Raw genomic sequence first — 230686 nt, forward strand, 5'->3', positions numbered from 1 at the left:
GACAAACCAGGAGACATCCCACGGAAACAGCTCGAACGATTCCGAGCTCAGACGCCAGAAAGCCTTCATTTCTTCTGCTGCCATCCCGTAAGGTTCGGCAAGCTTCTCCAGCGCTTCGTCGTCCCCGATGCAGGGATTCCGAAAGAACAGCTCCGTAACCCGTAAATTCGGATCGGGCTTGATCATATCTATGCCGAAGTATTCCTTAATCCCCACTGCGCCGGGAGTACCGGCTATCGCCCTGAGCTGGCGCAAGGTGACAAGCGGGTAAGCGATATGTTCGTAAGGCTCGACTTCCTCCGTTGCGGAAGTAAAGAACCCTTCCACGACAAACGGGATATTCCGTTTGACCGCAAGATTGGCGGCATTTTTCAAAAAACGGTCTACCGGAAGCGTAACGGTAACTTCGGCAATATTCGAATGCAGCGCCAGACTGACGCAATCCGCGTCTAGCTTCTCGATCGACTTAAGCACCTGTCCCGCCGACAATTCCCATGGCTCCCACCAAAGACGTCCTCCGGTCAGCCGCTTCCATGTTCGGGCGAGCAGATTAACGAAAGGGACGACGCGCTCATCCAGAGGAATTCCCCTGCACGACTCGCAGTTTCCGAACTCGTTGCACAGCCAAGCGTCCTGATCGTAGGTGTAGAGCAACAGATCGTCAACCCCGGGAAACTCCTCGTTAAACCGTTCTAGCAGAGCTACATACCTGTCGGGCGTTACACCGTCCAGCAAGCAATTTTCGAGGGGCAGATCTCGATAACCATCCTGTCCGTTGTAAGGGGCGCCAAAATGGAAAATGGAGCGCATTCCCGCCTGCTTGCATAACCGTATACGCTCTCTGAGATCGTTTCTTCGCCGCTCCCATGCGCCCGAAGAGGAATCGCCGCCTATCGGAATCTTCTGCTCGTATTTAAGCGATGCTTCGCCGGATAACGCTACGACGTCCTCCAAATTTAACGGTTCGTCGTGCGGACGCCCTCCCCAGGCGATATTCAGCTGCAGAGCGTTAAATCCGATTTGTTTCATGGACATTACCGTCTCCTCCGTCCATGAGACAAACTTGACGGGACTTCCGATCAATCCGATTTTGAACTTCAAATTTGCCATTGAGTAGCGTTCTCCTCTCTTCTCTGCAGCGGGTTCAAGATTTAAGCGCTCCCGACGTAATTCCTTGCACGAAATATTTCATACCGAACATAATGACCAGTATCATCGGCAAGCTGCCGATGATATAGGCGGCGAAGGATAATCCGAGATCCGGCCTGCCATTGGTCGTCATATTAACCGCTTGGATCGTAAAAGTAAGATGAGGCTCTTTCAATATAATCAGCGGCCATAGGTAATCGCTGTAAACGCTAATAAAGGTAATGATCCCCAGGGTCGCAATAACTGGCATACTCAAGGGAAGCGCGATGCGCAAGTACAAATAAGCTTCTCCGGCGCCGTCCATTCGCGCAGCTTCGAACAGCTCTTCCGGAATTCCTTGAAAGAATGTCCGGCAAAGAATGATTCCGACCAATTGCGTTCCCGATATATAGGGTAAAATCAAGCCCCAGAAAGAGTCCGTCAAATTTAACTGTGAAATAATCGCGTATAGCGGAACGATATTCAACATGGACGGAATCAGCATCACGCTGATAATAAGCATAAAGAGGATTTCTTTGCCCGGGAAACGGTTGCGGGCGAAAGAGTAACCGGCCATCGAACTAATGAGGACTGCCCCGGCTACCGTAACGCAGCAAATGAACAGAGAGTTTCCGATGCTCCCGGACACGGCGCTCCAGGCCGTAGAATAGTTCTCCCATTTGATCTCTCCCGGAATTCCCCAGAAGTCGATCACAATATCGAGATGATCTTTGAACGAAAGGAACAATAGCATGGCAAACGGAACAAGGGTAAGTAGCAGTAGAACCGAAAGGCTGAGAACGACGCCGACTTCCGCAACTCTGTAATTTCTCATAGCCCGGATTCACTCTCTTTCAGACTTGAAAATTTTTGATACCAACAGCGTTAGGAGGAGAATGCTCACGAACAGGAAAATGCCGACCGCGCTGCCGTATCCATAATTGGAGTTTTTGAAGGCCGAGTTGTACATGATGAGCGACGGCACCGTGGTCGATACTCCCGGTCCTCCTCCGGTCAGTACGATAATTCGCACAAAGTCCTGCAAGCTGCCGATGATCGTCAGCAGAAGCACGACTTTGAACTGCGGCGCGAGCAACGGCAGATGCATTTTAAGAAAAATATTCCGAAACTTGGCGCCGTCCATTCTGGCCGATTCGATAATTTCCTTGTTGAAGCCCCCGATCGCTGCGAGAAAGATAAGAAACGGCAAACCTGTGATATAAGGAAATCCCATGAGAATAACGGCCCATATCGCGGTGTCGCTCTCCCCGAGCCACGGCCTTGCCAGAGAATTCAGACCTGCGAACGACAAGAAATGATTCAGCAATCCGTTGGAAGGGTTGTAAACGGAAAGCCAGATCAGAACGAAAACAATTCCGGGGATAAGCATCGGAATCACGAAACCCGTACGATACAGATATTGAAGCTTCGTTTCGCGCAAGGACAAAATCAACTCCGCCGCCAATAAGGGGAATACGATGCTTTTGACAATATCCGTGACGGTAAAAAGAAGTTGATTGGATAGCGCGATTCGAAACGTATTGTCGTTAAACATGCGAATATAGTTGTCCAAACCGATCCATTCCGCTTGAGCTAAATTCCAGTCCGTAAAGGAATGATAGATGGAAGTCAGCATCGGATAATAGAGAAAGATCAAGACGAACAGGAGCGAAGGAACGATAAAAAAATAAGCTTTTAACCAATATCGGATTCTGTCGGGACGAAAGGGCTTGTCGATCATAATCTCACTCCATGTAAGCAAGCCGTCGAGGGAGAACACCTCGTTCTCCCTCGGCCTGTATGATGAATTCCGTTTGCAGCTTATGGATTGGTCTTCGGATCCAGATCGTATTGTTGAGCCTTGATATAGATATCCATATCCCGGTTCAAAATTTTGTCCTGCTCGGCCAAAAATTCTTCCAGCGATAGTTTGCCTTCATAGTATTTCAATTGAGCGGATTGCTTGGCTTGATTCGTGTCCGAGGAAGGAACGGCATTGGCGATCGCGTAGCCCATGCTGCCATCGACTTTGAAGCCCGTAAGATATGCGTTGACTTCGTCCGGCAGCTTCACCCCAAGCACCAGGCTAGGACCTTGAACGAACTGTCCTGCCTCAAGCGTCGTCTCGAACACTCTCTGAGCGACTTCCGGCGAATAAAGATACATCATGAAATCCTTCGTCCGGCTCTCTTGCTCCGGGTCCTTCTTATCCGCGATTCCGAGCAGATGACCCGGCACCAGAATGCCTCGCGGTTTTCCCGGAAACAGCGGGTCGGCCTCGGCGAACTCGGGGAATTTAAACGTTCCCCATCCGAAGGATTTGTCGCCCAGCTTCTTCATATCGTCGAGCAGCGTTCCCACTTGCCAACTGCCGTTCCAATAAATCGCCGCTTTCTGCGCAATGAACAGTTGGTAGACGTCCGGATCCTGCATCGTTGCGTAGCCGGGCTGGTAATACGCGGACAATTCCTTCATGACCGTCCAGATTTTGCGTTGGGCAGCCCCTTGCATATCGTATTGCTTGTTTTTGAGAGCAAGCAATTGCTTTTCCGGATCGTAACTCGCGCCGAAATCGAAGTTTCCATTGTCGGCAGAGTAGGCAATGCTCGTATTCAGTTTATGGATTTTCTCGTCGTAGCGAGCATCTCCCGGCTGAATTAACAACTCCGGGTAAAGACTTTTGGCGCTCCAGTCGAGAAACGCCTGCGTGATCGTCGACTCGAAGCCGAAAGGCATCGTAATCGGAATATAGCCGGCATCTTGCAATTGCTTGCACGCAGCGAGCAATTCCTCCCACGTTTCCGGTTCGGAAATTCCCAGCTTTGCGAAAATATCCTTGTTGTAGTAGAATCCTGTGCCTACCAGATCGAATGGGAGATAGGCAACGTCCCCGTCCCGGCTATACGTGTTCTGATGGTATTCGGGATCGATTCCCTCGAATACGGTTTTGTCGCCGCTGTAGGGATTCGGTTGGTTCACGTAATCGTTCAGCTTCAGCAGCCAGCCTTTATCGATCGCATCGGCCGAGCTCGTTTCCCCGATCAAATTAATGTGAACGATATCGGGAGCATCCTTCCCTCCCGCCGCCATCTTGGCTTTGAAGTTCGCTTGATACGTATCGTTATCCTTAATGACATCGATGACGACTTCGGTTTCCGGATTCAGCTTCGTGTATTCTTGGGCTGCCTCCTTCAATCCATCCGTGTAATAACCGGCGATCGTGGCGAATGTGACCGTACGCTTTTCTTTGCTTGCAGCGGAGCTTTGCGGTTCATTCGATTGCGACGCATTCGTGCCGGAATTCGAACCTGAACAGCCTGCCGCCATCACCAGGACGAGCGAGAGTAGAATGAACCCGATCAGCTTCTTCCTCATTTCTGTGTTGCCCCCTATATTCGTATTGAGTTAACCTACTTCAATCTTAATTATGAATCGCTTTCATTTATATACAGAAAATCATCGTTTTCTTTAACAGAATCACTTTCCTTATACTTCGGTATGTTTGAACTCGCCCGGCGTAAGACCTTCTATTTTTTTGAACACCCTGCTGAAATACGACACGCTTTCGAATCCGGCCATATCGGAAATTTCGGAGACGGTTTTAATGCCCTCCCGAATTAATTTTTTCGCATATTGAATACGAACTCTGGCGACATATTCTCCGGGCGTAAAGCCCGTGCATTTCTTGAAATTCGAGATAAAATAGTTCAAGCTCAGGTTGGCTTTCAAGGCAAGTCCCTCTACTGTCAGCTTGGAGGCAAACGAGCTATGAATATGTTCAATAATGACCGCGATATGGGGATCGGCAATTCCGGTACCTGTCCGTTCTTCCTCTACCGTCACTTCTCTGTACAGGTGCGTGATCATCGATTGAAAATAAGACCGCGAAGCCAGCAGCCAGCCGGTTTTCTCGGCCCACACTTCCTCCAAGATCGACTTCATCAGACTTTTGATCGTGTAGTAATTGCGGGGCTTCATCAGAATCGGCAGCTCGGGAAGCGCCTCTTTGAACGATACCGCGCCTTTGAAAACGGAGATTTCGTCTCCGGGCGACAGAGGCATGATCGGGATCGACTGCTCCGGCACCAGCAGCTGATAATGAATCCAAATATATCTAAGCGGCACGCCGGTCGCGGAGATATGATGGGGCGTATGCGCAGGAATATGGATCACCCTGTTTTCTTCCGCGAGATAAGATTCGTCGCCGATATGATACGTTACGCTGCCTTTGAGAACCATCACGATAAGATGAAAGGGAAGCGAACGCACGTAGTGAGTGCGGGAAAAGTCGTATTGCACGTTAAGTACCTTCCCTTGGTGTACGGCCTCCGGGTACTCCCACTCCTCCTCCCGATCCTCGTAACCGACGTGATAGATGATAGGCAACATTAAACTATGATGTTGAACATGCAGCTTCTCCAACTTCATTCATCTCCCAGCCTAACAAAAGCGGCGGTGCAGACGATCATCTGCACCTCCATTTTGTTTTCGTTCTTCACGGATTACCGCCGACTTTCGGTTTACGGCCGAATCACGACGGGGAACCGGAAATCTTTTTGTCATCCGCCCAAAGCTCACTCAGTTGAAACACGTAATTGTTATTGTCGTCTTGACCGAGCTGTGTTGCGTAAATACGCACATGCTTAGCCGTCACGGGCGAGCTGAACGCGAACGTCTCCAAGCTGCTGCCCGGGTTCGAATAACCGGTATAGGCTTGACCCGGAACGTCCGTCCAGTTTGCGCCGTCCATGCTCGTTTGAATTTTGAAATCCACCGGAAATCCGCTGCCGCCCGGCCGCGGCTTCAACCGCACTCGCTCGATCGTATGGGCTTTGCCGAGATCAAGCTGAATCCACTCGGTCGCATTCACGGTATGCGCAGTACTGGACCATACCGTTGCTATATCGTCGTCGATCGCTTGACTAGCTTCCCACCCGCTGCTGTAAGCGGAAGACGCCGAGATTCCGACGCGATCGGCCACGTCGAAGTCGCCGTCCAGCGACTTCAGTTCGATCCAATCGATGCTGGTCGTCCCCGTCGCGTTGGTCGCCGGGTCGAACCGCAAAGCCGTAATCGTGCCGCGCCATTCGGGATGGCCGGTCAGATCGACCTCGTACGTCGTATAATTCGGGTCATTGGCAACGATCGTAAAATCGACGCGCTTGCTCTCATCCATGCCTGATAGTACGGTCGCCCAATACAGTTGCGCGGTCGTGCTGACCGTACCGTTCTTCATGCGCACGACGAACCGCTTCTTTTTGGCCGCATCGACGTTAATCGATTGGGTCATGCTCGGATCGTTGCCGCTAATCTCCGCGTTAAACGTACCTCCGACCACCTTCCGGTCAAGGAGGTGCGTGAATCCCCCCCATTCCTGTTCGTCGCCGTCATAGTTAAAGCTCCAGTATTCATCCCAGTTGAACGTCTTGCGAAGCAGCAGCCATGGCGCTTGTCCGGCGCTATCCCATATCCAGTGGGCATCAGATCCGCCCGGGAAGTTGACGACGGGTCCGCGAGTTGACGAACTATACGCCCCTTGGCTGGTCGCTTGCGTCCAATTGCCGTCCGCCAAGGCTAGGCCGTCGTAACGATCCTCTCGTTCACTCCTGATTTTCCAGCTAGCGTCGGATACAATCTTGCGTCCGTCCGGCAACGTGAAGTCGGCAAGGAATCCGCCGGTCGAGCCGGGAGCGTTCACTGCTTTGACGGTAATGACGTTCTTGCCCTTCAGAAGAGGCCATTTATACCGGACGGAATCGTCGTCACCGTTATGCCCCCCGATACCGCGTCCATTAATGCTGACCGGGTAATAGTCTCCCGAAGCCCAGCCCACCATCGTATCATACTCGATAGTTTCGAGATTAACGCCCAATCCCGCTTCCCGAGTCAATGTCACGTTCTGCCCGGGACTGAGGCTAACGGTGATGTCGAACAGCCCGCTCACCGCCGTTCCGTTGACTTCCCAGTCCGTATACGGGCTTTCGTTCTCCAGCACCTGAAGGCGCACAGACGAATTGGAAACTGTAAGCTTCAGGTTCATATCCCAATAACGGAAATTCGTTACGCCGGCTTGCGTTAATCCGGTCGACGGCATATTGGGCTTAATCTGCAAGCCGTCTTTGTCCATCTTGATGCCCATGAATCCGCGAAGTAGCGCGACGGGGACAAGGGCGCTTTCCGGGAATTCTCCCCAAGTGCCGACGCTGCCGGCATAAGTGTGCTGCACCGTTTCGCCGTTATACAGCGTTTTGCCACCGCTGAGATGGTCCAGCGCATAACGGTCGATGATATCGGAGAAACGGCCGTAGGCATTGTTGGCGCCCAAGTATTGCGCGCGGCTGGCGATTTCGTAGAACGTAGTGTACAGCGCCGCGCCGCCGTCCTGAATTTGGTCTCCGTAAGCTCCGTAATTATCCCACGCCGATACCCACCACCCGCCTTGCGCTTTGCTCGGGTTGGACGTAACGGTCGCGCGGGGAGCGAATACGAACTTGCTGAACACGTCCGCCTCTCCGGAGGAGGTCGTCACCGTCTCCGCCCAATTGAAGAAGGTCGTCGCTTTGGCACTGTCTCCCAATCCGTAATAGAACGCGGCAACGTTCAGATAGATTGGGCCGTAGTCATGCTCTACTCCGTTCACGTCGATCGTCTGAATGTAGTGGTTCGTACGCCAGAAGGTCGTGTCGTACGCCGCCTTCAAGTCGTTCGCATAGCCGTTCAGCTCTGCGGCCCTGGCGGTATTTCCGACCAGTTGTTCCAGTTCGGCCATGGCCGTTAAGGCCGCATAGCCGTGCATGTTGCTGTATGCGTCGATATGCCCGTGCGGCAGGATGTCCCAATAATCGCTCCCGTTCTCCGTTACGCTAATGCCTTCATGATCGGACTGGGTAATGATGAAAAGCTTTTTCGTAGGATTGTAATAGTCCAGCATATAAGCCAGGGCCGCGCGCATCCGATCGATCTGAGTGGATAGCAGTTCCCGATCTCCTGTCGCGACATAGTAACGGTAACCGCCTAGAATAAAGTTGGCGGGCGTATCGATATGATGCAGCGTGTCGCTGCCGTCACCGGGGAACGGCCAACCCTTTGAGTTGTCCCAAGTCCAGGGATAACCGTCCGGGTCTTGCCGCTGGACGAGCATCGAGTACTTCTCACCCGTTCGCCATGCTTCGTCTTGCAACCAGTCACGAATCGTACCCATCCACTCCCGCCAGGTCGGGCCGCTGCCGATATGCCGCTCGTAATTGCGCTCGTAAAACATCTCGGTGAGCGCGCTCGTCATCGCGGCGTCAGTGCCTTCGAACACAGGAAAACCAGCGGGAAGCCAATCGTTGTTCGGCTCGACCGTGAAGTTCAACTCGCGAACCAATGTTTCGCCCGTATTCAGCACGTACGGTTTGAAATAAGGAGAGCCTGTCCCTTCCGCCGCAAAAAACGGGAAGGTCATCGAATCGATCTCGACGGCCACTTCCACGGTCGGCTGATTGTATTCGATACGCAAATCGTAATCATGGCCATTCGCTCCGTGAATATAAAGCGGACTTTGCCGCAACTCGAACGCGGGGCTGTACGTTCTTTCCGCGCCGCGCTTGTAGACATAGCTGGAATGGTACTGGTTATCTCCCCCGATCATGTAGTCGAACGGCACGCGGTTGCGCACCGTCACGTCAAAGCCGGGATCGTACCATTGCATCGGCATAATATATCCGATATTGTGAAGGGGAATGTTGTTCGCATTGGACGTAATCGTGAACGTGTTGCTCCACTTGTTGCCGTCCAATTCGATCACCCAGTTGCCGGTCACGTTCAACGTGCCGTACGCCCCGAACGTAATATTGCTCAGCGTCAGCGTGTTTCCAGAAAGCGTGGAGGTAACCGCGGTACCCAACCCCGGCAGGGTGTTCGTTCCGCTGCTCGCCGTCAAATATAAGTTGCCCGCAAGCAGGTTCTCACCGTAGCTCCCCGTACCGGTCGGATCGAACTGAACGAGATCGATTACTCCGTAAATTCCTGAAAGCTTTACATAACCGTTGGCCAGATTGTAGCGGTCCGCCGTTGTATTAAGAATGCGCATATAATCGATTTCGAACGTGCCGCTGCTTCCCTGACTCGGATCGAAGCGGAGTTCGGTAACCGTTCCCGTCCACGACGCGGGAAGCCGCACGCGAAGCTCATGCCACTCGTTGTCCGTCTGAACGGTGATCGGCAGGCTATAGGCTTCCGAGTAACCGTGTCTGGTCGTTTTCCAATACAGCTGCGCCGTTCCGTTTCCCGTGCCGTTTCGGTATTGCAGCACAAGTAACTTGTTATCGGTCGCGTTTATGGACACCGCAGGACTTGTTAACTGCGAATCCGCGCCGCCGAGCGTTACTTGCAGCATACCGTCGGTGACGGAAGAACTCGCGATATCGTTGCCGGGCGTCCACCCTTCGTAATTGCCGTTCGTCTGCCAGTTCCACTCCGCAGTCGCTTGCGCCGAGCCATACTCGGGACGGACGAGAGCAGCGAACGTAAAAATTAGGGCCGACAGAATGAATGTTCGAATCGCCTGTTTCATTAAACCCCTCCTAATGATGAGTTGCATTGATAGATAAAACGCTTTCATCTCTCATTATAGGAGGTTAATATCGTCCAATCTTCTCCTATTCTCGTTATTGTTTGCACAATACTACGATATTCGGCCGGGTATCGACAAACCGATTTCATCACTCCGAATGATGGACATCGGTCCGCAATTTGTACGACTTATACTCGCTTGGGGGTATGCCCTCCAGTTTCCGAAACATTCGGCTGAAGTAGGAAAGGCTTTCGAAGCCGACGCACGCGGCGATTTCTGTCAGCCTCATGTCCGTGTCGCGCAGCAGCATCTTCGCATGCCGGATACGGAAGCGGAGGATATATTCGTTCGGACTAATTCCGACGATTTTGCCGAATCGCGAAATGAAGTAATTCTGGCTTAAGTTTACGAGGGCCGCGAGGCTCGATATGGTCATTTTGGTATCATAATGCTGATGGATGTGGTCCAGAGCTCTTTGGATCGCAGGGTCGGACACGATCGCAGGACTGCTCCGGTCTGTCGCTTCGCGGAACAACGCGGTCAGCAGGCATTGGAAGTTGGCTTTGGAGGACAACATAAATCCAGGAGGCTCCAGCATGAATTCCTCGACTGTCGTCGTAAACAGCTTGCGAACCAAATTCGGATTTCTGGGTACAATTATTGAAGGAAGATCGACTACGGCTTCCTGGAAAACCGTTTCTCTGCCGTACCGCGCTACTTGCTCATCGGGATACAACGGCAGCAACGGCTCCTCCTGCGAGGGGAGCAGCATTTTGTAATGAATCCAGATGTAGTTGGCGGGCTGATCGGCGCTGATATGATGCGGTTGATGGGGCTGGAAGTGCACGACCGCATTCTCTCCGATCGTCGTTCGAAAATCGCTGCAGGTGACGACGACTTCGCCCTGAAGGACCATCATCAGCCAATGATAAGGAATTGTTCGGACGTAACATGCGAGCTCAGAGACGTAACGGGCCTGAAATAATCCGCTTCTCATTTCACGTTGCGGATAACTCCAATGCCCGTCCCGGATCTCCCAACCTGCGTGATAGAGCATCGGAAGAAGTAAGTTGGCGGTAAGAAAGCGTTCTTGCGTGAAAATCAACTGATTATTGGCGTTCATATCCGGAATGCTCCCCATGTTAGGATGATGTATTCGATGCAAATTTACGATGGACAACAAACTGGGGGTTCCATATTAATTTAACATGCCGCCTGTAAATTCAAATAAACCTGAATTTTGAAAGTACGACACTTTGAAAATATGAAAAGGGGCCCCCAATCTTTGGTAGAATGGTGTTTGTCCAGAACAACATCTTTTCTATTCGACATGGTTTTTGCAATATCCTTTAAAATTCAAGAGTGGACCTAACGGAAACCACTTGGCCTTATAAGGAAGTTCACTTAAGTCCCTGCCTTGCGCAATGAATGACCCTAAACTGTATTCGTTTTGCAGGGCTCTCCAGAGGTGAACGTTTTTTATCATTCCCATCTTATCTTCTTTAAAGATAGCTCATCACTAATTAAATTTGTGACAGTTCTGCACCTTCCGGCAACAGTCCCAGCCCAATTGCCCAGAGCAGCAATCAAACTTCGGCGGTAGTTCCTTTCAACAGCTTCAAAGACGTTCTCTGCGTCTCCACTGATTTACTTCTAAAAACCGCGACCTCTACCTCACCGTTTGAAATGATGAGGGCTGTATTCAATTTTATTTACAAGAACATTATAGCGAACATTGAGAATGGAAAACAATGGTATATAAAGTATATTAGACTCACTCCCCGTGGACCGAATATGTATACTTAACAAAAAAAGAGAGCATCTAAAGCTCTCTAAAGGCTGGATGGATTGACCCTTATTATTTCTTCGTTACTTGCTTGCCGGAATTCAGTTGCTCGCGTTCAGCATCCGTATAGTCGGCAATTTTATTTTTAGCTTTTACGCTGCTCACATTAATTTTGTACTCTTTTTTCAAGTAAGCATGCATTTTCTTCATATCCTCTTCATTAAGCTCCACCAATTGCTTCTCACCGTCGATTTGGGCAAGAATAATGCCGATTACTTCTCCAGCAAGTGAAGTATTCGCTTGAATACGAGCACTTCCGTAAGCTGCTGCTGTAGCACCTACGTTTTTACCAGCAACAATAATGTTCGCATAATCTTTCAAAATAAATGAACGCAGCGGCATACCGTATTTATCCGGATTTCCTAACCCTACGCCCCAAGGGCTGCTCTTTATCCCTTGATTATCGAGCGGATAACTCGCAATGCTCACGTTATCCCAGAACATTTCGCCGCCCATTACATCCGTAGCTTGCAGAATATAATCGGTTTCATAACGGTCAAAATCACGAATATACAAATAATCAGGGTAGCCGTTTACTTCGGCGTTTTCCCAGCCTGGAAGCATGTCACGCAAATGGTCAACAATTAGATCAGTCTCTTCCTGACCTAGTTTAACGGCTTCTGCAATACGCTCATTGTCAGATGGAACAACATCATAGATAAGCAAGGCATTGATCAGTACCTCACCATTCAGTTGGTTCAATGCATTCAGACCACGCAAGAAAATATCGTCTCGTGTAGACTCATACTCTTTGCCCACATTGCCAAATCCCCAAGTAAATGTATCGGTTACAGTCGTTTCCCCTCCATATTTCTCAAAGCGTTCTTCTTTTCCTAGTGCCATAACTTCACTCTTGAACTTATTCCAGTCTACGCCTTTAAATTTCATCATGATAGAGCTTGCCATATAATCAACATCTGGAGCATTAAAAATCGTTTCAACTCCTGGAAGACGTTTGCCGCCTAGTAAATGAGTCAAAGCAGTAAAGTCAGTGTTTTCCACAAAATAATCCGCCGTTACTGTCTTCTCTTCACCAGCTGCTGTTTTGTAAGTCAGACCGCTCACCTTCGTGCGACCGTTCTTATCATCTGTTTCTTTCTTCACATCCACAATCGTAATGCCCGATTCCAACGGAATACCGTCCATCACTTCATTAAAATAGGTAGTAAAATGCTCAATATTGCGAATTTCTCCCTTTTTAAAACGATCAAATAATTTTTTAATGCGTCCTTGCGTCATTGTTTTCTGTGCATCATCCGTAGGCTCATCCAGAAACAGCATTTCTCCCTGTATCAATTGACCGCCCGGCTTTTCACGCGGATCAAGTACAAGGACAGACAGTCCTTCATCTTTAGCCGCTCTTGCCAAATACATGCCTTCAATCTCCGTACCGATAACAACAACATGTGCGTTTTTGCCTTCCGGTAAAGGTTTTGGATCTTTCTCTTTAATTGTCGCATTATCCGAAGCAGCAGGCTTCTCTGTTCCTTGGCCGCCCTGCGAATTCGTTCCGTTCCCTGTACTGCATCCCCAAATAAAAACCAACACAAGTAATAACAATATTAGCTTCTTCACTTCCACACCTCATGTATTATCATTTAAATAGACTCAGAGTCTTTATCGTCGTCTTCTACATAAAGATTGCAAAGTCAAAGTCAACTTTATATAAAAGAACTAAAGAAATAACTTCAACGCGCCTCCTTTCATGGGCTTGTTCCCATTCACTATACCATTTTTGTTTTCAGCTAGTTCATAATAAACTCTTATTATTCTTTTAAAAATTGTCTTAAGAATATTACCTTTTCCTTTAGATACATGAAAAGAATCCCTCGAAAATCAATTGATTATGCCAGGCGGTTTCTTTCTTCCCTTCGGCGGAAAGCTGGACGAAAAAAATTACCCTATGTGATAAGATAGCTACTGCTCTAGATTGGAGTCCTATGGTATCTAGCACCCGCTCCTGTATTTATACAAAAAAAATACCCTCTCATTAAAGAGAGGGCAATCCCACATTAGCTTCTCATTCGTTCGTTCCGTTCCAAATTAGTAGTGAACAGCACTCCACATGTGACGAGTAGACAGTGACAACAAACATGTACGTGTCCGGAGGAATGTGTTTGCTAATATAAAATCACTCTGCCCATATTCGATGAATGTTAAGTTTTTTCTCTCCTGAGAAGGTTAGATGAAATACATCAGGATTGGTTAAAGATTCCCACTCCTTAAACCCAATGCGGTCATCAAAATGCTAGGACTTCCATTACTACACTAATGGCACGGCTCATAGCCGTGTTACTGTAGCATCAGGCTCTTGACCATCTGCTTGCAATGTCGCATAACATAAACATTTTTCATCATTATTGTTATCTCCTTGCTAGTGCTACTCTTCTTATACTCTCTTTTGTCCAAAGAGGAGCTTTGGGATGATTCATTATTTCATCGTAGGTCATCCAATGAACGGCTTCAACCTCATCGGGGCTCTTGCTATGTGCTGTACCTTTGTCATATTCACATAGGAAGACCATATTTATAACGTTGCATCCATCATTTGTAACAAAGGAGGAGCTGTATACAAAAGTAACAGCATCTTTTATCTCGATGCCAACTTCTTCATAAAGTTCTCGCTTTACAGTTCGTTCTAGGATTTCGAGTGCGTTACCTTCAACGTCTACTTTTCCTCCCACAAGAGACAAAGTCCCCCCTGCATGTTCCTCTTTGGTACTTCGTGTAATAACTAGCCATTTATCATCCCTACAGATTGCACCTTCTACGTTTACTATGAACACGCTGTCTTGCTCCCCTCTAAGAGATTCTACTATAACAACTTTAACATTATTCCCCTTATGTTGGAACCATTTGTGCGTACAAGGTTTTCCATGATAATTTTCATAGGTGCAACGAGCATAAACTTCAAATCAGACGTTAAAAGCCCATGACTCGGCACTGGGTGGGGGGGAATACTAAATAGCCCTGTAGAAAGAGTACGGAAACATAAAAAAAACCAGTGTTATCGACAACGGTGTGCTCCCAGTTGAGCTAAAGACCCGGAAAAAAACGATATTCTTTTGGCTGTGTTAATACTACATGGTGTGCTACCCCATGAGTCGGTTTCACTACCAATAACATAGATAAACCCGCCTGAATAGATTTCAGCTACTCAAACGGGTCTTGAACTTTTATATCCTTTATTTGTAAACTGTTGTTCATTGCCTGTATCGAGTTAATAAAACGAATTCACGATCCACCCGCTTGCCTGTGTCGGCATAGCCATTTGCATCGATGACTGGTACATCGCGAATTGCTGCACCTGGCGAGCCTTCGAGTTCAGCAAGCTGCTTGCCGGGATTTCATTGTATCTTTACGCTGCTGATGATAGACGGTAAGCTAGGCCATAGTTGCCGCTAATCGCTTTTGTTGTTTGTTCGAAATTTGAGCTTAAGCTCTTCATAAGCTGCTCTTCATCCAGCTTGAGAGTACCATCGCCCTTACGGTGAATACCGATTCGCTCATAGGTAGATGAGCTGACTAACGACTCAATACGTTTACGGACAGATGAATTCATAACTCCACCGGCTTCATTCAAGCGATCATGCATCGTATTGTATCTCAATACCATATCTTTAACTTGCGCAATGACTTTGTTTTCGTCCGGTTTGATTTGTATTTTCACAGATTCCATCGATAGGGCCATTAGTGTCGCCGTAGCTTTGCCCTTCTCCAGATCAATCGTGTTCGACTGCGAAGTTTGAGTTGCGCCTCCGTTCACGCTGTAGGACGCATTGGACGCTAGTTGCGTTGCATTCTTAACGCCGGTTGCAGACATCGCGTTTCCGGTAACATCTTTAACCTCGAAAGCCTGATCCGCTCCTGTCTTGTCGCTGCTTAACTCAAGCTTCTTATTGCCTGTTATATCATGCGTTACAATACTGGCGGTTACGCCCGTCTTCGCTGCATTGACCGCATCTTTCAGCTTGGTCAGCGCTTGATCGTTCGTATCGTTATCGGAGATAACAGCCGATATCTTCGTAGTCTTGCCGCCTATCGTAATGTTGAACTGATTGATGCCTTTGCTTACAACGGACGTGTCTACTTTAGACAAAAATGTTCCATTGTTCGTTTGAGAAGTCGCGATCGCATTCACTTTAACTTCATAAGTTTTGCTCGCAGCTCCGGCTGATGCAGTTGCGGTAACCTTTTTGCCTTCCGATGATTCCGCCGTCCTTGCTTGGATAGATGAATTATCCTTCTGCATTAATTTTTGCGCCGATGCTTGCATATCCTGCGCAGATTTCAAAAAATTCACAATCCCTGTTGCTGTTGTCTTGATATATTGCTCATAAGGCTTGCTCTTCACAACGTAATTTGAAAAGAAAGACTGGTTCGCACTCTGACTACTAGAATACTGGAAACTCATAGGCGCCGTTCTGTTAATCGGATACATCGAGTTATACGAGTTAATCGATAACGTCATCCGTCTCCCCCTCCATACTGTCGCACAATATATAATGTTAATTTCTGCTTCAACATAAATTTGCTATGGTTTCATCATCGTAATTTATGGGGTGCGTATCCATCCATCTGACCTCAGATTACAAATATCGTCACATACAACAATGCCTTGGTCCAAGTATCTGGTTGCATATACCATCTCCCATGACAGCTAGCTAATCTTCGTCAAAAACCTAAAAATATTATTTCTAATTTATCATAGTAGATTGCTCTTTATATGAAACTTAAAGAAAACTTTAAGTTCGCGCTTGCAACACACTTCTGGCAACCAGCATATATCCGCCCCCCCCCGAATCGCAATGATTCTCTCAGGATTGGCAAGGTCAGCCTCGATTTTTTACGTAAATTACTGATGTGTACAGCAACCGTTCTCGTATCCTCCAGACTCTCCATTCCCCAGATGAACTGAAACAACGCATCGACAGTGACGACACGATTAACGTTTTGTGCCATATAGGACAGTAGACCGAACTCTTTTTTCGATCCTGTTCGATACAACCATCCAGCTCCTAAATAATACAAGGGTTACCCTCTTTTGTTGCTTTACTAGCCCTTTTTTGCGAGCATATTCATTATAACCGTAACGGCTTCCGCTCGTGTTGCTTTACCGCTCGGCTCGAATGTATTCTCGTCTTTGCCACCTATAATGCCAAGATTCTTCAGCGCAGCGACAGCGCCTTTCGCCCATGTCGGAATGCTCTGATCGTCCGCGAAGCCGGTTGCGGCATTCTGTTGGGCAGACAGTTTCAGCGCACTGGCGATCATCACCGCCATCTCTGCGCGGGTAATCTCGGCAACCGGACGGAAAGTGTCGTCCTGATAGCCATTAATAATGCCTGCTTGCACCGCTTGCGCGACTGCCCCCTTCGCCCAAGCCGGAATCTTCGCCGCGTCCGTGAATTTCAATTCCGTTCCCTCGACTTGCTCCTTTAGCGCATTCATGAGCATAACTGCGAATTCCCCGCGCGTAACCGTATGATTCGGCTTAAACGTTCCGTCTGGATAGCCTTTAACGAAACCACGTTTGACGGCTTCATGGATGGCATTAGCTGCCCAATGCCCTGGTACATCACTGAATTCAGGCGATTGGACTGGAGAAGAACACAGCACATGCCGCCCATTCACAATTTCCACGCACATAACAGCGAATAGGCCAAATTGATCGACCTCTACCGAAATCCAGTTGTCAACGACTTTTCCTCCTGCAATCTCCATCCATTGACGCTTGGCTTCATCGTAATAAAAGACTGCCGGCTGCTGTCCCTCGGACAATTTCGCTGGATCAAAAGAAAATGCGATCGTCACCATCTTCTTGAATTTATCCGCGATGCTTTTCCAAATGTTAAATACTCCGCTGACCGGATGATTATCCTGCAAATTAAGCTGTTCGTTCCGCGTTTCGGCTCCAATCGTTATATCGATCGGTTTGTCAGTTGCTCCGGCTGGAATGTAGATTTCCACGACATGCCCGAAGCTAACTTCGCCTATCGCTCCTGCCGGCAGAGTGAGTTTTCCGTTCGAGGAGGTGTGTTTGCCAGGAGCAGCCGGACCTCCGCCTGTACTTCCCGAAGGGCGCCACTGTGCGTAAAGCGTGACGTTTGTTGTGCCCATGGTGAGTGTCGCACCCGCTGCGTAATCGGTACCGACACCGTCAGACGCTGTGTTCCAGCCCGCGAATGTGTGGCCTGCTCTCACCAAAGTGCCTTTATCCAGCACATTGACCGTTTCGCCTGCTTCATAAGCTTCACTATCCACAGGCACCGAACCGCCTGTGCTTTCGTTTCCGTTATACGTCACCGTGTACATTGGGTTCTCTGTCCACTGTGCATAAAGCGTGACGTTTGTTGTGCCCATGGTGAGTGTCGCACCCGCTGCGTAATCGGTACCGACACCGTCAGACGCTGTGTTCCACCCCGCGAATGTGTGGCCTACTTTCACCAAAGTGCCTTTATCCAGCACGTTGACTGTCTCGCCTGCTTCATACGCTTCACTATCCACCGGCACCGAACCGCCTGTGCTTCCGTTTCCGTTATACGCCATCGTGTACGTTGGGTTCTCTGTCCACTGTGCATAAAGCGTGACGTTCGCTGCTCCCATGTTTAGCGTTGCGCCAGCCGCATAATTCGTGCCAGTTCCGTTCGCTAATGTGTTCCAGCCTGCAAATGTATGGCCTACTTTCACCAAAGTGCTTTTGTCCAGCACATTGACCGTTTCGCCTGCTTCATACGCATCACTATCCAAAGGCACCGAACCGCCTGTGCTTCCGTTTCCGTTATACGTCACCGTATATGTCGGATTAGGCGTCCACTTCGCATATAGCGTTACGTTCGATGCTCCCATCGTCAGCGTTGCGCCAGACGCATAATTCGTTCCGCTTCCGTTAGCCAGCGTATTCCAGCCTGCAAATGTGTGGCCTGCTTTCACCAAAGTGCCTTTATCCAGCACGTTGACTGTCTCGCCTACTTCATACGCTTCACTATCCACGGGCACCGAACCGCCAGTGCTTCCGTTTCCGTTATACGTCACCGTATACGACGGATTAGGCGTCCACTTCGCATACAGCGTAACGTTCGCAGCTCCCATCGTCAGTTTCGCGCCCGCTGCATAATTCGTGCCAGTTCCGTTCGCTAACGTGTTCCAGCCTGCAAATGTATGGCCTACTTTCACCAAAGTGCCTTTGTCCAGCACATTGACCGTTTCGCCTGCTTCATACGCATCACTATCCAAAGGCACCGAACCGCCTGTGCTTCCGTTTCCGTTATACGTCACCTTATACGTCGGATTAGGCGTCCACTTCGCATACAGCGTAACGTTTGCCGCCCCTATCGGCAGCGTTGCGTCAGCCGCTTAGTTCGTTCCACTTCCGTTAGCCAGCGTATTCCAGCCTGCAAATGTATGGCCTGTTTTCACCAAAGTGCCTTTATCCAATACGTTGACTGTTTCGCCTGCTTCGTATGCTTCACTGTCCACCGGCACCGAACCGCCTGTGCTTCCGTTTCCGTTATACGTCACCGTATACGTCGGATTAGGCGTCCACTTCGCATACAGCGTAACATCGGCCAGAATTGTGGTTGATGCACCAGCCGAGTAATTCGTACCGTTGCCGTTAATTGCCGTGTTCCAGCCTGCGAACGTGTGACCCGTCTTCACTAAGCTCCCTTTATCTTTCAACACAATCACTGTGCCCGCTTCATAAGCTTCACTGTCGATAGGCCCAGTTCCCCCTGTGCTTCCGTTTCCATTATACGTCACCGTATACGTCGGATTAGGCGTCCACTTCGCATACAGCGTAACGTTCGCTGCCCCCATGTTCAGCGTTGCGCCAGCCGCATAGTTCGTTCCGCTTCCGTTAGCCAGCGTATTCCAGCCCGCGAACGTGTGGCCTGTCTTCACCAGAGTGCCTTGCCCCAGCACGACAACTGCCTCGCCCACTTCATACGTTTCACTGTCCACCGGCATCAAACCGCCTGTGCTTCTATTCCCGTTATACGTCACCGTATACGTCGGATTAGGCGTCCACTTCGCATACAGCGTAACGTTTGCAGCTCCCATCGTCAGCGTTGCGCCAGACGCATAATTCGTTCCGCTTCCGTTCGCTAACGTGTTCCAGCCCGCAAACGTGTAACCGCTTCTAACCAGACTGCTGCTAGCCTTAACGATAACTGCCTCGCCTGCTTCATGCCTTTCGCTGTCCACAGGCACCGAACCGCCTGTGCTTCCGTTTCCGCTATACGTCACCGTATACGTCGGATTAGGCGTCCATTTCGCATAAAGCGTAACATCGGCCAGTATTGTGGTCGATGCACCAGCCGAGTAATTCGTACCGTTGCCATTAATTGCCGTGTTCCAGCCTGCGAACGTGTGACCCGTCTTCACTAAGCTCCCTTTTTCCTTCAACACAATCACTGTGCCCGCTTCATAAGCTTCACTGTCGACAGGCCCAGTTCCTCCTGTGTTTCCGTTCCCGTTATATGTTATCGTATACGTCGGATTAGGCGTCCACTGTGCGTATAGGGTTACGTTGTCCATATCCATTGCGATTGCAGAGCCTGCCGAATAGTTCGTTCCGCTGCCATTCGCGGCGGTATTCCAGCCCGTAAAGCTGTATCCGGCTCTCACCATACTGCCCTTATTCAACACTTGCACGCTCGCGCCGATTGCAAACGTATTGCTGTCCGAAGGCACAGCCCCCCCTGTATGTCCATTACCCTTATAGATGACAGAGGAATTTTCGAATCTGAGATTAACATTATTCCCTACAACAACAAACGTATTGTTGCCATACACGATATCATTAAGGTTGTTTGTAACACCAGATTCATTCAGTTTCCACTGTACGCCATCCACAGATGATGCAATCAACCCGCCGCCAAAGCTCGCTGCAACGAACCTTCCATTCCCGTAGGTGATCGATTGAAAATTCCCCGCTACATCCGCCTGCTTCGTCCAAGTTATACCATCAGGCGAGGTAAGAACAACGCTGCCCCCTACCGCCACGTATTGTCCGTTATTATAGGCAACTGCATATAAGCTCGTCGTAGCTGGTGACACGCGTTCCTCCCAGTTCAGCCCATCAAGTGAAGTCCATATTTGCCCATACTGCCCTACGGCTACGAATTTATCTCCGTAAGAAACGCCATATATATATGCGCCTCCTGTATCCGGAAGGATTATACTGCTCCAGTTGAGTCCATCCGTTGAGGTAGTAACCGTCGAGAATTGCCCAGTTGCCACATACCTGCCGTTGCCATACGCAACAGACCCCAATCCGTACGTCGTTGCCCCGACTATGGTCTCCGCAACATTCCCTGAGCTTATGGTTATGATTGTGCCGCCGTCTCCTACAATCACATACTTACCGCCGCCATAAACAATATCATTCAGTGTAACGTTAGTATTGGATGCAATAGTCCCTGAAAACTGACTACCGCTATTATCTGAATACATTATGGTACCGTTTGGCCCCACAGCAACAAACCGGTCTGGCCCACGCTCTACCCCTTTCAGCACTGCATTCACCTGATCCGCAGGCTTCGACCATGCTGCGTGAGCTGCAAGGGGATGAATCAGTTCAATCAATAGAAACAATACGAGTAATAAGTACATTGAAACCCGTCGATTCAATACAATCTACCTCCTCAATAGCATTCAGCCCATTCTAGCGCATCTTTACTTCTGTTTATCTGAATGAAATCTGAATAAAAAAATAATCGAAACGCCTCGACGGAAGCGCCCCGATTATTTGACAAAATCAATCCTTTTACGCCACTTATGCTTGCTTGGGAAACCGCAGTTCAAACACCGTCTCTTTATTAGGCTTGCTGCTCACCAGCACCTGCCCGCAATGAAGCTCCATAATGTCTCGCACAAACGACAAACCGATTCCGAGGCCCTCTCCCCGGCGTCCATCATCTACTCGGTAGAATCGCTCGAATATTCGGTTCAGATACTCGGGTTCTATCCCCTTGCCCCGATCCTTAACGTAAATAGATATCCATTCCTCATGCCGTACAATCGCAATGCCGAGGTACTGCCCCCCGCCTCCATAACGAATCGCATTATCGATCAAATTGCGCAGCGCCCGCTCAATCAGCGAGGCATCAACGAGCGCCACTGCGTCAAACTCCTCCGGCACGTCAACGTCTACCTCGATATTTTGCCCGTCCAAAAACAAAATATAGTCTGCCGCGACCTTCCTTATCAGCTCCGACACAGAAACCGAGACCGGCTTGAATTCATACACATTCGAATCCCGCTTAGTAATGTCTAATAGCTGATCAAGCAAGCTGTCCATATAACGAGAGCGCTGCAGGATGATTCTGGCATGATTCTGCAGCTCATCCCCCTCCTTATATGAATGGGTGCGAATCGTCTCCGCATAGCCGAGAATCATCGTTAGTGGCGTTCGCAGATCATGAGACAGATTGGACAACAGCAGCCTGCGGCGGCTGTCGAACTGCTCAATCTCTGCAGCCTGATCATGAATGCGCTGCGCCATGGCGTTATAATGTCTAGCCAGCTCGCCAATCTCATCCTTCGACTTATCGTGCAGCACAATAAGCTCCTTACGGAGCCCGACCTGAGCCAGCGCTTGATTCAGCTTGCCAATCCGCCGATTAATCGAGGAAAAGTACCATAAAGTGAACAAATAAGGCAGTACCAGCAACCACAATAATGGCAGAAAGATAAATATTAGACTTTCGTATGTACGAACATAAAAGAAAAATTGGCCCATTTTCATCGCTTCGCCATTCAAATTCAGGATAAGGAAAAAGGGATCGCCGTTCACACTCTCCTGATATACAAGCGTAATAGGGGCATTCTCTCCCCACATGTTGTTAGGCATATTCGCTACACGGTACGCCAACTCCGCGAACTCGTAACGCTTCTCAGGATCATGCGAGGTATCATAAATAACAGTTCCATCCGCAGCTACCCACTCCAAACGGAGCTCAGGATGCTGCTGATGCACCGTATCAAGGATAGGCGAGATCTGTTCCTTCCCGGATGCTTGCTCTTCGGATATTAGTGCTCTCGTCTCCTGAGAGATCGTATTCAGAATGTTCAAGCTGTAGCCCTTGTCCCACAAGCTCCCGGAAACAAACATGGTCACTAAGAACAGTATTATACTGCTCGCGACACTTATAAGCATAACCAACCATAGCTTCGTTCTGCTTCTCATCGACCATCCCCCGAGAACCGATACCCGACGCCGCGAACGGTCTGCAGATGGTATGGCGAATCGGCCGTTTCGCCAAGCAGATGCCGCAGTCTTCTAATGAACACACTTAAATTGTTATCATCATAATTGTCATGCTTCCATACCTGTCGATAAATATCTCGTTTCGTCAGGATGCGGTCGGGGTTCGTCATGAACAGATAGAGCAGCTCGCATTCATATGAGGTTAGATCATGCTGTATCCCTTTGTGATGCAAAATGAGATTATCGACATCGAGTGACAGCTCTTTTAGCATGATGATCTCAGATTGAGCATCTTTCTTGGGGCGATTTCTTCTGAGCTGTGCTTGTACTCTGGCAAGCAGCTCCATTGGACTAAACGGCTTCGTGACATAATCATCCGCGCCCAAGCCAAGCGTATCGATCTTATCCTGTATTTCTCTTCTCGCACTAAGCGAGATGACGAGAAGCTTGGAGTTGTGATCATGCAAATAATGAAGCACCTCATAGCCATTCCCATCATCCATCATTAGATCCAAGATCATTAAATCGTAATCCTTCTCTTGTATTCGCGCTATCGCCAGCCTTCCTGACTCTGCTTCTGCAACCTGCAATCCCGCCTGCTCCAAATGTATGCGAATCAACGATCTGATCTCAGCATCATCATCCACTATTAAAATTTGATACATCCGCCGCACATCCCCTGCTCAACTTCTTGCAGAAAATATTATCATTAAATTACTAGCATTGAGAAGCGAAATACTAGAAATAGCAAAAGAGACGAAGCTGTTTATAGGTATAACGCCAATAAGCGCTTACTGCTCCTCTAACCCGTCTACATTGGGTACAGGACAGCCCATAAGAATTATTTTTCCATAAATAAAAGAACCAACAGCGATTGATTACATAATCAATAACTGTTGGTTTTTTATTTCTGCCAATACACCTCGACTACTAGTCTTTCCTGACCAACAGTGAGCAACACTCCACATGTGTTGTCTGGGAAATGGGGACATGCATCACTCCTATCTGCTGCTCCTACCTTTTTTGGGATTTTCATTCCGTTCTTGCCTTGAATACTTCGCTTTAAGCCGGTTTTAAATACAAAGGTTAATTGATACGGCTCTACGCTATCGTCATCCTGTTCTTCACCCATTACAACCTTTTCAACGACACTTTCGAAAACACTTCGATCGAATTCAGAAAGAACGGTATTGCTTTGAAGCACGTTACGAAATTGCTGCAATTTTTTATCAACGTCGATTTCTTCTTGAGCCGATGCCTCCAGTTGTTCTCTCACTTCAATTAATTTTGTTAACGTGGACTCCAGTTCATCATATTTGCGTTCGTAAGTGGAGCGATCAACTTTTTCATCCAGATGGAGATCAATCAGATTTGAACGCTTTTGTTCAAGTGCCTGGATTTCGTGCTTAACTTTGCTTAACTGCTTGTGATGCTGCTGCTCACCAAGCACTGACTCCATCCTTAACAGAAGCTCATCCAGCACATCCTTATGATTGCCGCAGACCCGATTGTACGTTTCGACAAATGCGCCCTCAATTATTTTTTCCTCAACCCCTTTGCTATGAGGACAATATTTCTTTCCTTTTTTCGAGAAAGAGACACATTGCCATATGACTTTTGCGTAGGTGGTTCTGCTATTCCAGCTTCTCCGAGAGTAGTTTTTCCCACAAAATCCGCATTCAAGCTTACAACTGAACGTGAACTTCCGACTGAACTTTTCGCGTTTTCCGCCTTTCTCGAGTTTCCCACGCGGCTTTCCCCGTCTGTTCAAAATATCTTGGGCTTTCTCAAAAATTTCCTCGCTTACGATTGGCTCATGATGATTCTTGATGTAATATTGATCCTCTTCACCATGATTATCCAATCTGCGCTTGGATATTGGATCGAGCGTAAAGGTTTTGCCTTGAAGGAGATCACCTTTGTATTTCTCATTCTTAATGATACCTAGCACTGCTGTATCTCCCCATTCCAAGTTCCCGCGCTTCGTTTTATGAGGGAGCTTCGTTAACTCTTTGGCGATTACTGAGGCTCCAACACCAGCAATGTAACGATCAAAAATGTATCGAACAACCTCGGCTTCTTCTTCATTAACTGAAATCCGCTTGGTTATGAGATCATAGTCATAGCCGAGACAGCTTTGGAAACCAACAAGCTCGCCGCGTTGCATTTTCATCTTCAAGCCCATTTTTACAATCGATGAGATATTCTCAACCTCTTGCTGTGCTACCGAACTTAGAATGGTTAATAATAACTCACCGTCCATCGTCAAGGTGTTAATGTTCTCTTTCTCAAAAAACACGGCCACATTTTTCTCCTTGAGCATACGGACATATTTAAGGGTATCTACCGTGTTTCGGGCAAATCTTGAAATGGACTTGGTAATAACCATGTCAATTTCCCCATTCAGGCAATCGTTAATCAATCTCTGAAAACCATCACGCTTTTTTACCTGAGTACCAGTGATGGCTTCATCCGCATAAATATCAGCCAGTAACCAGTCGCTTCGCTGACCAACTAACTCTTTGTAATAGGAAACCTGTGACTTATAGCTGTTGAGTTGCTCCTCAGTGTCCGTGCTTACACGTGCATAAGGAGCCACTCTCAGGATTTCACGTTGCCCTCCGGTACGATCTGACAGTTTACGATTCGCTTTTATAACCTCAACTGAAAATGACATTTCCGTTTCCTCCCCTGAGTTGTTCTCTACGCTATTAGCGTAATAAATTCAGGCGAATTCAACAAAGGTGTAATTTTGAGATTTTTAATATCAGCTAAAAAAGAACTAATGTGCGGGCTTATCCAGAAGTAAGATCTGAATAGATGCCATAATCACGCATGGTTCGTTTTTTGAGCAAATCGAATTCTTGTTCATTTATCAAGGATAGTGTCAGCAATTGCCTGAGCAATGCAATTTGCATACTGTACCTCAATAAATCCGTTTTCAAGCGATCATCCCCTCAAACCGAATTTAGGTAGCGATATGGCCAGTAGAAACGAGGCCTTCTACTAACCCTTTCATTTTGAGGGTCAGATCGGGTACCTGATAACCAATATTATGTTTGTTAAACAAACAGCCCCACAGCACTTCGGCAATATGACCGAAGATTCGCAGGGCATTAATATTTTTCTTGCAGGTCACTACACAAAATTTCACAAAAGAAACCAGACTTATCAACTCTTAAAATACGGTCTCCTATCGTCAATAACCTTGCCGTGATCGGCATAAATGAAGACATGCGTAATGTCCATAAATACCCATTTTCACATAGCTACAGAAGACCAAGTTAATGATCCCCATGACAAACTAAAAAATCTCGGACAACAGCGTAAAACTTTAAAGGCTGGCACAGATGGATTAGATCAAGAGAGCTATGGATAACTTCAACTTTGGAACGCGTTCCTTGCTAGCAAAAATCAAGACCAGAATTGGAAAGAAAGTGGCAAACTCTCTATAATTCAAGATATAAAGCGCATATTCCTGTTAATCGTTTCTGTCGGCCTTTTCGAAAGCCTCTCTGCTTATAAAAAGTGATAGGCCAACTGACACCTATGGTTCTTGTTGCAGGCGCCCCCATATAAATGAAACTAGGAAGCAAGCGATTAAAAAACGAACAGAATGCTTCTGGGTTATCGACCAACATGACTAGCAGCAGCAACAATGGCCTGGACTCTATCAGGATACAAATGCGCAAATTTTTGAATCACAAAACCTCCTCCGGAAAACCCTATACTAACAAATCCGCATAATTTTCCTGCCGACCGTAGAGTTTCCAATTATTTGGGCGATATGAGCCGCAAGCTAGACATCGCAATGAGACTTATCGGAAAACCGAAGATTATCTTCCTTGATGAACCGACCACCGTGCTTGACCCGAACGGCGCATGGAGACGGCCAAAGCGCTTGCCGAAGGCGGCATGAGGGTATTCCTGACCACGCAGTATCTGGAGTTAGCTGAATACCTAGCACACCGAATTTCCTTATTGCATGAAGGTAGAATTATCGTAAGTGACACTCTCTCAGATCTGAAACAACCGTTCCCGTCCTTCGAGCGATTCAACTCTATGCCGATTGCTCGTACCACAATCATTCTCGTAGCGATCGTGATAAGCTTTCGCTGGACGGCGGGAATACTGTCATAGGCTGTGGCCGATATACTCGCGCTCTTTTCAATGGCCTTGACATGGATCACGGCGATTGCCGGACTGTCGGCAAAATCAGTGGATGATGCAGGCACTTTTATTTCCCTTCTATTTATTAACTCGGCGTTTGTACCCACGGAATCTATGCCGTCAGTCATCCATGTTTTTACTGAAAACCAGCCCGTGACTTCAATTGTGGAAGCCCTAAGCGCACCTATGTCGGCAACCTTTCGGAAATGTTACTGGGGTTGCGCTCGCGTGGTGCCCAAGGATACTGATTGTCGCATATCTATTTGCCATGCGAGCATACAAAGGAAGAGCGTTTAATGTTTGCAAACTATTCCAACACATTTATAACAACGAGTACACGGCGGTTTATATATGAGATCATAGCTGAATAATCGTCAACCATCCTCACCTTGTAACAAAGTGCGGATGGTTGACGATTAACTTGTTTGGCTCTGGGGCTACGGCGCCTCAATATCTCGTCTTCTGAACCCGACAAAGCCTGCCACAATTAACGCAATAGCGATTGCGCCAAGAACGAATAGCGGCAGGAACGCCACTTCGTCAAGAGGTGCGCGCGGCACATAACCATAGGGAGTAATCCGTTTCGTCCACTCTGGCAGCTGCAACAGTCCTCCCATGTACAAGACAACAAACGAATAAATCAGATACAACCAGTTCAGATTGGTCAACTTCGGGAAACAGCCTGCGAATAAGATCGAGATGCCAATCATGACAAGCATGGCTGGATAATAGGCCAACGCCGCTCCGTAAATCGTGCTGAAGCTTAAGCCGTTCTCCATCGAAGCGTTCCCGGCTGACCATAGGCCAAGCGCAGCAAGTGAAAACATCATGAAGCCGTTTAGAACCGCAGCGACCAAATAACCTCCAAGCAGTCGGGAACGGGATACCGCTCTGCCGAGCAGCGGTTCGATTAGCCCCTTCTTCTCTTCGCTTCGGAACCTGTGTACAGCTAACATCGGCGGAATCGTTGCTGCAAGCGTCATGACTGTCATGAGCATCGCAATGAATTGATCCGTTAACGTCACACCTTCAATCTCTCCCATTAGTTGACCCAATATTTCGTTGTTTCCAAGGAATGTTTCCAGATCGCCCAGAATCGAACCGTACGATGCACCGAGGACGTAAATTCCGATAGCCCATGAAAACATCGCAGTGCGCTGCAGTCGAAACACAAGACCAATTGGGCTTTGCAGAAAACGAGAGGCGTGAGTTCTGCCCGACCTTGTCGGCATAAAGCCCTTGTCCAGGTCCCGAATGGCATTCAAACCGATGGCCGCGATAAAAAGAAGCAGAGCCAGTGCAGCCATCAGACCGACAGGCCCCCAATGATTAGTCGAATAGACGCCTGTCTTTGTCACCCATCCAAGAGGAGACAGCCATGACAATGTTTCATTGCCGACGTCGCCCAGTGCACGCACCAAGTAGGAGATCATGAGTACGGTAATGGAATAGCCGAATGTCCCGCGGGAGCTGTCCGAAAGCTGGGCAAACAGTACTGCTACGCCCGTGAATACCAGACCGGTCGCGCCAAGGACAACCCCATACAACAACGAACCTTCCAAGTCCATACTTTCGACTCCGAGCATCGACAGACCGAATCCTGTAACCATCGCGAGCAGCGTAAAAACGCCAATTTGTACAATCAGTGTCGCGTTCAGCCAAGAAAGACGGCCAACCGGGAGCGATCGGATCAGCTCCAGACGCCCCTCTTCCTCATCTCCCCTCGTATGACGCGCCACGAGCAGAATAGCCATGAGTCCGACTACAAGAGCTGTCAAAAGCAGCATCTGGTGTGCGGTCATGGCCCCGACTGTATAGTTCTCCAGATCACCGGGCCCAAGCATCGCCAGCATGGCAGGGTTGGCCATTGTCAATGCCATAACATCCCTATCTTGCTGTGAACCGTACATTTCGGACAAGGCTGGCGGTACAATGAAGGTGAAAAACACAATGCCGATCATCCATAACGGAATGCGAATTCGGTCAAGCCTCGCGATAAATCCGATCAATCGGCCCGTTCTTGCCCATAACGGATTGTCCATCACCGAACGCCCCCTCCAGTTCCTTCATAATGCCGAATAAACAAGTCTTCGAGCTTAGCCGGCGAGCATTCCAGCTTCACAATGCCGAACTGGCTAAGATGCCGAATGACGTTGTCCATCTCTTCAGTATCCATTTGGAATGACAACTCTTCGCCTTTCTCTTCCAGCTCATAGATACCCTTAAACCGCTCAATGGAAGGAATAGCCTGCTTTGTCTCCACCTTAACGTGTGTACGGGTTAAGTGACGCAATTCACGCAATGTCCCGCTTTCAATGATTTTCCCCTGCCGGATAATCCCGACCTTATCGCACAGGCGCTCCACTTCAGACAAAATATGGCTGGACAGGAGTACGCTTTTCCCTTGCTCTTTGACTGCCATCACACAATCCTGAAATACATTCTCCATCAAGGGGTCCAGCCCGGAGGTAGGTTCATCCAAAATATACAAATCCGCATCAGCAGAAAATGCAGCGATAAGCGCCACCTTCTGCCGGTTACCTTTGGAATAGGTTCGACACTTTTTTGTCGGGTCCAGGTCGAATCGTTGAATAAGCTCTTCTCGTTTGCTTTTATCGCTCCCTCCGCGCAATTTAACAAACAAATCTATGACCTCGCCACCGGTCAAATTGGGCCATAGATTGACGTCGCCAGGCACGTAAGCGAGACGCTTGTGAATCTCAACCGCATCTTTCCATACATCCTTGCCAAACAATTGAGCCTCTCCGGAGGTGGCTCGCAATATACCAAGAAGCACACGAATCGTCGTCGATTTACCCGCGCCATTAGGGCCAATGAATCCAAAGATTTCCCCGCTGCTCACTTCCAGATTCACACCGTCCAGCGCTGTCGATGCACCAAACTTCTTGGTTAAGTTCCTGACTCGCAACAAAGACATGGTCTCACCCTTCCGTTAATGTTTTGAAATATAGTTATTCATATATTTCATATTATATGATGGCGATTCATTTTACAACATGTTTTGAACTTGGTTAATTGTTATATTTCATAACTTAAGTTAAACTATTTACAGAGAGGTGGATGAAATGGACGGATACCAGAAACGTAGAGACCAGAAAAAAAAGGACATCTTGCGAAGTGCCGTTGATCTGTTTTTGACCTACGGCATCCAGAAAGTGTCCATTGCAGAAATAGCAAGCAAAGCCAACGTATCGCAAGTGACGATTTACAACTATTTCGGAAGCAAACATAATCTTGTTGAAGAAATGCTCGTATTTTATCTCGATCAGATCTGGTCGGAGTATGAAAAAATGCTGACCAACGACATGCCTTTTATCGAAAAGATCAAAAGCGTGATGTTTGCCAAGATCGATTCCGCCAATAATGTGCACCCCGATACCTTTACCCATTTCATGAAAAAGTACGCGACCGGCGTCCCTTACCTGGAAAAGATGATGCAGGAAAAAATCATGCCGGGGCTGATGACGCTAATTGAAGAGGGAAAACAGCAAGGGTATGTCGATCCCGGCCTATCTAATGAATCAATCCTTGTGTTCATTCAAATGTTCAAGGATTATATGCAAAAAGAAGAGGCCTTTCCGCACCTGCAAAAGATGACGGGGGACCTCAATAAATTGTTCTTTTATGGACTTGTCGGAAGCAAACATAATTGGGAGGAATGACTAGTTACCTTGCCGATCGCTCTCCGGTCTTAAACATTTCCCTGATTTTAATCTTGGTTCAGGATGTTAGAAATAGGAGGCCTCTCTAGACAATCAGAACTTTCTCCTCGGGATACCGGAATTTCTCCCGACTGTGTTTTTGCGACAATGCAAATGCAAGTGTTGTTCGGTAAAAATAATGTGTTAGACTGATGTCGTTGATTTAGCGCGGTTTTTGAATTGATGAATCGTCAGCTTTTAAAAAATAAGTTTTAGACTGATCAATTAATGAAAGAGCGGCAGACCAAGATTTGATAAATAAAGCCTTAGACTGCCGCTGTTGTCATCCAACTAACGTTCTCCGTTAGGTTAAAGATGTTGAACTGTTTTATTGCCATTATAATCAGCCAATATGAAAGACACCAATTATGGTTTTCCCATCAACATCATGTAGCGGGATATCACGACCACCCGCAGGTCTATTCTTCTGTATGGCAAGTGCTTCCTCAGGTGTCTTAAATCAGGTCCCGTTTCATTGGAAGTGGCGTCTGCGTCAGAACCGTATGTCTGTCCGTTCTCAATGCCGAAGTGACTTCGAAAAGAACCTCTTTAAAATCCTGCAATCACCACACTCACGGAAATAACCATGACTGCCAAGGCGCGCATAACATAGATAATACGACCACTACCAGCTCACTATAAACTATAAGTCATAAATCCAAGACCGCCAATCTGATTCAAGTGGGGCAAATCTGAACTTATGAAAAACATAACGAATGATCCCCTTTCCATTGCCCACTCAAAAGAAATTGAAACGTCTTTGCTCTATCTTCGTATTATTGCCTGAAAATACCACTACATTCAACCATAACTATGCAAGCAACCCATGATTGATTTCCCGGATCAGCTGTTTACTTTTGAAATTAACTGCTTTATGATAAGTTACAACAATTGTATATTCATCGCTTAATCCTCTTTTGAGGAGCGGGGGAACCAACGAAGCATAATCGCTTCAGGGGTGAATTCTTTCTTTTGCAGAAAGAACGGGGACTCTCAGACCCGAATCCGACAGCTAACCTCGTAGGCGTCATGAGAGAGATCATGAATGCGTCTTTGGTTTGTCCTGACATAGCAATCCGAAGCTTGGCAGCAGAATTTCTCTGCTCCAAGCTTTTTTGTCGTTTCACAGCAATCATTCTGTTACTTTCAAGTTTCAGCAAAGGAGTATAGCCCATGTTAAGCAGTGAGAAAATTATGGTATGTGTGTACCACGGGCCAAACGGAGAACGGCTGATCCGGCGAGGAGGCCGATTAGCTGCCCTTTATCAATGCCCATTGTTCGTACTGCATGTACAGACTGAACAAGAGAATAACCAGATTAGCCAAGACAAAAGTGAGCGCATTCTCCATTGGAAAACGATATCCGAAGAATGCCATGCCACGTTTATGACCAAAACTCGTGGCAATCACAAGGTCTCCGATGTGATTGCCGATACGGCTGAGCAAATTCAAATCACACAATTAATCATCGGGCACCCCGGTATGACACGATGGCAAGAGATTTGGAATGGCTCCATTGTCAATGAACTATTAAAGAAAATTGGAGAAATCGATATTCATATTATCGCCTTTCAAGAGGGTCGGGATAGATAGACATAAGGAAAGGATGTGCTATGCATGAAAAAACAGTTTATAGTGATTGGCCTGGGCCGATTTGGGTCTAGCTTGGTGCACACTTTGATTCAGAATGGTCACGAAGTACTCGCCGTTGATAAGGATGAGCAGCTCGTACAAGACATATCCGGCGTAGCGACTCATGCTGTGCAAGCAGATTGTACAGATGAAGGAGTACTGAAAGAACTGGGCGCACGAAACTTTACCCATGCGATTGTTGCTATCGGAGAAGATCTGCAGGCGAGCATATTGGCAACCTTGTTGCTTAAAGAATTGCATATACCGAAAATAACGGCCAAAGCTAAAAACGAAATGCATGGGCAAGTTCTAATCAAAGTAGGGGCAGATCATATTGTGTATCCAGAACGAGACATGGCTGCTCGCCTTGGAAATCAATTAAGCTCCGATAATCTGATTGACTACATTGAGTTGTCTCCCGTTCACAATTTGGTCGAACTGAAGGCCCCACCTGCTATGAATGAACAGACTCTTCAACAATTAAATATTCGGGCCAAATACGGATGTACCATTATGGCGATCAAAAAGGGAGTTCATATCAATATTTCACCAAAGGCAGAGGATGAAATTAACACGGGAGATATTCTGGTGATAATCGGCAGTAACGCGGATATTCGAGACTTGGAAGAAGACTATGAACAGAAATGAAGATCGTATGCATAGCCGTTCTCTTTTCACTATGCTTGTCGCCATCGTAAATCGGCTGAAAACACGAACAAGCCCTCCCCAACTCATCTTGATGATCTTTTTTTGCTTGATCTGGGTAGGCGCTTTGCTTCTAATGCTCCCCTATTCATCATCATCCGGCCAATCGATCGGCCTGCTGAATGCCCTCTTTACGGCAACCTCCGCCATTTGTGTCAATGGCCTGGTTGTCGTGGATACGGGAAGTGTGTTCTCTACCTTCGGGCAAATCGTCATTATGATGCTCATTCAGGTCGGCGGCCTTGGCTTTATGACCGTCGGCGTAATGGTGGCTATCATGATCGGCAAAAGGATCGGCCTTCGCCAAAGGCTGATCATTCAGCAGGCCACGCACTCGACATCATCGCAAGGCTTGGTCAAATTGTCGATCTTTATGGTGCTTATCGCATTTGCATTTGAGGCATTGGCGACATTGGTACTCACCCTGCATTGGCAAGCAGATATGGGTTGGGGTCAAGCTGCTTTTTATGCGCTCTTTCATTCCATTTCGGCGTTTAACAATGCGGGCTTCGCTTTATGGTCGGACAGTTTATCTCCATTTGTTGGCGACCCTGTAGTCAACATCACCGTCATCCTGCTGTTTATTATCGGGGGGCTTGGCTATATTGTCGTCGTGGATGTTTTTCGCAAACGTTCATGGCGCAAATTATCCCTGCATGCCAAAGTTGTCTTGCTTGGTTCCGGTATTTTGTTTGCCGCGGGCTTCTGCTTGATCTACCTGTTGGAAAGCTGGAACCCCGCAACCTTCGGCTCCTTGTCTGCCGGGGAGCGGATATGGGCCGCCTTATTCCAGGGGGCTACGCCCAGAAGCTCCGGGTTTAATACTATAGACATTGGCAGTATGTTGGCCGCGTCGCAATTCCTGATCATCATTTTAATGTTCATTGGTGCAGCTTCCGGTGGAACAGGTGGAGGCATTAAAGTCAATACGATGTTTGTGCTCGTACTTGCAACCATTAATACGTTCCGCGGCGGCGGACAAATTCACGCCTTCGAGCGCAAAATTGCCATCGAGACAGTCATGCGCGCATTGGCTGTTGTGATCAGTTCCCTTGCGGTAGTCCTTTTGGTCTCCCTTCTTCTGACGATTTCAGAAGGCATGCTGGAGGAGCACTTTCTGGAGGTACTCTTTGAGGCCACCTCGGCCTTTAGTACAACCGGATTATCCATGGGCCTCACAAGCGATTTGTCTCCGCTTGGCAAAATCATCGTGACCATTACCATGTATGCTGGGCGACTGGGGCCCCTCACACTGGCTTTTGCCTTAGCCCAAAAAAAGCGTTCATCTAAAATTGGCTATCCCGAAGATCATATACTGATTGGCTAGACAGGAGCGGACTTCCGCTCCTATTATTTTTAGCTTGCATCATTTTAATGAATGAATTATAATTTTATTCATACATTCACTAAGAGGTGCCTTTATGCCAAGAAAATTTGATGACAATGAAAAGAACAGCATTCATAACAAATTGCTGGATGCCGGATACGAATTGTTTTCACAGTATGGATTTAAAAAAACAAGCGTCAGTGATATTGCTAAAGCTTCCGGCATTGCTTCCGGGACTTTCTATTCCTTCTATGCTAGTAAAGAAGAACTGTTCTTCGCCTTAATGGAGCAAGAAGAGCAGCGCATTCAACACAGCCTGCTTCAGCAGCTCCACGGCGCTCCCGTGAACAAGGAAGCGTTTATCGTTTTTTTAAAGCAATCTCTGGAACTGATCATCGACAATCCAATTTTGAAAGAAGTGCTCTTGCCTGAGCAACTTGAGTCCATCATCCGCAAAGTGCCCGCTTCCCAGTGGGAAGGCAACTACGCTGGAGACGTCGAGAAGCTCGGGCCGCTTATCGTAGAATGGCAATCACGCAACGTTGTGCGCGCCGACCTGGAGCCCGCGCTGATTGCCAATCTCATTCGTTCGCTGGTTCTGCTTTCGCTGCAAAAAAAAGCGATTGGCAATTTTTCGGATACTTTCGAGCATTTAGCAACTTCGGTTGCACAATACTTAACGACCACTGACCATTAATTAACCCTACGAGGTGAACGTTATGATCGAGGCGACCCATTTAGCCTATGTCTATCCTGCTGCCAAACGTCCTGTCCTGGATGGACTTCACTTTCACATCCAGAAAGGAGAAATCTTTGGATTTCTTGGACCTTCCGGGGCTGGAAAAAGCACAACGCAGCAAATTCTTATCGGGAAACTAAAGAAATATAGCGGCTCAGCTCGAGTGCTAGGCCAGGAAATTCGCTCAGCGAATGCAGCGTTTTATGAACGCATTGGCGTCGCTTATGAATTCCCTCATTTCTACAATCGCTTTACGGCGCTTGAGAATCTGCAGCACTTCCGTTCTCTTTATCGGAATCAACTGACCAATCCGGTTGCGTTGCTGAAGCAGGTCGGGCTGGAGGATGCCGCCCACAAAAAAGTAGAAAGCTTTTCCAAAGGCATGAAAATGAGGCTTAATTATTGCCGTTCCGTTCTAAACAATCCGGAGCTGTTGTTTCTCGACGAGCCGACTTCTGGTCTCGACCCCGTACATGTCGACAATCTGAAACGTCTAATCGAAGCCAGACGCCAAGCCGGAGCGACAATTGTCATTACGACCCATAACATGCAAGCCGCCGAGCAGCTATGCGACAGGGTGGCTTTTATGATGGACGGGCAAATCCGCTTTATTGACTCGCCCCGAAACTTAAAGTTGCTGAGCGGCGAACGAAAAGTACGTGTGGAATACGAGCTTGGAGAAAAGCGAGCGACGGAGGATTTTCCAATAGAGGGTATCGGGGTAAATGAGCGTTACCTGTCACTCATTCGCTCGCATCGAATCGTAACCATGCATACGTTGGAAGCATCGCTTGAAGACATCTTTATCGCCGCTGCTGGAAGCAAAACGCCATGAGGTTATCGCGACTGGTTTGGTTCGATGTCTGCTATCAATGGCGGCATCGCTATTATCTGGTCTATCTGATCGTCTGCTCCGTGTACGTTGGCATTTTGCACGCGATCCCGGATTCCTACGCTGAGCACGTACTTGTATTGCTCACCTTTTCCGATCCATCAGCGCTCGGGCTATTGCTTGCCGGCAGTATCCTTCTGCTTGAACGGGATCAGGGAATCTGGAATGCACTTTTTTCAACTCCCTTGCGGGCTTGGGAATACCTGACCTCCAAGTGCTTATCTCTTGGCTTTTTGTCTCTGTTGGCTGCATTGGCTATTCATTTACCTGTTAGCGGTTTGCCGAAATCTCCCTTTGCTTTCCTACTTGGCATCACGCTAACATCGTTTTTCTTTACCCTGTTGGGCATGGCTGCTGCCTTGAACAGTCGCTCGATCAACGGCTTTTTGATACGTTCACAACTTTTTGCCCTGCCCTTTACACTTCCCATTCTGGAATATTTAAACGTGGCTCATATTCCATTGGACCGTCTACTACCATCCAATGGCTCTCTTATTCTAATCTCAGGTTCTGCTCGTCCACCTGCACCAGCCGAGACTGGATATGCGTTTGCTATTCTGACCCTATGGATCATCGGTGCCGGAATCATCACCTTGTCTTTACTAATTGCGAATACCAGACAGCGGGAGGATCGTCATGGCTCTGAACAAATATAGCGCATTGCTGCGACAGGATTTAAGAAATGGGTTGCGCGACCCCATGCTTATGCTTATTTTCATCGGTTCTTTGTTGATTATTGCTGTATTTCGATACGGTTTGCCTTTACTAAGTAATTGGCTTTTCGTGAAGCTGGGGGTTGACTTGCAGCCTTATCATTCACATATCGCTGCCTTTCTCCTCTCATTAATTCCGCTCCTTATCGGTTCTGCAGCAGGATTGCTCATGCTCGATGAAAAAGACGAACGCATTGTGGACTACTATGCCGTCACTCCCTTGCGCAAACAAGGCTATTTCATTTATCGCCTGCTCTTGCCTGTGACACTCTGCAGTTTGTTCCTGCTGCTATTTATAGGGGTCAGCGATAATCCTTCAGCACATTCAGCATTGCCTTTGCTGTTGCTTGCTCTTGAAGCCCCCCTGTATGCTTTGTTCCTGGCAAGCGTTGCATCCAACAAAGTCGAAGGACTGGCCTTAACCAAATTTATCAGTCTTTCCGTCCTCGGTGCAATATGCTCAAACTTAGCGACTGCTCCCTGGCATTGGTTGGGAAGCTGGCTTCCGGCTTTTTGGCCGTTTCAGCTTTACCTTAGCCTTGGTCATACAGGGTCCATCCAGGCTGCTCATCTGGTTCAGTTCCTGATGGGCCTCGCTTTTCATTACCTTCTTCTATATGCTGGATTAAGATGCTTCTCCCGCCAAATATAAGCTTCTTACCTAACCCTCGATGTACCGAAAAATCGGAACTAAGCAAAGTACGGTCACTCGGAACAATGTTGTTTTGTAAATGGTCGATTTTATGGAACTGGGGATTGATCACTTTACTATAACCTGCTCTTGTTCTAAATTTTTGGCCCTGCGCAAAAAGGATCATCTCATTGCAAGACAGTGAAGGACTTCGGCATATTGCTGACGATGTGCTCTGTGAGGCATTTCAAGAAGAACTGGGACTCACGTCTAACTCAGCCGCTCAGCTCAGTCGTAAACACGATCAAGTGTATCCAGAGCTGCTGCAGCAAATGTTAGAGCGCATTGTCAAACGGATTTTGCCACATACCGAGCCCCAACTCACCGCCATTCGACGTAAACAGACCCTCATGGATGGATTTCCATGGCTCTGTTGTGTTGAACTCCTAAGTCAAAGAAATTCATCTCATGGGTTGTGACCACCGTTATCTCGATAATGTAAACTTCTATTTTAAGGGCACGAAACTCAAAAATGATCGGCTTTTTGAGATGTAATAAGTTAATACACCCATGTCCGAGGCAGAGGCCGTTCTACCTGCAGCGTTCTGACAAGCATTCGCTTACGCATCTCCTGCAGCAGCTCTCTATGCTCTGGTTCGTCTGCCAGATTCATATACTGCATGGGATCCATACGAAGATCGAACAGCGACTCCTTCCCGTCAGACTCGCAGACGTAGCGATGATGCTTCGTGCGAATATTCTTCCAGCCGTGGAACTCCATAAGCGCTTCTTCCTTGCCTTCAAACGACTCATTGCGCAGCAGCCTACGGAACGATTCGCCCTGCAATGATTGATGAATCGGAATGCCCGCACATTCAAGCAGGGTCGGCAAGACATCTACGGCTTCAACGAGCCCATCGAACTTGCGGCCAGGCTCTGCTATGCCTCTTGGCCAACGTACGATGCAAGGTACACGACTGATACAGTCCTCGCCTGGATAGCCCTTCTGATAGCGGAGATGATCGCCCAAATATTCTCCGTGATCGGACGTGAAGAGCACAATCGTATTGTCGGAGAGACCCAGCTCCTCTAAGCGATCCAACAGCTTCCCGACATAATAATCCACTTCACTAATCATGGCATAATAGCCCTGTTTGACGGACCGAAGCTCCTTGTCGGAGAAATGGGTATCGCTTCGCATTTGATTGATATGGGGCGGATAATGAGGAAGCGACAGCTTCTCAGGATCATACAAGTCCAAAAATCGCTGCGGCGCTACCCATGGCGTATGGGGAGAATAGAAGCCGGCAATGCATAACCAGGTATCCTCCCGATGCTGCTCCATAAACGACTCGGTTTGCTCTGCCACAAAGGCGGAATGCGTCAGATGATCCCGCCCCGGGAACGCTGCGGCATGCTTCGGCTCACGCTCAGGATGTGTTACTTCGTCCTTCACACCCATAATACGATAATAATGCTCTGCAGCAGGCGGGAGGCCCAAGCTTAGATGCTCCAGTTGATCAGGCTCCTTCGCCCTCACCCATGCCCGATAAGCGTCCTCGTAGCAGCCCGGCTCATCCGAAATTTCCAGGTGGTCAAAGTCATAGCTGGGATGAATGTCACGATGATCCCGATTGGAGTGAGGAAGAAAATGAAGCTTGCCGATATTTCCAGTAACATAACCGTAATTTTTCACCAGCTTGGGCAAGGTGACGACATCCTCTGGTACAGGCACCGCCATATGCGTAATGCCAAGCGTTGAAGGGTATTGGCCGCTTAGGAAGCTGATTCGGCTTGGCATGCAAATCGGATTTTGCACAAAATAATGGGATAGATTCACACCTTCTGCTGCCAGCCGATCCAGATTCGGCGTCAATATTTCCGAATTGCCATTGGCCCTGAGCGCATCCCATCGCTGTTGATCTGTATAGATGAGCAATATATTGGGTCTGTTCATGCCAGTCACTCTCCTCCTAACCTTTCACCGATCCGATTAAAGCGCCCTTAACAAAATATTTCTGAAGGAAGGGATAGACGCAAAGAATGGGCAGCGTAGACACCATAATGGTGGCATACTTCAGAGCTTCCTCGGAGATGGAATAGCTTCCTCCTGAATAGCCCTCATTGTTCATCATCTGTCCCGCTAACACGATGTTCCGAAGAATGACTTGAAGCGGATATAGATCTGAATTTCGCAAATAAATGAGAGGCGTCATGTAATTATTCCAGATAAACACGGCATAGAACAAACCTACAGTCGCCAGCACAGGCTTGGATAGCGGCAAGCACATCCTCCAGAAGACGCCAAAATCGTTCAGCCCATCCAGCTTGGCGGATTCTTCAATTTCTGTGGGAAAGCCTTGAAAAAACGTCCGCATAATAATGAGGTTCCACGTAGAGACCGCACCTGGAATAACCATTGCCCAAATCGTGTTGACTAGTCCAAGCTCCTTCACAACAAGGAACGTTGGAATCATGCCGCCGCTGAAGAACATGGTAAATATGATGAATAGCATCGTTGGCCTATTGAACACCATCGATCGCTTGGATAACGGGTAAGCGCCCACAGCGGTTATGGTCAGTGAAACCATCGTACCTAATGTGACATACAGCAAGGTGTTTCGGTAACCATTCAAGATTCGCCCGTCCTCGAATACATAACTGTACATATCCAGCGTAAAGCCCTTAGGCCACAGATATACTTCTCCCCTTGCGATATAAGAGGGGCTGCTGAATGATACAGCAGTCATATATAAGAAAGGGTATAAGGTTATGACGACGACTACGAACATGAAAAGAAGGATTACGACGTCTGACCATCCGATATTTTTATTCACGCTGTACCGCCTCTCTCTTACCATAAGCTGTTTTCCCCGAACTTTCGACTTACTGCATTCGCGGTATAGACAAAGAAGAAACTGATAAATCCGGTAAACACATCAATAGCTGTGGCATAGCTATAATTGCCCTGTACGAGCCCCACTCGATATACATAGGTACTAATAATGTCAGCCGTGGAATACGTCGAAGGCGTATACAACAAATATACTTTCTCGAAGCCGATCTCCAGAACGTTACCGATATTGAGCAGCAGCATGATGACGATTGCCGGCGCAATGCCAGGCAAGGATATGTGGAACATTTGGCGAAGACGGCTCGCTCCATCCATTCGTGCCGCTTCATACAACCCAGGGTCGACGGCGGTTAATGCCGCAAGATAAATAATCGTCTCCCACCCCATATGCTGCCAAATTTCGGAGGACACATAGATCGTTCGGAACCATTCCGGCATACTGAGAAAGTTAACCTTCTCCAGCCCAATCGCTTCCAGCAGTTGGTTGATCGGCCCTCCACTCGGAGACAAAAACATAACGACCATTCCGGCAACAACCACATTGGATATAAAATGCGGCATATAGCTTACAGATTGGACAAATCGTTTAACGACCTGGAATCGCACCTCGTTCAGTAATAGGGCGAACAGGATGGGAATCGGGAATCCGAAGGCCAGCTTGTATATGCCAAGCAGCAGTGTATTGCGAATCAGCTCAAAAAAATCGGGATTGTTCAGAAACATATGAAAATACTTCCACCCAACCCACTTGCTCTCCATGACGCCGCGAAATAAATTGTAATCCTTAAAAGCAATCAGAATGCCTGCGATCGGCAAATATTTAAACAAAATGTAGAACACTACGATGGGCAATAGCATAAGCAGCAGCACTCTATCCTGCCTCATCCGTTTCCATATCATCATAGGTGTTATCACTCCCTGGCAGAAAGGGCGGCAAGCATCGTTTCATTCACTCCTGTCCGCCCCTTGAAGTTATGCTTTATTGCATAGTAAGCGCTCGATCGTGAGCATTCTTGAACACTTCCACAACTTGAGGAACGCCTAGATCATTTGCTTCCTTCACGTATTGGTCCCATTCAGAGAGGCTTCTTGTGCCAATAATGAAACGAGCTATATTCTCTTGATAGTGCTTCTGTATGCCCTGTCCAACCGTTGCCAGCACTTGAAGCTCCTCCTCCGTCATCGCTGGACGCGGCTGTGGAATCGCCTCGTATTGTTCGACCATACCAAATGCATCGTTTAAGGTATCGGATGCCAGCGCCAGATATGCGTCGAAATCCATGGCGGCATAAGAGCCATTGGTTACCATTCCAGTCTGAATACGCAGATCGCCAAAGTCTTTGAAGTCCGTTTTGAACTCTTTCTTCTCATTTACGATCTGGAACGACTCGCCCTCCTTGCCCCAGCTGACAAGCGCGATGCCTTCCGGCGAATACATGAAGTCCATGTACCGGATGACGGCATCCAGCTTCTCTGTAGTCGATGCGATGGCGAAGCCTGATGTCTGGAAGGCAGTAAACGGATTTTGTTGCTTGCCATTTGGCCCGCCAGCTATTGGCGGCATGTAGGCCAGCTGGAATTCCGGCTTATCCGGAATTGCAGCCTTATATTCGTCAATAATGCCGATGAAGTCCGCCGACATGAACCCCTTGTCTTGAGCGAACAAATCCCGGCTTTGATTTCTCTGAAGCGACATGAAGTCTGGCGGGATCAGCCCTGCCTGATAGAACTTGCTCAAATACTCCAACATGGATTTGAAATTGTCCTCAATAGGACCATATTTCCATTGCTTCGAGCCGTGGTCAAAATAAGCAAGCTCCGACGTGCCATTATAAGCGCTTGTGCCAAAATTGGGGGCGATATTCGTCACCGTTGTCAAATTATCAAAAAAATTCAGCGGGTAGCTTTCGGGATACAACGTTTTCAGCTCCAGAGCTACGTCATAAAGTTCATCATAGTTGGTTGGCACATTCAGCCCATGCTTCTCAAATACATCCTCCCGGTAAAGCCAGACGCGCCGGAACTGTTCCCCAAGCCCGTAGTTCGGCATGATATAATTTTTCCCGTCTGCGGACGTAACCGACTGCTTGATATCAGGATGCGCTTCCAAGAACGCTTTATAATTCGGCATCTTATCCAGATGCTCCGTCACATCAACAAAAGCGCCTTGAGCTCCGAATCGATTCGCCTGCTGAGGGTTGTTCAGAAAGAGAAGATCCGGCAGGTCGCCTGAAGCGATAGTTAGATTTAATGCGTTCTCATAATCCGCTCCTGGGACACCTTCAGCATCAAAGCTGATGCCTGTCGCCTCTTTAATGTTCTGGTATACAGGCCAGTTCTCGTTAAAAGGCCATACTGGATGATTGACAACCATCATACGCAGCGTCTCAGGTTCCTTGTCTTTAACTGGCTCCTCTGAAGCGGTTGGCTTATTTCCTTCTGATACGACTTCATTCCCATTCCCATTGGTTCCCCCGCCGCTGCATCCCGCTATAAGGACAGCTCCTAACAGGATCAACGTCAGCAGATAATGAATACCTCTCTTCTTGTTCATGCGCAACTCCCTTTCTCATGTCGTATTTGTCGTTCACAAGGCTAAGCTTAGTCCCCAGACAGGGCATGTGGATAGACACGCTTCCCCATATGATTGGCAAAGTTCTATAAATCTGTATACATGACAATAATCTTTAAAGGCGTCAATACCGCTGCATTGCGATATTCTTATAAAATAGATATGATGTTATAGCATCGCAGGAAGGAGTTGCCTCCATGATCACAAAAAGGTCAAGTCTCTTCACTAAAATATTTCTTGGATTTCTAACGATCATCATCTTGCTATCTATTATTCTGCTCGTATCCTTTGGCATTTTTCGCAACAGCGTAAGACAGGAGATCGTAAGCTTCCACGAGTTAAGCCTGGCGCATACCGTATCCAATTACGAAAATCGACTCAATATAGTAAAAAACTTATTGCTTACCATGTATTACGATGAGGATGTCAGTCTGCTGTATCAGCAGCTGCAGCGCGGCAACAAACAAAATGTCGACTATTTGCGTCTTAACAACATCTGGTCAGACATTCGAGCCCATGCTGCCAATCCCCTCTTGAATATTGAAAATATCGCTTTATACTTTGACCCCTTGTCTTTCGTTGTCGAAAAAGATGGTACCCATGGGGCTGATGAGTTTTTCTCCAAGTACCTCTCCAGCCCTGACTATACACTTGATTTCTTCGACCAGCAAATGTCGACAAGTCAGCTGCTCCAGACGTTCCCAGCTGCCTCATTCAAAAATTATTATCAGGCTTCGAAGGAACTCCTACCTGTCGTATTAAGCACGCCGTCCAATCATTATTTGATTGCTGGCTTCTTGGACGCGGATAAAATGTTCAATGCCCTGCACCCATCAGCAGATGGAAACTTCTATATATATAACAAGCATGGCGGCTTGCTTTATACATCAGCCGCTGAATACGAAGACGATTCCATCTTTAACGATATCAATGCTAATCAAGGATACCTTACACAAAACCATCATTATTATTTTTATCATAAAGGCGCATCTACGGGACTTATCTACATCCATGAAGTACCGATGAACCGTATCGTAGCCCGAATCAGCTCCCTTAATCAAATTGCTGGAGCCCTTTTTATATTTGCAGTAGCCCTTAGCATTATATTGGCCATATGGATGAGCCGGAGATTCAATCAGCCTTTGCTGCAGCTTATCCAAGCTGTTGTGAATCAGAAGCCCCCTTCATCCATGACGAACAGCCCGGCGGAGTTTCATCTGCTCCTGGACAAGCTCTCGCACATATTTACGGAAATCAAACGCAAGGATGCCGTGCTTACCAACTACAGCTTTATGAATCAAATGAGAAGAATTCACTCCAGCTCACCATTTCCCATACCGCTGGATCATCGCGATGGTTCCTTCATTCTGGTACTTTGCCATATCAATCTAAGAGAGCACGAGGAAGGGCAGCCAGTGGAGAAGGTTTCATATTTCATAAGAGAATTTATCGACCTGTTCATGTCTGATCGATTCTCCAAGTCTCGTACCTTCCAAATGGATGCCAATGAGGTGCTGACGGTTGTCTTCGATGTAGAGGAGCGACAGCTCCTGACCGAAGCAGCTGCACGAATGAAGCAGATATATGATCAGGATGTCGACCATTATCTGATCACCGTGTGCATAAGCGGAGAATACCAACGCACACAGCAATTTGAAGAGGCGTACCGGCAGGTGCAGCAACTGCTGCGGCAACGAATGATGATTCAAGAGACACAAATCATCTCGGAGCTTGCCACTCATATCGACTTTCCGTTATATCGGGAAAGCGATCTAGAGATTCTGTTCAATCATCTTGAGCAAGGGAATGCCTCCGCCGTCATTGAGCTGACAGACACGCTGATTGAACAGCTAAGGAGGAAGAAAGCTCCTGCCATACAATATAGACAGCTGGCGGAACGAATCGTTATTAAACGTGACGAGTTGGCGTTCCTTATCCAAGGTCAGTATCAATCAGACCGCCTCAAGGATCGAGACGAAATTAATGGATGTCTCTCTGCCGAGGAGCTATCCGCTTATCTCAGAGGTGTCATTTATGATATTTGCGTCAAAATCGAGGAGCGAAAGCTGGCAAAAGACGATGTCATTGATTTTGTGCTTCATTATGTGGAGCATCATTACAATGAAGATTTATCGCTGGACTCTGTTGCGAGCAAAATCAACTTATCTTCGGGTTATTTGTCCAACTATATCAAACAAAAGACTGGTGTAACCTTCAGTGAGCATATTATGGAGGTGCGAATTCGGAAGGCCAAGGAGATGCTGAGGGATTCGTCACTACCTATAGGTGTTATCGCGGAGAAGATCGGCTACTATAGTGCAACATCATTTAATCGATGGTTCAAGAAGGCGACCGGTCTGTCACCAGGAGAATATCGCAGGCAGTCTACGCTAAAGCACTGAATGCAAATGGCACCAGGTATACAAGAAAAGCAGCATCTTGAATCTATTATAAGTCTGTACTCTTCACCGAGATGCATACTATATAAGACGGTGTTTTGTTCTATTCTTTAAGCTACTTAAGTCGTTGAGTCTAACATACTCAACGACTTAAGGGGGAAAACCGCACAAATTTTGAAGGTGAAAAGCTTTTTTTAGTCATCGTACTTGCGATGCTTGACTAGCTGATGACCGTTCATAAATATTAATATATGAATCGCGACCTTCTTCTACTTGTAATTCAATCGGCTCTACGCAAGCGTTGTTCTTGGTTTTGAGTCAGGTGACGAAGAAATACCCCTTTCATGTTATCGATTGAATACAGCATAATTAATGTAGCCACTCTCAATAACAAAAGTGACGACACACATCGAAGAGATCATAAAGGTAGGATTGGTCAATCTTCACGGGATTCCGAAGATTACTTTGATATTAGCAAATGATCTATTATAAAAGAATTGCCGCTTTGTGGAGCATCCTCCCACAGATAGAAGGTAATAGACTTGATTTGAGTAGTTGACAATCCATTCACCGCCCCCCAGTAGCCGTCAGCCCCAGAAGTTTGGGCAGGCGAAGCGCCGAAGCTGCCCATCGTAATGGTGCGAGAAGCATTGGCATTTACGGTAAAATAGAACGTTCTCAGCTGTCCATTGTTATCCAGCACATTGCAGCGAATCTGTATCGGCAATGCGGTTGGGTTGGTCACATCTGCCGTGACGGAGGGCGCAGCCCCTAAATTCCACGGCGAAGCAGGCTTAAGCTCTACTCCAGCATATACCGTATCGAGAGTGCCGACATTGACCTTCATGGCGCGAACACCATCGGTTGCGCCTTGTGACACATACTGGATAGTCGCTTGGTTATAGGCGCTGATCAGGGATAGATTCTCCGAGGCTTCGAAGGATATCTTCGTATTCCCCGTGCTGCCGAATCTCGTCGCGTAGGCTTGAGCGTGAACCGTTTTGGCGGCATTGACCAGAGAAGCGTATGGCACGTCGGCCACATCTACAAATCCAAGATTGTAATTTTCGCCATCCCAATGACGGCCAAGCAGCGGCTCATCTACATATTGGAACCAATGCGCGCCGACAAAATAAGGATTCTGCAAAGCCGCATTCATGTAATTCGTAAATTTGGCCGCTCGTTCCTGCTGGCTTGACGCGGCGGATTCCGAATTCGGACCCGTTCCGAACATCCCTCTGTCATTCGATCCAAAGGCAAACTCGCCTACAATGGCAGGCTTGTTAAGCGCAGCGATATCCATCCAGCTATGCCCGTTCACTGATTCCTTGTAGACGTTGTAGCTCACCACATCCACATATTCGGCGGCGGCCTCCTGAACCTCCTTGCTAATGCCCCATTCCGCAAACCGGGAGCCTAGATACAAAGTGTTGGGCAGCGCTTGCGTCAAGGCGGCATCTACGATGCTGAAATACTTCCGGGCCAGAAGTTTCAGCATCGTTGAATAGTCGGGAATCATGCCGTTCGAGATTTGCGCCGGCTTGAACGGTGCGTCCATCGCAGTGAAGGAAGCGAATGAAGTTCCCCATTGGGCGTTCAGTGTTGCAATGTTGTTGTTGTATTTGGTTTTTAGATGGGCAATCATTGCACGTTTTGCATAACTTTTGCTATCGGCTGCATTCATGGCTAATATGTTGCTGATGAGCAAATATTTGCTCTGTGTAGTAGCGGGACTGCCCCATGGAATTTCATTATCTACATAAATGCCGATGAGCCATGGGTCCTGCGCTACTCCATACGCAACAATCTGATTCTGCACCATATCGCTCACGCTGACCGTGAACTGGGGATCATACGGATCGGCAACCCCTCCCCACTCCCCGCTTGGAATCGTAGTGTGGGTTCCCCAACTCGTCCAGCCATTGGCTACATACGCCAGCTTGTGCTGGGAGCCCTTGCCGAAGAACAGCGTCGGCTCCGACCAATTGCCAAGCGAGTTGAACCCCCAGTTCTTGAAGCGCGCCACAGATACATCCTTCCACTTATTGATATAATCGGTTCCGTATTTGCGTTCCAGGTTGGCCGAATAGTGATTGAACAGCCAGCCCTCTGTTTGCCCAAGCGGCGGACTGCCTACTGTCGTTGTATATCGGAAGTGCTCGCCGAGTGAGCTGTTCTTGGCCGGAAGATCCTTGAACATCGCATCTCGGCCCGAGATCCAGGTATGCATGTCGTCCAGGCGGACCACGTCCACACCGGTCGAGAAGAATAAGTACCCCTCAGGATCAACCAATGTCCACTTGCCGCCATATTGTGCAACCCTGAAGCGACCTGTAGCTTGCAGCTTGGGACCGTTCTTCCAGCCTCCGTATTGGCTTGTGGCGATTGGTTGAGAACCGTTAAGCGCAAGCGCTTCCTCTGCCTTATCGTTCAAGAGATCCTGATCACTGTTAATTTTCTCGCTCCAGCTTGCCCCTGTGTACTGACCATACTTATCAACGATGTCGTTCAAGTAGCTTAGATTCGAATTTGGGTCCTGGATAACTCTTAAATTATCGATGACCAAAGCTGTAGCTGTGCTGGGATACATCTGAAAAAATTGCAAAGAAACAACATTGGCGGGATCGATTGACTTATCTCCCCAAGCATAACCCATCTGCAAGCCGGCAGGATTGGGCGGCAGAAACCGCATTCCCAAATCCAGCACCGCGGAGCTGAGACTCAGAAAGTATTGTCTTGTCGTCCCTGCCTTCGATACCGCCTGACTAACGATGGAGTCCTTCACGCCGTCGGCTTGGGCGCTGTCATCCACACGCAGATAGAACGTAATATCCTTGTTCGTTGAATTCGTCAGTTCGAAAGCAATTGCATTGCCGGAGCCTACACTCCAGGGCGTAGTCGGCGCAAACTTCACCGATGGGAAGTCTGCAACCGCATAGTTGACCTTGAGCGCCTTAGACCCTGTCGTATTCGTTACAATCTGCAGTGTAGCGTTTGAGCCTGTAACATAGGAGGGAATTACGCCATTGTCGAAGTTCAAAATAGGGAACGGCGTGGCTGCAACTGCAGTGCCGGGCTGTACCGCCAGCCCGGCAATCATAGCCAAGATCAATAGACTTGCGAATAGTCGCTTCAAATTTTATTACCTCCCAAATAAATGGTTTATTAGTTGCCCCTTTCGTTGAGCTACCCTCCTTTCCCATATTTTTTCATTTATCAGAATGCGCTTTCATTGTAAATCAATGGTATTATGAGCTAATATGAAAATTTTAACGATATCCTGTAGATAAACAAAGATTATGAGTAACTACAGCAGGGGGGCTGTCTCAAAAAAGTCAGATCGAGACGGGGTTTCACTTCAACATGGATTACATTACCTGATGTATGCAGAAGCATACCGATCCGAAGAAGGGACAAGCACATCCATCATGTTGACAACGGTTTGACGCACATGCCTGCTTCCAATGCGGAAGTATTCACTCAATGCGGCGTATGAACTATCTAAGATAGGTTCAATTCATAAGAATCTCTATCGACTTCCGATGCTCTGATTTCGACCTAGTTATCGGAGAATTCCATCGCAAATAGACCATAGCATCCAACCTGTCGCAAGAAAGCTGGAAGGCTATGGTCTATTATTACAAACTGATCATTAAGTCGTTAACCTCATTCGCTCCAGCAGCACCGGATAGGCCGAATCATCGTCGCCCACTCTATGCTTCATCGCAAGCAGCTTTTTTTTCGCTTTTTCAATAAGTTCCTTGTATTCCGAATGTCCATATACATTATTCATCTCATAAGGATCCTGTCGTAAATCATAAAATTCCCATGATGCCGGTGTTTCTTCATCTAGTGCGCCCGAGGCATCCAGCGGCAAGCCGTAGAAGAAGATCAACTTGTATTCTCTCGTCCGCAAGCCGAAATGCGCCGGGTTATCATGATGCGTTAGATGCATCCAATAACGATAATAGATGGCGTCCTTCCATTCCATCTGTGACCCGTTCAACAGACCTCTAAAGCTGCTTCCGTCCACTTTGCAAGAATAGTCGGTATCGGCATAATCCAACAATGTCGGTCCGATATCAATATTGCTCACAAGCGACTCCATCACGGTGCCCGGCTCGATCTCCTTTGGATACCGAATGAGGAACGGCATTTGCAGCGCTTCTTCATAGATCCAGCGTTTGTCGATATAATCATGCTCGCCGAGAAACATCCCTTGATCGGAGGTATAGATAACAATCGTATGTTCCAGTTGACCGCTTTGCTCCAGGTAGTCCAGCAATCGGCCGACATTGTCATCGATCCCCTTGACGACTCGAAGATAATCCTTTAAATATTTCTGATACGCGGCTTTTGTTCGCTCTTCCGCATCCAGACCCGCGATCTCAAGAGGACCGGTCGGGTACGACGGATCACTCTGCCTCAAGACGGCATTCCGCTTCGGGTTACGCTCTGACACGGACGTACCGAAATCTCGAGAGCCTACCGAACGATGCTGCCGATTCTCCCACAGACTGTCCGGCTCCGGTATGTCTATACCGTCAAACAAGTTCTCATAACGAGGATGGTATTCGAAATCGTCATGCGGTGCCTTATGGTGACAATGGAGCATAAAGGGCTTGGATGAATCTCGAGATTCCAGCCACTCCAGACATTTGTCCGTAATAATGTCTGTCACATACCCAGCATGTGTCGTCCCTGTGCTCACATCATGAACATTGGAGATAGACGACCAGTCAAAGCCCGACCGCATAAAGCTGGGATTCCAATACGTTCCCTGCCCAGACAACACATCGTAATGATGGAAGCCCTGCGGCTCGCTGTGCAGATGCCACTTGCCGATAACAGCCGTCTCGTAGCCCGCTTTCTGCATTCTTCGAGGATACGTCTCCAGCTCCGTGCTCAAGCTGTCGCTTAACGTCTTCACACCATTATGGTGGGAATACAAACCGGTCAGAATCGTCGCCCGACTGGGTGTGCATATGGCATTTGTACAGAAGAAATTGCGGAATACCGCCCCTTCCTTGGCCAGCCTGTCGATGTGGGGAGTCGCGCATACCTCTGCCAGCCTGGAGCCGTAAGCACTAATGGCATTGGCTGCATGGTCATCTGACATAATAAATAATAGGTTGGGTCGATCATGAGATCCTGTCATATCTATTGTCCTCCGATACATATTGAATGCTAGACAAGAGAATCATGCTGCCAATTGTCTTTGCGGGCTAGACACCACCGTCGGCAGCATCTCGCTGTCCTGTGCCTATTGGAAGCAGCTCTGCATGCTTCAATGCTGAAGCAATCGACCTCTTATTGGGAGTCTCGGAGTGAATAACGATTTCTCCGCGCTTTACCCCTTCCGCTTGAGCAATCAGACGAATGTCGCCGCCTGCTCCGTTGGTCCTCACCAGCACCTGGCAGAGTCCTTGGAAGGCACTACGGCAAGGCGACTTGTCATCCTCATGGCTCTCCGGGTTGCCATTGCCTGTACCCATTAATTGGCCAGGTCCCTCCACAGAAAATGTCATGAGCGTGTCTGCATTCGGAACAATCCGTCCCGCTGCATCTGCAATCGCAGCTTGAATGATACATACATCTTCATGATCTGCTATAAGAACAGTCCTCTCAGAGCTCAGGAGGATCTGGGCCGGCTCACCCGTTGTCGCAACAACCTCCGTCAATACAAGCTGGTTATTCCGGTACCCGCAGGCCATTAATTCACCCGCTTCGTAGGCAACCTGCCATTCGGCATGACCGTGTTCAGGAACAGCTCGCCTTCCTGCACTATTCCCGTTCAAAAATAATTCCACCTCGTCCATATTCGAGAATGCCCATACATCAACCATCTCTCCCTCGCTCCCTGCCCAATTCCAATGCGGAAATAGGTGCAGCACGGGCCGACTCGTCCATCTAGCTTGATAGTAATAATAGATGTCCTTCGGAAAGCCGCACAAATCCATAATCCCATATCGAGAGATGACACTAGGCCATTCATAAGGGAATGTTTCGCCTCGGTAGTCGAACCCCGTCCATACGAACAATCCCCCTACAAAATCATACTCTTCCGCCGCCTTCCAAGCTTCCTCCGGCTGAGCTCCCCACAATGGATAGGTTTCACCATAGGCGCTCACCAAGCCTTCACGCTTCGGATTGGACCATATGGCAGTTACTTTGCCATGCTCGGAGAGGTTTAGGGAGCGATCGGTGGATGATTTCCTGTAGACCCCCCGTGTCGAGAGCGTCGAAGCATTTTCCGTACCGATAAACGGTTTGTCCGGATATGCTTTGTGAAACTGATTGTAAGCATCCCAATTCCTTCTCATCATATAATTAAAGCCATGAACGTCGATATGAAAGCCATTTTCTTCATGATAGCGAGTGATTGGCAGCCAATCGGCATTCATCCCGTAGGTGCATTTGCGAGTTGGATCAAGCTTGTGGGCAAGCTTTTGCATCGCGTGCAAAATCCGAACGCCCGATGCCTTTCCTTGAATATTCATTTCTTCATTGCCCAGCGACCATAAGATAATTGATGGATGATTCCTGTCCCTCTGAATGAGACTTGTCAGCTGGCTTAGACCTTCACTCGTCGCATCCGTTTGGCGAACCTCATCAATGACGACCATGCCAAGACGGTCGCAGGCTTCCAGAATCGACGAAGACGGCGGATTATGCGATGTTCGATACGCATTGCAGCCCATCTCCTTTAATCGGCGAATCCGGAATTCATTAACGGCTGCAGGCACCGCCATGCCGACGCCGGCATGATCCTCGTGGCAGCATACGCCCTTAAGCTTCACCTGCTGACCATTCAGAAGGAAGCCTCGCTCAGCGTCAAACACGATCGTTCGTATTCCGAAGACGGTCTCATACGTATCAACAGCCTCGCCGCCTTTGACGAGTGTACTCTTGAGTGTATAAAGCTCTGGTGAGTCGATGGACCACAATAGAGGCTCTTGAATCACAACGGACTGTGTAAGCGTCATCGTATCATCCGCGGAGATGACAGTAGAGACAACGGACTCACCAGCCGGTTTTCCGTCAGGACCCATAATAATCGAATGCAGCTCGAAGAATATCGCCTGCTCGTAATGGCTAGCAACCTCCGTCTCAATAACAACCAACGCTTTCTCACCATCTGGATCAGGCTTGGCCTTCACGAAAGTTCCCCATTGCTGGATTCGGAGCGAGTCCGTCAGTACCAATCTGACATCGCGATAGATACCGCCTCCTTCATACCACCAGCCTTCGAATTCACTTGCATCCACCCTGACAGCAACCACGTTCGGCTCCTCGGCGTGCACCACTTCTGTAATGTCATAGGCAAAGCTGGTATACCCGCTTAAATGAGCTCCGACATAATGGCCGTTTACCCAGACAGAGCTATTACGGAAAACGCCATCAAATTCAATGCATATACGTTTCTCCACCGCATCCACTGGCAGCTTAAACGTTCTTCGGTACCAGCCTATTCCCTTCTTTAATGATCCATGAGAAGCAGGAACCTGCGGGTCATACTCCGCATTCTCAAGCACAAAGTCATGCGGAATGTGAACGTCAATCCAATCTGAATCGTCATAGCCCCACTTCGCTACGCCATGATTACCAGATTTAATCCAGTGTGGCTGTCTGTATCTCTCTTTATGTACAGCATCGTAGTTGGTTTCGGTGATGTCGCCGTAACAAAACTTCCAATCCGTGTTCAAGCTCCAAGTCTGTCTCATTCTTCTCCCCCTCTGCTCGTTTCTTTCCTGCCATTATACTGTCTTGCTATTCCCTTTGTAAGCGCTATACTCGACTTCCGATGATACAATTCCGACTAATGTACAGAGAGAAGATGTTCATTGACAGTATATCGTTTGGTATCCTATTGTTAAGAAATAGACCGCTATTGGAGGCGCTAATATGAAGATGCTAGAGTTCATTATCCCGCCTTTACCGCAGTTTGTTACTGTTGGTCATTCCTGGTGGAAGCAAGGGCAAGCACATTTCCGGCGAAGCTGGAGCCTGTACGATCTTATCATCGTAACCAATGGGACTTTATATATGACGGAAGACGACCAGCCCTATACAATTACGGCGGGCAGTATGCTGCTGCTGGAGCCGGGACGCACCCACTTCGGGCATCTCCCCTGTGAACAAAATACGGAAACCTATTATGTACACTTCAGCCATCCTGTTCCTCCTCGCGAGTTGAATAGCGGCGGCTTCGAATGGATGGAGTCGCTTCAGCAGCCAACGGATGACGATCATAACCCCCGATCACATGCGATGTATCTACCTAAGCATACGGAGGTTGTTTTGCCTCCCCTGCTCCCCATACTGGATCGGATGGTTGAGATTCGCAATCACATTTTTATCCGTAATGCACTGGAGCTCCATAGCCTGACTGCTCAGCTTTTGCTTGAGCTGCAGCAAGTTATCTATCAGACGAGGCCCATGTCGAGGTCATTGGAGCTGTGCACCCGTATGGCGCGATATTTGGAGAACCATATGCAGGAGCCCTTCAGCTCGAAGAAGCTGGAGGATGAGCTGCATTACCATATCGATTATTTAAGCAGATGCCTCAAGAAGCATACGGGTATGACACCGTTGCAATATCAGCAGCATATTCGAATGGAACGAGCCAAACAAATGCTGGCCCATACGTTGACCAGTATTCAGGAAATTGCTTATGAGGTGGGCTATGAGCATAGCAGCTATTTCATTCGCATCTTCCGCAGTAAGGAGGGGATCACCCCTGGCGCCTACAGAGAGCGCTTTCTACTTGGAGCTAAATAAATAGCCATGCACAGTCCCACCGACTCGTACATGGCTATTATTAATGATTAATGAAGGACTACTTCCCTTTTGAAACCGTGATCTTCACTTCTGCCTTCCTTTGATTGCCCGCATGATCCGTTGCGGTATAAACAACCGTGTATACCCTCTGCTTCGTCTTAGGAGAGAGCTCAGCCCGCAGCTTGAATTCCAAATCATGGGTGCCAAACTCTGCGCCCTGAATATCATCAGGTCTATCTCCTCCATATAATCCGCTGTCCGATTCGCTGCTAGTGATTGAGGTTAATTGAATATCCCTTATCCCGGACGTTTCGTCCAAAGCATGCAACTTAACCTTTATATCCACCAGCTTCTTGTTCGGCGCGCCCAAATCGATACGATTGGGCTGGATGGTTACATCAGGATCCGTTTTATCCACTGCAACCGTCCTGCTTTGGACAGGCTCGGCATTGCCAGCCTTATCCTTGCTGTAATAGGCTAACGTGTGGGTGCCTTCGGTCAGAATCTCGATTTCGCGCTCATACCTGGTCCATTCACCATCATTCAACTGATAATAGATGCCTGCAACGCCAGAAGGGTCGAAAGCTTCCAATTGTACGGATACGCCCGATCGATACCATCCATTCTCATGAGCTCCTTCTAAATTCGCGACGGTTTCCGGCGGACTCGAATCTACTGAACCATCCAGCGCATAGTGGTTAATAAACGCTACCGTACTGACCGTCCCCCCTTGTTGAGGAAGCGAAACGACGACCTGGTTCATCTCTTTGATGTCCACTGCAGGAATGTCGAAATCGATATAACCGAAGAAACGCCCCGGTTTATTCGTATAACTCACATCATGTTGATATTGCTTGCCGTTCACAGTGAGATCCATAGGAACGTTAAAGCCATTCTCCCGGCCAAATGATACCCGCAAGACAGAGGATTGCAATTGCTCGACAGGAGCAGCGATCTGGAAAGCAGCCGGTTGACCCGTGGCCTTCAGCATCTCATCCGCGTAATACGTTTTTTCCAGCAAAATGTCTTGCACAACAGGCGATTTGTCCAATGTAATTTTAATGATGGAGGTTTCCTCCACTGCCATAGGCAAACTCTTCAGATCAGCCTGTTTCTTCGTCTCATAATGCAGCTTGCCTTGCTCCAGATAGAGCCTTCTCTGCTCAATATCATAAATTTTGACGCCGTCGAGATCGAGATTCAAATCCAGGTTGAGCCGCTGCGGGTTCATATTGTTGACAGCGACATAAATGACATTGTCCGTTTGCGTGGCATGAACATAAACCTTGTCGTCATTGGCCTCAACCGGAAGCAGATCCCCCTGGTAATCCTTCCAGAAATCCAAGTAATATTTCAGCGGAGTAGGAACTCCCAGACTGCCGTCTTCTTCATATCGGAAGAGCATATCCGGCGAGCCCTTATCCCACCATTTGATCGGCAACAAAAACGGCACGACCATGTCAAATTCATTCGCCCGATTCATGTATCGAATCATGTAGGCATTAAAGTTCTTCAACTGAATCCAGTAATCAATGTCCGTCGCACCCGAATGCAAGGTTCCTGTTTCCGAAATGACCATAGGCTTGATGTTGTTGGTTAACGTCATATGATTTCGGAGCAAATCAAGCACCGCCTCTAGGCGGCCTGTCAAATACCCGCCATAGTTAGCCTCTGTTTCATTTAATATCAAGTCCTTGCCTTCGTAGAAATGATGCGAATAAAAGTCAAGATGTCCTCTCGTCAAATCCATAAATCTCATTTGCTCCCTGGCGCTCGCGAAAGCGCTAGTATCCAGCGTCATATTCGCGCTAGTCGGTCCCCCTACCAGAACCTCGGGACTGCGTTCCTTGATTTTGTCAGCCGTTACATTGTGAAAGTCAGCGAGCAGCCCCCAGGAATCATAGGCGGCATCATTATGATAGATCCACTCCGAACGAATGGTTGATTCGTTTTTCACTTCTATATAGGCAGGTCCTCTGCCATCCAGCTTGCGATTATAGGCTTCCGTATAGAGAGAAGCGAGCTCGGCCGCAGCTTCGAATTTGTCAACTGCCGGCGTCCCCCTTGGATTATTGGGCGTATTGGCAGGCCAATTCCAAGTCGGCCAGTTGTCGTAAGCGATGACATATTTCATGTCCGGCGCATACAGCTTGTCATATTGTTCAATTAATTGTGAATCCTTCTCATAATGCTGATCGAAAAACGACTCATCGGCATATCCGTCCCGGAGAGGGTCCTCAGTCAATAAAGGATCGCCAGGCTTATGACCGATCTCCAGCGCGTCCCGGAATTTGAACATTTGCCTTCCCGGAAGGAATCCTCTCTCGGACAAATAAGGTGCTATTTCATAGGTGACCGGTTCTCCTAACGGATTGGCATACACTCTGCGAAACTTTTCCTCTTCCATGCGGGTAATCCCATCAATGCTGCGTCTCGTGGTTGCGTCCACATGGACCTGTACAGGTAATATCGGTTTGTCCTCTCCCAACACCCCCCACGCTCTTACATCATAAGTAGCCGATAGACCATTCGGCTCATGCAAGACAAGACTCGTTACAGTACCCGTTCCTTTCAACCTGAGCTTAAAACCCTCATATTGCCCTGACTGGACCTTAATGTGAAAGGGGCGTCCCATAATGACAGTCTCTGAGCGGAAATATTCGCTTAACTTCTCCTTGCCTGTCGGACCTTCCCAGTACACTTCCAGGTTCTTAATCTGGCTCCCATTAATATTCAGCTCCCGAAAGAAACCAGCGACTCGCATAATTTCAGGAGGAAGTTCGATAACCTTCTCACCCTGAATCATTCCGGTCTGACTTGCAATCGTAATGAGTTTAACCCGCTTCTCACCGTTATTCACTTGTGTGATATATTCAATTGGATAAGTATCCGCCAGCCCTGCAATAGAATCATAGTTATCTTTCTGAAGCTGCACATCGGAAGGCAGCTCGTATGCCTTTGCAACGCCGCCTGTTTGCGGTAAGAACAATAAGCAGCACATCATCAACATGATCAGATATCTGATCAACCTCATTATCGAATCCCCTCTCCAATGGAAAATGATCGGTCCGCCTGCACGGAACAAAATAACCCCGACGCACTCATCCTTGTTCATGGCAGCAGAACTCTAGATGGTTGTAGGGGTTGGTCATCATTCCTTACTTCTTGTAGCGAATATCGTACGCCTCCTGCATAATTTCCAGATAGCGCTTAATATTCATATTGCTCAGCTCATTCAGGTAGCCGTCCCAGCCAGCTTCCAAATTGGCATCGCCCATGATGAACTGGACAAGCATGTTGTCGACGTAATCATTGATGGTCTTCTGCAAGCCCAGCAACTCCGACGACTGCGCCTCATTGAAGATGAGCGGCGGAACCATAACCGTTTCGTTGCGGAACGGCTCATAGCTTTTGGTCGAGGCATGCAGGATGTACTCTACATTGTTCACCGGATCATTGATGGCTTCGCCAATTCGGAAATCAACGGTCCGATTCGTCGGGTTGGCCTGATTCCAGCTGTGATTGGCAACTTCACTAGTTTTCTTCAAGCGTACGAACGTCGCTGGATTGCCCTCGAGGCCTTTTTCGCCACCCTCAGCTTTTCTCCAGTCCTCGCCTTCAATGCCGAATAACGAAAACATTTGAACCTCTCGATCGTAGAAGGCGTCAGCCAGTCGAACAGCAATTTCAGGATGCTTGCTTGTCGCACTAACTACAAATCGGCCGTTGACATTTCCTTTCCGGTTCTGAGCGTTCACATATTGTGTGCCAGATGGGCCTTTTAGCGGCGGAACAACCACATAATCCTTCCATCTTTCATTATCGGATATCGGGATTGGACTTCCATTTGGAGCTGCGCCCAGAATAACAACATCCCCATTGGCTCCCAGTTGCTTCAACTGATCGCCATCCTGTACGAAAGCCTCTGCATTAATTAATCCTTCGTCGAACAGATTCTTCATATACCGCAGTCCTTCACGGTATTGCTCGGACATAAATGCCGCGTCTACAGCGCCATTATTCAAAAACAATCGCCGTGTCGTATCGCCGTTAATGAAATCATAATAGACGAAAGCGTTCATTAGAAAGCCTTCAACAGAGCTGTTCCACCCTTTGGGTGATCCGGACAGCGGAATTTCATCAGCAATGCCATTACCGTTGGGATCCTGAGTCTTAAATGCCTTCAGTACTTCATAGAATTCATCCGTTGTTGTTGGCATCTCCAGTCCCAGCTTATCCAGCCAAGGCTTGTAAATCCAGAGCTTACCGGAGTAGTAGCAGTGGTAGCATTCATTAATATCCGGCATCGTGTAGATATGCCCATCATTGGAGGTAATCGCCGGTTTTAAGTGCTCCTGCTCAGCAAATATGTTCTGTGTATTCACTGCATGCTCCTCAATTAAATCCTCAAGCGGAAGGAATACTCCCTGGTTGCCATAAATCTCGAGCTGTGCATCTGTAATACCCATATTCATAAAGATGTCAGGATAATCACCGCTCGCCAGCGTCAGATTCAACTTCTCTTTCATGTTGGATTCCGGAACCGTCTCCCACTCCAGATGCACATTGGTCCGCTCTTCCAGCCACTTCGTAAATTCGTTCGTACGGTAATCCTCTACATCCGGCCGTAGTGCCGCAAGCACCTTTAAAGTAACCTTCTCTTCTACAATCGGAAAGGTACCCGGCGCAGAAACTGCGCTCGTATTACCCGCCTTGTCTCCCTCCTTATTGTCCGGCTTCGCATTGGATTCGCTTCCATTGGAGCAAGCGGCTAAAAGCAAACACATAAAGAAAATCGCAAGAGTCCATTTTTGTTTCACTCTGTTTTCCTCCCTTTTAATGAACCTGTTTCAAATGGATGACTGATTTGCGGGGCCTCTGACACCTGGTGCCAGGAATATTAGCAAATAAGCATCACCCCTCTCCATAAGCTGTCTTGTTATAAGATGCGCTACTCCTTTAACGATCCGATCATAACACCTTTTACAAAATGCTTCTGCACGAACGGATACAATACGAGAACGGGTCCTGCGGCGACTACGATCAAAGAATATTTGAGAAGCTGCCGCAAGGCATCCTTCTCCGCTATTTCTACGGCATCGGCCACCATGCTCATGTCCACCTTGTTTTGTACCAGAATATCCTTCAATACAATTTGCAAGGGGTAAAGCGATTGATCCTTCAAATAAATAAGCGCGTTGAAATACTGATTCCAGTGGCCGACGGCATAAAATAAACTAATGACTGCGATAATGGGGGCAGACAGCGGAAGCACGATCTTCCACAGGAATCGGAAATCGTTGCAGCCGTCCATCTGTGCCGCCTCCAGCAACTCGCTGGAAATAGTTACGCGGAAGTAGGTACGTGTAATAATGACATTCCACACGCTAAGCGCAGCAGGAATAATAAGCGCCCACCGCGTATCCAGCATACCGAGATCTTTGACAAGCAAATAGCGCGGGATTAATCCACCGTCGAACATCATCGTGAATACAAGCAGAACCATAAACAGCCTGGCGCCATAAAAGTCTCTACGAGAAAGCGGATAAGCCGCCATCAGCGTAAGAACAACATTAAATAGAGTGCCTACAATCATGTAATAGAAGGAATTTATGACAGAGGATACGATCAGCTTGTGTTTGAATATCGCTTCGTAGCCATCAAGCGTTGGTTGAACCGGCCATAGCCATACCTTCCCGGAGACGACAGCTTGGCTATCGCTAAAGGATGCGCTTACAATGTAGATGAGGGGATACAGCGTAATCAGAACCATCGTTAGCAGGATACTATAATTGATCCAGGTGAACGCCGCATCTCCTCTTGATTCTTTAATTCTCTGCTTTGGACTTTTAATGTGATGCACGTGTGCCCCTCCTCACCATAGACTCTCTTTGCCGACCACGCGCGCGATCTGATTGACAGTAATGAGTAATAATAGATTGACGATAGACTTGAACAAACCAATGGCAGAGGCATAAGAGAAATTCAGCCCATCCGAGATTAGTCCGACTTTGTAGACATAAGTATCAATAACTTCAGAGGTTGTAATATTGACGGGGTTCTGCATGAGATAGACCTTCTCAAACCCTGTTTGCATCAAATTGCCCATCGACAAGATTAACAGAATGACCATGACCGGCATTATGCCAGGAAGATCAATATGCCAAATCCGGCGCCACTTGCTTGCACCGTCAACGACAGCAGCCTCATGCAGCGTCGGGCTTACGCCTGCCAGCGCCGCCAAATAGATAATGCATCCCCATCCAGCATTCTGCCAAATATCGGACAGCACGTAGATGGTTTGAAACAATTCAGGCTTCGCCATAAAGTGAACGGGGTCTACACCTATTATCGTTAGAAACTGGTTTACAATTCCTGTTCGCGGATCAAGAAACTGGAGCAGCATACCGACCATTACAACTGTGGATATAAAATGCGGCGCATACGTAATCATTTGCACCGTTTTTTTGAATCTAGCCTGCCTGACGTAGTTCAGGCCAAGTGCCAGGATGATTGGCACCGGAAATCCGACGATTAAATGATAGAAGGCCAGGCCAATCGTATTTTTCAGCACTCTCCAGAAATCGTAAGAACCAAAGAACCTCGTCATGTGCTTCATGCCGACCCATTCACTACCCATAACACCTTTCACGGGAATAAAATCTTTAAATGCGATTTGAGCTCCGTACATCGGCCAATATTGAAAAATAATTAAATAAGCAAACGGCAATGAAAACAATACAAGCAGCTGCCAGCTTCTTTTCGCCTGTTTCAGATGTGCTGCCAGCAGACGCAATCTGACTTTTGGATGGGCTTGTATGGATGTAACCGATCTCATCGTTTTGTAGTCCCCCTCTTCTATTGTTGAGCCTCTTCGACAATTTGATCTTAGCTGTGAAGGCGTATTTATGCTATCTGCATTTGCCCTTTCTTTATTCAAAAGACCAAAAAAGCTGTCATTCCATTGATTTTTCATTATTCATTTTCATAACAATACAAAAAAAACAGCCGCTGCATGCGGCATACAAGGAAGGATATTCAATTCTTAGATTCACTGACCGGAAAATGCTCGATAATGCGTAGGCGTTACGCCATGCATACGCTTGAACGCTCGGCTGAATGAATTCAGCGACGAATATCCCACATGGTCAGCAATTTGTTCAATGTTGAGCCTGGACTCCGACAATAGCTCTTTGGCAGCATTCATACGCTTGGTGTTCACATATTCCGTGAAAGAGCAGCCTGTATGTTCTTTTACCAGCAACGAAAGATAAGTCTCTGATATTTGGAATTGATCCGACAGCATGGGCAGACATAAGGAAGGGTCTGAATAGTGGAGGTCCAGATAACTGACAATTTCGCGCATCAGCTCTTCATTCCGAATACGCTTCTGGTCAATGGTCTTGCTCGCAATGTGTTGGTACAGCCTTGTGATTTGATGAAAGCAGGCCTCCGCTTCACCTGCTCCATGAGGCAATTGCAGAAAAGACATCATATCTATACTTTCATCCTCGAACATCTGCGTGCCCGACTGATCAATAAACTTGAGAGCCGTACTGACCAATTCGGACAACAAGAGCCGTAGGACAGGTTCGATTAAAGAACGCTCAACAAAATTTTCGACGAACAAGTTGCCAAAGGTGTTGTCAAGCTCCTCCATGTTCCCGCTTCGCAAATAGTTAAGAAGCTTCTGCTCCAGATCAAAAGGGTAATAATACGATTGCGGATGTCTGGGCAACTCATCGTAATAGGGCATGGGACTAGAGGAAGGCATACCGAAGGACAACGCTTTGGAGGCCTCTTCGGAGGATGCCGACACATCCATTAATGAGGAATAAGGTCGTCCTATGCCGAACTGCAAGGCATGTTGGAAGCGTGCGAGAAACAGCTCCTGAATGGCACTGAGCTTCATGGTCAGCTCTTCCTTCCAAGCATCCTCACTGACTGTATCAGAGGAATAAATCATTGCCAGCCGGCTCTCGCCAATATCCAGCATACAAGCGTGATTTCCTTCCAGCTCCGCGATACATTCCCTCAGCCCTGCTTTTTCCAGATCCAGCTTCTCCAATGCTCCCATATCAATCGACTCCAAGATATAGGGTAATTGAATAATGATAACGGAATATCTTTCGCCCTGTAAGGGAATATCCAAATATTGCATCACAGACTCCATTTCTTTCTGTCCGGGATACGCACCATCCAGCAGCCGTTGCAGGAATGCCGCCTGCAGCAACGGTTTTTGCTCTTCAATGCTTCGATGCAGCCGCTCATTATGTGACTCTAATTGGAATACAGTCTGAATAAGTACTTTTAATGGTCTGCTGTTGCGATAAGCAAACAGCACAGAAGCCACGCCTCCAATAGCCAGCATGCCGAAGATAATAACCGCAGATATTTTTTTGACATAGTACACCTTTCGCAGCACGATATGCTCAGGCTGTACGGCAACGAGACTCCAGCTGCCGTTGTCGAGCCCAATGGAGGTGACGAATTGACCGGAAGGCTGCTCATGTCCACTATGGCTGGTTCGAGGAAGGAATTCGCCGCTGCCGGCAACACCGGCAATAATGTCACCCTCCTGGTTGGCAAGATATGCATAACCGCCCTCCGAGAGATCAATCGAACGCAACGCATTCCTTATAGAAGAGCTGTCGATGAACATCACAATATGTGACAAATAATAGCTTGGATAACCAATGGTATGAATGTAAGGAATCAGCCGGCGTTCACCATTAGCGCTGCGGAGCTTCAGCTCCGGCATTATCTCCTGATAATAGTACCGATCCTCAAGACCCTCAATAAACTTGTGGACGAAATCCGACTGCGCTTCCGCGCTGGAAGCTCGGGATAATAAGCTTTGTTTATCAGGTGATATTACAAATTGGCTTTTTATATAATGAATGTAGTAATTTTCAATGGATGGTGTAACGGCCGAATAGCTGCCCAGCTGCTTCTGCAATTCCATCAGACGTGTAATGCTGCTTCGCTCATATGGGTTCTCAATTTGCTGCATGGCGAGCACCCTCGGATCCTGACTTAGGCTAATGGCAAGCTGATTGGTCTCTACAATCTGTCGATTCAATTGCTGCTTAGCCAGCTGTAGGACGGCCTGGTTGCGGCTCGACACCTCTTCCTTCACCACACGGCTCGTCTGCTGATACATGATGACAGATACCAAACTGGCAAGTAGCAGCATGCTCAAATAAGGTATAAGAAATTTGAACACCGGCCTCCCGCGACGATTGGACATGTTCTCCCCCCTTGACTCGTTCATTATTCGAGAATAAGAAAGCGTTATCATTTTATTGTCGCAAAACACGAATGCATATAGTGCATTCGCGTTAGATATACGGTGACTACTCCATCCCAATTTTGAAGCCTGTCGGATACGGAGTTAAAGCTAGAGAAGAAACATCGATCCGCAGCCCCTCATCGGAAACTGTCCAATCAAGCGACAAGCTGCCATCAAGAGTGTTTACACTTGTAACGACACTGCGGAAATGTCGTGAATTCGTGGACAGGGATCGAATCATAATGGTTCCGCTAGGGGGCAGCTTCATAACGAAAGCATATAACGTCCCATCCTTAAAGGTAAATCGAATATCTTCCTCTGTATAGGCACTCCGTTTGCCTTCCGTATGCATTTCTTCTCCGGATTGGGTCGGTCCTTCACCGTATATTTTCCAATGCGTCGTATCGTAAATGCCTTCCCCGTTCACGGCAAGCCAATCACCTATCGCAAGAAGGATGGACTCGTCTTCCTGAGGAATCGTTCCGTCCGCCTTCGGTCCAACGTTCAACAGCAAACAGCCGTTCTTGCTTACAATATCGATCAAATCGCAAATGATGTCCGCTGGTTCCTTGTATTGATTATTGACACTGTGAGACCAAGAGTTGCGGGCAACAGAAGTGTCGGTCTGCCACAGCTCGGGACGAATGCCATTCAATTGGCCGCGTTCAATATCGAACACCGCTGTGCCATGCATATAGGCGTCCAGCTTGTAATTAATCGCGACCTCCGTCCCCCGCTCCGCTGCTCGATTATAATAATAGGCTGCGAATTTCTTAAGATATGGCTTGAACCGGACATTCATGATCCACCAGTCGAACCAAACAATCGATGGCTGATATAGGTCAACGAGTTCGCAAGTTCTAAGCAGCCAATCGGTCAAGAACGCTTCGTCCGGTCCATCCCCGTGAATCGTCCATTCCGGGTCCCTTGGCTGAGCTGGACCATACAAGCCGCGGAAGCTGTCATCCTGGACATCGGAATGAAAGGTCATTCCACCGTCGTAGAACCACCAGTGCTCCGCCCGATGTGAAGACACGGCGAATTTCATTCCCTTCTCCTGCACAGCTTCCTTCAGCGCTCCGATGATATCGCGCTGCGGCCCCATCTTCGCTGCATTCCACGGCGACAGTTGGCTGTCGTACATTTGGAAGCCATCATGATGCTCAGCGACGGGCATCACATACCTCGCGCCCGCTCTGCTGAATAAGCTCGCCCAGGCCGCCGGATCAAACTTTTCTGCCTTGAACATCGGAATAAAATCCTTATATCCAAACTCATGCTGCGGGCCATAGGTTTGAATATGGTAATCAAACATGCTGACATCCTGCCGATCCCGTCTGGAGCTATCCTTCAAGTACATTTCACGAGGATACCACTCATTCCCATAAGCTGGGACCGAGTAGACTCCCCAATGAATAAAGATGCCAAATTTCGCCTTTTTGTACCAATTCGGCACAGTATAGCGGCTTAACGACTCCCAGTTGTCCTGAAACGGACCTTTCCTAATCACTTCATTAATTTGATTTATATTTATCATAGTTGTTCATCTTCTCCTTGCTGATGTCTGTCGATTTGCGACCAGAATTGTTGTCCTGCGGGATGCTTGCGATCTCCTGATCGATAGCTGTGCTCTATCAATTCTTTCATTAATACTTGCTCCATATGGGAGAAAGCCGGATCTTCAATTAGATTATATCGCTCCAGGGGGTCCTCGCTTAAACGGAACAATTGGGACTTATGGTGATAGACGATGAGCTTGTACTCTCTGCTCTTCACGGCTCGGACAAGGTCGGCATAGGCGAAATACAGTCTATCCCGATCCGGGATTGCTCCAACGCGTGAGAACAGAGGGGCTAGAGATGCTCCTTCGACTGACGATGGAATCGGAACTTGCGTTAATTCGCATAAGGTAGGGTAGATGTCGGATAAATATACAAATTCATCTCTTCGCTGTCCTTTCGGTATCCCCGGCCCAGAGAAAATGAGCGGAACCCTTACGCTATGCTCATAACAGCTTTGCTTGCCCATTAGTCCATGCTGGCCTACGGCGAGTCCGTTGTCTCCTGTGAATACGATAATCGTATGATCGAACAGGTCTGTTTCCTTCAACGCATGGATAATATCGCCGATTCGATCGTCCAGATGTGTAATCATGGCATAATATTCTGCCAGATGCCCCCGAATTTCTTCCTCCGTTCGCGGATATGCCGCCAGCCTCTCATCTCTTATATCACGTATGCCATAATCGAAAGCATGCTCACACGCAACATTATCAGGAAGCGTCAGCGATGCTGGATCATACAGCTTCATATACTTCTCCGGCATGCTTCGAGGATCATGGGGAGCCATGTAGGACACATACAGGAAGAACGGCTCCTCCTGCTTATGCTGATGAATCCATTGTACGGCGGTATCCGAGAACAGGTCAGTTGAATGAACGCCAGCCTGAATCTTGTCTGCTGGCCGATATTCCACTTCATTAGACATCAAACGATCTCTAATTACAGGAATTTTCCCTGAGTAGCTTCCATCCGCATGATAATGGAAAGCGGGTACATTCCAATGATCCTCCATTCCTCCAAAAAAGATATCCTCTCCGTCGCTGAAGCTCCGGTTAAAGGAGGCGGCGCCGTTATGCCATTTGCCAATGCCGAAGGTGGCGTAACCCGCTTGCCGGAACGTTTCCCCCATCAATACATGCTCCTCAGGAATGCTTCTTCCGTCGTCATGAATATGGAACAATGTTCTTCCTGTATGCAGCATCGCGCGGCTGGGCATACAGACTGCACCTACCGTGCCGCCTGGAATATGAGCCTGGCGAAAGGCGGTGCCGTGCTCCAGAAGGTCATCCAGATGCGGCGTATGAATGTCGGTATTGCCCAAAGCACGCAGGGTATCAAATCTTTGATCGTCTGCGAACAAGAACACAATATTGGGTCTCTGGTCAATCATGCTCACGAACGACCCCCTTCTTCAGAATCAGGTTGCCGTATTGTGCCCGTTCACCAGTTGCAACAATAACATACGCTGAACTGCTCCGTTCATAGAAGCTGAATCTCTCAATCGATTCCAATGAGGATGACAATCCTGTTTTTCTATTCAGTATCGCTTCATAGGAGTCCCAAATCGTTGTCTCTACGGGATCGCCTGGGACAACGGCCATAACCGCCGCAGGCTTCTCCACATAATCGTCCAGTGGAAGCACCTTGACGATCGCTTCCAGCAATTCAACAATGCCAATTCCATCGCATCGCACAAGTCGTTGCGCATGGCTTGCAGCTGGAAAATTGGCATCCGCCAGTACCAACTCATCACCATGTCCCATCTCTCTCATCCATTTCAGCAAATCCGGCGGCAATAGTACGGGAATTCCGATCAGCACCTGTGTTCCCCCCTCATGCTGTCCTCTTTTGCGAGACGATATTTTTCTTAGCTCGCATGGGTTGAAGGACTATGACATTACTTCTGTAATCAGCATAGTCCTTCAACGCTGTAGAGAGAAGATGCAATCTCGACTTGCAATGTTCAAATATCGACTTCTAACACATACTTAGACAGAAGCCAATGGATCCAGACCGCGCTTTCTTCTCTAGTTAAGTACACAAGCGTTTCATCTTGGGGAGGGGCTTCGAGAGCAGCCAAGCCTGTCAGCTTAATAGCATTGCCCAGCATTTCAAGGCCTTCTTGTATGGTCAAGACTTGCATCGGTCTGAACGTATGATCCCCATAGCCTCGAATCAATTGATGCCCATGAGCCGTACTGACGTAAGCGCCATACCAACTGGATGAATTGACATCCTTGAATGACCGTTGAGTCGGCTCCAGCCTTAGTCCCAGCGCCCTTACCAGCATAGCGGTAAATTCGGCGCGGGTGACCAGCCTTTCCGGTCGGAACGTTCCATCCGGCAGCCCTCTTACAATCGTTCGAGCGGCAAGCCGCTCTATGATTTCTTCGGCCTTGGATGGCTTGATATCCCGCAATCGCACATCATATTCGATAAGCGTATACATACTGTTGGTTAAGCTTTTGATGCTCGCATGCCACCGCCCGTCCAGGGATACCATGCTTGTGGGTACATGACGGATGCTGCCATTCGGCTCCACAACGACGGCAGTGGCCACTTGCGCCGGATCCATACCTTTCGGCAACGGAATGGTTCGCTCCACATAGCTGTCGAATGACATAAGCTCGATTACTTGATTGCCATAGCTCAATTGAATATCGAATGAGATGGGCTCACCAACCGGCCTTAAAGCTTGGGCATCCGTTGCCATTTTGATTCTTTTTTGCTCATCCTCTGCCGGCTTCGCAATCCGCAGCTGCAGTTGAACCTCATCCAGGTCAATATCTCCCCGGCTCGACTGCTCAAGGACAGACTTCCAATTCGCTGACGTGATGACTTGCTGTACAGGCAGCTTATAGCTTGCTATATCTGTTTGAAAGCCAAGGATTGCTTGCTTGTCGGCCAATGCGGCTAACAATGAACCATCGAATTGCCCAATCACAATATCTGCGCCTTCATTGACCTCGATTGATACAATCGCCCCTTCATCTACCGAAGCCAAGCTCTTTAATAATCCTTCTCGATTGGGATAGACAGTTGCCGACGTTTGTCCTTCAATTAGGGATTTGACAATAGCTCCACCGGGTATCAACTGACCGTTCATCGACAACTTGACGACATATTGAACAGGTGCCGGTGATTCGGTATATACCGGAGGCACGTTTGCCCTGGCAGAGCTGAGCTTCAAATTACCCGTCATTCCCATATTCTGCCACACTTGATCAAACGGATCGTTCCAGCCCAGATACCCTTGCCTCACCCCAGACGGCTGTCTCGCATCATTTACTTGTATATCAAATCCAATCGAGGAGCCTTCTGGCGCACCGATGGCCCCCCATGGGACAGCCATCTCTACAACATAACCGTCATTAATCCGATGAACGGATTGTTGGACGCCTTCAGGTACGTTGATGCCAGAGCTTCGTCCCATATAATCCACATTCCACTTCGTATCGTTCCCGTCATAGGGCTTGGATTTCTCATTGCCGCCGTCCACATACACTTCAACGGAATCGTTCCTGTACGTCTCGTTTAGTTCGGCTCCCGTAAGATCAGCGTCCTTCACTTCCGTTCGAATATACAGAAAGCGATCATCCCACAGCGTCTTTGCGATTGCTGTGTTTATGGTGCTCCCGCCTTTCACACGCAACGAACCGATTTCCTTCGCTTGGCTCCACAACGGATCTGGACTTGAAGCGTTCAGCGCAGGTGTGCCGCGAAGCGCTTCCGCTTCCTTAACAGGCGGCAGCTCCATCTCCGGATCATCCGACACGGGCGCATTAGACCGCCAAACTCTCATATATTCGATGACATAATCTCCGTTTGGACTCGCCATGGACGCTTCTGAAGGAAGCCCTGCCCATGTAAACGTTTCCATATCCATGAATATAAATTGATTCTCGTGGAAAACATCATTACGAATTTCTCGAACCAATACGCCATCATAATAGAACCGGATCCACTTAGCGTTCCAATCGAGCCCGTACACATGGAAGTCTGCCGTAAGATCATCCTTGGAATGATAGACGCCAGGGTTAGCGATGTCCTTGGACCAGTCCCCTCCAGCGTAATAATGTGTATTCATAGGCATTTCATATCCGCTGTCTGGATTGACGGTTGATCGTCCTACCGTTTCATACACATCAATTTCCGTTTCGCTGCCCTGCAGCCAGAAGGAGCTCGTAATCGAGACAGGTGCGGCCTTTGCTTTAATTTCATAGTACCCATAGCCCGTTTTTGTTGTGGACTGTACAGCAGCTGTTGTATATTTCTCATACTGAGGACTATTCGGGCCGAGCTTAGCGTTGGCTTCCGCCATTTCAGGTATTGTTTCATATTTGGCTGTCAATATTAATTGACCGTTCTCTTGCCTGATGTTGCGCGGCGAGAATATCGAAGGCTGTCGGCCTAACCAATACGTATGATGATCGTTCCATTTATTCCTGTCTAGAGCCGCCCCACCGAATTCGTCGGAATAATCCAAGCTATACTTCCAGCTTCGTACATTGTCCGAATCGGATAACGGATAGATGGAATTATCAATTACATTCTCGCTAATGACCGGAGGCAGCAGTACTTCAACCAGAAGCTCAAAGTCATCGGCGTAGACTGTACCGGAACCGCTTTCGTTATACAGATAGACCTTTGCGGATGTTTCTACTGCGCCTGTCTGGAAGCTCACTTCGTATAAGCTGTATGCTGTCCCTAGAATAGGGCTATAGCTGTCCTCAGTACCGTTGTGCTCCTTAACCCCAAGAGTGGCTCCAGAGCTAGTCCCCAGCTTGGCGTACACAGCTACCTTGTATTCAGTATTGGACTGTAGACCGGACACCGGAAATTCGATCGCGCCTTGACCAGAATACTCAAGCCCGTAATTTCCGGTATAGGCATGCTCCGTCATAACAGCTGCTGAACCACTTCCCCATTTGGAATATCGAGCAGGGAGCTGTCCTGATTCAAAGCTTCCGTTCTCAAACGCATTCACCCTGCTCGCCTCCTCCGCTCTAGCCTGAGAAGCAGGCATTCCCAATAAGCTAAGGAAGAGTGCGACAACTAAGAGGGAATGAACCGCTGCATTGCTCCATTTATTCATATAAGATTTTCCTTCCCACAGTTATTTGTGCCAGGCACGGATATAATCTACCTCGAAGAGGGAATTCAAGCTGTCTCCCGGAAGTCCGTCCCATTCAAATATTTCAGTATCCAAAAAAATGTATTGATTCTCGTACATAAATGTATGAGCTTTTGTACGAATCAATTGACCGTCGAAATACCATTTTATTTGTGTTTGGTTCCACTCCACACCATACGTATGATAATCACCTGCTAGCCTGACGTTCGTTTGATAGTCGAAAGGATCTGCAATATCATTAGCCCATCCATTCCGAAAATCATGAGTGTTAGTTGGCATGATTGTATCCTTATGAGTGTTCCTCGTTGAATTTCCTACCGGTTCAACAACATCAATCTCCGAATAATTACCCTGCAGCCAGAAGGAGCTTGTATGCGAAGCGTCTGCCGCTTTCATCCTTACCTCATAATATCCGTAAGGCGCTTTTGTCTTGGATTGAATAACCCCCGATGTAATATAATTATCGCTAAGCATCGTTTCTCCAGATGCTGCATTTACCTTTCGGACGACAGCTACTTCATCTCCATAGACAATACCGCTTCCTCCGGCGTTATATACGTATACCTCAGCACTGGTATTTGTTGATCCTGTCGTGAACTCCACAGTACCCAACGTCCAGTTTGAGCTGGTTACTTCTATCCACTTCTCTGTGCTGCCATAATTTTTTACGCCTACATTCACTTTGCTGCCCGATCCTTTTTTTAACCACGCCGAAAGCTTGTAGGTCATATTGGGCTGCAGACCTGTAATGATTTGCTGAACAGCACCTTGACCATTTATGACCACGCCATATAGATCGCGATATTTGGCTGAGACGGATGCTGATTTCGCCCCTGAACCCCAAGTAGACCAATTGGACAGATTACCTGTTTCAAAGCTTCCATTCTTTATTAGGTTTTCATTTTTCGTACGAAGCTTTGCCGTTCCATTACTTATCCAGACGTTTAATGGATCGAATTGGGAGGGATTGCGCCCACTCCAATACGTATGTTCATTGAACCATTTCGTTGTGTTTAGTGACGAACCGTTGAATTCATCGCTAAACGTCTCATTTACGTTCCAACCTCCCGTATTGCCGGGATCTGAAGCCGGCCAAGATACCGCAGCCTGAGAGGATGGAACACCGAAGCTGGAAGATACAGTACCTAGTACCATTCAACACCTTTGCCATCGTCATCACTCCTCATTTCATTAATAGTAAGCGCTTACTTGCGATGTATAACCTCCTTTCTTGATCCATGTTATTCATTGTAAAGGAATTAACGCACCTCCATATTTAACATTTCCGACTAGTTGTAGTAGGATAACTACTACTCTATATACAACACTTTTCAATGGATTCGCTTGTGCACTTTGGTCATCTCACTGGAGATGTCTACTCCACCCACATACAAGTCTCGAACATCACACGCTCACCAGGGGCGATGCCTCTTGCTCCCGTCATCTCCGGGGGATAAGGCAGATTGTAGGCGTCAGTCAGACAGGTGTATGGCTCCAGACAGATCGATTCCGACCAATTGGGACGGAAGATAAGCAGATATGGAAAGGTATCCCCAAAAGAATAGGCGATCGTATAGCCCTCTTCTAACATCTGTAGTCGGCAGACACGCTCCTCCCCCTCATGAAGCTCCAGCATAGCTGCGCCAAGAGGGGCAATACGATCTAGCGGAAGCCCCGTCCGCAGCTCTGCCGCGCGTTCGCTATCGGCTGGGGTACCCGTAATGAAGGCGAAGCTGGAGATCGGCCATTCACTGGCTGCAGGCGCGTGCAAAAGAACTTGTCCGCTCGGCAGATTGAAGTAAGGATGAAGGCCGAAGGCGAACGGGGCCTCATCCTCGCCCTCATTGACGATGGCGCCATCCAGTCGGAGACGTCCACCTAACAGGGATATTGTCACGTTAAATATGAGAGGATGCGGGAAGTAAGCCAGCATTTCCTCATGATCGGAATAACGAAACCGAAGAACAACATACGCGCCTTGTGCTTCCGTTCCTCCCCGTTCCACGACCTCCCAGCTTCTGCGCGCCAGCTCGCCATGCAGATGGCGATCCGGCTGCTCATTGATAGGCAGCTGATAGAATCGTCCCTTGAATGTAAAGCTTCCGCCTTGCACGCGATTAGGCGGGAATAGAATGGGTGTGCCGTACATCGTTTCACTTGCTCTCAAGTCATGAATAGAGGCCGGCGCAGCTAACAGCTCTCGCCCAGACGAATGAAACCGAATTAGATTCCCACCCACCTCCGGCACAAGCTGCGCAAAATCTCCACGCTCTGTATCTCGCAGCTCGACAACCGAATATCCATCCTGAACTTTACAAATAACCTCATACCGATTCATGCTTCTTCGCCCTTTCTTCCTAAAATGCAAGAGGCCTCCATATAGAGGCCTCTCAACAATACTACTTATAGTTCATGTTCAAAAAGTTCTCTGTTGATTAGATTAAATCAGATTGCTCCAGAAGTCTACGAACAACCTCCGCGACTTCCGCTCTTGTGATTGTTGCTTTCGGAGCAAGCACTTGCTCGCTTCTGCCCAGCACGAGACCTGCCTTGATGCTGGCTGCAATGCCGCTCTTGGCGTAGGCTGCCGCCTCGGAGCTATCCTTCAAGCTGGACAACAGCTCATCCACTTCTATCATCTCGGCTACAGAATCAAGCCCCGTGAGCGCCATAGCTCGTTCCATGATGCTCATAACCTGCTCACGCGTGATGAGAGAATGAGGTCTGAATTCACCATTGTCATAGCCGTTAATCAAGCCATACGCTGTCGCCGTATTGAGATAGGCTTCATACCAGCTGCCTTGGGCAACATCCGCGTACACCGACTCTCCTGCCTCTGCCTGAAGTCCCAGAGCTCTTACCAGAATCGCGGCAAACTCGGCGCGGGTGATAGAGCGATCCGGCTCAAAGCGGTTGCCGTCAACCCCAGCTATGATCAATCTGGAGCCTAAGTCATTTACAGCCTGTTCCGCCCAATGACCGGATACATCCTGGAAAGCCACAGGATTCCAGATCACCGCGTAGGTGCTGTTCGTCAAGCTATTCATCACAGCATAATAGCTGCCATTCTGTCCCACCACTTTAGTTGGAATCCCTCTAACGGTTCCATCCTCTTCCACTACTACCCCCGTGGTGATCTCATTGGGATCCACGCCTTCCGGAATAAGGATCGTTCTCTCCACGAAGGAGTTGAATGTGTGAATCTCTTTTGTCTGATCCTCGTAAGTGTAGGTAATATGGAACTCTACAGGAGAGGCCACCACCGTAAATCCGTCTTGTTCAGCCGACTGCTCCAACACCTGCTGGGTTTCTTCATCGGCTTGACTGATCCTTACATTGATGATCAGGTCCTCCAGCGACACATCAGAGCCAAGCTCCTTGATAATATTATCCATTTGAAGCTCCTCAAGAGGAAGCTTGTAGGAGTAAGCGGCTGTTCGAAGCTCAAGCACCACATTTTTCTGCTGCAGATCCTTCACGATCGCCCCATTAAGCTTGCCATTCACAACAGGGGAGCCGCTCGCGTCAGGAATGGTAAGAACAGCGTTATTCGCTATAGTGCTCAGACTATTCTTAAGCAGCTGCTGGTCGACCGTAATCGTTGTCACGATGCGCCCTGCCTCGTTCGTAGTAACCAAGCTTGCAATCTTGTCCAGCTTCTTGCCATCCACGAGAACCTCAGTGCTCGCTGCTGGCGTAGCTGTTGGCACTGGTACATGAATGATTGGCGGAGGAGGAGTCTCAGCTTGCTCCACCACAGTTACTGTAATGGCCTTATTTGCGCTTGCCGCTCCAATTGTGACGGTAGCAGTCAGCGTCACAACCTGATTCCCGCTTCCATGCTGAGGTCGAACCACCGTCCCGTTAGCCGCCACTGTCGAAGGATGGCTGGAAGCCCATGCCACGCTTGCTCCATGCAGACCAGCAGAAGGCAATGCAATAGCTCCTGTTACGGATTGCGCTGTGTCTCCCTCCGCGAATGTTAACGAGGCTGTCGATAACGTATTGGCTGCTTCGGCTACCAGCTGCTCATCTGTTGGCTGGACCGGCCCGCTGCCTATCATCATGTTATCGAAAGCAAGCTTCGCATGTCCCACGGTTACAGCTGTAGGCTCAAATACATACAAGCGAATAGACTTCAGCTTGGTGGTGTCAATTGCCGCCGTTCTTGCAAAATAGCCGTCTGCCAGCCAGCTAGCCGCAGAGACGCCAAATTCTGATATCGTAAGCGTACGTGCTTGATTGGGCGCTATAGCAAAATAATAAATGCCTCTATTTCCCTGAACATCGGCAACCTCCACGCGAAGCTGGGCTCCTGTGCTCACGAGATTCGCAACATCCAATTGAAGCGGCTTGCTGCCCAGGCTCCAGCCCTCCTCAGGCGCAGTGAAGTCTATGCTGCCGGAATATTTGCCGCTCGTATCCCAATCGAATGCTGTGAAGGAAGCAAACTCCGCATGGAGCGCCTTGCTGTCATGTGTCGCACCCTGCTCCGATCTGGAAGCGGTAAGGCCTTGGCCATTTGGTGTATAGACTACCTCTTCCTGGTCCTCGAAGGATAGGAATACACCGTTGGGATTGACAGGACCTGGCCCTGGATCCGTTACACTGCCGATTACCATATTGTCAATGGCCAGCACTGCATTCGTAACCGGAGCAGCCGTTGGAGAAAACACATACAATCGAATAGACTTTAGATTCTGTGTATCGATAGCTGCGCTTCTCGGGAAATTGCCGTCCCCAAGCCATGTGCCTCCCGCAACGCCAAAATCAGCAATGCTGATGCTTCGGGAAGCATCCGCGCCCAGCGTATAATAATAAGTGCCCTTCACGTCCGATGTGTCCGTAATTTCTACTCGCAGCTGCGTCGCGTAGCTTCTTAGATTTGTGACATCGAAGGAGAATGGAGCAGCTCCCAGGCTCCAGCCCTCCTCCGGCGCCGCGAAGTCCAGATTGGCCGAGTAAGAACCCGTCGTATCCCAAGCGTAGGATGTGAAGGTCGTAAACTCCGCTTGAAGCGCCTTGCTGCCGTCCGTTGCGCCTTGCGCGCCTGTCGATGCCGTCACAGCATTTACATTATGCGTATAGGCTGCCGCTTCTCCGTCCTCGAAGGAGAATTTGGCCCCTCGACTGCCGGTAGGCGACGATTTTGTTTTCGTATATTGATCAAAAATACTAGCCGCCTTGGCCAAATTTGCCAGAGCTTTTGTCACTTCGTCAGTTGCCGCCAAGGCATCCTGTGCAACAACCTCAGCTTTGGTTACTTCAATATTGAGCGTGTCGCGGTACTGCTTTTTCACCCATTTTTTACCCGGCTCAACCTCAGTGCCTGTTGACGAGATAATAGTAGACGCAAGCTTGGACTTAGCGTCCACAATGGGACCCGCAAGCGCGCTCGTGGCGACGCCTGTCGGAGCCGACTGCTCGTGGTACTCGATGATTTGTACGCTTGTTATATATCCGTCATCGTCCGGAAGTGAAATGTCAATTGTATTGTTCGCCAGAAGCTTGCTGGCATCCAGCTCAAATTCCGTAAAGGTCAGCAGGTTGCCAGGCTTGTTCGTGTAGGCTAGATCCTTGCTGAAGCTTTGCTTATTAGCCGTATCATTAGGATTTACAACCACTTGCATATCCTCCGCAAACCCGCTGCCCGTCTTGCCGAAGCCAATACGGAGAGTCGCTTTGGCGAGATTGGCAGGCCGCGCTTGAACCGTAAATTGAGCAGGTGTACTTATGCTTGTCGGCACCAGCTCCTGAGGAGCATATGCAAATTCTCTCTCCCATGTTTTGGTGAACGCCGGGTTGGAATCCAGCGTAATCTCGAATACGCTCATTTCCTGCACTCGCATATACACATTGTCCAAATCCGTTACATTCTCTTCTTCATAGGTCAGGTCGCCCTTCTCCAGGAAGAAATGCTTGCGCGTTACGCCAGCAATGTTGGCGTCTCCCGCGAACACATTCAGATCCAGGTTGACGCGCTGCGAATTCAGATTGTGAACCGCGACATACACCTTGTCATTGTAGCGAACCGCATTCGTGAAGACACGCTCTTGATCCGCTTCAGCAGGAAGAAACGCACCGCGATAATCCTTCCACATATCCAGATAAGCTTCCATTGGCGTCATTTCTTCCAATAATCCATTTTGTGCTTCATTATATTTGTAGAACGTACCCGTGGAGTTGGGGCGCCAGTTAATGATGGGATACAAGTACGGAACCAGCATGCCAATCGTATCGGAATAATTGATGAAACGCAGCATGTAGCCATTGAAGGCAACGAGCTTCTGGAAGTAGTCCGCGTCGCTTCCAGCCGTATTATAAGTGCCTTCCTCCGTAATATAGATGGGTTTTACGTTATCTGTATTCACCATATGAGCATTAAGCAGGTCAAGCACCGCTTCCAATCGTCCACTCAGGAAGCCATCCGAGTTGTTTTCTCTGTCATGAATGAACAGGTTGGCGTTTTCATAGAAGTGATGCGAATACCAATCCAGCGAATCCTTGGTGTCATCCATAAATTTCAGTTGCGCACGTGCTTCATTGAAATCATTTTTCTCCAGATACATGAATGCGCTTGATGGTCCGCCGACCAGAACATCCGGATTCTCCGCCTTCACTTCAGAAGCTACCTTGTTATGGAACTCAGATAAGTAGCTCCACGCCTGCTCGGGCTCCGACTGTAAGAACCACCATTCCTGCGGGATCGTTGATTCGTTCTTAACTTCCACATACTTGGGACCCAGTCCGTCAAATCTTGTATCGATGCTTTTAATCAGCTTGGCTGATGCGTCGGCAGCAGCATCGAAGTTGGCACGGGACGGAGTACCGAAATGCTCCGATTGCCCGGAATCAGGGTCCTCCCACATCCACCTCGGCCAGCCATCCAGCGTCAGAACATAATCCTTGCCCATGGATGGATACAGACTTTCGAATTTGTCGATGGCAGGCTGACTCTTAGCATAGACTTGATTCGTTTCTGTAAAGTCTGCATATCCAGGATGCGTCGTATCCTCCTTGAGACCGGCCCAACTGGTCATCAACTTGTAATGAAACGCGCCGCGGCCGGGAGTAAATCCATAATCATGTGTCGTTCTGTGATAGGCCTCGTCTAGCACTGTAAATTCGCCGCCCGCTTGCTCTAATCCGATCGGACCGCTGTTCACATGATAACGCTTGAACACTTCCTCTGGCAGCTTATTGAGGCCGTTCATGCTTAAATTTGTGAGCGCATCCACATCAATGGACACATTCAGAATATCCTTGTCTCCTCCAAGAACGGTCCATGCGGAAGTATCAAACTCCAGCGGAACGCCTTCTTCTTCCCAGTGATAGACGCTGCGCAGCGTTCCGTTTCCGACGATTTTCATTTTGTAGCCTTCATAGATAATATCGCCGTTCGTATCCTTAATCAGCCAAGGATGGGTAATCCCCTCCGTTGGGTTGTCTTCCTGGAAGCCCATCTTCGTATAGTTTGTATATAACCCGGTTATGCGGTCATTCCAGCCACCGTTCTGGAATACCGTCCACTGTGTTTCCACACCATTGGGATCAATGACAAAAAGCTCCATCGTTTGCGCAACGGTACCCTCGAAGCGCATGTCACCGAACAGACGCCACACTTTCGCATTCATTACAGGAATATCAATCGTTACTTCGCCACTAATCTGCAAATAATGCCCATCCGGGTATTGCAGAAAGTTAATGCGCTGAACGCGGCTCTCGCCGTTAATGCTGTTGAAATACGCCACCGCATTATTGCCGAACTTATTTTTGTAATGCTCGGCAACGGCTGGAATTGTATCGAAATCAGCCTTGTCGGTTCGAATGTTTACAGGAAGCTCGTCGCTTGCCTCTTCTGCATAACTGACCCCCCCGGCAGTAGCAAGACAAGATACGATCAGTAAGGCCGCACTCAAAAAGGCAGTCAACCATTGTTTAATTTTTGAATACGCTTTCAAAATTTATGCACCATCCCTTCTATTCGTGTGTCGAAAGTGGAGAGCTTCCCCCGGGACCAAGGATACCAGGGAAAGCTCTCAGTTGTTTGCTATTATTGTTGGGCACTCTTAAAGCGGTCGTACGCCGTTTGATAAATGTTGATCAACTCGTCAATCTTCATTTTTTCCAGATCGGCCAGATATTTGTCCCATTCGCCGTCTACTCCGCCTTGAAGCAGCCACTTGGCGCTTGTTTGGTTCACGTAGCTGTTAATGTCAGAATCCAGCACTTTAATTTTTTGAGACTCCTCAGCCGTGAACAATACGCCAGGAAACGTCTCCGATGTCATATAAGGCAAATAATTCTCTTTAATGCCATCTGTCTTCACTTTATCCTTATCAGCCATCGCAAGACGAGTTCCATACGTATTTTCTAAAATAGCATAAGGAGCTTCAACTGGCGCCGTCTTGAATACATATTCGTCCGTTGTCATGCCAGCCGGCGCTTCCTTGAGCGTCAAGGTGCCGCCTTTGTCTTCCAATGTTGTTCCGATTGGTCCCCAGCCTGCTTCGATCGACGTATCCGTTGCGTAGGACAAGTCAATCCACTGCATCGTAAGCTCTGGATGCTCGTTAGCGGCTGTCATCGAGAATGCAAAAGGATTCACGCCTTGATTATTATTCAAAGACTTTCTCCACACTTGATCGCCGTTTGGTCCTTTCAGAGCTGGAACCACCACATACTTCGGATCATTGTCGACACCGACAACCGAGAAGGCATTCCAAGAGAAGAATCCGCCCAGGCGCTGCTCTGTTCCGCTTCCTTTGCCCACTAGCTGATTGCGGTCCTGCGCAAGACTCTCTTTATCAAACAATCCATCCTTGATGTAGGTGTGGAAATATTGAATTGCTTCCTTGTACTCCGGTTCCTTCGCAGAGAAGACCACCTTGCCATCTTCGACGAAGATATGGTTGGCAGAATCCGCTCTGCCGAAGCTGCCGAACAACGAGCCGATGCCCATTACGTTATAATTCGCGAAATCCCACAGGAAGGAGAATGGAATTTCGTCATTTTTGCCATTGCCGTTCGGGTCCTTTGTCTTAAATGCTTCCAGAACGATCCGCAGCTCATCCGTAGTTGTCGGAACGGCAAGTCCCAGCTTGTCCAGCCATTCCTTGTTCAGATACATCATGTCGGGAGAGAGCCACAGCATCAGCTCGCGGATGCTTGGCAGCGAATAGATATGGCCATCCGGCGCTGTCAGCATCGCTTTGTACTTCGGATTCTGTTCAATCAACGCCGTCAGATTAGGCATCGTTTCCTTCGTGATGTATTGCTCCAAAGGAACCAGCATGCCTTGGCCGCCATAGTTAATCACGTCATTGCCTGTCAGTGCAAGTGTACCGTAGAACGCATCAGGCAGCTCGCCGCTTGCCAGAATCAGATTGCGTTGCTCCTCGCATTGCGCAAATTCGATGTCTGTCCATTCAATCTGCACATTTGTTTTCTCTTCATATTGCTTGAAGAAATCCATTTCCTCGAACGGCCCGTTGTTAGGGTGCTTACAGGTTACCATCTCGAGTGTAACCTTCTCCGCTAACGGGAATACACCTTGCTCAGCCCCTCCGTCCGTTGCTTCAGGCGTCTGCGACGCTTCCGTTTGATTCGGCTCCTTGGACGGCTCCGCATTTTTAGTGTTGTTTCCTGCACAAGCACTTAGAACAGATAAGCTCATAATGACTGAAAGAAAGGATACCAACAGTTTTTTTCTCCGATTGTTCAAATCGATGACCTCCTAATTTTGCATTCGTATGCGCTTACATTATCTACAGCAAACCAACAAAGTTGTCTGGCATGCACCTCCCTTCCGTTATGACAGCTCCATCTATTACCCCTTGATGCTTCCTATCATGACGCCTTTGACAAAATAGTTCTGCAGGAAAGGATACAGAATAAGCAACGGCAGCGCTGCAATAATAATCATGCCGTATTTGATTAGTTCCGCCGCTCGGAGTCGGTCCCCCATGGAGGACAGGTCCGTCATCATGTCGTTGCTAATCTGATTCTCGATAAGAATGGATCGAAGCACGAGCTGCAGGGGGTACAGCTCCTGGTCCCGCAGGTAGATCAACGCGTTGAAGTAGGAATTCCAATGCGCAACGCCGTAGAACAACACCATAATCGCAATAAGCGCCTGAGACAGGGGAAGCACCATTTTCCAGAAAAACTTGGCATCGGAGCAGCCGTCAATCTTCGCCGCCTCCAGAAGCTCATCCGGAATCGTAGACTGGAAGAACGTTCGAGCAATGATGAGATTCCATGCGCCTACCGCATTGGGTATGACCATCGCCCAGACCGAGTCAAGCAGCCCAAGCTCCTTGACCGTTAAGTAGGTAGGAATAAGTCCACCGCTGAAAAACATCGTGAACGTAATAACGAGCATTATCGTACTGCGGCCCTTCATATCCTTCCGCGACAGGGCGTAGGCTGCGGGCAGGGTCAGACATAAATTGATAATTGTTCCTAAGATTGCGTATACAAAAGAATTTTTGTAGCCCACCCACAAGTTATCGCTGTCCAGTATCTTCTTGTAGCCCTCCAGACTGAACTTCTCCGGCCAGAACAGGGTCATCTGAACAGCACCAGGGTCCGTCACTGAGGCCAGCACAACGAAGTAGAGGGGGTAGACAATAATGGCCAGTCCGGTCAAAATCAACAGCATATTCACTCGATCGAACCAGATGTCTGCTAGACTGCGTTTAAACATATTGAACCTCCCCGCTTCTTACCATAACGATGTATTGGAAGCTTTTTTGGCAATTTGGTTGACTGTGATGAGAATGATGAAATTGATAATAGAGTTGAACAATCCTACAGCGGTCGAGAAGCTATATTGCGCGCCAACCAGGCCCGTCTTGTACACATAGGTGGAAATAATCTCCGATGAGGGCAGGTTAAGCGGCGTTTGCAGCAGATAGACCTTCTCGAAGCCGAGACTCATAATATTGCCCGTGCTCAGAATTAACAGAATAACGGCCGTCGGCATAATGCCGGGGATATCAATATGCAGAATCCGCTGAAATTTGTTCGCGCCATCCACGACCGCCGATTCATGGAGCTCGGGACTAATCGTCGTAAGCGCTGCCAGATAAATGATCGTGCCCCACCCTGTGTTCTGCCAAATCTCCGACAGCACGTACACGGGCCTGAACCAGTCGGGATCACCCATAAAAAATACCGGCTCGCCGCCAAACAATCCGATGAGCTTGTTGATCATGCCCGTATCCGGCGACAGGAATAAAAACAACATGCCCGCAATAACTACCGTCGAAATAAAGTGAGGTGCATAAATGACGGTCTGCACAAACTTCTTGAACCTCTTGTGCATGAGCTGATTAAGCATCAGTGCGAGTATGATAGGAGCTGGGAAGCCTACAACGAGCTGCAGGACACTAAGCTTGATCGTGTTCAAAATAATTCTCGTAAATTCGAAGGAACGGAAAAAACGTTCGAAATGCTCCAGACCCACCCATGGACTGTCCGCTATGCCCTTGAAGGCCAGGAAGTTTTTGAAGGCAATCTGAATGCCGTATAACGGCACATAATGGAAGAGCACGTAATACAAGACAGCGGGAAGCACAAACAAATATAGCTGGTAACTCTTCAGCAGCCTTGAGGCTTTTTGCTTCAATGGCGTCCCGCGCTTGATGTCGGGTATGTCCAGCTGCCGGACTTCATTCACATTTTCCACAACAAGCACTCCTTCTTTCTGTATTAGCCGGTGATGGAGACTGCACTTTATGAACACTCACCTAATTACTCAAGCTCACCCCTTCCTTGCAAGCGATTACAAATCACTTATAAAAATGATGAGTTTTCGAAACTACTATTCAACATTATGACTAGCATACTAATAATCGAAACTCGTTTCGTTTTTATTATAATTCTGCCATTACATTACGTCAATACCCTATGTAAATGGAACAAAAAGAAAAGCTGTCCAGAAAAGTGATGTAACCACTCTTCCAGACAGCCCAGGCCGGCCGCTTATGCTCCTGTTATCCGAAGTGTATCGAAACGGTCGGTACGAATCAGCTCCCGCAGAAGCTGTTCTGTCATCATACAACGAACGTGAGCGTATTCAGGATTATTCCATAGATTGTTTTGCTCACGAGGATCTGCCGCCAGATCGAACAGCAGCCCCTCATCGGAATTTATATACACTGTTAATTTATATTGCTCCGCAACGAGTGTGCGCATTCGGGTCGTCTCAGGCGCATACCAATCCTCATCGTATTCCACGAGTGCCGGACGGGCAGGCAGTTCCTTGCCCTCTTCGACGGCAGCGCGCAGACTGCGCCCCGGCAAGCCAAGTGGCGGTGCGCTGTATATGCCGCGCGTATCCATGACAGCCTGATCAATACCAGCGAAGTCCAGAATGGTCGGCACGAAGTCCAGCAGACTCACGACGCGGTCACGATAGACGCCCTGCCTAATAGCCTGGGGAACTCTCCATATATACGGGACATTCAGTAGCTCCTCCCAGGGCCACTCTGCCTTGGTCAGCAACCGGTGGGAGCCCAAATATTCTCCATGATCGGCCATGAAGATAATGATAGTGTTATCATAGAGCCCCCGCTCCTTCAGCTTGTCCAGCACCTCTCCTATACAGCTGTCCACATGCGAAATCATGCCGTAGGTCTGTGCTAATATGTTCCTCAGCGTGGCTTCATCGAACTGCGAGTGCCCAGGATGAACGGTCCTTAAGCCTTTTAGCCAATCGATGGAATCCGCTTCTTCATTCCAGTCCTCCGGCAATGTCAGCGACTGCGGATCATACATCTCACTATAAGGACGGCAGGCCGCGAATGGATGATGCGGATCAGGGAAGGAGCACCAGAGATAGAAGAGATCCTCCTGCTGAAGACCTTCCAGGAATGCCGCTGAGCGTCGAGCTATCCAACGGTTGTAATGCAGCGGTTCAGGCAGGTCAATCTTCCAATTCTGCTCGTACAGGCTATTCTTCTCGTAGGCTCCCGCCCGCAGCAAACGCTCCTTCCCTCCCGGCAGCTCCTTCTCCAGCCATGTCAAATAATCGCCGTAGCAGTCGACATGCCCGCCTACATGCTCCGTCATCTGATAGCCGTAGTAATCGATTGGCAGCGCGGTAATTTCTCCAGCCTCCCACCGCGCTCTGCTCTCCCATGAGAATGCCATCTCCTCGCCCTTGTTGACGGAGCCGATTGGCTGATGATGAAGCTTCCCTATGGCATGTGTCCGATATCCAGCCTTTGCGAGCGTCCCCGGCAGCGTAGGCAGCCCTTCAGGGACAGCATTGCCATTCGTCAAGCAGCCGTGCTGCCTGGGAGTGAGGCCTGTCAGCAAGGTTGCACGCGAAGGCATACATACGGGATTGTTGCAATAGGCTCTGGTGAAGGACACGCCTTCAAGTCCCAGCTGATCCAAGTTCGGCGTATGCACGTCTGGATGGCCATGCAGAGACATTGTGCGAGCTTGCATCTGATCGACAACAAATACGACAAAATTAGGCTTCATCTATTAACGCCCCATTCTTTTAGCTCAGATCTAACAATATTTTGGCTACGGAGCCCGGACCGCTCAGTAGCTTGTCAAAGCATGTTTTGCCATTCTCCAGCGGCTCATGCACAGTCCATCTCTCCAGGCAAGTGCCGCTCTCTTCGATCCACTTGAGCGCGATTTGAAAGTCGATTGGATTATAGCCGAAGGAGCCCAGCATCGTGAGCTCGTTGCGAATAGCGGTATTGACGGGCACAACACTGTCTGCCGTATGAAGACCTGAGAACACCACTCTACCGCCTGGTCTGGCGATACCCATACACTGCTGCCTGGTGGCATCGATGCCGACAGCATCCACGCACTTTTCGAAGCCGCGCGCCGGTGTCACTCTGGCCAGATCCTCCTCACAGGAGACGGCAATACCTCCCATTGCCCTGACAATGCCAAGCCTCTCCGCATTTAAATCCATAACCGCTGTATGCTGAACGCCATACCGCTGCGCAGCCCGGAGCACAAGCAGGCCAATAGGCCCAGCACCGGCAATGAACAGACTGTCTGATGGCTCCAGCGCGGCCAAGCGGGCAATACGAACCGCACAGGCAAGCGGCTCCGCTAGCGCAGCAGCGTCTAATGAAACGGATTCAGGAAGCACGTGAATGTTCCCGGCAGGAACAACAGCATATTCGGCGAACGCCCCTGGCCTGCCTGCTCCGACAAGACTTCGCTTCGGACACAGGTTCGCCCTACCGCTGTAGCAATCCATACAGATCCCGCAGGAGATCAGAGGATTAGCTGTCACCCGATCACCTGACTGAAGTCCCTCCACTCGGGTGCCAGCCTGCTCGATCACTCCCGCAAATTCATGCCCCATCACAAGCGGAGGCTTCCTGAGCGAGTTAAGTCCCAGATAGCCGCTCAGCTCTGAGCCGCATATGCCCGCCCAGTGAACACGTACAAGCACCTCGTGTTCCCCGGGCTGGGGAATCTCCATGGTACGAAGCTCCAGCTGCCGGGGACCTTCATACAATAACGCTCGCATCGTTTCAGCCATACTTTCTCCCCCTGTCCTTCTTATTTACCATTCCGCGTAGGAGCCGTCTTCGTTGCGCCAGATAGGGGAATGCCAGTTATGCCCCTTTTTGGCCGCTTCTCTGACCGCAGCTTCATTGATTTCAATACCGAGGCCAGGCTTGCCGGACATGCGCACATAACCCGCTTCATATTGGAATACATCCGGGTCCTTTAAGTAGCCGAGAACATCGCTGCCTTGATTATAATGAATGCCTAACCCTTGCTCCTGAATAACGAAATTCGGCGTGCAATTGTCGACCTGGAAGCATGAGGCCAGCGCGATCGGTCCAAGCGGGCAATGCGGCGCCAGACTGACATCGTATGCTTCCGCCATAGCTGCGATCTTCTTTGTCTCCAGAATACCGCCTGCATGGGAGAGGTCTGGTTGGATAATATCTACATATCCATCCTGCAGCAGCTGCTTGAAGCCCCAGCGCGTATACATACGCTCGCCCGTTGCAATCGGCGTATTCGTCATTCTAGCAATGTCCCTCAGCGCTTCGTTATGCTCCGGCAGCACAGGCTCCTCAATAAACATAGGTCTGAACGGCTCCAGCTCCTTTACAAGAATCTTGGCCATCGTCTTATGCACCCTGCCATGGAAGTCAACCGCAATGCCGACATCCGGCCCCACCGCAGCCCGCACAGCCTGCATCCGCTCAACGGCCTGGTCGATCTTCCTATAATCGTCTATATAATGAAGTTCTTCTGTTGCGTTCATTTTCAGCGCCTTGAAGCCCAGGGCAACCTGCATCAGTGCATGATTGCTCACATCGCTTGGCCGATCTCCGCCAATCCAGGCGTACACCTTGATCTTGTCGCGTACCGAGCCGCCAAGAAGATCGTAGATCGGCGCGTTGTAGTATTTGCCCTTGATATCCCATAATGCCTGCTCGATACCTGAGATCGCACTCATGAGGATGGGACCGCCCCGATAGAAGCCGCCGCGGTACATGACCTGGAAGAGATCCTCGATCTTCAGCGGATCCTTCCCTATCAGGTAATCCTTCAGCTCCTCAACCGCCGCCCTGGTGGTGGAGGCCCTGCCTTCCAGAATGGGCTCGCCCCAGCCCTCCAAGCCCGTGTCCGTGCTGATCTTCACAAACAGCCATCTAGGCTCAATCTGGAACAGCTCTATATCCGTTATCTTCATTACTCGAACCTCCCTTGAAATGCGGCCCTTCCCGCATAATGCCTGCCGATATCTTCATGAATTCGGAGCAGCTGATTATATTTGGCGAGCCGCGAGGAACCAGCTACAGAGCCGATCTTAATCTGACCGCCGTTCAGCCCCACTGCAAGGTCCGCCAGCGTATAATCCTCAGTCTCGCCGGATCGAGCAGATATAACGGTTAACAAGCCCGAGGATTCGGCGAGCTTGATCGCCTCCACAGTCTCCGATAACGTACCGATTTGATTCATCTTTACAAGAACAGCGTTGCCCGCCTTCTCCAGAATTCCTCTCTGAATTCGCTCCCGGTTGGTAGTAAATAGATCGTCTCCCACCAGTTGGATCTTGTGGCCAAGACGTTTCGTAAGCAGCACCCAGCCGCTCCAGTCCTCTTCCGCTAATCCATCCTCAATTGAGATGATGGGATACCTGTCTACCCATGACTCCAGCAGCGCTACCATTTCTTCGGACTGCAGCATTCGATGATCCGCTCCCAGCCGGTATATACCCTTATCCTCTTCGTAGAAATGGGAGGCTGCAACATCTAGTGCAATCGCCATATCATCTCGCAGCTTATAGCCGCATGCTTCGATCGCCTCGCACAATATATCCAGCGCCTCTTCATGACTGCCAAGGGCAGGTCCGAATCCCCCTTCATCCGCGAGCAGGCGGGATTGATAGCCCTTGGCTGCTAGTAAGCGCTGCGTACGGAAGTAAACGGCAGATATCATTTCCAGAGCCTCCGGATAGGAGGAAGCTCCTACCGGCATAATGAGAAAATCCTGAATATCAATATTGCCCCCGGCATGCAAACCACCGCTAATGATATTGACCATAGGCAGCGGTAGAGCAGGCGTATCTCCTTCAGCTAGAAACCGGTTGGCGAAATAGCGATACAAGGGCAGGCCTTCGGCTGCCGCTTGGGCATGAGCTGCTGCAAAGGATAAGCCAAGAATCGCATTGGCCCCCACTCTCGACTTGTTAGGCGTGCCGTCAAGTTCTACAAGCAGCTGATCCAGCATATGATGTTCTCCCGCCTCGACACCTGCAACAGCCTTCGACAGCTCATGATTGATATGGTCAACGGCCTTCCGTACTCCCTTGCCCTGGAAGCGTGCAGGCTCGCCGTCCCGAAGTTCCCATGCTTCGAATCTGCCTGTCGATGCGCCTGACGGGACCATCATACGCCCGCGATGTCCGCTCTCCAGGACAACATCGACCTCTACGGTTGGGTATCCCCGTGAATCCAGTATTTCTCTCCCGATAACATGTTTAATTTTGGCCATGGCCGACCCTCACTCCCAAACCTTGCGCAATTACTTCTCTTGCCTGCTCCTTGCTCGAACTTAACAACCATTGCTTGCTTAACCAACTTACATGCTCCATCATCGCGGCATTCGTGATGTACTCCACTGGCGATTTGCCATCTATCCTTGCCAACAGCATAAGGCCTAGATGCTTCATGAGTCCTGGAGGGACAGCACCGTAACTTCTAAGGAACGCTTCAATACAGCGCTGCGCGGCCTCCTCGCGTCCATAGGCTATTCCCTTCAGCACGAGATGGCCGATGCAGAAGGCCAGATCGAACACCGGATTGCCCCAATGTCCGACCTCATAATCAAGTAATATGACCTCATCATATCCCGCAACCAGTATGTTTTTGGGCGAAAAGTCGCCATGCACAAAGCAACGGCCAACCTCCGTCACTTCCCGCTTCAAGTCCTCAATAGGGCCAAGCAGCTCAGGGTATTTCCTGGCTAGTTCATTATGGAACGGATCGATGCGCAACTCATCAAAATACTTCATATCCTGAAGTGAATCGATGCTCTCCATCGGAAGGCTTCGGCTTGCCACATGCATCCTCCGCATCATCCTTCCGACAGCCTCTGCCGTTTCTGTCCTGAAGTGTCCCTCCTGCAACTGTGACTTCCAGGTTACCGCTCCTTCTGGCGCGCAGGTCATCATATATAGATACGCATCCTTATCCTGATAGACGATTGAGGGAACTTGACCAACATCCAGCAGGGGGTACATGGCGAGCATCGCCTCCTGCTCCCGTTCAATTCTAGCTACATCTGAGAACCATTCCGATTGAACCTTTAACTGAGGAAGAGCTTGCTTTAACACCCATCGCCCCCGGACTGTTACAATCTTCCATACCTGACAGCTTACGCCTCCGCTAAGTTCGGTAATGACACTCGGCTCGTCAGCGGTCAGCCACTCCACACTCAGCAGGTAAGCTCTCACCTCGTTTGCAGACCCCAGAATCATGGTGCCAACTCCTCTCCATCATGTAGCATGACGATTTTGACTGTTGGCTTCGTCTTGTTCCGCAGCGCTTCAAAAGCCTCCTCGTATTGGTCAATAGAGAAGCGATGCGTAATAAGCACTTCCAGCTCCAGCTTGTGGGCTTCCAACAGCTTCAGCGCTTGATGCCAGGACTTCGTCGTATAGGAGAAGATGCCATGCACAGTCAAATCTCTCAGCATCATATAATCGCTCTCCACGACTAGCTTCTTGCCTGTTCCAGCGACACCAGTCAGCACAATATGGCCTCCGCTGCGCGCCAGCTCCATGCTAAGCCTGACCGCCTCTTCACTGCCAGATGTCTCGACAATGAGGTCAGCGCCTTGCCCTTCTGTCCATACTTGGATGGCGGCGTGCACGTCCATAATGCGGCTGTTGACGAAATGCGAAGCGCCGATTGTTCGTCCTAGCTCCAACTGCTCATTCCTCCGTCCGATCAGACAGATGGAATCCACGCCGAAAGCTTTCAATAGCTGTACGGTCAACAAACCAAGCGTACCAGGTCCAATAATAACCGCTTTCATTCCAGGCTGAATTGGCGTTCTCGTAATGCCGCGAAGCACCGTCGCAGCCGGTTCGATTAATACAGCAGCTTCATAGGAGACTTCAGCCGGGATAAGATGGACGGCTCGGGCAGGAACAATGACCAACTCCGCCCCGCCGCCAGGGCGGGTAAAGCCAAGCTGATCATATTGATGGCAGAGATTCGTCCGACCTTCTCGGCAGTAGGCGCAGCTGCCGCATGACAATAAGCCTTCGGCAATGACCCTGTCCCCTGGCCTGACGCTTGTCACCTCGGTGCCGCATTCTACGACTATTCCGCTCCATTCATGTCCAGGTATAACGGGATACTTCACGAAATCGGAGGAAATCTGCCCTTCATAAATTTCGAGATCCGTCCCGCAGATGCCGACGGCCTTGGATCGAACTCGAACATCATGAGGACCTAACGGCTGGGCCTCCATCTCCTCCAGTTGCATATGATGCGGGTTGCGGATAACCAAGGCTTTCATCGATCAGCATCCCTTCATGACATTGGTCAAGGCTCCGAGCTTCTCAATTTTAACGGTGACGACATCCCCGTCCTTCAGCCAAACCTGACGTTCTTCCGGATAACCGGCCACCACGCCCTCAGGCGTCCCGGTAAGAATAAGGTCGCCAGGCTCCAGCGTCATATATTGGGAGATGTATTGAATAATTTCTGGAACGGTGAAAATCATGTCTCTCGTGTTCGAGCTCTGCCGCAGCTCCCCGTTTAGATATAGCTTAATATCCAACACGTTGGGATCGCCTACTTCATCCGCTGTGACAAGATAAGGGCCAGCCGGACAGAAGCCGTCTAATATTTTGCCAAGCATCCACTGGCTCGTACGCATCTGAAGATCACGCGCAGACAGGTCATTGACGTTGCAGTAGCCGAATACGACATCCAGCGCTTCTTCTTGTTTGACGTTTCTGGCCGTCTTGCCGATCACGATGCCCAGCTCAGCCTCGTAATCGTATTTGACCGCTTGAGCGGGAAGCCCCACTTCCGCTCCATGTCCGACGGGGCCATTGGAGAATTTGTTGAACAGAATAGGCACCTGAGGTACGGGGAGTCCCGCCTCCTCCGCGTGCTTCTTGTAATTAAGACCGATGCAAATAATTTTTTTCCCTGCCGGTATGGAGGGTGCGAACACTACCTCTTGCTCCGGCAGCCACTCACCATGGCTTGCAGCGGCAAGCTCCGTTGCATCAGCCCTTCCGGCAATAACGTCCTCCAGGCTCGCTTCAATCGGCAGAATCCCTTGCTCTCCCGCAACCGCGCAGGTTAACTTGCCCTCTAATTGAATGTGTACCAGCTTCATTCTTGTTGCCTCCTCATGGGATATCGAATTGATAATAGAATCGTATCACGGCTTATCCCGCAAATAATTGAAACAATTCGCCATATTGTTGGATTTTTCCGATTAAAATCGAAACAAGTTTCTATCGACTCGCGCGAGGCCTATTCGACAACTTTAACCTTACAGGTATTGGATACGGCTTGGATAGAAGTGCAAATCGCCTTTATCGCAAGCTCGCCTGGCTTGGTGCCCTGTACAAGGAGCAGTCCTCTGCCCAGCTCTGTCACAAGGCTTGTGCTCTGATAAGGCTGCACATTGTCAGGGCTGCCATTGTCTACCCCAAGAATGCGGCATTCACCCTCCACCTCGAAGGCAAGCTCAACATTTTGGTTCGTAATGGCATGCCCCTGTTCATCCAATAGCTGAACGGTTACATGAACGACATGATCGGGATGAATCTGGAGGGTGTCCTTGTCCACAAGCAGCTGAATGGTATGAAGAGGGCCTACCGTATGAATACTGGCAGAGGTTGATTCATCGGCTCGCTTGCCGACAGCTCGCATCCCTCCTGCGGCATAAGGCACTGCCCATTTGTAGATATGGTCCTCGAACTGCTCCAGGCGTTTGGCGGCAAGCAAGGTGTCGTTCAAATACAAGGAAACCTCTTCGCAATTGGAATATACCTCGACCACAACCAACTCTCCATCCCTATAGTTCCAATGGGAATTTACGTCATGCCAGAACCACACTCTCTCCTGCCAGCCGCCAGGCACCTTCTCCACCAGCTCACCGGCCTCATTCAGGCGATACAAGGATTCCTCCAAAGCCTGCGTGACGAGATGGACATGCGGCTCTTCATTCCATAAGCTCTTGAACATATGATAGGAAGGCTTCTGGAACCCGGCGAAATCCAGCAGACCAAGATTGGAGCCCTTCCGCGGCCAAGGCTTCTGAATGGCTTCGCCCATATGATCGATGCCTGTCCAGAGGAAGATGCCTGGAATATGCTCTCTCTCCAGCACCGCCTTCCATTCATGCCACTGGGCTACATTCTCCGTTCCCAGTATCGGCTTGTCGGGATAATGCTGATGTCCGTAATCATAGATCACCCGGCGGTAGCTGTACCCTGCAATATCCAGCTCGTCGATATAGCCCGTTTCGTAGCTTGCGCTGGGCAGAATGCAATTCGCTGTAACGGGTCTCGTTGTATCCAGCTCCTTGGTCCAGCGTGTCAAGAGCCGGGCTGTCTTGTCAATGTCATAGGCGTCTCTTGGCAGCCCCTGAATGATCTCGCGAATTTTATCCTTGCTGTTCGGCGGAAGTGTCCAGAAATAATTGCCAGATGCATTCATGCCGAAGTAGCCGGTCGCTTCATTATATTTCGGAAACGTCCATTCAATTTCATTGCCTATGCTCCATTGGAAAATACAAGGATGGTTCCGGTCCCGCAGCACCGTGTCCTGCAGATCCTGCTTGGCATACTCGCGGAAATATTCGGCATGCCCCCGCGTAATATAATCCACCCGCTGCTCCCCGCCGTTGCTGCGCTTATCCTTCGGATTATCCCATTCATCGAAGAACTCCTCCTGCACCAGGAAGCCCATCTCGTCGCATAGATCCAGGAAGTCCTCCGAGGCTGGGTTATGGGCTGTCCGGATGGCATTGCATCCGCATGCCTTCAGCGTCTCCAGCCTGCGTCTCCATACATCCAGAGGCACCGCCACGCCAACAAGCCCGCCATCATGATGCAGATTGACCCCTTTAATTAACGTGTTCCTTCCATTAAAAAAGAAGCCTTTGTCGGCATCGAATCGGAACTCTCGTATGCCTATACGATCCTCTACCGTCTGGATGGTCCGTCCGTCTCCCACTACCTCAACAATTGCGCGGTACAGCTTGCCATCATGAATTTCCCATCGCTCCGGATTCGGAATCTTCCATTCCATCTGAAGCTCCTCTGATTGATTACCTGCCAGAGAGCAGCTCACTCTCTCCTTGGCTGCAAGCTGACCATCCGGTCCGAAGAGGCTGCCGATCAGTTCCGCTTGCTGCAGGCCCGCTTCATCATTCCGCAAGGTGATGACCCCACGTACAACAGCAAACGCATCATCGACGACCGGCGTCGTGTAATAGGTGCCCCACACGGGGATATGAAGCTTAGGCATAATATGAATGGCTGCCTTCCGATAAATGCCGGAGCCCGTATACCATCTGCTGTCCGCGTAGCGGGAATGATCGACCTTCACCGCAATGAGATTGTCCTCGCCCTCAGCATGCAGGCAATCCGTTATATCCACCAGGCATGGCGAATAGCCGTAGGGATGGAACCGTACAAGCTGCCCGTTGCAATAGATGCTTGCCCGATTATAGATGCCGTCGAAGTTGATGATGATCTTGCTTCCGATCATCTCAGGCGTGGACGTGAAGCGCTTGCGATACCAGCCAATTCCCCCGGGCAGATAGCCGGTGCAGGCTTCCCCCTTCTCCTGATCAAACGGGAACTCCACACTCCAATCATGGGGCAGATCCAGTGTTCGCCATGAGGTATCATCCGTTGCCAGCAAATGGGGAGACTCCGGCTCCCCCAGCATAAACTTCCAGTCCTGTATAAAAGGAATTCCTCTCATCTCGCTATCTCTCCCTTGGTTCATTCTCATTCATAAATGCGAAGCTCGACACATAGATGAAGCGTTCCCCGCGCGCCAACAGATGACACTTCTGCTCCGGATACTGCTCGTATACATACTGCACGAACGAGCCCGGCTTCTCTGTATTCCAATCGAACGTATCATAATGAAGAGGGATCACGGTGTCCGCGCCAATCTCCCAAGACAGCTCCGCTGCCTCCCGATAATTCATATTGCCGGCAATATTCCGGCTGGCGCGATAATAGTCGCGTCCATTAATAGGCAGACAGGCTACATCTATGCACGCACTCCGCAGCCGTGCGGCCAATCCGTCATAGACCAGCGTATCTCCCGCATGATACAGGGTCACGCCATTCAATCGGATGACGTATCCGACATACCGATGCTCCCCGCCAGCGTCAACCTCGAACTGCTCATGCATGGCCGGTATAGACCATACTTGAAGCTGATCGCCAAGCAGCGACAGAGGCTCCTCTGTATGGGCATTGAAGACACGATGAGGCGCAAAGCCAAGTTCCACAATCGTGCTGGCGCAATATTTGGGAGCGACAACAAGGCTGTCCGGGCTGCTATGACAGATAACCTTCATCGTACCGGCATCCAGATGATCCTCATGGTCATGCGTAATGAGACTGACAGCAGCATTCGTAATATCGGCTGGAACAAGCGGCGGCTCATACAATCGCTGGAGACCCAACTTGCTCCTCACATCATCGGATACGAAGGGATCGAAGTAGAGAAGGATGCCGTCCCCCTTCACCACAATGCTCTCCTGGCCCAGCAGCCAGATCGCAAGGGTGCCGTAAGGCGGAGTTGTTGCATTCATTTCGTCAATCAGCCTCTCATTAGCTCGTATGCGCGAGCCTTGCAGCATTTATCCTTCACCACCTATTCCTAATAAGGAATCAGCCTGCGGTCGGTAGACCGCAGGCCAATCTGACGACAATTACTTATAATTAATGAAAACAGTTCGCTTCTGCATGTACCCCTCAAGTCCATATTCGCCATCCTCACCGCCAAGACCGCTCAGCTTGTGACCGCTGTGGTAGGCTTGCATGCAGCCCGACATACCTTGGTTGACGAATACAGTGCCTGCCTGAATGACGTCAGTACCGTGCATCATCTTTTTGATATCGCTCGTGAACAGATAGGCGGCCAAGCCTAGTTCACTTGCATTTACAATTTTGATAGCCTCTTCGAAGCTTTTAATTTTTACAATCGGCAGCACCGGGCCAAATATCTCCTTCTGCGCAGCTGCCATGTCCGGCTTCACATCAACAAGGACAGTCGGCTCATACCAATAGCCCTTATCGAAGATGCCGCCGCTAGGACGCTTGCCTCCAAAGGCTACCTTGGCGCCTTGGGCTACCGTTTCTTGAACAATGTCGTCAATTTTTTGCAGATCATTGCCATTCGCCTTAGGCCCCATCGTTACAGTGCTGTCGAAAGGATCCCCCACTTTAATAGCCTTCATATGCTCCAGAAGCTTGGCTGTGAAGGCTTCGGCCACCTTCTCGTGAACAAGCACCAGCTCATTGCACACACATACCTGCCCGCAGTTCGCGAATCGGGCTGAGACAGCCGCTGCCGCCGCTTGGTCAATATCAGCATCCTCCAATACGATGAACGGGGCTTTGCCGCCCAGCTCCAGAGACAATGCGGTAATGTTGTCGGAAGCCGCCTTGTAGATCTGCTGACCCGCGCGTACGCTGCCGGTTACCGTTACCATCTTCGTAATTGGGCTGCTCACCAGAAGCTGTCCCACCTCCGCGCCTGTGCCTGTCACGAAGTTCGCAACGCCAGGAGGGAAGCCTGCCTCATGAATCAGGTTAAAAAACTCGGCCGAAGCGATTGGCGTAAGCTCATGCGGCTTAATGATCATCGTATTGCCCGTCACAAGCGCCGGTCCAAGCTTCCTGCCGATCAAGGCCAGCGGATAGTTCCATGCGCATAAGCCAATAGTGACGCCATATGGCACCTTGCGAATCTGCAGCATCTCGCCTTCCTTATTGGAAGGAAGAATATCGCCTTTAATTTTGTTGGCGGATTCCACGGCGAACATCATATAAGCCATCGTATCTTCCACTTCTCCGAGCGCCTCACGATACGTCTTGCCCTGTTCCATCACCAGCAGCTTGGCTAGGAACTCGCGCTTCTCCTTCACCTTCTCCACCAATTTGACCAAATAAGACGCACGCTTCACGGCAGGCAGCGCCTGCCACGCCTGCTGCGCCCGCTCGGACGATTCCAGCGCCTTCTGCACATCCTCGGCAGAGGCATCGCTTACCCGTCCAATCACCTCTTCATTCGCCGGGTTCTGCACCTCAATCAGCCGATCCGATGATGCCTCCACCCATTGACCGTCTATATATAAACGATAATAGTCTTGTCCATTGCGATTGCCCTTCATCATTGTGCTCCATCTCCCTTTCGCTTCTATTATTATTGGCCCTTGAATTGCGGAGCTCTCTTCTCCTTAAAGGCTGCCTTGCCCTCCTGCGCGTCCTCTGTCGTGAAGCAGAAGGAGAACAGGCTGTTCTCATATTGCAGGCCTGCGTCAAGCGGCATATTCATGGCCGCTCGAAGTGCAAGCTTCGCGTTCTCAACAGCGATTGGACTATATGCCGCGATGGCGCCTGCCGTCTCGTAGACCAGCTTCTTCAGCTCACCAGGCTCCACGAGCTGCTCAACCAATCCGCAACGCAAAGCTTCCTCCGCTGACAACAGCCTCCCCGTCAACACCATCTCCGCAGCCTTGCCTGCACCTACAATTCTCGGAAGCAACTGCGTGCTTCCGCTGCCTCCGATCCAGCCCAGCTTAATTTCAGCTGCGCTGAACCTGGCATTGGATGACGCCATACGAATATCGGCCTGCAGCGCAAGCTCCAGTCCTCCGCCAATGGCATACCCATTAACCATAGCGATGACAGGCTTGCGAATGCTGCGAATCGCCATACAATAATCATCTCGATTACGCAGATCCCATGGACTTCCGTAATCATCCAGCACATCAATGTCGCTGCCGGCGGAGAAGCTCTTCTCGCCTTCGCCGGTGAGAACGACGACTCGTACGCCCTTATCCTTGTTGATCCCCTGACAAAGCTCGCTGAGCCGCTCGCCCATCGCCCGCGTGACGGTATTCAGCTTGCCCGGTCTGGCAAGCGTAATCGTTCCTACATAATTGTCAACCTCATATCGAATATCGTTGTTGTCCATCGACTTACCTCCCTCCATCGTTGTCCACCGAACCCTCAAGACCGAAGTCCCTATTAATTCGTACCGTGTGCTCGCCGACTGGAGGCGCTCCTTTCTCATGCTTGAGCAGCTGTCCGTTCACCCTTGCCGGGTAACGCGTCGTCTTGAACACCTCGCCGCTTGGCCTTACGACCTCCTGGAACATATCCAGCACCTTGATGCCTTCATGCTGAAGAGTCTGCTCCCAATCGAACACCTCAGCGCACCAATAATCGGCCGGCTCGAGAATATCGAGCCACTCCTTTGTCGACCTCGTCTTCAGATGACGATTCAATATTCCCTTAATGGTGTCCCGCTCATCGAACCAAGCTGACCGCTCCGTATAGACGAGCAGCTCTTCGCACTGCAGCAGTTCGCCTAATGTCAGAATGGAGCCCATAGCCAGCGCGATATAGCCATCCTTTGTTTCATAGATGCCATATGGCGCGCCAAGGTAAGCATGGGCATTCCGGAACCTGCTTCGCTTGGGCAGCTCTCTCGGCTCTTTGTTCATATAAGCGCTCAGCACTTCGAATTGGAAATCCAGAGCCGCCTCCATCAGACTGATCTCCACTAGTCCGCCCTGACCGGTCTTCTCTCGCTTGTACAGCAAGCCCAGCAATGCCTGAACAAATACGGAGCTGGTATGCAAATCAATTGTTGCTAATCCGAAGGGAACAGGCGGCTGCTCGCCGTCGCCGTTCAGCCAGGCTAAGCCGGACATAGATTGAACCAGCAAATCCTGACCCGGCTTGTTCTTCCAAGGGCCTTCCACGCCGTAGCCAGTAATGCTGCCGTATATAATGCCAGGATTCAGCGCCTTGACCGATTCATAGTCAAGACCGAGCTTCTCCATAGCGCCGGGGCGAAAATTTTCAATGATGACATCCGCCTGCTGGATCAACCGTTTTACTTTTGCGAGATCAGAGGGGTCCTTCAGGTTGGCAGCATAGCTTTCCTTGTTCCGATTCATAGACTGGAATACGGTGCTCTCTCCGTCTACCCTTAGATTTGACAATGTCAGCTGGCGGCTTCCATCACCCGCGTTCGGCCTTTCGATCTTGATGACTCGCGCCCCCAAATCGGCTAACCGAAGCGCTGAGACAGGACCTGCCAGATATTGGCTGAAATCCAGTACAACAATATCCTCCAGCAGCTTCATTCTGCTCACATCCCCGTTTCCTGATGCTCTCGTCTAACCTGTATATGCATTTCGTTTAAGGTTTGAATAACCGTTCTCCGCTCCGGCGCCTGATTCATCAGGCGGTACCGAATCAGATTGCCAGCCTGCTTCTGGAAGCTGATATAGCCATGGAAACGCGGTCTCATGGAGCCGTGTGTCAATGTGTCCAGCGTGTTCTTGAAGAAGCCGCCGGAGAGACGATTCACCTCGGGGTCCAGCCATGCCTCCCGATGGCCTGGCTGACCGTCATTCAGGAAAAACGAGGTGCGCTGGAACTCTGGTGAAGCGACCATAACGGCGAAACTGGCAGCGATGTCAGAATGCCGGCATTGCGACGAAATCGCAAGCCCTACACCGCCAATCATGCTGCCGCTTGGCACGCCGCTGTCAGATGGAATGTTGCCGAAGCTCGCCAGGTACGGTCGAAAGCCGACTCTCGCATAATTGGAATACCCGTAGATAAGCGGAATGTACGCTATTTCATTGCTGGTACCCATAAGATTCAGCATTTGAATGGGATCCTGATGCACCGATTCCGAATGTACATACGGCATCAGGCTTTCCATAAGCGCAAGCGCCTGCTCGCCTACCTCCATAGGAAGATCAAGACCTTCACTCCAATAGGCCCGGTTCGACAGCTGCGCGCATAACGTGAAGAAAGTTGAATACGCATGCACTGGCACAAGCGGTAGGCCAATTGACTGCCCTTTGGGCAGTTTCTTGGCGATGGCGAGCACGTCGCTCCAGCTTCGGGCAGGCGATAGACCGACCTGATCCAGCAAATCCTGTCTGTAGGCGCTGACTTGAGCTGCTGCATCCACAGGCAGCGCCCACTGCTTGCCTTCATACGTATAGCTGGCGTAGCTTAATCCTGTCGAATGAAGCTCCTGATCCTTCAGAAAAGCCTCCTCTACCCGATCATTCAAGGGCAACAGCAGTCCCTTCGCAACTGCTGTTCCTATATGGGGGTGATCAATCATAATGAGATCATAGGTATCTGCAAGCAGCTCCAGCGGATACAGCTCGAAATCAGACAGAGAACGCGCGTCCCATTCAATCTCGACGTTAGGCTCCAGCTTGCGGAACGCCTCAGAGGCGGCTGCCAATGGGTTCAAGCCGCGCTCATGAGACCATGTCATTCCTTTTAATTTCAATTTCATCACCATCTCTTCAACGTGTAATGTTCCATTCCGATTCAACAACGGCGTTATGCTCTCCAATACGCGGCGCTCCTCTAGAGGACTGCAGCCGATGGCCGTTCAACCTGATGGGACAGGAGATTGCCGTCATACGGGCTCCGTTGCTTCGATAGATGTCCTGCGTCATACGCAGCTCTCTGAACGCTTCCTCCTGCATAAGCTGCATCCAATCCAGCAGCTCCTCGCAAGGAATGCCGGCCTTTTGCAGTTCAACGCTCCAATAATGAGCAGGACGTGTTGTCAGCAGCTCCTCCATGCGGGCAGCCGTAGCTTCGCCGAGCGTATCCAAGGTGAAGTGAGGGGCAATCGCCTGGGCCAATGTGTGAAGAGGCATATCGCCGAGCGCAATATAGCCTGCAGCTGTTGGATACAGCCCCTTCAGCCAGCGGATGGACTCCGATCCTTCTGCTCCTTCGACAGGTAAGCTAGAGCCTCGATCCGGCATCCACTTTTCCTCCCAGATCTCCTGCATGGCATCCAAGGTGGATGCCAGCATATTGACCTCTACAAATGCGCCGCTGCCTTGGATGGATCGACGCACAAGAGCCGCCAGCATGCCTTGCACAAGGTGGGCTCCGGTTATCATATCTGCAATGGCAAGACCAAATGGGATAGGCACCCGTCTCGACTTGTCTCGGTGCAGCCAGGGCAGCCCCGTGAGCGCCTGGAGCAGCAGATCCTGTCCAGGTCTATCACGGAGTGGACTGTTCCCTCCATATCCGCTAATAGAGCCGTAGATGAGACGCGGATTAATGGCTTTCACCTCTTCATAGCCGAAACCAAGCTTCTCAATGACACCCGGCCGAAAATTCTGAACCATCATATCCGCATGGCTCAGCAGCTTCCGCACCTTGCAACGATCAGTCTCGGACTTCAAGTCGACAGCATAGCTTTCCTTATTCCGATTGATGGAGTGAAACAGCGTGCTGTCCCCATCCAGCTCCAAATTCGAAATATACAGCCTTCTGCACAAATCCCCGCAGTCCAGCCGCTCAATCTTTATGACTCGCGCGCCCAAATCCGCTAATCGCAAGCCTGCATAAGGACCAGACAGGAATTGACTGAAGTCAAGCACAAGCAAGCCCTCCAGCGGTCTCGGCATCATGATGTATCACTCTCGCTTCAACTTAATATGCAGCTGCTGCGGCTATAGCAGCTGAAATTCCGCCTCAAGCCTGGCGTTGTCCATGCCCGCCTGCCCAACTCCACGGCGACTTCCCATATAGTTGTTGTCGAATCGAATGGGACAATAAGGCGTAAGGAATAAGCCTCGCTCCTCCGCTTGCACCTGCTGTATATTCCGCAAGGCTAGGAAGCCTTCGTGCTGAAGCAGTTCGTCAACCGTCTGAACCACGGCGCACCAGTAGCCGCCCGCTACCAGGTCCTCCGCCCAGTCCGCAGCCGCTTTGGTTCTGAGATGATCGGCGAGCAGACCTTTAATTTCATCCCGCCTCAAGAACCAGCTGGCAACATCCTCATAGTGGGCCAAAGCTTCGCATTGCAGCAGCGCGCCCAGCTCCAGCACAGAGCCCATAGCCAGAGCCAAATACCCATCAGCCGTCTCATAGATTCCATATGGAGCCGCCAGATAAGCATGGGCATTATTTAACGAGCTTCGCTGCGGCAACTGTCCTCCATCATTAAGATGAGTCGTCAACACCTCGAATTGATAATCAATCGCCGACTCCAGCAGACTAACCTCAACAAGCATTCCCTCCCCCGACTTGGAACGGAGCACAAGAGCGGCCAGAATGCCTTGCACGAGATTTGCGCTTGCGAACATCTCCACCGTGGACAGCGGGAATGGGATTGGGGGATCATTGGCATTTCCGCTCAGCCAAGGCATGCCCGTGAGTGACTGGACGAACAAGTCATCATACGGCTTCGCACTCCAGGCTCCTTTCCGGCCATAACCCGTTATGCTGGCATGGATCAGCTTGGCATTCAGCGCTTGCGTTCTCTCATAGGGGAGCAGCGTTGTCTGCAACCCGCTTGCAGGCGGCCCTTCGATGAGAACATCAGCTTCCGCAATCAGCTTGCTCAGCTTCGCATGCTCTCCTCCAGTGGCGACGCAGAACTGAAATCTCTCCTTGTTGCGGTACAAGCTGATGAGCGGAAGCGGCTCATCCTCCGTCCCCTCGATTCGGATGACACGCGCCCCAAGATCAGCCAGTCTTAACCCCGCGAAGGGACCGGCAAGCTGCGTGCAGTATTCCACAACGAGCAAACCCTCTAATGGAAGCAAGCCATCCCCTCCTGAGCCGTTACAATCTTCCAAGAAACAGGGGAAGGGATGGAACAAACGTAGTCGCATGTTCATCCCTTACTCCCTCAAGAATCGATAATTATTCAACCGCTTGCCGATATTATTCCAGCTCCCAAAGCTCAGGGTTGTAGCGGTAATAGCTGTGGCCATATTCATCGCGCAGCTTGTTGCTTTCGTCCAGATGCTCGATACAAATGCGCTTCGCTTCGGCCTGATCGCCAATAAGCAGCTTGTAGGCATTGCTGGCCAGCACGCTGCCGCCTTGCTTCAACGTCAGCGCAACCGAGAACTCGCCTGCCGCGTCAGCATCCACCTTCCATGCAATGTCGCTGAATTTGGCGGAGCTGTTAGAAGCGACTTGCGCCTCTATCGTTCCGCTCTGTACAACCTCGCCTTTATGATTGCTTAGCGTCCATTCCAGCTCGGTGTCCCCGTAGGCCTCATGGTAGTCATTCACAATCCACAGCTCGCCTTGGAACGTCTCGCCCGGGTTCCATCTTCTCTTCGCGAATGCCAAGCTTGGCAGAAGCGGCTGATAGCTCCTCTTGACATAGTCGAAGCTGATTTTTTTCTGACCATAATAATCGACAAGCCCCCACTTGATGTCAGGCCAGTGCGTAATGAAGTGACAGAGTGACACGCCGCTCATACGAGGCTTCCGTCTGCGGTACAATTCAAGGGCAAACTGCAGAATCGTGCCGTGGGCGATTTGAGTCGATTCCACGAACTGCTCCAGTGAATCCATTCTCTTATCGCCGAACACCTCAATGTTCAGTCCTTGGAGAATGTGGATATCGGCCCAGTGGTAGCCCCAGCTTGGTCCCATCGGCCAAAGCTCGTTCTCCGGAATAAACTTCCTCAGGCTTTCGATAGATGGCGCCGACGCCGCCGTCAATTCCGGAATGATGGAGCAATCCAGAGCCGGGTAATATTCCTCCATGAAGCTTCGGCCGCCGCCGTAATAATGCTCGTTGGCGTGCTGGGACTCCTTGGGCTTGAAGCCCATGCTCTGGCCGAACTCATTGCTAAGCGGCGATGCAAGCCCGTAAGGAACGGAGGTGTATGCCCCAATGGCAACGCCGATCGCTTCCATGAGCTCCTTGTTGCCGCTCTCAATATGAGCATCTGTGAAAAACACCTCTTCGCCGCCCATCCAATAAATATTGGAGGGGTGATTGCGGCGAAGCTTCACAATTTCAATACATTCCTTCGCTACCGAGTCTACAAATGCGGGCTCATTGGAGAAGGCTTGTGTAGAGAACGTGAAGTTCGTCCACACTGTAATGCCGAGCTCATCGCACAGCTTATAGAAGGTCGGAATTTCCGGCGGATGCCAGCCGAAGATACGCAGATTGTTGATATTGCTCTCCTTCACCAGACGAAGCAGATGCTCATATTTCTTCGTGCTGTTCCGTCCATACAGGAAGGACGGCTGGCCGCCCCAGCATGCCGAGCGCAGGAATTGGCGCTTGCCGTTAATAACGAAGGTCCACGGATATTCCGACTCCGCTTCGGTGAAGCCTGGATTCTTCTCCATCTGAATCGTACGGATACCGATTCTGTCCTCAACACGATCCTGCTCCGAACCGTTCTTCCGGACTGTAATTGCCATATCGTACAAATTCGGAGTGCCCATATCCCAAGGCCACCACAGCTTAGCGTCCGCAACGTCTACACTTGCCTTCACAGTATGGCTGCCGGCTTGAACCTCTGCCTCCACCGTACGAGTGATCGTCTCAGATTCGAAATTATGGCCCTTCAACGCGATCTGGAGCTGGACGGTTGCCGACTCTGCAGCCATATTGTCGAGCTCAACCTCCACATGAACGGCAGCGCCCCCATCCTTAAGCTCGGACTCGGTGCGATAATTCACAATGCGCACATCCTCAGTAGCCACGAGGCGTACGGGACGCCAGATGCCGAATGGCACCAGGCCGGTGAAATAATCGCCAGAGAAGTTCACCTTCTTGCCGCCGACATTGCGGAAATTCTTCGGCGGCGGGTCCAGCTTGACCGCCAGCTGATTGGAGCCGCCAGCCCATTCATCAAAGTTGAGGTACTGGCTGACCTCGAAGGAGAAAGGAGAGAACATGCCCTCATGACTGCCCAGCAATTGGCCGTTCAGCCATACGGTGCAGCTGTAGTCAACGCCTTCAAATTCCAGATGCACCTTCTTGCCCTTCATATCCTGCGAGACGTTGAACCTGCGAATGTACCACCACTCATATTCCTGCACCCACTTGGCCTTGTGCATGTTGCGACCGAAGTAAGGATCCTCCAATTCACCAGCGCGCTGCAAATCCGTGTATACATCCCCTGGCACAGAAGCATAATTCCAGCTGAATATAACACCCTGCCGCTCTGCCGGAAGGATATGGAACCCTTCTCGTTCCCCTTCGCCTACTCTCATCTTCTCCATCTGCCAGAGCTTGCCGCTTAAATCTTTCACTACACGTGACATGCCATAACCTCCCATTATAGGTCCATATTTTAATACAGAACAACAATCCGAAAATTTTGTTTTTTTAATTATTTTCGGAACATTGTTCCGTTTTTAGTTGATTATACAGTTGGATAGGCTAGGCGTCAATACGTTTTTACTCATCTTCCTTAAACACAGGTCTTAAGGTGAATTGGAAATCAAATTGCTTCTCCTTCAGCTGGTACTTATCCATCAGCTTGGGACCACATGAGTGCGAGCCTACCCCGCTCATCTTGTAATCGAGCTGAACGATCGTTTCCTTCCTCTGCTGAAGCTCATACGTATGCTTGGCTGCCGTCAGATCCTGAGGCAAATAACGGGAAGCGTTCAACGAGAAGGGTTCTGTACCGTCCAGCAGCAGCCCCATGCCCAGCTCATTGGATACGACAGCCCAATCCGTGCCCCATCTGGAGCCGTTCTCTTGCGGCATAATATAAGACTCGCCCATTTCCTCAACGCGCTGTACATATCTGCCCTTGCGTACGCTCTGACGCTTGTCCACATAGCTCTCATGCGGTCCATAACCGACATACTCCACCGTATTCATGGCTGCCGGCAATCTTAGCTGCAAGCCGAAGCGAGGCAGGAAGTCTATCTCCTTCTTCACCTCTGCGCTTGCCTTCACCGTTACCGCGCCTTGGGCATCGAACAGCCACTGGGCTGACCCTCGCACAATAGGCTTACGCGTGTAGAGACCCAGGGAAAACTCAACGGTCACGACAACCTCGCCCTCGGCACGCTGCTCCCAATCACAGCGATACACCTTCATGCCGGCATGCTCCAGCCCTTCATATTGCCATCTCGCGACCAGCGGTCTGTCGTTATCTAGAGGCGCTCGCCACATATTGAAGGATAGAGGCTGCTCCAGCAGCGCCACCCCGTGCCTTGTCAGCTGATCCGGCATACCCTTCCGCAGATCGAAGGAATGGCTGAAGTCAAAGCCAGTAATAAGGAGCTTACGCTCCACCTCCAGCACTTGGATGGAGGTATGAGAGGCCTTGTTTTCAAATAGCTTGGAAGCACCGCTGCCAACACTTGCCGTCAGCTCAAATTGCTGGAACATGATTTCATGCCCACGCTCCGCCCACACGTTTTCCTCCTCCAGGCAGCAGGATATGGTCAAGCTAACCGCATCCAGAGTGAACAGCTTCGGTTGCAGCGGAAGCTCCACCACTTCTCCGGTATGCGGAGCCGTTCGCAAGTCCCGAAGCTCGCCTTGCTGGAGGATCACGCCCTCACGCTCCACCTTCCAATAGAAGACCAAATGGGAGAGGTCCACGAAGTCATACAGATTGCGAATCTGCAGCCGGCCCTTCTCCAGCTCAACGGCATCCATCCGAACAGGCGCTATGACCTGCTTCAGCTCCAGCAGGCCGGTATGCGGCGTACGATCGGGAGCTACCAGGCCATCAATGCAGAAATTGCCGTCATGCGGCTTCTCGCCGAAGTCGCCGCCGTACGCATAATACGTTTCGCCATGCTCGGTTTCCCTCTCAATGCCGTGGTCGCACCATTCCCACACACAGCCGCCCATCAGCTTTGGCTCGGCGTAGATGACTTTCCAGTAGTCCAGCAAATCGCCGGGGCCATTGCCCATGGCGTGGCTGTATTCGCACAGGAACAGCGGCTTCAGCTTCGACTCATCCTTGGCATAGGCTTCAATCTCCGGAACAGATGCATACATGCGGCTTTCCATGTCCAACGCGCTTGTATCGGGATGACCCAGGTACAGGGAGGCCCCTCCTTCATAATGAACAGGCCTTGCGCTGTCCCTCTCCCGCGTCCACTTCGCCATGGCAATATGATTAGGACCGTATCCCGACTCGTTGCCCATCGACCAGATCACCACGCAAGGGTTGTTTTTATCGCGCTCCACCATGCGAACCGCCCGATCGACGAAGGCCTCCTCCCAATCAGGATTGTTGGACAGCTCATGGAAGTCCGTATAGGATTGCATCCCAAGCCCTTTGGCCATATTGTCCCAGTTATCGGCGATAGCCAGCCCATGGCACTCCAGGTCCGCTTCGTCCACTACATAGAAGCCGTATTCATTGCAGAGCTCCAGAAATCTGGGATCATTGGGATAATGAGATGCCCGAATGGTATTGATATTGTGCCGCTTCATCACCTGAAGATCCTGAATCATATGCTGCAGAGGAATGGTCTGGCCAAGGCTTGGATGGGAATCGTGGCGATTGACGCCCTTCAGCTTCACGGGAACGCCATTGATCTGGAACACGCCCTCTTGAATCTCCACTCGGCGGAAGCCAACGCTGAAGCGCAGCACCTCTTCACCCGAGGACAAAAGCAGCTCATACAGCACCGGCTGCTCCGCACTCCAGAGCTGCGGGTCCAGCACCTGCATATGAAGCTGTCCCCCTTGTTGCCCTATTTCACCTTGCGCCGCAGCTATTTCAAGGCCGCTTGGATCTCGCAGAACAGCTTGTACAACGGCACCGCCGGCCATCTCCAGCTCGATATTCAGTTGAGCCTCACGGTCGCCGTTCAGCAGCGTTGTACGCACGAACACGTCGCGAATATGCGCCTTATCCCTCGCCAGCATATAGACATCCCGGAATATGCCCGTATATCTCCATAAATCCTGATCCTCGAGGTAAGTGCCATCACAAAATTTCAGCACCATAACCGCCATCCGGTTAACGCCAGAGACAAGGTGCTTGCTGATGTTGAACTCGGCAGGCACCCGGCTTCCTTGGCTATAGCCGACGAAGCTTCCGTTCACCCATAGATAGAAGCACGCATTCACACCCTCGAACACCACATATTTTTCCTTCTCCGTCCAATCCGGTGAGAGGTTGAACTCCCGAATGTACAGCCCTGCGGGATTGTCGTCCGGCACAAAGGGAGGGTCGCATGGAATGGTGTAGTTCAGATTGGAATAATGCATGCCGTCGTAGCCGTTATTCTGCCAGCAGGAGGGGACTAATAGGGAGGACCAGCTTCCTGCATCATAGGCCGCTTCATAGAAGCTGTCGCGAACCTCCTCCACACTGGCGTAGTATTGGAATTTCCAAGCGCCATTTAAGGTCTGATAATAAGGAGAGCGCCCTCTCTTCCGGGAGGCAGCTCCATCGGCATCCGCATGCGGAATATAATAAGCTCTTGGCTTCTCGCGGTTTATGTGCAGTGTACGGGGATCTTCCCAATATTTATCGATTTCCAACAAAGGTATCACTCCTATAATAGTTAGACTATTCCCTTAAGGGAGACGAAGAGCACCCGTTTCCGAAGGACCCGAGTGCTCTATGTGTTATTCAGCCGGGCAAGACATCAATTGCCATCAGCAGCAATCCAGTCTGGATAGCTGGTTCTCACCCGATTGGCGATCCATTCATTCACATCGCATAGATCTGCAACAGGCTGCTTCGTAAAGGCAAGCGTCGGCATATAGGGTACTGGCCCAAATTCAGGCGTCATCGTGCTTACAGCTTCCCCCTGCGACTGGCGACGGCTGAACATCCGCTTCCACCAGCCCTCGAAGCGTTCCCGCTCCATGCTCCATTCCGGTGCTGCAGGATGCGGAACCTGCGGGCCCTGGGAGAAGCCGATTCTGCCATGGATATGATGGGTGTGTGCGATGGCAAGCTCAATCTCCTCCTCCATGTCATGAAGGAGAGATTCACATACATTCGTCCAATGGCTGAAATCTGCCGTAATTCGCAACTCCGGGAACTTATGCAGCAGTCTTGCCGTTGTCCACGGCGAGAACATGGCCCGATGCCTATGTGTCTCGTGTGCAACTATTATACCGTTGTCCCCCTCTATTCGGAGCGCCGCCTCGAAGAACCGATCCTGCTCATCATGGCTCATACGATCCCGGGCGCTGTGCGAAACAATGAGCTGGGGCTCGAAGCCGGCAGCTCTCTCCACCTGCTCCTTGAAGGATTCAATATGATCCTCACCGCCAGTGAAAATCTGGGCGATATAGGCAAGCGAATAGGTCTGAAGCGCTTCGCGGAAGGCCGCCTCCTGCTCTGGCAGAGGCATTGGCGCTTCAATGCCGGTATACCCCGCATCCGCCGCTCGCTTGAACTGCTCGCTATAGGTGCCTTCCATCCCCCAGAGCGCTTTGTATAGATGTAATTTCATGGATTTCACCTTTTCTCAGCTCTGCAGTCGCAGCTTGTATTGATCAGGCTGGAGCGAACCCGCTTCCGTTATAGGATCGTATATGGTCACTATGCGTCCATGGAATTGGTCCGCCAGTCCCTCCGCCAGCTTGTAGGCGCATGCCGGCGCTTCCTGAGGATTCGCTACGCCATTACGTATCCATTCCTCCATATCAGGGAAATACCGTTTCCCTTCCGGCGTTGCTCGCAGAGCTCTTGTCATCTCCGAATCATTCAGTCCTGGATTCAACGCAAACACCTTGATAGAAGCTCCCGTCTCCTCCAGCTCCTCCGCCAAATTTTCTGTAAATCTGGCAACCGCCGTCTTTGCCGTTCCATAAGCGTTGCTGTTCTTCATCGCATGAGTGGTTCCGCCGCCAATTAAGTTGACGATGCGGCCGAAGCCCTGTCTCAGCATCATGGGGACAATCGCATGGACGCCATAGAAGGTTCCTCTAAGATTAATATCCACATCTTCTCCCCACGTCTCAGGGTCCACCTCCCATGTCGGTCCAATCGCTCGATTCACGCCTGCATTATTGATCCAGACATGAACAACCCCAAGCTCCGACTCCAGTCGACGGACAAGATCCTTCATCTCCTCATACCTGCGAACATCCACCTGGAGGACTCTTCCTGGCGTCGGGAAGGCTGCAAGCTCCTCCTGAAGGGCATTCATGCGATTGCGATCCCTGCCCGTGCCAATGACTTGATAGCCTTTATTCCCAAAATAAAGCGCCATGTTGCGGCCAATGCCGCTTGTAGCTCCCGTAATGACAACAGTCTTAGTCTCACGCGTCATGGGATCCCTACTTTCATGTCAGAGTGCTATCTGCCCATCCATCCGCCGTCCACCGTAACAATCGTCCCGGTTACGTAATCGGATGCGGAGGAAGCCAGATAGATAACAGCTCCATTCAGGTCCTCCGGTCTTCCCCAGCGAGCTGCAGGTATCCGGCCCAGAATTGCCTCATAACGGACAGGGTCCCCTCTCAGTTGCTCCGTATTATCCGTCTCGATGTAGCCGGGAGCAATCGCATTCACCTGAATGCCGCGCGAGGACCATTCATTCGCCAGCGCCTTGGTCAGCTGTCCAATGCCGCCCTTGCTCGCTGCATAGCCAGGCACGTTAATGCCGCCCTGATACGTAAGAAGAGACGCGGTGAAAATAATTTTGCCCACTCCACGCTCCAGCATGCCTTGTCCGATCTCCCTGGCCAATATGAATTGGGAGTTGAGATTCACTTCGATAACATGATCCCAATAATCATCGGGATGCTCCGCTGCCGGCTTGCGCATGATGGTGCCGGCATTGTTCACCATAATATCGATATCAGCATGTTCTTCCTTCAGCTTGGTGATAAACGCGTACAACGCGTTGCGGTCGCTGAAGTCGCAGGCATAACCGGCGAAGCTTCGCCCTGCCTGGCGCACCTCCTGCTCCACCTCGCTCCCTGGCTCCAGGGTTGCGCTTACGCCAACAATATCCGCACCAGCCTGCGCCAGCGCAATCGCCATAGATTTGCCGATGCCCCGCTTGCAGCCCGTCACCAATGCTTTTTTGCCCCGCAGTGAAAATAAATCCAATATAGCCATCCCGCTACCTCCCGCTTAATTGCACTGAATAAGAACCTTCATCACGCCGCTGCCGGATTCCATCTGCTGAAAGCCCGCTTGAATCTGCTCGATAGGATAGACCTCGCTGATCAGACGATCAAGCCCAAGCTCGCCGCTTGCCGCAAGCTGAATCGCTTGCTCGAAGTCCTTATGCTCATACACGCGCGCGCCGAACAGCTGAAGCTCTCTCCAGAAGAAGCGATGCAGATCTACCGGGACAGGCTTGCTGAATATGCCAACAATGACAATACGTCCTCTAACCTTCGGCAGCTTGGTCATGACCTCAGCGCCAGCCAGAGAGGAGGTCACCTCGAACACAACATCGGCGCCTTTGCCGCCAGTTGCTTCCTGCACATACTCCGCCAAATCCCGCTCCTTGGAGTTGCATGTTTCGAAGCCAAGCTCCTCCAACAGCTGGAGACGATATGGATTAATCTCCGCTACAACTACCCTTGCTCCAGCAGCACGGGCAACAAGCGCTATCAACGTACCGATGGGCCCTCCGCCGATTACAACGGCATATTCGCCCTGCGCTACTTGACCCAGTCGAACGTCATGACAAGCTACGGCGAGCGGCTCAATCATCGCGCCATGCTGCAGGCTGAGCTCATCTGGCAGCCTATGCAGCGTGCTTGCGGGAACGGTCCAATAGGATTGGAACGCGCCGTCTGTCTCGATGCCCATGAACTGCAAGCGATGGCAGATATGGCTGCAGCCATCCTGACATGCCGGACATTCTCCGCATGGCCCCAGCGGCTTCACCGTAACCTTGTCGCCCGGCTTATAGTCCGCAACCTCGCCGCCAACACGCTCGATGACGCCCGACATCTCGTGCCCCATCACTTGAGGCAGCTTCACACGATGGTCCATGTGGCCGTGATAAATATGCAGGTCCGTTCCGCATATGCCCGCATAAGCGACCTTGATCTCTACCTCGGCAGGCCCTGGCTCTCTGCGCGCGCCTGTACCCACTACAATGCTTTTGTTCCCCTCATAGAATGCAGCTTTCATTGCCATCCACTCCCTATTAGATGTTTAAAATAATTGCTTGTAAGGCTGAAGCAACTCCCACCGGAACACCACTCCTGTGCCCGGCACATCGGGCGCGACGGCTCTTCCATCCTGAATAACAAGCGGCCGCTTCGTATATTGATCAATCGGGAAGCTGTGCACCTCCAGATACGACGCGTTCGGCATCGCCGACATTAAGCTGACGTGCAGCTCCTGCATGCCATGTGTGCACACAGGCAGATTGTAAGCGTAAGCAAGATTCGCAATCTTCAGCCAGCCCGTTACGCCGCCAATATTGGACGCGTCAGGCTGCGGGAAATCAATGTTGCCGCGAGTAATCATGTTCACGAATTCATAGACGGTATGGAAGTTCTCGCCTGCCGCGATAGGCAAGCCGCCCTCCGCGCCGATCCGGCGGTAGCCGTCATAATCGTCTGGAATTGTCGGCTCCTCCAGCCAGAAGATATCATGTGGCGCTAACAGTTTAGCAGCCTTGATGGAGGTCTCCACCGACCATTTCATATTGGCATCCACCATGAAGGTGCGGTCAGGTCCAATCAGTTCTCTAACGGCTGCTACACGCTCGATGTCCTCTGCCAGACGCTCTTGTCCCAGCTTGATCTTCACGGCCTGGAACCCTTTATCCATATACCCTTGAATATTAGCTAACAGCTTCTCCTTGTTGAAATTGAGATCAATAGCTCCCGCATAAGCCTTCGTGGAGGAGGCATGGCCGCCGAGCAGCTTCCACAGCGGCTCGTCGCAGCTCTTCCCGCGTAGATCCCAGAGGGCGATATCAACAGCCGAGATGGCAAATGAAGCAATGCCGCCGCGCCCTACATAATGAATCTTCCAATTCATCTCTTCCCAATGCTTCTCGATGCAGCTGGCGTCCTTGCCCAGCAGGAACGGCTTCAGATCATGTTCGATCATCTGACAGACCGCTCTTCCACCTACGCCGCCCGTGTAGGTATAGCCGACACCTTCACTGCCGTTCTCCAGACCAATCGTGACGGTAATTAATTCGAAATGCGAATGAATGCCGTGCCGCGCATCTCCCAATTGCTCCGAGAGAGGCACGAGGAAATAATCGATTTGAATATGAGTAATTCGTTTTCCATTAGCCATTATGATCACCCTCTATTGTCAATGATCGGAAGTCAAACGTTCCAATTAATTAAATGTTATTACACTAAATATATTAAGTCAACAATAAATCGGAACAATGTATCATTTTTATTTCAAGATTGACTCATTTCAAAACATTATTTAAAATAACGGAATAGAGATGAAGCGAAAGAAGGTGTTTCCTTTGAGCATGGAAACGAATAAAACGAGCTCCACCTTAGAACGCGCGCTATTCCTGCTTGAGCAACTGGCATTAAATAAGGGTGGATCAGGAATCGGAGAATTGTCGGAAGCGACTCGACTTCCCAAGAGTACGACACACCGTATACTGGAGACACTCATGAAGGCGGGTTTTGTTATGCAGGAGCCGTCAACGGAGAAGTATTTTGTAGGACTGAAGGCTATTGAGATCGGGATGGCCGGCCTTCATAACATCGATCTGGTAGAAGCCGCGATTCCTCATCTTCAGGATCTGGCTGCACAGACGGGTCAAACCGCGTTCCTTTCCGTATACAATGAGGGCGAGGTTATCTATATCTATAAGGTAGACGGGAGCGCATCCGTTATTATGAATGCGATTCTCGGCTCTAGAAACCCCGTTCATTGCACGGGTCTAGGGAAAGCCATTATGGCTTACTTCTCACTTGAAGATGTCGACAAAATCATCAGCGAGAAAGGGCTTAAGCAATACACTCCAACTACAATTACAGACCATCAGCAATTTCTTCAAGAGCTGAGCAAGATCAGACAGACGGGCATATCCGTCAATCGCGAGGAATACGACGAAGGCTTAAGCTCTATCGCCGGACCCGTGTTCAACTATACAGGAAAAGTAATCGCGGCCATTAGCGTAGCGGGACCAACCGCTCGCATCTTCGACAAGCAGGATGAACTGGAGGCGCACGTCAAGGAGAAGTCTTCCCTGATCTCCAAGCGATTGGGCTTCGCACCCTCCATGCGCTCTGTCTATCTCTCCTAAATTCTCGTATCGTCGTCAGGAATGGCTTGCCGATATGACAAAAAGCCGAGTGTCTGCAGCAGACAGCTCGGCTTTTACCTCTTAATCCTTTTCTCGCTGCGCTTTCTTGCCTAACCAGAGCACCTCAGGGTTCACCTTATTCGCATAGTGATGCTTGTAATCCTCCACCGTTCTGAATTTTAGAATATGGTTCCACTTGGAATGGACGTTATGGCACAAGCCCCAGCGAATGCCCTCAAGCGGACTGCGTTCTGTATCCTCGGTCCGGAATGGCCCCGCCGCCTCTGGCGGATTTTTAATGACGGCCTCAATCTCAAAGTTAATGCCATCATGTGCATATTGGATCGTATTTTTCTCCGGACCGTCTGTCGAGAGAAGCCCCGCCATGCCCCCACGATAGTGCCAAAGCAGCGTCTCATGACCGCTATTGGTCACCGGATTGTATTCCGATTTCACGTACGGACCCTCCGGATGATCGGAGATCGCAACGCCCCACTTTGTCGTCCTTCCGCCGAAGGTCATCTCTTCGCCCTTCTGCTCGCCCTTATAATAGAGCCAGAACTGGTTATTATAATGGAAGAGAACAGGATCATGCACCTTCAGGCTGTCGAAGTCGCCCTTATGCTTCACGGTCAAACGATTATCGCCATCGCCGAACCATTCGCCGTTCATCGCAGGACGAAGAATCGGCACATCCAGCTTGCGCCAAGGTCCCTCTGGCGACTCAGCGATCGCCATGGCAATATTTTCGTATTTCCTGAGCAGGTATTGGCCTTCAATAACTTGATACACCAGATAAAACTTGCCGTCATGATGCAGTATCTCAGGCGTGAACACACTTCGGTCATCATAAGAGCCCTTGGGACCCCGGCCCACTGCAAGCCCTTGCTCCGTCCAAGTCTTGGAATCCGGAGAGGTTGCATACCACACCTCAGATTGATCCCACGGGAACACCTTAGCTTCCGGGTCGCCTGTATTAAAGCCTACAGCTTCGCCAACGGACTTCGTATACCATACATAATAAAGCTTTCCCACCTTGATCACACTGCTGGGATCACGGCGATGAACGCCCTCTTCATAGCCCAGACCATCAACCGGCTCATACGTAAACTCACAGAACCAGTCGGCATTTTTCGTATATTGTTTGCCTCGAATCGTTGCAGCGCTTTCTTTTTTCATGTTTAAACATTCTCCCTCCTGGATGATATAAGACAACAAACCATTTAATTAATAAATTTCTTTGAAATTCGGAATTCATTTCATTTTTATTGATACTTGAATTATAACCCTCACTTGTATTTTGGTCAACAAGCTAGTTGTCCAAACAAGCGATTTCTCCATACCAAGCCGATAGCAAGGAAGAACCCCCGCCTGCATACAGGTAGGGGCTCGCTATCTTAGAAGCTTATTCGCTCTTCTTATAAATAATCGGGTTCAGCTTGCTTGCCGCAAGATCGCCAGGTACAAGGCTCGGCAGCCATTTCTGCAGATCAGTCTTGCGAGCGTTCGTGTCCGGCTCTATGACCTTCGCGTCATCCGCGTAATAGATGACTGTCATGACCTCGCGCATCGTGTTTGTCGGATTGCCTGGAGCGCTATGCAGCGTCCAGCCATAATGCCAGGTTGCGTCGCCCGCTTCCAGTGCACCGTAATTTTCAACCTCAAGACCTTTGGCTTCAATATATTGACCCAGCGTTTTCTGAGATTCATCGGAGATTGCTAGCTTGCTGATGTAGCCAAACTTGTGGGAGGCGTTCGCAAAGTTCATCGAGCCTACTTCCTCTGATACAGGAACAAGCGGCATCCACATAGTGATGAAGTTATCCGTATCTACAGGCCAGTAGATTTGGTCTTGGTGCCATGGAGTAATTCCACCGCCCGGCTCCTTGAACAGCGCTTGATCGTGGTAGATGCGAACGCCGTCTACACCAAGCAGCTCAGCAGCAATCTTGGCGAATCGGCGTGCAAATACGAAGCGTTGGATTTCCGCGGATTTCTCCCAAATGTTCGAAACCTGAATGAAGGCTTTGCCGTAAGTGTCCCGCTCCTCGATCGGCTTGTTATGATAATTCAGCTCCTTCACCTTCTCACCGATGATGGAACGGTATACACCCACCTCTTCGTTGGATGCGACTTGACTCAGCTTAATATGTCCCTTTTCCTGGAACTGTTGAATTTGCTCCATCGTGAGTCCATAATCACTTGATAGTTCTGGCAGATTATTCAAATCCGACATTCCCATTCACTCCTCATATTGTTGTTCGACTCTTGATATCCCATATGTTATCATGGGTATACTTGTTTGTATTTGAACGATTGAGGTCAATAGTTGCACTTTACCGACTTATGAAACAGGGGGAGTTCAGAGTGCAAGCAACAGCTGAAATCAGACGATTAAATCCGGTTGTCCATTGGGCGCAGCAGCATCGGCAGGCCAAGGAGCGGCTTATTGAGCGGCGTATTCGAGATTTCGAAATTCTGCTGCTGGAGCATGGCGAGGTCGAGGTTCAGATTGAATCGGAGGCGCCCTTCCGCGTTCAGCCTGGCCAGTTCTTTCTGCTGCCCGCGAAGCTCAGGCATCGTGTAGAGGTGCTGTCGCAGCCAGACGCGTTGTTTCTGGGCGTTCACTTTGACTTCTACAATGAGCTCTATATCGCGAAGGACGAAGACATCATTGTCTCTCTCGATCATAACGAGGACGATCATCATTATGGCAGCATGCCTCAGACGCCGGAATTTCTGGAATGGATAAACGCTGGCAGCCTGCATGCGACCTCTGAGGTTTACAGCCTGCTGGAAGCCGTTATACATGAATTCACCCATCGGCCGGCAGGCTATATGATGTGCTGTCAGGGCCTGCTGCTGCAGCTATTCGCTCATCTGTCGAGAGCCATTCATCAGCGTCAGCGGGGGGGCGCAAGCGCGGGCATGCAGCTGGCGATTGCTGAATTAGCCACTGCTATTGAGCAGAACGCAGGGGAACTGTGGTCCAATGAGAGAATGGCAGACATGCTGAATATTAATGTGGATTATATGGGACGTCTGTTCAAAAAAATCATGGGCATCAGTCCCAACAAATTCGTCCAGCAGATCCGTCACACCCAAGCGAAACGACTGCTCCGCGATACCAACGACACGATCGAATGGATCGGACATACGATCGGCTACACGGATGTACATTATTTCGTTCGGATCTTCCACAAGTGGGAGGGCATGCCGCCAGGCGAATATCGCAAGTTTTGCAGGCTGCTGTAGATGGAAGATGCCAATGGAGGAGCAGACAATGCAGCTATCGCTATTATAATAAAGTTCATTTTTGACATCCTCGCATCTTCTCCTTTCCGGTTTTCCCCCTAGTGATTGAACTTATTACTGCACAAATGCTTCGTCGTTTCATCCACCTCGAACTTCTGAATATAATGCCATTGGCTGTTAATCTCATGACTGAGTCCCCAGCGCAGGCCTTCCAGCGGATGAATATCAGGATGCTCCGTACGGAACGGGCCTCCCGCTTCCGGAGGGTGCTCGATAAAGGCTTGAATTTCGAACTGCAGCCCGTCCTGAGCGAATTGGATCGTGTTGCGTTCCGGTCCATCTGTCGTCAACAAAGCCGCCATGCCTCCCCTGTATGGCCAGAGCAATGTCTCATGGCCGCTGTTCGTTATCGGATTGTAGACCGATTTGGTATAAGGCCCCTCCGGTCGGTCCGCTACAGCGACTCCCCATTTGGTTTCCCTGCCCGCGCAGGTTAGCTGCTCACCCATAGGATAACCTTTATAATAAAGCCAGAATTGATTGTTATAAAAGAAAAGACATGGATCATTGGTCTTATGGCTGTCGAAGTCGCCCCTGTGCTTGACTAGGTGGCGGTTGTCCACATCTCCGAACCACTCTCCATTGCTCGCAGGTGACAGGATCGGCTCATCAGCCTTCAACCATGGACCGTCAGGAGAGCTCGATTGAGCCAGTCCGATATATTCCTTGGAGCGTCTCAAATAGGGATGCTTCACGACCTGATAGACAAGGTAATACTTGCCGTTATGGGCCAGCACCTCAGGTGTAAATACGCTTCGATCATCATAAGCGCCGGGCTCTCCTCGACCTACTGCGAGGCCCTGTTCATGCCAGTTCACCCCGTCGTTGGATATTGCATACCAAATCTCGGACCAATCCCATGGCCATACCTTGGCATCCAAATCGCCAGTATCATAGCCGACGCTTGGACCCGAGGATTTGGTATACCAGACATAATAAACCTCTCCGATCTTGATTACACTGCTGGGATCCCGCCGGTGAATGCCTTCCTCATATCCCAACCCCGTTACAGGAGCATATTTGAACTGGCAATACCAAGTGCTGTCCTTCCCATACTCGCGTTCTCTTGCTCTGCGCATAGCCAAGCTTTCTTGTCTCATGATTAACACTCCTCTTATATACTTTAATTTCATCTTATATCACCCTATTTTCATATGACATGCAATAAACTATCATAAAGGATATACTTTATTTCATTGGAGAGGGCCGGCCATGATCGAAATACTTACCGGGGAAATTCAACTGCTTCATTATCATTATTGGGAGAAAAAACAAGTTTTTCGGTTTGAAGAAGACACTTACTCCTATTGGGTAGTTTTCGCTGTTCAAGAAGGACGCTTTCGCTACAAATTAGGCGACAGCGATGATGGGGAAGCCATTAGCGGCGATTGGGTCATTTGTCCGCCGGGGACATCATTTGGTCGCGAAGTTATACACCCGCTCAGCTTTTTTTATTTAGGCTTTAATTGGTCAACGCCGCCATCTAACCTTCCGTTGGGCAAACTTACTTTCACCGACCAAGAACGTCTTGCCTCTGCTTATCGCTACCTGCAACAGTTATACGCTCTCCCACCCGAGCAGGCCATGTTATGGCGGAACCGCTTCGTTCAAGAAATTTGGGATGGTTATGTCCTGCAGCAGCTTCTTCCAGAAACAGCAGATCGAAACGCCAAAGATTCGCTTATGCTCAGCGCACGCCGCAAGCTCCGAGAGCAGGCCTTTCAATGCCTATCATTGAAAGCGATCGCAGATGAATTAAGGTTAAGTCCCGTCCAGTTTACACGACGCTTCAAAGTTGCGTTTGGCTGCTCCCCCTCCGAGTACGTTCGGCAGCTTCGCCTCGACCACGGGAAACGACTCTTGATGGAAAGCACTCTTACCGTGGATCTGATCTCGCAGGAGTGCGGGTATGAGAATGGCTTCTACTTCAGTCGAGTATTTTCCCTTCATATAGGGATGAGCCCCTCGAAATACCGAAGGGCTCATCGATTGTGATCGCTTATCTGATTCAATTCCACCCTCGCTGCCCCTTTTATTAACTCAGCGGCACTTTTTTTACCGCAGCGCTGAGCGAATGGACATGCTGCGCGGCAAGTTGATCTTGCGCATGCCGCATACCGTTCTTTGACTGGTTTGGATGGCTCCAACACTGCATGAGATATATCCGACATTCTAACAGCTCCTATTCCGTGAAAGTTTGGTTTAATTCTCCTTATCATACTTAAATGTATGAATTCTGTATTTGAACAATCAAGCTTAATCGTTGCAGTATTCCGACAAACAACAAGGGCTGGCAGGTTCATCCCACACTTCCCCTTGAACGTTCGAATGAAGTGGCATACTATAGAGTTATGAATCGGTTTAAAATGGAGGCTATCCGCGCTCATGACGAATAAAAAATATAAAGCTCCCGCTGCCGAGAAGGTGCTGGATATTCTGGAGCTAATGGCTAGAGAAAACAAGCCCTTTTCGGTTACGGAGATCAGCAATTCATTATCCATAACGACTAACTCAGTCTTCCGAATCTTGAAGGAGCTTGAGGAAAAAAAGTATATTCAGAAAAAAGAGAGTGAAAGCACCTACCAGTTGACCGGCAAGCTGTATTACCTTGGCAGCTCTATCGCCAACCGGATTACGCTGAAGGAAGTAGCGGAGCCTTCCATGCGGGCTCTTAGAGATGGCACGAGGGAAACGACCTTGCTGACGAAGCCTAGCTCGCTGGGTAGAACACTGGTTGTCGATCAACTGGAGAGTCTGGAACCGATTAAGTTTCTCTCGACTGTCGGCTTGGAGTATCCCTCCCATACCTCCGCCATGGGCAAGGCGATGCTGGCCTACAGCCCGGACCTGCTGGAGCTGTATTTGGCCCATCACGAGCTCGAACCCGCAACTCCGGGCTCTATTGCCGATCCGGCGAAGCTCAGAGAAGAAGCGGAGCAGATTCGCGCGCAAGGCTATGCCCTCGACATGGAGGAATCCTGTGAGGGCCTTCGGTGCATCGGCGTGCCGATTATGAATGCGGCTGGGCAGCTAGAAGGAGCCATTGGTGTATCCGGTCCCATCTTCCGAATGTCCAAGAAGACGATGGACCGATATATTGGGCTCGCTTTGCAGCAATCCAAAGCGATTTCCGAGCAGTTGGGCTACAGGAGTCCTTAGCGGATGAAAGTGACAAGCTACAATTCTGTGATTTCTCCTGATGAGGCCGGAGTTACAGTGTAAACTATGTCCATCAACTCCTCTTTCAACAACCAGAAGAAAAGCCCGGAAGCACAAAGAGGCCACTGAAGAATTTTCGTTACTCTTCGCTGGCAAGTTAGGCAAAAGTAAAAAAAGCATCCCGCCCCATTTTTCGGGGGCGGGATGCTTTTTTCTCTAGCTTCTGTGGGCTTCTTTTTCTGGTATTCTCAGATTATTGGTTTCAGTATACGCTTGAGATTTACGGTAAATTGGTCATTGCACCTTGCGATTCCATGCCATGCAGCCCCGAGGATGTAGCCACATGTTACTTCGCCTGAATGATTTTATCTCCGCGTTCTTTAATGTTGGCGATCGTTGTTTTTAGATCATTCTGTTTAACCAAATACTTTTCAACTTCTTCTGTAATGATCTTCTCATAATTGACGTTGTTAGCGCCCATGATTTTCTCTCCAACAAATATCGCATCCGGGCTGGTAAAAATATATTCAAGCTGCTCAACTTTAATATCGTCACCCGCTAAAGACTCGCCAAACACTTTAAACAATTCATTCTGCTCCACGGTGCGATTCGCCGATTCAGAGGAATCGGCATACTTGGCAGACAGTCTGCTCAGATCAAGACCGATTTCTAATGCAAGCTTGGGGTCTGCCGAAGTCGGCGATATAGCAAGACCATTTACAATTCCCCAAGTTTTCATCTTATCACCGCTATCTACCGGCATTGGGGCAACGCCAATCTTCCAATCTCTAGGGAACTTTTCTTTGTCCGCAGCCCAAGGCAATACCCAACCGCCTTGAATATCCATGCCATATTGGCCGTTCATAAAGGACGTTGCGCCTGTTTTTGAAGTGATTGTATTCGCATGCGTTGGCGTGCTTTCATCGATATGCATCATATTGAACAAGCGTTCCATCGAACGGGCGAATGCCGGATTTTCGATATTGGACAACCCTTGGTCGTTGTAGAAGTTCTCTCCTCCGCCTAATTCCATAATGGCATCTCCATACCAGAACGTGCCCCATGGCAGATAGAATGCACCATAAGTCTTGTCAGCACCAGAACCACTTGTCAGCTTCTTGGCTACATCGCGATACTGATCCCAGGTCATCGGAATTTTGTCATCGGGATAAGGTACACTGGTTTTATCGAAGATGGATTTATTATAATAAAGCGCCCACCTTGTGATATTGTGCGGAACCATGAAGATTTGGCCGTTGTTGCTTGCATTCTCTACATAAGGACCAAACTCTTGATTGAAATCAACTCCTGTCTCTTTGATAAGATCGTCAAGAGGAACAATCGTACCTGCGTCGGCCCACTGTTGTTGAATAATCGGATTAGCAACAATAATGATATCCACTTGCTTACCGCCAGCGATTGAGATCGGAACCGAAGTCAAAAAGTCTGCTTCTCTTCCGTGAAATTCGAAGGCAACATGACTGTACTTATCCAGGGTTTGAATTTCTTCCATAGCTTTTTTCATCTTAATGTCCTCATCAATACCGTTAAGATGAATAATCATTTTAATTGGATCTTTTTTAGCAACACTCTCCGGCGTACTAACACTTTGGTTAGTTGCCGTTGAGTTGCTGTTTTCCGTAGAGTTGCTGCATGCACTAAGCACTACGAATGCCAGAACCGCTACAAGAAGTAAACTAACTGTTCTTTTCATCTAAATTTCCCCTTTAATATTTATTGATCAAGCAGTACAAAAACTGCTTAATTTCGATCTGTTGCAATTACCCTTTGACCCCGGACATGGCAACCCCTTCAATAAATCGTTTCTGAGCAAACAGATAAACCACGATAATCGGAATTAATGCTAATGTTGCTCCAGCCATTTGGACGGCAAAGTTGCCCGAATATTCACCCTTGAAACTGGCAATTCCTACGCTTAATACTTGCTTATTCGTATCGTTGATATAAATTAAAGCGCTGAAGTACTCATTCCAGCCCCAAGTGAATGCAAGGATAAACAAGGCTGAAATTTGCGATTTGGCTAGCGGAAGTACGATTCGGAAGAAAGTCGTATATTCATTGCACCCGTCAATTCTCGCCGCCTCTATGAGATCATTCGGAATTGAAGTAAAGAATTGCCTCATCAGAAAAATCGAGAAGGCATTGAACATCCAAGGAAGAGCAACGCTAAGCACATTGTCGATTAATCCCATGGACTTGAAAATCATAAACTGGGGAATGATACGCACTTCTACCGGAATCATCATCGTTGCGATGAAGATGAGAAATATCGCATCTCTACCTTTAAAATTGAGTTTCGCAAAGGCATAGCCAGCAATCGTGCTTACTGTCAGAACCAACACAACGATATATATCGTCACTAACGCCGTATTGGCATACCAGGTCGCAAACGGGAAGTCGGTAACAGCCATTGCATAATTACTAGGATTAAACTTTTTGGGAATCCATTCAATCGGCATCTTGAATACGTCACTCTCATATTTAAATGACGCCGATAACATCCAAGCAATCGGAAACACCATAACAATACCAACAACGGCTAACAATGCGGTAAGCAGCGTTCTGCCGCCAAGTGTACTCTTAATCATGACTTCGCTGCCCCCTTATACATATTTGACCCATTTCTTCTGACCGATCCATTGAATTAACGTGATGATCACTACCAGCACGAAGAATACCCACGATACGGCTGAAGCGTAACCCATATGATATTGCTTGAACGCCGTATCATAGATATGGTAGACGATTGTCATAGAAGCCGTGCCTGGCCCGCCTTGCGTCATTACCTGTACTTCAGCGAATACTTGAAAGGAAGAAATAACCGACGTAATGATGAGAAAGAATGTCGTAGGCGAGCTGATTGGTACAGTTATATGAAAGAACTGTTGCAGTTTGTTGGCCCCGTCTATCGAAGCTGCTTCATAATAACTTTTGGATATTCCTTGCAAGCTCGCTAGATAAATAACGGTGCAATATCCAACGTTCTTCCACACCCAGAATAATGCGATTGTAGGCAACGCCCACTTCACGCTTGTTGCCCAGCCCGGTGTGGATTCAATGCCTAACGAGCGCAAGAAAGAATTGATAGGACCAAACTCCGGATGGAATAGTGCCGAGAATACCAATGCCGAAGCCGTAATTGTCGTTATATATGGCACAAAATACACAGCCCTCAACAGTCCGCGTCCGAAAATTTTGGCGTTTAACAGGTTGGCGATAACAAGAGCTAACACAATTAAAAGCGGGACCCCCATTATCATTAGCAGCAGATTATGCAGCAGGCCAGATCGGAAGTATTCATTTTGAAATACCTCTTTATAGTTATCTAGTCCGATGAACGTCGATCCTGCGGCTCCTTTGAACATGTTCCAATCCATAAAACTTAGGTACAAGGAATTGAACAAGGGATAAGCCATAAACATTAGGAACCCAATGACGGCAGGTATTATAAACGAATAGCCTACCAAATTTTTTCTGATGCTTCTCTTCCACCTCAGATTCATCCACTCCCCGTAGTCATGCCATGATAGCTTTGTTTTTGATCAAGCTCAACATACTATACTTAAAATCACTATTTATATTTAGATAATATTGAAAGCACTTTCATGTGTCAAGTTAAAATTTTATATATCAATAACAAAATTATATATAGACATATTCAACTTAAGCATGTACTCCTCTTATTTTGTCTATATATAAATATGTTGACTATATTTAAAACAAGCATTACAATTTATTACAGCGTAGCTCGTGAAGACGTTAGACTGTAATCGCTTTCATTTATCGAGAAAGGAGAGTTGAGTCGCCCCCCTTACATGTCAAAATACGAATTCAATTCATTCGGCATTTAAATTTTTTATTCAGGAGGTAATTGAAGATGCTAAACAAAATGTTGTTCAAACAAGTATGCTTGACCATAATTGCTGCATTAGCAATTATGGCTCTTCAAGTTCCACAGTCTGCTAAAGCAGCCGATCCCGTAACTTATCAAGGACTTGGCAAGGCCGTGTACGCGGGTAAGACTTACTTTGAAAATAAAATAACATCAACAACAAAGGTACTCGTAACACCAAGCGATACGTTAAGTTCAATTCAAACAAAGCTTGACGCCGGTGGCATCATTCAATTCGCGGCCGGCACATACAATTTAGGCGTCATGAAAATCAACCAATCCAATACTCGCGTGGAGGTTGATCGCAATGCCATCTTCAACATGAACAGCAACATCTTGTTTGATATTCGCCCGGCAACTGTGACATCACCAAGAATCGAGAATGTAGAAATAGCATCGATTGGCCCAGGCCGCTTTAAAATTAATACAAATGGCAATGTTGGCGGCGATAAGCGCCCTGTTCGATTATCAAATGTGAAGAACTTTGCTGTTTCCGGAATTAATATTTCAGGAAATTACGAGGGACAGCCCTTTATCGTATTAGCACCCTATCAAGACGGTAGCCCTGGGACTATATTGGTAGATGGCCAACAAACCTATAATCCCATATTCGGACTCGTTCCTACCTACGGCGTGATTCAAAATGTAGGGGCTACCAAGATTCACGGCGGATATGCCACAGTACAAATGTTTGGTGGAAACAACGTCCTTATGCGTAATATTGACGGAGATAATGGAGTAACTGTCCGTTTAGAACCGGGCAGCGGAAAGAATACGGATTATATAAGCATGTCCGGACCAGATCTGGGAGCCTTACACAATATCGCACTGGTAAATATCAGCAACACAAACGGTTTTGCAACGGTCTATTTGAAGCCCCATGCTAAACTTAACCACAATATTACCTTAGCGAATATTTCAGCAGTCAACAGCGCATTCGCCATACATGCAGATGTAGCTAAGTTTAAAGCAGATGACAATGTCACGGTTTCTTATGGAGGTGACACCTATAATGTTCACAGGCAGCGCGGGCGTTTTGAAAATGTAAAGCTCAAGGGGGAAATTTCACTAACACAACAAGGAACAGATAAGCTAGCCTGGTTCGCTATTAGTGATCTTCTGTATATCGAATATAGTAAGCGAGACGGAGCAGGAAATTATTCGGATTACGCTCCAAACATTGAAGGCTCCAAACGTCTAACGACTCCAGTCGTACCCGTGCTTATGATTTCGCAGGAATACCGGTCGGATACCGAGTTCAGTATTGAACGCGGAAATTATACGATGGATTTCACTACTGCCAACATTCAGTCTATTGGATTCACTCATTCCTTAGCTACGAATGGAGGCGTACTTTACAGAGAAGATGGCAGAACGAAAACAAACAAACCATTGACGGCGGAACAAATCATGGATTATTAACTTTTAAGTCGCAATAATACAAGCAATCTGCGAGCAACTGCGCTTGCGACTTGTCGCATTTATTTCCGGTAAACCTGGCTTTCGAGATTCATAATAGCCTAGAACACAGAATGACCGATGAAGCACTTTGCTGTGCTTCATCGGCCTTTGTGTGTCGTTAGTTATTTGTCGTATTTAGCTGAAACAATCGATAGATAAGCATAGCTGCTTCAGCTCTTGTAGCAGACTTGTGTGGCCCGAAACGTCCGTCTTCGAAACCAATCATGATTGCCGACTCCGTTTACGATCCCTCTGACAGCCAACGCTTCAATCCCCTCCCGGGCCCATAGAACAGTGTCAAGATCCTCGAAAGAATGCTTCTGCTACATCAGTGTCCAACTTATCTGGGTCGACAAGTTGGACTGACATCTCGACATGATCTGAGGAAGACCCTATGTACCGTAATCAACCATAGAGGGAACGATGCCGTTGCCAGTCCCATATCCTCCGTCAGGACGGCTAAGTTGAAGGGCTGCTATTCGTCTTCTGTCAGGATCGGTGCGATTCGCAGCTCAAAGGCCATCTCCTTATCGCTCAACTGGTACTGCTCCAGTAGATCGGTTCCGCAGGAGCTGGAGCCGATCCCGTTCATCTTGTAATCCAGATGCACGATCGTCTCCTTGCGCCTACGCAGGGAATGCGTATGCTTCGCCTGGGTCATATCCTCCGGCGTGTAATGGAGCGCCTGGAACGAGAACTCCGAGCCCGGGCTGGTGAACAGGAGACCCATGCCGAGTGCATTGCTGACGGAGGCCCACTCCGTACCGTAACGCGAGCCGTTCTCCTGCGGCACTACATACGAATGGTGCATATCGTCGACGGTCAGCTCATATTTGCCCTTTCTGACGCTTTGGCGCTTGTCAATATAGCTTTCATGAGGTCCGTAGCCGAAATATTCCACCTGCTCATTTCCTGCCGGCATGACGAGTTGCAGTCCGAAGCGAGGCAGGTATGGCAGATCCTCCCGCACCTGAACCGAAGTCTTCATTGTAATGACTCCGGCACCGTCAACCTCCCACACGGCCTTGCCCTTGAGTAGCGGCTGCTTGATGTTGCAGGTCAGTGCGAAGTCCACTTCAATCTGAACCCGCTTCGCCGACACATGGGTGACCTCTGCGCGGTAGACCTTGGTCATGGCGCGCTCATAGCCTTCCTTGCTCCAAAGCACCTTGATCTTGCGGTCATTATCCGCCGGCGCACGCCAAATACTGAACTGCGGCTTGCCTTGAATGAGCGGCACGCCATGCTTGGTCACCTTGGTAAACGCTCCGGCGTGGAGATCGAATACATGAAGGAAATCAAAGCCTTCCACGATCACCTCATCGTCCTTCTGCTCCACGGCGATGTCCGGCCATACCCGCAGCTCCGCAGCCGGTGCAGGCACTGAAGCAGGCACCGGCAGCTCGAACTGCTCATTGGTCAGCTCATGACCTGAAGCTGCCCAAAGCTTGTCTGTACGCTGCGTCACGAACAGGCTGAGGAACCAACGTCCCGCCGCATTCGGAAGCGAATAAGGAATGGTAACGAGCTCCGTTCCGTGAGGAGGCGTCTGCAACGACGGCAACTCGCCCTGCTCCACAGTTTCACCATCACGCTCGACCCGCCAGCTTATCACGACATCCGAGAGGTCGATGAAATCATAGCGGTTCGTCACGCGAACCTTGCCTTCGGCGGCAGCTTCAGCCTCCAACAGCACCGGCGCCATAACTTTCTTCAGCTCCAGCAGGTTGGTATGGGGAATCCGGTCCGGGCTGACCAGCCCGTCAATGCAGAAATTACCGTCGTTCTGCACATCTCCGAAATCACCGCCATAGCCAAAGAACATCTGCCCGTCTAGGGATTGAGTTTTGATGCCGTGGTCGCACCATTCCCAAACGCAGCCGCCCATCAGCTTCGGATACGCATAGATAACGTGCCAGTAATCCTTCAGGTCTCCGCAACTGTTGCCCATGGCATGGCTATACTCGCATAGCAGGAGAGGCTTGGTCTGGCTCTCATCGCTGCCGTAGGCGACCATCTCCTGCACGGTGGCGTACATTCTGCTATTCATATCAAGGCAGCTGGTATCGGGATGGCCGTTATATTTCAGCGCCGCCCCTTCATAATGCACAAGCCGGGTCGTATCGCGTTCTCGGGTCCAACGTGCCATCGCAATATGATTTACGCCATAGCCGGATTCATTCCCCATGGACCAGATCACGACAGACGGATGGTTCTTGTCCCGTTCGACCATACGGACAGCACGGTCCAGAAACGCCGCTTCCCACTCCGGATTCTTGGTGAGCATGTGATAATCCCCAGCATGCAACACCCCGTGCGCCTCCAGATCGGCTTCATCAATTACATAGAAGCCATACTGGTCGCACAAATCCAGGAATCTCGGGTCGTTCGGGTAATGGGAGGTACGGATCGTGTTGATGTTATGCTGCTTCATAAGCTTCAAATCCTGAATCATATGCTTCAGCGGAATCGTCTGTCCCAACTCTGGATGGGAATCATGGCGGTTAACACCCTTCAGCTTGATGTCCTGGCCGTTGATGCGGAAGACCCCGTCCAGCACCTCTACCTTACGGAGCCCGACATGGAAATGCAGCACTTCGCCAGCACCACTCACAAGCAGCGAATACAAATACGGATTTTCTGCACTCCACAGCATAGGGCTTGCAATGTCCAACCGAAGCGTTTCCTTGCCTTTCACCCGGGCAGTGCTTGCGCCGATCACGCGCCCCTCGGCATCCAGCAGCTGAATCTGCACCTCTACGCTGCCCTGGCTCTCGATATCACAGCGCAACAAGGCCGACTTGTAATCCGTAGATAAATCAGCTTGATAGAACACGTCGCGGATCCGCTCATTGCTGCGGGCGAGAAGATATACATCTCTGAAAATGCCGGAGTAGCGCCACGCATCCTGATCCTCCAGATAGGTGCCGTCGCACCATTTGAGCACCATAACAGCCATGCGGTTTCTTCCGCTGCGCACATAGGAGGTCAGATCAAATTCTGCCGGAATGCGGCTGCCCTGGCTATAGCCGACAAAAGTACCGTTAACCCACAAATAGAAACAGGAATTCACGCCTTCAAAGACGATGTGTGTGGCCTGGTCCTTCCAATCGGTGCAAACGTTGAACTCCCGGATATACAAGCCCGCCGGATTCTCGTCCGGAACGAAGGGCGGATCGCACGGAATCGGATAATTCACATTGCAATACTGCATCTGGTCATAGCCGTTTGACTGCCAGCAGGAAGGCACAAGCAGGTCATCCCAGCCGGAGTAATCATAAGCCTCCTCGTAAAAAGCCTCCCGCACCTCTTGCACGCTGCGGTGGTAGCGGAACTTCCATTGTCCGTTGAGTGTTTGGTAATAAGGGGATTTCCCTCGCTTCCCCTTCCTCGCCGATTCTGTATTAGCATACGGTATATAGTAAGCTCTCGGGGCTTCCCGATTGATATGAAGCACGTCAAGATTTTCCCAGACCTTCTTCAGATCCTTCATTTAAATAACCTCCTGAGTACAAAATATGATGTTTCAAAGTTTCGGATGCCCGATATCGGCATCCGAGGCCTTATTCCCATCATATCTGCTGGGCAGAGCCTTTTGCCATGCACATACCCTAACAATAGTAGTACTATTTTTACCTTCTCGCGAGAGTAGTACTATCATTACTTCTTAATACCCTGCCGTACCAGTTGCTTGACGGTTCCACCCGCTCTCATCAAGGTCTGCATTCTGGCCAAATTGTCCCCCTGCATCAAATGGTAGTTGTTCACAGTATTTCGAGCTTGCTGCATATCTTCAAGGTCGGCTAACGGCCCCAGTCCGTCCCGCCACTCTGTAAGCCGCTGAAGCAGCTCCTCCTTGATGTCGGCATAGTCCGGAGTATGGAACAGGTTATGTGATTCTCCGGGGTCCTGCTCCAGCTGATACAGTTCGCCCTCCACGACGTCCTCAAGGAACATATGCGTGAACTTCAAGCAGTGGTCATTCATAAGCCGATCGTGAAGCTCCTCCTGTCCTGGATACCAGGTGAGCTTCCATGGCCCCTTGCGGATCATTAGCGCCGGCTCGCGCTGCAGGCCGCCCGTGAAGATATGCCCGAACACTTCGTTCTTGGCAGCTCCCGGCTCTTTGTTGAGCATCGGCAGGAGTGATTGTCCCTGCACGCAGTCCGGGATGTCGATGCCGGCGGCATCCAGAAGGGTCGGCATGATGTCTACAATTTCTGCGAAGGCCTCATAGGTTCCCTGGAGCATGTTCTTAGGAAACTTGATCAGGAGCGGAATCCGGGACACCTCTTCGTACATAATCCCCCATTTCTCGATAAAGCCATGCTCTCCCATCATCGAGCCGTGATCCGATGTAAATACGATAATGGACTCATCGTACAGGCCAAGCTCCTTCAGCTTCGCCAGAACCTGGCCAACACGGTCATCCACATGCGTGACCAGACCGTAATAGCTGGCCATGCTCTTGCGGAAATCCTCCTCCGTCAAGCGGTTAAACCCGCGCGCCCGGTAGTAATAGCGATGCAGCAACGGCTTGGTGGAGAGGTCCTCCCTCCAGGTATCCGGCAGGGGCATTTCCCGGTAGTCATACATCGACGCATAGGGCTCCACTGGAAAATACGGCGTATGCGGGTCAATGATCGACAGCCGGTGGAACAAGGGCCGCTCACTGTCCTTCAGGTCATTCAGCCGCTTGATATAAGCCTGTGTCAGCAGCGAATCAGCCGTTTCCTCGGGCTTCTGCGGGTTCACTCCGTGAATGACGAGCGAAACCTCGCCTTCATTTTTCTTATATACACTCTTCTTCAACAGCTCGCGGTCCGTGACGCCGAACACGCCGACCTCTCCGCCGGCAAACTGCCCGCGGGGATAGTGCTCCTCAAAGCCGAAGGAGCCCGGCGTATTATAGTGGATTTTTCCGTAGTTGATCGTATGATACCCTTGATGGCTCATCGTGCTGTAGAGTGACATTTCATCCTCCACCGGGGCGAAGGCGTTATCCAGCACGCCGTGGCTGAGGCCGTAGCGTCCGGTAGCCAGGCTTACGCGCGCCGGGGCGCACATTGGGCAGTTCGTATACGCATTCGTAAATACAGCACAGTCCTTCGCAAACGCATCCAGATGGGGCGTCTGCACTGTGCTATGGCCCATATATCCCAGCGTGTCCGCCCGCAACTCATCGGTCATTATAAAAAACACATGCGGCTTCTTGGCCATCCCATTCATGCCTCCTTTTTACTTTGGCTTCTACAGTCTCGTCCTTTGCGCCGCGCGCAGACTTGCGACAGCCCTACTCGTATGCCCGAATCTCGTACACACCTATCCTCTTCGCGCCATTGGTCCGGTGGAAGACGACCTTCAGCTCATCCGTCCAGACCGGATCAAAGCACAGCTTGTTGACGCGCTGGTAATTGTCTGTCACCGAGATCAGCTCGTGGTAATCCCCATTCTGTTTGCAGTAGACGGTATAGTCCTTCACCAGGGTCTGGAATACCGTGAAATCCTGATAGATCTCAAGGTTGTCATAGTGATAGTTCAGATTGGAGTCAAAGACGAGCTGGATCCGGCTGACGTTCCGAGCTTCCTGAAAAGCCACGGTAATGGACTCATCCCCTTTGGTCAGTGCAGACAGCCACATGTTAGGCAGGCCGTGGTTTCTCGACAGTCCGTTGTTCAGGTTGCCCCCGTTATAAATGTCCTGGTCCGTGCCTGTACGGTAGCAAGGAAGCCCCTTCTCCGCTCGCCACATTTCTTTCTTCACCTCCAGGGTATCTATATCGCAGAAGGTCGTGCGACGGTTCATGGCATGCTTTTTCAGGAAAAATACGCCGTTTAGTTCGTCATCGCACATGCCCAACTGAATCGACTCATTCGGCTCAAATTCAATGAACAGCTTGCCGCTCTCGCTCTTGCCGTTCAGCGGCAGGTTCACCCAACGAAGCTCTGACGAGGCCGGTACGGTAATCTCGCCCTCATACAACTTGTGCTGCGGTGAATAGTTCTGCAGCTTCACCGGCGTGTAGACGGTATACCGGAGACGGCTTTCGCTCTGGCTGCTAAAGCGCAGCGCCACCTGTTGAATTGGCTCTTTCACAGGCACAATGAAAGCATACCGCCCATCCAGCGGCAGGCTGAAATCCGCACTTTCAAGGAAGGAAGGCTGCACCGAACTGACCTGAATATCGGCGTGACGGCACAAATCCAGCGGATCATGGCTGCGCTGCCCGATGATGTATTGGTCATTCGCCATCAGAAGCTGCTGCAGTTCCTCCATATGCTGCTCGTAAATGGTTCTTGGCTGCACATTGTATTTCCTGCACAAGTGGGCAGCGGCGGCACAGGATTGCCCCAGCATTGCAAGCGTAGCCATAACGCGGGTAGAACCGAAGGCCACGTGAGTGGTGGACATGCAGCGGCTGGCCACAAACAGATTGTTTACATTTTTGGAGTAGCAGCTGCGGTACGGAATGGAATACACTCCCCGCAACACGAAGTGGCGGGTCGTCATATCCTTCGAGAAAAAACCTTCGACCGCATGCAGGTCAATCGACCAGCCGCCATAACCGATCGTGTCCTCGAAATCCTTCTGCTCAACGACATCTCCTTCGGTCAGGATATAATCCCCCATCAGCCTTCTCGATTCTCTCTTCCCCGGAACGCCGCTCACATACTCAAGATCATATTGGGAAGCATCGTAATTTCTGCTGTTCTTGATATGATTCCAGATTCCGTATACGAGCTCTCTGTGGCTTTGCATAATTTCCTCGTTCTGGCTGATCGGATCCTTCCCGTGGCCAATCTCATAAAACCACTGCATTCGGTATGCCTCATAACGCGAATTGCCCGGAATGCGATCTGGAATCTGCCGATACTGGAGCGCTTCCTCTACCTTCAGGCTTTTGGCGAATTCCGGCATGACGAACCGCGCAGGGCGTCCGGTGTCCTTTGAATACCAGGACAGGGTGCTCAGCAGCATATTCTCGTCCGCTTCATCCGGGGCGATCCGTTCATTGAATTCCGACTTCGCTTCCCTTCCCGTGCGATACTCCGCACCGGCAAGATAGCCCATCGTTCCATCCCCGGTATCATCGAGAAACAGCGGGCTGTAAAAGTCAAAGCGCTTCTCCGCCCCCAGCTGCGATCCTGACACATACAGGATGTTACCGTTTCCATCCGTTTCGACTTTATCAATATTCGTATTCAGAAATAGAGATACATTGGGCTCTCCCAGGACAAAATCCAGCAGAATCGATTCCCACAAATACGCATTGCCCTGCGGATTCCGGTACAGGTTCTCGAGGCGCAGCTCTTCCATAATGCCTGACTCCCGTGCATAGAAGTTAAACTCCTGAGCACCATCGGCACCGACTACATTGATCCGGTTCTCCGGGCTCGCATTACCGCCCAAATACCCCCGGTTGTTGATTAATGACACCTTCATGCCGAGCCTTGCAGCCTGAATTGCAGCACAGATGCCCGGCATTCCGCCCCCGACAATCGTCAGGTCCCGCTCCACCTTGATGGGTGTAAATTCCATCAGACTTCCTCCTTCGCATTTACCATATATCCATATGATAGTGCAGCGTCAGAGCTTTAAAAATACATGGGAATGCAAAATTGATATCTTATTTCAACTTATATACAATGTTTCTAAACGAAAGGCTGAAGGGGGAACCGTGCAAATGGAGCAGCGTGTCATGATAAACCGCAGCGAACTGCCTGCTTTAATTACGATGGGGGTGTTCAAGCCGGCGCAGCCCTGGATTCACGTTGACCGGATCTTGCATATGGATACCCTGCTGTATGTCGTGGACGGAGCCGTTTCCGTGTGCGAGGAGGATACCGACTATACGATCGGCAGCGGACAAGCTTTTTTTCTCAAAAATCAGTGCCGTCACTGGGGAAAAGCCCCCGTCGCGCCCGGCTCGACATGGTACTGGGTCTCCTTCGTACCGTTCCAGCCCCGGGCGGAGCAAGAGCCGCTCTTTCTACCCAAGCAGTTCACCTTATCCTCACCGGAGTCGTTTATCGATATCCTGAACACCATGCTGAGGCTGTACCGTTCTGCTGCCCCATTCAGTACCGAGCGCATGAACGGCTTGCTCTATCAGGCGCTGTATGAGCTACTGCAGCAGGATCTGCGGCGAAGGGACGAGCACCGTGCCTCCGCGCTCTCCTCCAAAATCATGGCCTGCCTGAAGCATCAGATTGAGCAGCCCTTTGACAGCCGGAGGATTGCCAACAGTCTAAGCATGAACTACACCTATTTAGGGCGGGTGTTCAAAGCCGATACCGGAAGCACGATCAATGAATACTACCGCAAGCTGAAAATCCAGCGCGCAATTGAGCTGATGCACGCTGAAGCGCTAAACATATCCCAGATCAGCGAGCAGCTGCAGTTTCCGAACCCCTATTATTTCAGCCGGGTGTTCAAGCAGGTCACCGGATTGTCGCCGCGCGATTACCAGCAGCAGCTGTATCGGTAACAAGAGAAAGGGACGATCCGCCGAGCAAGCTTCGGTAGATCGTCCCTTGTTGTTATCTTAAATTGACTAGCATGTGTGCTTTATGGCACCGGCTTAACCTCCAGTAGCAGCACCTGCTCCGAGCCCAGGCTGAAGCTCGCAGGCGAGCTCTTGCCGGTCATCAGGTTTTTGACGGTGACATTTTTATTGTTCGCCATTTTCAGACTGATATTGGATGTGTTCTTCCCTATGTTAACGATCGTCATCAGGTAGGTGTTCGCGCCATTTGGCACGACCCGCCAGAAGGCTCCCTTGGATGGCAGGCCATTATTCTCCGTCAGGACAACCGGTGGCAGCTGACCTTTGGCCGACAGCTCTATCATTACCTTGGATGCGATGCCGGACACCGCATTGTTTGTCATCTTGATCAGCTTGCCAGATCCTGCGGTCAGGGTCTTTGCGCGAGGCCGCTTGTATTCATTGAACTTGAGGCTGACATCATCAATGATTACCGTTCCCCCGTTGTCCAGATAAATTTGCAGCGCGTTAAATTCCGCTTCGGTTACTTCTTCGGTCTTGCGGACTACGATGACATCCCAATCCGTGTTCGGCTGCTTGAAAATAATGTTCTTCGTTGCAAAGCCGAGCGGTACCCCGCTAAAGTACATAGACTCATACAGATCGAATTGATCCTCCATATAATTATAATCATTGATTGCCGCTGCTTCGGAGTAGAACAGGCGAACCGGCTTGCGCTCCCGCTGGAATTTGACGATCTCATTCGAGAAGGCGTTCATGTCCATCATCGTCTTGGTGAGTTCCTGCGCCACTCTCGGCTGCTGTGCCACAGAGGCAGCATACGACTCACCAAGGCCGCCTGTCGCATTTTGCAACCGCTCTTCAATCGAGCCGTCGGCGTTACGACCCCATAACCATGTCAGACCTCCGTTCAAGCCGTGAAGCGTGGTTTGCCAGTATGTGGAGCGAACATACTCGGGCTTCATGTACAGATCTCGGTATTGTGTAGTCGAAAGCAGATGCACCTCGGAGTTAAAGTGTGGCTTGTTCGGGCTGACGGAATCCATAAAGTCATACGACATCGCCATCTCCTCCCAGTAGTAGGCGTACTTGGACTCCCAGCTCTCCGGACCCGTGCTGTTCATGTTACGCTTGCGGATCTTCGCATCGTCGCCGATGATCTCTGTCATCTCTGTCAGCGCCTCAAAGTCGATCCCGTGATCACGAGGGCCCTCGACGAAGAGGTCCGGCATAATCTTCAGCTGTGTCCGGGCCGCTGGATCATATTTCTTGATCTCATCATGCAGGAAGGTCAGCCATTCTGTTCCCCGGTCCATATTGAAGCGTGACCAGTCATACCGGATTGGAGTGTTCTCGTAGGACGCATCCAGTGGAATGGAAAGATTCACCTGGTTGAAGCTGGTGTAGCTCGTCTCCCACAGCCCATTCAGCTTTGCAATGGTGCCGTGCTTGGCCTCAAGCCATGTTCTGAATTTGCTCATCGTGTACGTAGAGACGTTTGAAACGGCGGCCCAATGCCCTTTAGCCGTAAACCAGTGCGGCTCATTGGCGAGAATGTAACCGAGCTTGGTGTAATTTTTGCCGGCCGTCGTCGGGATCGTTCCCTTGAAGACATCCTTCCAGATTTCCCGTACCTGAGGGTGGTCAATGTCATATTTGGTGAAGAAGCTCTGTCCCTTCAATATTTCTGGCCCATACTTGGATGCTGCCCATTGCGGCAGCGGATCATGCCACAGCATGAGGTATCCGGCTGTATTGGTCGGGCGATTCTTTAGATCAGCCAGCTTGGTCTGATCGATTGTCCCGGCCTCGTCCAGGGCGAAGATCGGGCTAATGGCCTTCGGATGATCCAGCTTGCCCAAGTATTCGTTATACAGTGTCGGATCGGAAGTTGTAATATTCAGCGGCTTAGAGAAGTAATCGTACAGGAACACCGGCTTTCCGTTTGACATGAATTGATCGTTCTGCACCGTAATGTTCGACCAGTTCACCTTCGGTACTGCCCGGCGCGTCACAGCTCCGTTGATGACCTGTGTCAGTTCGGATTTGGCCGTATCCAGCATTTGAATGACTTCTCTGCGCTCAAAATTGGGCAGGCCATTCGCAAGCTGCTGCGCGTTATTCTGGAACATTTTTACTCGTTCGAACTGTGCCTTGTTCTTGGCAACGTTGGCAGCGTCCCAGTCTGCGTATTTAATAAACTCACTTGCCATCCATACCGCACTTTCTTCCCGGGTGGTGTCAATTCCACTTCCTTTCGCCTGTGTGATCAACGCGTTCAGCTCGCCCATCTTTCTGACGGCCTCCTGCTTCGGGGTTTCAGCAGCTAATGCGATTGACGAGCGGTCTGCTGCGGTCATACCCATGATCAATCCGACACACAAGGTCAGGCTGATCAGCATCTGTTTTGTTCCCATTCACGCACCTCCGTTTAAATTTAAAATTTAATTTCACATTTATATTATTTTACATGAGTTGTTAAGTAAATACATTTTTTGTATTTTCTAAAATTATTAATGTAGTAACTTTAGGGCATGCAGGAAAAGAAGCACGCTCTGTTCAGGAGCGGCTTCTTTCCTTTCCTTTGATTTGTGTTGGTTCCCTGTGCCTTGCAAATACGGTTTAATGCCTTATTTATTGAAGCTCAAGCAGACGCTCCAGCAGCACAGCTGCCTGGGCCCGCGTCGTGAGATCCTTCGGACCAAATCGTCCGTTGCTCGAGCCCTCCAGCAAGCCGGAGGTCTGCAAAGCCTTTACGCTGGCTGCAGCATAGCCGGATATCAGCTGTTCATCCTTGAAGGCTTGTAAAGAGCCTGTGCCTGCAGGCAGTGAAATACGCTCTGCTTCCAGCAAGCGATGCACCATGACCGCCATTTCCTGTCTCGTTATGGAGTCATGAACACCGAAGTTGCCATCCGGCTTGCCGGAAATGATTCCAAGCGCCTGTGCTGTGCCGAGTGCCCCGCTGTACCATGCTTCCTGTTCCACGTCTTTGAAAGTAGAGACCGCAGGCTCGCCAGAGCCAAGCTCAAAGGCGTTGACGAGCATTTGAACAAACTGGGCGCGGCTCACTTGCTTCACTGGCTGGAAGGCTCCAGCGCCAGTACCCTGCACGATGTCCCGCGCTGCCAGAGACAGAATGCTCTCCTCAGCCCATGGAACAGTCGCCAGGTCCTTGAAGCTGACGCTTGCTGCAGCTACCGTATAGTAGCTGAAATGCTTCACATGGAATATAAGCATTCCTGACTTCTCGTCATAGCGGCTGTTCTTAACCACCTCCAGCTCGCTCTTGTCGTTAATGTAATAGGCAACAATGTACTTCGGCTTAGCGCCAGCCTTCAGCGTATAAGGCAACTGCAACTCCACGGTATGTCTGTTGCCGAAATGGCTGATCGCCGTCCCGTCTACGGACAGTGTGAAGTCATAGACAGGATTGTCTTTTACCACGGCCCGTGTCTTCTCGCTGTCCAGCTTCACGGAGGTCTTCTTCACCGTGATCTCTACATTTTGGGCGTTAGAGCCCAAGTCCTTCTGCAGCATGGACAGCGGGATCGAGACGACAGCGAGGCCGGTATCGATCGTCAGCTTCTTGATCTGCGCCTTACCTGCAGCGCTCACGCTTGAAGCGGGAAGCTGAAGCTGTATTTCATTCACGGCTGCCGGCACCTCTACCTGAATACGCACCGTGCCGTTTACAGCCTGTTCCACTGCACTTTGCAGCAGGCTGCCAGAGAGCTTGGAGCGCGCGACACCGTTCTTAATGGTGTCCGCTGTCACTTTAACTGGAGCGGAAGGCTGTTTTACCGGTCCGCTATTGTCCGGGGCCGGACTTCCGCCTCCTGCTGGTACCGCCTGAAGCTCCAGTAGCATGACTCCTTCCGGCTTCAGTGTCCAGGACGTACCGAGGCTTTGGCCTGTCATCATGTCTCTCACTGTGAATGATTGGTTGTCGGCCATCGCTGCCTTCAGCGAAGCCTCATGCTTGCCAAGGTTCACAATCGTCATCATATATCGGTCGTCGCCATACGGTACTACACGCCACATAGCCCCGCGCTGACTCGATCCGTTGGTCTCCATCAGGTTGACCGGAGAAAGGCTGTCTTTCTGCTCAAGCACGCCAAACGCCTGCTCTGCCATGTTCACAGCTGATTCGTCCACCGGCTTGAGAAGCACACCGCTTCCTTGGGTTAATGCGGCTGTGCGCGGCTTCTTGTACTCGGTCGCCTTCAAGCTGCCGGCATCTGTAATGACCGTTCCTCCCTGATTTAAATAAGACTGCAGCGCGGCAAATTCAGCGTCAGTGACTTCCTCGGTCTTGCGGATCACCACGGCATCCCAGTTGGAATGCGGCTGCTTCTCCAGTATGCTTGCGGTCACAAACCCGACCGGCACACCGCTGAAGTACAAGGCTTCGTACAGCTCAAATTGATCCTCCATATAATGCGTATCATTGATTGCCGCAGTTTCAGAGTAGAAGATACGCACTGGCTTGCGCTGCTCCTGGAACTTCACAATCTCCTCGGAGAAAGCGTTCAGGTCCATCATCGTCTTGCTCAGCTCATTCGCTACCCGTGGCTGCTGAGCAACGGTTCCCGGATATGACTCCAGCAGCCCCTGCACCGAGGTGGTCATCAGACGATTCTCAATCGAGCCATCCGGATTTCGTCCCCAGAACCATGTAAAGCCTGCATCCATACCGAGCAGAGTGGCAAGCCAGTATGTGTTGCGTACATATTCCGGCTTCATATACAGATCCCGGTAAGCGACGGTAGACAGGAAATGCACCTCTGAGTTTATATGGGCCTTCTCCGGGCTGACCGAGGACATAAAGTCGTAGGACATGGCCAGCTCTTTCCACATATAGGAGTAATGCTCCTTCCAATCCTCCGCTTGTCCGGTTGACTTGAAGTTCTCCTTCCGGGTCTTCGCATCGTCGCCGATGATATCGACCATTTCCGTGAGCTTCTCAAAGTCGATGCCATGTGTCCGGTTGTCCTCAACGAACAGGTCCGGCATAATTTTGATATGCGTGTTTGCTTCTGGATCATTTTTCTTCACCTGCTCATGCAGGAAGCGCAGCCATTCCGTTCCCCGCTCCATATTGAACAAGCTGACATCATATCCGATCGGCGTTCCTTTATACTTCTTATCCAGTGGAATGACGCTCCGCGAAGCCACATCAAAGCTTGCATAGCTCGTTCCCCACAGTGCATTCAGGTCACTGATCGTCTGATGGCGCTCCTGCAGCCATGATGCGAATTGCTGCAAGGCAATGTCGGAAATACCCTCTTGGCCATTTACTTTTTTAGGTGTTGCCCAGTGGCCTTTCTCCAGGAACCAGTGCGGCTCGTTCGCCAGCAGATATCCCAGCTCCGTGTAAGGCTTTCCGCTCGTGATTGGTCCGGTCTGCTTCAGCACATTACTCCAGATCGAACGGATCTCCGGGTGATTAATGTCGTATTTCGTAAAGGTTGTAATGCCGTCACGGAGCGTCTCCCCGTGCTTACTGGTGGCCCAAGCGGGAGAGGGATCATGCCACAAGATGGTATAGCCCATGTTGTTGCTCGGACGGTTCTGTAAATCTCCGTACTTGTCTGCAGTCGGCGTACCATTTTCGTCGCTTACAAAGCTCGGATTGATGGATTTGGGCACATCTATTTTGCCGAGATAGTCGTTGTACAGGGTCGCGTTGTCTTTCGACACATCAAGTGGCTTGGAGAAATAGTCGTGCAGGAATACAGGCTTGCCCTCGCTGTAGAAATTACTTCCCTGCAGCTCAATGCCGTCCCAATCCACGAGCCGCACCGGCCTCCGCACGACCGTTCCGTCCAGCACCGCTGTCAGCTCGGCAATTGACGTATCCAGCAGCGCGATGACTTCCGTACGCTGGAACTCCGGCAGTTCCAGCGCGAGCTCCTCCGGTGACCTGCCACCCGGGCTGTAGGATGGAATAACCCCGAACATCTTCTTGTTCACATCAATATTCTTCTCATCCCAGTCGGCATATTTGTCATATTCTTTCGCGAACCAGACCGCCCCCTTCTCCCGCTCTGTATCAAGCTGGCGGGCCTGCGCTTTTAGGATCAGGGCTTCCAGCTCGCTGATTTTGGACTGAATGCGTGCCTTTAGCTCTGCCGCGGACAGTGCGCCGTATTTCAAAATACTCTTCGACACAATGCCCCCGTTCTTCAGATCAGCTTCAATCGTCGCCGTCCGGCCATCCGTTGCCTTCACGGTCACGGTCACCTTCTTCTGCTCCATCGACTTCACCGTCAGATAGATGCGCCCGTCCTGGATATCAGCCGCCAGAGCAGCTTCATCCGAGGATTCAGCCGAGTCGCCAACCATACCAAGCTTGGACTCGGTATTCGTAGTGCTGGCATCAATGTAGGTTCCGCTGGATTGAACGGCAATCTCCTTCGGAATGGAGCCGATCACCGTAAGCTCCGCACCTGACTGTACGCTCAGTTCCGTCGTCAGCGACGTAATGAGCGGCTTCAGGACGGTCGCTTTACCTGTTGTGATCTCCATGCGATTCTTCGCATACATGCTCAGCTTGGAATTTGGCTCTACCCGAAGCATCCCGGTGTCACCGATCGTCTCTCCCTTGCCCTTGATGTACATGGCACTGCCTGGCTCGAACACCGCGGACCCAATACCGCTAGCTCCGACAATGCCATTGCCGATAATGAAGCCTTCATCGCGGAAGTCCTGCAGCTGCCCCTTTACCTGAATGACTGCATGAACCGTCATTTGGGCCGTGAATTTCAGCCGCACATTAGAGGGCACGGTCAGTTTTTTCGTAACAGTAACCGGCTTGAACACTTCCACGACATGGAACGTCTTCTCGCCTACTCTTTCGTCAGCCAAGCGTCTTGCCACAGACTCTGCGCCTCCGTTCAGACCGTTCATTGCCTCCAGCAGCTCATCCGCCGTCGCAATCTCCTCGGCCAGCACCGCACCTGGCTGCTTCGCATCGTTAAAGGCTTGAGCTGCAGCCTCCAGCGCTGCGGCTGCAGTCTGATAGTCGCTCTCCGTAGCCGAGCTGTTGTTCTTCGTCATGACCGCGTCTTCAATATTCTGGGCGAATACATCTTGATGCGCTGCCGTTACCCAGTATTGATCTGACGTAAGTCCGGCACCGTTCACGCTGACCGGCGTGGAGGATATATTAGCCTCAGCCAGCTGGATCAGCTCATTCAGCCTTACAAGGATAGCGCTAACCGGCGTATAGTCAACACCGGCCCCAATATTGGAGGCCGAGGCGTTAAATATGGCCTCTGAGGCTACTGTAATCCGCTGCACCACGGACGTCATAACCGGCTTGGCCAGGGTTACAATGCCGGAAGCGATACGCAGATGGTGATTCCCCCGCATCTCTACACTCGAATCTGCACCCAGCTTGAATATACCGTTCGGACCCACCACCTCGGTGCCTTGCTGATAGTAGCTGCTTCCCGTGCGGAACACCACGGCACCGGAACCGTTGCCAGCAAGCCCTGCTCCTCGCTTGTCCGGTGTGCGGCTGTCCTGAACGGTGCCCGACACGGTCACAGCCGCATTCACGGTCATGTTGGCAAAGCTTTGCAGCTTCACGCCCGCCGGAATGGACAGCGGCTCGGTAATCGCAATTGATTCATAAAGCTCCACAGTATTTCCACTCAACTTCACCAGCGTGTCATTCACGGTCACATTTCTGAGCCAGTCCGTAAGATCCTGTGCGGTCTTAATCTCCGCAGGCAGGCCCGTACGGGTGCCATCCTGCTTAGCAGCATCAAATACCTGGACTGCTGCTGCCAGGGAAGCCTCCGCTTCCGTGACCTGACTCTGGGTGGCCGCGGCATTATCCCTGACCCCGATGGCCGATTGAATGGCTGTTATTAAGGCATCCGCAGCCGATGATGTAACCCATTTTCCGGACGATGGCACATCTGTACCATCCACGCTAACTGCCGTGGCGTCTTTGTTGGCAATCGCTCCGGAGATCGCCTGGACCAGCGCGGCCTTGTCTACCGCTTGATCCGATCCCGTAGGGACAGGCGTTACAACGACAACATCATTATTGATTACTCCTTTGACTTCGAATTTCGCTCCCTCTGCAACTTCAATCCTCTTGAACATATCTGACGTCACCGTCTTGCCGGCCGCCACTGTGACCGTCCCGGAGGTTACGTACAGCTCGCTGTTTGCCAGCAGCCTCACGCTGGAATCGGCCCCTGGCTGCAGAACGCCGGCCGCTCCCACGACCTCAATGCCTTGCTGGTAGTAGCTGCTCCCCGAATTCAGCAGCACCGAGCCGATACCGGTGCCAACAACACCATCCCGGCGAAATTCAAGAGCTCGGCTGTCCTGCAGCTTCCCGTCTACCGTAACTTCTTCCTGAATGCCCAACTTCACGAACAGTTGCAGCTTCACACCGACCGGTACGTTAAACGTCTCGTTAATCGTAACCGGGGTGCTGACCTGCGCTGTCATGTTACCGTCAGCCGTTTTGATCTTGGAAGCATCCCCGCCTACATCCAGCTTCGTGCGGAGGAACTCCACTAATTGCTGCGCATCCGCAATCATGGCGGCTTGCAGCGGAGCAGGAGGAACCACCAGTGCTGCAATGAGACTCAGGCTCATAAATAAGGACAATAATCTTTTCATGTCGGCCTCCTTAGAAAAACGTTTACATTTTGTGAACTTATGGCACTCTATTCCCTGTTCTATCTACAATCAGCGGTTGAGAAAAAGCCGCATCTTTGCATGTAAAGGAGTTTACCCTCTACCCGCCAAAGATATGGCTCCTTGATTCTAAACTAATGCTTATTTCGAGGAATCATAGTATTTCTGATACAGGGCTACATACTCTTCCACTCTCAGCTTCTTCAGTTGGGCCAGGTGATTATCCCAATCTGCATCGGTGAAACCATTCATGACGAATTTGGCAAAGGTGCTGGCATAATAGCCGTTCTTGCCATTCAGGTCCAGGTTGATGGCGGCGAGCGTCTCGCCGTCTTCCAGCGACCACAGCATGTCGTGAATGAGCTCGGTGGATGCAAATGGCATATACATCTTATAATGCTCGCGCTTCTCGTCCGCCTGATCATCAATCAGCCGATCTACCATATTCTTCAGCACCATCACGGTAGCGCCGTTGCCCGGTGCCTCCGAGTGCTTAAAGTCACCAGAATTCATACCCTCCGGAACCGGCTGCTTGTCAAAAGTACCGTCCGGATTCTCCTTCACGGTCAGGCCAATTGGGCCTACCTCGAACTGGAAGCTCAGCTTTTCTTCATACATTGTATCCATCCACTTCAGCGTCACTTCTGGGTGTTTGTTTTTTGACGTAATTGCGAATGCTCCCTTGCTGAGCGATACCGGCATACGGAGCCAGCCTTGCTCGCCATTAGCTCCCTTCAGCGGCAGCACTGGAACATAATCCTCATTGATCGAACCGAATACCCCTTGGTTGGAGTAGGTGAAGAACGATCCGATCGGCACATCCTCACTGCGCACCTTCGTCAGGTACGTGTTCTGGTCATGAGTAAAGACCTCCGGGTCAATCAGCTTCTCCTTGAACAGCTTGTTCATATACTGCATGTAGTTCTCGTACTCCGGCTGCTCCGGCGCATATTTAACGGTGCCATTGTCCACGTACAGGTTGTTGCGCGGATCATCCAGCTTGATGCCAAAAGAGCCTGCCAGAGAATTAGCCCCGTTCTGAGCATTATTGAAGAGGAAGGAGAATGGAATCTCATCCGGCTTGCCGTTTCCGTTCGGATCCTTCTCTTTAAACGCTTTCAGTACATTGTAGAAATCATCAATCGTTTCAGGAACGGACAGGCCGAGCTGATCCAGCCACTTTTTGTTGATGTACAGTACGGAACCGATTTCGTTGAAATCTCTTTCCACCAAGGTCGGTAGCGTGTAAATATGGCCATCCGGTGCTGTAAGCATCTTCTTGAACTCGGGGCGCTGTTCAAACACCTTCTGAAGGTTCGGTGCATACTGCTCTATCATTCCCTCCAGCGGAATCAATGCACCCTGGCTGCCCAACTTGACGATCTCCTGATCCAGCAGCACAGCCCGTCCGTAAAATACATCCGGCAAGTCGCCGCTCGCGATAATGATGTTCTTCTTCTCGGCCAGATGCTCCCATCCGACCTGAGTCCATTCCACTTCCACGTTGGTCATCTCGTTCAGCTCTTTGAACATCTGCATGTCGTTATAGTCCTTCTTGACCTGCGGCGCCGTATTCGCAAAAATTTTCAGCTTGATCGGTTTCTCCAGTGGGAACTTGAATTTGTCCTCCGTACCTGCGGACGGTGCCTCCGCCGAAGCCTTTGGATTCTCTGAAGCCGTCGGTGTGCCGCCGCCTTCCGAACACCCGCTGATGAATAGCGCCATCGTTGCCATTGCACTTACACAGGGGACCAACCATTTCTTTCTCATGTGTACAACCTCCCAAAAATGTTTGTTTGACTACCATTACCCTCGTCATACATGAAGCGCTTACATCTCGTTGTGTGATTCACAATAGCAGAGAAGGCAGGCTTATTGCAATCAGCCAAAATTGGAGGCATATGCGAAACGGCGAAGTATCAAAAAACTTGATATACCAAGCCTCTCAAGCTCTAAACCTCCGATAGGTGAGATTCGGCAGAGGGGGATCACGTGCCTTTGATGGGCATTTGCAAGCAGAAAAAAGGGCCGCTCCCCAGATATCAGAATCTTGCGGGAGCAGCCTCGTTACAGGATTAGTATGAAACCATCACGCTCTCGGGAACCAGACGCTCATGTCACTTTCTTCCCGGTTCGCCCAGGAGAAATACGGGATCAGTCTGACCGTCACGGTCTTGTTCTGATCCTGCACTAGCGGATGATACAGCGCATCGCCCTTCGGCCGGATGACCATCTCTGTCTGCAAGCCTACCATATGATAAGGCAGCTCGGCAATCGGCACCTCTTGGAAGGTGGAGTTTATAGGAAGTGCCAGCTCATCCAGTGTTGCTTCGCCAGAGATATCACAGCCCTCCAGGCAATATACTACCGGTCCGCGCTTTACAGCAACCATTCCGTTAGCTTGCTCTACCATCGGATTCGCCTGATACAGTTGTGCCTTCATCGGCAACATAATCGTAATTTCCTCCCCGACCTGAACCGTCACTTCATGAATGCCGCTTTGAATCGGTTGGCCGTTGCAGGTCGCATCCGTGCACCATGCAGGAATTCGGAAGGAGAGCTTCATGCCCTCTGAAGGCGCCTGGTCAATATAAATCTTCACTTCCTGGTCCCATGGATAGTGCGTCTCCATGCGAAGCTTCACCGGCGCTCCGTTTGCCAGCTGGGAGTTTAGTTCGCAGCCTGCGAACAGGTTAATCGCTACGCCCTGTTCAGATGTGGAGTAGATCCATTTCGGCATGCCGGTCAGGGTTCTCCACAGCTGCGGTGGACAGCACCAGCATCCGAAGGTGACAAACCGTTCATTAGGCGCATGCGCGTATTGGCGGAAAGTCGGCTTAATGCGCTCGTGAACCCGATGCGCCAGCGGATTCGCGTAGAAGTACCGGGTCATATCCAAGTTTCCTCCGGAGATGCCGGCATTGTACAGAATGCTTTCCATCCAGTCACCGTAAACAGCTTTATTCGTCACATGCAGCATCCGGTGCGCCCACATGGCGGCAGCGATATTGGCACAGGTTTCGTTATAAGCAATACGGTGCGGCAGGTTATACTCATCACCGAATGCCTCCTGAACCCGGTCCCCCCGTTCTGAAACACCTTCATAGATCGGACATACTCCGCCCGTGATATAAATTCTCCGAGTGATCATGTCATTCCAGATTCTCTCCAGTGCGGTCAACAGAGTCTCGTCCTGAGTATATGCGTAAACGTCCGCTGCCCCGGCGTAGAGGTAAGAAGCCGTTACAGCATGGCCAACTGGCTTATATTCCTCGCGGAGAGCCAAACGATTCTGATTCTGGTCTCCGTTGCCCAGCTTGGTGCCGCGCATGGTAACAAATATGTCCGCCAGCTCCAGATAACGCTGGGTACCGGTCAGACGGTACAGATCCACGAGCCCCATAATCTGGCTCGGGTTGAAGCAGAAGTCGCCCAGTTCCGCATTCAGTGGCATAAATACCGTGCACAAATAATCTGCGCAACGTACCGCAACCTGAAGCAAACGGTCATCCCCTGCAGCTTCATGCAGCGAACAAGCTGCTGTAAACAAATGGCCGATGTTGTACAGCTCATGGTGCGCCGGGTGCTTCCAACGCTCCTTGTCTGTCAGCAGGATTTGGGTGTTAATATATCCGTCCGGCTCCTGAGAGGCTTCGATCCATGGAATGTATTTGTCCAGAATCTCCAAAATTTGCGGGTCTTTGGACACTGCATACTGATTGGCACAACCTTCAATAAATTTGTAGCAATCTCCATCGGACCAATCATTGTCGTGGAACTTTCCTTCAATCTCCCCCGCAGCAATGCCAAAATTGATCAGGCGTGCAGCATTGTCCGGGTGCATCAGGGAGCTTTCCATGCTCTTGATGACGTGCATATAATCATCCACCCGATTTCCCCAGAAGCCACCAGTTAATTTAGCCTCTCCCAGCCTGACAGGTTGAAACTTTACGATCGTATCCGTACTCATGTCATTTGCCCCTTTCATTACAATACATAATTTAGAAGAAAGCTAGACCTGGATCAGATCCAGGTCCAGCTCAATCAAAAGATTTACTTCCCGTTCGTTGCGTCGTAATATTTTTGGTACAGCGCTACGTATTCGTCCGCCTTCAGCTTCTTCAGCTGTGCCAGGTGATTGTCCCAATCGGCCTGGGTAAAGCCATTCATGACAAACTTGGCGAAGGTGCTTGCGTAGTATCCATTTTTACCATTTAAGTCAAGGTTGATGGCGGCCAACTTCTCGCCATCTTCTGCGGACCACAGCATATCCTGAATGACATCCTTGGATGCAACTGGATCATACATTTCGTAGTATTCACGCTTCTCATCAGCCTGCTCGTCGATGAGGCGGTCTACCACATCCTGCAGTACAATAACGGTTGCGCCGTTACCTGGAGCTTCCGAGTGCTTGAAGTCACCCGAGTTCATACCGTCCGGAATCGGCATTTTGTCGAAAGTACCATCCGGATTTTCCTTCACCGTCAAGCCAACCGGGCCAATCTCGAATTGGAAGCTCAGCATTTCTTCATACATCGCATCCATCCACTTCATCGTCACTTCCGGATGCTCGTTAGAAGCTGTGATGGCAAAAGAGCCCTTGATCACCGCGGCCGGCATCCGCAGCCAACCCTGCTCGCCATCCGGTCCTTTCAGCGAAAGAACAGGCACATAATCCTCGTTCAGGTTGCCGAAGATGCTTCTTTGCGAGTAACCGAAGAACGCGCCGATCGGAACGTCATTGCTTCTAACCTTTGTCAAATATGTGTTCTGGTCATGCGTGAACACTTCCTGATCCACAAGTTTTTCCTTAAAAAGCTTGTTCAAGTATTCCAGATATGACTTGTAGCCCGGCTGCTCTGGTGCATATTTTACGACTCCGTTATCCAGATATAAGTTGTTTCTCGGATCGTCTTGTTTAATTCCAAAGGATCCCGCAAGAGCGTTCGAGCCGTTCTGTGCATTGTTAAACAGGAAGGAGAATGGAACTTCGTCTGCTTTGCCGTTACCGTTCGGATCCTTCTCCTTGAAAGCCTTTAGTACATCATAAAATTCGTCTATGGTCGTCGGGACAGACAGACCGAGCTGGTCCAGCCACTTCTTGTTAATGAACAGCACCGAAGGGATTTCGTTGAAATCCCGCTCCACAAATGTTGGCAGGGAGTAAATATGGCCATCCGTCGCGGTCAGCATCGTTTTGAAATCAGGACGCTGCTCGAACACCTTCTTCAGGTTAGGCGCATGCTGCTCGATGAGGTCCTCCAGCGGAATAATAGCCCCCTGGCTGCCCAACTTCACGATTTCCTGATCAAGCAGGACTCCACGTCCGTAGAATGCATCCGGAAGGTCGCCGCTCGCAATGACGATATTTTTCTTCTCCGCCAGCTGCTCCCAGCCGACCTGTGTCCATTCCACTTCAACATTGGTCATCTCGTTCAGTTCTTTGAACATCTGCATTTCGTTGTAGTTCTTCTTAACCTGCGGCGCTGTGCTTGCGAGAATTTCAAGCTTGACCGGCTTCTCCAGGGGAAACTGAATTTCTGTTGTCTCTGTCGACTTACCGTTGTCCTTCTTTGAAGCTGATTGAGTGCTGTCGGAGCTTGTACAGGCGCTCAACAACAGCGCTGCAGCCAGTATGGCGCTCAAGCTTACAGACAATTTCTTGTTTTTCATTTCATGACCTCCCAGGGTATAAGTTCAAATACTGCTTTTATATTCATGAAGCTCTGTTAGCCTTTAACGGAGCCGATCATGACACCTTTGACAAAATAACGCTGCAGGAAAGGATACAATACGAGCACCGGCAGGCTCGCTACTACGACCATGCCGTACTTCACAAGGCCAGCGACCTTTTGCTCCTCCACAGCGTCGTTGGAACTATCGATCATATCCAGCTGTGCTTCGCTGACAATCAGAATTTTGCGGAGAATAATTTGCAGCGGATGCAGGCTTGCATCATTCAGATAAATCAGGGCCTGGAAGTAGGAGTTCCACAGCGCCACCGCATTAAACAGTACCATGACTGCAATAATCGGCAGAGACAATGGAATAACCATTCTTATGAAAAACTTGAAGTTGCCGCAGCCGTCCACCATCGCTGCCTCCAGCATTTCTCCAGGAATCGTGTTCTGGAAAAAGGTTCTGACAATAATGAGCTGATACACACTGACCGCACCGGGAACGATCATAGCCCAGACGGTGTTGACCATACCGAGCTCCTTCACCAGCAGGTACGTCGGAATCAGACCTCCGTTGAAGAACATCGTAAACAGGATCAGAACCATCAAGACACCGGAGAACGGAAGGTCCTTGCGCGACAAGGCATAACCGCCAGTAATGATCAAGCTGACACGGAACAACGTCCCGAAGAAGGTATATAATATAGAGTTCGAATACCCCCGCCAGATCTCATCATCGTTGAATATTCGTTCATAACCGATCCAGGTGACATCCTTTGGCAGAAAGCGAATTTGTCCGGAATTGACCAGATCCGGATCGCTGACGGATGCTACGATAATGAAATACAGCGGATAAATAACCACAAACAGGATTCCGCAGAACAACAGTACATTAAACCAATCAAACAGCTTATCGGACCTGCTTTTGTTTAATACGTCCATCTCTTTTCCCTCCTACCACAGACTCGCTTTGCCGAAGCGTTTGGCGATCAGATTGACAACGACAAGCAGGATACAGTTCACGACAGAGTTAAACATCCCGATCGCTGCAGAGTAGCTGTACTGTGCATTGAGCAAGCCACTTTTGTACACATACGTTTGAATGATTTCGGCAGAGTTGATGTTAAGCGGATTCTGCATCAGATACACCTTCTCGAAGCCGACGGACATAAAGCTGCCGATATTCAGAATAAGCAGGACAATGACCGTAGGCATGATGCCCGGCAAATCAATATGAAGAATGCGCTTTAATTTGCTGGCGCCGTCTACGACAGCAGATTCATGCAGCTCCGGGCTAATGGCGGTTAGGGCCGCTAGGTATATAATTGTGCCCCAGCCTGCGTTCTGCCACACACCGGACCAGACGAAGATGGATGCGAACCATTCAGCCTTTGCCATAAAATATTGGCTTTCAATACCAAGGCCCATCAGCATATGGTTGATGACACCACTGGTAGGCGACAGGAACAAATACAGCATCCCAACAATGACCACAGTGGAGATAAAATGCGGCGCATACGTTACGGTCTGGACCAGCTTCTTGAAGCGCTGGCTCGTCAACTGGTTAATAAGCAGCGCGAGAATGACCGGAATCGGGAATAACGCCAGCTCATATAAGCTGATTGTCAGCGTGTTCAAGAGAATTTCCCAGAACTTGTAATTCTCAAAGAACCGCTGGAAGTTCTCGAATCCGACCCAGGGGCTGTCTGCAATCCCCTTGAAAGGCAGGAAATTCTTAAAGGCAATTTGCAAGCCGTAAATGGGGCCATATTCAAAAATGGCGAAATAAATCAGTGTTGGAAACAGCAGTAAGTATAGTTCATAGTGCCTTTTCCATTGCTTCAGCAAAGCTTTCCCTCCCGTTCTTTCAAAATGTTGATTGTGGTTTCAAGCGCTTTCACCGTAATGCAATTTATATTACCAACCACCTTATAAAGTGCGCAATCAGCCAAATTCAGAGCGGTATGCGAAATATATAAAGCCCGGAAACCCTTATATAGCAAGGGTTTCCGGGCTTACTTAGAGCAACCTGCCTTACTTCTTGTCCTCATTCTGCTGCAGTCGTTTCCGATACTCTCCCGGCGTCAGTTGAACCTCGGCTTTAAATTTGCGGATAAAGCTCGAAGGATCGCTGTAGCCGATTTTTTGCACGATTATAGCGATCGACAAGTCGGTGTCGATCAGCAGCCTTTTTGCTTTGTTGATCCGTATGGCATGAAGATGCTCCGATATCGTCTGGCCGGTCTGCTCTTTGAAATAACGCGACAGTGAGGAGATGGATTGAGAGAAATAGCTGGACATGCTCTGGATGCTGAACTGCGGATCGGCATATTTCTCTTGCAGAAGCTCAATCATCTCCTGCAGCAGAATGCGGTCCTGCTCAACAGGAGCTTCCTTCATCAACAACGGCCGGATTTGTTCAAACGTGTTCCAGACAATCTCATCCATTTGCTGATAGGAGGTGCATGAGGTTAATGCGATGACGTCAGGATACTCTACAGACATGCCTCTCTCCGCACCGGCCTCGGCTGCTGCCTTAACCTGCGTATTAATGAGATCAAAATAAATGTACTTTGCCGACAGCAGCGATGAGCTGCTGCTATGAATGTGTTCCAGCAGCTGCTTGATATGCTGCTTCACCTTGTCAGTATCATGGTCGCGCAGGACCATGGGCAACGTCTGGAACTGCTGCGCGGAATAAACCGGCAGCTTTTGATGCTCCTGATTCAGTTGGTGCGGCAAAATTACACGATCATTCCCTAGAATAAGCCGATATTGCAGCGCCGTCGTTGCACTGATGTAAGACTTCGGCAACAGCGTCAAATCCTCTACTGCCTCCCCGACCCCGATAGTCCAAGTAAGGCCGGTCGACTCCTTCAACTTCTGATGCCACTCGTTCCAGCTTTCGCCGCCGCCGGATTCCGGCGGACAGGACTGGATCCATATCCACTGCTCGGGCTGAATCGTATCAATGGAATACAGCTCGATGAAGTGCGGCACTACAGACCTCCATAAAGCGGGAAGCTGTTCCCGAATCAAGCTCAATTCTGCGCCTTGATGGGCCTGGAGACAGACCACCCGGTACTGGTCGGTCTGCAGGGTTATGCCGAGGGGGGTCCCCAGTTCCTTGAACTCGGACCACTCCCGGATCTGTCCCGACAGCAGTTGGTTTAGCAGTTGCTGTCGCATCGCTGGGCGTCCGCGCTCTATCTGCGATTCCAGCGTGTGGCTACGGTCGCTCATATAATCGAAGGCAGAGCGAAGCTTCTCCAGGCCTCCGGAAGGGCTTTTAACATTTGCAAGATGAAGCTTGCTGTCCACCACATCAATCAGCTTGCGAAGCGGATGATAGTGAACGTTCATATTGATATAAATGATACTGGAGCCGACAACAAGTATGAGAGCCAGCGCAATTCCAGCCTTCAGTTGCATCTGTTCTATGGGCTTCATCAGCTCGGTTTCCGAAACAACCGTCACATAGGTCCAGCCGGAAGAAGTCGAGATCACCTTAGATACATAGTATTGATCTCCATCTAACTTTCGAATTTCACTGCTTTCCGATTTCACGTCTAAGAGGCCGTACGGTACACTTCCAGTATCGACAAGAGAAGCTACCAACTGTCCCTGGCCATCTATAAGATACACATTACTTTTCCGATAAGGCAAGAAGGACGAGAACATTTGCTTGACCTTCTTCTCCTTGATCAGAAATAACAGCGTTCCCTTGTTCTTGCTGGTGGAACCGAATGCCGGGACAGGAATGGCATAGCTCAAATAACGATCCGAGAGATACGGCTCCAGAGACTGGCTGGCGTTTGCAGCATTTACCGTGGGCACATCCGACTCCAGCAGCCGCAAGTATTGATCATAGGTCAGGTGCTGGCTCAGAAACATGTTATAGAACACGACGGAAAGATACGTACTTTTGGAAGAGATCAGCATGTCCTGATTTCTAGCTTTATACACTACCTCCGAGAAGAAGGCATTGGCTTCCGCATACAAGCTGATTTTGTCCTTTGCCTCATAAATGGAATAATTACTGCTCAGCCTCTCGGGATCAAATTCACGCTGCACGGATAGTTGAATAGCAATATTCCTCATCTCAGCCAATTGGCCATCCATCGTGTCCCTCACCTGCTCAAGCATTGCCCGGTTCGTCTGCTGCACCTGCGTTTGAAGCGTGGAAACAATAAAATGATTCACAAAAAGTCCGATGACGATAACAGGAAGGATCAACAACAAGGCATAGGAAATTAGGTATTTGTAAAATAGTGAAATGTTCTTTAATTTCTTCAGCCTGGCAAATCGCACCTTCCATCTCACCTCTTCTCTGAAGTCATGGCATAAATACCTCTATCCAGTGCAAAAAAGCCGCACTGGATAGGGTATCTGTGTGTATCTTACTTCTCCTGAATCGTTTTGTCCCCCCGGGACTTGATGTTCTGAATCAGCCTGCTCAACTCTACGGCAATGTCCAGTGCAGGTTCAGGATTTGCCGAGGTCGGCGAGATACCGAAATCGTTTAAACACTGCTCTAGTTCTTGGTCATCTCCCCGCTGTCCACCGGAAACTGTGCTACCCCTAGCTTCCAATCCCGCGGAAACTTCTCCTTTTTTCGCCGCCCAAGGTGGCACCCAGCCTCCCTGGATATTCATGCCGTTTTATCCATTCATAAGGCAAGAGGATTAATCTTGAAGGTGACCTTACTCGCATGGGTCGGCATGCTTTGGTCAACATTCATCATATTATAAATTCGTTCCAGCGATCTTGTAAACACAGGGTCCTCGATATTGAAGTTGTTATATCCGTGAAGATTTGAAAGGTAGAAATGATCCATGTAATGACCAGAAAGAAGGTTGTCTGACTTCATTTCTGGTAAATCTAAATATAAAATAATAATGTATATATATAATAATAAAAGCGTTTTCAAATGTCAACTGATTATACAGAGATTCAAGATTATAATTTATTTATAAATTTGTTGACTATATATAAAAGGTCGAGTATGGTTAATTTATACGTCCGTTATCGTTGAAGATCTATCATGATTAAAGGAGTGATTCCATTGACGACAAATACCAGACCGCATGTATTCTTTCTGATGTGCGATGAGCTCAGGGCTGACAGCCTGGGATTTATGGGGAATTCTGTAGTTCAGACTCCTCATCTTGACGAGCTGGCCCAGGATTCCGTCATATTTGAGAATGCCTATACGAACTGTCCGATGTGTGTGCCTGCGAGAGCTAGCATGATGACAGGACGCAATCCGCTCAGCAACGGTGTGCTGGACAATGCTATGCGGATGGTAGAGGATGAGAAGCCTCTGCCTGACCTGCTTCGCAAGAACGGCTATACCACAACGATGTACGGCAAGCTGCATGTCCACCGGACCCCAGAGGAATGTGGTTTTGATGAATTTAAGTTTGGATATCCGGACCCGTACACCAGCTTCCTCGGCATTCAGGACCCAGAGGTCCGCAAGAACGCCACCTTCAAGAAGAATGAGGGTGATATTCCGTTAGTCATTCACGGCGAGAGCCCTACGCACCCGGATCAGACTTCATGCTCTCGCCTGACTGCGGACTATATTCAACGAATGGACCGTATTCAGACCGATGAGAAACCAATCTTCCATTACCTGTCGCTTCTGGATCCGCATACGCCATACATGCCGACGAAGCCTTATTCGGAAATCTACAACCCGGAGGAGCTGCCGCTGCCCCAGAATGCCGGGCGCACGTTGGCTGACAAACCGATTACGCAGCGCTATTTTCACAAGGTGCGTGGCTTTGACAAGCTGAATGAAGAGGATTACCGGAAGAGTCTGGCCAGTTACTACGGTCTTGTAACCCATGTGGATGACCGCATCGGCAAAGTAATTGACCGCCTGAAGGAGCTTGAGTTGTATGACGATGCGCTCATAATTTTCACCTCCGACCACGGATCGATGATGGGAGAGCACGGCTTTATCGAGAAATGGGGCCATATGTATGAGCCGGTTGTCCGCATCCCGCTGCTGGTCAAGCTGCCGAAGAATTATAATTCCGGCCTTCGCCTGGATACGTTTGCCGAGATCATTGACCTGCTGCCGACCGTACTGGACGCAGCCGGCATTGAAATTCCGGAAGAGGTTCAAGGCATGAGCCTCATGCCGGTTTGCCGGGGAGAGCGCACGGTCCACCGGACCGAAGCGCACAGCCAGTACTTCTGTGGATCCATCCACGTAGAGCCTGCACTTATGATTCGAGACCATGACTTCAAGCTGACGGTATATCCGGAGCAGGAATCCATTCACGAGAAACTGTACGGGGACCATTATCTGAAATATTCTGCATTCTTTGATCAGCCGCTCGTGGAAGGAGAGCTCTACGATCTCCGCAACGACCCTTATGAGGAGCGAAACCTGTTCGGAGACCCGGATTACGCACAGCAGCAAGCCCGTCTTCAGTTCAAACTGGCACATTGGAAGGAAGGGCTAGGCCCGCTGGCCGATTACCGTGGGCTGAGGCAGGCGAACATGAAGACCCTGTATAAATTTATTCTGGATCAGGCGAACAACTGGACCAAAGTGTCGGATGCCTTGAAGGCAGACCAGGGACTGACCCAGTGCGACAGACAGAAAACTCAGGAGTCCGTTAAATCGTAAAGCATTCAAATATTTATAGAGTGATTATCTGTTGAGTGAACCATGAACAAGTATATAATGAAAGGCAGCCATTCCAACAATGGTTTGCCTCCCTTACGTTAGGACAAGTGAAATAATTGCCTGTTGCCGTGATGGGGGGCATGCATGAGTAGAACATACGGTTGCACAAAAGTTCAGCTTCAATTAACAGATTGGGTGCGGACAAGTTGGGGTTAAAGAGGCTACACAAAATTGGGCATGAGCAAATTAAAAAGCCTTAGTTCGATCTCAGAACTAAGGCTTATTCATTTATTTTTTGTGCTGTCTATTTGCGGATACTGCTCCATATCGGGACTGCCTCCCGTTATATTACTGCGATTCCCCCCTGCTTTCAAAAGCTGTGCCTGGTCCATGTGGCGCTAGCGCCGTCATTATATATGGATTGATGCAAGCATCCCCTACCTTGTACGCGAAAGACCAGATCCGCTTAGATAACTCCTTCACTACGAAGCTGAACTCCTTTTTGCCAAACAGATTATTGGTCTCTTGGGGATCATTAATTAAATCGTACAGCTCCTCATAATCAAATCCGTTGTAAACAAACTTCCATCTCTTCGTCATGACAGAACGCTGAATTCCATACAACTCGTTTCCGTTGGATTGAGTAAAAACAGCGTCCCTCCACGACCCCGTTTTCTGGTTCTTCAAAAAGGGCATTAGACTTTCACCCGCAAAGCTCCGATCTGCCTGCACACCGGCTAGTTCCAGGATAGTTGGCGCGATGTCGGCCAAAATAACGAAAGCGCTCTCACATCTTCCTGGACTTGAGATGCCGCATGGCCATCGCATGGCAAGCGGGATATGGTATGCCCCTTTGAAGCAGGGTAGACCCTTGCACCACAGTCCATGCTCCGCCATATAATCCCCATGATCGGATAAGTAAACGACCAGCGTATTCTCGGCTTCGCCTGACTTCTCCAGTGCCTCCAGCAACTTCCCAAACAGTGCATCCTCGTATGTACAGAAGGCTAGGTAATGTCTAATCGCCTCCTTGTGCTCCTGTTCGCTCAATTGATCGAACCGCTCCCGGATTTTCCGGTACAATGAGGGTTTATCCTCCATCCTGTCTGCGTAGTTGTCGGGAAGCACAATATCTTCCAGCTGATACATATCCAAATACCTTTGAGGAACAAAATAAGGATCGTGCGGTCCAAGGGTGCCCACATAACGGCACCATGGCTTACCGTTTACATGTTTCTTGATGGCTTCAACAGCTTCATTCACAACATTGTTGTCATTGAAAGGATTATCACTTTCTCCGTAGTGGACGTAACGGGGATAGCCATCTCGAATTATTTCTCCTTCAGTCCGAACTTCAACTTGATTCCTTCTATGGTTGGTATATCTATCCCATTCGGCCGGATCAGGCAGTTTATGTCTGTATATCTTGTCCTCCGACATTGAAAACTCCCCATTGAAGCCCCTATCTGCCGGCTGTTCAAGATCACTTACGTGCCATTTTCCATGAAAGTATAAATCATAGTCCGCATCTCGCAAATCCTCACTCCACAAGCGGACACCTTCATAAAGACCTTTAGAGAGCGCACTGCCAACACTGACATTGTTCCACACACCGTGCTGAGAAGGATACAATCCCGTGAAAAAAGTAGCTCTGGACGGACAACAATGCGGCGATACTGTATAGGCATTCGAAAAGACAAGACCCTGTTTGCAAAATCGGTCAAGGTGAGGAGTCAGCGCCAATCCGTAAGGCGGTATAGTGTCTCCCCGCTGCTGATCAGTCATAAAAATAAGAATGTTCGGCTTGCTTATCAAATTAGACCACTCCCTTCGCAAGAAATGGAAAACAGGTTACAAGAGACTAATTACAGTTTTACCCATATGCAGCAAATTCGAATTGGCATATACGACAATTGATCCTGCTTCGCCGGCTCGCGAGCGCACAATGACCAGGCATTTGCCGGAAAATGTAGAAATGCTCATGGCGCTGAATGAGGTTGTGCTGGTGGGATCGCCATTGTCCACAGCCACAATCTCACCTGGCCCCTCCAAACAGAAGGACACAGGGTGATTTGCACGGGGGCAGAGAATCCCCTGCTCATCGACTATGCTAACCGTTACGAAGGACAAATCCTCTCCATCCGCCCGGATAACGTTCCGGTCCGCCTCCAGTTGGACAGAGGCAGGTGCACCCGCTGTACGGACCTCGTGCGTCATGGCCGGTGCCTCGTTCTCATCATAAGCGACTACCCGAAGGCATCCGGGCTCATACGGGACGGCGTTCCAGCGCAGTCGATACCGCTCTGGCTGAGAAGAAGCTGATTTTCGCCGAATACCAAGCGAGGCACCGTTCAGAAACAATTCGGCCGCCTGATAGCTGGTGTAGCAGACGACGGGAATTTCCCGGCACTCGTGTCCTTCCCAGTTCCAATGCGGCAGTAGATGCAGCACCGGATTGCTTGACCACTGGCTTTGATACAGATAATACCGGTCCTTCGGTAGCCCGCACAGATCCATAATGCCGAAATACGAGCTACGGCTTGGCCATTCCTTCCGATAAGGCGTCGGCTCTCCCAAGTAGTCGAACCCGGTCCAGACGAATTCGCCCAGCATATAAGGTAGATCCTCCTGGGCCATGAACTCCTGATCCGGTGTAGTTCCCCATGGAGGAGCACTCAAATCATAGGAGCTTGCCTGCAGATCCGACTTCGGCTCCACGGGTATGTCCTCTACAGCAGGCAGGTGATATACACCCCGGGAGCTTACCGTCGAGGCGGTTTCGCTGCCGTACATGATCCAGTCCGGATGATGGAGATGATACTCCTCATATCGATGGGGCTTGTAGTTCCAGCCCGGAATATCCACAGCGGCCGCCAGACCGTTCTCTATCGCGTCATCCGACATGCTGAAACCGGCCGTCACCGGACGGGTAGGATCGGCGTCGTGGACAATTCCAGTTAGAAACGCAGTCGTTATGGCTCCACTCTCTAGCCGCTGCTCCCGCATTTCATTGCCGATGCTCCACATGATAATAGACGGATGGTTGCGGTCGCGGGAGATCATGGCCCGCAAATCCTGTTCGGCCCAGTCCTTAAACAGTCGGTGGTATCCGTTCTCCACCTTTCCTACGCCCCACTCGTCGAAGGCCTCGTCGATGACCAGCAGCCCCATGGCATCGCATAAATCCAAGAGCTCGGGCGCGGGAGGGTTGTGGCTCATGCGGATGGCGTTGCAGCCCATCTCCTTCATCAGCTCCAGTTGCCGCTCCATCGCCCGGACGTGAACGGCCGCGCCTAACGGGCCTAGATCATGGTGCAGGCAGACGCCTTTCAGCTTCATGTACTCCCCGTTCAGGCGAAAGCCTTCCTTTGCGTCAAAGGAAATCGTCCTGATGCCAAAGGGCGTTTCGTATTGGTCCACTTCCACCCCGTCCAGCAGCACAGTGGAGACTGCCTTGTACAACCTGGGATGAGCGGTACCCCATAGCGCAGGCCGCTTCACCGTCAAGTGCTGCTCGAATTCCGCATGGGCGCATACCTCCTGCACCGAGGTAGCCTGCGCGCAGAGGATCCCTTCAGGGTTTAGGAGCTGCGTTATCAGTTCCACCTTCGCTGCGGAGTCCGAGCTGCCGGCTACGTTCGTGCGGACCCTGATTGAAGCACACTGCTCCGAGATATCCGATGCCGTAATATACGTGCCCCATGGGGCAACATGAACGGGGCTCTTGACGACAAGCCTCACCTGACGGTAGATGCCTGCTCCGGGGTACCAGCGGGAGGAACTTGGCAGTGAGCAGACCTGCACTGCAAGAACATTCTCCCCGCCAAACGTCACATGCTCTGTCAGATCGAAGGTAAAGGAGGTGTAACCATACGGCCAGGAGCCGCACTCTGTTCCGTTCATGTAAACGGTGCTGTTCGACATCACCCCATCGAACTCCACTGTAATGAGCCGGCCTCTCCATGCCTCCGGAATGATAATGTGAAGGCGGTACCAGCCGATTCCGACGATCGGCAAAGCACCCGTCCTGCCGACATGCGTAATGTTGTCATGAATGCCGTCCTCCATAACCGAATTGACATGGACATCATGATCCGGGTGAAACGGGCCGGCAATAGCCCAGTCATGCGGCACTCTCACCGTCTCCCATCCGCTCTCATCGAGATGAACCCGGCTTCCCTGCACGGGTTCGGGCTCCTCCAGCGAATGCCGTGTAAATTTCCAGCCTTCCTTCAGCGGGATGATCTGCCTTCCGTTTTGTTCCTCATTCGTCATCGCTTTCATTGCACTTCCCACCTAGCACTTTATTGTCAGGCTCCATAAATCCGCGGCATCGGCATTGGCTCCTTGCCCAGCTCCGCCCAGGCATAATTGAGCAGCAGCTCGCTCTTCAGCCGCTGGCTGCCGTGATCGTCCCATAAATTGTTCAACTCCTGCGGGTCCTCCTGCAGATCGAACAGTTCGCCGTATGTCTGGTTATAGTACACCGTCAACTTGTAACGGTCGTTCACGTAGGTTTTCTGGTGAATCGTCGAAGGCTCATGGCGGAACTCACACAAAATGTGATCCCGAGCTCGGCTCTTTCGTCCCAGCCATACCTCAGACTGATCGATTCCGGTCATGTGTGGGGGAACCTGCAGGTCAGCAAGGGAGAGTAGCGTAGGCGCAAGATCCACAAGCGACACCATCGCATCACTCTTAAGGTCTGCCTCCACCTGGCCCGGATACCGGACGATGAAAGGTACCTTGATCAGATCCTCATACATGAAGCCGCCCTTAGCCTGAAGCCCGTGCTGACCGAAGAAATGCCCGTGGTCCGAGGTAAAGACGACGATGGTGTTGTCCGCCAGTCCCAGCTCATCCAGCCGATCCAGAATGCGGCCAATGTATTTATCCATCATGCTGACCATTCCATAATAGGTCGCTACCAGCTGCTTGCGTTCCTCCTCAGACTTGAGATGGGAATGGTATCCATGAATGGGCTGCCCGCTTTCACGCAAGGAAGAAAAGTCCGGGCGTACCTGCTGGGTTTTGCCAAAATGCGGCGGATTGCGGTCATGCTCACCGGGCACGACAGCCGGGATCGTGAGTTCCTCCGGATCGTACATCGTATCCCACGGCGCCGGCACAAGATATGGCGGATGCGGGTCAAAGAAGCTCGCCCAAAGGAAAAAGCGGTCTTCTTCCTGCTGATATTTGTACAGCTGTGCCTCGGTCCGCTCGGCAATCCAGGTGTTGTAGTGGTATTCCTCCGGAATATCCCAGGTATGCTGTTTGTCCGGATCCATCGTGCCTGTAGGCGACTTGAAATAATCCCTCCAGTTGGTGCAGCCCTTCTCTTCGAGCCAGATCGCATAGTGCTGGCCTACATGAGCTTCGTTGGTATGGTTCCGTGCCAGCTCCACATGGTTAAATCCGTAGAAGTTTTCTTTAAACTGACGCCAAAACTCCAGGTCCTGCAGAAGCGGATACGACTCCAGTGACGGGTATTCCTCCGTGCTGTGAAGCGGCTGAAAGTGAGCCTTTCCAATGAGAGCCGTTTGATAGCCCGCGGACTGAAAATAGTCACCGACCACCTTGCGGTCTTCCATGAGCTTGGTCCCAAGCGTCCAGGCTCCGTGCTGGCTCGGATACTGGCCGGTAATGATGGATGCGCGGGTGGGTGTGCAGGTCGGATTCGGGCAGTATGCACGCTGAAAGGTCGTCCCCTCCCGCACGAGCCGGTCCAGATTCGGTGTAGACAGCTCCGGCTGAATGGCACCGATCGTATTCCAGTGCTGCTGGTCACTTGTAATTAGCAAAATGTTAGGTTTTTTCATAGCGCTCCCCCTCCCCCAGATTCAATTCTTATATCGAATGTTACTGTCAAATAAGTCCTGAATTCATATCAGAATGTTAGGTCAGGTAGCTGCTCTGACCGTGGGCTACTCCGACCTGTTCATGTTCACGCGCACCTTCACCGCCCAACGGCTGCCCGCTTGTGTATAGGTTCGAATTAGAACTTTAAATGTCCGGGGTACCGATATTCCACGGAATATTCCACTTCGGGATTGCCCGGTACATATGGTTCAGAATGATGCGGGTGCCTTCCAACTTGTGCTGCTGGTAATCCGGATCATCCCACAGATTGTTCGTTTCCTTCGGATCCTGCTTCAGATCGTACAATTCACCATAATCCCGGTCCATATAGTGCACAGTCTTAATTCCGTTATAGATGCAGCCCTTTATCGCACCGGCCTCCATGTACACAACATCTCTGACCTTGACCTCCTTATTCCGATCCCAGTAGCCGTTATATGAGAAGCTCGATAGCTTCTCTGGCACCTCTGCTTCCGCGGCCTCCAAGCAGGTGGCAGCAATGTCGATATTCAAGACTTCATCGGCTACCTCTATGCCTTTAAAGCCCTTGACAGGCGGCTTTACGAATAACGGAACCCGCATCAGGCTGTCGGTCAGGCATTGCAACTTCTCCACCATGCCGAAGTCGCCCATAAAGTCTCCGTGGTCGGAGGTGTAAATAATGAGCGTATCCTCATACATATCGCGATCCTTCAACATTTGAATTACTTCGCCGATCTTTTGGTCAATTAAGGAAATGTTCGCATAATAGGAGCGTTTCGTCTTCTTGAACTGCTCCTCGGTGAAATCTTTCAGATATATTTGGGCATAGGAATCCATGCCCTTGAATTGAGGCGGCTTCTGGTCCAACTGCTCATAGGTCGTATCGGGAGACGAGAGCTCATTGAGATCATAAGCCTCGGCGTATTCAGTCCCTTCCAGATCATAAGGGTGGTGCGGACCGGAGAATGAGAGCGTGAAGAACCATGGCTTGGCGTCTTCCTCCTGCTTCTCTTGAGCTTTATTTTCCAGCCAGGTTTTACCCAACTCACCCAGAAAATCATCCAGATGATACTTGGTGTCCACGTTCCAGCGGCCGCCGCTGATGAACTCTTTCGTATATACGGACTTTCGGTCGATGCCGTTTTCCTTGAGGAAATCCAGATAAGGCTGAATATACTGGTTCTCAGCGAAAGCGCCGTGGCCGTCCACGATCATCTCATCATCAAAGCCCCGCTTGATTTCAGAGCCTGCAAAATGCTGCTTGCCGACTACCGCCGTATGATAACCCGCCTCCTGCAGGCGTGTCATGAAGGTCGTTTCATAAGCCGGCAGTTGGGTGATATAAGAAGGGCATTCGCACTCTGACGGAAATTTCCCTGTCATAATTGCAGCCCTGGAAGGCACGCAGGAAGGATTAGCACAGCGGGCGTTCGTAAAGAACACACTATCCTTGATCAGTTCATCAAGGTGAGGGGTTTGAACCTCGGGATTAATACAGGAAAAGGTGTCATATCGCTGCTGGTCGGTCATCAGAAACAATATATTTGGTCTTTTTTTAATAGTCATGTGATGTTGACTCTCCTTCCGTTATATTTGTGGAGCTCCGTAATTCCACGGCATGCATGAGCACTCTCCTAACGCAAGCAACTCATCTATTAGCAACGTCTTCAGTTGCTCCTTGACGCCGGCCGCCGCAGCATCTTCCCACCGGTTATACCGTTCCCAGGGATCCTCCTTGATGTGGTACAGCTCACCGTATGGCCGTCCCCGGTAATAGACCAGCTTCCACTCCTCCGTCCGCACGGCGCGCAAATCTCCGGCCTCCATGTACATGGTCTCCCTGCGCGGTGCCGCAGGCGGCCGCTCCCAGAAGGGATTCAGGTCAACGCTGTCCATGCGTTCCGGCACCTCTGCCCCGGCGGCTCTTAGGCAGGTCGCTGCAATGTCCAGGTTCGAGACGAAAGCTTCCTCCGTCCTCCCGGCAAACCCGGAACCCGGCGGCTTGACGATGAACGGCACACGCATGAGCACCTCGGACAGATACTGGCCCTTGCCCATCATTCCAAAATCACCCATATATTCGCCGTGATCGGACGTAAACAGGATGAGCGTATTGTCATACTCGCCGACTGCCTTCAACTCTGCAATAATTTCGCCAATCTTTTGGTCAATTAATGTCATGTTCGCATAATAGGTCAGCCGGGTCTCCTTGAGTTCCTGCTCGGTCATGCCAAAGGCGTTGGCCCCGCCGGGATTGCCCTGCCCGGTCCGGAGCTGCTCCTTGAAGTGAGGCGGCTTGCCATCAAGGTCGCCCTCCGAGGTCAGGGGCAGATCGATCTGCTCCAACCGGTATGCTTCCTCCTGTGGGAGCCCCGCGCCATCAAATGGCATGTGAGGCCCGGGGAAGGAAACACAGCAGTACCAAGGCTTGTCTACCGGCCTTTGGTGCCGGATCCACGACTTGCCCAGCTCTCCGATATAATCGTCGATATGGTACTTGACATCAGCCGTCCATCGTCTGCAGAAACGGTTGACAGGCTCACTAAACTCAGACGTCTTGGTGAAGCCGGACGCTTTCAGAAATTTCATGTACGAGGTTTCCGACTCCCCGCTACGCTCCCACTCGCCCGGCCCGTGCAAATCGATGATGTCTGCATGATCGTAGCCCTGATCAATGAGCGAATCGCCGAAATGCTGCTTCCCCAATACCGCGGTGTGGTAACCCTGCTGCTGCAGCAGGGAGGTAAATGTGACCTCGGAGGAGGGCAGATGGGTAATGTAGGTTGGAGCGCCGCACTTGCTAGGATACCTCCCGGTATTAATGGCAGCTCTCGCCGGCACACAGGACGGGTTCGTTGTATATGCACGCGTGAACAATATTCCTTCCTCTGCCAGCTGGTCCAGTACCGGTGTTCTTACCGCAGGATTTACTGCTCCCAAGGTGTCGAACCGCTGCTCATCCGTCATAATGAACAAAATATTTGGCCTCAAAAATGTCCGTCTCCTCTCCCGTTTACGACCGATCCTGTGAATTCGCCGCTTGAAGTGTAATCGTAATAACCCTTTTTCAGAAATGAAGTAGGATTGGTGCCGGTCACCTGCTTGAACACTCTCGTAAAATAGTAAGGGTTGGAGTAGCCCAGCTTCTCGCTAATTTGCGAGATGTTCATAGAACTTTCGCTGAACAAGCGAATCGCTTCCTTGATCTTCTGCTCCATAATGTACCGCTGAATGGACAGGCCAGCCGTCTTGGAAAACACTCGGCTGATGTAGGAGTAATTCATTGCCAACGACCGGGTTAAGTCCGTAGAACGGATTTCCTCGTGAACATGGCTGTGCACGAATTTCTTCACATCGGTCACCAGCTTCTGATTGCCGCTTCTCTTCCGATTTATCTCCCGGTACAGATCCAGCAGCAAATCTAGCGTCCCGACCTTCAACTTGAGCTCATCATAATCGGAGCCGCTGATATAATGGTCTAGCAGCTTGGTCAGCCTGACACAGGTACGCTGGTAATCCTCAACCTCCAGCCATTTCATATCCACCGAGCCGGGTGTGGGGGAAGCCGCGGGCGTAAACGTGATCCAGTTCCACTCCGAACCCGCCTGGGTCTTCTTGTGGCCGTAATGCCGGACCCCGTGCTTCATAAAAAACACCTGTCCGGGGCCGATATAGTACTCCTCGTCCGCTTCAATAATATGGACAAGCCCTTTTCTGACAAAAATCAGCACGTCGCTATCCACTACGCGGTCCATATGTGCCCATACGTCCTGGGTGCGGAACAGCCCCATATTTTGCACGTCGGGAAGAACATCCAGATTGAATTGAACGCCGTTCATCCCTGGCATTCACCTCCTTGCGTATGAAGCTGCACCTTGAATGGCTTAGTCGCCGGAGAGGCTTTGAATCATCCTGGCTGTATTTCGCTCGATCGTCTCGAAATCGCCGGCAAGAATATCCTTCATCGTAACCAGACTGCTGCCTAGACCGACACCGACAGCGCCATTGCGGATATACTCCGCAGCATTCAGTGCGTTCACGCCGCCGACGGCAATAATCTTGGCCTGATTTAATGGAGCCAGAATTTCCTTCACGTATCCGGGTCCGAAGGAGGAGCACGGAAACAGCTTGACATATTTAGAGCCGGCTTCCATCGCACGGACAATTTCTGTCGGCGTCATGGCACCCGGAAGCGGAAGCACATCACGGGCAAGGGCCGTCTCAATGACCGCCTCACTGACGTGGGGGGAGATCAGGAACTCCGCTCCCGCCTCCATGGCCTCCTTCGCATCTTCGCGGTTCATGACCGTCCCCGCTCCAATCAGCATGCGGCCATGAAAGGCTTTCCGCATGGAAGCAATGCCGGACAGCGCGCCTTCCGAATTCAACGTAATTTCGGCAAGGCGCACTCCTCCGGCGTACAACGCGTCCATCACCTTGTTCAAGCGATCCGGGGGAACATTACGCAAAATGGCAATAACTTGATGTTGTTCGATTTTTTCCTGTACGGTACTCAGCATGACGGCATACCTCCAATGTAGTATTGATACAGCCTGGCAGCCCCATACATACTCAGCAAATCGGACTCCTGCTCGGAAACCACTTCAATCTGCAGGCCGGGATAAGCTTCAACGAGGATAGGGGCGACAAGCGACGGAAACAGCGGCTTTCCGTACAGCACAATCCGCTTCACGCCTTCCAGCATGTGCGGAGTCAGCATCGACAGATCCATAGCGATCACCACGCCCAGCAAAAAGCTCGTCACCGCCTGCTTGCTGTGGCCGGACAGCAGCCCTAAAGTCCGAACAGAGAACAGCGCATGGCCCGTGCCATACGTATTGGCTGCTTGGAGCCCCTTCTTCACCCAGGGAAGCTCAGGAACCACCTCGTCCAGTGAAAGAACGCTGTCCTTTAGGATCGTATGCTGGGACACCGCCATCAGCAGCTCACCTGACACCGAGGTCAAGCAGCCCTCAATGGACTGCTCCCGCAGCTTGATCCACTTGTGGTGAGAGCCATAGTGCATGACGAGCTGGCACGCGTTATCCTGGCCCGGTCGTTCTTGACGGCTCAGATACCCGTATATTTCCGTTTCTTCTCCCCGCATCATATCACTTTCTTCTTCCTGCTCCCGAATGAATTTAATCCCGGGTACGAACAGGATCGGATAGGGAATGACTTCTGATAACAACTGCCGTTCCATCCGTGCCGCCACAGACCTTTCATCCACCGGCCCAAGCACATGAGCCACTTCATACAGCCCAGCATTGGACGTAATCATACCGGATGCAATGACCGCTTCCACCTGTGACATGAGCTTCGGGTGGAGGGTGCATAGCTGCATATAGCTTTCCTTCAACGCGGCCTTTAACGGATCGCTGCTGCCAGAGATTGCAACATCCTTAGCTCCTACCGGTTTCTTGATGCTTACAACCAAAGTATGATGATCCAACAACCTCATGCGGCAGTTGGTCGTTCCGCAGTCAATGACTAACAACTTCACGATGCTTCCCCCTAAGTTAATAGCAGGGAGCGGGCAGATGTCGATCAGCCCGCCCCCCGCTTGATGGGATCTCTTATTTTCGAATAGAAATACGCTTGATGTAGTAGTACTCCTCCAGGCTATAGGTTGAGCAGTCCTTGCCTACGCCGCTTTCCTTCATCCCGCCATGCGGAAGGGTCACATTATAGTGCGGGCCGTTGACACATACAGTGCCTGCCTCAAGCGTCTCTGAAATATTCAGAACATGCTGAAGATTCGTGCCGAACACATACGAAGCCAGGCCGAATTCCGTGCTGTTCGCTTCCTTCACCACATCCTCCACCTCACGGAACGTCAGGAGCGACAACACCGGACCAAAAATTTCTTCCTTGAAGATGTCCATATCCGGACGTACACCGCTGATAACGGTTGGCTCCAGGTAGTAGCCCGCCCTCTTGTCTGCAGGTACGTTGCCGCCGATTTCAATCTCAGCCCCTGCCGATACAGCGGAAGCGATCAGCTTCTGCACCCGCAAACGGTGGCCGTCTGTAATCATCGGACCCATACCTGCCCCAGGCTCACGTCCCCAGCCCAGAACGATCTGCTTCGTTTTCTCCACAACCTTCTCTTTAAAAGCCTCCTGCACGGATTCGTGGACAAATACCCGATTCGGCGATACACAGATCTGGCCGGCATTGCCGAACTTCAGGGACACCAGTTGGCTGGCTGCCTGCTCCAGATCTGCATCAGCAAGCACGATGGCCGGCGCATTGCCACCCAACTCTAGCGAGTAGCGCTTGATCGACGTATTCGATTGCCCGATGATGGCCTTGCCGGCTGCAGTCGAGCCGATCAACGTAATCATTCGTGGAATGGTGCTTTGGTTCATGACGGCTGCCAGCTTCAGGGTATCCCCTGTAATTACATTAATGACGCCAGCTGGGAATCCGATTTCCTCGGCAATTGCGCCGATCATCAGCGTAGAGAGTGGCGTCAACGGCGATGGCTTCAGCACGCATGTACATCCCGAGGCTAATACCGGACCGAGCTTGTAGGCGAGGTTCAGCATCGGAAAGTTCCAGGCCAGATAACCGACCACTACGCCTACCGGCTGCCTTTTGATCAAATTCATATATGAATTGTCTTCGTCTTCGATAATTCGCCCATGCAGGCGCTTTGCTTCCTCATAATAGTAACGCAAGCAGCGAGGCAGCATTTCGAAATCCTCTTCCGCCTGGGCCAGCGGCTTGCCGGTCTCGCTCATCAGTACATCCAGGATCAGCTCCCGCTTCTCCTCAATTGCTTGTGCCAGACGCTCCATCCAATCTCCACGCTTCTGTAGCGGAGTGCGCGACCATTCCGGGAATGCCTTCTCGGCGCTCTTTAATGCGGCTTCGGCTTGAACCTCTGTTGCCATGCGCAGTTCTCCGGCCAGCTGCTCTGTCGCAGGATTGTGGACGAGCATCACATCACCCACACCCTCTACGGCAATACCACCAATATAATGACTGTACATTGGCCCCAACTCCATTTTTAAATTTTCATTCTATATTTAAATGATAGCGACAGCATTTTCAGCTGTCAATGCTTAACTTTAAATAAATTTAAATATTAAAAATTATTTTATATATAGTTGGTTAGTTGAATTCGTTTTCTACAAACAAGATTTAAAACTGCTCCCGCAGGCTGGATATTCTAGAGTTTATGGCAAAAGAAAACAAGCATTTTTCAGTCACTGAGTTAAATCAACACCCGTATCCCGCCACTGTCCCTTGTAACCTAAAAGGTAAAAATAGTACTACTTTTGTTCCTTCTACTGCATGGATGAGGGTGTGAAATATGACTACAATGGCTTTAAGAACATCACATTTTCATACAGGAGGACTACCCTTGAAACAAGACATTCGTAAAGTAAAACCTCTTCAAATGACAGCCGCCCGCTGGACGACTGGATTCTGGGCGGACCGCTTTGGACTTTGCCACAACGAGATGATTGATTCCATGGAGAAGGCACTGCAGGTAAAGGAGAACGGTGCATATATGCCGAACTTCGAGGTGGCTGCTGGTCTGAAAACCGACAGGCATTACGGCGAGGACTGGTCTGACGGCGACTGCTACAAGTTTCTGGAAGCGTGTGCGCACGTATATGGCCTGACCAAGGACACTGAGCTGAACCAAAAGATGGACAAGTATATAGGCTTTATCGCGAAGGCTCAGGAAGAAGACGGCTACATCAGCACGAACGTGCAGCTCAGCCACAAGCAGCGCTGGGGACAACGGATTTTCCATGAGGATTATAACTTCGGGCACCTCCTGACGGCGGCGTGCGTGCACCATACAGCGACCGGCAAGGACAATTTCCTCAACGTTGCTATCAAAGCGGCGGACTATCTGAACCATACCTTCAACCCTTGTCCGAAGCACCTGATCCACTATGGCTGGAACCCATCCAACATTATGGGCCTTGTGGAACTATACCGTATAACAGACAATGAGCAGCACCTGAAGCTGGCAGATATTTTTATGACCATGAGAGGAGCAGGCTACGGCGGCGAAGACCAGAACCAGGACCGCACACCGCTTCGTGAGGAGATCGAGGCCACAGGCCATGCGGTTACCGCTGTTTATCTGTATGCTGGTGCTGCGGATGTGTACGCCCACACCCAAGAGAAATCCATTATGAACGCGCTGGAGAAAATATGGGACAATATGTACCTTAAGAAGATGTACATCACCGGAGGAATCGGTTCCATTTACAACGGTCTCTCTCCGAACGGCGACAAAATCTGGGAAGCCTTTGGCACCGACTATCATCTACCGAATCGTTCCGCTTATACCGAAACATGCGCAAACATCGGGAATGCCATGTGGTCCATGCGGATGTTTGACCTGACCCAGAACCCTAAATATATGGATGTTTTTGAAAAAGTCGTCTACAACAATCTGTTGGGCTCCATGTCCCTTGACGGCCAGCATTTCTGCTACACCAACCCACTGGAAACCCGCGGCGGCAAGCTGTTCAACCATTCCTCGCTCCAGACCCAACATTTCCGGACGCAGCGCTGGTTCACGCATACCTGCTACTGCTGCCCGCCGCAGGTGCTGCGTACAGTGGCCAAGCTGAATCAGTGGGCTTACGGACAATCCATTGACGGATTGTACTTCCACCTCTACAGCGGCAATGAGCTGAAGACGGTGCTGGAATCCGGAGAAACGCTGGAGTTGGACGTTCAGACCCGCTTCCCGGCCGAGGAAACCGTCCGCATCACGGTCAAGAGCAGCCTGAAGCAAGAAACCTCCATCTTCCTGCGCATTCCGACTTGGGCGGAGGGAGCTTCCGTGAAGGTGAACGGGCAAGCGCTTGAAGGCGTTACGGCTAGTAACTATTTCGAGACCCGTCAGGCCTGGAAGGCGGGCGATGCTATTGAGCTCGTCTTGCCGATGCAGGTTCGCATGATCGCAGCCAATCCGATGGTGGAGGAAGCGCGCGGACAAGTTGCGTTTACGTACGGTCCCTTCGTATACTGCCTGGAGAGCGTCGACCTTCCGGAAGACACTTGCATCGACCAGATCCGTATTCCGCATCAGATCAAGCTTACGGCACAGTACGACAGCGAGTTGCTGGGCGGTGTAACGAGACTGAAGGGAACTGCCGTAAAGCTTCCGCCTGCTGATCATAGCGATGCTCTATACAAGCCGTTCTCGCCTTTGCAGACGGAAGATATCGAGATTAATCTCGTTCCTTACTATGCCTGGAACAACCGCAGCCACAGCGACATGTCGGTCTGGCTGCCATTAATCTAGCATCAGCTTGTGAAAAGCCGGCCAGGCCCTCTGTTATTCGGGAGCGGCTGGCTTTTTATATATAAGCGAGGACTCTGATGAATATACTTATGCACACGCCAAAGAGGCAGCGTAACGGAGCATTCCCGGCCGCTGCCTTTTTACATCATTGCTTGCGAAGTATCGCCACGCCCTTGCTAGTCTCTGTCTACTGCTGTGCGGTTAGCATCACTTCATTTCCTCTTTAAACGGCAAAATCATGCCCTTTAAATCCTTCACCGCATATTTCTCAATAATCTCGCGATTGATCTCCACACCAATACCAGGTCCATCCGGAATCGACACCATACCGTCCTTCATCGTAATGGCATGACCGATCAGATCCGCACGGAATGGATGGGACGATTGATCGTATTCCAGCATAGGCTCCTCAGGGAACAGGCCCAGCGGGGTCGGCGCCAGGGACGCAATGAATTGGAGCGAGGCCGCCAGGCCAACTCCCGAACCCCAAACATGAGGAACCATCATCGTATTCCAGGCTTGTGCGAGCGTTGCAATCTTCTTGCATTCCGTGAAGCCTCCCGAGGAGCAGAGATCAGGCTGCACAATGTCAAGCGCGCCTTGCGCAATCCAGTGACGGTAGCCCATCTTGCCAAACAGATTCTCACCGGATGCAATTAATGTTCCTGTAGCATGACGAATCGCTTTGTAGCCGTCTATATCCTCCGGAGCCAGCAATTCTTCCATAAAATACAGCTTAGACGACTCCGACTCCAGCAGCAGCCTTCTTGCCAGTCCCGTGTTATAGGCGCCATTGGCATCCGCCATGAGCCGCATTTCCGGTCCCACCGCTTCCCGGACGGAGGTGATCAAGGCCAGATCCTCGTCTATGCCGAAGCCGATCTTAAGCTTCATGGCACGAAGACCATTCGCCTTATGCTGCAACGCCTCTGCTACGCCATCCGCGGGGTAGCTGCCCTTCGCCGTCCGGTAGAAGCCGGTCGCATACGGCATAACCTGCGTGCGGAACGTGCCGCCGAGCAGCTTGCTGACGGGAAGGCCGCAGCTTTTGCCCTTAATGTCCCACAATGCGATATCAATGCCGCTTATAGCATTCACCGCCGCGCCGCCTTGGCCGTAAGGACGCGACAGATTGTACATTTCCTCCCAGAGCACATCCGTGTCATGAGGATCTCTTCCTATTAGAAGTGGCGCAAACGCGTGTCTAATAAAGGCGGCGGCAATCTCCGGCGGCTGGAGCCCATGGCACAGGCACTCTCCCCACCCTGTAATGTCGGCATCCGTCTCGATCTCCACCAGCACCGACGAGCGCTGCTTCACCCAGCCTTGAGAGAAATAAAAAGGTTCCTCCAGCAGCGATTTCATGACATGCACTTGAACGTTTGTTATCCGCATCCCGCATTCCCCTTTGCGTTCGATTACTTCAATTATACCCCCTTCATTTTTTATGTCAAACACAATTTTATATATAAACATAAGTAGGTAAAATAAGACACTCCAGCTTACAGCGCTGAAGCGTCTTGTTCACGCAGTCAATAATCATTATGCAGCCGGATCGAAACCCCGCCGTCAATCACAAGAGAGGAGCCCGTCATATAGGATGCCTTGTCGCTTGCAAGAAAGGCGACCAGCTCGCCAATCTCGTCAGGCTCCGCCATTCTTCCCAGCGGGATATTCCGGGTCAGCTCCGCTTCCCTCGTCTTGCGGTTATCAACGGGAATGGTGCTCAGGTATCGATCCATAGCTATGTTCCGCGTTAATCCTGGCAGAACGGCATTAATCCGGATGCCGAATGGCGCCAGCTCCAACGCAAGACTCCTCGACATGGCCGTTACTCCGCCCTTGATCGCCGCATAGGAGCTGAAGCCCGGAAGCGTAACATGCGCATGTACGGAGGCGATATTAATAATGGAACCTGACTGGTTCCGCTTCATATGAGGCAGCACCTGTTGAATTAGGAGGAACTGCCCCTTCAGGTCCGTCCGCAACACACGATCCAATTCCTCCGAATGAATCTGCTCCACCGGCCTGTAATAATGAGTTCCTACATTATTAACCAGAATGTGAACATCACCGAATTGGGAGACGGTCTGCTCCACAGCCGCCTGCAATTCCTCCTCCTTGGCTACATCCGTACGTATGAACAGCACTTCACCGCCGGTAGCAGTCAGCTCTGACATGGCCGCTTGGCCAGCATCCTCGTTCCAGTCCAGCATAGCGACGCGGCAGCCCTCTCGAAGCAGCACCTCGACGATGCCTCTGCCAATGCCTCCAGCGGCGCCCGTTACAATCGCAACCTTTCCTTTCATATCGCTAATCGGCCTCCTTGTCCTGAAGCTGCTTAACCCTTCACGCCAGAGAACGCAACGCCCTTCTCAATATACTTCTGCGCGAACAGAAAGATCAGCAGCAGTGGAATCATAGATACGAACGCGCTGGCCATCAGCATGTTTTGCAGCACGCTTGGCTGATTTTGCAGATCGTTGAGCGCAACGGTAAAGGTCCAATATTTCGGCGAGCTGTTGACGACAAGCGGCCACAGAAACTCATTCCATACCGGTATGAAGGTCATAACGCCGACCGTAGTGAAGATTGGAATGGACAGTGGCGTCACGATTTGCAGAAAGGTTCTGAGCTCTGATGCGCCATCCACTCTGGCCGCCTGCAGCAGCTCCTTGGACACCTGATCGAAGAAGCCTTTGAACAGGAAGATCACAATCCCCCACGCGGTGTGCGGCAGGATAACCGCAAGCAGAGAGTTGACGAGACCCAAGTCTTTCATTAGAAGGTACAGGGGCAGCAGCAAGGATATATCCGGAATCATAATAGTGGCCAAGAAGAACATCACCCATATAAACTTCCATCTCTTGCTCTCGATCAGATGAGCCAGCGCATAACCGGCAAGCCCGCCCAGCACCATCTGCACAAGCACGCTAGCCACTGTAATAATGGCGCTGTTCAGGAAGTATTGGGCGAAGCCCAGCGCCCCGGCCGTATCCTGCGCCACCTTGTTCAGCGCCGTATAGCTGCTGAATATCCGAATCCAATTGGATGTCTCGCTAATGGCAACTACTTGACCTTTAACCAGCTCATTGGATCCGTAGAAGGCCGAGAAGCGAGTGGACAGATCCGACTCCGCTATAGAAGGCGTTACCGCTATGCTCTTGCCGCCCTCCCCCTCCCAATTGAACTTGGACAGCTTGTTCTCCCGAATAATCGGCAGCTTCTTATCCATCATCTTGTCGTTGAAGATCGTGGTTGGCACAACCTTGGGCTGTCCTACGAAGAACATGGAGGAGACGGTCTCTGCCGTATAGAGCGTTCGCCCGTCCTTCACGCCAGTCACGGTCACATCGCCGATGCTTTCCCGAATATTTTTCATCCACGGGTACCACATGGCTCTCATGGCGTCCTTCTCGTAAAACTCCGGATCGCTTTCATTGATCCCCGTATAATCGATGGTCACTTCAATGGATTGGGGAATCGTCGGCAGCCACTTGGGCGGATAGGAGTTAATATCCTTCTCCGTCTTAAGCGAGGAGGCGAACATCCACAGAATGGGGATCAACGCAAAGATTACGAATGATATCGTCACCACATAGGCCGTAATCCTAAGCGATCTTCCGCCTTTTTCCCTGATGCGTGTACGTTCCATATATGATCAATCCTTTTCTGCGGAAATTTTATTCTGAATGAGGGTCAGCACCGCAATGACGATAAACATAAATACGGATACCGCACCGGATATGCCGAATCGGGATTGCTGGAAGGCCGAGTTGACCACGAGCATGGACACCACGGTTGTGCTTCCGGCCGGTCCGCCTTGCGTCATAATATAGATATGGTCATAAGCCAGCAATACGCCTGACATAAAGGCTACAAATTGAATAACTATAATAAATTTGATGTTGGGCAGAAGCATCGTCCACATTCTTCTCCATGGACCAGCTCCATCCATCTTCGCCGCCTCCAATATTTCCGTTGGAATGGACTTCAGCGCAGAATAATACAGGAGCAGCGATATGCCGTTGCCGGCGAATACAGCGGGCAACACAATCGCAAGCTTCGTCATCGTGGCGTCGTTGAGCCACAGGTATGGACCTAATCCTACAAAATCAAGCCAATAGTTGAGCAGACCAAAATCCGGGTTGTACATCCACTTCCACACGAGCACCCCGCCTACAAGCGGCATGATTGTCGGCATTTGATACATGAATCGAAAAAACGCATTACCCTTCTGAATGTCGTATAGGAACAAAGCCTGAACAATAGGAATCCAGAACGTCAGGCCCAAATAAAGCGCAAAAAATATAAATGTATTCGAAATCGCTTGCCAGAACGTGGTTGAGCTCAGAAATTCTGTATAGTTGGCGAAGCCGATGAATTTGCCAGGCGGATTAACGATGCTATAGTCAAAAAAACTAATATACGCCATATTCAACAACGGATAATATTTGAACAGCAAATAACATACGACGGAAGGCAACAGAAACAGAACAGGCACCCAGCGAATGTTTAATGTACGCAACATATGTCTCCCTCACCCCAGGAACGGCTATCGGGATTCCCCCTGCCGGGAGAATCCCAATGGCTATTATTTTTTAACTTCTTGATTATATTTGTCTACGACTTCACGCTGTGCCAGACCCTGCGCCTTCTGCATAACCGCCATAGGATCCGCTTTCTCATCCAGAAGCACCTCTTGAACAGCTTTGACCACATAAGGGCTCAGACGCGCTTTCAGGAAGTATTCCAGACGCCCTTCGCCGGCAGCCGCTTGCACGTTCTCAATCAGCTCTTGGGGCATACCTTCTACGAATTGGGATGCGTCAACATCAGATCTTACATTCAGCAGATTCGGGAAGATTCCGTTATCCATTTGATATTGCAGCAGGCCATCCTGTACTTCCTTTGACATCAGGTACGTTGCGTATGTGAACGCCGCTTGCTGCTTCTCTGGCGTTGCCTTCGGATTAAAGATCCACACCGCGCCGCCTACCTGTGCTGGGGATGTTCCGCCTGGGCCCGGAGGCAGTGCGGAGAAGCCAATATTTTCAATATCCATGCCCGAGGATACCATACCGCCGAACCAGTTGGATGCCGCAATCATCGAAGCTGCGCGTCCTTGATAGAAGTCATTGGTATTCTCATCCAGGCTTTGTACCACATTTTTTTGTGTCGCTTTATACTTGAATTTCAGATCTTGGTAGTATTGAAGCGCCTTTACTGCAGGCTCAGATGTGAAGGTCAGCTTAGCGCTTCCATCTTCCTGCTGCTCGGTCAGGTCGCCGCCGGCTTGCCATACATAATATTCGAAGAACCAGTCCGCCCAATCCATACCCAGCAGAGCGTAGCCATATTGATTTTTGGAGGCGTCCGTCAGCTTCTGCGCCGCTTCTCCAAAGGACTCCCAGTCCTTCAAGGCTTCTTTTTCATCCAGGCCCACGTCAGCAAACATTTGTTTGTTGTAAGCCAGTCCCGTTACATACATGAAGTTCGGAATGCCGTAAATTTTGCCGTCTCTTGTAGCTGCCTGTGTAGCGGATGGCAGGAACATATCCTTCTCCGCGTAGTTGTTCCACAGCTCCGTAATATCAGCCGCAATGCCTTGGTCGATGTAGGATTCCATATCCGGGAACGCATTTGCGTACAGATCCGGCTGCTCGCCGCCTACAACGGCTGTCATGAACTGCTCTCTTTCTTTGGTCAGCGTCTGCATGACGTGTTCAACCTTGATATTGGGATACTTCTCGGCGAAATCCTTGAACACCTGCTCCCAATATGGCTTAGCCGGGTCGCCGTCCTGCGGCATGTCCCATGATACAATCTCAACCACTTCATCCGTAGCAGGCGGTGCTGACGCGGCATCATCTCCGTTGCCGCTTCCATTATTGCCGCCGCCGTTGTTGCCGGAGCATGCTGCCATGAACAGCGATACAACAAGAGTCAGGGCCAGAACAGCCATTAGCTTTGCTTTCTTTTTCACTGATAGTTCCCCCATTCGAGTGATGTGCTTAAACTTTGCTTTGCTTTGCTTTACACTTCTTATTGTAGAAGGAATGGGGGCGTGAGCTGTAAGAATATATTAAGCGGTTCATACGAAAATCTTAACCATACATACAGAAACGAGCGGAAGCCTTGGAAGGCTGTCCGCTCGCCTGGATTAGTCGAACTCCATATTATAAGCGTCAATGACCTCGCGCTGAGCTTTCTCCTGCGCTCGGGTGAGGGCATCATATGGCTTTGTGTTTTCATTCAGCAGAACCTCCTGAACCGCAGCAGAGACATAAGGGCTTAGACGGGACTTCAGGAAATATTCAAGCCGACTCCCCTCGGCTGCCCGCTGAATACTGCGGACAAGCTCCTCCGGCATCCCTTCGGCGTAAGAGATAGGATCAACATCCTCCCGCACTGACAATAGATTGGGCAGCATACCGTGCTCCTTCTGGAATCGAAGCATCTCCTCCAACGCGTATTTGGATGTCATGAAGGTCGCGTAGGTGAAGGCTGCCCGCTGCTTCTCTTCCGTTGCGTTCGGGTTCAATATCCAGATGCCCCCGCCCACTTGTGCGAGTGACACGCCGGCGGGACCCTTCGGAAACGTCATCACACCGATATCATCCATGTCAACACCCGATTCCAGCATTTCCCCGAACCAGTTGGAGGCTGTAATCATCGTCGCGGCGCGCCCAGCGTAGAAGTCTTTTTTGTTGTCATCCAGACTTTGCAGCGTGTTGGGCTGCGTCACGCCATAGCGGAACTTCAAATCCTGATAATAGCTCAGCGCCTGAACCGCGGCATTGGAATTAAAGGTCAGCTGCACGGTTCCATCAGGATTCTTGCTGGTAAGATCACCTCCGGCTTGCCACACATAATATTCATAGAACCAATCCGCCCACTCGGTTCCCAGAATGGTATAGCCATATTGATTGCTGGAGCGGTCGGTCACTTGCTCCGCCGCCGCTGCGAAGGAGTCCCAATTCAAGAACGCTTCCTCCGGGTTGATGCCATTCTCCTCAAAAATCCGTTTGTTATACGCCAAGGCTGTCACATACATGAAGTTAGGAATACCATAGATTCGTCCATCCTTCTCCGCTGTCGTCATAGCAATGGAGGAATAGTCGGCGCTGTCCGGATATTGTGTCCACAGCTCTGTAATATCGGCAGGAATGCCCTGATCAATGTACGACTCCATATCGGGAAATGCGGCATTGTACAAATCCGGCTGCTCGCCCCCTGCGACAGCGGTCATAAACTGCTCGCGTTCCTTCTGGAAGGCCGCCTCCATATGAATCACCCGGATATGGGGATAGGCCTGCTCGAATTCCTGAAACATGCGCTCGTAATACGCCTTCTCTGCCGAGCCCGCGAATGGCTTGTCCCAGACAACAATTTCGATAACAGGGTCCGTCAAGCCATCTTCCAGCTTCTGATGGTTATCTCCGGAGCACGCGGTCAAAGACAATAGGAACCATAGGACAGCGCCCGCCGCTAATGTCGCTCTTGTCACAATACCTGCAACCATCCTTCTCCCCTCCTTTCTACGCATGCGGAGCGCTCTTATCCCTATATTGGCCTGGAGTAGCGCCAAAGCGCTTGCGGAATACGCTTCCGAAATAAGCCGCATCGTCGAAACCGACCCTCTCGCTGATATCGCGTATCTTCATATCGGTCTCCACCAGCAGCCGCGCCGCTTCCTTCATCCGAAGCCCATTCAAGAAATCAACAAAGGATTCCCCGTATTTCTCCTTAAAGCGCTTGGAGAAGTAATTGGGATGAATAAAGAACCGTTCCGCAATCATCGCCAGCTGGATAGGCTCTGCGTAATGGCGCTCCAAGTAGAGCCGAACCGCCTCCATAATTTCTTTTCCTTCAATATTATTGGATTTGGACAATAAGCCAATCATATTCGTAACGAGCCGCTTCATCTGCTCGACAATCTCATGCCATGCTGTCGCTTGCTGCAGCTCTCGCTGCAAATCTGTCAGCTCGCCGATCGCCCACTGCGAATCCGTGGCATGGGTGATCCAATATTTGTTGAGGAATAGATACAAATCCACGCAGAACCATTCCACCATCACATAGCTGGAGGCGGGCTCCTGCACAATGGCGCCAAGCCGCCGCTCGATCCACTTGTGAACCTTGTCCTTCTCCCACTTGCCCAGCCAATCCTCCAGAAGCTTGACATCCTCTTGGCCGATAAAGGACTTCCGTTGCGCCTCTTGGCCCCCATTCGCTGCGCCCTGGGCCTGATAGATCCGATTCCCTCCATGAAGGATCGCGTTCCTGGCGATCTGCTTCGCTTCCCGGTAGCTCTCCTGCACCTTCGCCATTTGTGGCTGATAAGGCCCTACGCCTATCGTGACTCCCAGCTTGAGATACTTCCGAATGCCGAACGAAATCGCTTCCAGCGTATAGGTCACTCCCGCGCTGTCCTGCCCCTTCTGAAGTCCAAGCACGTACACCAGCTCGAAGCGCCTCAGCGAATGATGCACAAGGATGCCCCTGATAGCATTGGACAGGAAGCGCTCCGTTACAATATTTTTGATTGCGAACCAGAGCAGCTCCTCCTCACCTGGACCAAAGGAGCCATGAGGCACCTTGAACGGCTCCAATTGGAGGACAACCGCCGTAAAGGCAGCTCCATGCTTCGCAAGCTCATTCAGCTCGCTGCTGGCCTCCGCGAAGTCCTCTTCCTGCAGGAATTGGGTAAGCGCCTGCTGACGGGAAGCCTCCTGGCTTGTTTCAGCCACGCACTTCAGCTCCTGAATCATCTGATCCGTCTGCTGCTCCGCCTCTCTGCGCTCCAACAGCTCCATCAGCGTAGCATACAGCTCATCGTCCTCCAGCGGCTTCACCAGATAATTGCTGACTCCGTATTTGATCGCTTGCCTGGCGTAATCAAATTGATCATAGCCGGTGACAATGATCAGCTTAACCCGGGCATCCAGCTCCAACGCATGTCGGATAAATTCCAGACCGTTCATGCCGGGCATATGAATATCCGTTACAATCAGCTCCGGCTTCGCTGTCTTCATCAGCTCCAGCCCCTTGAGCCCGTCCCCCGCTTCCGCTACGACCTCTACAGGCAGACCGGTTTGACGAATCTTATGGATGATGCCTTGTCGAATAATGGGCTCGTCATCCAACACCATAATTCTCATATCGTTTAAGCCTCCTGGTCGGGCAAATAGGTTTTGATCGTAATTGAAAAGGTTGTCCCATATTGCTCGTCGCTGCTGAACGTAATGCCGCATTCCGAACCATATAACATGCGGATACGGGATTGCACATTGTGAAGGCCAATAGAAGCCTGTTGATGTTCAAGCCCTGCAGGAGCATCCTCCAGTTGCAGCAGCGCCCTCAGCCACTGCTGCCGCTCCTCATCAATGACCAAACCATTATTCCATATTTTCACCTGAAGCTCGTCCTGACTCAGAGAAATCGCTTCAATTCGGACAATCCCGCCATCAATGCTATGGCTGATTCCATGATTGACGCTGTTCTCCACTAGCGGCTGGAACAGAAGCTTTGGGATCGGCACCTGCTCCAGACCCGGCTCCAAATAAATGGTGTAGTCCAGCCTGCTGTCGAACCGGATTTTCTGTATGGACAAATAGAGCCTGATTTGCTGAAATTCCGCATCCAGCTTGGACACATCATTGCCGCTTATATTATAACGGAACATCTTGGCCAGCGAGCGGCTGATCAGAGATACTCGATCGTCCCCGTGCAGCGAGGAGATACTATCGATAATGCCTAAGGTGTTGTACAGGAAATGGGGATTAATCTGCGATTGCAGCGATTTGATTTCCGCATTTTTTTTCACTATTTCCGATTCATATACCTTGCTGATCAGACGGTTAATCTCCCTGGTCATACGATTGAAGGATTTGCTCAGATACCCGATCTCATCCTCGGTACGCACGGGAAGCACGACGGAATAATTACCCTTCTCAATCGCTTTCATGCCTTTGCTGAGCAGCTTAAGCGGCGTAATGGTGCGGGACGATATAAATCCCGCCAACAGCATGGAGAACAGCAGGGTGAACACGCCAATCCAGATCGTCCGCTTCGTGAAATTGTCGGCAGACTCCGTCAGCACCCGAGTAGGCACCTCCGTAACGACAAGCCAGCCCGTATGACCCAGACTGTCATAAGCGATCAATTGGTTTTCTCCTAAGCTGGAACGGTAATAGTGGCCTTTGCTCTGGCTGCCCACCATCAGCAGCTCCTCAGCGGTCAAGATGCGCTTGCCCCGCTCAGCGGCATGCCTGGAATACACGATGGTGCCAAGCTCCTTATCCACCAGATAGGTTCTGCCCTCTCGGCTCCCCTCGCTTTCCGCCAGCCACTGCTCCAGCGATTCCGATGACAGCGTAAAATGCATCACACCAAGAATGGGACCGGGCGATGTCAAGGTAATTTGTCGAATCGCTTGGACATACGACAGCGTGTAACCGACCTGCTGTCCTGACGCGCTGGGATTGTACATGTCCGTAGGCAGCCACAAGCCTTTGCCATTGGCTCCAATCGCGACTTCCGTCAAGCGCTGCATTTCACTGGGGGCAATCAGGGTGGATACCAGACCGCCTACCCGCATAGCGAAGCCGTCAAGCTGCGAGATCACCACATTCGATACAATAGGATGATTGTATACAAAATTGGATATTTTGCCGCGGTAAGAGCTTTGTCCCTCCGGATCCGTGCCCATACCGCGCACAAACTGATGAAAGTCAAAGTCTCCAAAGTAGTTCCAGGCAAAGCTTTTGACGTTCGTCATATTTGCGTTCAGCGTGGAAGCGGATTGCTGCGTCAGGCGAAGATGACTATCTACTGCCTGTGCCCGCAAGTCATTAGCCGTTCGGAAATAGAAGTCGAACAGGAGCACGAATACAATTAAAGCGATAATAATCAAATAAGACAATAATATTTTGCGATACAGGGACTTGCCGATGTATCGGCTTATAGCATACAAGACTCGCAATGCTCCACCTCTCCTTCCCAGTATCACGTCCTCTTATTGTAAGGGATGAGATACAAAGTGGAAAAGAGCACCCGTTTCCAATTGGAAACAAAGTGCTCAAACCAGCGGGACAGCCTACTTCTGTGACAAACGAAGGTTATCGATCACGAACGAATCTCCGCTCTCCGGCGCATCCTCCCACAGATACAGCTGAATGGAGGCGATTCCCGAAGCGTCGAGCCCCGTCGCTTCCGCTCCCCAGAAGCCCTCTTGCTCCCCCCATACAGGGTCGGAGGCCTTGAACTGGGCTATCGAAATCGTGCGGGATTCCTTGGCCCCAATGGCAAAATAATACGTACGAAGCGCGCCCTTCTTATCCGTTACATTCGCGCGAAGCTGGATCGGCAGCGCATTGGGATTGGTCACATCGGCGACCACGAGCGGCTTGCTTCCCAGGTTCCATGGGGCTGCCGGCTTGATCTCCACTCCGGAGTAATCCGCGTCTAGCGTACCTACGCTAACCTTCATCGCCCGTTTGCCATCCGTTGCGCCAGTGGCTCCATACTGAACAACGGCTGTTTTGTAGGCTGTAACGATGGACAAATCCTCGTTCGACTCAAAGGACATCAGCCACTCCTTGCCTGGCTGGCCGCCTCCTGTACCTGTGCCCTTGCCAAGAAACCGGATGTCATATGCTCTCGCATGCACATCCTTTGCAGCGCTAACCATTTCCTCGTAAGGCACATCGGCTACATCCACAAAACCTAGGTTGTAATTTTCCCCGTCCCATGCGCGTCCAAGCAGCGGCTGATCCACATATTGGAACCAATGCGCACCGACAAAATAAGGATTGTTCAGTACAGTCTCCATATAATGAACATACTTCTCGCCGCGATTCTCTTGATCCACAGCCGACGTATCCGCGTTTGGTCCCGTTCCGAACATGCCTCTGTCATCCGAAGCGAAAGCAAATTCACCGATAATCGCCGGCATATCGAGCTCCTCAAGATGCATCCAGTTTTCGCCTTCCACATCCTCTTTATACACATTGAAGCTGATGACGTCCACATACTTCGCCGCTGCCTTCTGCACCTCTTCGCTTGTGCCCCACTCCGCAAATCTCGAGCCCAGATAAAGGGTATCGGGAAGCTTCGCGCTCACCGCTTTATCCACAATGCGGAAGTACTCATCCGCCAGAAGACTCAGCATGGTCGAATAGTCAGGCAGCATGCCCTCGGACAGCTCTGCCGGCTGATAAGGCTTGCCAAGAGCGTCAAAGGAGGCGAAGCTGGTGCCCCATTGGCTGTTCAGACTTTCAATTTTGTTTTGATAAACAGACTTCAGGTGGGCAATCATTGTGCGTTTGGCATAGCTGCTCTTGGCTGAGCTGTCCATGGCCATAATGTTGCTGATCAGCGCGTACTTGCTTCCCGTATTGGCGGGATTGCCCCAAGCGATCTCGTTGTCGATGTACACCCCAATCATATACTTGTCATCTTCAACGCCATACGCCAATATTTGTTCGTCCAGCATGTCGTCCACGCTTGTCTTGAACGCCGGATCGAATGGATCTGCTACCGGCGCCCAGCCGCCTCCGCTTGGAATGGTGGCATGCTGTCCCCAATGCGTCCAGCCATTGGCAACATAAGCGATACCATGCTCATCGCCCTTCCCGAAGAATAATGCCGGGTCCGACCAGTTACCGAGCGAGCTGAAGCCCCAGCTCTTGAAGCGATCCACAGAGATGTCCTTCCATGCCTTCACGTAGTCCTGTCCGTATTTGCGCTCCAGATTGGCCTGGTAATGGTTGAACAGCCAGCCCTCTGTTTGCCCCAGTGGAGGAGCCCCTACTATGGATGTATAAGTGTAATGCTCGCCCAGCTCTCCATCCTTGGAGGGGAGCTCCGTGAACATATTTTCCCGGCCTGAGATCCAGGTATTCATATCATCCAGTCGAACGATATCAAGACCATTGGAGAAGAACAAGTAGCCCTCGGGATCCACCAGCGTCCACTTGCCTTCATGCTTCGCCACACGGAAGTGCCCGGTAGCTTCAAGCTTCGGTCCGTTCAGCCAACCGCCATATTTGCTTGTTTCCAACGGCTTGGCGCTGGCGAGCGCAGCAGCCTCTTCCTTCTTGTCAGCAAGGAAATCCCCATCGGTATGTACCTTGCCCTCCCAGTCCAAGCCCCTGTATTGGCCATAGCCATCCACCAGGTCGTCCATGTAGCTGAGATCCGTATTGGGATCGCCGATTACGGCAATGTTATCGAATAGGAGAGTGGATTCCTGCTTCGTATACATTTGCCACAGCTGGAATTCCACGATATGGCTGCTGTCCAGCCCCTTCTCTCCCCAGCCGTAGCCAAGCTGGCTGCCGGCAGGATTGGGCGGCAGAAACCGCATCCCGAGATCCAGCGCTTCCGAGCCCATGCTGAGAAAATATTTTTGTGTACTGTTTGCTTTCGCAACGGCAGCGCTTACAGTGGAATGCGCCACGCCGTCCGCGCTTTTGTCATCATCCATACGCAGATAGAAGGTAATGTCCTTGTCCGTCGGATTCGTGACCTCGAAGGACAATGCTTTGCCGCTGCCGAATTGCCAAGGCGTAGTCGCCGTGAATTTGACAGTCGGGAAGTCCGCAGCGGCGTACACGACCTTTAGCGCCTTGGAGTCCGTTGCCTCGTTGTGGACAACCTCAATCGTGGAATCTCCTGTCGTTACAAAGTCTGGAATTGCACCATTCTCGAAATCAAGAGAAGGGAATCCATATCGATGCGAGATGACACGGTCAAGCGCTGTCACCAGCTCTGCGAACGTAATTTTCGCTTGAGGGCGCAGCTTGCTCCCGTTGCCTACGAACACTCCAGCACCATATACGGTCTTAAGCGCCGCCTTCCCTTCAGCGCTCATACCGGCAATATCCCGGAAAATCCGGTCCAGCTCAACGCTTCCTGCAGCATCATCGCTTATGAATGCAGAAGCGACAATGACAGCTTCCTCTCGAGTAACTCCTTTATTGGCCTGATCAATAGACTTACCTTGGGACGCTTGAACAGCCCAAGCCGCTGCTCCCGCATTCGACTGTCTCGAAGCATCCATGGCTTCCCAGCCGATGGAGCTCCCAATCAGCTTCGCCGCATCCTCGCGAGAGAGCGCGCGATTCGGATTTTTTACCTCTTCTGATGCCGCCTCAACATATCCCGCCTGCACCCAAGCCTGTATTGTGCCATCCGCCCAGTGCTTGGAGGACATGCCATACGCCTGCGATGAGAACGCTCCCATCATGAGGAGGAAGACCAGAATCATCAAACTGTGTCGCTTCATTCCTTGTTAACCCCTTTCCGATTCATCTGCCCCTTCATTCTATCGAACTATGCTGGGCCAATCGCATAAATATCTTAAGCATTTGCATGGCAATCCTATAAAAATCGTAAGCGTTCTCCCAGCCTGTACAAGAAAGAGCAGCGAGGGCTTAACCTTTCAGCCCCGCTGCTCCTATATGGCTTCTTAACCTCTATTAGGCATAATTCAAGTAAACAGTACGCTTTTGGAGATAGCCCTCAATACCGTATTCGCCATCCTCGCCGCCGATGCCGCTCAGCTTATGGCCGCTGTGATGGCCCTGCATGCAGCCTGACATGCCTTGGTTCAGGAATACCGTTCCCACCTCCAGCACCTGGATTGCCTGCATCAGCTTGCGATAATCATTGGTGTACAGATAAGCCGATAAGCCAAGCTCGCTGGCATTAATGATGCTCACCGCTTCCTCGAAGCTTCCGATCCGAACAATCGGCAGGACCGGTCCAAAGATCTCTTCTCGTGCTGCAGCCATATCAGGCGTAACATTCGTGAGTACCGTCGGCTCGTACCAGTAGCCCTTCTGGAACCCGTCTCCTGTTGGACGTTTGCCGCCGGCAGCCAGAGTAGCGCCTTGTCGGACCGTCTCCTGCACGATAGCATCAATCTTCTCCAGATCCCGCCCGTTCGCCTTCGGCCCCATCGTCACCGACTCGTCGAAGGGATCGCCTAGCTTAATGGACTTCACTCGCTCCAGCAGCTTCTCCGTAAATGCATCGGCAATGCTCTCATGCACAAGCACCATCTCATTGCAGATGCACACCTGCCCGCAGTTCGCGAAGCGCGCGCCAACAGCCGCTTCTACCGCTTGATCCACATCAGCGTCCTCCAGCACAACAAACGGCGCTTTGCCGCCCAGCTCCAGAGATAACGCCGTAATGTTGTCCGACGCCGCCTTGTAGATCGCCTGTCCCGCTCTAACGCTGCCCGTAACAGTGACTAGCTTCGTAATGGGACTGCTGACCAGCGCCCCTCCGACCTCCACGCCTGTGCCCGTAACGAGATTGGCCACTCCAGGCGGGAAGCCAACCTCATCAATGAGACGGAACAGCTCGGCAGACGCAATCGGCGTGAGCTCATGCGGCTTAATGATCATCGTGTTCCCTGTCACCAGCGCCGGGCCCAGCTTGCGGCCAATGAGCGCGAGGGGATAGTTCCAGGCGCACAGCCCTACAGTGACGCCGTACGGCACCTTCTGAATCATAAGCATCTCGCCCTGACGGTTAGCCGGCAGCACATCGCCCTTCAAGCGGGTAGCCGATTCCGCCGCGTACATGAAATAAGCCATCGTATCGTCGACTTCGCCAAGCGCCTCGCGATAGGTCTTGCCTTGCTCAAGCACAAGCAGCCGGGCGAAATGCTCCCGCTCCTCTTGGATGCGGTCCACCAGCTTGACCAAATACCGAGCCCGCTCAACAGCAGGCAGCAGCTTCCACGAGCGCTGAGCTTTCTCCGAGGAGAGCAGCGCCTTCTGCACATCCTCCAGGTCCGCATCGCTGACATATCCAATCACTTCTTCATTGGCCGGGTTCAACACCTCAGTCAAGCGCCCGGAGGCCGAATCCATCCATAGTCCGTCTATATAAAGTCGATAATAGGTCGTATTCCCTTTTGTCCCCGTCATCATAACCTTCACCTCTTAATTGTAGGATTTCATCATTTTAAACTCTTCCCTCTTTTAAGCAGTACGAATATATTAATGAGGCTCTATAAATATATTAGCTTTTTTAAGCTTCATTATTCCGCTCAATACAGCCTGAATATACCCTTATTATGTGATCACGATCGATGTCTCGCGTTTGGTGGATGAGATACCTGAGAGGGTCGATAGCCAGGGAAACTCATCCGATAAATGAGGACTTGGCACCAGGTAAGTCGGGTCCTGCTCCAATTGATTCGGCCAAGCGATCGTAGAGATTTATCACTCTAGAATGCGCATAATGATTGTGCATGGTGCTTTTGTAGTTATTGTATAGTTTCTACCGATTGCCACTTGTGGCCTCACGTAATCCTGCATTTTCGGAGCATTATGGTACATGGGATTCTGGCATATTAAACGAGTCAAAAAACGGTTCGAAAAATTATGTTTTTTATGAAAACCGTACAGATCATCTGTAAAATGACCGAAGGGCTGCAGGGCTGTGATACGTTTACAGGCCACTTCACAAAACCTCGTTTAATAAATTCCGGTTTTCTCCCCCTGAAAATATGGCCTGCCATACATCACTTGAAGTTCGGCGTCGAATACTTTCCGATATACAACCTGCAAGCGACTGGAGGATGCGTCAATGACCATGCCGTTACCGGCATAAATGCCGACATGCGTTATATCCATAAATCGCCCATTTTGCTCGTAGCTCCAGAAAATTAGGTCGCCAGCCATTAGTTCATCAGCAGTTAGTGTCAGTCCGATTTCTACGATAAAACGCGCCTGCTCTGCCGCCGTTCTTGGCAAACCGACTTCCAATTGCTGATACACCCACTGAACGAGATAGCTGCAATCTGTAAAGTTGCCCTGTCCTGCCTTTAGCTGACTGTAAGGATCACCCAGCCGAGTCAACGCCATATCAACAGCCTGGCTTCCAAGCACCCCCGCTGGTAAGTCTGTTCGGACCGCCTCAAGCTCCCCGGATGACAAGCCTACATGCTCGTCCTTGCCAAGTAGCGCAAGCATCATGGGACGAAATTCGGCTGACAACAATTCGTTTATCATATCGGTCTGCTCAGAATTAAAATCATAGAAAGCCGCTTGCTGCTCTGCCGTTCGGGCTGTAATCGATAGACGCAAGACACGTTCATATTGTGTCACCTGTTGTTCCTCTGTACTTCCATCCTCCTGCTCAATGACTACCATTTCCGTAAGCTCCAGCGTCTCCACATGCGAATCGAGCTGATTCATATCCCAATAAACCGTTTGCAACAGTTCTACCCGCTTGCGATCCATCGTTGCCACGTCGATGCCCACCGTGGACATGGACGTTTTGACCGAAAAAACGGCCAATACCTCCGGCCAGTTGTCGATACGGCTGTTGTCCGCGCTGCCAACGTAATGCATTTCTACGCGATCTACATTTCCAGCCGCCTGACGTTCCTGCACCAATCGAGTCTTAAATTGTTCATCCAACTCCTCTACAATCAACGATAGCTTCTGTGTACCGGGTTCTGTATTTTCATCTGCCACGAATATGGCAAACGGGGAGGAGAGAAGCGCCGCGATGATCATAATGATGCATAGCAGGATAATAACGCTACTGCTGACTCCCATTAGAGCAGCCATTCCCTTCACCAATAGTGCTATGGCTCGAACGAGTATTTTCATCAAACGAAGATTCATGTGAGCGACTGCTCGTGCCGCATGAATCGAATGCCGAGCCTGGGTTACAGTCTGTAGCATTCGCTTCTGCTGAACATCATGCTTTGCTTCCTTACGAGCATGACCTGCCTCTGATGCGGAGAGATGAACAGACTTAATCGTGCGATCCACCATCTTAAGCGCTATCCTCTGGCGAATTGTTCCTTTCTGTTTCATCTTCTCCGCTAACGGAGAAGCCGCCGCAGCGGCCATCCGCCGCGGCGCATATCCTTTCACTTTTACGTTGTGGGCCGCTTTGATACTGGCTGTTTCATGTCCAACCCTCTTTTTCCCGGCTGGTTGCCTCTCAGGCAGGTGTTGACCCACCGCCTTTCCAGTTAAGCGCTGCGATTTCCGCCTTGCGTTTCGTGGTTTCATCCCGTTAATTGGCCACCGCATTAATCGGATAGGCATGCTCGCCCGCGAATCTCGGTCGGCTTCTGGATGAGAATGATATGCCTGATCGACAAGGTGCCATCGCTTTCGGATAATGGTTGCAGCTACCATTGATACACGTACGATGCTTCCTATTGCTCGCTGCATATTCGCATCATTGCGGTCCTGTATCTCCTCCGAAGTAGAACGAGGCCGCTCCTGCTCTCTGTAGCGGGCGGTGTTGTTCCTTCGAAGTACCCCTCTCTGGAGTACGCGAGCCTGCTTGTTAATCTGCTTGATCGACTTGACGATACGTTTGGTTTTTAGCTTTTTCACCGCTATTACCCTCCCTACCTACCGGCTGCGTTCTGCTTTGAACTTAACGGGAGGGATTTGAACCTTGCAGTATTCGGGATAGCGAAGACGGATTGCTTCAACAAAGTAAGGAGCAAAACCACAATCGAAAAGCTCGTGCGGAGTGGAATATCGTTCCGCTCCAGCCTGGCTCCAGCCATTCCAGAGATTAAATGCCAAGCGGCAAGTACGGACAGAACTGCCCGTTTGCCATGGGGCGGACAAGCCCTCCGGCTTAATCCCCCCGTTAGAAAAGTCGAATACGTCGTGAATGTTTCCGCGGGTATCCTTGGATATACCCAGCGTGTAAAACAATGCGCGATGATAGCCGTCTACGTTTCGACATTCATCCAGCATCCGATAGTAGAAGGCTTCGTGTTCGGAGTCTAGGAATAAAGTGGGCTTCATGTTTATTCACCTCTCAAAATAATCGATAGAAGCAAGAAGGCCAAAAAAGTCCTTCTACTATCCGTTTCATTTTGGAGCTCGAATCGGGCACTCTACGTTCCATATGTTATGTTTCAAATGATGATCTTTCTACCGATCTCACGGCTCATCTACTCCGATTTTAACAACCGTGCTAGTCGATGAAGTCCCCGTTCAATCGACTTACGAACGGTACTTTCATCAATTTGCTCCGATCGCGCGATCGCTACTTTGCTCATACCCAACATATAATGCGCATAAATGCGTTGCACCCATTTGTCCGGCAATTGACACAGGGCTTTGTACAATTCTTCACGGGAAGCCTTATGTAACAGCAGCTCCTCTGGAGAAGCCGTATTGTACAAGGCTTCTTGCTCAATACCATCCTCCCGATTCAGGGAGAAATAGGCACGATTACGATATCGCTTTAAAATATATGCGTTTTCATCTAATTCAAACTGTCTCAGTTCACGAGCCATCTCTTCTTCTACCTCCACCCAAACATCCGTTTGATAGAAGGGATAGATTTCGCGCAGGTTGACTTTTAGCTTCATTATTACCGCCTCCAGATTGGTTTTTTTGATAAACCAAACCGGAGGCGGAGAACGGCAGCCCTTGCTGCTTGCCCATCGCTTCCTTCGACGTTCTGGCAAACAAAAAGAACCTCCAGCTTGAGAGGTTCCGGCACCAACATATTTCGGCCAACGAATAACCGATTGACTCAAGAAAGCAGACTGCCCACTACCGGCAGCAAGAAATCGGAAAGTAACTAAACGATCGTGCGTTCGAGGAGATCGCATATCTATCAGCTCCTGCCTGCAAGGCAGCACCACTGTGATTGCTTGTCTCGAGTTGTCTTGGCGCTAACCGAGATGCAAATGATGGATGATCGAAACCTCAAGCCTGATACTCCACTTAAATTATTTAGTTCTAAAAGACTATTGGTTGAAGAATCTAAATTAGGTTAATATTCCCTTATATATAATGTCGCTTTATAGTCGCAAAATCACATAAAACGTCAAAAAATTATTGCTCTATGACGAAGGGATTAGGGATTCGACACCATATATCGGGAGTGTCCGCTCGCAGGAGGCACTCCATCTAGGAATGAACAACGCCTTTGGAACCAATTTAGATTACGGAGGGGATTTGCCAGCCGCTCCGTTCCATTAGTCGTTGTCTTTGTACCTGAATTAGAAGGAGGACGCGAATTTGATGAAGCTCAGGAGTAATGAAACGTTTTTCGTGGATGTGTTTCGCAAGTATTTCACCCGAGTTTTGAACTACTGCAAGAGGCTAATGAGGGGACAGGCTATCGAGATGGCCGAGGAATGTGCGCAGAACACCTTTGTACAGGTGCAAGAGAATATCACGGCCTTGCAGGCTCATCCTAATCTAGCGGGATGGTTGTGCAAGACCGCGAGGAATCAAGTGAACGCTTATTACCGGAAGCTCTATCGACGACGAAAGTACGAAATTGCGATCAGCGACAGCATAGCCAATCAACTGACAGCCAATAGTTGTGAATTGTACGAGGTTTTAATCGGCACATTGGACATGAACAAAATGGTTCGTCATGTCTTGCAGCAGCTCAGCCGCACGGAAACGGAATTTTATGTTGATTACTTCAAGGATCACCTTTCCATACACGCGCTCAGCCAAAAATACAACCTCTCGAAAACGGCTGTCACAACGCGAATCTATCGCTTGCGAAAAAAGATCAAGCAAACGGCTCGCCAAACTCTCTTTGGATAGCTGGAATACTTGATTCTACGATAAAATGGGAGGAACCTATAAACTGGTCCCCATAGACTAGACACTTTGAAAAAAGGTGTTTAGGCTGTGGGGGCCTTTTTGTATACTGGTACTAGCATCAAGGGAGGGCATTATGAGTAAAAAACTTTTTTCCAAGGCAGAACTGGGTCATCTCTCAAAAAACAAATACATCACGAAGGTAAGTGAGATAGCCGTTACGTACTCAGAGGAGTTCAAACGGATATTCATTGATCAATATCTCGAGGGTAAGACGCCGAGAGAGATCTTCGAAGCCCATGGGTTTAGTGTAGAAGTTTTAGGTATAAAGCGTGTAGAGCAAAGTGCAGACCGTTGGAAGAAATCTTATGAGCGGGGCGGAATCATTGGGCTCATGGATTCCCGTAAAGACCCCTCGGGACGAACACTTAGACGGGAGCAGTCACCAGACGAGATCATCGCCAAGCAGGATGCGCGGATCAAACTTCTGGAGTCTCAACTTGAACTGCTAAAAAAAGCAGACACGAAAGAAAGGTGGCTGGTAGCCAAGGGAAGAAACCTGAGCAAGAATAAGCTGTTTGAACTTATTCATGAAGCCGTAGGACAGGGATTCAAGCGAATGACGCGCTATCTATGCGAACTGCTTAATGTCTCGCGATCAGGATACTACAGTTATCTTAAGGCTGCAGATTTCCGCGTAGAGCGCGCTCGACTGGACGCAGAGGATGGCGCGCTAGTCAAGAAGGCGTTCTCTAGAAGAGGCTTTAAAAAGGGCGCTCGCTCGATCAAAATGGTTCTGGAAAACGAGTTTGATGTTATCTTTAACCGAAAGCGGATTCGCAGGCATATGCGGGACCTAGAACTCGTTTGTCCTCACCGAAAGCCAAATCCTTATCGCCGAATGGCTAAAGCCACCCAAGAACATCGAGTTGTCCCCAATAAGCTACAACGGGATTTCAAGAAGGAGATTCCGGGTCTTGTGCTGCTTACCGACATTACGTACCTTCCATTTGGCCGGTCAGAGATGGCGTACCTATCCACCATTTTGGACGGCTCCACTGGAGAGCTGCTTGCTTACAACCTCTCCGAAAGCCTCACTCTGCCATTAGCAACGGATACGATTAAAAATCTCATGAAGCAACGACGCTTGAAACTACATAAGAAGGCTTTTATACATTCCGATCAAGGCAGTCACTACACAAGCCCCCAGTATCAGAAACTACTGAAGAAGAAAGGGCTTGGACAGTCTATGTCCAGGCGAGGAAACTGTTGGGACAACGCCCCTCAGGAATCCTTCTACGGCCACATGAAAGACCACGTCATTAGTCGAAACTTTTCCACTTTAAAAGATCTTAAACATGAAATCGATCGCTACATCCGCTACTACAACCATCACAGATACCAATGGGGATTAAAAAAGATGACTCCTGTACAATACAGGAATCATCTCTTGTCGGTAGCTTAACTCTCTTTTTCAAAGTGTCCTTGACGAGGGGACCAGTTTACTAGGCCCAGTGCCACAGTTCCTCCCTTTTGAGGTTTCATCATACTTTGAACTGATTGTTACTTAGCGAGCGCATTGGCATGGCGGGCAGCTATCTAGCTCAAGTAGAACGCGGCGAAATCAGGCATGTTTATTCCCCTGGCTTCGTCGTCATCAATTGATACAGCATTGTGTCCCGCGGGAACTGATCGGCGAAGGGTACCAACGAGTTGCCGATCTTCATCAATCCGTTTCCGGCGTCCACATTGGTAATGTAGGAGAGCTGCAAGTCCGAAATGTTCAGCAGCTCAGCGAGCTCCTTCCGATCGGTGCTGGACTGGTTAAGCATCACGATAAATTCGCTATTAGCCAGCATCGTTCGGGCGGTATGGCTTTGCAGCAAATCGTCCACGTTCTGCGTAATGCCCGTACAAAAAGCACCATACTTTCGGACGCGCTTCCACAAGGCGTACAGAAAGTTAGCGCTATATTCGTGCTGGAACAGCAAATAGATTTCATCAATGAAGATATACGTGTTTTTGCCCTTTACCCGGTTTTGCGTGATGCGGTTGATAATGCTATCTAGCACAACCAGCATCCCAATCGGCAGCAATTGTTTGCCCAAATCCAATATGTCGTAGCTGATCAGCCGATTATGAACATTCACGTTGGTCGGTTGGGCAAAGGTGTTCAGGCTACCCGACGTGAACAATTCTATCGCGAGTGCGATGTCCTGTGCCTCCGGCTCCGCTTGCCTAAGCAGCTCCGCATGGAAGTCTCGTAGCGTCGGAGGCTCCCCCTTATACTGGCTCTGCAAAAAACTTCGATAGACACTGGCGGTGCAACGGTCGATCAGCGATTTTTCCTTCGCCCCGAGCGGATACCCGCCCATCAACTGCTCACACAGCGACAACACAAACTCGGACTTCAGAATGATCGGATTGGCTCCGTCGCCATACTGCCGGTTCAAATCCATGGCATTAATGTGGTTCGGCGATGTGGCCGAGATATGAATCGTCTCGCCGCCAAGCGCCTTCACCAAGGCGGAATATTCCCTTTCCGGGTCGATCAGGATCACATCATCGTCGCTTGCCAGCACCTGATTCACGATTTCCCGTTTTGCCGTGAAGCTTTTGCCGGAGCCGGGAACGCCCAAAATAAAGCTGTTTCCGTTAAGCAATTGCTTGCGACTGGCAAAGATCATGTTTTTGCTGATGACGTTCTGCCCTTGGTAAACGCCGCCGGGATGCATGACCTCCTGGGCGCGAAACGGGATGAAGACTGCCGTGCTTTCGGTCGTGAGCGTCCGCAACGCCTGTACCTTGCGCAGCCCATACGGCAACACTGTATTCAGGCCGTCCATCTGCTGGAAGGTCAGCGGAGCAAGCTGGCACAGATGCTTGCGGGCTGTCGTCAGTAAGGCTTCGGTATCCTGGTCAAGCTGCTCCTTGCTCTCTGCAATATGCACCATCGTGAGTAATCCGAACATCATTCGCTGATCCCGGGTGGTCAGGTCGTCCAGAAACTCCTTGCTCTCCTTGCGCTGCTGCTCCATGTTATAAGGGATAACCGCCGAAAAGTTGTTGTTCTTATTTTGCCGCCGCTGCCAGTTCGTAATGTTGGTCTCCACGCCAAGCAGCCGGTTTTCCACCTCCCTCACCGCCTCGTCGGTCGGGATCGGGATGACATCGAGCGACAGCAGCAGGTTTCGATTCAGGTCGCACAGCTCGGCAACCATGCTGTCCTTGATATAGCTGGCGTATTCCCGCAGGAAGATCACGCGGCCGTAGAAACGCCCCATCCGAAAATGATCCCGCTCAAACTCCAGCGTATCTGGACAGATATAGTCCTTGAAATCATGCCCCTTGCGCATCGTTTCCGACAAATCGAAACGAAATCCGCCCTCTTCGCCTATTCGGTAAAAATCATGTAGTCTGCGCAAGCGATCCGTCGCATTCAGCTCCGTACATTTGGAGCCGAGCCGTGTAAAATGCCCGGACAACTCGGCACCGATCCGCGCAAAATATTGCCGCGCTTCCTCAATGTTCTTTTTTGCAATCGAGACGGTGATATATTTTTCCTGATACGTTTCATTGGCACCGGTCGCTTTGTCGAGCAGCATACGATTATATTCTTCCCGGTACGAGTCTAAGCCGTCCTCCCGCAACGGGATCAAAATCGAATCGGCCAGGTCCGTCCGGTTCAGTCGGCGGTTGTTGATTGTAATTTTCGTCGTTGCACCGCTGTCCAACGAATTAAGCAACTCTCCGTATGCGAGGAACATCGCTTCCTTGTCCTCTCGTGAGGCCACAGCATAATTAATATCCTCAAAGCAAAAAGACTTAGAAAATTTGTTGCCAACCAAAAAAATCCCGTCCGGCCACATGGCTCGAATCGGGATCGCTTGCTGAACACCCTTTGGAACGACAAAACGTTCCTTGTCTTGGCTCAGGATGCGCTTGAGCGTTTTAATCATCGTGTCTCCTCCAGACCACGCTGCCGTAGCTTCACCCGCAACGCTTCAACATAATGGTTGGTCGAATGGAAGACGAGCCGCTTCGGCATCAAAAACTCCGACTTTATATACGCCCATAACAATTGCTCTGCGGTCATGCCGTGATACTCAATGAAGCCCAGCGCGGCGTAAGGAGCAGCCCCCAGGATACACATCCAACTCACCGTTTCGATTCCAAAATGGTTGCGTAAGCCAAAGTACAGGCCAATCGCCGCTCCTACAGCCAAAACAGAAAAAAAGAACTGCCGCAAGGACAGTCCAAAGAATAAGCTTTCCGTATACGCCCGGATCTCCCGGTTAATTTTGATCTCCATCTGCATCACTCCCAAGCTAACGATTAATCAGACCACGAGCCCTAAACCTTGTTCATCTTGCTGCTACTCTAAAAAAAACTGACAATGGGGCAGTAACTCAAATGCCCCTGCCCCCTTCCTCCCTTTATCTCACCGTATGACGTCGTTTGGCCTTTCTTTGTTGATATTGAGCAACCAATTCATCTACGATACGGCTTTGCTTCTGAACCTTTGGATTATCTGCCAACGGAATTGATTGTTTTAACGATTCTAATCCAAGTTGGTTCAGCTTTTGCCGTTCCTTTTCCAATATTTTTAGAAAACGGCTCATTCATCCACTCCTCTGTTCGGTTTACATACCCATTCCTTTGTAAATAGTAGACAACGACGGCAGATTTTAATGCGATTATCGGTTTATTTTATTTTAATTCGATATTCGCATTAAAACAACCATGCCATTTCGTACAATGTAAACCATTGTGAGGTGTCCACCATGAAGCATCGAAAAGACCCGCCTGGCGACAAAAATATTATCGGTTCCCGGGTTGTTGTCATTCGCAAAGCAAGGAAGATGAAGCAAAAGGAGTTTCTGGCTCGTCTGCAGACTTTGGGTCTTGATCTCAGTCCGACCAGTCTATCACGTCTAGAAGGCCAAGATCGACTGGTACAAGACTTCGAAGTACTGATTATTGCCAAAGCCTTGGAGATTACTGTCGGCCATTTGCTCGGCGAGGAAACGGAGTAAGAGTTCCGTTCTCTACAAGCCCATCATCTCTCGCACGACTCGATCTGCCATTTTGACAACACCAACCAGAACCAGCATGTTAAAGATCAACTCGCCAATGTAGGTCCAAACCATCGTCACCGCTCCGGCTCCATCTGCAACAGCAGGGGGCGCTTCGGCGAAAGCTGCATAAATGATACAGGCCAGTACAATGATCGCCCCCTCCAGGCATGCCGCCGCATATCCCTTGAGGAAGGAGGTTCCAATGCTTTGGCTCGGCTCACCAGCATATGCTGACAATGGAACAGGCGCTATCGCGGTATACAAATAGATACGGAAAAATCGGCCATAGACAGATAGAATCATAATAAACGACAGCACGGTAATAAACAGGCTGCCAAGCAAGGAGACAATCCACAACGGGATACTCTCCCAAAACCCAACGTCCTCAATCGCCTGTGAAATCGTACCCGGCAGGCTGATCCCTTCCATCGCCCCAAAGCCGGAGTTCCCCATAATGGTCGATATGACGCCTTGTACGATGGTGAACAGCCCCATCATCAACTCCAACCCGTAGGTCACAACCGCCTTGGCGAGAATAAAGCGAATAAACAGTTTGACGGCCAGTTCGGGCCGCTTGATTTCGGCAAAATTGCCCGCTGTTTTCATCACACCTACCACGAAAAACAGCACCAGCAGCGCAAGCCCGGTCGCCTGCAGCGCACCATGGATATCCGTGACGACCTGCCAGATCGCTCCACCTTTAAAATCAGCTGGCGACTGTGTGACTAGCTGCCAAATCTCGTTCATCTTGTCGTTCCAGGTGTTTAACGCGTTCTCCAGATTTTCTTCGACCCAACTGTTTTTCGACATGCTCTCACCCTTTAGTACAGAAGGGGAGTAGCGAGTACTCCCCTCCGGCGTGATCGTTATCCCGCAATTAAAGCTAGAATCTCCTTCGTAAACGTAATAATGATGCCACCTGCCAGGGTTAAAAATCCGTTGGCTCGTTGAGACGGGTCATGCGACTTGAGCGACAAGCCGATCTGAACGATGCCGAAACCCAAGATGATCATCCCTACCGCCCTGATCAGGCCAAAAATGAAATCAGAGAAGTTATTGACCGTCTCCATCGGATCGCCTGCAGCATAGGCCGTCGAAGCCCACAGGGTTCCGAATGCAAGCATCACACCCAACGTTAGCAACCCCTGCATTTTACGCTTCAATGCCGATCATCTCCTTGTAAAATCAACTCTTCTAGTTCTCTCTCTGACAGCAATTCATAGTCGCCTTGCTCATGCAGCATCACCTTCGTCCAGTCCACAGCGTGCTCCGCGTCTCCGTGACGATAGGCTTCTCCATGACCGTCCAGCGTCAATGAAACATTGGGATGCCGAAGCACGTTATACTTCTCATCCAGCACCGGCCGTTCGCCGCGGATAAACAAAATGGCATAACGGTTGTCCAACAGCCGAACCTCGTCCGGCATCAGCAGTTCCCGACCTGTTTGCTGATAATTGATCGAATAACTGCCATTGCGTCCTCTGCTGAGTCCATACGTATTCGTGTCAAGCGTCTCCTTGCCCAGAAGCTCCGACACATACTTATGCGTGGATTGCTCATTGCCCCCGAGATACAGGAACAGGTCGCAGTTGCCGACAATCGATTCCCATTCATCCTTGTACAACGCCTTGAGCTGGGCCAAATTTTGCAGGATGATGGACACCGAAATTTCCCGGCTCCGCATGGTCGAGAGTAGCTTGTCGAACTCTGTTGGCAACGCGACGTTCGCAAACTCGTCCATCACAAAATGGACATGAACGGGCAAGCGCCCCCCATGCCGATAATCGGCTTCATACATCAAGCTCTGGAACAGCTGCGTGTACAGCATGCCGACGATAAAGTTGAAGCTGCTGTCGTTATCGGGAATGACGGCGAAAAGCGCCGTCTTTTTCGTGCCCATAGCGGACAAGTCTAGTTCATCCACCACACTCATGCCTGCAATGGTGGGCAAATTGAACTTTTCCAGCCGTACCCCGAGACCGATGAGAATGGACTTGGCCGTCTTGCCTGCTGCCAGCTTGAAAATGTTGTATTGCTTAACCGCCAAATGCTCTGGCTCTCGCATGGCCAGCCGCTCGAAAAGTTCATCCAGCGGGCTTTGATACGTTTCATCTTCTTCGCGAACCTCCGCTGCTGCGATCATCTCCATCACCATGGGGAAATTTTGCTCCTCGGGCGGCGCTTCGTAGAGCAGGTATAGCACAAGCGCTTCCAGCAGCGCCGTTTCGGAACGCTCCCAAAACGGATCATTCGTATTGCTTCCCTTCGGTGTCGTGTTGCGAATGAGGTTCGTTACCAGCTTTAGTACGTCCTTGTCGTCCCGTAAGTAGGCAAACGCATTGTAGCCGTGCGACAGGTGAGGGTTGATGAGATCCAGCACCTTGATATCGTATCCTTCTGTCTGGAGCAAGCCGCCGGTATCCCGCAAAATTTCTCCCTTGGGATCAAGCACTACAAAAGACGTTGCGGCCTGCATTACGTTCGGCTTTGCATAAAAGCGCGTTTTACCGGCTCCCGAGCCGCCGACCACCAGTACATTCACATTTCGCCGATGCTTGCGGCCGTCAAGGCCGATCCGAACGTGTTGCGTCAGGATTTTGTTTTGCTCCAGCTCTTTACTTCGGTATATGGCATTGAGCTGCTTTGCTTTTCCCCAGCGGGCACTGCCATGCTCCTCACGCCTGCGATAATTACGCAACGAGGACATATACACACCTATACAGACGGCATACGCCAGCGTAAAGAGCAGTAGGCTGCGCGGCGTATCCGCCACCCAACGGATATGGAGGGGATGCTCCATTGCTGCGTTGAGCTGCAACAGCAAGGCAGGCAAGCCTTCCGATAGGGCAGGGGCAGCATGCAGCGCCAGCCAGATGACCGGCAATAAAAATACCGCAACGAGTATAAGCTGACTCGTTGCGGAATTAGCGCGCCGCATGCTCGCTCCGATGCTTCGCTTTTCGATAGGGGGCATCTATCGTTTTCAGCAGCAGGTCATCCACGGCATCTGTCGACCGCCGCTCCCCGATCAAGCCATTACGCAGGGTATTCAGGGCGTTGATGACGATACCATGCTCGTAATGATCCAAGCTAAGAATACGCTCGTCCTCTTTCATTGGCCTTCCTCCCACGTCATCGAAATGTTCATTTGCCAGCCATAGCGTTAACGAACCGTGTCACGGCGACTCGGCTGCTGCCGCAATTGGCCTAGCAGGTGGTACATTCGGCTATTCATCGTATGGGCTGTGTCCCGAATGATAGATAGTTCCGTACGAATCTGTTGAGGCTCCAGCCCTTTCAGCCTTTCTACAACACGGTTTAAGCAAAAGCACGATGTCTCCACGCCAAACTGCTTGCTCAGCATATATGCAACACTGTACGCTTGGGCCTGGTGATCCGAGCGGCTGTAGTCGGCCTTACCCTGATCTAGTTCCGCATGCGCCAGTTCCTGCGCAAGCGAACGAAAAATATCACTTGCCGACAGCCCGCGCCGAATCACAATCTGGCGGACATCCGGCTGATAAAGAGCATGCATGCCCTCTGGCAAGGCGTCGCCCATCTGAATCGGAACGGGAGAGCGATGCATGAGCGCCTTGATCTGGGTTCGTTCATCCGGTGGAGGGGGTAGATCCGGTTTCTCTCCGATAACTTGGGCAACGTCAAACATCTTTTTCGGATTGTAGCTTACTGTTGCGTTGCCATCCTCCCGTTTATAAGTCTCGCCCGGCTCCAAAATATAGAAGCCTGTTTCTTTCCGACGTATGCGAAAACCCATTGCCTTCCAGCCCTCGAAATCGGCAATTCGCGTTGCCTCCGGCCGCTGCGCCATAATAAGTAATGCATTAGAAACACTGTACCGGCCAAAGCGGCTTTGTATATTCAAATACTGTTGAAACTGTTCGCCGGTTTGCACGGCCAAAGCCGTGGTCACGTCAATGGTTTCATAAGTCCATTGGCGCAGCTCCTGTTTCTTCTGCACCCAGGCTTCCTTGTCGAAGGGCTGATCTTGTGCGGTAGCGATCACGGGTGGTGCTTCTTGACGAAACAAATCATCCCATTCGCTCATTTTGATTTCCCCTTTCGCTTGCTACGCTTCGGTGTCTCGATAGGTGCGTTAATGGCAACAGGTGCCATGCCCCGATTCTTCCGTTTGGGCAAGCCGAGCTCCCTCTCCTTCTGCTGTTGCTGCCGCTGTTTCTCCACGGCACGGCTCTCTTCCCGAATCTCGCGCAGCAATTGCCGTACAGACACCTTCGCCTTCGGCTGTTCAAAAATCATTTCGGATGCCTCTCTGTGCGCGGAGATAGGCACGGACGGAGAGAGGCGTTCCACTTGGTTCTGGCTCTCGGATTGGCGAGGCAGAGATAACTGCTCCAACTCCTCCGCTTCGGCCCGCGGCTCTTCCTCGTGCACCTGCTGATCTCTTTCCCGCGCCTCGTTTCCCTGCTCCACCCCTTCCGGCGGTTCCGGCTTTCCCAGAAGTTCGTCCAAAAACTCCTCGCTGATTGCCGCTGCAGGAGCCTCTTGCTCCTCTGCTACCGGCTCTTGATGCTCCGCAGCTTCCATCGCTCGTTCCGCTTCCAGGCTGTCCGGCAGCTTCTCTTGACGGGCTTGTTCAATTTCCTGCCTGATGCTAGCCGTATCCACGGTCGCCAACTGGAAGCGTTCCACGATTCGATTAATTTTGGAGGCATCCTCGGCGCGCACCATCACATCGCACAGACCATCCACGTTCTTTTTGTCCCGCAACGCGCAATACAGGACACCATAGCGCTTCGCTTCCTTGCAAAAGGTGGGCAAGTCCTCATTCCGCACGGCGAATACCTTCAGTTCCTTCCCGCTGCGGAGCAGATTCTCAAGCCGGGTGCGGCCCCTCGTCTGTTTTTGCCCTTGCAGCACGGCGAACAAATAGGCCGCGAGATGCTTTGCACCTTCGCCAGATATTTTCGCCATCACTTCAATACCGCGCAGACTCATGCTGACGACCTGATCGGCCGCCTCGTTTCCGCTCATGGGCTTCTACCTCCTTGTGCCTGGATTTTTCTTCATGCTCTTCATGCTGCCGCAGCTTGTCCTTGATTGTAGCGGAACGCGCCAAAATGCCCGCGCAAAGCCTCACCTCCTTTCGAAGCTGCGCCAGTTGCCAAGAATACTCTGCGATCTGCTCCCGGTGCGCTGCAATCTGCTCGGGTTGTCGGCAACTACGCAAGCGTCTGCGGCAGTTTTGGCGGTCAAGACGCAGTCCCTTCATCTCAGCCTGTCGGGGTTCAACATAGCTGGTCAACTGCACTAGGCTGGCTATCCGATGACGACAGAGCAGCTTGGTTTGTTCAATGATCTGCGACAAGTGACGTAAATCCTCCCTCAACAAAAAAGACGCTCGTCTCGGAGACGAACGGTAGCGAGGCACAATTCCCAGTGCAAACAGATAACGGACATACAAAGCTTGAAGGCCGGTAAGCTTGCGATGCTTGACCAGGCGTTTTCCACGAACCAGAACCACGCGCTTACGATTTGGAAGCGACAGTGCTGATTTTTTCTTGGGCAATGCACTGCCCAAAATTCGTTGCTTGATCGCTTCCTCCCCGTAGGCTTCGCCCAAGATATGTAGGCGAACAAATCTTTCTTTACCTGGTGGACGAACGGCTACATGTTTGACATGTGCCTTGATTTCGTAGCCCGTTGCTTGGAGATATGCATAAAATTGACTCATTGTCCTTGCCCCAGCAATAGCGGCGTCCATGTCCTCCCGAATGACGCCGCGCCATGTCGGCTTGCTTTCCTGATCGGCTCGCCATTCTCCGTACTGCTTGGCTTTCCCGCGCTCCGGCTGCTCAATGACGGATAAGGCATGCTCCCGGCATAGCTGGTCGGAGGTTTTCCGCATTAGCGCATAGGAAGCCTTATTATCGTAGTATCGTTTGCCATCCATGAAGGAGACGGAATTGAGAACAAAGTGATTATGCAAATGATCTTTGTCGAGATGGGTGGCAACTACCACTTCAAAGCGTTCCCCCCATAGCGCTTGCGCCAGCTTCACGCCAATGGCATGCGCCTGCTCCGGTGTCGTTTCCCCCGGCGCAAAGGACTGGTAGCCATGAAATGCGACGATGCCGTCCGTTTTCTGAAACCGCTTCTTGGTTCGCTGCATTTGCTCATGGGCGCTGATGGGATCACAATTGATGCCTCTCACATAAAGCTGCCGCTCTGTTTTCGCATTCGAGCTAGTGTAGGCAAGTGTCTGCTGCAAACCATCCGCTTCCATGCGCCCCTGTTCTGTTTTATCTGGATTGACGGCGTAGTTCAATACACGCTTCAGACGATCGGTCACGTCCCATATCGCGGTCGTAGCCATATTGCTTGTACCCTATGTGGTTCAAGAAAGTGCACTGCGCGACTCCGGCGCAGTCACCGCCTCTTGAATCCGTTGGACAGCTCGACGCAAATCATCCGCTTCACGCTGGAAGGAAGCGTGATCCAGATGACTGGTCGTATGCGCCTTCACCGCAAGCTGGTTCAGGTTATTGCCAATGGCGTGAAGCTCGCGCAGCATAGTGTAATAATCTAGGGGTGGCAACATTTTTGGAACATAGCCGTTAATCAGCGAGCGAAGGTAGGCTTCCCGTGACAGCCCCGACTGTTGCGCTTGCTTTTGAAGCCTTCGAACCTCTTCCTGATTGACCCAAACTTGAATGCGAATGCTTCTTTTTCGCATGTGACGTCTCCTTTCTGAAAATGGAGTTAATCATGAGAACAAGGCATCTTAAGAATGCCCGTTCCAAATACAACCATTTATTCAACAAGCAAACATTTCGATCCGCCAGGCGAGGGTATTAGGGGCGTAGCCCCTAACAAGCGAATTTGGGAGACCAAATTCAGTGCTTGCTGCAACGTTACACGTTGCCCCGAGGCACCTGCCGGGAAAAAGTGGAGCTGCGGGTAAACAAAAAAGACGCCGTGCGGAAACAATGTCATTAAGTTAAGATGCAGGGCCAAAAATCAAAAAAGAGCAGGTTATCGAAAAGATAGCCCGCTCTTTTTTGCATGAAAAAGAAAAAGAACTTGACATGCGGATGGAAGTGTATGGCGTGGCCCCTTGAAAAAAATGAGGAGGTTTCGCCAATGAATGAGTACGCCAATTCGCTTAAAGAAACGCTGACATCTCTCATACGAGGAATGGCAGCTGCACCTTGCACCTTATGTCCAAAACCCTGAAACAGATTTTACTCAAAAAAAGAAGCTACCCTATGAAACGGTCATGGAACTCCTGATCTCCATGGGGGGCAACAGCAACTACAAGGAACTCTTGGAATCACAGGACTAAGACGTAAACACTGCAACCACTTCTGCTTTTGTCCAGCAGAGGAATAAAATTCTGCCGACTGCTGTGGAATTCTTGTTTCACGCATTTACAGAGTCGTATACGGATATCAAGGACTACCGAGGGTATCGGTTACTTGCCATTGACGGTTCCGATTTCCATATCGCAACAGACCCTACGGACACGGCTACCTATTTTCAAAGTCAACCAAACACGAAAGGCTATAACCAGCTGCATTTGAACGCAGCGTATGACCTCTGTAACAGACTTTATGTGGATGCCATTGTTCAGCCACGAAGATTGTGCAACGAAGGAAGGGCGCTCGCTACTATGGTTGACCGTTCCCCCATCAAGGGCAAAACCATTGCGATTGCGGATGTGTTTAATCATTTGAAATTACCCCAAAAAATCTTGGTGCTCTGACGTGGAAAATTTCCAGCACAGTAGACATGGTTTACATGGAGGGGCGGGCATGATAGGCTAGCCTGCCTCTGCGAAGCCCATGGCTTCGCCCTTTCGCAGGGATTCATGCCCGTAGAGGCTCCATGTCAACCGTGTCGTCATTTCCAGCTACAGACGATTTTTATGGGTAACCTAACATGATTTTTCGGGGTAATTTTGCTTGATAAAATACATGCGGATCGTGGTTATGAAAGTTACAACAATTTTGCGCATCTTGAGCGCAAAGGGTGGAACTATGTCATACGAGTAAAGGATTTGAACTCCAGTGGTATTCTTTCGGCTTATGTTTACCCGCTAACGGAGAGTTTGATTTTGAAGTTCATCTGACATTGACAAAAAAACAAACCAAAGAGGTCAAGGCTCATCCCGAGATTTACAGGTTCGTCCCTTCGACGTCTACCTTTGAATTTTTGGATTTGCAAGAGAATTTGTTTTACCCGATTTCCTTTCGGGTTGTTCGTTTCGTCTTGCCGAGTGGCGATTATGAAACCTTCATTACGTTTCCGCCGGTGATTTCCCACCCGATGAACTCCGGGCCATTATCACATGCGATGGGGCATTGAAACCTCTTTCCGGGCCTTAAAATACACCGTCGGTCTAACGAGTTTTCACGCTAAGAAGCAAGCGTTCATTACCCAAGAGATTTTAGCAAGAATGATCATGTACAATTTCGCTGAAATGATGACCTCTCACGACGTCATTTCCCAAATGGATAAACGGCACCAATATCAAGTCAACTTCACGGTTGCCGTTCATGTTTGTAGACGTTTCCTGCGCTCACGGGACGCCCCGCCCGATGTTAAAGCACTGATTCGCAAAACATTTTGCCGATTCGACCCATTCGACCAGGACAGAAGAATACGCGCAAAATCCGTTGGAAGTCAGCTGTTAGCTTCGTCTAAAGCGTAGCATAATCCCGTTCACATGAACACTTTTTAAAACGGATCTTCCATCCGTTTTATTTGCTGTACGCTTTTTTCATTTCTTGCACCAAAAAAGAAACGGCACAGGACTTTTTCCCATGCCGTTTCGGATCCATTTTTATTGCCGGACTAGACTTTGAGTTTAACTTAATGACATTGACCTTCAGGTGATCCTTTTGATAAATGGATTCTGTAGAGCAAGTGAACTAGGTGGTGCTGAACGTCTCTTTCGGATTTTTTTTTGAAGGCCTCTTAAAAACCAGCTATTTTTCGAGCGAAAATGTATTAACAATTTCCTCGAATTCGTCCTTTGTCAGGGATGGGTTCTGGCTTTGAAATTGATAAATATGTTTATTATCAACATAAATAATGAAGCGCAATTCTGTTATACGCGCATCCACTTTAGATTCAATCGCGTATTTATAAACAGATAAGTTATCTTTTGTTGCCTTTGTAACATCCTCAAGAAGTGTATTATTTGCTTCATTCATTGCTAATGAACTTTGGATCTTTGATTCTAGCCATTTTTCTATACCCTCTTCAGGAATGTCATATGTATCAAATGAAATAAATTTTTCCGTTTCAGTTTCTCTCAAAAGGTCATCACTTTCATAGTCCCACGTCATCGGATATTGAACCGACCAACCGTTACTGCTTTTATATATTTTTTTATCAGAACTTGTTTCAGTTGGCTTATCACTCTCTGTTGGCTGAATCACATTAGCAGGAGTAGATGAACATGCTGAGATTGTAAATAAAATCACGCTAAACAAAATTAAAGTAATCTGTTTTCTCAATTTCATCCCTCCAATTATTGTAGCTGTGTCCCATAACACACCAAGTAAGAAAAAAGGTGTGTTATGAGAATTGATTTTTAAGGTGTAACTATTGCGGTACATGCACTTCCACCCATTGTACATTTGTAATAATCATATTTGTTAGATGTAGAATTAGGATTAGAACTTGGTTGGTCATACTTCGGTATCATAAAAGCAGACTTATAAGTTGCAACTGTATGGGGGTTGTCAGCTTTTACCATCCAATTAACCACTTCAGATGTAGTGTAAACATTGTTCAAGTCGTAAGAGAAATTATCACCCGATTTTGTCATTTGTACACTAATCCAATTTGATGTTCCATCTTTTCTATGGTATAAGGTAACCGAATTTGAGTTGAGAGATGATTTAACCCCTGAATCCACTTCATAAGCTACAACCTTAGCGACATTATTAGTCCAAGTCACAAGTGAAATAAAATCTAAATCACGACCATAGTTCCAATTACTAGTCCATCTATAGTAGGGCTCAGTTCTCGTCCAAACCATAGTACCTGATCTGCTTGTTCTTGTACCATAATGGAGATGTGCGCCAACTTTACCGCCTTCATTTCCCGACTCAGCAATTTGAGTTCCTTTCGTTACGAGATTGGTGCTAGACGTACCAACAAAACCAACATCATCCAGGTGATCGTAATAAATTTCCAAATTGTCATTATTTAAACCATCACCATTAACATCACATTTCAAAGCTAATTCATAGGCTGTAGTATCATTTTGATATGTAACAAATCCATTACATATTGCATTAACTCGAGTGCCTGAAGTTGCATAAAGATCGACTCCTTGATGTGGGTTAGAACCATCTACTAGACGTGGTTGATTCCATTGAGAATTCACATCAGGATATCCGGTGATTGGAGTGGCTAAATTTAGTGTTCCAGCCCCCGGGCCAACTCCGCCAAACCTAATATTATAAGTAGCCGATACAGAAGTTGTAAATATAGTCGATATTAACGTTATGAAAAGAAACAGCGATAATTTTTTATTCATTAGCCTCACCTCTCAATTCCACAGATATCAACTTCGCATTGCTCTCACCTGATTTTTCAACATTTAATAATAATGTATCGTTATTCACCCAATCAGGTGTTGCGGTATATATTTCGTTATCTGAGGATCCAAATGTCTGCGTACTTCCAACTCCAATATCTGTAACATACACAATTCGTTCTCCCTTCGTACCCGCGTACTCTAAGGCAACTACTTTGTCTCCCTCTGGTGAGAATTTGGCAGTTGGATCGAATTGAATCCCTGTTCCGACTGATAATATTTGATGTTTCTCCTTTGTCTCTATGTCAAAAACCCAAAAATCTTTACTAGGTCTGCTAGGAGAGTAAAGTAATTTCTTTCCATCTCGAGATAGATCTTTGATATCTACATTTTCAAGCAATGCTGGAGAAGTTTCACCCTTGAGTGAAAGTTCCTTAATTGAATATAAAGATCCGTCATGGGAGTCTTCCTATATAATAAGATTTTTTGTACTCGTCCAACCAAATGTACCAACAGGTTGTGTACTACTGTATACTTTCCTTTCTGTTCCATTCAAAAGATCGATAACCCAAATTTCCATACTGGTATTATCAACCGCAGTTCTATTAGATAGATAAGATACTTGAGTACCATCCAGACTCCAAACAGGATTAGTTGCCCAGAATAAAGACTGCTCTTTCTCCTTAAGTTCATTGTGTAACTTGTTTTTGTCATATCCGTCAACATAATCTTGAGTAATTTGTGTAACACTCAAAGATTTAGTATCAATTGTAAATATAGAATTCATATCTTCGAACAAGTATTTTCCACCATCGGGTGATGGGATCAATGCAGGAGTAGCCGTTGTATTATTTGGAACAAGTTCTACTCCATTTTGTGTGACTACTTTATGAAGGTATAAATTTCGGACTGACTCTACTCCAGACGGATTTTTTACTGTATATTGAAGGATTGTTGTTTCATCATTTAGATTGCTCGATTGTTTTGTCGTATCATTAATGGAGAAAATCTTCTGAGCAGGATATGAGGAATCTGGTTTAAGATTAAATGAAGCGGACTCATCAACATGTTCTCCTTTTTCAATGAGTTCTGTTCTTAGTTGACTAGCTATTCTCTGTTCCTCTGATGATGGTGTCGTAGAAATAATATTATTAGAAGTAACAATATATTTACCAACACCTAGTTCTGTCACAGCATTATTTTGCCCGGAGACATAACTATATGAGGCTGCTGTAGCACCAAATAACAATGCAGCAGACACCAGTCCGTAGGCAACCAGCTTTTTCTTTCTCATAATTCTTCGCTCCTCAGAAAAAAATTTGTTTAGAAATTTGAATGAATCTAACAGGAAAGAAACCTATTTATGATTATACAGTGCTCACCTTCGAATCCGGTACGTCGTCAGATTTTAATGTAATTACCAGTATCATTTCTCCCTCCGTTCCCTTATTATTTGAGTAAGATTCATGCACAAAAGATATTTCTGGAATACTTGTTTATTATAGGAAGTTTATCCATTGACGTCTATAGGAGATTTCCGGCTGCTCCTTATTCACATCACGTAACAAACCAAAAAAAGACAACCTCATTAGGACGTGCGGCCAACGTCTTTGTGAAGCCCTCATCCAGTTCAGGATTCTACAACACCCTTGCGCAACGTTCTTTTTGATTGATCTTGCGACGCGCCTCACGCATGAATTGATGATGATCATGGCGTGTCTTGTCGCTGCCAGCTTGCTCCTCTGCCTCCACCACTGCCGCTTCAATCTTCTCCGTATCCCAACTTGTCTCGCCTTACTCGTTTTCATTTCTCGACTGCATGCTCAGTCCTCCCCTGAAATGGATACTATTTTATTATTGCGAATGATGAGTTGGCATGCCATTGTACAACACACGCTATCTTGATGGATATTCACGTTGTTTCTTGTACGCCATCAAGTCCTCATTTACATCTTTTTGCACGGGTGGTTCATTCTCCAACTGATAGCTCTGAGCCAGTTGCTGTTCGATCATCTCTGCTGCCAAGCGTCCCGGTTCATCATTGTCCAAATGCAGCACCAGTCGCTTTACATCCGCGTGGCGATCAAGATAGGAGAGAAGAGCAGCCGGAAGAATCGACCCTTCCTTATTCTCTGTGGGTCGGTATATCCCCGCAAGCGACAGAAGATGGACTTGCCGCCAGTCCTTTCCCCACTTCAACATGAATGTACAATAGGACAGAAGATCAATGGCACTCTCAAACAAATGCAATTCAGTGCTGTTCTCTGCTGCTGGAAGCGAGAAGGCATAGCGCTTATCGCTGCCCGGTACTTCGCACATATAGCGAGTGCTTGTCGTTCCGCGAATCGCCGCGTATCGAGGCTCGTCATGCTCATCAAAGCCGACAAATACAGCATTGTGATAGTTCCGACTTTCATACAGACGCCCCGTTTCAAGACACACCTCAAGCACCTCGTGGGAAATCCCCCGCCCGTGCAAGTAAGCAACCACTCGGCTTGCATTTTCATAGGCTTCGGGAAGCGCGAATGGCTTAGCCCCATCCTCCCGGAAAACTTGTGCTGCCGGAGAGGACGATGGTGTGTGCTGATCGTTCAGATGCAGCACTGCCTCCGGCAAGGAGATTCCCCGCACCTTAATGAGATAATCCAGCGCCGTGCGCCCCCCAAACCCACGCGACCACCAAAACCACTTGCCGTTGGAAATCTTTAAGCTGTCATGACTGCGGGTCGCATAAGCATTTCGTGAGCACTTCACCAATTCGTAAGGCTCGACATGCTGTAAATACGTTAGCAAGTCCCACTGCTTGGCAAGTTCGATTTGTTCTTTACTTACATAGGCCATCTACTCACTCCTTTCCGGCCTTTCATCCTGCTCAACAACCGGCAACACTTATCCCCAACGTTATTCACAATTTGCACACAACTGAGAAAAACGTTAATAAGCCTGTTACCAGTCGGCAACAGACTTGTCAGGCTCATCACATGTAATCTCTATGGTTAGAGAGCCCCTAATTTTTTCAGGTATGCATAGCAATCTGCATGCCCTTGCCAATAAAGCGCCATTCGTTCCAGGCGTACCGTTTCATCTAACGTCTTTTGAATCTCCAACCATGCTTGATAATCCTGGTCGCTTGGAAAAACACAAGCATCGCCATCCATCACGCTCTTTACAAACGGATGCTGCACTTGAATCTCGACTCTCCGCTGAACCCACATCATATAAGCCTCTTCACCGCGCAAACGCCGGGTGATTTCATTCTCCAAAACGTCAAAGCTTTGCTCCAACTGCTGCCAGCATCCCTTTTCCATGCACGCTCCCTCCCTTAACCAACATACCCGATTCGGGCGTAGCGCGCGAACCTGCCATGATCAAGAGAGGGTATTCTCTTTGTTTCCTTCGCCCACCGAAAGCTCACACGATCCGTTCGCTTAGCGTTCCTGCCGATTCATTCTCCTTCGCTCCAGCAGCCCCGGTTCTTCGTCCACTCCTCCAGCTTCTATCATCTCGTTCTCCCGCTTATCCATATTCAGCAGCACATTCAGCTCCGTCAGCCTCGCTGACTTCTCCTGCAATTCCAACTCCTGCTTGAAGGGAGCTGCAATCTCCGCCTTCGCCGTTTCCATTTGCTTATGGAGTGTGGTCAGTTGATCGCGGCAATAGGCAAGCTTCTCCGGCAATCCAAGAAGCACATTATTCAGCCGAGTCAGATTGCCACTTGCATCGGCTCCAAGCGAAATATGATGCCCCAGTGCGCCGCGCAAGGTTGCTTTGTACTCCTTGTTGAAGCTGTCAAATGAAAGCCATAGGGAGAAGCCCTGGTAATGGCCGATCTCCTGCGGATCAGGAGAAATCATCCCCTTGCAGGCTTCCAGCAATGCAGCGCCTGCCGATGCCCGTTCCTTATACGTGAACTCCTTGATCGTCATTCCGGCAAAGGCGACTTCTTCACCGTCTATCCTTTCGGCATCCTGACGCATATACAAGGCCACATCCTGCTCATACCCAGCGATCCGCTCCTCCGTCGACTTGATCTGCTGCGGCAACAGCTTGAGCAGCCGATCCTCCAGCGCATAACGCTGGCTCAGATGGTTGGCCTTGAGCAGCTTGAGCTTAGACACTTGAATATCTAAGTCCATCTTCTCTTTTATAAACGGATTGCCGGTCGCCAGCGCCTTAACTTCGGCATAGGAGAGCGCCGCTTCATCGATGTCTTCCGCAGAGCGAACCGGCGACTTGCTCGTCATAATTTGCGAAATAAAGCGTTGCTTGTTTTCAAGCGTCTGATACAGGTACGCATCGAACGTATTTTCCGTCACGTATCGGTAGATATAGGCTTCACTATTTTGGTTTCCTTGACGAATCACCCGACCCAAACGCTGTTCCAAATCTCTCGGTCGCCAAGGGCAGTCAAGGTCATGAATGGCCACCAGCTTCGTTTGGACATTCGTGCCGGCTCCCATTTTAAACGTCGATCCCAGCAAAACGCGAACCTGACCCGTCCGTACCTTGCCAAACAGTTCCTTCTTCTGCGCATCCGTATTGGCATCGTGAATGTAGGCGATCTCTGTCACCGGAACACCCTTCTCCAGCAGTTTGCGCTTGATCTCATCATAGACATTAAACGCTCCATCCGCCTTCGGGGTAGACAAATCGCAAAATACCAGTTGCGTGAGCCGCTGCTGATGCCCCTCCTGCCAATGCTGGTAAATGTTATTCACGCATGCGCTAATCTTGCTGCCCTCGTCATCCGGCAACAGTGGATTCGCCAGCCGCTGATCAAGCGCCAGCTTGCGCCCGTCATTCGTAATGAGCAGCATATTATCCTCGTGCGGCTCAACTGCCTTGGCCCGAACCTGTTCCGCGCGGCGGGCAAGATCGGCAACCATATCGCGCTGAAACTCGCTTGGCGGGACAGCCACATTATGAAAATGCGCCTTCGGCACCGGGAGCTGGAGCATATCTGCAGTTTGAATGTCGGCCACTTCTTTTAACATATTCATCAGCTCAGGCAAGTTATAAAAGCGTGCAAAGCGCGTTTTCGCCTGATAGCCTGTTCCTGCTGGAGCCAGTTCAATTGCCGTGACGGTTTCGCCAAACGTGGACGCCCAAGAATCGAAATGCTGCATGCCATGCTTTTGCAGGCTCTTGTATTGCAAATACCGCTGCATCGTGTACATTTCCGTAATGGAGTTAGAGATTGGCGTTCCCGTTGCAAAGATGATGCCACGCCCTCCGGTCAGTTCATCCAGATAACGGCACTTCATGAACATGTCCGATGATTTCTGTGCTTCGGTTTGTGACAGCCCGGCAACATTGCGCATTTTCGTGTATAAGAACAGGTTCTTGTACGAATCCGCCTCGTCCACGAATAGCCGATCCACGCCTAATTCCTCAAACGTCACCACATCGTCCTTACGGCTTGTGTCGTTCAACTTCTCCAGCTTGACCTGTAACGTCTTCTTCGTCTTCTCCATTTGCTTGATCGCATAGCGCTCGCCCTTAGCTTCCTTCAATTCCCGAATACCGCCGGTGATCTCGTAGATCTGCTCCTCCAACTGCTGCCGTTGTCGCTCCATGGAAATCGGAATCTTCTCAAATTGCGAATGACCGATAACGATTGCATCGTAGTCTCCAGTGGCAATGCGGGCACAAAACGTTTTACGGTTTTTCGTCTCAAAATCCTTTTTTGTCGTCACCAACACATTGGCGGAAGGGTAAAGCTGCAAAAACTCCGCCGCCCACTGCTCAATCAAATGGTTCGGGACAACGAACATGCTCTTGTTGCACAAGCCCAAATGCTTACTCTCCATTGCCGCTGCGGCCATCGCGAACGTCTTGCCCGCGCCGACACAATGGGCAAAGAGCGCATTGCCGCCGTAAAGCGCGCGGGCAACGGCATTGACCTGATGCTGCCTGAGCCGAATTTCCGGGTTCATGCCAGTAAAGCGAATATGGCCACCATTATACTCCCGCGGCCGGATTGCATTGAACCGATCATTGTAGAGGCGCGTCAGCCGTTCGCGGCGCTGCGGATCTCGCCACAGCCATTCGCCAAATGCCTCCTTCATTAGCTCCTGCTTTTGCTGGGCAATAGCCGTGTCCTTCCGGTTCAGCACCCGTTTTTCCACGCCATTTTCAATCACCGTATCGAAAATGCGTACATCCCGCAGGTTGAGCGTATCCTCCAGAATTTTGTAGCCGTTGATTCGTTCGGTGCCATAGGTGACGTTAGCCTTGATGTTGTTGCTACGATCGTCGTTTTTACCCCGTACGTTCCACGCCGCTGTATAATCAGAATAGAACACCTGAATGGTAGGCCGGAACATCGGAGGCGTATCCAGAAGCTCGAACATAAAATCGCGAATGACCTCGGAAGGCAGCCAGGTCGCCCCCAGCCGGACATCGATCTCGGAAGCGGTCAAATCCGGCGGCTGAACCGCTGCCAGCGCCAAGACGTTTTCGGTATACCGTTCCGCGTCATGGGCTGCGAATGACATGGCAATTCTCAGCTTGTCGCGTACATGACCAGATAAATAAGCGTCCGCCGTCTCGTAGACCGGCTCTCCGTCCTCGTCCATCTGCTCGGGATTGGGGAAGATGATACCGCGCAGTTCCTTTACCAGCTTATCTTCAGGGATACCGCTAAGCTCGCTCATATAGGCCAAATCCACCCGCGCCTTGACACCGATGGATACCGCCAATGCTTCGGAGGGGGTATCCACTCGCTCTACCAGCGACCGCTGCCGAATGGTGCGCTTCGTAAACATGTCTGCCTTGCGCAGCATGCGCCCTTCATCGTCAAGGATTTCCAGCGAGCATAGCAGGAAGTAGGCGCTGTCGTCTGAAAAGGCGAGACTGTTGGCGCGGCTATTGATCAGCCCATACTGTGCCGCAAAACGATCATACTGCACCGTCAGATTGCGCTGCTGCTCACGAATGGCTTCCTCACTGTAATCCTCGGTCTGATATTCGATTAGGTCGCGCACCGTGTCACGCAGTTGAATTAGCCCCTTGATGCGTCCCATTGCTGTAGCCGAGGCTTCAACCGGATGCATTTGGCTGTTTTGTCGGAAATAGACCTTTCCTTCCACCAGTGCAAAGCTGAAATTGCGCACATTCGGATCAGCAGGCATGGAGGCCTCCGCTTCCTCCGGCTGCTCTTCGCGTTCCCCCTCTACCCATTCGGCATGAATGTTGGCCAGCGCCTCGCGCAGTAGCTCATCAAGCGGCGCATCCGGGTAAGGGCGGCACGTCGTTTCCTCGCGATTGCCATACATTTTGTCATCAAACGCCATTGTGCCCAGCACCATATCCGGCTGAGCGGCAAAGTAGGCGTTAATCGGGACACCATCCGACGTCTCAGCCAGCGCCAGCCACGGCTCGCTTTGCTCATTGACTGTCACCATGCGATCCCGTTTTTGCAAAAAGAGAATGTCTGCAGTAACCTCCGTTCCGGCATTCGCCAGAAACGCATTGCTCGGCAGACGCACTGCCCCGAGCAAAGCCGCCCGTTCCGCGATGTACCTGCGCACCGCCGGATTTTGCTTGTCCATCGTACCCTTGGAGGTAATGAAGGCCATGATGCCACCTGGCCGCACCTTGTCGAGTGTTTTCGCAAAAAAGTAATCATGAATCAAAAACTTGTGTTTGTCATACTTTTTGTCAGCTACACCGTAGCCGCCAAACGGCACATTGCCGACAGCCAGGTCAAAGAAGCTGTCCGGCAGATTTGTCCGCTCATATCCACTGATCGCAATCGACGCCTGCGGGTACAACTGCTTGGCGATTCGACCGGTCAAGCTATCCAATTCCACGCCAAATAGCCGCGAATCCTGAAACGATTCCGGCACCAGACCAAAGAAATGACCAATCCCACAGGAAGGCTCCAATACATTGCCGCGCCGAAAGCCCATTTGCTCCAGGCATTCATACATCGCCTGAATAACGATAGGGGACGTATAGTGGGCGTTCAAGGTCGAGGCGCGGGCGGACGCAAACTCTTCCGGGGTTAGCAGTGCCAGCAGCTCGGCATATTCCGCAGACCAGTGGCTGTTGGCATCATCGAAGGCCTGCGGAATGCCGCCCCAGCCGACATAATGCGCCAGCGCCGCTTGCTCCTCCGCACTTGCTTGACGGTTTTCCTCCTCCAACTGCTGGAGCAGCTGGATGGCTTCCACGTTACGACGGAACTTCGTTTTTGCACCGCCATGCCCCAAGGAAACGTCCACAATGCGATAATTGCTTGGCGGATGGCGTGGGTGAGAGGGGGCTTCGGAAACAGGCGAAATGGGAATTTCGTTCGATTCAGTTTGTGCGGGTGCAGCCCGCGCTGACATCGCTTGCTCCGGTTCCCCCGAGTGATCATCCATCCCCTCGTTTTCCCATAACGCTACGTCCGCCTCGGACAAGGGTTCATCGGTCATCAAATGATCATTCAGCGGATTGTCGCGCAGCAGACGTTCTAACTCGCTCCGGCTTAGTTCCTTTGAAAACAGCGGGAATTGCTTATCCTGTAACCATACCTTTTCAGGCTCCAACTGAGCGATTTCATATTCATCTGCTCCGATGAAGACGGAGTTGCCTTCGACATACGCATAGCGCAGCTTCATCCGGTCACGCGGTGGGACATCTGGCGGTGGCTCAGGCAATAAGGAGCGCCGTTCCCGCAGCTCGGCCTCGCGCTTCCTGCGCTGCTCCGCCTGTTGCTCGGCATACACAGGCAGTTGCTCTACTTCCCTGCGGTTCAAATATCGTCCAGCCGCCAACAGCTCACTGATCCGCTTCTGCACTTTCATCCAGGGCAGTACCAGCTTCTCTTCCTCAGCCGCTCGAAACCCGCGCTCCAACGCAATGCCCTTGCTGTCATGATGTTCATGAATATTCGTACCGATCAAGGCCGGAACGCGACCGCCTGTCCCATATTCCCGTTTCAAAAACTCAGCATTGTCCTGCGCCGACAGCGATTGCTGAAAATGAAGGGCAATTCGCAGCTTGCCATTTTCAATGCCGCTTCCGTTTTGCAGCAAGGCATCTATGACTTCCTGCGGCCATACAAAAGCAGACGCATGAGCATCCGCCGCTTCCTCCAGCCACATCATTTGCTGCGCGGCAGACGGTTGCTGCGTCCGATCCCATTCCTTCAGTAGCAGCATGCTATGGATATGACCGGCAATGACGCCCCAATCGTAGAACCCTTGCGCCGTTCGGCTGTCCGACTTGCCCGTCCAGATATGCAGTACATTTTGATAAGGCTCCACACCAAGCCAGTTATCCGGCTCTAGCTCCAGCTCCGTTATTCCTTGCGGAAACAAGCTTCTCACATAAAGCGCACGTTCACGCGCATAATCGCTGCTTTCAAAAAAGACGGCGACCTCCGTCTTGCTCACAAGGAGCGGCGCAGTTCGCAGCATATCGTTGATCTGATTTCCGTCATGAAAAAACGGAAGACGATTGTCCTCCGTTCCCCGGTCATGCCATTTTAGCGATACACTAGTTCGGTCAGAATTAGTTCCTCCGCTTGTTGCTTCAGATTGTTCAGGTGACCCGTCCAGCCCAGCGGATCGGTTGCTTTGTCCGGTGCCGGGTGCTGCATCAACAGTTGTGCCAAGGTCTGCTCGATCTGCTCCCTCGCTGTCCGGTCGATCTCCGCCAGATGCTGGTGTAGCTGTTCCGAGAGCATCAGGTGGGCGTAGGTGCCCTTCCGCTCGGTTTTCAGAAACGTCTTGCGCAGCAGGCCGTATTTCCCGATGCTCATCGACACCGGCTGTACCAGATCCGGCAGCAGGTAATCCCCGTTCTGTGTGTAGTTCAGCTCCATGCTCCATCTCTCCTTCGCGTGATTTAGCTTCATTGTGCAGTAGTGTTTCTGGCCTTGCAACGGTGTGGCTTGGGTCCAGCATCTGATTTCGTATGTTTTCGCGGCGCTGCGCCCGGATGGTGGACTCGATTTCCCGCAGAATCGTTTCCGCCACATCGCTGATCGCGGCTCCCAAATGCGATAGTACGGGCAGGGTATTAAAATAACCGACACCAGACAAGTCATCGGTACTAATATAAGGGGACGGCTCCTGCCCGCAGCGAACCATTGTCATATAGGTGACGGCATATTGCGCGACTTCCCGGAACAGCAGTTCCACATGCGCGTCATCCAGTTCTTCAAGCAGACTGTTATCGCGCTCGGAGAGCAGCATCTGGACATAATCGGCGCTGTGGTCCTCCATGGCGTTCCGCGCCGCTGTGAGCAGGGAGCCGGGCAGATCCATACCCTGCTCTTGTTCGTATCCAAAGGCGTTCTCCAGCGTTTCAAGGACAGCCTCCGTATCCGCCTCATCCATGTGCCAGAGCGGCACGGCTTGAGACTGGCGGCTTTGCGTGTCTGTCACGTCAAACACATGGCGCAGTCCCAGGCTGCTGCCCCGATCTTCAATCAGCACAATGCCCTTCGCACCACGTCTAACCCAGCGGTTCAGCTTTTTATTCCAAACTTCAATCGGAGCACAGGCGGTGGCATCGGGACGCTGCGCGTAGATTAGCAATTGATCCTGAAACGGATATTTGTAGTTCCATGCGGCGGTGCGCAAAAAATCGGCCCATTGTCCGGTATCGTTCACCAGCGCCTGTGAGGTACGGGCAGACAGCTCGACCATGCGCTGCAGTTTGGCTGTCATGGAAACACCTCCTTACCGGATCGTTATTTTGTTGGTCAATCGAATGCCTTCCTCGGAATAGCGCGAGGTAAGCTGAATCAATTCGTTTTGCTCCAGACGATGCAGGTTGCGGCGGATAGCAGAGGTCGAAAGACCAACCTCTGCCGCGAGGCGGCGGGAGGACAGCCATACCGTGCTGCTTTGTCCACCCGCCAAATCCAGCAAATAGCTGTACAGCAGCTTGGCCGCTGGGGAAAGATCGGTATCTGCCAGTAGCCGATAACGTGTCAAATCATTCATGGCGTCCTCCTACCGTTGCGGCTCCTTCTTTTTCTTCTGCGATGCAGGAGCGGCAGGCGCTTGCCGATGCTGCTCAGCCACTCGCTCCGGGCGGGCGTAGCAATACAGGTAAAAATTGTAATCTCCAACAAAGGGGAAGCAGCGCAAATAGTAGCGATGCTCCTTCGTCTCCATGCGAAAGCCGTATACGTCCGTGCTCCTTGCCCCGGTAATGCGCGCCTCCGGGTGCTTGCTGCAAAAGTGAAGCATATGCTGACGGCTTTTCAGCACATCCTGATCACCTATCGCCTGAAACACCTTGCCCAATTCGTCCTTAAAGGCTGGCGTTTCAAAGGGGGAGTTCCGCGGAAACCAGGACACCCAAAACTCCTCGCCCGAGCGCCCGAAATCCCCTCGCAAGTGGCCGATGCAGGAACGCCCCATCTCATTCTCAGCCGAACCTGAATAAAAATAGGCCGCTTCCTCGGGAGCGGCGCTTTGCAGCTTCTCAATCATATTCATCCCTCCCGCTTGGTGAAATCAGTGGGTGCCGCCCGCTCCGAAATCGTCGTAGCTGGACAGATCGGCATGATAAAACGCTACGTCGCCATCCAGCAAGGAAAACCTTGCGCCATACGGATCGACAAAACTACGGCCAAAGCCCTCCATTTGCCACTGGTTGTTCAGCGGTGCATTTTTGTATTGCAAATGCGGCTGGCTGGTATTTCGGTTGCGTATGGTCTCGATGTTGAAATTAACAATCAGATAGCCATCGCGCAGGAAAATTGGAGACTGGTTATCCAACTTGTGCTTACGTCCGTATTCTGCCACATTAAAACCCGCAGGCACCGCATACGGTGCAGCAGGCAAGCTATATTCCCCTCGCCAAAGCTGAACGGCCGCATTCGCTCGCGCCGTATCAACGCCGTTTGGCACCTGCATGCTACCAATGAAGGTACGAAGCTGCTGAGGCAGCAACACGCCGTCATAACCGCCAACGTAAATCTTCTTTTGCGCCGCATCCTTCAAAAATTGCTGCACATACGTGGTCTGATTACCAGTAGCACCATTTAGCCTCCAGAGGGAACCCGCGGTATTCGTTAGTTCTTGCAGCGGGACATTACGTAGCCGGGTATCCAGCGTCACCAGCCGCTGCTCCGTGTCCTCCGCAGAGCCAATGCGAATAAACCGTTTGTTGCCTGAGTGATAATACAAGTCCACCGGCTGGCGGTTCTGCCCTTTTTTGTCCACGAAATAGAAGGTTGGCGTAATTAGGATGCCGTCTCCTGCAGCAAACATATTGCCAAGCGTCTTGACCTCATATTTGAAATGATAGCCTGTCTTTATCGCGATGTTCTTCTTACCAATCTCCGGGTGGCTGCCCGGACGAATGGGCAGCACGTAAGGAGCTGTATTGCCACGCGCTGCACCGTCAATCCCCTTCGAGCCCACCCAATAGCTGTTGCCGGTTGGCGTGGCGCTACCCTTTGCCGTGCGGAACACGGTCTCCCACTGGTAGTCCGCAATATCGGTGATGCGGAAATCAAATAAACGGCCGATCACCTCAACAGGCACCACCTGCGTGGCGACATGATGGCTCACCTCCAGATTAGCATTCGGCTGCGAGGTAAATGAAGCCGGGCTGTTTTCGGCAAAGGAGCGGAATAGCAAATCATAGCTTCCTTCATCCACCCACGTAGGCAAATAAAACGTCGTCTGTAGCTGGCCGACCGGAATCGACGTCCAGGTCTCCTTCGGGATCAGCGTGGTTCGGTCGGCTTTGTACACATCGAAGGGGAATCGCACTTGCTTGTCCCGAAGGTACTTCGCATAATCTCGGTTGCCATAGCCTGTTATATTCCGGTGCTCCCCGCTGGTCGGGTTGGTTACGGTAAAGGGTCGATTCAAAATGAGCGCCGAACGCCCGGAGGTCTGCACCGTCCTCTGGTTATGCGCCTGATCGTCGGAGATGGTGGCCCTATTCACAACCGGCGTATGCACCGTCACCGGATTGATGCCGGAAATCTGGAAGGTTTGATTGCTGCCGCCTCCAATACCCTTAATCAGCGCATAGGATAGCGTTCCGCTGCTTGGTTGCGCGGCCTTGTTACTTTTGCCCGAATCAATGACAAACCCGCTGCCGTACAACACGTTTTGCCCGATCATGGGCGCAGCTGGAATCACGTCCGGAGCTGGGGCTGTTTCTTCCACTGTGCCGTTATTCATGATGGTCTGTCCGTTAAAAACAAGCGAATCGTTTCGCACCTTAATCTTCCCGACCGCCTGCTCCGCCTCCGATTTCCAGTTCTCGGTTGGCACTGACGGGCGGCTGGAGCCGCCGTTCAGTGATTGGATAGGTAAGGTCACATTACGATACACTGGATCCGTCACATGCGCCGAGACGGATGCCTCATGGTTGGCTGAGACTGTAGGTGCTGTATAGCCGATCGGTTGCAGCGTCACCCTGCCACCCGGCAAGGCATAGTTAGCTACCTCAGCGCGCTGCAAACCGTATACCTCCAGCCGGTCGATGAGCCAGAAGCTATACTTGCGCTCCACCGTATAGCTTTGGGTAACAGTTTGCGAATCCGAACGCGGTACCGGCACAGTGGTCGGGTTGCCCTTACTGTCCGGAGGGCCGGAGACATACTCGGTCCAGGACAGCGAATAGGTGCGGCTGACCGTAATCGGATACGTTTTCGTTCCTTTGATCTCCGTAAACTGGTTCCGGTATAAATAAGCTTTGGCTCTAGCGTTCACGTACAGGCTCTCCGAAGTCGGGATGCCCTTGCTCACATCAAAACGTTCTGCTCCTCGCACATCTGCTTTAATCACCGCCGATGCCGATGCATCCATGTCTTCGCGCTGCTGCTCGGAGCCGTTTTGTGGAGGCTCCCCGCCGCGATTAATCAGTACTGTATGATCGGCGGTCGAATCACCCTTCTGGTTGTCCTTATCTGTCACCACGACTGTAATTTTAACGGCGACTTGATCGCTGCTGCCAAGCGGAATGCGAATCGGCAGCGACTTGCTGGCCGATGTGCCGCTCAGTGTGCCGGTCTGCTGGCTGGCGTTGACCAATTGTGCGTTTTCGATGCTCTTAATACGGTACGATGCAAGCTGGCTTGGCGACTTGGCTTCAAACGTAAAATCTCCCGTAACTGTAGTTTCCGTCGAAGCCGCCTGCCCCGGTGCATCGATTCGGGAGGTAACCGTAACGGGCGAAGGCACCTTGTAGATACCGACAAAGTTGGAGCCGCTCGGGCCGACTAGAATGGATCGTTCGCGAAGCTTGCTGTCGCCCTTTTCCTGAATGAATAGCTTCTCGGATAGGTTGCTGTTGCTGGTAATGTAGGAGCGAATAATTTCATACGTTTGCCCGCCCTTAGTGATCGTAGCCTCAAATGTGTGATTCTCCTCCGCTCCTGCCGCGAACTCGCCCTTATCCACCTCCTGCAGCACTGTGCCGTCTTCCTTCTGGTAGATAACCTTTACAGGACTCGCAGCTTCCTCATACTCGGCAATTGCATCCGATCCGCCCAATGCGACCGTAAAGCTTCGAATACGGACTTTATCGTTGGTTTCGGGATTTTCCTGCAACCACTTCTTCTGTGTTGTATCCTGCTTGGGCGACAAGTAGGAGCGGACGATCCGATACGTTTTTCCACCATCGTTTAGTGTCGCCGGAAACTCATGGTCAACCGTTTCCCCGATTTTGTACTTGCCCTTTAAAAACGTTACATCCGGCTTATGAATGATTCGGCCATTCACGGTTTTGGCCACGACATCTACTGGAAACTCCGCACTGCGATAGGGAATGTGAAGACCGAAATAGTCGTCCAAATCGTCAGGAACCCTCCAGCCCTCTGCCTGCTTGATGCCCGACAAGGTATAAAAGGGACCTTTACGGACAGAGCCATCTCCGTTGATCGATACCATGACCGCATAAAAGTACAGATTGTCATTGTCCTGAATACCGTCCATGCCTGCCGCCCAAAGTCTTTGTGTGACGACTGATTCCGGTACTTCATAAAACGCCGTCAGAGGTTGTCCTGGGATTGGCGGGTTTGGGTTTAGTCCTGTCTGCACAATTTCATCGTTGGAAAAAATGGCATGCAGTTTGTTTCTCGGATCAGAGCACTGTTTCCCTGATGCCGTTTGCGAACAGAGTTGTTCCCTACTCACAGCCCAGCCAACGGTCTGATAGCGGATAGAAGTGCTTGCCGCAGTGCTGGTAATCTTAAATTGCACGATCCCATCTCGTATTGTAATGTCAGGTGCTGCATGCGATGGAGCAATCTCGAAAAAAGAAAATAAAAAAATGCACGCCATAAGCGTGCATACCAAACGTGTAAATCTTCTCGTCCTATTCACTTTTTTCAGCCACCTTCACAAACATATAGTTGGAGAAGAGACTTGCGGTTGGAGAAACTTTTAATGTGCTTCCCCAGTCTCCACCAACATTGGTACTCATCTGAATGTCGGTATACCCTTCATACCATGTTCCCTTTTCAAAACGGAGATCGTTCGGAAACCATTGATCATATAACAGACGTTCTGATTTATCATAAGAAACAAAGCGTACCCGGAAATGAGCGCGAATATGATCGGACCCAAAACCATCATAGAAGCTCATGCTCGGTTCAGGATCGAGGTACCCTTCAATACGTATGTGGTTTTCTTTTACCCAACTCACATATTCTCGAATGCGTCGCAACTCTCCATCTGAATTCTGCATCTTGGTCGCGAAAAGCGCCTGTGCCCACGAATCGTCAATTGTCCGATAATCCACATTCAGCCAGATACTCCCGAACATCTTAAGACGGGCCATCCAAATATCCTTGTTTTGCTTGCTATATTCAGCCTGGCCTGCAACGATAGCTGCCACTTTGTTTCTTTCCTCATGATGATAAGGATACGTCATTTCGTACATTGCGTTAGGAACATCTGCCAGAATATACGGATAATTCGCTGCATTTTTCGGGAGATTGGTCGTGCGAATCAACCTGCCCCACGGATCAGTCTTGACATTCAGTTGTTCCGTTGTAGTCAAAAAAACCGTATTCGTTTTACTGTCCCACTCCACCGCCACGCCAAGGATTTCGCTGACAAATCGCAACGGTACAAAGGTGCGTCCGCCTTGCATCACTGCTTGGGTATCAAAGGCCACTTCTTCGTCATTGACCGTTGCGATATTGCTGCCAATGTTCAAGCGGATGCTTTGAGTCTCCTTCTGAATCGGAACCGATCTGTTCTCCGCTTCCCAGCCTACCTTTGCGCCGAGCGCCTCCGCTACAAACCGCACCGGAACCAACGTCCGCTGGTTTTCGTCGATGAACGCTTGTGCATCAGGAAACCACAGCTTCTTGCCGTCCATCACGACCGTGACAAACGTTGGCGGCAGACTCGCTGCACTTACTGTTGTTGTCATGCTACCGAGCATCATCACAACCGTCAACATAAGCAACCACTTCTTCAACACATCCACTCCTTCATTTATTATCATCCTTCAAAAGCAAAACTCGGAGTACCAGTTGGAAGATATTTCTTTTCTTTTATGATAGTAGATTGGCTTCGAAGCTGTCCACCCTACCTGTAAAAGTCCTTTTGATATGCAAGTTTTAAAAGTTTTGTGAGAAAATTTAATATCATGTTAGCATCCGAGATGAGCTCAATTCCAACTGAAAAGGATGTCCTGTATCGTGCTCCCTGCTCACTTTCAGATCGATAACCACGTTCAAGAAGGCATAATTCCAGGAGGGCTGTATGCTGTATTCAGTGTCCAGCATACAGCCGAAGCTATTCAGCACTCTTAGCAACAGATTTTTGTGTTATTCAGCTATATGAGTACTGCGGCGATATGACGATGCAAGAAAACTGCGAGATTTGCGTTCTAATTAAGCAAGCGTGACTGGAAGCCCTCCTTGGTAGCGTGCCAGGTTCTTTGGTCTCATTTCTTGCTCTTTCTCTTCTGGTATACGGCCAACAAAATAACGATCAACAGGATAACACCGTAGAAATAAACACGAGATAAAATGAAGCGTCGTTCTTCATCCATAAACTCACTATCCGCCGTCTGGTGTTGGGAAAGGGTGATGGCTTGATTCACTTCAAATGGCAGAACCTTGCGCACTGTATGTCCACTCACGGAGATTTTCACTTCGGCCAGATAAGCCCCCTCCAGCAATGGTTGCTCCAGTTCCATTTGATACTGTGCCGCAGTTCCGGCATAAATGAAGCCGACGGCAGCCTCCCATTCCAGCAGCTGTTTGTTACCTTCTTGTTGCGTAATTTCAACTTCCAGTTGCGGCATGGACATACTATCTCCTTCATTAATCAATAGAATGGAAAAAACAGCCTTTCCGTTGTCTATCGCATACGTTGCTGCATGGGGGATGGCCTCAGGCGGCTTGGCTTCCGCCAGCGAATAATTCAGTACCACTTGCACGCCTGCTTTGAAAACCATTGTTGTATGAAATTGCTCCTCACCACAAGTTGCGTTCTTTAACGCTCTATTGGGATCAATAAAAACCCCGATTACCGACACATATTGACCGGGCTGGACATGCTCCGGTATGTGCATTTTCATGAGGAAGCGTTGCGTCTCTCCGGGCCAAAGCGTGATCGTCTGATCCGGCGTCGTGTACCAAGCAGCCGCTCCCAAATCCGGGTCGGTCGGCAAGGTGAAATCATTGCCACCACCAATCGCGGGTATGGCATCTGCAGCGTAAAGAAGTGCCGTTACCTCTTCATCGGACGAATTGGTCACATCAATCGGATATTCGCGTTCGTCGCCGGGGATTATCTCCTCGACATAGGAATTCAGTTGAGGATGGATACGGCTCGATTCACCGGCTACTGCCAGTGGTTGTTCCTCCGTAACTTTTGCAAATCCCATTAGTCCTATCAATGCCGCTACCATTAGCAACAAACGATATATCATGCGGCTCCTCTCCATTCTTGCTTATTCAGTTCCAGGGGCAAGACAACGGCATATACCCCTTGCCGGCAGCCGACTGCTCGCTGGCAAACACTTCTTCAGGCGGGTAACCATAGCCACAGGAGCTGCGGTAGTACACCTTCATCTCTCCCTTGCGTGCGCCGATAATTACCTCCGGCTTCACCACCCGGCTCCCACCCAGCGCATAGCTGTTGTAAAGCCTCGCCCCTATCGGAATACCTTGCAAAAACGCCAGAACACCTACATCATTAATGCTGTTGCTCCAGTCCTCATCCGGAATCAGCGGCAAGGTGAACACGTAAGAAAATCCGGATCGGAAGACGGTTTCGTTGTATTGGTTGATCCGATAGGCCAGCTCGTCCTGAATCGCCCGGACTATCGTGCTGCGCCTTGTCCGCTCAAATTGTTCGGCATCCTGCAGGAGCATAATCGATGTTTGCTGCCGAATGTCCTGCCGTAGGCCCTCTTGCCAGCTTCCACTCGCCGCATCGTAGGCCAGCACCTCCTGATCCAGCGTAAACGACAGGCTGTTTCCCGCCACGTCCGAATAGGCATAAGGCTTCTTCGCTCCCCATACAGGCTTCATGATCATTTTTCCGTCCGTGCCCGTCCATTCCTGTTCGCTGTAGACATAGAAACCGTCATAACCGACAATCACAATCGCCGGAACGTAGCGATGCAAAGCGCCTTGTGCCACCGGATCACCTCCAACACCAAAGCCTGCATCCAGCGTCCGGTAGAACGCCGCAACAGCATCTTCCTTATTGAGTGCAATCCGTTTGTCCGAGCCATACTGCGCTTCCCGTTGCTGGCTGGCATTGCCGATCAACTGGCTCGCCGCATCGTCCACCGCCGCATCCAGCGCTGCATCGTAACGCAGCTCGGTTAGCAGCGTCCGGCGCAACGCATCCGTCTCGATGCGGTTGATCGTCGCAAACGGAAGGAACAACAGTGCGCCGACTATGGCCCACTCAATCCATCGCATGGCGCACCATCCCTCCATAAGGAATGACGATCTTTTCATACGGACTGATCGTGTTGTTCAGCATGTCAAAGATCAGCGTCCCTGCAGTCCGGTTCGTATTGCGCACCGTAACCGAGAAGCTGTCGCCCTCCCGCATGCGGTATCGACGGCCTGGGGCATCCTTGGCCAGCGTATGGTCGGGAAACAGTACCGGCAAAATCTGCGCGTTGTAGTACGCATCATAATGAATTTCGTAGGTACCGCGGAACGTTTCCGGAAGGGTTGGATCATCATAGACCGGCACATAGGTCTTGCTGCCATGCTCCATCTCAACGGCAAAGCTGTTTCCGGTTGCCGCCAGCGCGTTCATAAAATCGTTGTACATCACAGGCGTAATGCCGCCCTTGTCGCGCACCGCATCCACAAACGAGGTCGTCACCCGCAGCGCAATCAGCTCGGAAATATCATCCTGCTGATCAAAGGCGGCGGAGAGGGGATACAGGTAGAGTAGCAGGAGCGCAATCAACACTGCGAACAGTTTAATCAGCGTATTCATGGCACACGCCTTAACAGCAGCCGTAGCAAATGCCCATCCGCATCACGTTCATAATCGGGCAAATATTTCGCCAGCAAAGGAATGCCCGTTGCGCGAAGCTGCCCCCGTTCTATCGGAGCTGCGTACCGCACACCGTCCACAATCATTTCCGCATCGCCATCCTCCAGCCGTGCCAGCATATGAAGCACCTCCGCGCCATTCATTGTGCCGTCGCCAGATTGTAGTGGACTTACCGTTTGATGCAGGCTGCGATCCTCGGCTTGACTCGAGATGTAAGCCAACGTGTTCAGCGAAGCTCCGTTTTGAAACAGCAGCAGCCCCGTTCCTGCAGCCAGCAAAAACGCCAAAAAAGCAACACTTATCTCCATCATCGTTCTCGGAGCGTAATCCACCAGCACTTCCTCCCCTCCAACGAAAGCGCCCGGGATCCCCCGGACGCTTCCGAGCCTCCCTTCGGTTTTACTACTGCTGGAACACAATGCCGCGAATGACATTGCTGCTGTCCAGCACGAGATTGGCGCGGAATTTACCGCTCGGATTCACGTAGTTGATGTCCGCCTCGTCTACGGTTTGTGCGATCAAGCCCGGAGCTACACCGACGACCGTACCATAGGTCACGTTGTCCATCGGCACGCTTGTATTGATCGTTTTGCCATACCATTGCCCAGCCGGATTTTTGCCGGTGTAAATCTGAATGCCGAATTGATCAACATCGCGAAATTTTCGCAGCGCATTGACAACCTGGCTACCCGAGAGGGTTGTATTGTCATACACGGTAAAGGCCGTTTGCGATAGCTCGGTTTGAATATTGCTAAAATTGCTTTGCGCTGCCTTAGTGGAATCCTGGGCTGAAACAAACAAGACTACAGCCAGGGTAATGAGGGCAATAGCGAGGAAAATCCCCGCTGCCATTACCAGTGCTTTTTGTGCATTGGACATTGAATTCGCTCCTTATAATAGGGATCGACAAAAAGCCTTCCCCGCGAAGAAAAGGAAGGATCATCGTGCCTTTTACTGAATACGTTGAAGCTGCTCATAGTAGACGGTCATTTGCTGCAGGCTGACGACGATAAGCGGGATCACTAAATACCCGAAGATCAGTGTCATCAAGGGGGTAAAGCCAATCCAGCGCCCCCAGCCTGCCTTTTGCTCAATCAACTGCTCGTACTCCTGCTTGCGTTGCTCCCGCGCAAAAGCCTGCTCTGCTTCGAGATCGTCAAACGCCTGGCGAATCGTCAAATGCTGCGACGCCAGTTCCAGCTTCTCCACCGTCCTTACAAACGGCAGAAACGGCGTATCCTCCTTGAGCTGCGCCAACGCCTGCTCCTCGCCTTGCTCAAAGTGGAGCAAGCACACCTGCAATGGCTCCTTGAATACACGGGCAAACTGTTCCATCCAGATCAGCAGTTGTTCGACCGACATGCGCTCCATCCCAGCCAGCATGGCGATCACCGCTTGCAGTTGATCGACCTCGTGCTTCATTTCCATCCTCCGCATGCGTCGCTCAAACAACCGAATGCCTACGGGAAGCGCATACCCGCCCCAGCCTGCGGCAAGAGCCAGAAACACCTCCCACCACAGTAACCATGGCTGCTCCAGTTGCTTAAGCTTCTCCATTACCCGCCGCGCGGTTAACCGAAGCTGCTCCTCTTGTTCCGTGCCAACAACCTGCTGTTGGAGCAGATTCATAATGATGCGTTCGTTGCGCGGCCTCACCTCCTTTACTTGTTCCAGAATCCGACGATCCAGTGCCGCGGCTTCCTGTGCCTTGGCTTCATCCTCGACCGACAACTGCCCGAACAGCATCCCCGGCTTGACTGGCGCATAGAGCAGTTGATGCCGCTCCGCTGCATGCATGGACACGAACAGCCCTAGCACGGCAGCAAAAGCCAACGCGCCCGCGGCCAGGCGCTGTACATAAAACCATTCCAGCCACAGCGGTGAAGCCGTATCCTTGAGCAGCCGAGTCACCCGCTCCGCTTCCCGCGAATCGGGAGCCGGCCCCAGCCGCTGGACGATCCAACGCACCCATGGCCAGCCGTACACGCGCTTTTCCCAACGATTACGGCTCGTATGCCGAGCGCCACCATCCAACTCCGCCAACGCGCGGAGCAGCACATAAGACAGCCATACGACGACGAGCAGGATCAACTTCGCCAACCAGCCGAGCGCCCCGGCGTAGAAGGCGTCCATCGAGGGAAAGAAGTGGCTTGCCCATGCCTCAATCGGACGGGTAAAGAGCAATGGTACTAGCGCAATCACCGTCAGCCCTTGCAGCAAATAGCTAAGCTTCTCTCGCCGCAGCAGCTCCAGATTCAGCTCGCCTAACAGCTTTTCCAGCCCTTTCAGGTAAATCGAGCCGCTTTCCGTTTTTCGGTCGCCATGCTCTTTAATGAGATAAGACAATCCGGCCATTCCCTGCAAATAGCGGTTGGGAGCCAGCTCCACGTATTGTGCCAGCTTTTCCTCCGCGTCGCTGTCCGTCAGCATCTCGTACAGCTCCTGCCCATGAAGCGCCATTTCATAGGGCGCACCGTCCGCCGCTTCGTAAATCGCTTCCTCCACCATGCCATGCCGATGGTAGTGATGGCGGATATCGCCGAAGAAAGTGCGAAGCTGCCGGAGCAGACGTAGCTCCAGTCGTTGCACGCCCATGTCCGCCAACACACCATGCCCTACCCATAGACCGAGCAGTAGCATGCCCCAGGTGAACAGATCGCGTACCATGACAGCAAGCGGAATGACGAATAATAGCAGAAGACTCCATACCCACAAGGCTGATTTCATCGTCTCCAGCCGCAGCTTCCACTCGTCGCCAAGCCGAACGATCAGGAGACGTTTGCGCAGGTGATGCAAATAGGCGCGCAGGATCGGCACCTGCTCGCACACGCTGTACAACTGTTGCAGAAAACTGTACATCGCTTGCCTGCGCGAGGCTTGTCCCGGCTTACGCAGCGATTCGAAACGCCGAATGGCAGCAATGTCTGAATCGCGGCGGGATAGCCATAGGAACGCCGCAACTGCCATCAAAAAAAGAACCATCGAAATGCCGAGCAGTGGAGAAAGCCATTCTCGAATCATGGTGCTTCCCCCCAATTGCTGTCCAGAAAGGCATCAAAAACCGCTTGATCCGGGCCGCTCAAATAGGTCGCCATGTCCTGACGGCTTTGCTCGGACAACGGATGAACGGCAACATACCGTCCGTCCCGGTACTCGATCAGATTCCGCGCGGTATACAGCGGGCGATCCGTCGAGCGCCGAAAAAACTCCAGCACCGTTTCCATAAAAGCGGCCAGCCGCACATCCTTGGTCATTTTGCCGGTAAATTCAACCGGATAATCTGCCTCCTGCGGCTCCGGCACACATTCCGTAATCCGTTCGATATAACGTCTACCATCCAAGTCACGGCGCAGGTGAATATCGAAATTGACCACGCTGACGACCTGCTGCTCCGCAACACGCTCACTGCTGAACACGCCGGTTTTAAGCAACGAATTGCGCAGCGACAGCACCAAATCGCGGAACGTTTTGGCGTGATGGGTGAACAATGTAAAAAGGGAAGCGACTTGCGCCATCTGCACCATCCAGGCAGCAACCGGGTCGGTCGCTACCTCCCCCAAAATGTTCACCGAGCCGTCCGTCTTCTTCTGAATGTCCAGCCCTTGCTGGCCGGTAATCGTTTCCGTCTCACGCAGGCTGACAATGTTGCGGTTCGGGTAAATCTTGCGCAGTTGCAGCTCAAAGCTCATTTCCTGTACCCGAATCGGCAGCACCGCTGGAATATGGCGCACCATCGCCATCAGCAGGGTTGTCTTGCCACTGCCTTGTGCGCCGGTGATCGCCGTAATACGTGCGCCTGCCACCAGATAGCGGATGAGTCCGATCGGTAATTCCGCGTTTTCGTCCTGAATCAGTTGCTCTAGCGTGGCGCTCTGCACATCAAATTTGCGCACAAAAAAAGCCCACGATTCTGAAAACCGAGGGCGCAAGACGACAACGCGGGAGCCATCGCCCATTTCATTGACCTTATAGCCATTTGCTTCGGATAGTTGGCCGGGAAAATTGTGCTTGTAGATGATTTGGCAGACGCGGCGTAACTCCTGCTCCGAGCCAAACGATAGGAAGCTCAAATGAATGGACTTGCCCTTGTAAAACAGCCAGACACTATCGTGCGAACGAGGAAGCGCCTGCCACTGTACCTCGTCCTCCAGCACCCATTCGCCCTCCCACATCAGTGGCGGCAGCCCGGATACGCCCCCGGACACACCGTCGATCCGCATATCGCGCAGCTCGTCGATAACGCTAAAGCCCTTGTAATGCTGATAGATTCGCTGCACGACAATGCGAAGCTTGTCTTCGGTTTGCAAGGAGGGCGATTCCTTAACGTAGATGTCTCGGATCTCTGCCCTCGAAATACGGTAAGCTTCAATCTGCCCGTCCTCATCGAAGCGTTGCCGATCCAGCTCATATGCCTGAAGCATCTGCTCCAGCGCCCGCAGCCCGAATTGCTGTTTGTAACGATCCAGCAAGATGTCGAACTGATCCTGGGCGGTGAGCGCGCCCGGTTGATGAAATGGCAGCAGCAGATTCAAGTGCGCATCGTCCAATTCGTATTGCTGCATCAGCAAATCGGCGATCACTTGCTTCACGTATTCCTTGTCCCGCAAGTCGCCTGAGGTACAGCCGCGAAGCGCCTTCTTTAGCTCTGCCCGCTTGTTCTTGCGGCGGCGATACTCCTCCTCAGACAAGCCAAAATCGCTGAGATGACTTGTTGTCATTTCGTGCAACGTGTCTTTGATGAACGATGTCATCGCCTCCAGCGTATAGGCCGTTTCTTCCGTCGTTCCCTCCGGCAGACGGCGGCTCATGCGCAAATAGAGAAAGAAAACGGCCAGGAGTAGCAAGGAAATGACAATCAGGGAGTTCAGTAGCGTCATCATGGCTTGTCCTCCTTGCCGCCGAACACAGGCTGATTCATGCCCGTGCCTTCGATTAGCGAATGCGCCAGCGCACGTACCTGACGGACAAAGCGATCGTTCTCATGCTGCCGCGAGGTCTTGCGATTGCGAAACCAGAACGGAATCGCCTCCCCATGCTGCACTGCATCCAACCAGCCCGTATTGTGCATGACCGGAAAGGCCGGTTGCTGCCAACGAAATCGGCGTTGGAGGTTATTGATGGTCAGGGACGAGGCCGGATCGAACTGTCCAAACACAATCATTGCTTTCCGAGTGCTGAGTTGCGCGCTTTCCGGAGATTGAAAAAAGCGATCCAGCAGCAAGCGATTCTGCGGCAGGCAAACGACGAGGATATCCGCCCCATTCCGCAGCTCCTCCCGCCAGCCCGGAGCGGTTCCGCTACCGCCGTCCAGCAGCACTAAATCGTAGGCGCGCCTGGCGGTGTCCAATAGCGGCTCCAGCCAGCGTTCTGCCATGCCGGCAAACCCTGCGCTTGGCTTCGCCGAGCCGGGAAGCACATCCAGCCGTTCCCGGAGCAGCGGCTGCGCATAATCTCGCAGCATACTCGCCTCCAGCTTGCGGTTTTGCAGCAGCCGCAATAGCGCATCCATGCCGATATCCGGCAAGGGGGATGGATTTTTTTCCGACGTGTAAAAGGCGCGCTGCACCGCCTCATCCTCCTCTCGCAAAAGGCCGAGGAGCAGCATTCGCGACGAATATTCCAGCCCCATACATGTCGCTGCCGCAAGCAGGCTGGTCGTCGTTCCGGCCTGGCCGGGGAAGGGACTCCAAAACACAACCATCATTCCCATCGTTCCACTCCTTTCTACCAGGCTCGCCATCGCTTTTGGGCAGTCGCCCAAGCGCGCCGCGCGTCCTTCGCATCGCAATCTCCAAGCTGTTGCAGCATTGTGAGCAGCACCTGCCGGAATGCTCCGCTGACACGGCGAAGGTCAATACGATGCTGATGCTGATTGTGCACATCCGCTGTGGCATCGCGTTCATCCAGCGGGAAATGAAAGGAAGGCTCCAGCCACTCCACATGGCGCAGCCGTGTTTCTGCCCGCCATGCAGGCAACCTGCCCGGTAACGCCGGAGATAGCCATTCATAAAAAGAGAGCGGCGCTTCCGCTTCGTGCAAGCACAAGCGCAGCAGCAGTTCTTCATTCTTTTGCAGTGATAGCCGCTTGCCGTCCCAACACCATACACGTTTGTCAAAGTCGGGTAAATTGCGTCCCGTTACCATTTGGGTATGATCGGTGTCGAGTAGCAGCACATCGTACGCCCCCAATGTTCCCGCCTGTTCCAGTGCGTGATCCAGTTGTGCGGCTGTAATGTAACCGTAGGCTATATCCATGTCCTCAAACTCCTGCACGGCGCTGCCGGTGAAGACGGGCGGCAAATAGCCCTGAACCGCTTGCCCCATTGTGGAGTCCACTAGCAGCACCTTCTTCCCCATTGCCGTGAGCAAGCGCCCCAGCGCCAGTAGCACATGGCTCTTGTCCGCTGAACCGAGAAATATCATTTTTTTCATGGCCGTCTCCCTTACTGATTGAGTATATCCTCCCACCGTTCTTCTCCCGATGGTGCTTCTGTTTCCGTCACCGCTTCCGTTCCGCTGGAAGTCGAAGGAGGAACGGTTGACTCTGCCGGGGCAGAAAGAGCAGGTGATTCCTGCGTAGGCACTGTAGAAGCTGTGGGTTGCCCCTCACCTGGAGGTCGGTTATTGGATACATCCGTTTCTGATGTCCCACTGCCCGACTGCGACTGCGCTTCAAACATAGCATTGCCCTGCCGGGTAGTTGCACGTTCATTTTGCAATTGCTGCTGTACTGTAACATTCCCGCTGGAGGCCCGCAGTTTGTCCGACTCACTGACCGCATTTAAATTAGTATCCAGCGTTTGGCGCAGGCTTCGGGCCAGTTCCGTTTTTGCCTTTTCAAGTAGATTCGGGTCGATTTCCATCAAATCCAGCACCTTCGGATTGGCCGGATAGTTTACAACGGCTGCCTCCTGCAAGCCAGGCTCGATATAGGGGAGCGCATAAAGCCGT

Annotated in this window: 159 protein-coding genes, 4 pseudogenes and 2 riboswitches (2 of these 165 only partly in view); of the genes and pseudogenes, 26 read left to right on the plus strand and 137 right to left on the minus strand. The window is 50.4% G+C overall.

From position 1 onward, the window contains the following. The 18 genes and pseudogenes from KJW29_RS18475 to KJW29_RS18550 form a co-directional block, all read right to left on the minus strand. Positions 1 to 1110, minus strand: the 5' portion of a protein-coding gene (locus tag KJW29_RS18475) for a hypothetical protein (protein WP_214630914.1). Its footprint begins 561 nt before the window's first position; the window shows 1110 of its 1671 coding nt (coding positions 1–1110); it begins with the start codon at positions 1108 to 1110; its stop codon lies beyond the left edge, outside the window. A 34-nt stretch (positions 1111 to 1144) separates the two neighbouring features. Continuing rightward, the gene (locus KJW29_RS18480; protein ID WP_108991046.1) at positions 1145 to 1963 is read right to left on the minus strand and encodes a carbohydrate ABC transporter permease; all 819 of its coding nucleotides are present in this window, start codon (positions 1961 to 1963) and stop codon (positions 1145 to 1147) included. Positions 1964 to 1972: 9 nt separating this feature from the next. Further along, positions 1973 to 2869 carry a carbohydrate ABC transporter permease gene (locus tag KJW29_RS18485; RefSeq protein ID WP_087568923.1) on the minus strand — a complete coding sequence of 299 codons (897 nt, stop codon included), beginning with the start codon at positions 2867 to 2869 and terminating at the stop codon, positions 1973 to 1975. A gap of 80 nt (positions 2870 to 2949) precedes the next feature. Next, positions 2950 to 4503 (minus strand): ABC transporter substrate-binding protein, encoded by a 1554-nt coding sequence (locus tag KJW29_RS18490; RefSeq protein WP_087568924.1) that lies wholly within the window; start codon positions 4501 to 4503, stop codon positions 2950 to 2952. 111 nt (positions 4504 to 4614) lie between these two features. Further along, on the minus strand, positions 4615 to 5550 hold the full coding sequence (locus tag KJW29_RS18495; protein WP_179215612.1) for a helix-turn-helix transcriptional regulator: 936 nt from the start codon (positions 5548 to 5550) through the stop codon (positions 4615 to 4617). A gap of 109 nt (positions 5551 to 5659) precedes the next feature. Continuing rightward, a complete protein-coding gene (locus tag KJW29_RS18500) occupies positions 5660 to 9685 on the minus strand; it encodes a discoidin domain-containing protein (protein ID WP_214630915.1) in 4026 nt (1341 codons plus the stop codon). Positions 9686 to 9833: 148 nt separating this feature from the next. Next, positions 9834 to 10808: an AraC family transcriptional regulator gene (locus KJW29_RS18505; RefSeq protein ID WP_214630916.1), complete on the minus strand. Its 975-nt coding sequence runs from the start codon at positions 10806 to 10808 to the stop codon at positions 9834 to 9836. Between the two features lie 378 nt (positions 10809 to 11186). Continuing rightward, positions 11187 to 11365, minus strand: a riboswitch (Lysine riboswitch). A gap of 178 nt (positions 11366 to 11543) precedes the next feature. Next, positions 11544 to 13106: an FAD-dependent oxidoreductase gene (locus tag KJW29_RS18510; protein ID WP_246608778.1), complete on the minus strand. Its 1563-nt coding sequence runs from the start codon at positions 13104 to 13106 to the stop codon at positions 11544 to 11546. A gap of 788 nt (positions 13107 to 13894) precedes the next feature. Next, positions 13895 to 14317: an NUDIX hydrolase gene (locus KJW29_RS18515; RefSeq protein WP_108991055.1), complete on the minus strand. Its 423-nt coding sequence runs from the start codon at positions 14315 to 14317 to the stop codon at positions 13895 to 13897. A gap of 572 nt (positions 14318 to 14889) precedes the next feature. Continuing rightward, positions 14890 to 16002: a flagellar cap protein FliD N-terminal domain-containing protein gene (locus KJW29_RS18520; protein WP_214630917.1), complete on the minus strand. Its 1113-nt coding sequence runs from the start codon at positions 16000 to 16002 to the stop codon at positions 14890 to 14892. 251 nt (positions 16003 to 16253) lie between these two features. Further along, positions 16254 to 16493, minus strand: a complete 240-nt coding sequence (locus KJW29_RS18525) for a helix-turn-helix domain-containing protein (protein ID WP_246608858.1) — start codon at positions 16491 to 16493, stop codon at positions 16254 to 16256. Positions 16494 to 16586: 93 nt separating this feature from the next. Further along, positions 16587 to 18809: an InlB B-repeat-containing protein gene (locus tag KJW29_RS18530; protein WP_214630918.1), complete on the minus strand. Its 2223-nt coding sequence runs from the start codon at positions 18807 to 18809 to the stop codon at positions 16587 to 16589. A 78-nt stretch (positions 18810 to 18887) separates the two neighbouring features. Further along, complete coding sequence (locus KJW29_RS18535; protein WP_214630919.1) at positions 18888 to 20891, minus strand: InlB B-repeat-containing protein; 2004 nt, start codon at positions 20889 to 20891, stop codon at positions 18888 to 18890. 418 nt (positions 20892 to 21309) lie between these two features. Beyond that, positions 21310 to 22722: a HAMP domain-containing sensor histidine kinase gene (locus KJW29_RS18540; protein WP_214630920.1), complete on the minus strand. Its 1413-nt coding sequence runs from the start codon at positions 22720 to 22722 to the stop codon at positions 21310 to 21312. Next, complete coding sequence (locus KJW29_RS36820) at positions 22719 to 23015, minus strand: winged helix-turn-helix domain-containing protein (RefSeq protein ID WP_425517564.1); 297 nt, start codon at positions 23013 to 23015, stop codon at positions 22719 to 22721. The genes KJW29_RS18540 and KJW29_RS36820 overlap by 4 nt, the downstream gene beginning before the upstream one ends. Positions 23016 to 23047: 32 nt before the next feature. Then, positions 23048 to 23150, minus strand: a pseudogene (locus tag KJW29_RS36825) (DNA-binding response regulator); the annotation flags it as partial. Continuing rightward, positions 23127 to 23408, minus strand: a pseudogene (locus KJW29_RS36830) (response regulator); the annotation flags it as partial. The pseudogenes KJW29_RS36830 and KJW29_RS36825, both read right to left, overlap by 24 nt. 239 nt (positions 23409 to 23647) lie before the next feature. Next, positions 23648 to 25420, minus strand: a complete 1773-nt coding sequence (locus KJW29_RS18550) for a recombinase family protein (RefSeq protein WP_214630922.1) — start codon at positions 25418 to 25420, stop codon at positions 23648 to 23650. 1077 nt (positions 25421 to 26497) lie between these two features. On the opposite strand from KJW29_RS18550, the pseudogene KJW29_RS36175 reads away from it, so the two are divergent. Continuing rightward, positions 26498 to 26784 (plus strand): annotated as a pseudogene (locus KJW29_RS36175) (P-loop NTPase family protein); the annotation flags it as partial. A gap of 6 nt (positions 26785 to 26790) precedes the next feature. After that, a pseudogene (locus KJW29_RS36835) lies at positions 26791 to 27202 on the plus strand (ABC transporter permease); the annotation flags it as partial. A gap of 148 nt (positions 27203 to 27350) precedes the next feature. Here the strand turns inward: KJW29_RS36835 and KJW29_RS18555 are convergent. Together KJW29_RS18555 and KJW29_RS18560 are read right to left on the minus strand one after the other, a co-directional pair. After that, positions 27351 to 28955, minus strand: coding sequence for an ABC transporter permease (locus KJW29_RS18555; RefSeq protein ID WP_087568937.1), 1605 nt, complete (start codon positions 28953 to 28955; stop codon positions 27351 to 27353). Further along, positions 28955 to 29851 carry an ABC transporter ATP-binding protein gene (locus KJW29_RS18560; protein ID WP_087568938.1) on the minus strand — a complete coding sequence of 299 codons (897 nt, stop codon included), beginning with the start codon at positions 29849 to 29851 and terminating at the stop codon, positions 28955 to 28957. Before KJW29_RS18560 ends, KJW29_RS18555 begins: the two co-directional genes overlap by 1 nt. Before the next feature lie 148 nt (positions 29852 to 29999). Between KJW29_RS18560 and KJW29_RS18565 the strand changes: the two genes are divergently transcribed. The 8 genes from KJW29_RS18565 to KJW29_RS18600 all read left to right on the plus strand — a co-directional run bounded on the left by KJW29_RS18565 (position 30000) and on the right by KJW29_RS18600 (position 37295). Further along, the gene (locus KJW29_RS18565; protein WP_087568939.1) at positions 30000 to 30596 is read left to right on the plus strand and encodes a TetR/AcrR family transcriptional regulator; all 597 of its coding nucleotides are present in this window, start codon (positions 30000 to 30002) and stop codon (positions 30594 to 30596) included. 932 nt (positions 30597 to 31528) lie between these two features. After that, a riboswitch (cyclic di-AMP (ydaO/yuaA leader) is annotated at positions 31529 to 31678 on the plus strand. Between the two features lie 130 nt (positions 31679 to 31808). Further along, positions 31809 to 32228, plus strand: coding sequence for a universal stress protein (locus KJW29_RS18570; RefSeq protein ID WP_087568940.1), 420 nt, complete (start codon positions 31809 to 31811; stop codon positions 32226 to 32228). A 24-nt stretch (positions 32229 to 32252) separates the two neighbouring features. Continuing rightward, complete coding sequence (locus KJW29_RS18575; protein ID WP_087568941.1) at positions 32253 to 32915, plus strand: potassium channel family protein; 663 nt, start codon at positions 32253 to 32255, stop codon at positions 32913 to 32915. A gap of 31 nt (positions 32916 to 32946) precedes the next feature. Further along, complete coding sequence (locus KJW29_RS18580; protein WP_087569049.1) at positions 32947 to 34299, plus strand: TrkH family potassium uptake protein; 1353 nt, start codon at positions 32947 to 32949, stop codon at positions 34297 to 34299. A gap of 94 nt (positions 34300 to 34393) precedes the next feature. Next, a complete protein-coding gene (locus KJW29_RS18585; RefSeq protein WP_087568942.1) occupies positions 34394 to 34996 on the plus strand; it encodes a TetR/AcrR family transcriptional regulator in 603 nt (200 codons plus the stop codon). A gap of 22 nt (positions 34997 to 35018) precedes the next feature. Next, a complete protein-coding gene (locus KJW29_RS18590; protein WP_087568943.1) occupies positions 35019 to 35873 on the plus strand; it encodes an ABC transporter ATP-binding protein in 855 nt (284 codons plus the stop codon). Further along, complete coding sequence (locus KJW29_RS18595) at positions 35870 to 36586, plus strand: fluoroquinolone export ABC transporter permease subunit (protein ID WP_087568944.1); 717 nt, start codon at positions 35870 to 35872, stop codon at positions 36584 to 36586. The genes KJW29_RS18590 and KJW29_RS18595 overlap by 4 nt, the downstream gene beginning before the upstream one ends. After that, entirely contained in the window at positions 36567 to 37295 is a 729-nt protein-coding gene (locus KJW29_RS18600) for a hypothetical protein (protein WP_143810308.1), read from the plus strand. The genes KJW29_RS18595 and KJW29_RS18600 overlap by 20 nt, the downstream gene beginning before the upstream one ends. Positions 37296 to 37833: 538 nt before the next feature. Here the strand turns inward: KJW29_RS18600 and KJW29_RS18605 are convergent. From KJW29_RS18605 to KJW29_RS18620, 4 genes are all read right to left on the minus strand, one after another. Next, positions 37834 to 39231 (minus strand): sulfatase family protein, encoded by a 1398-nt coding sequence (locus tag KJW29_RS18605; RefSeq protein ID WP_087568946.1) that lies wholly within the window; start codon positions 39229 to 39231, stop codon positions 37834 to 37836. Between the two features lie 16 nt (positions 39232 to 39247). Continuing rightward, entirely contained in the window at positions 39248 to 40111 is an 864-nt protein-coding gene (locus KJW29_RS18610; protein WP_373271278.1) for a carbohydrate ABC transporter permease, read from the minus strand. Positions 40112 to 40128: 17 nt separating this feature from the next. Then, positions 40129 to 41028, minus strand: a complete 900-nt coding sequence (locus KJW29_RS18615; RefSeq protein WP_087569051.1) for an ABC transporter permease — start codon at positions 41026 to 41028, stop codon at positions 40129 to 40131. 79 nt (positions 41029 to 41107) lie between these two features. Further along, positions 41108 to 42682, minus strand: a complete 1575-nt coding sequence (locus KJW29_RS18620; RefSeq protein WP_087568947.1) for an extracellular solute-binding protein — start codon at positions 42680 to 42682, stop codon at positions 41108 to 41110. Between the two features lie 215 nt (positions 42683 to 42897). Here KJW29_RS18620 and KJW29_RS18625 point away from each other — a divergent pair, with 215 nt between their 5' ends. Beyond that, positions 42898 to 45102, plus strand: coding sequence for a helix-turn-helix domain-containing protein (locus KJW29_RS18625; RefSeq protein WP_087568948.1), 2205 nt, complete (start codon positions 42898 to 42900; stop codon positions 45100 to 45102). 457 nt (positions 45103 to 45559) lie between these two features. On the opposite strand, the gene KJW29_RS18630 is transcribed toward KJW29_RS18625, so the two are convergent. The 3 genes from KJW29_RS18630 to galA all read right to left on the minus strand — a co-directional run bounded on the left by KJW29_RS18630 (position 45560) and on the right by galA (position 52823). Beyond that, positions 45560 to 48235, minus strand: a complete 2676-nt coding sequence (locus tag KJW29_RS18630) for a hypothetical protein (RefSeq protein ID WP_087568949.1) — start codon at positions 48233 to 48235, stop codon at positions 45560 to 45562. 516 nt (positions 48236 to 48751) lie between these two features. Continuing rightward, on the minus strand, positions 48752 to 50257 hold the full coding sequence (locus tag KJW29_RS18635; protein WP_087568950.1) for a sulfatase family protein: 1506 nt from the start codon (positions 50255 to 50257) through the stop codon (positions 48752 to 48754). A gap of 67 nt (positions 50258 to 50324) precedes the next feature. After that, positions 50325 to 52823: a beta-galactosidase GalA gene (gene galA, locus KJW29_RS18640; protein WP_087568951.1), complete on the minus strand. Its 2499-nt coding sequence runs from the start codon at positions 52821 to 52823 to the stop codon at positions 50325 to 50327. 181 nt (positions 52824 to 53004) lie between these two features. Between galA and KJW29_RS18645 the strand changes: the two genes are divergently transcribed. Continuing rightward, positions 53005 to 53880 carry an AraC family transcriptional regulator gene (locus KJW29_RS18645; protein WP_087568952.1) on the plus strand — a complete coding sequence of 292 codons (876 nt, stop codon included), beginning with the start codon at positions 53005 to 53007 and terminating at the stop codon, positions 53878 to 53880. Between the two features lie 58 nt (positions 53881 to 53938). On the opposite strand, the gene KJW29_RS18650 is transcribed toward KJW29_RS18645, so the two are convergent. From KJW29_RS18650 to KJW29_RS18830, 37 genes are all read right to left on the minus strand, one after another. Next, positions 53939 to 56914, minus strand: coding sequence for an OmpL47-type beta-barrel domain-containing protein (locus KJW29_RS18650; RefSeq protein WP_143810309.1), 2976 nt, complete (start codon positions 56912 to 56914; stop codon positions 53939 to 53941). A 124-nt stretch (positions 56915 to 57038) separates the two neighbouring features. After that, positions 57039 to 58700, minus strand: coding sequence for an ABC transporter substrate-binding protein (locus tag KJW29_RS18655; protein ID WP_246608276.1), 1662 nt, complete (start codon positions 58698 to 58700; stop codon positions 57039 to 57041). 131 nt (positions 58701 to 58831) lie between these two features. Next, positions 58832 to 59734 carry a carbohydrate ABC transporter permease gene (locus KJW29_RS18660; protein ID WP_246608859.1) on the minus strand — a complete coding sequence of 301 codons (903 nt, stop codon included), beginning with the start codon at positions 59732 to 59734 and terminating at the stop codon, positions 58832 to 58834. A 21-nt stretch (positions 59735 to 59755) separates the two neighbouring features. Next, entirely contained in the window at positions 59756 to 60718 is a 963-nt protein-coding gene (locus KJW29_RS18665) for an ABC transporter permease (RefSeq protein ID WP_087568954.1), read from the minus strand. 213 nt (positions 60719 to 60931) lie between these two features. Then, positions 60932 to 63130, minus strand: a complete 2199-nt coding sequence (locus tag KJW29_RS18670) for a helix-turn-helix domain-containing protein (RefSeq protein ID WP_179215615.1) — start codon at positions 63128 to 63130, stop codon at positions 60932 to 60934. A gap of 106 nt (positions 63131 to 63236) precedes the next feature. Next, positions 63237 to 64709, minus strand: coding sequence for an alpha-L-fucosidase (locus KJW29_RS18675; protein ID WP_087568956.1), 1473 nt, complete (start codon positions 64707 to 64709; stop codon positions 63237 to 63239). Beyond that, positions 64706 to 66124 (minus strand): sulfatase family protein, encoded by a 1419-nt coding sequence (locus KJW29_RS18680; RefSeq protein ID WP_087568957.1) that lies wholly within the window; start codon positions 66122 to 66124, stop codon positions 64706 to 64708. The genes KJW29_RS18675 and KJW29_RS18680 overlap by 4 nt, the downstream gene beginning before the upstream one ends. Then, positions 66117 to 66554, minus strand: coding sequence for an RbsD/FucU family protein (locus tag KJW29_RS18685; protein WP_087568958.1), 438 nt, complete (start codon positions 66552 to 66554; stop codon positions 66117 to 66119). The genes KJW29_RS18680 and KJW29_RS18685 overlap by 8 nt, the downstream gene beginning before the upstream one ends. 143 nt (positions 66555 to 66697) lie before the next feature. After that, positions 66698 to 69721, minus strand: coding sequence for a sugar-binding protein (locus KJW29_RS18690; RefSeq protein ID WP_214625724.1), 3024 nt, complete (start codon positions 69719 to 69721; stop codon positions 66698 to 66700). Between the two features lie 129 nt (positions 69722 to 69850). Then, entirely contained in the window at positions 69851 to 71023 is a 1173-nt protein-coding gene (locus KJW29_RS18695) for a family 16 glycosylhydrolase (protein ID WP_214625725.1), read from the minus strand. A gap of 220 nt (positions 71024 to 71243) precedes the next feature. Next, on the minus strand, positions 71244 to 72206 hold the full coding sequence (locus KJW29_RS18700) for an aldose 1-epimerase (protein WP_214625726.1): 963 nt from the start codon (positions 72204 to 72206) through the stop codon (positions 71244 to 71246). Between the two features lie 97 nt (positions 72207 to 72303). Next, complete coding sequence (locus tag KJW29_RS18705; protein ID WP_214625727.1) at positions 72304 to 77829, minus strand: S-layer homology domain-containing protein; 5526 nt, start codon at positions 77827 to 77829, stop codon at positions 72304 to 72306. A gap of 92 nt (positions 77830 to 77921) precedes the next feature. Further along, positions 77922 to 79592, minus strand: a complete 1671-nt coding sequence (locus KJW29_RS18710; protein ID WP_246608277.1) for an extracellular solute-binding protein — start codon at positions 79590 to 79592, stop codon at positions 77922 to 77924. A 105-nt stretch (positions 79593 to 79697) separates the two neighbouring features. Then, positions 79698 to 80576 carry a carbohydrate ABC transporter permease gene (locus tag KJW29_RS18715; RefSeq protein WP_087568963.1) on the minus strand — a complete coding sequence of 293 codons (879 nt, stop codon included), beginning with the start codon at positions 80574 to 80576 and terminating at the stop codon, positions 79698 to 79700. 18 nt (positions 80577 to 80594) lie between these two features. Then, positions 80595 to 81551: an ABC transporter permease gene (locus KJW29_RS18720; RefSeq protein ID WP_425517565.1), complete on the minus strand. Its 957-nt coding sequence runs from the start codon at positions 81549 to 81551 to the stop codon at positions 80595 to 80597. 305 nt (positions 81552 to 81856) lie between these two features. Continuing rightward, entirely contained in the window at positions 81857 to 83365 is a 1509-nt protein-coding gene (locus KJW29_RS18725; protein WP_214625728.1) for a sulfatase family protein, read from the minus strand. 19 nt (positions 83366 to 83384) lie between these two features. Next, positions 83385 to 84398: a zinc-dependent alcohol dehydrogenase gene (locus KJW29_RS18730; RefSeq protein ID WP_246608279.1), complete on the minus strand. Its 1014-nt coding sequence runs from the start codon at positions 84396 to 84398 to the stop codon at positions 83385 to 83387. 24 nt (positions 84399 to 84422) lie between these two features. After that, complete coding sequence (gene dgoD / locus KJW29_RS18735) at positions 84423 to 85571, minus strand: galactonate dehydratase (protein WP_087568966.1); 1149 nt, start codon at positions 85569 to 85571, stop codon at positions 84423 to 84425. Then, on the minus strand, positions 85571 to 86875 hold the full coding sequence (gene eno / locus KJW29_RS18740; protein WP_214625729.1) for a phosphopyruvate hydratase: 1305 nt from the start codon (positions 86873 to 86875) through the stop codon (positions 85571 to 85573). Before eno ends, dgoD begins: the two co-directional genes overlap by 1 nt. After that, entirely contained in the window at positions 86862 to 87860 is a 999-nt protein-coding gene (locus tag KJW29_RS18745; RefSeq protein ID WP_214625730.1) for a phosphotransferase family protein, read from the minus strand. The genes eno and KJW29_RS18745 overlap by 14 nt, the downstream gene beginning before the upstream one ends. Continuing rightward, positions 87857 to 88909, minus strand: a complete 1053-nt coding sequence (locus tag KJW29_RS18750) for a zinc-dependent alcohol dehydrogenase (RefSeq protein ID WP_087568969.1) — start codon at positions 88907 to 88909, stop codon at positions 87857 to 87859. The genes KJW29_RS18745 and KJW29_RS18750 overlap by 4 nt, the downstream gene beginning before the upstream one ends. A 3-nt stretch (positions 88910 to 88912) precedes the next feature. Next, positions 88913 to 89743, minus strand: a complete 831-nt coding sequence (locus tag KJW29_RS18755) for a fumarylacetoacetate hydrolase family protein (RefSeq protein WP_087568970.1) — start codon at positions 89741 to 89743, stop codon at positions 88913 to 88915. Positions 89744 to 89883: 140 nt separating this feature from the next. Then, on the minus strand, positions 89884 to 92349 hold the full coding sequence (locus KJW29_RS18760; RefSeq protein ID WP_087568971.1) for a glycoside hydrolase family 2 TIM barrel-domain containing protein: 2466 nt from the start codon (positions 92347 to 92349) through the stop codon (positions 89884 to 89886). Positions 92350 to 92353: 4 nt separating this feature from the next. Beyond that, positions 92354 to 93244: an MBL fold metallo-hydrolase gene (locus tag KJW29_RS18765; RefSeq protein ID WP_087568972.1), complete on the minus strand. Its 891-nt coding sequence runs from the start codon at positions 93242 to 93244 to the stop codon at positions 92354 to 92356. Between the two features lie 72 nt (positions 93245 to 93316). After that, positions 93317 to 94783, minus strand: a complete 1467-nt coding sequence (gene aldA / locus KJW29_RS18770) for an aldehyde dehydrogenase (RefSeq protein ID WP_087568973.1) — start codon at positions 94781 to 94783, stop codon at positions 93317 to 93319. A gap of 29 nt (positions 94784 to 94812) precedes the next feature. After that, positions 94813 to 95586, minus strand: a complete 774-nt coding sequence (locus KJW29_RS18775) for an enoyl-CoA hydratase/isomerase family protein (protein ID WP_087568974.1) — start codon at positions 95584 to 95586, stop codon at positions 94813 to 94815. A 4-nt stretch (positions 95587 to 95590) separates the two neighbouring features. Next, positions 95591 to 96766, minus strand: a complete 1176-nt coding sequence (locus KJW29_RS18780) for a CaiB/BaiF CoA transferase family protein (RefSeq protein ID WP_087568975.1) — start codon at positions 96764 to 96766, stop codon at positions 95591 to 95593. 5 nt (positions 96767 to 96771) lie between these two features. Next, positions 96772 to 97947: an ABC transporter substrate-binding protein gene (locus tag KJW29_RS18785; protein WP_246608280.1), complete on the minus strand. Its 1176-nt coding sequence runs from the start codon at positions 97945 to 97947 to the stop codon at positions 96772 to 96774. A 10-nt stretch (positions 97948 to 97957) separates the two neighbouring features. Beyond that, positions 97958 to 99091: a CaiB/BaiF CoA transferase family protein gene (locus KJW29_RS18790; RefSeq protein WP_087568976.1), complete on the minus strand. Its 1134-nt coding sequence runs from the start codon at positions 99089 to 99091 to the stop codon at positions 97958 to 97960. A 42-nt stretch (positions 99092 to 99133) separates the two neighbouring features. Next, positions 99134 to 100231, minus strand: coding sequence for a CoA transferase (locus KJW29_RS18795; RefSeq protein ID WP_087568977.1), 1098 nt, complete (start codon positions 100229 to 100231; stop codon positions 99134 to 99136). A gap of 121 nt (positions 100232 to 100352) precedes the next feature. Next, the gene (locus tag KJW29_RS18800) at positions 100353 to 102713 is read right to left on the minus strand and encodes a glycoside hydrolase family 2 protein (RefSeq protein WP_209071874.1); all 2361 of its coding nucleotides are present in this window, start codon (positions 102711 to 102713) and stop codon (positions 100353 to 100355) included. A 136-nt stretch (positions 102714 to 102849) separates the two neighbouring features. Next, positions 102850 to 105930 carry a glycoside hydrolase family 2 TIM barrel-domain containing protein gene (locus KJW29_RS18805; RefSeq protein ID WP_343222603.1) on the minus strand — a complete coding sequence of 1027 codons (3081 nt, stop codon included), beginning with the start codon at positions 105928 to 105930 and terminating at the stop codon, positions 102850 to 102852. Between the two features lie 95 nt (positions 105931 to 106025). Continuing rightward, entirely contained in the window at positions 106026 to 106844 is an 819-nt protein-coding gene (locus tag KJW29_RS18810; RefSeq protein WP_209071876.1) for a sugar phosphate isomerase/epimerase family protein, read from the minus strand. Between the two features lie 15 nt (positions 106845 to 106859). After that, positions 106860 to 107666, minus strand: coding sequence for an SDR family oxidoreductase (locus KJW29_RS18815; RefSeq protein ID WP_214625731.1), 807 nt, complete (start codon positions 107664 to 107666; stop codon positions 106860 to 106862). A 26-nt stretch (positions 107667 to 107692) separates the two neighbouring features. Then, positions 107693 to 108460 carry an SDR family oxidoreductase gene (locus KJW29_RS18820; protein WP_087568982.1) on the minus strand — a complete coding sequence of 256 codons (768 nt, stop codon included), beginning with the start codon at positions 108458 to 108460 and terminating at the stop codon, positions 107693 to 107695. A 15-nt stretch (positions 108461 to 108475) separates the two neighbouring features. Continuing rightward, complete coding sequence (locus KJW29_RS18825) at positions 108476 to 109492, minus strand: zinc-dependent alcohol dehydrogenase (protein WP_087568983.1); 1017 nt, start codon at positions 109490 to 109492, stop codon at positions 108476 to 108478. 24 nt (positions 109493 to 109516) lie between these two features. Beyond that, positions 109517 to 110620, minus strand: a complete 1104-nt coding sequence (locus KJW29_RS18830; RefSeq protein ID WP_209071878.1) for a mandelate racemase/muconate lactonizing enzyme family protein — start codon at positions 110618 to 110620, stop codon at positions 109517 to 109519. A gap of 190 nt (positions 110621 to 110810) precedes the next feature. On the opposite strand from KJW29_RS18830, the gene KJW29_RS18835 reads away from it, so the two are divergent. Then, positions 110811 to 111599 (plus strand): IclR family transcriptional regulator, encoded by a 789-nt coding sequence (locus tag KJW29_RS18835; RefSeq protein WP_209071879.1) that lies wholly within the window; start codon positions 110811 to 110813, stop codon positions 111597 to 111599. Between the two features lie 81 nt (positions 111600 to 111680). On the opposite strand, the gene KJW29_RS18840 is transcribed toward KJW29_RS18835, so the two are convergent. Both KJW29_RS18840 and KJW29_RS18845 read right to left on the minus strand, forming a co-directional pair. Beyond that, positions 111681 to 112778: a glycoside hydrolase family 117 protein gene (locus tag KJW29_RS18840; RefSeq protein WP_209071880.1), complete on the minus strand. Its 1098-nt coding sequence runs from the start codon at positions 112776 to 112778 to the stop codon at positions 111681 to 111683. A 226-nt stretch (positions 112779 to 113004) separates the two neighbouring features. Next, on the minus strand, positions 113005 to 113835 hold the full coding sequence (locus KJW29_RS18845; RefSeq protein ID WP_209071881.1) for a phytanoyl-CoA dioxygenase family protein: 831 nt from the start codon (positions 113833 to 113835) through the stop codon (positions 113005 to 113007). 131 nt (positions 113836 to 113966) lie between these two features. On the opposite strand from KJW29_RS18845, the gene KJW29_RS18850 reads away from it, so the two are divergent. Next, positions 113967 to 114854 carry a helix-turn-helix transcriptional regulator gene (locus KJW29_RS18850; protein WP_209071882.1) on the plus strand — a complete coding sequence of 296 codons (888 nt, stop codon included), beginning with the start codon at positions 113967 to 113969 and terminating at the stop codon, positions 114852 to 114854. Between the two features lie 98 nt (positions 114855 to 114952). Here KJW29_RS18850 and KJW29_RS18855 read toward each other — a convergent pair whose 3' ends face one another. Continuing rightward, positions 114953 to 116014, minus strand: coding sequence for a glycoside hydrolase family 117 protein (locus tag KJW29_RS18855; RefSeq protein ID WP_209071883.1), 1062 nt, complete (start codon positions 116012 to 116014; stop codon positions 114953 to 114955). Positions 116015 to 116126: 112 nt separating this feature from the next. Between KJW29_RS18855 and KJW29_RS18860 the strand changes: the two genes are divergently transcribed. Together KJW29_RS18860 and KJW29_RS18865 are read left to right on the plus strand one after the other, a co-directional pair. Continuing rightward, entirely contained in the window at positions 116127 to 116909 is a 783-nt protein-coding gene (locus KJW29_RS18860; protein WP_209071884.1) for an AraC family transcriptional regulator, read from the plus strand. A gap of 390 nt (positions 116910 to 117299) precedes the next feature. Next, positions 117300 to 118073 (plus strand): IclR family transcriptional regulator, encoded by a 774-nt coding sequence (locus KJW29_RS18865; protein WP_209071885.1) that lies wholly within the window; start codon positions 117300 to 117302, stop codon positions 118071 to 118073. A gap of 346 nt (positions 118074 to 118419) precedes the next feature. Here the strand turns inward: KJW29_RS18865 and KJW29_RS18870 are convergent, their stop codons facing one another. The 3 genes from KJW29_RS18870 to KJW29_RS18880 form a co-directional block, all read right to left on the minus strand. After that, the gene (locus KJW29_RS18870; RefSeq protein ID WP_209071886.1) at positions 118420 to 119787 is read right to left on the minus strand and encodes an ABC transporter substrate-binding protein; all 1368 of its coding nucleotides are present in this window, start codon (positions 119785 to 119787) and stop codon (positions 118420 to 118422) included. A 67-nt stretch (positions 119788 to 119854) separates the two neighbouring features. Further along, positions 119855 to 120682, minus strand: a complete 828-nt coding sequence (locus KJW29_RS18875) for a carbohydrate ABC transporter permease (RefSeq protein ID WP_209071887.1) — start codon at positions 120680 to 120682, stop codon at positions 119855 to 119857. A 15-nt stretch (positions 120683 to 120697) separates the two neighbouring features. After that, complete coding sequence (locus KJW29_RS18880; protein WP_214625732.1) at positions 120698 to 121597, minus strand: carbohydrate ABC transporter permease; 900 nt, start codon at positions 121595 to 121597, stop codon at positions 120698 to 120700. 374 nt (positions 121598 to 121971) lie between these two features. Between KJW29_RS18880 and KJW29_RS18885 the strand changes: the two genes are divergently transcribed. After that, positions 121972 to 123408: a hypothetical protein gene (locus KJW29_RS18885; protein WP_209071888.1), complete on the plus strand. Its 1437-nt coding sequence runs from the start codon at positions 121972 to 121974 to the stop codon at positions 123406 to 123408. A gap of 157 nt (positions 123409 to 123565) precedes the next feature. Here KJW29_RS18885 and KJW29_RS36840 read toward each other — a convergent pair whose 3' ends face one another. The 4 genes from KJW29_RS36840 to KJW29_RS18905 form a co-directional block, all read right to left on the minus strand. Further along, positions 123566 to 123676, minus strand: coding sequence for an S-layer homology domain-containing protein (locus tag KJW29_RS36840; RefSeq protein ID WP_371822916.1), 111 nt, complete (start codon positions 123674 to 123676; stop codon positions 123566 to 123568). Positions 123677 to 123922: 246 nt separating this feature from the next. Beyond that, the gene (locus KJW29_RS18895) at positions 123923 to 126940 is read right to left on the minus strand and encodes a glycoside hydrolase family 2 TIM barrel-domain containing protein (protein ID WP_087568997.1); all 3018 of its coding nucleotides are present in this window, start codon (positions 126938 to 126940) and stop codon (positions 123923 to 123925) included. A 167-nt stretch (positions 126941 to 127107) separates the two neighbouring features. Next, positions 127108 to 128667: a sulfatase-like hydrolase/transferase gene (locus KJW29_RS18900; protein ID WP_214625733.1), complete on the minus strand. Its 1560-nt coding sequence runs from the start codon at positions 128665 to 128667 to the stop codon at positions 127108 to 127110. A 73-nt stretch (positions 128668 to 128740) separates the two neighbouring features. Continuing rightward, positions 128741 to 130987: an FAD-dependent oxidoreductase gene (locus tag KJW29_RS18905; protein ID WP_214625734.1), complete on the minus strand. Its 2247-nt coding sequence runs from the start codon at positions 130985 to 130987 to the stop codon at positions 128741 to 128743. Positions 130988 to 131132: 145 nt separating this feature from the next. Between KJW29_RS18905 and KJW29_RS18910 the strand changes: the two genes are divergently transcribed. Next, positions 131133 to 131936, plus strand: a complete 804-nt coding sequence (locus tag KJW29_RS18910) for a helix-turn-helix domain-containing protein (RefSeq protein ID WP_214625735.1) — start codon at positions 131133 to 131135, stop codon at positions 131934 to 131936. Between the two features lie 80 nt (positions 131937 to 132016). On the opposite strand, the gene KJW29_RS18915 is transcribed toward KJW29_RS18910, so the two are convergent. The 8 genes from KJW29_RS18915 to KJW29_RS18950 form a co-directional block, all read right to left on the minus strand. Beyond that, positions 132017 to 134371, minus strand: a complete 2355-nt coding sequence (locus KJW29_RS18915) for a beta-galactosidase (protein ID WP_214625736.1) — start codon at positions 134369 to 134371, stop codon at positions 132017 to 132019. A 217-nt stretch (positions 134372 to 134588) separates the two neighbouring features. Beyond that, positions 134589 to 140603, minus strand: coding sequence for an S-layer homology domain-containing protein (locus tag KJW29_RS18920; protein ID WP_214625737.1), 6015 nt, complete (start codon positions 140601 to 140603; stop codon positions 134589 to 134591). Between the two features lie 159 nt (positions 140604 to 140762). After that, positions 140763 to 142391 (minus strand): extracellular solute-binding protein, encoded by a 1629-nt coding sequence (locus tag KJW29_RS18925; RefSeq protein WP_087569003.1) that lies wholly within the window; start codon positions 142389 to 142391, stop codon positions 140763 to 140765. A 319-nt stretch (positions 142392 to 142710) separates the two neighbouring features. Further along, positions 142711 to 144591, minus strand: a complete 1881-nt coding sequence (locus KJW29_RS18930) for a glycoside hydrolase family 127 protein (RefSeq protein WP_214625738.1) — start codon at positions 144589 to 144591, stop codon at positions 142711 to 142713. Positions 144592 to 144674: 83 nt separating this feature from the next. Then, complete coding sequence (locus KJW29_RS18935; RefSeq protein WP_214625739.1) at positions 144675 to 146294, minus strand: extracellular solute-binding protein; 1620 nt, start codon at positions 146292 to 146294, stop codon at positions 144675 to 144677. 56 nt (positions 146295 to 146350) lie between these two features. Then, entirely contained in the window at positions 146351 to 147241 is an 891-nt protein-coding gene (locus tag KJW29_RS18940) for a carbohydrate ABC transporter permease (protein WP_214625740.1), read from the minus strand. Positions 147242 to 147253: 12 nt separating this feature from the next. Beyond that, a complete protein-coding gene (locus tag KJW29_RS18945; RefSeq protein ID WP_087569007.1) occupies positions 147254 to 148147 on the minus strand; it encodes an ABC transporter permease in 894 nt (297 codons plus the stop codon). A gap of 186 nt (positions 148148 to 148333) precedes the next feature. Beyond that, entirely contained in the window at positions 148334 to 150610 is a 2277-nt protein-coding gene (locus KJW29_RS18950; RefSeq protein ID WP_214625741.1) for a helix-turn-helix domain-containing protein, read from the minus strand. Positions 150611 to 151355: 745 nt separating this feature from the next. Between KJW29_RS18950 and KJW29_RS18955 the strand changes: the two genes are divergently transcribed. Continuing rightward, a complete protein-coding gene (locus KJW29_RS18955; RefSeq protein ID WP_214631204.1) occupies positions 151356 to 152945 on the plus strand; it encodes a sulfatase family protein in 1590 nt (529 codons plus the stop codon). Positions 152946 to 153293: 348 nt separating this feature from the next. Here KJW29_RS18955 and KJW29_RS18960 read toward each other — a convergent pair whose 3' ends face one another. From KJW29_RS18960 to KJW29_RS19000, 9 genes are all read right to left on the minus strand, one after another. After that, a complete protein-coding gene (locus KJW29_RS18960) occupies positions 153294 to 154760 on the minus strand; it encodes a sulfatase family protein (RefSeq protein ID WP_209071895.1) in 1467 nt (488 codons plus the stop codon). A 36-nt stretch (positions 154761 to 154796) separates the two neighbouring features. Continuing rightward, entirely contained in the window at positions 154797 to 157229 is a 2433-nt protein-coding gene (gene galB / locus KJW29_RS18965; RefSeq protein WP_214625742.1) for a beta-galactosidase GalB, read from the minus strand. Positions 157230 to 157255: 26 nt separating this feature from the next. Next, on the minus strand, positions 157256 to 158764 hold the full coding sequence (locus KJW29_RS18970; RefSeq protein ID WP_214625743.1) for a sulfatase family protein: 1509 nt from the start codon (positions 158762 to 158764) through the stop codon (positions 157256 to 157258). Positions 158765 to 158948: 184 nt separating this feature from the next. Continuing rightward, entirely contained in the window at positions 158949 to 160352 is a 1404-nt protein-coding gene (locus tag KJW29_RS18975; RefSeq protein WP_087569012.1) for a sulfatase family protein, read from the minus strand. Between the two features lie 21 nt (positions 160353 to 160373). Further along, positions 160374 to 161777, minus strand: a complete 1404-nt coding sequence (locus KJW29_RS18980) for a sulfatase family protein (protein ID WP_214625744.1) — start codon at positions 161775 to 161777, stop codon at positions 160374 to 160376. Further along, positions 161774 to 162625 (minus strand): helix-turn-helix domain-containing protein, encoded by an 852-nt coding sequence (locus KJW29_RS18985; protein WP_179215622.1) that lies wholly within the window; start codon positions 162623 to 162625, stop codon positions 161774 to 161776. Before KJW29_RS18985 ends, KJW29_RS18980 begins: the two co-directional genes overlap by 4 nt. A 45-nt stretch (positions 162626 to 162670) precedes the next feature. Then, a complete protein-coding gene (locus tag KJW29_RS18990; RefSeq protein WP_087569015.1) occupies positions 162671 to 163306 on the minus strand; it encodes a bifunctional 4-hydroxy-2-oxoglutarate aldolase/2-dehydro-3-deoxy-phosphogluconate aldolase in 636 nt (211 codons plus the stop codon). Then, a complete protein-coding gene (locus tag KJW29_RS18995) occupies positions 163300 to 164289 on the minus strand; it encodes a 2-dehydro-3-deoxygalactonokinase (protein WP_087569016.1) in 990 nt (329 codons plus the stop codon). The genes KJW29_RS18990 and KJW29_RS18995 overlap by 7 nt, the downstream gene beginning before the upstream one ends. 73 nt (positions 164290 to 164362) lie before the next feature. After that, positions 164363 to 165784: an NAD-dependent succinate-semialdehyde dehydrogenase gene (locus tag KJW29_RS19000; RefSeq protein ID WP_087569017.1), complete on the minus strand. Its 1422-nt coding sequence runs from the start codon at positions 165782 to 165784 to the stop codon at positions 164363 to 164365. 374 nt (positions 165785 to 166158) lie between these two features. Here KJW29_RS19000 and KJW29_RS19005 point away from each other — a divergent pair, with 374 nt between their 5' ends. Continuing rightward, positions 166159 to 168072 carry a glycoside hydrolase family 127 protein gene (locus tag KJW29_RS19005; protein WP_179215623.1) on the plus strand — a complete coding sequence of 638 codons (1914 nt, stop codon included), beginning with the start codon at positions 166159 to 166161 and terminating at the stop codon, positions 168070 to 168072. Positions 168073 to 168279: 207 nt separating this feature from the next. On the opposite strand, the gene KJW29_RS19010 is transcribed toward KJW29_RS19005, so the two are convergent. The 13 genes from KJW29_RS19010 to KJW29_RS19070 form a co-directional block, all read right to left on the minus strand. Next, the gene (locus KJW29_RS19010; protein WP_087569019.1) at positions 168280 to 169467 is read right to left on the minus strand and encodes a mandelate racemase/muconate lactonizing enzyme family protein; all 1188 of its coding nucleotides are present in this window, start codon (positions 169465 to 169467) and stop codon (positions 168280 to 168282) included. 137 nt (positions 169468 to 169604) lie between these two features. Then, the gene (locus tag KJW29_RS19015; protein ID WP_209071899.1) at positions 169605 to 170381 is read right to left on the minus strand and encodes an SDR family NAD(P)-dependent oxidoreductase; all 777 of its coding nucleotides are present in this window, start codon (positions 170379 to 170381) and stop codon (positions 169605 to 169607) included. 32 nt (positions 170382 to 170413) lie between these two features. Continuing rightward, positions 170414 to 171727 (minus strand): carbohydrate ABC transporter permease, encoded by a 1314-nt coding sequence (locus KJW29_RS19020; RefSeq protein WP_087569021.1) that lies wholly within the window; start codon positions 171725 to 171727, stop codon positions 170414 to 170416. 6 nt (positions 171728 to 171733) lie between these two features. After that, positions 171734 to 172603: a carbohydrate ABC transporter permease gene (locus tag KJW29_RS19025; RefSeq protein ID WP_087569022.1), complete on the minus strand. Its 870-nt coding sequence runs from the start codon at positions 172601 to 172603 to the stop codon at positions 171734 to 171736. Between the two features lie 63 nt (positions 172604 to 172666). Then, positions 172667 to 174058 carry an extracellular solute-binding protein gene (locus tag KJW29_RS19030; RefSeq protein ID WP_246608281.1) on the minus strand — a complete coding sequence of 464 codons (1392 nt, stop codon included), beginning with the start codon at positions 174056 to 174058 and terminating at the stop codon, positions 172667 to 172669. Between the two features lie 177 nt (positions 174059 to 174235). Next, positions 174236 to 175597, minus strand: coding sequence for an extracellular solute-binding protein (locus KJW29_RS19035; RefSeq protein ID WP_214625746.1), 1362 nt, complete (start codon positions 175595 to 175597; stop codon positions 174236 to 174238). A gap of 16 nt (positions 175598 to 175613) precedes the next feature. Further along, positions 175614 to 177236 carry a response regulator gene (locus KJW29_RS19040; RefSeq protein WP_209071901.1) on the minus strand — a complete coding sequence of 541 codons (1623 nt, stop codon included), beginning with the start codon at positions 177234 to 177236 and terminating at the stop codon, positions 175614 to 175616. 5 nt (positions 177237 to 177241) lie between these two features. Then, positions 177242 to 179059 (minus strand): cache domain-containing sensor histidine kinase, encoded by a 1818-nt coding sequence (locus KJW29_RS19045; RefSeq protein WP_214625747.1) that lies wholly within the window; start codon positions 179057 to 179059, stop codon positions 177242 to 177244. A 114-nt stretch (positions 179060 to 179173) separates the two neighbouring features. Next, entirely contained in the window at positions 179174 to 182365 is a 3192-nt protein-coding gene (locus tag KJW29_RS19050) for an S-layer homology domain-containing protein (protein WP_087569027.1), read from the minus strand. A gap of 193 nt (positions 182366 to 182558) precedes the next feature. After that, positions 182559 to 184025 (minus strand): aldehyde dehydrogenase family protein, encoded by a 1467-nt coding sequence (locus tag KJW29_RS19055; protein WP_087569028.1) that lies wholly within the window; start codon positions 184023 to 184025, stop codon positions 182559 to 182561. A gap of 549 nt (positions 184026 to 184574) precedes the next feature. Beyond that, entirely contained in the window at positions 184575 to 186461 is a 1887-nt protein-coding gene (locus KJW29_RS19060) for a C40 family peptidase (protein WP_209071905.1), read from the minus strand. A gap of 18 nt (positions 186462 to 186479) precedes the next feature. Then, positions 186480 to 186887, minus strand: a complete 408-nt coding sequence (locus tag KJW29_RS19065; protein WP_087569029.1) for a DUF6075 family protein — start codon at positions 186885 to 186887, stop codon at positions 186480 to 186482. A 149-nt stretch (positions 186888 to 187036) separates the two neighbouring features. Further along, positions 187037 to 187459 (minus strand): RNA polymerase sigma factor, encoded by a 423-nt coding sequence (locus KJW29_RS19070; protein ID WP_087569030.1) that lies wholly within the window; start codon positions 187457 to 187459, stop codon positions 187037 to 187039. Positions 187460 to 188120: 661 nt separating this feature from the next. Here KJW29_RS19070 and KJW29_RS19075 point away from each other — a divergent pair. Together KJW29_RS19075 and KJW29_RS19080 are read left to right on the plus strand one after the other, a co-directional pair. After that, positions 188121 to 188660, plus strand: coding sequence for an RNA polymerase sigma factor (locus KJW29_RS19075; protein ID WP_087569031.1), 540 nt, complete (start codon positions 188121 to 188123; stop codon positions 188658 to 188660). 133 nt (positions 188661 to 188793) lie between these two features. Next, entirely contained in the window at positions 188794 to 190122 is a 1329-nt protein-coding gene (locus KJW29_RS19080) for an IS3 family transposase (protein WP_214625748.1), read from the plus strand. A gap of 169 nt (positions 190123 to 190291) precedes the next feature. Here the strand turns inward: KJW29_RS19080 and KJW29_RS19085 are convergent, their stop codons facing one another. The 3 genes from KJW29_RS19085 to KJW29_RS19095 form a co-directional block, all read right to left on the minus strand. After that, on the minus strand, positions 190292 to 192616 hold the full coding sequence (locus KJW29_RS19085; protein ID WP_087569032.1) for a VirB4-like conjugal transfer ATPase, CD1110 family: 2325 nt from the start codon (positions 192614 to 192616) through the stop codon (positions 190292 to 190294). After that, positions 192613 to 192969 (minus strand): PrgI family protein, encoded by a 357-nt coding sequence (locus KJW29_RS19090; protein WP_087569033.1) that lies wholly within the window; start codon positions 192967 to 192969, stop codon positions 192613 to 192615. The genes KJW29_RS19085 and KJW29_RS19090 overlap by 4 nt, the downstream gene beginning before the upstream one ends. 124 nt (positions 192970 to 193093) lie before the next feature. Then, entirely contained in the window at positions 193094 to 193279 is a 186-nt protein-coding gene (locus KJW29_RS19095; RefSeq protein WP_087569034.1) for a hypothetical protein, read from the minus strand. A gap of 162 nt (positions 193280 to 193441) precedes the next feature. Between KJW29_RS19095 and KJW29_RS19100 the strand changes: the two genes are divergently transcribed. After that, positions 193442 to 193693: a helix-turn-helix domain-containing protein gene (locus tag KJW29_RS19100; RefSeq protein WP_087569035.1), complete on the plus strand. Its 252-nt coding sequence runs from the start codon at positions 193442 to 193444 to the stop codon at positions 193691 to 193693. Positions 193694 to 193705: 12 nt separating this feature from the next. On the opposite strand, the gene KJW29_RS19105 is transcribed toward KJW29_RS19100, so the two are convergent. Genes KJW29_RS19105 through KJW29_RS19140 form a run of 8 tightly spaced genes read right to left on the minus strand, consistent with a single transcriptional unit; the run spans position 193706 to position 200450 of the window. Beyond that, a complete protein-coding gene (locus KJW29_RS19105; protein ID WP_087569036.1) occupies positions 193706 to 194545 on the minus strand; it encodes a VirB6/TrbL-like conjugal transfer protein, CD1112 family in 840 nt (279 codons plus the stop codon). Between the two features lie 56 nt (positions 194546 to 194601). Further along, entirely contained in the window at positions 194602 to 194898 is a 297-nt protein-coding gene (locus KJW29_RS19110) for a glutamyl-tRNA amidotransferase (protein WP_425517428.1), read from the minus strand. Beyond that, on the minus strand, positions 194895 to 196673 hold the full coding sequence (locus KJW29_RS19115) for a VirD4-like conjugal transfer protein, CD1115 family (protein WP_209071906.1): 1779 nt from the start codon (positions 196671 to 196673) through the stop codon (positions 194895 to 194897). Before KJW29_RS19115 ends, KJW29_RS19110 begins: the two co-directional genes overlap by 4 nt. Next, positions 196660 to 196851: a hypothetical protein gene (locus KJW29_RS19120; protein WP_087569038.1), complete on the minus strand. Its 192-nt coding sequence runs from the start codon at positions 196849 to 196851 to the stop codon at positions 196660 to 196662. The genes KJW29_RS19115 and KJW29_RS19120 overlap by 14 nt, the downstream gene beginning before the upstream one ends. Before the next feature lie 47 nt (positions 196852 to 196898). Further along, positions 196899 to 197801: a hypothetical protein gene (locus tag KJW29_RS19125; protein WP_209071907.1), complete on the minus strand. Its 903-nt coding sequence runs from the start codon at positions 197799 to 197801 to the stop codon at positions 196899 to 196901. Then, positions 197798 to 198748, minus strand: a complete 951-nt coding sequence (locus tag KJW29_RS19130) for a PcfB family protein (RefSeq protein ID WP_246608282.1) — start codon at positions 198746 to 198748, stop codon at positions 197798 to 197800. Before KJW29_RS19130 ends, KJW29_RS19125 begins: the two co-directional genes overlap by 4 nt. Next, entirely contained in the window at positions 198693 to 200090 is a 1398-nt protein-coding gene (locus KJW29_RS19135) for a relaxase/mobilization nuclease domain-containing protein (protein ID WP_214625749.1), read from the minus strand. The genes KJW29_RS19130 and KJW29_RS19135 overlap by 56 nt, the downstream gene beginning before the upstream one ends. A gap of 21 nt (positions 200091 to 200111) precedes the next feature. Then, positions 200112 to 200450, minus strand: coding sequence for a plasmid mobilization protein (locus KJW29_RS19140; RefSeq protein WP_087569041.1), 339 nt, complete (start codon positions 200448 to 200450; stop codon positions 200112 to 200114). 1224 nt (positions 200451 to 201674) lie between these two features. On the opposite strand from KJW29_RS19140, the gene KJW29_RS36845 reads away from it, so the two are divergent. Further along, entirely contained in the window at positions 201675 to 201845 is a 171-nt protein-coding gene (locus tag KJW29_RS36845; protein ID WP_209071909.1) for a transposase, read from the plus strand. A gap of 219 nt (positions 201846 to 202064) precedes the next feature. Continuing rightward, positions 202065 to 202427, plus strand: a complete 363-nt coding sequence (locus KJW29_RS36850) for a transposase (protein WP_214625750.1) — start codon at positions 202065 to 202067, stop codon at positions 202425 to 202427. Between the two features lie 277 nt (positions 202428 to 202704). Here the strand turns inward: KJW29_RS36850 and KJW29_RS19155 are convergent, their stop codons facing one another. From KJW29_RS19155 to KJW29_RS36665, 8 genes are all read right to left on the minus strand, one after another. Next, positions 202705 to 203238: a hypothetical protein gene (locus KJW29_RS19155; RefSeq protein ID WP_209071911.1), complete on the minus strand. Its 534-nt coding sequence runs from the start codon at positions 203236 to 203238 to the stop codon at positions 202705 to 202707. Positions 203239 to 203315: 77 nt separating this feature from the next. Further along, on the minus strand, positions 203316 to 204269 hold the full coding sequence (locus KJW29_RS19160) for a M23 family metallopeptidase (protein ID WP_214625751.1): 954 nt from the start codon (positions 204267 to 204269) through the stop codon (positions 203316 to 203318). Beyond that, positions 204262 to 204669, minus strand: coding sequence for a DPP IV N-terminal domain-containing protein (locus KJW29_RS19165; RefSeq protein ID WP_214625752.1), 408 nt, complete (start codon positions 204667 to 204669; stop codon positions 204262 to 204264). Before KJW29_RS19165 ends, KJW29_RS19160 begins: the two co-directional genes overlap by 8 nt. 69 nt (positions 204670 to 204738) lie before the next feature. Next, on the minus strand, positions 204739 to 205563 hold the full coding sequence (locus KJW29_RS19170; protein ID WP_214625753.1) for a hypothetical protein: 825 nt from the start codon (positions 205561 to 205563) through the stop codon (positions 204739 to 204741). Between the two features lie 602 nt (positions 205564 to 206165). After that, entirely contained in the window at positions 206166 to 207110 is a 945-nt protein-coding gene (locus tag KJW29_RS19175) for a DUF3991 and TOPRIM domain-containing protein (RefSeq protein WP_209071914.1), read from the minus strand. A 155-nt stretch (positions 207111 to 207265) separates the two neighbouring features. Then, positions 207266 to 207577, minus strand: coding sequence for a DUF6664 family protein (locus KJW29_RS19180; protein ID WP_209071915.1), 312 nt, complete (start codon positions 207575 to 207577; stop codon positions 207266 to 207268). Positions 207578 to 207697: 120 nt separating this feature from the next. Then, entirely contained in the window at positions 207698 to 213679 is a 5982-nt protein-coding gene (locus KJW29_RS36660) for a helicase-related protein (protein WP_343222606.1), read from the minus strand. Positions 213680 to 213747: 68 nt separating this feature from the next. Then, positions 213748 to 214311, minus strand: coding sequence for a TnpV protein (locus KJW29_RS36665; RefSeq protein ID WP_343222607.1), 564 nt, complete (start codon positions 214309 to 214311; stop codon positions 213748 to 213750). A 64-nt stretch (positions 214312 to 214375) separates the two neighbouring features. On the opposite strand from KJW29_RS36665, the gene KJW29_RS36195 reads away from it, so the two are divergent. After that, positions 214376 to 214801: a hypothetical protein gene (locus KJW29_RS36195; RefSeq protein ID WP_246608283.1), complete on the plus strand. Its 426-nt coding sequence runs from the start codon at positions 214376 to 214378 to the stop codon at positions 214799 to 214801. Between the two features lie 147 nt (positions 214802 to 214948). Here the strand turns inward: KJW29_RS36195 and KJW29_RS19190 are convergent, their stop codons facing one another. From KJW29_RS19190 to KJW29_RS19255, 14 genes are all read right to left on the minus strand, one after another. Further along, positions 214949 to 215215 carry a helix-turn-helix domain-containing protein gene (locus tag KJW29_RS19190; protein ID WP_214625755.1) on the minus strand — a complete coding sequence of 89 codons (267 nt, stop codon included), beginning with the start codon at positions 215213 to 215215 and terminating at the stop codon, positions 214949 to 214951. 9 nt (positions 215216 to 215224) lie between these two features. After that, the gene (locus KJW29_RS19195) at positions 215225 to 215710 is read right to left on the minus strand and encodes a hypothetical protein (protein WP_214625756.1); all 486 of its coding nucleotides are present in this window, start codon (positions 215708 to 215710) and stop codon (positions 215225 to 215227) included. A gap of 24 nt (positions 215711 to 215734) precedes the next feature. After that, positions 215735 to 219178 carry a DUF5704 domain-containing protein gene (locus KJW29_RS19200; protein WP_214625757.1) on the minus strand — a complete coding sequence of 1148 codons (3444 nt, stop codon included), beginning with the start codon at positions 219176 to 219178 and terminating at the stop codon, positions 215735 to 215737. Positions 219179 to 219560: 382 nt separating this feature from the next. Then, complete coding sequence (locus tag KJW29_RS19205) at positions 219561 to 220673, minus strand: copper amine oxidase N-terminal domain-containing protein (protein WP_209071920.1); 1113 nt, start codon at positions 220671 to 220673, stop codon at positions 219561 to 219563. Between the two features lie 471 nt (positions 220674 to 221144). Then, positions 221145 to 222137: a DUF916 domain-containing protein gene (locus KJW29_RS19210; RefSeq protein ID WP_214625758.1), complete on the minus strand. Its 993-nt coding sequence runs from the start codon at positions 222135 to 222137 to the stop codon at positions 221145 to 221147. A gap of 25 nt (positions 222138 to 222162) precedes the next feature. Then, a complete protein-coding gene (locus KJW29_RS19215; protein ID WP_214625759.1) occupies positions 222163 to 223140 on the minus strand; it encodes a hypothetical protein in 978 nt (325 codons plus the stop codon). Beyond that, entirely contained in the window at positions 223127 to 223675 is a 549-nt protein-coding gene (locus KJW29_RS19220) for a hypothetical protein (protein ID WP_214625760.1), read from the minus strand. Before KJW29_RS19220 ends, KJW29_RS19215 begins: the two co-directional genes overlap by 14 nt. Then, on the minus strand, positions 223672 to 224073 hold the full coding sequence (locus KJW29_RS19225) for a hypothetical protein (RefSeq protein ID WP_246608284.1): 402 nt from the start codon (positions 224071 to 224073) through the stop codon (positions 223672 to 223674). Before KJW29_RS19225 ends, KJW29_RS19220 begins: the two co-directional genes overlap by 4 nt. 64 nt (positions 224074 to 224137) lie before the next feature. After that, a complete protein-coding gene (locus KJW29_RS19230; RefSeq protein WP_214625761.1) occupies positions 224138 to 224614 on the minus strand; it encodes an ABC transporter permease in 477 nt (158 codons plus the stop codon). 72 nt (positions 224615 to 224686) lie between these two features. Beyond that, positions 224687 to 226756, minus strand: a complete 2070-nt coding sequence (locus tag KJW29_RS19235; RefSeq protein WP_214625762.1) for a hypothetical protein — start codon at positions 226754 to 226756, stop codon at positions 224687 to 224689. Beyond that, the gene (locus KJW29_RS19240) at positions 226753 to 228615 is read right to left on the minus strand and encodes an ATPase, T2SS/T4P/T4SS family (RefSeq protein ID WP_214625763.1); all 1863 of its coding nucleotides are present in this window, start codon (positions 228613 to 228615) and stop codon (positions 226753 to 226755) included. The genes KJW29_RS19235 and KJW29_RS19240 overlap by 4 nt, the downstream gene beginning before the upstream one ends. Continuing rightward, positions 228612 to 229445, minus strand: coding sequence for a ParA family protein (locus KJW29_RS19245; protein ID WP_214625764.1), 834 nt, complete (start codon positions 229443 to 229445; stop codon positions 228612 to 228614). The genes KJW29_RS19240 and KJW29_RS19245 overlap by 4 nt, the downstream gene beginning before the upstream one ends. A gap of 14 nt (positions 229446 to 229459) precedes the next feature. After that, positions 229460 to 230203, minus strand: coding sequence for a hypothetical protein (locus KJW29_RS19250; RefSeq protein ID WP_214625765.1), 744 nt, complete (start codon positions 230201 to 230203; stop codon positions 229460 to 229462). Next, positions 230179 to 230686, minus strand: partial view of an SAF domain-containing protein gene (locus KJW29_RS19255; protein WP_214625766.1) — the end only. The gene runs 620 nt beyond the window's last position; only the last 508 of its 1128 coding nucleotides appear in the window; its start codon lies off the right edge, out of view; its stop codon occupies positions 230179 to 230181. The genes KJW29_RS19250 and KJW29_RS19255 overlap by 25 nt, the downstream gene beginning before the upstream one ends.

The sequence above is a fragment of the Paenibacillus agaridevorans genome, assembly GCF_018604145.1.
Lineage (GTDB): Bacteria > Bacillota > Bacilli > Paenibacillales > Paenibacillaceae > Pristimantibacillus > Pristimantibacillus agaridevorans.

What these genes read in the sequence shown, in the direction of transcription:
- KJW29_RS18875 (WP_209071887.1), bottom strand. Translation starts at nt 120,682, where the DNA reads ATGATTAAGAGTACACTTGGCGGCAGAACGCTGCTTACCGCATTGTTA.
- KJW29_RS19140 (WP_087569041.1), bottom strand. Translation starts at nt 200,450, where the DNA reads ATGCGAAAAAGAAGCATTCGCATTCAAGTTTGGGTCAATCAGGAAGAG.
- KJW29_RS18920 (WP_214625737.1), bottom strand. Translation starts at nt 140,603, where the DNA reads ATGAAAAGATTATTGTCCTTATTTATGAGCCTGAGTCTCATTGCAGCA.
- KJW29_RS19240 (WP_214625763.1), bottom strand. Translation starts at nt 228,615, where the DNA reads ATGATGACGCTACTGAACTCCCTGATTGTCATTTCCTTGCTACTCCTG.
- KJW29_RS18620 (WP_087568947.1), bottom strand. Translation starts at nt 42,682, where the DNA reads ATGAACAAGAAGAGAGGTATTCATTATCTGCTGACGTTGATCCTGTTA.
- KJW29_RS18645 (WP_087568952.1), top strand. Translation starts at nt 53,005, where the DNA reads ATGAAGATGCTAGAGTTCATTATCCCGCCTTTACCGCAGTTTGTTACT.
- KJW29_RS18485 (WP_087568923.1), bottom strand. Translation starts at nt 2,869, where the DNA reads ATGATCGACAAGCCCTTTCGTCCCGACAGAATCCGATATTGGTTAAAA.
- KJW29_RS18895 (WP_087568997.1), bottom strand. Translation starts at nt 126,940, where the DNA reads ATGAAGGATCTGAAGAAGGTCTGGGAAAATCTTGACGTGCTTCATATC.
- KJW29_RS19010 (WP_087569019.1), bottom strand. Translation starts at nt 169,467, where the DNA reads ATGCGGATAACAAACGTTCAAGTGCATGTCATGAAATCGCTGCTGGAG.
- KJW29_RS18775 (WP_087568974.1), bottom strand. Translation starts at nt 95,586, where the DNA reads ATGGACAACAACGATATTCGATATGAGGTTGACAATTATGTAGGAACG.
- KJW29_RS18650 (WP_143810309.1), bottom strand. Translation starts at nt 56,914, where the DNA reads ATGAGGTTGATCAGATATCTGATCATGTTGATGATGTGCTGCTTATTG.
- KJW29_RS18880 (WP_214625732.1), bottom strand. Translation starts at nt 121,597, where the DNA reads ATGAATCTGAGGTGGAAGAGAAGCATCAGAAAAAATTTGGTAGGCTAT.
- KJW29_RS18490 (WP_087568924.1), bottom strand. Translation starts at nt 4,503, where the DNA reads ATGAGGAAGAAGCTGATCGGGTTCATTCTACTCTCGCTCGTCCTGGTG.
- KJW29_RS19160 (WP_214625751.1), bottom strand. Translation starts at nt 204,269, where the DNA reads ATGAATAAAAAATTATCGCTGTTTCTTTTCATAACGTTAATATCGACT.
- KJW29_RS19085 (WP_087569032.1), bottom strand. Translation starts at nt 192,616, where the DNA reads ATGATTAAAACGCTCAAGCGCATCCTGAGCCAAGACAAGGAACGTTTT.
- KJW29_RS18555 (WP_087568937.1), bottom strand. Translation starts at nt 28,955, where the DNA reads ATGGACAATCCGTTATGGGCAAGAACGGGCCGATTGATCGGATTTATC.
- KJW29_RS18525 (WP_246608858.1), bottom strand. Translation starts at nt 16,493, where the DNA reads ATGGCACAAAACGTTAATCGTGTCGTCACTGTCGATGCGTTGTTTCAG.
- KJW29_RS18845 (WP_209071881.1), bottom strand. Translation starts at nt 113,835, where the DNA reads ATGTCGGATTTGAATAATCTGCCAGAACTATCAAGTGATTATGGACTC.
- KJW29_RS18635 (WP_087568950.1), bottom strand. Translation starts at nt 50,257, where the DNA reads ATGACAGGATCTCATGATCGACCCAACCTATTATTTATTATGTCAGAT.
- KJW29_RS18590 (WP_087568943.1), top strand. Translation starts at nt 35,019, where the DNA reads ATGATCGAGGCGACCCATTTAGCCTATGTCTATCCTGCTGCCAAACGT.
- KJW29_RS18680 (WP_087568957.1), bottom strand. Translation starts at nt 66,124, where the DNA reads ATGATTGACCAGAGACCCAATATTGTGTTCTTGTTCGCAGACGATCAA.
- KJW29_RS18715 (WP_087568963.1), bottom strand. Translation starts at nt 80,576, where the DNA reads ATGTTTAAACGCAGTCTAGCAGACATCTGGTTCGATCGAGTGAATATG.
- KJW29_RS18615 (WP_087569051.1), bottom strand. Translation starts at nt 41,028, where the DNA reads ATGATATGGAAACGGATGAGGCAGGATAGAGTGCTGCTGCTTATGCTA.
- KJW29_RS18580 (WP_087569049.1), top strand. Translation starts at nt 32,947, where the DNA reads ATGCTTGTCGCCATCGTAAATCGGCTGAAAACACGAACAAGCCCTCCC.
- KJW29_RS18665 (WP_087568954.1), bottom strand. Translation starts at nt 60,718, where the DNA reads ATGAGATCGGTTACATCCATACAAGCCCATCCAAAAGTCAGATTGCGT.
- KJW29_RS19080 (WP_214625748.1), top strand. Translation starts at nt 188,794, where the DNA reads ATGAGTAAAAAACTTTTTTCCAAGGCAGAACTGGGTCATCTCTCAAAA.
- KJW29_RS18670 (WP_179215615.1), bottom strand. Translation starts at nt 63,130, where the DNA reads ATGTCCAATCGTCGCGGGAGGCCGGTGTTCAAATTTCTTATACCTTAT.
- KJW29_RS19220 (WP_214625760.1), bottom strand. Translation starts at nt 223,675, where the DNA reads ATGAATACGCTGATTAAACTGTTCGCAGTGTTGATTGCGCTCCTGCTA.
- KJW29_RS18565 (WP_087568939.1), top strand. Translation starts at nt 30,000, where the DNA reads ATGGACGGATACCAGAAACGTAGAGACCAGAAAAAAAAGGACATCTTG.
- KJW29_RS18730 (WP_246608279.1), bottom strand. Translation starts at nt 84,398, where the DNA reads ATGGCTGAAACGATGCGAGCGTTATTGTATGAAGGTCCCCGGCAGCTG.
- KJW29_RS18550 (WP_214630922.1), bottom strand. Translation starts at nt 25,420, where the DNA reads ATGTCATTTTCAGTTGAGGTTATAAAAGCGAATCGTAAACTGTCAGAT.
- KJW29_RS18820 (WP_087568982.1), bottom strand. Translation starts at nt 108,460, where the DNA reads ATGGCTATATTGGATTTATTTTCACTGCGGGGCAAAAAAGCATTGGTG.
- KJW29_RS18695 (WP_214625725.1), bottom strand. Translation starts at nt 71,023, where the DNA reads ATGGTACTAGGTACTGTATCTTCCAGCTTCGGTGTTCCATCCTCTCAG.
- KJW29_RS19235 (WP_214625762.1), bottom strand. Translation starts at nt 226,756, where the DNA reads ATGATTCGAGAATGGCTTTCTCCACTGCTCGGCATTTCGATGGTTCTT.
- KJW29_RS18600 (WP_143810308.1), top strand. Translation starts at nt 36,567, where the DNA reads ATGGCTCTGAACAAATATAGCGCATTGCTGCGACAGGATTTAAGAAAT.
- KJW29_RS36660 (WP_343222606.1), bottom strand. Translation starts at nt 213,679, where the DNA reads ATGCTGCGAACTGCGCCGCTCCTTGTGAGCAAGACGGAGGTCGCCGTC.
- KJW29_RS18900 (WP_214625733.1), bottom strand. Translation starts at nt 128,667, where the DNA reads ATGGCCAAGAAGCCGCATGTGTTTTTTATAATGACCGATGAGTTGCGG.
- KJW29_RS18990 (WP_087569015.1), bottom strand. Translation starts at nt 163,306, where the DNA reads ATGCTGAGTACCGTACAGGAAAAAATCGAACAACATCAAGTTATTGCC.
- KJW29_RS18785 (WP_246608280.1), bottom strand. Translation starts at nt 97,947, where the DNA reads ATGAAATTGAAATTAAAAGGAATGACATGGTCTCATGAGCGCGGCTTG.
- KJW29_RS18975 (WP_087569012.1), bottom strand. Translation starts at nt 160,352, where the DNA reads ATGACTATTAAAAAAAGACCAAATATATTGTTTCTGATGACCGACCAG.
- KJW29_RS19170 (WP_214625753.1), bottom strand. Translation starts at nt 205,563, where the DNA reads ATGAGAAAGAAAAAGCTGGTTGCCTACGGACTGGTGTCTGCTGCATTG.
- KJW29_RS19065 (WP_087569029.1), bottom strand. Translation starts at nt 186,887, where the DNA reads ATGAAGCCCACTTTATTCCTAGACTCCGAACACGAAGCCTTCTACTAT.
- KJW29_RS19105 (WP_087569036.1), bottom strand. Translation starts at nt 194,545, where the DNA reads ATGTCGAAAAACAGTTGGGTCGAAGAAAATCTGGAGAACGCGTTAAAC.
- KJW29_RS19245 (WP_214625764.1), bottom strand. Translation starts at nt 229,445, where the DNA reads ATGGGAATGATGGTTGTGTTTTGGAGTCCCTTCCCCGGCCAGGCCGGA.
- KJW29_RS18840 (WP_209071880.1), bottom strand. Translation starts at nt 112,778, where the DNA reads ATGAAAAAAGAAAGCGCTGCAACGATTCGAGGCAAACAATATACGAAA.
- KJW29_RS36665 (WP_343222607.1), bottom strand. Translation starts at nt 214,311, where the DNA reads ATGACTTGTCTGGTGTCGGTTATTTTAATACCCTGCCCGTACTATCGC.
- KJW29_RS18825 (WP_087568983.1), bottom strand. Translation starts at nt 109,492, where the DNA reads ATGAAAGCTGCATTCTATGAGGGGAACAAAAGCATTGTAGTGGGTACA.
- KJW29_RS36850 (WP_214625750.1), top strand. Translation starts at nt 202,065, where the DNA reads ATGCGATGGGGCATTGAAACCTCTTTCCGGGCCTTAAAATACACCGTC.
- KJW29_RS19195 (WP_214625756.1), bottom strand. Translation starts at nt 215,710, where the DNA reads ATGATTGAGAAGCTGCAAAGCGCCGCTCCCGAGGAAGCGGCCTATTTT.
- KJW29_RS19175 (WP_209071914.1), bottom strand. Translation starts at nt 207,110, where the DNA reads ATGGCCTATGTAAGTAAAGAACAAATCGAACTTGCCAAGCAGTGGGAC.
- KJW29_RS18675 (WP_087568956.1), bottom strand. Translation starts at nt 64,709, where the DNA reads ATGATAAATATAAATCAAATTAATGAAGTGATTAGGAAAGGTCCGTTT.
- eno (WP_214625729.1), bottom strand. Translation starts at nt 86,875, where the DNA reads ATGGCCAAAATTAAACATGTTATCGGGAGAGAAATACTGGATTCACGG.
- KJW29_RS18915 (WP_214625736.1), bottom strand. Translation starts at nt 134,371, where the DNA reads ATGGGAACAAAACAGATGCTGATCAGCCTGACCTTGTGTGTCGGATTG.
- KJW29_RS18605 (WP_087568946.1), bottom strand. Translation starts at nt 39,231, where the DNA reads ATGAACAGACCCAATATATTGCTCATCTATACAGATCAACAGCGATGG.
- KJW29_RS18560 (WP_087568938.1), bottom strand. Translation starts at nt 29,851, where the DNA reads ATGTCTTTGTTGCGAGTCAGGAACTTAACCAAGAAGTTTGGTGCATCG.
- KJW29_RS19040 (WP_209071901.1), bottom strand. Translation starts at nt 177,236, where the DNA reads ATGAGAATTATGGTGTTGGATGACGAGCCCATTATTCGACAAGGCATC.
- KJW29_RS18985 (WP_179215622.1), bottom strand. Translation starts at nt 162,625, where the DNA reads ATGAACGGCGTTCAATTCAATCTGGATGTTCTTCCCGACGTGCAAAAT.
- KJW29_RS18520 (WP_214630917.1), bottom strand. Translation starts at nt 16,002, where the DNA reads ATGACGTTATCGATTAACTCGTATAACTCGATGTATCCGATTAACAGA.
- KJW29_RS19135 (WP_214625749.1), bottom strand. Translation starts at nt 200,090, where the DNA reads ATGGCTACGACCGCGATATGGGACGTGACCGATCGTCTGAAGCGTGTA.
- KJW29_RS19120 (WP_087569038.1), bottom strand. Translation starts at nt 196,851, where the DNA reads ATGAAAGAGGACGAGCGTATTCTTAGCTTGGATCATTACGAGCATGGT.
- KJW29_RS18930 (WP_214625738.1), bottom strand. Translation starts at nt 144,591, where the DNA reads ATGAGTACGGATACGATCGTAAAGTTTCAACCTGTCAGGCTGGGAGAG.
- KJW29_RS18830 (WP_209071878.1), bottom strand. Translation starts at nt 110,620, where the DNA reads ATGGCTAATGGAAAACGAATTACTCATATTCAAATCGATTATTTCCTC.
- KJW29_RS18585 (WP_087568942.1), top strand. Translation starts at nt 34,394, where the DNA reads ATGCCAAGAAAATTTGATGACAATGAAAAGAACAGCATTCATAACAAA.
- dgoD (WP_087568966.1), bottom strand. Translation starts at nt 85,571, where the DNA reads ATGAAGATAACGGATATAGAGCTGTTCCAGATTGAGCCTAGATGGCTG.
- KJW29_RS18575 (WP_087568941.1), top strand. Translation starts at nt 32,253, where the DNA reads ATGAAAAAACAGTTTATAGTGATTGGCCTGGGCCGATTTGGGTCTAGC.
- KJW29_RS19215 (WP_214625759.1), bottom strand. Translation starts at nt 223,140, where the DNA reads ATGCGATGGATTGAGTGGGCCATAGTCGGCGCACTGTTGTTCCTTCCG.
- KJW29_RS19035 (WP_214625746.1), bottom strand. Translation starts at nt 175,597, where the DNA reads ATGGTTGCAGGTATTGTGACAAGAGCGACATTAGCGGCGGGCGCTGTC.
- KJW29_RS18570 (WP_087568940.1), top strand. Translation starts at nt 31,809, where the DNA reads ATGTTAAGCAGTGAGAAAATTATGGTATGTGTGTACCACGGGCCAAAC.
- KJW29_RS18745 (WP_214625730.1), bottom strand. Translation starts at nt 87,860, where the DNA reads ATGATTCTGGGGTCTGCAAACGAGGTGAGAGCTTACCTGCTGAGTGTG.
- KJW29_RS19115 (WP_209071906.1), bottom strand. Translation starts at nt 196,673, where the DNA reads ATGCGGCGCGCTAATTCCGCAACGAGTCAGCTTATACTCGTTGCGGTA.
- KJW29_RS19100 (WP_087569035.1), top strand. Translation starts at nt 193,442, where the DNA reads ATGAAGCATCGAAAAGACCCGCCTGGCGACAAAAATATTATCGGTTCC.
- KJW29_RS19020 (WP_087569021.1), bottom strand. Translation starts at nt 171,727, where the DNA reads ATGGAACGTACACGCATCAGGGAAAAAGGCGGAAGATCGCTTAGGATT.
- KJW29_RS19130 (WP_246608282.1), bottom strand. Translation starts at nt 198,748, where the DNA reads ATGAGCGGAAACGAGGCGGCCGATCAGGTCGTCAGCATGAGTCTGCGC.
- KJW29_RS19200 (WP_214625757.1), bottom strand. Translation starts at nt 219,178, where the DNA reads ATGGACGGTATTCAGGACAATGACAATCTGTACTTTTATGCGGTCATG.
- KJW29_RS18755 (WP_087568970.1), bottom strand. Translation starts at nt 89,743, where the DNA reads ATGAAGCTGGTACACATTCAATTAGAGGGCAAGTTAACCTGCGCGGTT.
- KJW29_RS18860 (WP_209071884.1), top strand. Translation starts at nt 116,127, where the DNA reads ATGATCGAAATACTTACCGGGGAAATTCAACTGCTTCATTATCATTAT.
- KJW29_RS18835 (WP_209071879.1), top strand. Translation starts at nt 110,811, where the DNA reads ATGGAAACGAATAAAACGAGCTCCACCTTAGAACGCGCGCTATTCCTG.
- KJW29_RS18540 (WP_214630920.1), bottom strand. Translation starts at nt 22,722, where the DNA reads ATGAGAAGCAGAACGAAGCTATGGTTGGTTATGCTTATAAGTGTCGCG.
- KJW29_RS18870 (WP_209071886.1), bottom strand. Translation starts at nt 119,787, where the DNA reads ATGAAAAGAACAGTTAGTTTACTTCTTGTAGCGGTTCTGGCATTCGTA.
- KJW29_RS18505 (WP_214630916.1), bottom strand. Translation starts at nt 10,808, where the DNA reads ATGAACGCCAATAATCAGTTGATTTTCACGCAAGAACGCTTTCTTACC.
- KJW29_RS19015 (WP_209071899.1), bottom strand. Translation starts at nt 170,381, where the DNA reads ATGAAAGGAAAGGTTGCGATTGTAACGGGCGCCGCTGGAGGCATTGGC.
- KJW29_RS19025 (WP_087569022.1), bottom strand. Translation starts at nt 172,603, where the DNA reads ATGTTGCGTACATTAAACATTCGCTGGGTGCCTGTTCTGTTTCTGTTG.
- KJW29_RS19090 (WP_087569033.1), bottom strand. Translation starts at nt 192,969, where the DNA reads ATGGAGATCAAAATTAACCGGGAGATCCGGGCGTATACGGAAAGCTTA.
- KJW29_RS18940 (WP_214625740.1), bottom strand. Translation starts at nt 147,241, where the DNA reads ATGGACGTATTAAACAAAAGCAGGTCCGATAAGCTGTTTGATTGGTTT.
- KJW29_RS19050 (WP_087569027.1), bottom strand. Translation starts at nt 182,365, where the DNA reads ATGAAGCGACACAGTTTGATGATTCTGGTCTTCCTCCTCATGATGGGA.
- KJW29_RS36820 (WP_425517564.1), bottom strand. Translation starts at nt 23,015, where the DNA reads ATGCTAAAAGAGCTGTCACTCGATGTCGATAATCTCATTTTGCATCAC.
- galB (WP_214625742.1), bottom strand. Translation starts at nt 157,229, where the DNA reads ATGAAAGCGATGACGAATGAGGAACAAAACGGAAGGCAGATCATCCCG.
- KJW29_RS18885 (WP_209071888.1), top strand. Translation starts at nt 121,972, where the DNA reads ATGCTAAACAAAATGTTGTTCAAACAAGTATGCTTGACCATAATTGCT.
- galA (WP_087568951.1), bottom strand. Translation starts at nt 52,823, where the DNA reads ATGAGACAGACTTGGAGCTTGAACACGGATTGGAAGTTTTGTTACGGC.
- KJW29_RS18800 (WP_209071874.1), bottom strand. Translation starts at nt 102,713, where the DNA reads ATGTCACGTGTAGTGAAAGATTTAAGCGGCAAGCTCTGGCAGATGGAG.
- KJW29_RS18810 (WP_209071876.1), bottom strand. Translation starts at nt 106,844, where the DNA reads ATGAAATTACATCTATACAAAGCGCTCTGGGGGATGGAAGGCACCTAT.
- KJW29_RS18815 (WP_214625731.1), bottom strand. Translation starts at nt 107,666, where the DNA reads ATGACGCGTGAGACTAAGACTGTTGTCATTACGGGAGCTACAAGCGGC.
- KJW29_RS18865 (WP_209071885.1), top strand. Translation starts at nt 117,300, where the DNA reads ATGACGAATAAAAAATATAAAGCTCCCGCTGCCGAGAAGGTGCTGGAT.
- KJW29_RS18500 (WP_214630915.1), bottom strand. Translation starts at nt 9,685, where the DNA reads ATGAAACAGGCGATTCGAACATTCATTCTGTCGGCCCTAATTTTTACG.
- KJW29_RS19210 (WP_214625758.1), bottom strand. Translation starts at nt 222,137, where the DNA reads ATGATATATCGTTTGTTGCTAATGGTAGCGGCATTGATAGGACTAATG.
- KJW29_RS18970 (WP_214625743.1), bottom strand. Translation starts at nt 158,764, where the DNA reads ATGAAAAAACCTAACATTTTGCTAATTACAAGTGACCAGCAGCACTGG.
- KJW29_RS18595 (WP_087568944.1), top strand. Translation starts at nt 35,870, where the DNA reads ATGAGGTTATCGCGACTGGTTTGGTTCGATGTCTGCTATCAATGGCGG.
- KJW29_RS19000 (WP_087569017.1), bottom strand. Translation starts at nt 165,784, where the DNA reads ATGTACAGTCATTATATTGGTGGTATTGCCGTAGAGGGTGTGGGTGAT.
- KJW29_RS18925 (WP_087569003.1), bottom strand. Translation starts at nt 142,391, where the DNA reads ATGAGAAAGAAATGGTTGGTCCCCTGTGTAAGTGCAATGGCAACGATG.
- KJW29_RS18935 (WP_214625739.1), bottom strand. Translation starts at nt 146,294, where the DNA reads ATGAAAAACAAGAAATTGTCTGTAAGCTTGAGCGCCATACTGGCTGCA.
- KJW29_RS18855 (WP_209071883.1), bottom strand. Translation starts at nt 116,014, where the DNA reads ATGAGACAAGAAAGCTTGGCTATGCGCAGAGCAAGAGAACGCGAGTAT.
- KJW29_RS18725 (WP_214625728.1), bottom strand. Translation starts at nt 83,365, where the DNA reads ATGAAGCCTAATTTTGTCGTATTTGTTGTCGATCAGATGCAAGCTCGC.
- KJW29_RS19230 (WP_214625761.1), bottom strand. Translation starts at nt 224,614, where the DNA reads ATGTCCAATGCACAAAAAGCACTGGTAATGGCAGCGGGGATTTTCCTC.
- KJW29_RS18790 (WP_087568976.1), bottom strand. Translation starts at nt 99,091, where the DNA reads ATGATGCCGAGACCGCTGGAGGGCTTGCTTGTGCTTGACTTCAGTCAA.
- KJW29_RS19095 (WP_087569034.1), bottom strand. Translation starts at nt 193,279, where the DNA reads ATGAGCCGTTTTCTAAAAATATTGGAAAAGGAACGGCAAAAGCTGAAC.
- KJW29_RS18625 (WP_087568948.1), top strand. Translation starts at nt 42,898, where the DNA reads ATGATCACAAAAAGGTCAAGTCTCTTCACTAAAATATTTCTTGGATTT.
- KJW29_RS18700 (WP_214625726.1), bottom strand. Translation starts at nt 72,206, where the DNA reads ATGAATCGGTATGAGGTTATTTGTAAAGTTCAGGATGGATATTCGGTT.
- KJW29_RS19075 (WP_087569031.1), top strand. Translation starts at nt 188,121, where the DNA reads ATGAAGCTCAGGAGTAATGAAACGTTTTTCGTGGATGTGTTTCGCAAG.
- KJW29_RS18780 (WP_087568975.1), bottom strand. Translation starts at nt 96,766, where the DNA reads ATGAAGCTGCTGGAGGATATTGTTGTACTGGATTTCAGCCAATATCTG.
- aldA (WP_087568973.1), bottom strand. Translation starts at nt 94,783, where the DNA reads ATGATGAAGGGCAATCGCAATGGACAAGACTATTATCGTTTATATATA.
- KJW29_RS19180 (WP_209071915.1), bottom strand. Translation starts at nt 207,577, where the DNA reads ATGGAAAAGGGATGCTGGCAGCAGTTGGAGCAAAGCTTTGACGTTTTG.
- KJW29_RS19190 (WP_214625755.1), bottom strand. Translation starts at nt 215,215, where the DNA reads ATGAATGATTTGACACGTTATCGGCTACTGGCAGATACCGATCTTTCC.
- KJW29_RS18480 (WP_108991046.1), bottom strand. Translation starts at nt 1,963, where the DNA reads ATGAGAAATTACAGAGTTGCGGAAGTCGGCGTCGTTCTCAGCCTTTCG.
- KJW29_RS18760 (WP_087568971.1), bottom strand. Translation starts at nt 92,349, where the DNA reads ATGAGAGGAATTCCTTTTATACAGGACTGGAAGTTTATGCTGGGGGAG.
- KJW29_RS19070 (WP_087569030.1), bottom strand. Translation starts at nt 187,459, where the DNA reads ATGAAGCTAAAAGTCAACCTGCGCGAAATCTATCCCTTCTATCAAACG.
- KJW29_RS18765 (WP_087568972.1), bottom strand. Translation starts at nt 93,244, where the DNA reads ATGCTGCAAGGCTCGCGCATACGAGCTAATGAGAGGCTGATTGACGAA.
- KJW29_RS18910 (WP_214625735.1), top strand. Translation starts at nt 131,133, where the DNA reads ATGGAGCAGCGTGTCATGATAAACCGCAGCGAACTGCCTGCTTTAATT.
- KJW29_RS19125 (WP_209071907.1), bottom strand. Translation starts at nt 197,801, where the DNA reads ATGAGCGAATGGGATGATTTGTTTCGTCAAGAAGCACCACCCGTGATC.
- KJW29_RS19055 (WP_087569028.1), bottom strand. Translation starts at nt 184,025, where the DNA reads ATGATGACGGGGACAAAAGGGAATACGACCTATTATCGACTTTATATA.
- KJW29_RS18905 (WP_214625734.1), bottom strand. Translation starts at nt 130,987, where the DNA reads ATGGAATTTACACCCATCAAGGTGGAGCGGGACCTGACGATTGTCGGG.
- KJW29_RS18750 (WP_087568969.1), bottom strand. Translation starts at nt 88,909, where the DNA reads ATGAAAGCCTTGGTTATCCGCAACCCGCATCATATGCAACTGGAGGAG.